Origin of the sequence: Paenibacillus sp. RC73 (genome assembly GCF_044908085.1) — a bacterium.
GTDB lineage: Bacteria > Bacillota > Bacilli > Paenibacillales > Paenibacillaceae > Paenibacillus > Paenibacillus terrae_A.
The window spans coordinates 1-230,686 of record NZ_JBIYCV010000002.1 but is presented as its reverse complement, the minus strand read 5'-3'; the positions used below and the strand labels follow the sequence as shown (position 1 = coordinate 230,686).

General features: G+C 47.6%; 204 protein-coding genes, 2 tRNA genes, 1 other RNA gene, 1 pseudogene and 2 other annotated features (1 of these 210 cut by a window edge). Of the genes and pseudogenes, 38 read left to right on the top strand and 170 right to left on the bottom strand.

The features are described 5' to 3' along the window. The 3 genes in view from ABH897_RS04585 to glpK are tightly spaced (at most 12 nt apart) and all read left to right on the top strand, a layout consistent with a single transcriptional unit that may run on beyond the window. A protein-coding gene (locus ABH897_RS04585; RefSeq protein ID WP_404591300.1) for a transketolase crosses the window boundary here: on the top strand, nucleotides 1-303 show its 3' portion. Its footprint begins 543 nt before the window's first position; only the last 303 of its 846 coding nucleotides appear in the window; its start codon lies off the left edge, out of view; its stop codon occupies nucleotides 301-303. A gap of 2 nt (nucleotides 304-305) precedes the next feature. Next, nucleotides 306-1,241, top strand: coding sequence for a transketolase family protein (locus tag ABH897_RS04580; RefSeq protein WP_283652442.1), 936 nt, complete (start codon nucleotides 306-308; stop codon nucleotides 1,239-1,241). A 12-nt stretch (nucleotides 1,242-1,253) separates the two neighbouring features. Beyond that, complete coding sequence (glpK, locus tag ABH897_RS04575) at nucleotides 1,254-2,771, top strand: glycerol kinase GlpK (RefSeq protein ID WP_283652443.1); 1,518 nt, start codon at nucleotides 1,254-1,256, stop codon at nucleotides 2,769-2,771. Between the two features lie 86 nt (nucleotides 2,772-2,857). On the opposite strand, the gene ABH897_RS04570 is transcribed toward glpK, so the two are convergent. Beyond that, a complete protein-coding gene (locus tag ABH897_RS04570; protein WP_283652444.1) occupies nucleotides 2,858-3,736 on the bottom strand; it encodes a LysR family transcriptional regulator in 879 nt (292 codons plus the stop codon). Between the two features lie 135 nt (nucleotides 3,737-3,871). Between ABH897_RS04570 and ABH897_RS04565 the strand changes: the two genes are divergently transcribed. Beyond that, on the top strand, nucleotides 3,872-5,083 hold the full coding sequence (locus ABH897_RS04565; protein WP_404518805.1) for an MFS transporter: 1,212 nt from the start codon (nucleotides 3,872-3,874) through the stop codon (nucleotides 5,081-5,083). A 179-nt stretch (nucleotides 5,084-5,262) separates the two neighbouring features. Here the strand turns inward: ABH897_RS04565 and ABH897_RS04560 are convergent, their stop codons facing one another. Then, nucleotides 5,263-7,323: a glycosyl hydrolase 115 family protein gene (locus ABH897_RS04560; protein WP_404518804.1), complete on the bottom strand. Its 2,061-nt coding sequence runs from the start codon at nucleotides 7,321-7,323 to the stop codon at nucleotides 5,263-5,265. 202 nt (nucleotides 7,324-7,525) lie between these two features. Here ABH897_RS04560 and ABH897_RS04555 point away from each other — a divergent pair, with 202 nt between their 5' ends. Then, a complete protein-coding gene (locus ABH897_RS04555; RefSeq protein ID WP_283652447.1) occupies nucleotides 7,526-8,233 on the top strand; it encodes a GntR family transcriptional regulator in 708 nt (235 codons plus the stop codon). A gap of 65 nt (nucleotides 8,234-8,298) precedes the next feature. On the opposite strand, the gene ABH897_RS04550 is transcribed toward ABH897_RS04555, so the two are convergent. Continuing rightward, on the bottom strand, nucleotides 8,299-9,498 hold the full coding sequence (locus ABH897_RS04550; RefSeq protein ID WP_404518803.1) for an enolase C-terminal domain-like protein: 1,200 nt from the start codon (nucleotides 9,496-9,498) through the stop codon (nucleotides 8,299-8,301). Nucleotides 9,499-9,756: 258 nt separating this feature from the next. Between ABH897_RS04550 and ABH897_RS04545 the strand changes: the two genes are divergently transcribed. Next, nucleotides 9,757-11,142 carry a PTS transporter subunit EIIC gene (locus ABH897_RS04545; RefSeq protein ID WP_283657150.1) on the top strand — a complete coding sequence of 462 codons (1,386 nt, stop codon included), beginning with the start codon at nucleotides 9,757-9,759 and terminating at the stop codon, nucleotides 11,140-11,142. A gap of 517 nt (nucleotides 11,143-11,659) precedes the next feature. Here the strand turns inward: ABH897_RS04545 and ABH897_RS04540 are convergent. Next, nucleotides 11,660-11,745 (bottom strand) — tRNA-Leu (locus ABH897_RS04540). 248 nt (nucleotides 11,746-11,993) lie between these two features. On the opposite strand from ABH897_RS04540, the gene ABH897_RS04535 reads away from it, so the two are divergent. Both ABH897_RS04535 and ABH897_RS04530 read left to right on the top strand, forming a co-directional pair. Next, a complete protein-coding gene (locus ABH897_RS04535) occupies nucleotides 11,994-12,152 on the top strand; it encodes a hypothetical protein (protein ID WP_013311032.1) in 159 nt (52 codons plus the stop codon). Between the two features lie 134 nt (nucleotides 12,153-12,286). Further along, nucleotides 12,287-12,478, top strand: coding sequence for a hypothetical protein (locus ABH897_RS04530; protein WP_283652451.1), 192 nt, complete (start codon nucleotides 12,287-12,289; stop codon nucleotides 12,476-12,478). A gap of 72 nt (nucleotides 12,479-12,550) precedes the next feature. Here ABH897_RS04530 and ABH897_RS04525 read toward each other — a convergent pair whose 3' ends face one another. The 3 genes from ABH897_RS04525 to ABH897_RS04515 all read right to left on the bottom strand — a co-directional run bounded on the left by ABH897_RS04525 (nucleotide 12,551) and on the right by ABH897_RS04515 (nucleotide 13,365). Next, nucleotides 12,551-12,703 carry a hypothetical protein gene (locus ABH897_RS04525; protein WP_200893493.1) on the bottom strand — a complete coding sequence of 51 codons (153 nt, stop codon included), beginning with the start codon at nucleotides 12,701-12,703 and terminating at the stop codon, nucleotides 12,551-12,553. 98 nt (nucleotides 12,704-12,801) lie between these two features. Next, nucleotides 12,802-13,128, bottom strand: coding sequence for a YnfA family protein (locus ABH897_RS04520; protein ID WP_283652452.1), 327 nt, complete (start codon nucleotides 13,126-13,128; stop codon nucleotides 12,802-12,804). 54 nt (nucleotides 13,129-13,182) lie between these two features. Further along, nucleotides 13,183-13,365, bottom strand: a complete 183-nt coding sequence (locus tag ABH897_RS04515) for a hypothetical protein (protein WP_044648234.1) — start codon at nucleotides 13,363-13,365, stop codon at nucleotides 13,183-13,185. Between the two features lie 350 nt (nucleotides 13,366-13,715). Between ABH897_RS04515 and ABH897_RS04510 the strand changes: the two genes are divergently transcribed. Next, complete coding sequence (locus tag ABH897_RS04510; RefSeq protein ID WP_283652453.1) at nucleotides 13,716-13,994, top strand: hypothetical protein; 279 nt, start codon at nucleotides 13,716-13,718, stop codon at nucleotides 13,992-13,994. Between the two features lie 32 nt (nucleotides 13,995-14,026). Next, the gene (locus tag ABH897_RS04505) at nucleotides 14,027-15,058 is read left to right on the top strand and encodes a glycosyl hydrolase (RefSeq protein WP_404580031.1); all 1,032 of its coding nucleotides are present in this window, start codon (nucleotides 14,027-14,029) and stop codon (nucleotides 15,056-15,058) included. Nucleotides 15,059-15,126: 68 nt separating this feature from the next. Here the strand turns inward: ABH897_RS04505 and ABH897_RS04500 are convergent, their stop codons facing one another. The 3 genes from ABH897_RS04500 to ABH897_RS04490 all read right to left on the bottom strand — a co-directional run bounded on the left by ABH897_RS04500 (nucleotide 15,127) and on the right by ABH897_RS04490 (nucleotide 17,285). Next, nucleotides 15,127-15,342 carry a hypothetical protein gene (locus ABH897_RS04500; protein ID WP_025685324.1) on the bottom strand — a complete coding sequence of 72 codons (216 nt, stop codon included), beginning with the start codon at nucleotides 15,340-15,342 and terminating at the stop codon, nucleotides 15,127-15,129. A 157-nt stretch (nucleotides 15,343-15,499) separates the two neighbouring features. Continuing rightward, the gene (locus ABH897_RS04495; RefSeq protein WP_283652455.1) at nucleotides 15,500-16,603 is read right to left on the bottom strand and encodes a glycerol dehydrogenase; all 1,104 of its coding nucleotides are present in this window, start codon (nucleotides 16,601-16,603) and stop codon (nucleotides 15,500-15,502) included. A gap of 133 nt (nucleotides 16,604-16,736) precedes the next feature. After that, nucleotides 16,737-17,285 (bottom strand): GNAT family N-acetyltransferase, encoded by a 549-nt coding sequence (locus ABH897_RS04490; protein ID WP_283652456.1) that lies wholly within the window; start codon nucleotides 17,283-17,285, stop codon nucleotides 16,737-16,739. A gap of 350 nt (nucleotides 17,286-17,635) precedes the next feature. On the opposite strand from ABH897_RS04490, the pseudogene ABH897_RS04485 reads away from it, so the two are divergent. Further along, a pseudogene (locus ABH897_RS04485) lies at nucleotides 17,636-17,803 on the top strand (excalibur calcium-binding domain-containing protein); the annotation flags it as partial. A 70-nt stretch (nucleotides 17,804-17,873) separates the two neighbouring features. On the opposite strand, the gene ABH897_RS04480 reads toward ABH897_RS04485, so the two are convergent. From ABH897_RS04480 to ABH897_RS04470, 3 genes are all read right to left on the bottom strand, one after another. Further along, nucleotides 17,874-18,860 (bottom strand): ketoacyl-ACP synthase III, encoded by a 987-nt coding sequence (locus tag ABH897_RS04480; protein WP_283652457.1) that lies wholly within the window; start codon nucleotides 18,858-18,860, stop codon nucleotides 17,874-17,876. A gap of 53 nt (nucleotides 18,861-18,913) precedes the next feature. Continuing rightward, nucleotides 18,914-19,264, bottom strand: a complete 351-nt coding sequence (locus tag ABH897_RS04475) for a hypothetical protein (RefSeq protein WP_283652458.1) — start codon at nucleotides 19,262-19,264, stop codon at nucleotides 18,914-18,916. A 192-nt stretch (nucleotides 19,265-19,456) separates the two neighbouring features. Further along, nucleotides 19,457-20,110 carry a cell wall hydrolase gene (locus ABH897_RS04470; RefSeq protein WP_283652459.1) on the bottom strand — a complete coding sequence of 218 codons (654 nt, stop codon included), beginning with the start codon at nucleotides 20,108-20,110 and terminating at the stop codon, nucleotides 19,457-19,459. Between the two features lie 348 nt (nucleotides 20,111-20,458). Here ABH897_RS04470 and ABH897_RS04465 point away from each other — a divergent pair, with 348 nt between their 5' ends. After that, nucleotides 20,459-21,130, top strand: a complete 672-nt coding sequence (locus ABH897_RS04465) for a cupin domain-containing protein (protein WP_404518777.1) — start codon at nucleotides 20,459-20,461, stop codon at nucleotides 21,128-21,130. Between the two features lie 107 nt (nucleotides 21,131-21,237). Next, nucleotides 21,238-21,468 carry an LSm family protein gene (locus ABH897_RS04460; protein ID WP_283652460.1) on the top strand — a complete coding sequence of 77 codons (231 nt, stop codon included), beginning with the start codon at nucleotides 21,238-21,240 and terminating at the stop codon, nucleotides 21,466-21,468. A 200-nt stretch (nucleotides 21,469-21,668) separates the two neighbouring features. Here ABH897_RS04460 and ABH897_RS04455 read toward each other — a convergent pair whose 3' ends face one another. Beyond that, the gene (locus tag ABH897_RS04455; protein WP_283652461.1) at nucleotides 21,669-21,794 is read right to left on the bottom strand and encodes a hypothetical protein; all 126 of its coding nucleotides are present in this window, start codon (nucleotides 21,792-21,794) and stop codon (nucleotides 21,669-21,671) included. A 169-nt stretch (nucleotides 21,795-21,963) separates the two neighbouring features. Here ABH897_RS04455 and ABH897_RS04450 point away from each other — a divergent pair, with 169 nt between their 5' ends. Beyond that, the gene (locus ABH897_RS04450) at nucleotides 21,964-22,233 is read left to right on the top strand and encodes a YuzF family protein (protein WP_044648245.1); all 270 of its coding nucleotides are present in this window, start codon (nucleotides 21,964-21,966) and stop codon (nucleotides 22,231-22,233) included. Between the two features lie 77 nt (nucleotides 22,234-22,310). On the opposite strand, the gene ABH897_RS04445 is transcribed toward ABH897_RS04450, so the two are convergent. After that, nucleotides 22,311-23,495, bottom strand: a complete 1,185-nt coding sequence (locus tag ABH897_RS04445) for a GH25 family lysozyme (RefSeq protein ID WP_404518776.1) — start codon at nucleotides 23,493-23,495, stop codon at nucleotides 22,311-22,313. A 198-nt stretch (nucleotides 23,496-23,693) separates the two neighbouring features. Further along, nucleotides 23,694-24,755, bottom strand: a complete 1,062-nt coding sequence (locus ABH897_RS04440; RefSeq protein WP_283652463.1) for a YeiH family protein — start codon at nucleotides 24,753-24,755, stop codon at nucleotides 23,694-23,696. A 118-nt stretch (nucleotides 24,756-24,873) separates the two neighbouring features. Between ABH897_RS04440 and ABH897_RS04435 the strand changes: the two genes are divergently transcribed. Continuing rightward, a complete protein-coding gene (locus tag ABH897_RS04435; RefSeq protein ID WP_283652464.1) occupies nucleotides 24,874-25,761 on the top strand; it encodes a LysR family transcriptional regulator in 888 nt (295 codons plus the stop codon). A 207-nt stretch (nucleotides 25,762-25,968) separates the two neighbouring features. Here the strand turns inward: ABH897_RS04435 and ABH897_RS04430 are convergent, their stop codons facing one another. The 7 genes from ABH897_RS04430 to ABH897_RS04400 form a co-directional block, all read right to left on the bottom strand. Further along, nucleotides 25,969-27,546 carry a glycoside hydrolase family 43 protein gene (locus ABH897_RS04430; protein WP_283652465.1) on the bottom strand — a complete coding sequence of 526 codons (1,578 nt, stop codon included), beginning with the start codon at nucleotides 27,544-27,546 and terminating at the stop codon, nucleotides 25,969-25,971. After that, a complete protein-coding gene (locus ABH897_RS04425) occupies nucleotides 27,512-28,516 on the bottom strand; it encodes a pectinesterase family protein (RefSeq protein WP_404518775.1) in 1,005 nt (334 codons plus the stop codon). The genes ABH897_RS04430 and ABH897_RS04425 overlap by 35 nt, the downstream gene beginning before the upstream one ends. Before the next feature lie 25 nt (nucleotides 28,517-28,541). Beyond that, nucleotides 28,542-29,426: a dienelactone hydrolase family protein gene (locus ABH897_RS04420; RefSeq protein WP_404518774.1), complete on the bottom strand. Its 885-nt coding sequence runs from the start codon at nucleotides 29,424-29,426 to the stop codon at nucleotides 28,542-28,544. Nucleotides 29,427-29,475: 49 nt separating this feature from the next. Beyond that, on the bottom strand, nucleotides 29,476-30,837 hold the full coding sequence (locus tag ABH897_RS04415; RefSeq protein WP_404518773.1) for a glycoside hydrolase family 28 protein: 1,362 nt from the start codon (nucleotides 30,835-30,837) through the stop codon (nucleotides 29,476-29,478). A gap of 179 nt (nucleotides 30,838-31,016) precedes the next feature. Then, nucleotides 31,017-32,537 carry an extracellular solute-binding protein gene (locus ABH897_RS04410; protein WP_283652469.1) on the bottom strand — a complete coding sequence of 507 codons (1,521 nt, stop codon included), beginning with the start codon at nucleotides 32,535-32,537 and terminating at the stop codon, nucleotides 31,017-31,019. 28 nt (nucleotides 32,538-32,565) lie between these two features. Continuing rightward, nucleotides 32,566-33,189, bottom strand: coding sequence for a YesL family protein (locus tag ABH897_RS04405; protein ID WP_025684614.1), 624 nt, complete (start codon nucleotides 33,187-33,189; stop codon nucleotides 32,566-32,568). Nucleotides 33,190-33,210: 21 nt separating this feature from the next. Further along, nucleotides 33,211-34,182: an ABC transporter permease gene (locus ABH897_RS04400; RefSeq protein WP_404591295.1), complete on the bottom strand. Its 972-nt coding sequence runs from the start codon at nucleotides 34,180-34,182 to the stop codon at nucleotides 33,211-33,213. A gap of 268 nt (nucleotides 34,183-34,450) precedes the next feature. On the opposite strand from ABH897_RS04400, the gene ABH897_RS04395 reads away from it, so the two are divergent. Further along, nucleotides 34,451-35,335, top strand: a complete 885-nt coding sequence (locus tag ABH897_RS04395) for a carbohydrate ABC transporter permease (RefSeq protein ID WP_283652471.1) — start codon at nucleotides 34,451-34,453, stop codon at nucleotides 35,333-35,335. Between the two features lie 30 nt (nucleotides 35,336-35,365). Here the strand turns inward: ABH897_RS04395 and ABH897_RS04390 are convergent, their stop codons facing one another. After that, nucleotides 35,366-37,627, bottom strand: coding sequence for a helix-turn-helix domain-containing protein (locus ABH897_RS04390; protein ID WP_283652472.1), 2,262 nt, complete (start codon nucleotides 37,625-37,627; stop codon nucleotides 35,366-35,368). A gap of 220 nt (nucleotides 37,628-37,847) precedes the next feature. On the opposite strand from ABH897_RS04390, the gene ABH897_RS04385 reads away from it, so the two are divergent. The 3 genes from ABH897_RS04385 to ABH897_RS04375 all read left to right on the top strand — a co-directional run bounded on the left by ABH897_RS04385 (nucleotide 37,848) and on the right by ABH897_RS04375 (nucleotide 41,153). After that, on the top strand, nucleotides 37,848-39,350 hold the full coding sequence (locus ABH897_RS04385; protein WP_404591294.1) for a GDSL-type esterase/lipase family protein: 1,503 nt from the start codon (nucleotides 37,848-37,850) through the stop codon (nucleotides 39,348-39,350). Nucleotides 39,351-39,642: 292 nt separating this feature from the next. After that, nucleotides 39,643-39,975 carry a hypothetical protein gene (locus tag ABH897_RS04380; protein WP_283652474.1) on the top strand — a complete coding sequence of 111 codons (333 nt, stop codon included), beginning with the start codon at nucleotides 39,643-39,645 and terminating at the stop codon, nucleotides 39,973-39,975. A gap of 566 nt (nucleotides 39,976-40,541) precedes the next feature. Further along, on the top strand, nucleotides 40,542-41,153 hold the full coding sequence (locus ABH897_RS04375; protein WP_283652475.1) for a uridine kinase family protein: 612 nt from the start codon (nucleotides 40,542-40,544) through the stop codon (nucleotides 41,151-41,153). A 203-nt stretch (nucleotides 41,154-41,356) separates the two neighbouring features. On the opposite strand, the gene ABH897_RS04370 is transcribed toward ABH897_RS04375, so the two are convergent. From ABH897_RS04370 to lspA, 11 genes are all read right to left on the bottom strand, one after another. After that, a tRNA-Ile gene (locus ABH897_RS04370) sits at nucleotides 41,357-41,430 on the bottom strand. 130 nt (nucleotides 41,431-41,560) lie between these two features. Beyond that, nucleotides 41,561-41,725, bottom strand: a complete 165-nt coding sequence (locus tag ABH897_RS04365) for a hypothetical protein (RefSeq protein WP_014282411.1) — start codon at nucleotides 41,723-41,725, stop codon at nucleotides 41,561-41,563. A 140-nt stretch (nucleotides 41,726-41,865) separates the two neighbouring features. After that, nucleotides 41,866-42,507: an orotate phosphoribosyltransferase gene (gene pyrE, locus ABH897_RS04360; RefSeq protein ID WP_044648414.1), complete on the bottom strand. Its 642-nt coding sequence runs from the start codon at nucleotides 42,505-42,507 to the stop codon at nucleotides 41,866-41,868. Then, the gene (gene pyrF / locus ABH897_RS04355) at nucleotides 42,504-43,241 is read right to left on the bottom strand and encodes an orotidine-5'-phosphate decarboxylase (RefSeq protein ID WP_283652476.1); all 738 of its coding nucleotides are present in this window, start codon (nucleotides 43,239-43,241) and stop codon (nucleotides 42,504-42,506) included. The genes pyrE and pyrF overlap by 4 nt, the downstream gene beginning before the upstream one ends. Before the next feature lie 124 nt (nucleotides 43,242-43,365). Then, nucleotides 43,366-46,584, bottom strand: a complete 3,219-nt coding sequence (carB, locus tag ABH897_RS04350) for a carbamoyl-phosphate synthase large subunit (protein ID WP_283652477.1) — start codon at nucleotides 46,582-46,584, stop codon at nucleotides 43,366-43,368. A gap of 1 nt (nucleotide 46,585) precedes the next feature. Continuing rightward, on the bottom strand, nucleotides 46,586-47,722 hold the full coding sequence (locus tag ABH897_RS04345) for a carbamoyl phosphate synthase small subunit (RefSeq protein ID WP_044648411.1): 1,137 nt from the start codon (nucleotides 47,720-47,722) through the stop codon (nucleotides 46,586-46,588). Between the two features lie 61 nt (nucleotides 47,723-47,783). After that, nucleotides 47,784-49,106, bottom strand: a complete 1,323-nt coding sequence (locus ABH897_RS04340; RefSeq protein WP_283652479.1) for a dihydroorotase — start codon at nucleotides 49,104-49,106, stop codon at nucleotides 47,784-47,786. Nucleotides 49,107-49,209: 103 nt separating this feature from the next. After that, nucleotides 49,210-50,124 (bottom strand): aspartate carbamoyltransferase catalytic subunit, encoded by a 915-nt coding sequence (locus ABH897_RS04335; protein ID WP_025684627.1) that lies wholly within the window; start codon nucleotides 50,122-50,124, stop codon nucleotides 49,210-49,212. Beyond that, complete coding sequence (pyrR, locus tag ABH897_RS04330; protein ID WP_283652480.1) at nucleotides 50,121-50,687, bottom strand: bifunctional pyr operon transcriptional regulator/uracil phosphoribosyltransferase PyrR; 567 nt, start codon at nucleotides 50,685-50,687, stop codon at nucleotides 50,121-50,123. Before pyrR ends, ABH897_RS04335 begins: the two co-directional genes overlap by 4 nt. Nucleotides 50,688-51,191: 504 nt before the next feature. Beyond that, on the bottom strand, nucleotides 51,192-52,163 hold the full coding sequence (locus ABH897_RS04325) for an RluA family pseudouridine synthase (RefSeq protein WP_404518762.1): 972 nt from the start codon (nucleotides 52,161-52,163) through the stop codon (nucleotides 51,192-51,194). A 1-nt stretch (nucleotide 52,164) separates the two neighbouring features. After that, on the bottom strand, nucleotides 52,165-52,656 hold the full coding sequence (lspA, locus tag ABH897_RS04320) for a signal peptidase II (protein ID WP_134913499.1): 492 nt from the start codon (nucleotides 52,654-52,656) through the stop codon (nucleotides 52,165-52,167). A gap of 237 nt (nucleotides 52,657-52,893) precedes the next feature. On the opposite strand from lspA, the gene ABH897_RS04315 reads away from it, so the two are divergent. Continuing rightward, a complete protein-coding gene (locus ABH897_RS04315) occupies nucleotides 52,894-53,622 on the top strand; it encodes a TraR/DksA C4-type zinc finger protein (RefSeq protein ID WP_283652482.1) in 729 nt (242 codons plus the stop codon). Nucleotides 53,623-53,653: 31 nt separating this feature from the next. Here the strand turns inward: ABH897_RS04315 and ABH897_RS04310 are convergent, their stop codons facing one another. The 37 genes from ABH897_RS04310 to ABH897_RS04130 all read right to left on the bottom strand — a co-directional run bounded on the left by ABH897_RS04310 (nucleotide 53,654) and on the right by ABH897_RS04130 (nucleotide 95,198). After that, nucleotides 53,654-54,049 (bottom strand): DUF5665 domain-containing protein, encoded by a 396-nt coding sequence (locus ABH897_RS04310; RefSeq protein WP_404518760.1) that lies wholly within the window; start codon nucleotides 54,047-54,049, stop codon nucleotides 53,654-53,656. A 142-nt stretch (nucleotides 54,050-54,191) separates the two neighbouring features. Beyond that, nucleotides 54,192-57,281: an isoleucine--tRNA ligase gene (gene ileS / locus ABH897_RS04305; RefSeq protein ID WP_404591291.1), complete on the bottom strand. Its 3,090-nt coding sequence runs from the start codon at nucleotides 57,279-57,281 to the stop codon at nucleotides 54,192-54,194. A gap of 76 nt (nucleotides 57,282-57,357) precedes the next feature. After that, nucleotides 57,358-57,645: a binding site (T-box leader), on the bottom strand. Nucleotides 57,646-57,810: 165 nt separating this feature from the next. Then, entirely contained in the window at nucleotides 57,811-58,320 is a 510-nt protein-coding gene (locus tag ABH897_RS04300) for a DivIVA domain-containing protein (protein WP_014282424.1), read from the bottom strand. Between the two features lie 171 nt (nucleotides 58,321-58,491). Then, nucleotides 58,492-59,274, bottom strand: coding sequence for a YlmH family RNA-binding protein (locus ABH897_RS04295; protein ID WP_404591289.1), 783 nt, complete (start codon nucleotides 59,272-59,274; stop codon nucleotides 58,492-58,494). An 8-nt stretch (nucleotides 59,275-59,282) separates the two neighbouring features. Next, nucleotides 59,283-59,540, bottom strand: a complete 258-nt coding sequence (locus ABH897_RS04290; RefSeq protein WP_014282426.1) for a YggT family protein — start codon at nucleotides 59,538-59,540, stop codon at nucleotides 59,283-59,285. Nucleotides 59,541-59,547: 7 nt separating this feature from the next. Then, a complete protein-coding gene (locus ABH897_RS04285; protein ID WP_025684635.1) occupies nucleotides 59,548-60,000 on the bottom strand; it encodes a cell division protein SepF in 453 nt (150 codons plus the stop codon). Beyond that, nucleotides 59,991-60,692, bottom strand: a complete 702-nt coding sequence (locus ABH897_RS04280; RefSeq protein WP_283652485.1) for a YggS family pyridoxal phosphate-dependent enzyme — start codon at nucleotides 60,690-60,692, stop codon at nucleotides 59,991-59,993. Before ABH897_RS04280 ends, ABH897_RS04285 begins: the two co-directional genes overlap by 10 nt. An 8-nt stretch (nucleotides 60,693-60,700) precedes the next feature. Then, nucleotides 60,701-61,585, bottom strand: coding sequence for a peptidoglycan editing factor PgeF (gene pgeF / locus ABH897_RS04275; protein ID WP_404518754.1), 885 nt, complete (start codon nucleotides 61,583-61,585; stop codon nucleotides 60,701-60,703). A gap of 96 nt (nucleotides 61,586-61,681) precedes the next feature. Beyond that, entirely contained in the window at nucleotides 61,682-62,020 is a 339-nt protein-coding gene (locus tag ABH897_RS04270) for a YlmC/YmxH family sporulation protein (RefSeq protein WP_044648401.1), read from the bottom strand. 124 nt (nucleotides 62,021-62,144) lie between these two features. After that, complete coding sequence (gene sigG, locus ABH897_RS04265) at nucleotides 62,145-62,927, bottom strand: RNA polymerase sporulation sigma factor SigG (protein ID WP_007431182.1); 783 nt, start codon at nucleotides 62,925-62,927, stop codon at nucleotides 62,145-62,147. 96 nt (nucleotides 62,928-63,023) lie between these two features. Further along, complete coding sequence (gene sigE / locus ABH897_RS04260) at nucleotides 63,024-63,764, bottom strand: RNA polymerase sporulation sigma factor SigE (RefSeq protein ID WP_404580030.1); 741 nt, start codon at nucleotides 63,762-63,764, stop codon at nucleotides 63,024-63,026. Between the two features lies 1 nt (nucleotide 63,765). Further along, complete coding sequence (spoIIGA, locus tag ABH897_RS04255) at nucleotides 63,766-64,845, bottom strand: sigma-E processing peptidase SpoIIGA (protein ID WP_283652487.1); 1,080 nt, start codon at nucleotides 64,843-64,845, stop codon at nucleotides 63,766-63,768. A 233-nt stretch (nucleotides 64,846-65,078) separates the two neighbouring features. Next, on the bottom strand, nucleotides 65,079-66,203 hold the full coding sequence (gene ftsZ, locus ABH897_RS04250) for a cell division protein FtsZ (RefSeq protein WP_283652488.1): 1,125 nt from the start codon (nucleotides 66,201-66,203) through the stop codon (nucleotides 65,079-65,081). 67 nt (nucleotides 66,204-66,270) lie between these two features. Further along, on the bottom strand, nucleotides 66,271-67,542 hold the full coding sequence (gene ftsA, locus ABH897_RS04245) for a cell division protein FtsA (RefSeq protein ID WP_044649278.1): 1,272 nt from the start codon (nucleotides 67,540-67,542) through the stop codon (nucleotides 66,271-66,273). Between the two features lie 199 nt (nucleotides 67,543-67,741). Further along, the gene (locus tag ABH897_RS04240; protein WP_283652489.1) at nucleotides 67,742-68,506 is read right to left on the bottom strand and encodes a cell division protein FtsQ/DivIB; all 765 of its coding nucleotides are present in this window, start codon (nucleotides 68,504-68,506) and stop codon (nucleotides 67,742-67,744) included. Nucleotides 68,507-68,562: 56 nt separating this feature from the next. After that, nucleotides 68,563-69,873: a UDP-N-acetylglucosamine 1-carboxyvinyltransferase gene (gene murA, locus ABH897_RS04235; protein WP_404591286.1), complete on the bottom strand. Its 1,311-nt coding sequence runs from the start codon at nucleotides 69,871-69,873 to the stop codon at nucleotides 68,563-68,565. Continuing rightward, a complete protein-coding gene (gene murB, locus ABH897_RS04230; protein ID WP_044649280.1) occupies nucleotides 69,863-70,768 on the bottom strand; it encodes a UDP-N-acetylmuramate dehydrogenase in 906 nt (301 codons plus the stop codon). Before murB ends, murA begins: the two co-directional genes overlap by 11 nt. A 145-nt stretch (nucleotides 70,769-70,913) precedes the next feature. Next, entirely contained in the window at nucleotides 70,914-72,023 is a 1,110-nt protein-coding gene (gene murG, locus ABH897_RS04225; RefSeq protein WP_404591283.1) for an undecaprenyldiphospho-muramoylpentapeptide beta-N-acetylglucosaminyltransferase, read from the bottom strand. A gap of 6 nt (nucleotides 72,024-72,029) precedes the next feature. After that, nucleotides 72,030-73,127, bottom strand: coding sequence for a stage V sporulation protein E (spoVE, locus tag ABH897_RS04220; protein ID WP_404591281.1), 1,098 nt, complete (start codon nucleotides 73,125-73,127; stop codon nucleotides 72,030-72,032). A 49-nt stretch (nucleotides 73,128-73,176) separates the two neighbouring features. Further along, complete coding sequence (gene murD, locus ABH897_RS04215) at nucleotides 73,177-74,598, bottom strand: UDP-N-acetylmuramoyl-L-alanine--D-glutamate ligase (protein ID WP_404591279.1); 1,422 nt, start codon at nucleotides 74,596-74,598, stop codon at nucleotides 73,177-73,179. 4 nt (nucleotides 74,599-74,602) lie between these two features. Further along, nucleotides 74,603-75,571, bottom strand: coding sequence for a phospho-N-acetylmuramoyl-pentapeptide-transferase (gene mraY, locus ABH897_RS04210; RefSeq protein ID WP_014282442.1), 969 nt, complete (start codon nucleotides 75,569-75,571; stop codon nucleotides 74,603-74,605). A gap of 22 nt (nucleotides 75,572-75,593) precedes the next feature. Continuing rightward, nucleotides 75,594-76,997: a UDP-N-acetylmuramoyl-tripeptide--D-alanyl-D-alanine ligase gene (locus ABH897_RS04205; protein ID WP_404591448.1), complete on the bottom strand. Its 1,404-nt coding sequence runs from the start codon at nucleotides 76,995-76,997 to the stop codon at nucleotides 75,594-75,596. Further along, on the bottom strand, nucleotides 76,997-78,484 hold the full coding sequence (locus ABH897_RS04200; protein ID WP_404591277.1) for a UDP-N-acetylmuramoyl-L-alanyl-D-glutamate--2,6-diaminopimelate ligase: 1,488 nt from the start codon (nucleotides 78,482-78,484) through the stop codon (nucleotides 76,997-76,999). The genes ABH897_RS04205 and ABH897_RS04200 overlap by 1 nt, the downstream gene beginning before the upstream one ends. Before the next feature lie 56 nt (nucleotides 78,485-78,540). Then, nucleotides 78,541-80,457: a stage V sporulation protein D gene (locus ABH897_RS04195; protein ID WP_404591274.1), complete on the bottom strand. Its 1,917-nt coding sequence runs from the start codon at nucleotides 80,455-80,457 to the stop codon at nucleotides 78,541-78,543. A gap of 83 nt (nucleotides 80,458-80,540) precedes the next feature. Beyond that, nucleotides 80,541-82,892, bottom strand: a complete 2,352-nt coding sequence (locus ABH897_RS04190) for a penicillin-binding transpeptidase domain-containing protein (RefSeq protein WP_404591272.1) — start codon at nucleotides 82,890-82,892, stop codon at nucleotides 80,541-80,543. A gap of 64 nt (nucleotides 82,893-82,956) precedes the next feature. Further along, a complete protein-coding gene (locus ABH897_RS04185; protein WP_014282447.1) occupies nucleotides 82,957-83,337 on the bottom strand; it encodes a hypothetical protein in 381 nt (126 codons plus the stop codon). Nucleotides 83,338-83,361: 24 nt separating this feature from the next. After that, the gene (gene rsmH / locus ABH897_RS04180; RefSeq protein WP_404580542.1) at nucleotides 83,362-84,312 is read right to left on the bottom strand and encodes a 16S rRNA (cytosine(1402)-N(4))-methyltransferase RsmH; all 951 of its coding nucleotides are present in this window, start codon (nucleotides 84,310-84,312) and stop codon (nucleotides 83,362-83,364) included. A 17-nt stretch (nucleotides 84,313-84,329) separates the two neighbouring features. Continuing rightward, the gene (gene mraZ / locus ABH897_RS04175; RefSeq protein ID WP_007431201.1) at nucleotides 84,330-84,767 is read right to left on the bottom strand and encodes a division/cell wall cluster transcriptional repressor MraZ; all 438 of its coding nucleotides are present in this window, start codon (nucleotides 84,765-84,767) and stop codon (nucleotides 84,330-84,332) included. A gap of 335 nt (nucleotides 84,768-85,102) precedes the next feature. After that, complete coding sequence (locus ABH897_RS04170; protein WP_283652497.1) at nucleotides 85,103-86,368, bottom strand: adenosylhomocysteinase; 1,266 nt, start codon at nucleotides 86,366-86,368, stop codon at nucleotides 85,103-85,105. A 44-nt stretch (nucleotides 86,369-86,412) separates the two neighbouring features. Beyond that, nucleotides 86,413-88,044: a bacillithiol biosynthesis cysteine-adding enzyme BshC gene (bshC, locus tag ABH897_RS04165; RefSeq protein WP_404518747.1), complete on the bottom strand. Its 1,632-nt coding sequence runs from the start codon at nucleotides 88,042-88,044 to the stop codon at nucleotides 86,413-86,415. A gap of 123 nt (nucleotides 88,045-88,167) precedes the next feature. Then, nucleotides 88,168-89,112 (bottom strand): ABC transporter ATP-binding protein, encoded by a 945-nt coding sequence (locus ABH897_RS04160; protein WP_044648186.1) that lies wholly within the window; start codon nucleotides 89,110-89,112, stop codon nucleotides 88,168-88,170. An 11-nt stretch (nucleotides 89,113-89,123) separates the two neighbouring features. Next, nucleotides 89,124-90,074 (bottom strand): ABC transporter permease, encoded by a 951-nt coding sequence (locus ABH897_RS04155; protein ID WP_283652499.1) that lies wholly within the window; start codon nucleotides 90,072-90,074, stop codon nucleotides 89,124-89,126. Between the two features lie 4 nt (nucleotides 90,075-90,078). Further along, nucleotides 90,079-91,011 (bottom strand): ABC transporter permease, encoded by a 933-nt coding sequence (locus ABH897_RS04150; RefSeq protein WP_283652500.1) that lies wholly within the window; start codon nucleotides 91,009-91,011, stop codon nucleotides 90,079-90,081. 196 nt (nucleotides 91,012-91,207) lie between these two features. Then, nucleotides 91,208-92,914, bottom strand: a complete 1,707-nt coding sequence (locus ABH897_RS04145) for a peptide ABC transporter substrate-binding protein (RefSeq protein WP_283652501.1) — start codon at nucleotides 92,912-92,914, stop codon at nucleotides 91,208-91,210. 153 nt (nucleotides 92,915-93,067) lie between these two features. After that, on the bottom strand, nucleotides 93,068-93,457 hold the full coding sequence (locus ABH897_RS04140) for a DUF3397 family protein (RefSeq protein WP_025685747.1): 390 nt from the start codon (nucleotides 93,455-93,457) through the stop codon (nucleotides 93,068-93,070). A gap of 4 nt (nucleotides 93,458-93,461) precedes the next feature. Next, nucleotides 93,462-94,421 (bottom strand): ketopantoate reductase family protein, encoded by a 960-nt coding sequence (locus tag ABH897_RS04135; protein ID WP_404580544.1) that lies wholly within the window; start codon nucleotides 94,419-94,421, stop codon nucleotides 93,462-93,464. A 126-nt stretch (nucleotides 94,422-94,547) separates the two neighbouring features. Then, entirely contained in the window at nucleotides 94,548-95,198 is a 651-nt protein-coding gene (locus tag ABH897_RS04130; protein ID WP_044648191.1) for an RsfA family transcriptional regulator, read from the bottom strand. A 298-nt stretch (nucleotides 95,199-95,496) separates the two neighbouring features. Here ABH897_RS04130 and ABH897_RS04125 point away from each other — a divergent pair, with 298 nt between their 5' ends. Further along, nucleotides 95,497-96,585, top strand: coding sequence for a coiled-coil domain-containing protein (locus tag ABH897_RS04125; RefSeq protein ID WP_404591270.1), 1,089 nt, complete (start codon nucleotides 95,497-95,499; stop codon nucleotides 96,583-96,585). Nucleotides 96,586-96,727: 142 nt separating this feature from the next. On the opposite strand, the gene ABH897_RS04120 is transcribed toward ABH897_RS04125, so the two are convergent. From ABH897_RS04120 to ABH897_RS04100, 5 genes are all read right to left on the bottom strand, one after another. Beyond that, complete coding sequence (locus tag ABH897_RS04120) at nucleotides 96,728-98,059, bottom strand: PhoH family protein (RefSeq protein ID WP_283652504.1); 1,332 nt, start codon at nucleotides 98,057-98,059, stop codon at nucleotides 96,728-96,730. Nucleotides 98,060-98,435: 376 nt separating this feature from the next. Further along, nucleotides 98,436-99,500, bottom strand: a complete 1,065-nt coding sequence (locus tag ABH897_RS04115) for an LCP family protein (RefSeq protein ID WP_283652505.1) — start codon at nucleotides 99,498-99,500, stop codon at nucleotides 98,436-98,438. Between the two features lie 124 nt (nucleotides 99,501-99,624). Further along, nucleotides 99,625-101,466: a translational GTPase TypA gene (gene typA, locus ABH897_RS04110; protein WP_283652506.1), complete on the bottom strand. Its 1,842-nt coding sequence runs from the start codon at nucleotides 101,464-101,466 to the stop codon at nucleotides 99,625-99,627. Nucleotides 101,467-101,760: 294 nt separating this feature from the next. Next, entirely contained in the window at nucleotides 101,761-102,252 is a 492-nt protein-coding gene (locus ABH897_RS04105) for a hypothetical protein (RefSeq protein ID WP_283652507.1), read from the bottom strand. A gap of 113 nt (nucleotides 102,253-102,365) precedes the next feature. Further along, complete coding sequence (locus tag ABH897_RS04100; RefSeq protein WP_283652508.1) at nucleotides 102,366-103,025, bottom strand: TerC family protein; 660 nt, start codon at nucleotides 103,023-103,025, stop codon at nucleotides 102,366-102,368. Between the two features lie 249 nt (nucleotides 103,026-103,274). Here ABH897_RS04100 and ABH897_RS04095 point away from each other — a divergent pair, with 249 nt between their 5' ends. Next, complete coding sequence (locus tag ABH897_RS04095) at nucleotides 103,275-103,961, top strand: TerC family protein (RefSeq protein ID WP_404518746.1); 687 nt, start codon at nucleotides 103,275-103,277, stop codon at nucleotides 103,959-103,961. Nucleotides 103,962-104,061: 100 nt separating this feature from the next. On the opposite strand, the gene thiI is transcribed toward ABH897_RS04095, so the two are convergent. The 6 genes from thiI to ABH897_RS04065 form a co-directional block, all read right to left on the bottom strand. Continuing rightward, on the bottom strand, nucleotides 104,062-105,288 hold the full coding sequence (thiI, locus tag ABH897_RS04090) for a tRNA uracil 4-sulfurtransferase ThiI (protein WP_404518745.1): 1,227 nt from the start codon (nucleotides 105,286-105,288) through the stop codon (nucleotides 104,062-104,064). 1 nt (nucleotide 105,289) lies between these two features. Then, nucleotides 105,290-106,438 carry a cysteine desulfurase family protein gene (locus ABH897_RS04085; protein ID WP_404591268.1) on the bottom strand — a complete coding sequence of 383 codons (1,149 nt, stop codon included), beginning with the start codon at nucleotides 106,436-106,438 and terminating at the stop codon, nucleotides 105,290-105,292. Between the two features lie 155 nt (nucleotides 106,439-106,593). Next, nucleotides 106,594-107,289 carry a lytic transglycosylase domain-containing protein gene (locus ABH897_RS04080; protein ID WP_283652512.1) on the bottom strand — a complete coding sequence of 232 codons (696 nt, stop codon included), beginning with the start codon at nucleotides 107,287-107,289 and terminating at the stop codon, nucleotides 106,594-106,596. A 224-nt stretch (nucleotides 107,290-107,513) separates the two neighbouring features. Then, nucleotides 107,514-107,909 (bottom strand): hypothetical protein, encoded by a 396-nt coding sequence (locus ABH897_RS04075; RefSeq protein WP_404591266.1) that lies wholly within the window; start codon nucleotides 107,907-107,909, stop codon nucleotides 107,514-107,516. A 45-nt stretch (nucleotides 107,910-107,954) separates the two neighbouring features. Next, a complete protein-coding gene (locus ABH897_RS04070; RefSeq protein WP_149093304.1) occupies nucleotides 107,955-108,182 on the bottom strand; it encodes a DUF1540 domain-containing protein in 228 nt (75 codons plus the stop codon). Between the two features lie 187 nt (nucleotides 108,183-108,369). Then, nucleotides 108,370-108,876, bottom strand: a complete 507-nt coding sequence (locus ABH897_RS04065; protein ID WP_044648202.1) for a YpuI family protein — start codon at nucleotides 108,874-108,876, stop codon at nucleotides 108,370-108,372. Between the two features lie 187 nt (nucleotides 108,877-109,063). On the opposite strand from ABH897_RS04065, the gene ABH897_RS04060 reads away from it, so the two are divergent. Further along, complete coding sequence (locus ABH897_RS04060; protein WP_404591264.1) at nucleotides 109,064-110,947, top strand: S8 family peptidase; 1,884 nt, start codon at nucleotides 109,064-109,066, stop codon at nucleotides 110,945-110,947. Nucleotides 110,948-111,009: 62 nt separating this feature from the next. Here the strand turns inward: ABH897_RS04060 and ABH897_RS04055 are convergent, their stop codons facing one another. Both ABH897_RS04055 and pdxR read right to left on the bottom strand, forming a co-directional pair. Then, on the bottom strand, nucleotides 111,010-111,252 hold the full coding sequence (locus tag ABH897_RS04055; RefSeq protein ID WP_082067272.1) for a hypothetical protein: 243 nt from the start codon (nucleotides 111,250-111,252) through the stop codon (nucleotides 111,010-111,012). 87 nt (nucleotides 111,253-111,339) lie between these two features. After that, nucleotides 111,340-112,815 carry a MocR-like pyridoxine biosynthesis transcription factor PdxR gene (gene pdxR / locus ABH897_RS04050; protein ID WP_404591446.1) on the bottom strand — a complete coding sequence of 492 codons (1,476 nt, stop codon included), beginning with the start codon at nucleotides 112,813-112,815 and terminating at the stop codon, nucleotides 111,340-111,342. Nucleotides 112,816-113,045: 230 nt separating this feature from the next. Between pdxR and ABH897_RS04045 the strand changes: the two genes are divergently transcribed. The 4 genes from ABH897_RS04045 to ABH897_RS04030 all read left to right on the top strand — a co-directional run bounded on the left by ABH897_RS04045 (nucleotide 113,046) and on the right by ABH897_RS04030 (nucleotide 118,672). Beyond that, on the top strand, nucleotides 113,046-113,456 hold the full coding sequence (locus ABH897_RS04045; RefSeq protein ID WP_283652516.1) for a MarR family winged helix-turn-helix transcriptional regulator: 411 nt from the start codon (nucleotides 113,046-113,048) through the stop codon (nucleotides 113,454-113,456). 58 nt (nucleotides 113,457-113,514) lie between these two features. Continuing rightward, nucleotides 113,515-115,278, top strand: coding sequence for an ABC transporter ATP-binding protein (locus ABH897_RS04040; RefSeq protein ID WP_404518742.1), 1,764 nt, complete (start codon nucleotides 113,515-113,517; stop codon nucleotides 115,276-115,278). Beyond that, nucleotides 115,271-117,121 (top strand): ABC transporter ATP-binding protein, encoded by a 1,851-nt coding sequence (locus tag ABH897_RS04035; protein ID WP_404591262.1) that lies wholly within the window; start codon nucleotides 115,271-115,273, stop codon nucleotides 117,119-117,121. The genes ABH897_RS04040 and ABH897_RS04035 overlap by 8 nt, the downstream gene beginning before the upstream one ends. Nucleotides 117,122-117,451: 330 nt before the next feature. After that, nucleotides 117,452-118,672 (top strand): aminotransferase-like domain-containing protein, encoded by a 1,221-nt coding sequence (locus tag ABH897_RS04030; RefSeq protein ID WP_404518739.1) that lies wholly within the window; start codon nucleotides 117,452-117,454, stop codon nucleotides 118,670-118,672. Between the two features lie 343 nt (nucleotides 118,673-119,015). Here ABH897_RS04030 and rnpB read toward each other — a convergent pair. The 27 genes from rnpB to ABH897_RS03895 form a co-directional block, all read right to left on the bottom strand. Next, nucleotides 119,016-119,414: RNase P RNA component class A (gene rnpB / locus ABH897_RS04025), an RNA gene on the bottom strand. A 77-nt stretch (nucleotides 119,415-119,491) separates the two neighbouring features. Next, the gene (locus tag ABH897_RS04020; protein ID WP_283652519.1) at nucleotides 119,492-120,058 is read right to left on the bottom strand and encodes a flavin reductase family protein; all 567 of its coding nucleotides are present in this window, start codon (nucleotides 120,056-120,058) and stop codon (nucleotides 119,492-119,494) included. Nucleotides 120,059-120,122: 64 nt separating this feature from the next. Further along, on the bottom strand, nucleotides 120,123-121,238 hold the full coding sequence (locus ABH897_RS04015; RefSeq protein ID WP_283652520.1) for a Nif3-like dinuclear metal center hexameric protein: 1,116 nt from the start codon (nucleotides 121,236-121,238) through the stop codon (nucleotides 120,123-120,125). Further along, nucleotides 121,214-121,975 (bottom strand): tRNA (adenine(22)-N(1))-methyltransferase, encoded by a 762-nt coding sequence (locus ABH897_RS04010; protein WP_283652521.1) that lies wholly within the window; start codon nucleotides 121,973-121,975, stop codon nucleotides 121,214-121,216. The genes ABH897_RS04015 and ABH897_RS04010 overlap by 25 nt, the downstream gene beginning before the upstream one ends. Further along, nucleotides 121,972-122,811, bottom strand: a complete 840-nt coding sequence (locus tag ABH897_RS04005) for a hypothetical protein (RefSeq protein WP_283652522.1) — start codon at nucleotides 122,809-122,811, stop codon at nucleotides 121,972-121,974. Before ABH897_RS04005 ends, ABH897_RS04010 begins: the two co-directional genes overlap by 4 nt. A gap of 86 nt (nucleotides 122,812-122,897) precedes the next feature. After that, nucleotides 122,898-124,031, bottom strand: a complete 1,134-nt coding sequence (gene rpoD / locus ABH897_RS04000; protein ID WP_014282481.1) for an RNA polymerase sigma factor RpoD — start codon at nucleotides 124,029-124,031, stop codon at nucleotides 122,898-122,900. 43 nt (nucleotides 124,032-124,074) lie between these two features. Then, nucleotides 124,075-125,949 (bottom strand): DNA primase, encoded by a 1,875-nt coding sequence (dnaG, locus tag ABH897_RS03995; protein WP_404518733.1) that lies wholly within the window; start codon nucleotides 125,947-125,949, stop codon nucleotides 124,075-124,077. Continuing rightward, on the bottom strand, nucleotides 125,942-126,424 hold the full coding sequence (locus ABH897_RS03990; RefSeq protein ID WP_283652524.1) for a YaiI/YqxD family protein: 483 nt from the start codon (nucleotides 126,422-126,424) through the stop codon (nucleotides 125,942-125,944). The genes dnaG and ABH897_RS03990 overlap by 8 nt, the downstream gene beginning before the upstream one ends. Nucleotides 126,425-126,538: 114 nt before the next feature. Continuing rightward, entirely contained in the window at nucleotides 126,539-128,614 is a 2,076-nt protein-coding gene (gene glyS / locus ABH897_RS03985; RefSeq protein ID WP_283652525.1) for a glycine--tRNA ligase subunit beta, read from the bottom strand. Continuing rightward, nucleotides 128,607-129,494, bottom strand: coding sequence for a glycine--tRNA ligase subunit alpha (gene glyQ, locus ABH897_RS03980; protein ID WP_283652526.1), 888 nt, complete (start codon nucleotides 129,492-129,494; stop codon nucleotides 128,607-128,609). The genes glyS and glyQ overlap by 8 nt, the downstream gene beginning before the upstream one ends. A 404-nt stretch (nucleotides 129,495-129,898) precedes the next feature. Further along, nucleotides 129,899-130,651, bottom strand: a complete 753-nt coding sequence (gene recO / locus ABH897_RS03975; protein ID WP_283652527.1) for a DNA repair protein RecO — start codon at nucleotides 130,649-130,651, stop codon at nucleotides 129,899-129,901. A 42-nt stretch (nucleotides 130,652-130,693) separates the two neighbouring features. Beyond that, complete coding sequence (locus tag ABH897_RS03970) at nucleotides 130,694-130,831, bottom strand: YqzL family protein (RefSeq protein WP_013372137.1); 138 nt, start codon at nucleotides 130,829-130,831, stop codon at nucleotides 130,694-130,696. A 405-nt stretch (nucleotides 130,832-131,236) separates the two neighbouring features. Further along, nucleotides 131,237-132,139 (bottom strand): GTPase Era, encoded by a 903-nt coding sequence (gene era / locus ABH897_RS03965; RefSeq protein WP_283652528.1) that lies wholly within the window; start codon nucleotides 132,137-132,139, stop codon nucleotides 131,237-131,239. A gap of 92 nt (nucleotides 132,140-132,231) precedes the next feature. After that, nucleotides 132,232-132,606 (bottom strand): diacylglycerol kinase family protein, encoded by a 375-nt coding sequence (locus tag ABH897_RS03960; RefSeq protein ID WP_283652529.1) that lies wholly within the window; start codon nucleotides 132,604-132,606, stop codon nucleotides 132,232-132,234. Next, nucleotides 132,606-133,103, bottom strand: a complete 498-nt coding sequence (gene ybeY / locus ABH897_RS03955; RefSeq protein WP_283652530.1) for an rRNA maturation RNase YbeY — start codon at nucleotides 133,101-133,103, stop codon at nucleotides 132,606-132,608. Before ybeY ends, ABH897_RS03960 begins: the two co-directional genes overlap by 1 nt. A gap of 58 nt (nucleotides 133,104-133,161) precedes the next feature. Further along, complete coding sequence (locus ABH897_RS03950) at nucleotides 133,162-135,408, bottom strand: HD family phosphohydrolase (protein ID WP_404591260.1); 2,247 nt, start codon at nucleotides 135,406-135,408, stop codon at nucleotides 133,162-133,164. A gap of 90 nt (nucleotides 135,409-135,498) precedes the next feature. Next, nucleotides 135,499-136,470: a PhoH family protein gene (locus tag ABH897_RS03945; RefSeq protein ID WP_014282491.1), complete on the bottom strand. Its 972-nt coding sequence runs from the start codon at nucleotides 136,468-136,470 to the stop codon at nucleotides 135,499-135,501. Between the two features lie 6 nt (nucleotides 136,471-136,476). Next, nucleotides 136,477-137,670, bottom strand: coding sequence for a sporulation protein YqfD (gene yqfD / locus ABH897_RS03940; protein ID WP_404591257.1), 1,194 nt, complete (start codon nucleotides 137,668-137,670; stop codon nucleotides 136,477-136,479). Next, nucleotides 137,667-137,960 carry a sporulation protein YqfC gene (gene yqfC / locus ABH897_RS03935; protein WP_025683268.1) on the bottom strand — a complete coding sequence of 98 codons (294 nt, stop codon included), beginning with the start codon at nucleotides 137,958-137,960 and terminating at the stop codon, nucleotides 137,667-137,669. Before yqfC ends, yqfD begins: the two co-directional genes overlap by 4 nt. A gap of 384 nt (nucleotides 137,961-138,344) precedes the next feature. Beyond that, complete coding sequence (bcaP, locus tag ABH897_RS03930) at nucleotides 138,345-139,754, bottom strand: branched-chain amino acid transporter BcaP (RefSeq protein ID WP_283652534.1); 1,410 nt, start codon at nucleotides 139,752-139,754, stop codon at nucleotides 138,345-138,347. 452 nt (nucleotides 139,755-140,206) lie between these two features. Beyond that, entirely contained in the window at nucleotides 140,207-140,797 is a 591-nt protein-coding gene (locus ABH897_RS03925; RefSeq protein WP_283652535.1) for a hypothetical protein, read from the bottom strand. 44 nt (nucleotides 140,798-140,841) lie between these two features. Next, nucleotides 140,842-141,843 carry a flotillin-like protein FloA gene (floA, locus tag ABH897_RS03920; protein WP_283652536.1) on the bottom strand — a complete coding sequence of 334 codons (1,002 nt, stop codon included), beginning with the start codon at nucleotides 141,841-141,843 and terminating at the stop codon, nucleotides 140,842-140,844. A 45-nt stretch (nucleotides 141,844-141,888) separates the two neighbouring features. Then, entirely contained in the window at nucleotides 141,889-143,256 is a 1,368-nt protein-coding gene (locus ABH897_RS03915) for an NfeD family protein (protein WP_283652537.1), read from the bottom strand. Nucleotides 143,257-143,539: 283 nt separating this feature from the next. Next, nucleotides 143,540-143,983 (bottom strand): GatB/YqeY domain-containing protein, encoded by a 444-nt coding sequence (locus ABH897_RS03910; RefSeq protein WP_013311146.1) that lies wholly within the window; start codon nucleotides 143,981-143,983, stop codon nucleotides 143,540-143,542. Between the two features lie 16 nt (nucleotides 143,984-143,999). Continuing rightward, nucleotides 144,000-144,173, bottom strand: coding sequence for a 30S ribosomal protein S21 (rpsU, locus tag ABH897_RS03905; protein WP_005547957.1), 174 nt, complete (start codon nucleotides 144,171-144,173; stop codon nucleotides 144,000-144,002). A 169-nt stretch (nucleotides 144,174-144,342) separates the two neighbouring features. Next, entirely contained in the window at nucleotides 144,343-144,702 is a 360-nt protein-coding gene (locus ABH897_RS03900) for a histidine triad nucleotide-binding protein (RefSeq protein WP_014282498.1), read from the bottom strand. A gap of 161 nt (nucleotides 144,703-144,863) precedes the next feature. Beyond that, nucleotides 144,864-146,213, bottom strand: a complete 1,350-nt coding sequence (locus tag ABH897_RS03895; RefSeq protein WP_283652538.1) for an aminotransferase-like domain-containing protein — start codon at nucleotides 146,211-146,213, stop codon at nucleotides 144,864-144,866. Nucleotides 146,214-146,290: 77 nt separating this feature from the next. Between ABH897_RS03895 and ABH897_RS03890 the strand changes: the two genes are divergently transcribed. Further along, nucleotides 146,291-147,238, top strand: a complete 948-nt coding sequence (locus ABH897_RS03890) for a DMT family transporter (RefSeq protein WP_404591255.1) — start codon at nucleotides 146,291-146,293, stop codon at nucleotides 147,236-147,238. A 214-nt stretch (nucleotides 147,239-147,452) separates the two neighbouring features. Here ABH897_RS03890 and ABH897_RS03885 read toward each other — a convergent pair whose 3' ends face one another. From ABH897_RS03885 to ABH897_RS03860, 6 genes are all read right to left on the bottom strand, one after another. Beyond that, nucleotides 147,453-147,845: a hypothetical protein gene (locus tag ABH897_RS03885; protein ID WP_044645091.1), complete on the bottom strand. Its 393-nt coding sequence runs from the start codon at nucleotides 147,843-147,845 to the stop codon at nucleotides 147,453-147,455. A 264-nt stretch (nucleotides 147,846-148,109) separates the two neighbouring features. After that, nucleotides 148,110-151,508: an AAA family ATPase gene (locus tag ABH897_RS03880; protein ID WP_404591253.1), complete on the bottom strand. Its 3,399-nt coding sequence runs from the start codon at nucleotides 151,506-151,508 to the stop codon at nucleotides 148,110-148,112. Beyond that, nucleotides 151,505-152,689, bottom strand: coding sequence for an exonuclease SbcCD subunit D (locus tag ABH897_RS03875; protein ID WP_283652541.1), 1,185 nt, complete (start codon nucleotides 152,687-152,689; stop codon nucleotides 151,505-151,507). Before ABH897_RS03875 ends, ABH897_RS03880 begins: the two co-directional genes overlap by 4 nt. 48 nt (nucleotides 152,690-152,737) lie before the next feature. Next, nucleotides 152,738-156,832, bottom strand: coding sequence for a helicase-exonuclease AddAB subunit AddA (addA, locus tag ABH897_RS03870; protein WP_404591251.1), 4,095 nt, complete (start codon nucleotides 156,830-156,832; stop codon nucleotides 152,738-152,740). Further along, nucleotides 156,829-160,395, bottom strand: a complete 3,567-nt coding sequence (gene addB / locus ABH897_RS03865; RefSeq protein ID WP_283652542.1) for a helicase-exonuclease AddAB subunit AddB — start codon at nucleotides 160,393-160,395, stop codon at nucleotides 156,829-156,831. Before addB ends, addA begins: the two co-directional genes overlap by 4 nt. Before the next feature lie 230 nt (nucleotides 160,396-160,625). After that, nucleotides 160,626-162,002 carry a class I SAM-dependent rRNA methyltransferase gene (locus tag ABH897_RS03860; protein WP_283652543.1) on the bottom strand — a complete coding sequence of 459 codons (1,377 nt, stop codon included), beginning with the start codon at nucleotides 162,000-162,002 and terminating at the stop codon, nucleotides 160,626-160,628. Nucleotides 162,003-162,538: 536 nt separating this feature from the next. On the opposite strand from ABH897_RS03860, the gene ABH897_RS03855 reads away from it, so the two are divergent. Beyond that, a complete protein-coding gene (locus tag ABH897_RS03855; RefSeq protein ID WP_283652544.1) occupies nucleotides 162,539-163,561 on the top strand; it encodes a Na/Pi cotransporter family protein in 1,023 nt (340 codons plus the stop codon). Here the strand turns inward: ABH897_RS03855 and ABH897_RS03850 are convergent. The 5 genes from ABH897_RS03850 to prmA all read right to left on the bottom strand — a co-directional run bounded on the left by ABH897_RS03850 (nucleotide 163,551) and on the right by prmA (nucleotide 168,024). Then, nucleotides 163,551-163,985, bottom strand: coding sequence for an NUDIX hydrolase (locus ABH897_RS03850; protein ID WP_283652545.1), 435 nt, complete (start codon nucleotides 163,983-163,985; stop codon nucleotides 163,551-163,553). The two genes, ABH897_RS03855 and ABH897_RS03850, sit on opposite strands and share 11 nt — an antisense overlap. Before the next feature lie 105 nt (nucleotides 163,986-164,090). Next, the gene (gene mtaB, locus ABH897_RS03845) at nucleotides 164,091-165,434 is read right to left on the bottom strand and encodes a tRNA (N(6)-L-threonylcarbamoyladenosine(37)-C(2))-methylthiotransferase MtaB (RefSeq protein ID WP_283652546.1); all 1,344 of its coding nucleotides are present in this window, start codon (nucleotides 165,432-165,434) and stop codon (nucleotides 164,091-164,093) included. A gap of 1 nt (nucleotide 165,435) precedes the next feature. Continuing rightward, entirely contained in the window at nucleotides 165,436-166,200 is a 765-nt protein-coding gene (locus ABH897_RS03840) for a 16S rRNA (uracil(1498)-N(3))-methyltransferase (protein WP_404580561.1), read from the bottom strand. 163 nt (nucleotides 166,201-166,363) lie between these two features. Beyond that, a complete protein-coding gene (locus ABH897_RS03835; RefSeq protein WP_283652548.1) occupies nucleotides 166,364-167,056 on the bottom strand; it encodes a site-2 protease family protein in 693 nt (230 codons plus the stop codon). Between the two features lie 2 nt (nucleotides 167,057-167,058). Then, entirely contained in the window at nucleotides 167,059-168,024 is a 966-nt protein-coding gene (gene prmA, locus ABH897_RS03830; protein ID WP_404580563.1) for a 50S ribosomal protein L11 methyltransferase, read from the bottom strand. 194 nt (nucleotides 168,025-168,218) lie between these two features. Here prmA and ABH897_RS03825 point away from each other — a divergent pair, with 194 nt between their 5' ends. Continuing rightward, the gene (locus ABH897_RS03825; RefSeq protein WP_283652550.1) at nucleotides 168,219-168,638 is read left to right on the top strand and encodes a hypothetical protein; all 420 of its coding nucleotides are present in this window, start codon (nucleotides 168,219-168,221) and stop codon (nucleotides 168,636-168,638) included. 87 nt (nucleotides 168,639-168,725) lie between these two features. Here the strand turns inward: ABH897_RS03825 and ABH897_RS03820 are convergent, their stop codons facing one another. The 17 genes from ABH897_RS03820 to gpr all read right to left on the bottom strand — a co-directional run bounded on the left by ABH897_RS03820 (nucleotide 168,726) and on the right by gpr (nucleotide 188,341). Continuing rightward, nucleotides 168,726-168,911 carry a YfhD family protein gene (locus ABH897_RS03820; RefSeq protein WP_044645104.1) on the bottom strand — a complete coding sequence of 62 codons (186 nt, stop codon included), beginning with the start codon at nucleotides 168,909-168,911 and terminating at the stop codon, nucleotides 168,726-168,728. Between the two features lie 24 nt (nucleotides 168,912-168,935). Beyond that, nucleotides 168,936-169,310 (bottom strand): hypothetical protein, encoded by a 375-nt coding sequence (locus ABH897_RS03815; RefSeq protein ID WP_044645105.1) that lies wholly within the window; start codon nucleotides 169,308-169,310, stop codon nucleotides 168,936-168,938. A gap of 171 nt (nucleotides 169,311-169,481) precedes the next feature. Continuing rightward, nucleotides 169,482-170,687 carry an NAD(P)-dependent malic enzyme gene (locus ABH897_RS03810; RefSeq protein WP_404580565.1) on the bottom strand — a complete coding sequence of 402 codons (1,206 nt, stop codon included), beginning with the start codon at nucleotides 170,685-170,687 and terminating at the stop codon, nucleotides 169,482-169,484. Between the two features lie 76 nt (nucleotides 170,688-170,763). Then, entirely contained in the window at nucleotides 170,764-172,110 is a 1,347-nt protein-coding gene (locus ABH897_RS03805) for a 2-hydroxycarboxylate transporter family protein (protein WP_283652552.1), read from the bottom strand. 121 nt (nucleotides 172,111-172,231) lie between these two features. Continuing rightward, nucleotides 172,232-172,939 (bottom strand): two-component system response regulator DcuR, encoded by a 708-nt coding sequence (gene dcuR, locus ABH897_RS03800; RefSeq protein WP_283652553.1) that lies wholly within the window; start codon nucleotides 172,937-172,939, stop codon nucleotides 172,232-172,234. Continuing rightward, the gene (gene dcuS, locus ABH897_RS03795) at nucleotides 172,932-174,587 is read right to left on the bottom strand and encodes a DcuS/MalK family sensor histidine kinase (protein ID WP_283652554.1); all 1,656 of its coding nucleotides are present in this window, start codon (nucleotides 174,585-174,587) and stop codon (nucleotides 172,932-172,934) included. Before dcuS ends, dcuR begins: the two co-directional genes overlap by 8 nt. Nucleotides 174,588-174,787: 200 nt before the next feature. Then, entirely contained in the window at nucleotides 174,788-175,918 is a 1,131-nt protein-coding gene (dnaJ, locus tag ABH897_RS03790; protein WP_283652555.1) for a molecular chaperone DnaJ, read from the bottom strand. A gap of 251 nt (nucleotides 175,919-176,169) precedes the next feature. Next, nucleotides 176,170-178,014, bottom strand: coding sequence for a molecular chaperone DnaK (gene dnaK / locus ABH897_RS03785; RefSeq protein ID WP_283652556.1), 1,845 nt, complete (start codon nucleotides 178,012-178,014; stop codon nucleotides 176,170-176,172). Nucleotides 178,015-178,099: 85 nt separating this feature from the next. Then, nucleotides 178,100-178,669: a nucleotide exchange factor GrpE gene (gene grpE, locus ABH897_RS03780; protein ID WP_283652557.1), complete on the bottom strand. Its 570-nt coding sequence runs from the start codon at nucleotides 178,667-178,669 to the stop codon at nucleotides 178,100-178,102. 180 nt (nucleotides 178,670-178,849) lie between these two features. After that, nucleotides 178,850-179,881, bottom strand: a complete 1,032-nt coding sequence (gene hrcA, locus ABH897_RS03775; RefSeq protein ID WP_044645111.1) for a heat-inducible transcriptional repressor HrcA — start codon at nucleotides 179,879-179,881, stop codon at nucleotides 178,850-178,852. Between the two features lie 357 nt (nucleotides 179,882-180,238). Continuing rightward, a complete protein-coding gene (locus tag ABH897_RS03770) occupies nucleotides 180,239-181,108 on the bottom strand; it encodes a hypothetical protein (RefSeq protein WP_404559537.1) in 870 nt (289 codons plus the stop codon). A gap of 148 nt (nucleotides 181,109-181,256) precedes the next feature. After that, nucleotides 181,257-181,733, bottom strand: a complete 477-nt coding sequence (locus ABH897_RS03765) for an N-acetyltransferase (RefSeq protein ID WP_283652559.1) — start codon at nucleotides 181,731-181,733, stop codon at nucleotides 181,257-181,259. A 154-nt stretch (nucleotides 181,734-181,887) separates the two neighbouring features. Continuing rightward, nucleotides 181,888-183,075 (bottom strand): radical SAM family heme chaperone HemW, encoded by a 1,188-nt coding sequence (gene hemW, locus ABH897_RS03760; protein ID WP_014282526.1) that lies wholly within the window; start codon nucleotides 183,073-183,075, stop codon nucleotides 181,888-181,890. Nucleotides 183,076-183,415: 340 nt separating this feature from the next. Beyond that, nucleotides 183,416-185,230 (bottom strand): translation elongation factor 4, encoded by a 1,815-nt coding sequence (gene lepA / locus ABH897_RS03755; protein WP_283652560.1) that lies wholly within the window; start codon nucleotides 185,228-185,230, stop codon nucleotides 183,416-183,418. A gap of 71 nt (nucleotides 185,231-185,301) precedes the next feature. Further along, nucleotides 185,302-185,814, bottom strand: a complete 513-nt coding sequence (locus ABH897_RS03750; RefSeq protein WP_404591248.1) for a hypothetical protein — start codon at nucleotides 185,812-185,814, stop codon at nucleotides 185,302-185,304. 27 nt (nucleotides 185,815-185,841) lie between these two features. After that, a complete protein-coding gene (locus ABH897_RS03745; RefSeq protein ID WP_283652562.1) occupies nucleotides 185,842-187,113 on the bottom strand; it encodes a stage II sporulation protein P in 1,272 nt (423 codons plus the stop codon). Nucleotides 187,114-187,339: 226 nt separating this feature from the next. Beyond that, nucleotides 187,340-188,341, bottom strand: a complete 1,002-nt coding sequence (gene gpr / locus ABH897_RS03740; RefSeq protein ID WP_404591246.1) for a GPR endopeptidase — start codon at nucleotides 188,339-188,341, stop codon at nucleotides 187,340-187,342. A gap of 198 nt (nucleotides 188,342-188,539) precedes the next feature. Between gpr and rpsT the strand changes: the two genes are divergently transcribed. Next, on the top strand, nucleotides 188,540-188,812 hold the full coding sequence (rpsT, locus tag ABH897_RS03735; protein WP_044645117.1) for a 30S ribosomal protein S20: 273 nt from the start codon (nucleotides 188,540-188,542) through the stop codon (nucleotides 188,810-188,812). 134 nt (nucleotides 188,813-188,946) lie between these two features. Here the strand turns inward: rpsT and holA are convergent, their stop codons facing one another. The 5 genes from holA to ABH897_RS03710 all read right to left on the bottom strand — a co-directional run bounded on the left by holA (nucleotide 188,947) and on the right by ABH897_RS03710 (nucleotide 194,531). Continuing rightward, nucleotides 188,947-189,978 (bottom strand): DNA polymerase III subunit delta, encoded by a 1,032-nt coding sequence (gene holA / locus ABH897_RS03730; protein WP_134913416.1) that lies wholly within the window; start codon nucleotides 189,976-189,978, stop codon nucleotides 188,947-188,949. 215 nt (nucleotides 189,979-190,193) lie between these two features. After that, nucleotides 190,194-191,639 carry a zf-HC2 domain-containing protein gene (locus tag ABH897_RS03725; protein WP_404591243.1) on the bottom strand — a complete coding sequence of 482 codons (1,446 nt, stop codon included), beginning with the start codon at nucleotides 191,637-191,639 and terminating at the stop codon, nucleotides 190,194-190,196. Further along, nucleotides 191,636-192,184 carry an RNA polymerase sigma factor gene (locus ABH897_RS03720; protein WP_404591241.1) on the bottom strand — a complete coding sequence of 183 codons (549 nt, stop codon included), beginning with the start codon at nucleotides 192,182-192,184 and terminating at the stop codon, nucleotides 191,636-191,638. Before ABH897_RS03720 ends, ABH897_RS03725 begins: the two co-directional genes overlap by 4 nt. Nucleotides 192,185-192,415: 231 nt before the next feature. Beyond that, the gene (locus ABH897_RS03715; RefSeq protein ID WP_283652564.1) at nucleotides 192,416-193,405 is read right to left on the bottom strand and encodes an iron-hydroxamate ABC transporter substrate-binding protein; all 990 of its coding nucleotides are present in this window, start codon (nucleotides 193,403-193,405) and stop codon (nucleotides 192,416-192,418) included. A gap of 154 nt (nucleotides 193,406-193,559) precedes the next feature. Continuing rightward, nucleotides 193,560-194,531 (bottom strand): aldo/keto reductase, encoded by a 972-nt coding sequence (locus tag ABH897_RS03710; RefSeq protein WP_283652565.1) that lies wholly within the window; start codon nucleotides 194,529-194,531, stop codon nucleotides 193,560-193,562. A gap of 132 nt (nucleotides 194,532-194,663) precedes the next feature. Between ABH897_RS03710 and ABH897_RS03705 the strand changes: the two genes are divergently transcribed. After that, on the top strand, nucleotides 194,664-195,377 hold the full coding sequence (locus ABH897_RS03705; protein ID WP_404559536.1) for a TetR/AcrR family transcriptional regulator: 714 nt from the start codon (nucleotides 194,664-194,666) through the stop codon (nucleotides 195,375-195,377). Nucleotides 195,378-195,466: 89 nt separating this feature from the next. Here ABH897_RS03705 and ABH897_RS03700 read toward each other — a convergent pair whose 3' ends face one another. The 3 genes from ABH897_RS03700 to ABH897_RS03690 all read right to left on the bottom strand — a co-directional run bounded on the left by ABH897_RS03700 (nucleotide 195,467) and on the right by ABH897_RS03690 (nucleotide 199,608). Beyond that, entirely contained in the window at nucleotides 195,467-198,148 is a 2,682-nt protein-coding gene (locus tag ABH897_RS03700) for a ComEC/Rec2 family competence protein (RefSeq protein ID WP_404591239.1), read from the bottom strand. Between the two features lie 226 nt (nucleotides 198,149-198,374). Then, on the bottom strand, nucleotides 198,375-198,893 hold the full coding sequence (locus tag ABH897_RS03695) for a deoxycytidylate deaminase (protein ID WP_354452323.1): 519 nt from the start codon (nucleotides 198,891-198,893) through the stop codon (nucleotides 198,375-198,377). Between the two features lie 85 nt (nucleotides 198,894-198,978). Continuing rightward, on the bottom strand, nucleotides 198,979-199,608 hold the full coding sequence (locus ABH897_RS03690; RefSeq protein WP_283657165.1) for a ComEA family DNA-binding protein: 630 nt from the start codon (nucleotides 199,606-199,608) through the stop codon (nucleotides 198,979-198,981). A gap of 281 nt (nucleotides 199,609-199,889) precedes the next feature. On the opposite strand from ABH897_RS03690, the gene comER reads away from it, so the two are divergent. Then, entirely contained in the window at nucleotides 199,890-200,735 is an 846-nt protein-coding gene (comER, locus tag ABH897_RS03685) for a late competence protein ComER (RefSeq protein WP_404591236.1), read from the top strand. Here the strand turns inward: comER and leuS are convergent. Beyond that, entirely contained in the window at nucleotides 200,716-203,154 is a 2,439-nt protein-coding gene (gene leuS, locus ABH897_RS03680; protein WP_404591234.1) for a leucine--tRNA ligase, read from the bottom strand. The genes comER and leuS overlap by 20 nt on opposite strands. 61 nt (nucleotides 203,155-203,215) lie before the next feature. Beyond that, nucleotides 203,216-203,473 (bottom strand) — a binding site (T-box leader). A gap of 175 nt (nucleotides 203,474-203,648) precedes the next feature. On the opposite strand from leuS, the gene ABH897_RS03675 reads away from it, so the two are divergent. Then, on the top strand, nucleotides 203,649-204,035 hold the full coding sequence (locus tag ABH897_RS03675; RefSeq protein ID WP_404518709.1) for a tautomerase family protein: 387 nt from the start codon (nucleotides 203,649-203,651) through the stop codon (nucleotides 204,033-204,035). A gap of 85 nt (nucleotides 204,036-204,120) precedes the next feature. On the opposite strand, the gene ABH897_RS03670 is transcribed toward ABH897_RS03675, so the two are convergent. From ABH897_RS03670 to spoVAC, 15 genes are all read right to left on the bottom strand, one after another. Further along, complete coding sequence (locus ABH897_RS03670) at nucleotides 204,121-204,894, bottom strand: class I SAM-dependent DNA methyltransferase (RefSeq protein WP_283652573.1); 774 nt, start codon at nucleotides 204,892-204,894, stop codon at nucleotides 204,121-204,123. 3 nt (nucleotides 204,895-204,897) lie between these two features. Further along, nucleotides 204,898-205,806 (bottom strand): CvfB family protein, encoded by a 909-nt coding sequence (locus tag ABH897_RS03665; protein ID WP_014282544.1) that lies wholly within the window; start codon nucleotides 205,804-205,806, stop codon nucleotides 204,898-204,900. Next, a complete protein-coding gene (gene rsfS, locus ABH897_RS03660; protein ID WP_025682016.1) occupies nucleotides 205,803-206,150 on the bottom strand; it encodes a ribosome silencing factor in 348 nt (115 codons plus the stop codon). The genes ABH897_RS03665 and rsfS overlap by 4 nt, the downstream gene beginning before the upstream one ends. Continuing rightward, on the bottom strand, nucleotides 206,147-206,743 hold the full coding sequence (gene yqeK, locus ABH897_RS03655; RefSeq protein ID WP_283652574.1) for a bis(5'-nucleosyl)-tetraphosphatase (symmetrical) YqeK: 597 nt from the start codon (nucleotides 206,741-206,743) through the stop codon (nucleotides 206,147-206,149). Before yqeK ends, rsfS begins: the two co-directional genes overlap by 4 nt. Further along, nucleotides 206,727-207,317, bottom strand: a complete 591-nt coding sequence (gene nadD, locus ABH897_RS03650; protein ID WP_283652575.1) for a nicotinate-nucleotide adenylyltransferase — start codon at nucleotides 207,315-207,317, stop codon at nucleotides 206,727-206,729. The genes yqeK and nadD overlap by 17 nt, the downstream gene beginning before the upstream one ends. Nucleotides 207,318-207,335: 18 nt before the next feature. Continuing rightward, complete coding sequence (yhbY, locus tag ABH897_RS03645) at nucleotides 207,336-207,632, bottom strand: ribosome assembly RNA-binding protein YhbY (RefSeq protein WP_014282548.1); 297 nt, start codon at nucleotides 207,630-207,632, stop codon at nucleotides 207,336-207,338. 68 nt (nucleotides 207,633-207,700) lie between these two features. Next, the gene (aroE, locus tag ABH897_RS03640; protein ID WP_404518707.1) at nucleotides 207,701-208,570 is read right to left on the bottom strand and encodes a shikimate dehydrogenase; all 870 of its coding nucleotides are present in this window, start codon (nucleotides 208,568-208,570) and stop codon (nucleotides 207,701-207,703) included. A 105-nt stretch (nucleotides 208,571-208,675) separates the two neighbouring features. Continuing rightward, nucleotides 208,676-209,803: a ribosome biogenesis GTPase YqeH gene (gene yqeH / locus ABH897_RS03635; protein ID WP_283652577.1), complete on the bottom strand. Its 1,128-nt coding sequence runs from the start codon at nucleotides 209,801-209,803 to the stop codon at nucleotides 208,676-208,678. Continuing rightward, on the bottom strand, nucleotides 209,796-210,326 hold the full coding sequence (locus ABH897_RS03630) for a YqeG family HAD IIIA-type phosphatase (RefSeq protein ID WP_044645131.1): 531 nt from the start codon (nucleotides 210,324-210,326) through the stop codon (nucleotides 209,796-209,798). Before ABH897_RS03630 ends, yqeH begins: the two co-directional genes overlap by 8 nt. Nucleotides 210,327-210,533: 207 nt before the next feature. Beyond that, complete coding sequence (locus tag ABH897_RS03625) at nucleotides 210,534-212,726, bottom strand: transglutaminase TgpA family protein (RefSeq protein ID WP_404518706.1); 2,193 nt, start codon at nucleotides 212,724-212,726, stop codon at nucleotides 210,534-210,536. Then, complete coding sequence (locus ABH897_RS03620; protein ID WP_283652579.1) at nucleotides 212,723-213,970, bottom strand: DUF58 domain-containing protein; 1,248 nt, start codon at nucleotides 213,968-213,970, stop codon at nucleotides 212,723-212,725. The genes ABH897_RS03625 and ABH897_RS03620 overlap by 4 nt, the downstream gene beginning before the upstream one ends. 3 nt (nucleotides 213,971-213,973) lie before the next feature. Continuing rightward, the gene (locus ABH897_RS03615) at nucleotides 213,974-214,933 is read right to left on the bottom strand and encodes an AAA family ATPase (RefSeq protein WP_283652580.1); all 960 of its coding nucleotides are present in this window, start codon (nucleotides 214,931-214,933) and stop codon (nucleotides 213,974-213,976) included. Nucleotides 214,934-215,171: 238 nt separating this feature from the next. Continuing rightward, a complete protein-coding gene (gene spoVAE, locus ABH897_RS03610; RefSeq protein WP_014282555.1) occupies nucleotides 215,172-215,522 on the bottom strand; it encodes a stage V sporulation protein AE in 351 nt (116 codons plus the stop codon). Further along, nucleotides 215,519-216,541, bottom strand: coding sequence for a stage V sporulation protein AD (gene spoVAD / locus ABH897_RS03605; RefSeq protein WP_283652581.1), 1,023 nt, complete (start codon nucleotides 216,539-216,541; stop codon nucleotides 215,519-215,521). The genes spoVAE and spoVAD overlap by 4 nt, the downstream gene beginning before the upstream one ends. Further along, entirely contained in the window at nucleotides 216,538-217,044 is a 507-nt protein-coding gene (spoVAC, locus tag ABH897_RS03600) for a stage V sporulation protein AC (RefSeq protein WP_283656300.1), read from the bottom strand. The genes spoVAD and spoVAC overlap by 4 nt, the downstream gene beginning before the upstream one ends. A 185-nt stretch (nucleotides 217,045-217,229) precedes the next feature. Between spoVAC and ABH897_RS03595 the strand changes: the two genes are divergently transcribed. After that, on the top strand, nucleotides 217,230-218,309 hold the full coding sequence (locus tag ABH897_RS03595; protein WP_283652582.1) for a M42 family metallopeptidase: 1,080 nt from the start codon (nucleotides 217,230-217,232) through the stop codon (nucleotides 218,307-218,309). A gap of 99 nt (nucleotides 218,310-218,408) precedes the next feature. Here the strand turns inward: ABH897_RS03595 and ABH897_RS03590 are convergent, their stop codons facing one another. Both ABH897_RS03590 and ABH897_RS03585 read right to left on the bottom strand, forming a co-directional pair. Then, entirely contained in the window at nucleotides 218,409-219,125 is a 717-nt protein-coding gene (locus ABH897_RS03590; RefSeq protein WP_283652583.1) for a metal-dependent hydrolase, read from the bottom strand. A gap of 157 nt (nucleotides 219,126-219,282) precedes the next feature. Further along, nucleotides 219,283-220,434 (bottom strand): iron-containing alcohol dehydrogenase, encoded by a 1,152-nt coding sequence (locus ABH897_RS03585; protein ID WP_404591232.1) that lies wholly within the window; start codon nucleotides 220,432-220,434, stop codon nucleotides 219,283-219,285. Nucleotides 220,435-220,714: 280 nt separating this feature from the next. Between ABH897_RS03585 and exlX the strand changes: the two genes are divergently transcribed. Both exlX and ABH897_RS03575 read left to right on the top strand, forming a co-directional pair. Continuing rightward, nucleotides 220,715-221,428 carry an expansin ExlX gene (exlX, locus tag ABH897_RS03580; RefSeq protein ID WP_404591230.1) on the top strand — a complete coding sequence of 238 codons (714 nt, stop codon included), beginning with the start codon at nucleotides 220,715-220,717 and terminating at the stop codon, nucleotides 221,426-221,428. Between the two features lie 275 nt (nucleotides 221,429-221,703). Next, on the top strand, nucleotides 221,704-223,965 hold the full coding sequence (locus ABH897_RS03575; protein WP_283652586.1) for an AraC family transcriptional regulator: 2,262 nt from the start codon (nucleotides 221,704-221,706) through the stop codon (nucleotides 223,963-223,965). 209 nt (nucleotides 223,966-224,174) lie between these two features. Here the strand turns inward: ABH897_RS03575 and ABH897_RS03570 are convergent, their stop codons facing one another. The 4 genes from ABH897_RS03570 to ABH897_RS03555 all read right to left on the bottom strand — a co-directional run bounded on the left by ABH897_RS03570 (nucleotide 224,175) and on the right by ABH897_RS03555 (nucleotide 229,068). Next, nucleotides 224,175-225,716, bottom strand: a complete 1,542-nt coding sequence (locus tag ABH897_RS03570; protein ID WP_404591228.1) for an extracellular solute-binding protein — start codon at nucleotides 225,714-225,716, stop codon at nucleotides 224,175-224,177. A gap of 215 nt (nucleotides 225,717-225,931) precedes the next feature. Continuing rightward, nucleotides 225,932-226,825: a carbohydrate ABC transporter permease gene (locus ABH897_RS03565; protein WP_134913395.1), complete on the bottom strand. Its 894-nt coding sequence runs from the start codon at nucleotides 226,823-226,825 to the stop codon at nucleotides 225,932-225,934. 18 nt (nucleotides 226,826-226,843) lie between these two features. Next, the gene (locus ABH897_RS03560; RefSeq protein ID WP_404591226.1) at nucleotides 226,844-227,839 is read right to left on the bottom strand and encodes an ABC transporter permease; all 996 of its coding nucleotides are present in this window, start codon (nucleotides 227,837-227,839) and stop codon (nucleotides 226,844-226,846) included. Between the two features lie 341 nt (nucleotides 227,840-228,180). After that, nucleotides 228,181-229,068, bottom strand: a complete 888-nt coding sequence (locus tag ABH897_RS03555) for a DMT family transporter (RefSeq protein WP_283652588.1) — start codon at nucleotides 229,066-229,068, stop codon at nucleotides 228,181-228,183. Nucleotides 229,069-229,257: 189 nt separating this feature from the next. On the opposite strand from ABH897_RS03555, the gene ABH897_RS03550 reads away from it, so the two are divergent. Continuing rightward, nucleotides 229,258-230,007, top strand: coding sequence for a YdcF family protein (locus tag ABH897_RS03550; RefSeq protein ID WP_404591224.1), 750 nt, complete (start codon nucleotides 229,258-229,260; stop codon nucleotides 230,005-230,007). The last annotated feature ends 679 nt before the right edge of the window (nucleotides 230,008-230,686 follow it).

Below are 230,686 nucleotides of genomic sequence, written 5' to 3'. Positions count from 1 at the left end.
GCTACCGAAGAAGTCATGGGACTGGAGCCGCTGGAAGAGAAGTGGGCTGCCTTCGGCTGGAACGTCGTCTCTATCAACGGCAACAATATGGAAGAATTGCTTAAGGCATTCAGAGCCGCCCCTGAAGTAGCGGGAAAGCCAACGCTAATTATGGCCAATACCACCAAGGGCAAAGGCGTATCGTTCGCCGAAAATGTCCCGGCATGGCATCACCATGTGCCTAATGATAAAGAGTTGGAGCTGGCTCTCATAGAGCTAAAGGCAACGATCGAAGAATTGACGCAGAAAGGGCAGGTGCATTAAGCATGAATAAAATTCCTAATCGCCAAGTAATCTGTGACACATTGCTGGAGTTGGCCAAAGACGACCGTGATATCATGGTACTGGCCAGCGATTCGCGTGGTTCTGCTGCAATGGCTCCCTTTGCCAATACGTTCCCGGAGCAGTTCGTCGAGGTCGGCATTGCCGAACAGAATATCGTAGGCATGTCCGCAGGCCTGGCCCACAGCGGCAAAAAGCCGTTTGTGACTTCACCAGCCTGCTTTCTCAGTATGCGCAGTATTGAACAAGTCAAAGTTGACGTTGCTTATTCGCGGACAAATGTGAAGCTCATCGGCATTAGCGGAGGCGTCAGCTACGGGGCGCTTGGCATGTCACACCACTCCGTGCAGGATATCGCAGTAGCCCGGGCAATTCCGGGACTGGCGATTGTAATGCCTGCTGATCGGCACGAAACGAAGAAACTGACCGAAGCGCTTGTAAAATATGACGGCGGCGTATACGTGCGAATCGGGCGTAATCCCGTTGAAGACGTTTACGAAACCGATGATTACCCATTTGAAATAGGCAAGGCCATCACTGTGAGAGAAGGCAACGACGTTACAATTATTGGTGTCGGTGAAACCGTGCGAATCGCACTCGATGCCGCCAAGGCACTCAACGACGAAGGCATATCCGCCCGGGTAATCAACATGCATACAATCAAGCCGCTGGATGAAGAGGCGATCATCACCGCTGCACGTGAAACTGGACGCATCATTACCGTTGAGGAACATAGCATTTACGGCGGTCTCGGCGCAGCCGTGGCAGAAGTTGTTGTGCAGAATCACCCGGTTCCTATGAGAGTGCTCGGCATCCCTGATGAGCCAGCGATTGCCGGTAAATCGGCGGAAGTTTTCCACCACTACGGCATTACGGGTGACAATATCAAACAAATTGCATTCGAATTGATTAATAAGTAGAGGGCGAAGCATATGGAGCACAATCAACAATATATATTGGCCATCGACCAGAGCACTTCAGGCACCAAAGCACTCCTTGTAGACCATCAGGGTGCAGTAATCGCCCGCAGCGGGATGGAGCATAAGCAATATTACCCCCATCCCGGCTGGGTAGAGCATGATCCGCTCGAAATTTATGAAAATGTCAAAATAACTGCCCGCAGCGTATTGGAGCAGGCTTGCGTACATCCATCCGCACTGGCTGCGCTGACAATCACCAATCAACGCGAAACGGCACTGGTGTGGGATAAGACGACTGGTCAGCCAATATATAATGCTGTTGTCTGGCAGTGCCAGCGTACGGCGGACCTGTGCGCCGAGCTGAAGCAAGCCGGCCACGAAAGCACCATCCACGCCAAAACAGGGCTTATGCTTGACCCTTATTTCTCCGCTGCCAAGTTCAAATGGATCATTGAACATACGGAAGGAGCTGCCAACCTGCTGGCTGAAGGGAGGCTGCTTGCAGGGAACATGGACAGTTGGCTGGTCTGGAAGCTTACCGGCGGTAAAAATCATGCAACCGACTATACAAATGCCAGTCGTACATCGCTGTTCAATATCCACACGCTGGAGTGGGATGAAGAGCTTGCCCGGCTGTTCTCCGTTCCTTCTTCCCTGCTGCCCGAGGTTAAACCATCTGACGCTGTATTCGGATATACGGCAGATTGCGACCTTTTCAATGAGAAAATACCGATTTCAGGCGTCATCGGGGATTCACAAGGCGCATTGTATGGGCATCTGTGTTTCAAGCCCGGAACAGCCAAAGCAACCTTTGGCACGGGCACCTCTGTATTAATGAACGTAGGGAATCATCCGGTGGATGGCGGTGACGGACTTGTAACCGCTATCGCCTGGGGGGCCGGCGGAACTGTTACGTATGCGCTTGAAGCCATCATCCGGACAACAGGTGACAGCATCAAATGGACGCAGGACAATTTAGGGCTGTTCTCTACCTTTGAGGAGATGCAGCACTTAGTCGAAAGCGTTCCTGCAAACGATGGCGTCTATCTTGTACCTGCCTTTGTCGGAATGGGCGCTCCCTATTGGAATCCCTATGCCCGAGCGGCAATTATCGGTATGAACCGTGGAACTGGCAAAGGACACATTGTCCGGGCTGCGTTGGAGAGCATCGCTTACCAAGTACGGGATGCTATAGAGTTTATTCAGGAACAGTCCGGGATTGAGTTGGTCGGCCTGCGCACGGACGGTGGGGCTTCCTCCAACACTTGGCTGATGCAATTTCAGGCCGATATTCTGGGCAACCTTGTGACCCGATCCACATGTGCCGAGCTGTCCGCCATGGGTTCGGTCTATCTCGGTGGGCTCGGCACAGGCTTTTGGTCCGATTCAGATCAAATCGCTTCCAATCTTAAAATGTATGAAGCATATGAACCAAAGATGGATGATGCTACCAGAGAGAAATATTATACTGGCTGGCAGCGGGCTGTTCAGTCTGTAGTGCAACAACAGCATGAATCTCCCGTTTTATAAATAATCTCTATACTTCATTCCTCATATCTCCCCAAAACAATCCATACAAAAAGGGCCCTTGCTTTTGCAAAGGCCCTGTTATTAAATTACTCACTCGAACGATATAACTGACTCAACACTTTTACAAACTCACGGGCTGCCGGGGTCGCTTCATCAAAGGAATGCGCGATAATTCCGATATCCCGCGAAATTTGGGGAATGATCTCTTTAACGATTAGTGAGTGGGACACCGAGGAAAGCGTAAACTTCGATATAATGCCAATGCCCAGCTTTTTTTGGACCATATGGACTAAGGTTTCAGCCGTTTGGACTGTGAGACTCTCCTGGAAAGGAATTTGCTGCTCATGCAAGGTGTTTAATACAGCAGATTCATGTCCTCCTTTACAGAAGATAAGGTCGTTCCTGTTCTGTTCCAGAGAAACCTCATGTTCTGCTTGCAATGGATGATTCTCCGGTATGATCGCAACCATGGAATCGTGTTCAAGAATATGGACGTCATAATGATCGAATGGAGAAGCTACTATTCCAATTTCAACAGTGCGATCCTCCACCCATTGTTTAATTTGATTCGAGTTTCCTTCCATCAGTTCAATAGTGACATCGGGGTATTGGGAGCGGAATAAGCAGATCGCTTCTGGAAGCAAGTTCGTAGAGGCTGCCGGGAAGGAGCCTATTTTTACTTTACCGCGTAAAAGCTTATTCTCCTGACACGCAAGCTGAACCATTTTATCTTCGATTTCCTTCATTTGTCTGGCCAGACTCAGCATTTCTTTTCCCACTTCGGTCAGTACGAGTCCATTCTGCTTGTCGCGAATAAACAATTTTACCTGCAAAGTATTTTCAAATTGGATCAAAGCCTTGCTAACCGCAGGCTGGGAAATAAACAGCGCTTTGGCAGCCTCCGTCATATTCATTTTCTCCGCAACCTTCATAAACACTTCAAGATGATTCATATTCACAGACATACACCCATTATAACCGTACGGTTATTCCCTCTATGAAATAATAGTATTTCAGTTATATCAAAACATACCTTATGATAAAAAACAACTCCTGCTCCTTATGAGCAGATGTAATGCTTGATAGAAGGGGATTGGAATATGAATTCAAATCTGAATTTTACCGAACGCACTACCAGAGATACAGCTTCATCTAAAGGACTTCCATGGGGCGGGTTACTGGCGCTTGCTATGACCGGATTTATTTGTATTCTCACCGAAACGCTTCCCGCTGGTCTATTGCCACAAATCAGCAAAGGACTGGGAATATCGGAAGCTTTGGCTGGCCAATTGGTCACGTTGTATGCTCTAGGTTCGCTCGCTGCCGCAATCCCGTTGACTGCCGCAACACGGGGCTGGCGACGACGGCCTTTATTATTGCTCTGTATCATTGGCTTTCTCATATTTAACACCATTACGGCACTGTCTTCTTACTATATCTTGACGCTGGCTGCCCGTTTCCTTGCAGGCGTAGCCGCTGGTGTGTTATGGGGGATGCTTGCTGGCTATGCCCGGCGAATGGTGCCGGATGCATTAAAAGGACGCGCCATGGCTATCGCCATGTCAGGAACCCCGCTGGCTCTTGCCCTTGGCGTTCCGTTAGGAACGTTCCTCGGTGCGCTTGTTGGCTGGAGAACGGTTTTTGGTACCATGTCCTTTCTCGCGGTAGTCTTAGTCTTCTGGGTACTCTGGAAACTTCCGGATTTTCCCGGACAGGCTACCCAACAGCGACTCCCACTGAGTAAGGTTTTCACGATTGCCGGTGTACGTCCCATTTTACTTGTCGTTTTGGTTTGGGTGCTGGCGCATAATATTCTGTACACCTATATCGCTCCTTATTTGAATCAGGCTGGACTGTCCTCCCGAACGGATGTGGTGCTGCTTATTTTCGGGATAACTTCGGTTGCCGGAATTGGATTGATCGGTGCATTGATCGACCGCTGGCTGCGTCTATTGGTACTCATGAGTACCCTTGGCTTTGCTGTAACTGCTGTAGCACTAGGAATCGGAAGTCACCAACCTGCTATCGTGTATTTAAGTGTTGCCCTGTGGGGACTGACCTTTGGCGGTGCTGCTACCTTATTACAGACCGCCTTGGCCGAAACGGCAGGCGAGAGCGCAGATGTAGCTCAGTCTATGCTTGTAACTGCTTGGAATTTGGCCATTGGCGGGGGCGGCTTGCTTGGCGGAATTCTTTTAGAGACGCTTGGGGTTCGCTCTTTCCCGTGGACGTTGCTTATCCTTATGCTTCTTGCCTTCGTCGTTTCGTGGGGGGCCAAGGAACACGGGTTCTCTACAAGAAGATATGTGTAGACCTGAAACTCAAGAAACGATATAGAAGGAGAAATTTTGTTTAGAGGTCAGCAGGTGATGGTAGCTTGAAAGTTGCATCATGAGATATGCAGAAGCTAAATGAAACATGGGTTAAGTTAGAAAGAACCTTCCATTCCATCTTGATGGATTGGAAGGTTCTTTTACCAGGACCGACTCCTCTAATATAGCACCTTCTCCAAGCAGCGTGCCAATTCATCATCGGGTAGCGGCTTGCGATGCGTATTCTCCAGGTAGATATGTTTCTCTGTTTCCGCCATTACATATTGTTTGTACCACAGGAACATATCGGGACTATCTCCCTGAATCCGCAGAAATCTCCGCACTGTGTCCGCATGAGAAATGGTGTTATCGAGATTAGTCAACCAATCCGCCCGGTAGAAATGCTCCCATCTTCCAGTCCCTGCGAGCGAGAGCATTTCTCTACCCGTCTGGTAGCTCCAAACGGCATGCGAAGCTTGTATAAATGCTCGTGGATAATCTCCTTCAAGAAATAACCCGTAAGCGATGCAGATGTTAGCCAGCCCGCGACAACCGCTTAGATGCAATTCAATCTGTACAAGAAGCTGATTATATAGTCTGCGATATTCATCTTCAGGTAATTGTTTCATAATTTGTAGACACCGCTCTCGCAGTTCAACCCAGCCCGGGATAGCCGACTCGGCTTTTTCCTTGAACCAGCGTACCTGCTCAGCAAAAGGTCTTTCTCCAGCAGCCCAGCACAGCCGTTGATCACTTCCTTCTTTGCCTTGCAACCAAAAGCCCATCATTTGCCGCGCTGGATGGTGATAGAATTCCTCCCCCGCCCGATCATCCTTATGCGGGCCATAAACAATAGTACAACGGGAATAATCCCGGTATAATTGGAAAATCTCTTGATGCTGACGACTGTACAACCGCCCGATAAAGTCAGTAAGCTGCTGTTCAGCATCCACGTTACCATACGTCCATAAATTCGCTGCCAAATCCAGAGTATATAAATGTGGCAAAATATTACCTGAATTGACCAACAGATACTCGTCTGCTCCTGCGACAAATGCTGCCGTTAATTCGTCCACAATCAGCTCGGCTGAGGAGGGAAATTGAGTAAGATGGTTCGACGCCTGCAAGTCGTGGAAGGTCACATGATAATATACACCGTTCTTGCCTTCATCCTCCACCTCGGGCAATGCGGGTACACGATGATTGAGATTCCCATGGCGCCGGGATACCATTTTACCGTAACCATTGTCCGCCCATATTTTAATCACCCCTTCGGGGACTTCAATATGACCCTGGTTGTATAACTCGGCAATCTCGCCATACATCGCCATACTGCACACAGGCTGCTCTACAAATTTACTGATCATACTGTACTGCTTGCGAACCACATACGATATTAATTGTCCACGCTTCTCCGGCGTATTAAAGGAAGGATCATTTTCCCAAAAAGGCTTGTCTCCCTGCCCACGAAAAGACAATACCCATACAATTTTCTCTCCCTTTTGCCGTTCAATCGCTTCCTGCCATAGCTGCTCAAACAGCTCGGGATGCTCCTTGTAGCTGGCCTGTTTCCCCGGAAAAGCACGCAAAAACATCTCTGCACCCAGCGGCTCGGCATGATGATGTGTAATCCATAATCCCATTTCTACTGCAAGCTTATGATGAATACCCGTGCGTGGTAAATCCGTTCCCGGTATCACCATGTTGCCACCACAGCGTAGTAACGCTTCAAAAACGGGCTCCCACACCTGCTCCGTTGGCGGATAATCATCCTTCCAGCCAATCAGGCATACCTCATCATTGACGAACCAGCCCCGATAGCGAACCTTGGACGGTATACTGTCATAATCCTGGCTCGACAGGACTATTGTATCCCGCTTGGTCGGAGGGAGTTCCGCCCAGAACCAGAACGGCTCCACACCAAGCACGAAGCGACTGTAATGAAGCAACCCATAAATGATCCCCAGCTCATCACGGCCAATGATATGAAGTACCGTTCCCTTGCCACCTGCAACAAAACGAAGACAATAGCCCTCTGGCCACTGTGGACATCCTTCCTCTTCCTGCGCATAACGGATAATTATCGAGGCCTCTTCTTCTGCTTGCAAGGGCTCTCTGCCAAACACTTGCTTATGATCTCGCGCAATCATTCTCCAAGCGTGGGCAACTGGCACACTTCCGACAGCTTGAAGATTGTATCCGCTTACAGATGAAATGATCAGAGGTTCAAAGGCTTTCATTTATTGTCATCTCCTATTCAACGATGAAGACTCTTCTTACCTTTATTTTATAGGTTGGTGGCATAGTAAGCCCAACGGGACATGAAGATTTGCTAGAGATAAAATGTCCAAGAAAGAGAAATAATTACTATAATCACTTGATAATAGTTGCTATAACAGTATGATAAAAATATCAATGAACCAACGACTAGGGGGCTTATTAGTGAACAAAAGGGAATTTGTAATTCACGATTTATTGAGCAAAATCTACCAAAATCATTATCCTGACTGGAAACTGCCGACGGAAAGAGAACTCGCGAAGCAGTATAATGTTTCAAGGTATACCATTCATGAATCAATCAAAAAATTAAAATACATGGGCCTGGTTAAAGTCGTTCAGGGATCAGGCATCTTCATTGGAAAGAATATTCAGACCAGTCCGCTCATCTATAACTCTTTAACTGAGAACCCATACTCCAACATAAAATCCAAAGTAATCGAGTTGCAAAAGCAACCCGCTACTCCCGAGGACCAACAGATTTTTGGAATAACAAGTAGCGATGAGGTATGGGTATATCAACGTCTAAGAATCGTTAACTATCAAACGATGCAATTAGAGTTGTCCCGATTACCTGTTATTTTGTTTCCAATCCTTACGCACACGGATGCCGAACACTCCATTCAATCCTACGTGAAAAAACATAAATATACGATTTCGCATTACCTAAATACCTATGAGGCAATCGCCCTTAATAAAGAACAGGCTATGCTCTTGCAACAAAAGAGAAAGAGCCCAGCGATGAAAATATCAAGCCGCGGCATTCTTAATAATGGGATTATCTTTGAGATAAGCGAAATCGTAGCCATTGACTATAAATGTACGTATTTGACAGCCTTCAATAACGAGCATCACAAAAGAAGAAGCTTATAGAAGCATTCAACTAAACAGGCAGCTTCTCCAGCATAAGGGTCCCTATATGCTGGAGTATTTTTGTTTTAAGGGGTCATCAGTGTTCCATCTGGCAATCTCGCCTGCGTCCATTCGTGCATCCTGTATTCCACTGGATAATTTTTCGCCCGTTCTTCATTGAATTCCACGCCGATGCCCGGAAGTTCAAGAGGGTAAATGTATCCGTCTTTAGCGTCTATGATGGGCGTAAAGATGCTGCGTGTGTTCTCCTTAATCGGAATATTCTCTTGGATCGCGGCACTGTGCAGGTGAATATTAAGATGAGTGTTAACGGCGATTCCAATAGGAGTAATGTCTGACGGTGTATGCCAAGCAATTCTAACTCCGAATGCCTCGCATAAGGCTCCGAGCTTAAGAGCAGGCGTGATCCCTCCAATTTGAGATACATGGCAGCGAATAAAATCAATCTGCCTGTTGACAATAAGGCTTCTCCATTCTAAAGGATTATTGAACAGTTCCCCGGTGGCTATTGCAGTTGAAGTTTGGGAACGTATCTGACTTAACCATTCATTTTGATCCGGCGGTAAAATGTCCTCAACAAAGTACGGTTTATAGCATTCGAGGTCTTTTGCAAACTGTACGGCTTGATTCGGGAAAAGTCGTTCATGCACGTCATGCAGGATATGAAACTGGTCATTATATTTTGACCTTAATAGAGCAAACATCTTGGTGGTTGTTCGCATATACTCGTCCTGGTCATAATAGGAACCCTGGGTAGGGTAATCCGGAGCGTGCAAGTGCGAAGGATTCCCCCCATAGAAGCCAAGTTGGCACCGGATATGTTTATATCCTTGCTCAAGAATACCATCAATCTCTCGGTACAAATCCTCGATGTTGTCTGCAACTGCATGAGTATATGCAGGTATCGCATCCCTCGATTTGCCTCCAAACAGCTGGTACAAGGGCATATCGGCAATTTTACCCTTAATGTCCCACAAAGCCATATCCACCCCAGAAATAGCGTTATTCAGTACAGGTCCATTACGCCAATAAGAGTTGACCATCATCATATGCCATAAGTCCTCAATATTGTTGGCGTCTCTTCCAATCAATATAGGTTTAAGGTACTCCTCGACGAGGAGTTGAACGGCTTTCGGGCGCTGCTGAAAAGTGGCGCAACCATATCCCGTAATTTTATTATCTGTAGTTACTCTGACGACCACCAGATTATGTCGATCAGGTTTAAGCACAAAACATTCCACATTAGTGATGATGGAAGGGTTCATATGTCTCCTCTTTTCTAAGAATTTCTAGGTTTATTGAAACATGTTTGAAATGCAGAATCAATTTGGCTGGGTAAATTGTCGAATTGTTTAAAAAAACCAGTCCAATTTATCATAAAAAGTTCAAAAAAACCTTATGTATCAAGGTTTTTTTATAAAACAAGGCTTATTTTGGACTGCTTTTATTCACCAGATCTTTGTGATACCATTCAGAATGTAAACGGAACCAATACTTTATATTCCTAGGACAGGAGAATTTTAATGAACAAAGTGAAAGCGGTACAAGACATGATTTATGGGGTCGGAGGAGAAAGCAATATTCAAAACGCTTGGCATTGCATGACCAGACTCAGGTTTGATTTAAAAGATAAAAACAAAGTGGACATAGAGAAAATTAAGGAATTGGACCCGGTTTTGGGCGCGCAGTTTAATAATGACCAATTCCAAATCATTCTTGGTCCTAAAGTCGCGGAATATTTTAATATTTTGGCCAGTGAATTAAAGCTAACGGATGTTCAAAAGGAAGATGAGGCAAGCTCTGAAAAAAAGAAGGGGTTTGTTACACTCTTCATGAATATTGTATCCGGCGTGTTTGGGCCTATCGTTCCAGCTATTGCCGGGGCAGGATTGATCAAGGGACTTATCGCAGGGTTGACCGCCCTCCATATCATCTCGGATCAAAGCGAAACCATTCAGATCATTAACATGATGGCGAGCGGAGTATTTACGTTTTTACCGTTTTTCCTGGCAGCATCGGCGGCTAAAATTTTCAAAACCAACGAATATTTAGCGATAGCAATCGCTGCTACCATTATGTTTCCAACGATGGTGGATGCGGCCAAGGCCGGGGAACTTTCCTCGTTTCAGTTTTTAGGCTTTATACCTATCCCAGTGTTTAACTACACCGGTACAGTAATCCCGATTATCTTTGCCGTATGGGCGATGAGCCATATTCATAAAATCGTCAACAGGTTTATTCCAGAAGTGTTAAAAACCGTAGTTACGCCAACGTTAACCTTGTTTATTTCGGGCTTCCTTGCATTATCCGTTATCGGTCCCATTGGCATTCACCTAGGCAATGGCTTGGCTTGGCTTGTTCAAGGCTTATTCGGTATCTCTCCCATCCTTGCTGGCGTTGTTGTTGGTGCGATTCGACCTTTGGCCGTCTTTACTGGCATGCATCATGCAATGACTCCGATTGCTTTGCAGAATTTTGCAACACAAGGTTACGATATGTTAATGCCTATGATGTGTATGGCTAACTTTTCAATCGTAGGCGCAACATTTGCAGTGTATTACAAGGTAAACACACCTAAAGAAAAATCTATTATTGTTTCAGCCGCCGTCTCCGGTCTTTTGGGAATTACTGAACCCGCTTTATTCGGTGTTCTAGCTAAGTACAAAAAAGCTTTTCTAGCCGCCATCATCGCAAGTTCAGTTGCTTCGGCTTTTATCAGCTTTTTCGGTGTCCGATTGTATGGATATGTGTTATCGAGTATATTTAGCATTCCCGCTTACTTCGGGCCTTACTTTATCTATGCCATTTCCGGAATGATCATTGCTGTCGCACTCTCCTTTACAATCTGTTATCTGTTTCTAAGCAAAGTAGATGTTGCGAGAGCAAATGAACCTACGCAGCTCAAATAATCGTTTGTCATGGCTTCCAAGCTTTTTTAAGATCAATAAATCGTTTTAAAGTATCTAAGATTATGAGTGGAGCCTGACCTACTGTATAAGTGTTGTCAGGCCCTTCAGTTACTTTCTTTGTTGCCCGTATTCGGCTTTTTGCACCCTCCAGTGGACGTGTGCCAGTATCCAGCGTCACGAACATGGCCGTGTAGTTCGAAGCTCAACAAACGTTTTTCGTTAGGTACAGCTAATATCACAGTCAGCACATCAACATCGACCGAACTGCTGGCCCTCTGTCTTTTGTTTCTTTACAGTAACCAGATGGTTATTAAATAATTGTCGCCTATCGGTCCCGTTGCCCGCGTTCGGATTAATACACCGTAATCTTGACAAAACAAAAAACGCCCCTCCGGATAGTAACGGTGAGGCGTTTCGTTGGCCCTGTATACCTATAACGGAACATTCCGCAGATATACAGGACCTCTTGTTATTTTCGTACATTTAACTCTGATGTGACCGTGGTAAAGCATACTAATGCCGAGGACCGGGATCGAACCGGTACGGTAGTCACCTACCGCAGGATTTTAAGTCCTGTGCGTCTGCCAATTCCGCCACCCCGGCATAAATTTAGGAACGCTATTTTTCATACTTACTTGACTTATAAGTATCGGAGAAACATCCAGCTTATGTACAAAATGGTTCTCGCTATGTAAATACCGTTTTATTGGGCACCAACATATAATACGACAATTTCATCGAGTTGTAAAGTGTTTTTTTCTAAAACAATAAAATTTCTTTTTTGTATAACTTGGGCCCATTTGAATTACAATAATAAACGTCTTTCCAAACTACCAGAAGGGGTGTTACGAATGCGTGAAGGTATGATTCCAGCTGTTCTTGGAACGGTAGTATCGGCTTCAGGCGCTGTGTTGCTGAGCAGTAAGTACAAGCTTGCGGCTACAGGCATTCTCGGTTTCGGACTGGCTCATGTTGTTCTGGGAGCGATTGATCTGATTGAGCATCGCTAGTCGTTTGGGAAGTGCCGGGCGGGAGCTATTTCCTCCCCGGCTTTATTATTATAACCGCTTTAGCTGCCTTGAGCGTTAACGTTTATATAAAGCGTACAATATGCTTGCACTCGTAAAGGAGCGTGTGATGTATTATGAAAGAAAACATTAGGGAAGAAAAGAATCGCACCGTCGATCAGGTCGAACATGAACAGTCGTTAGATCAGCGCGAGCCAGGCTTTAATCGTATTCCTGACATCAATGCCGATACTCCTGCTGCTACAGATATGATTGATGAAGCTATAAACCGTGGCCTGGACAAGCTTCGTAACGATTTTACAGATTAAAACCTGGGTCATAGGGCACGGGTTACTTAAGTAGCATTTAACTAAACAGCCTTATATAGTGATTCCTAGAGATCACTTGAAAATAAGCATAAACCAGCCAATAATCGAGACCCAAAGCACAACACTAATCAGGATTCCCCATACGATACCTACTGAGAAATTCCCTTCACTCTTCGGTACAGCATGGCCAAATTTCATTCTAAGCTTCATTTGATTCCAGTTCATAGAACCCCCTCCTTAAGTTCTATTTCGGAATATGAAGCTCATTTATGTAGATCAATAGTCATGTTTTTCAAAAAAATAAAAAAGGGTTTTTTGTCCTATCATCCAGATCGGGGAAAAAGTATTACGGCTATTCCGACCAAGCAAATCAAGCCACCCACGATATCGTACAAATCAGGTGTCTTTTTATCAATCCACCATCCCCATGCAATGGAAAGGACTATAAAGACACCCCCGTATGCTGCATACACACGCCCAAAGGAGGAGAAAACCTGAAAGGTCGCAATGACTCCGTAGACAGCCAAAATCACCCCGCCGCAAAGTCCGACATACCATGTCTTCCCTTCACGCAGCCATTGCCAGATCAAGTACCCTCCCCCAATTTCGGCTATGCCAGCCAGCATAAAAAGTAACGCTGCCTTTAACACCACTTCACACCCCTGTTCTTCTAATCTTCTTGGTTTTATTTTTAGATGTTATCCTTAGAGCACTCGACCTAAAATAATAATCAACGCAATCACGCCAACCAGAATAAGCAGATTGCTGACCTGACGCCATAAGCCAGAGGCTCCCTCAGAGTGAAGCTTCCGCTGGTTCGCATCAAAATTCGCTTTGGCTCCTTCAGCATCTACAGGGCTAGAAAACGGTCGGTTATCTTCATTCATGTGAATGGCCCCCTTATCAATATCACCTTAATGATACCAAACTTTCCCGCTGATTTCGCGTTGATTTTATACTCATGCTTACTGTATATTTCCCACTTCTCCTGCATATTTATGAAGTGTACAACTATGTGTCAATATTTCACTGAATATAGAGTACGATGGCGAATCAAGGCAGAGTAGGTATTTTGACACCTTTTATTGCAGGACGGTAGTTATGGTATAATTTAGTCAACTTAATTAGATTGTAACGAGAGTACAACTACTTGCCTACCTATATTGAATTCACATTCATGAATCCGCACCCGGTTACAACCTGCATATTCTGATTGTAATTTAGGAGGAGGATACCGATGTCCCCAATCATTTTAGCTACTTTAATGTTAACGGGCATGTTTTTATTTCAGGTAGCCATCGTTCTGGGCATCATACACTGGATTTCCAAGTGTAGCCGCCGTCCAGCGCAAACCAAAATGGTTCTTACCATGGGTTTGCTTGCGTTGATTTTCGGCTTCCTTCTGCTGGAAAGCTGGATATATTCACAGGAACCGAACTGGTTGGTTTTCTCCTGTTTGCTAATAATCCTCATTAGCGCATGTATCCAGCTGAGAAAGCGCAAAGAAAACTTGTAATTTCATCATGATGTCATCAAAGGAGGAGCGCCATGAAATCTCACTCAATACGCTTTTGGTTGCAAAGGGTGCTACTGCTACTACTTGTTTTACTATTCAGTGTCTTACAGCAATCGTTCATTATAGCTGATGCCGCTCCGCCTGTTAATTCCCAGGCCTCTGCCAAAGCCAGGCAACTACTCACCTACCTTTCCAATGTGCCGGGGGGTACGCTAATTTCCGGGCAGCATGATTATTTGGAGGCACCGGATGAACAAAATAACAAGCTACAACAAATCAGCGGACAATATGCAGGACTCCATGGCTATGAGTTTGGAGGATTAGCCAATCAGTCCCACGCAGCCTTACAAGAGCAACGTCTGCGTGTTGTGGACAGTGCGATCCAGTGGAGCCAGTCTGGCGGGATTGTAGCGATCACCTTTCATCAGGCGTTACCAGGTAAACCGAAAACGTGGAAAAACGTGCAAACCAAGCTCAGTCAGGCGGAATTTAATCGTTACATCACACCGGGTACCCCGCAATATCAACAGCTGATTGCAGATATTGATGAGGTTGCACTCTCCCTCAAAACCTTGCGGGATGCAGATGTGCCTGTTTTGTGGAGACCCTATCATGAAATGAACGGTAACTGGTTCTGGTGGGGGAACAAACAAAATTACGCCAAACTGTGGAATGTGATGTATGACCGATTCGTTAATGTTCATCATCTAGATAATCTGTTATGGGTATGGAGTCCGAATGCACCGAACGTATACAGCACACCGTACAGTCGAACTTTTCCAGGCATAAACAGAGTGGATATTCTCGCAGCTGACATATACAATAATGATTACAAAGCCTCTTATTACACCGGACTGCTCAAGCTTGCACAAGGCAAGCCGATTGGAATTGGAGAAAGTAATATTCTGCCGAGCGCCAATGTACTAAAAAATCAACCCGCCTGGGCTTATGCCATGACTTGGGGAAAGGAACTATCCACAACCAATTCGCAATCAGCGATCAGAACATTTATGAATCAAAATAATATTATCACACGGGACCTTCTCAACGAGGCTCTGCGCTGAAATAACAAAAAAAGCTTCAACTTCGCTCTATGAGTGAAATTGAAGCTTTTTTGAGTCTAACCAAGCGCTTAACTATTTCTAATCACTTCTTCCAGATCAATATCGGCATACGCCTCTTCACCGAGATGCACAGATACAATGGTATAGATCCGCTTGGTCAATCTCGACATCAGTCGATCTCCCGGCGCTACTGAATATTCTTCCCGATAATCTCCAATTTTATGAAAACCGCTGGACATATGGATGTACAAACTGCCTCTTCGTGTTTTACCATGTACCAACATCAAATCTCCTCCTGCTGTAACCATTCCTAATTTCATCTGTTACATGTATATCGGTCAGAATAAGATATGATATAAGTCCGCGTTTAAACCAAACGGGCCTGCCAGTAATATGACAGACCCGTTTTTGCAAAAGATATTTTCGTTCTTTAGGGAAAAACTATCCCTGATAGGATTCTGCAATCGCATTTGCCGCAATGATGGCGTTGTACACGTCAGCAGGACTGACCGGAAACGGCATATTGACCATCGTGTCATTCGATGCACAGGCAGCTTCGGCTACTTGACGCCATTCAGCCTCGACAAACTCCTCTACACCCAAATCACGAAGCGTCAATGGAAGACCTACATCCTTAACCAGTTTGATGACCGTTTCCAGTTCCTCTTTCGGTGCATTTTCCAGCACCAGCTGAGTTAGCAAGCCGAATGTGACCTTCTCGCCATGCTGTGCTTTATGCAGTAAAGGAACAGCCGTCATGCCATTATGAATCGCATGAGCTGCTGCCAAACCACCTGATTCCGCACCAACACCACTCAGATAAATTGTCGCTTCAATGGTATCTTCCACCGCACGAGTATATACTTTACGATCCACCGCAAGCTTGGCTTTCACGGCATTTTCCAGCAATGTATCATAACAGAGACGGGCAAGCCCCAGCCCTGTGGTGGAAGGCTTGTTCAGCACGAGGTTGTCCCCATTGGACTGATAACAAGCCCGCGCTTCAAAATAAGTAGCCAGCGCATCGCCGATGCCAGCTGCGAAGAAACGTGCAGGCGCCGCTGCCAGAATGCCCGTATCTGCGAGTACAACGTCGGGATTGGTTGGCAGGAACAAATACTCATCAAAGGAGCCATCTTTCTTGTAGATAACCGCAAGGGCTGTACAAGGGGCATCCGTAGAAGCAATCGTCGGGAAAATAACGACAGGCAGCTTTTCATAGTAAGCCGTTGCCTTAGCGGTATCCAGCGTTTTCCCGCCGCCGATTCCTATAATGATGTTAGCGCTATGTTTGCGCACCAATTCCCGGTTACGCTCAATTTCTTCTTTAGTACATTCATATTGAAATTTCTCGAAAATGGCCTGATTGCCAGCCGCTTCAATAGAAGCGCCAGCCTCCCTTTGAGCCCTTTCAAGTATAAACTCATCGCAAATAATAAAGGCTTTATCGCCATAATCCTTAATGTAGTCATTTAACGACGAGAGCAGATTTTGGCCAGAAATAAATTTCTTGGGTGAAGTGACGGACCTTACAACGTTTGTCATGTAAATTCCTCCTTAGCTTTGACTCACACCGAAAACACTATGTATCTCAGTATGTGACAACTTAACTATAGACCTCTTTTGACCCTGTTAAAAGACTGTTTATGGAATATTTTATGAACAAATTGTGTATCTCTCAAACTTTAACGCTTTCATTCCATTCGGAATACAGCATCCCCATCATAATACGGTCGTAACTGTTGCCATCACGAAGAACAGCCGAACGAACCCTGCCCTCAAGCTGGAAACCCGCCTTTTCGTAGGTTCGAATGGCCTGTTCATTGTACTCAATAACATCCAGACCGACCCGATTCAAATTTAATTCGTAAAAAGCATAACGAAGAATGAGACGCACCGCTTCCGCACCGTATCCCTTCCCACGGTAGTCCGTATTGCCTATGCCAATCGCCAACTGGCCGATCCGATTATTCCACTCAATCCCGTGAATGGCCACAAATCCGATCAGGACATCATCTGCTAACGTTCTCAACCGGAAATAGACCTCATTCGAACTGGGTGAACCTTCCGATTCCATTTGCTTCAGCGTATAAGGAAGTGCCAGGTCCGTATCCACATTACGCAAATACTCCGCATCCTCTCCCCATTTGAACATCGTTTCGGCATCTTCTTCCCTGACAGCGGATAGTTTAATCCGGTCCCCATAAAATAAATTTTCGATTGTCATGACACTCCATCTCCTGTTTTATGTTGTCCCATTTTCGCTCTAGCTATTATGCTATTAAACGTCCGCAATATAAGCCCCCTCAGGAATTCAATGTATAAACTTTACAAAACAATCGGACAAAACACAAACAAATAGCCATAAACTATCCATTCATCCTTTTTTATAGAAAAATATCCCTGATTCTGATAGACTATAATCAGTCTAATCCCCTACATATTTGTATAAAGGACCGGGACTATAGTCATGAACAGAAAGGAAGAGTAAGGATGAACAAACAATCCAAAATCATCTCCATCGCACTGGCATCGGCTCTAGTATTCAGCGTTTCTCTTCAATTCGCCCCCACCGTGGAGGCCAAAAAATCAAAAAAATCCCATAAATCAGCTACGCAAAGTTCCGTCTATTACAAAAACTGTACAGCTGTTAAAAAGGCAGGTAAGGCACCTCTCTACAAAGGTGATCCCGGCTACCGCTTAGCACTCGACCGTGATCATGACGGAATTGCCTGCGAAAAATAATCTCTCATTACATTTGAATGGGTATAATGCACAAAAAGACCCTGCGGCCGCAAGGTCTTTTTCATATTCCTTAATATTTAAACAGCATAGCAACCAGCTGATATCCGGCTCCAATTGTCCAGAACAGCACATAATCACCGCGGCGGATGCGACCGGATTCAATCCCTTCATACAAGGCAATGAACGGGCTGCTGGTACCCGTGTAGCCATAGCGATCACCCACATAGATCATTTGGGCATCCTCCAGCTTCAAGTGCTCCTGAATCTTCAACACATTTGCCAGCGAAAACTGGGACAGGCAATAAGCCCGTATATCCTGAGGCGCCAGTCCGTTCTTCTTCAAAATGCGTTCAAGCAGCTCAAATGTAGGGGGCAAGGCCATATTAGCGTCAAACGGAAGCCACTGAATATATTTTCCCGGAGCATCTGCTTGGAGTGTTGCCGCTAATCCCTGAGCCGGGTACAAAATTTTATCTATGTTGACCGGGTCCGTAAAATACATAGAATCCATAAAACCTGTATCCTCTTCTGTACGCTCCAAAATAACCGCACAAGCGGCATCCCCATAATTGGCATAAGTAATTTCATCCTCAGGGCCAGAAACAAGTGAATTATAATCCGAACCAATGATAAGTGCTGTCCTCACGTCAGGACTAGACAGCATGGATCGGCTGGCTTGATCGACAGCCACCGTCATGCCTGCACAATTCGCGTTAGAATCCATGACAACCACGTCATGTCTGGCCTCAATCGCTTGATGAATAAATAGGGCATTCATAGGGAACAGTGACTCTGGGACTTGGGTGGAAAACACGATCATGTCCACATCACGGCCTGTCATTTGAGCCTGATCCAGCGCTTTCTTGGCAGCCGCGATCCCCATCGCCAAACCGTTCTCGTCCGGGTGATCAATAATGTAACGCTTTTTCCTGCCCATATGCTCCATGAAGCGCCGAATATCTTTGCCCTGTTTGCCAAAATGACGGATATAATATTCGTTATCTACTGAATGAGGCGGATGATACACACCCAATGCCTTTATTCTAATATGGCTCATCAGCAGGTTCCCCCTTACACATTCATCTCGCTGTTTGTCACCGCTTCAGAACATTATTGTACGACGATATCTACGTTGTTTAATCCCGCTTCACGTGCTACACGACCGAGTTGCATTTTAATAATCGTTTGTTGAAGGCTGATAACAAAAATCACTTTGGCAAATCCGGTCTCTTTATACCGTACAAAAGAACCTTTCAGTTTTTCTACTTCTCCTGGGCCCAGCAGTGCCAATTGGGTACAGTCTACTTTGAGCGTAAAGCTGGAAGCCTGAATAGAGGAAGTCTTGGATACATACTCATTGACAAAACTATCATACTCAGTCGGGCTAAACACACCGTTCACCGCCATATGTACCGTTTTAATGGTTTGATCCACTTCGATGCTGTAAGGATTTTGACTCATTTCAGTAAGACTCCTTTGAAATCATATTTTTTACTATTAATAGTATCGGAAAAATATGTAGAAATTTTAATATTAAAATAGAGAAATCGACACTAATATATTACAAATTTGTGAATATGCAAAAAAAGCCGCCACTGCTCCTGGCTACAGGGAGCAACTGACGACTAACGAGTTACGTGTTCTTACGTTGAATTAATTTGTAAACGTATGGCGGCCGAGTGAAATGACAGCCGGACGGCTCTTGCTCCACTTGGCTGTGGCAATGGCCGGATTGTAATAAAACAGGGACCCGTTCGTCGGATCAGCACCATTAAGAGCCTGTCTTGCCGCACGATACGCGGTCTTGTTCGGTTTCAGGCGGTATTGACCATCCTGTACAGCGGTGAACTGGCCTGGCTGCAAAATAACGTCCGGAATCGAGCTTGGAAATTCATTGGACTGCACACGATTTAATACGACCGCCCCCACGGCTACCTGCCCTTGAAAAGATTCCCCGCGTGCCTCGGCATAAATAATCCGGGCCAACTGCTCCAGGGCGGTTAAACGCACCTTCCCGAAGGAATCCAGCTTGGCTTGCGTTGTCGCTCCGGCTACACCGTCGGGCGTAAGGCCGTAGTCCCGTTGGAAACGGGCAACTGCTTTACTGGTCAAGGATCCGTAATACCCGGTAAAACCGGCTTTAAAATAACCGAGCGAATGAAGCTGCTGTTGAAGCTCCAGCACCTGCTCACTCTGAGCCCCTTTCGTCAGCGTTGACGATTGCGCTTGTACTTGTCCTGGAGCAACCGACAACACAGCACCCAGCATACATGCACAGGACAGGATCAACATAGAACATTTTTTCATATTCCAGACAACCTCCTCTTTCTTGTTCTGTCCGGTACAACCATTCCGGCCTGTACAACTCAGGGGCGTTTATCCGATGATGTTTCTTGGGCTATAGCTTATGCCTAGCTGCGGAAATGACGCGTTGCTACATACGGAATCGGACAAAGATGCTCTCACACGTCCGTTGCAGTATACCACAAGCCGCATTTACGTATCATCCGGCTCTGGTCCTATGACTGCGCATACAAATAACGTAGCCTTAGCGGACTGACGAGTGCCCCTATCCCTTGCACACAACATTGGGCGAATGCATAGGGTAGCTGTACGACCATCAAATTTTAAATAGCAGAAAGGCAGGAACGACGCGTGGATTCATATATGGATTACACCTCTCCCTCCGCACAATTTACTTATGATTTAAAAGACAATGTTTTATTTCAAAAGGATGCTCAAAACTACATCAACGAGCTTTCGATCCAGCAACTAAATACGTTGGCGAATATATCGCTGCTGGATATTTACCTCAGCACAGCCAACGTCGTAGAGCCTCATTACCACCAAAATGCAGCAGAACTGGTATACTGCGTCTCTGGAGCAGTGACCGTGTCACTAATTAACCCTTTCACCCGCGAGTTGCACCATTTCCCGCTCATACCTGGTCAGGTCGCTAATGTTCCCCAGGGATGGTGGCACTACGAGGTCGCCACAATGGATCATACTCATTTGATAGCGATTTTTAATGCTCCCACCCCTGAATTCATCCTCGGCTCCGACATCTTGCGATTAACGCCAAGCAATATTCTGGCTCATACCTACTGCCTGAATGAGAATAAAATTCAGGAAGCGCTCGCTCCTATCAAAAAGCCTGTGATCATCGGTCCGCCTAATGACTGCAAGCACCAGCAGGCCAAAAAAACGGGAATACATGTGAGACTTGCCGATACTCCCCCATACCAACAGGTCGCCCCGGAAAGAAACTATGCCCCTACAAACGGATATCCCGGCTTCGCCTTTAACCCTTATCATGAATGGACCTGACCCTGATAAGATCATAAATCCGTGGGAATGCCCTCTCCCTGTATATTAGCCGTTACCGTTACATCATTCCTCTCATAAAATGCGAATGTACAAGAGGGGGTGATTGAATGGACGCTTATTACAACTGCTTGGGCTGTATGAACAGACGGGTACGTGTTTTGACTATGGACGGACAACAGCACGAAGGAACCATCGTGAAGGTGGATCGCAATAATGTGTACTTAAAAGCGGAATCAAACGGGCGTGTTCAAACCTCTGCATTTTATCCTGGCTATGGATATGGTAATCAAATCTTAACCTTGAGCCTGTTCACCCTATTAGCGATTGCTTTAATTTAGTCCACTGCACCCGTCAAGCCCTGTCTACCAAACCGATTGACACCTCATATGACAGCTACCACCCCCGACACTCATCCGTCAGGGAGTGGTAACTGCTATTTGGGGTGTTTTACAATCCAAACAAGTCACTTGAATCCCTTAAAATGCTAAATCCCCCACCAGCTATACACCGGTGAGGGATTTAATACACTCAATTCAAATTAGATCCATAACGACTTGGTGATGATGACCAGCAGAATGAACAGTACCAGGATAGCCCCTGTTGATGTCCAAACTCCGCCTGGGTATCCTTGACCGCCGCCACAACCTCTTTCGCATTCACTCATGGTAAGTTCCTCCTTCAATTCAAGGTACATCATAGCTTATGTATAGAGGCTTCCTATGGACCGGGCTTATCGGCAATGATGTGAATCTTTCCGTCGATTGGGCATCCGCCTACACCCTTTCTGGGCAGGAGCATAAGATATCACAATTAATCCTGAAGGAGTGAAGCAATTGAATCCAAATCAAGCGCTTAATTACAGTACGAACCAACCTTTTCCCCATCACCACCATACCCCTCATCACATCATGGTAACCCCTGTAGACCCGTATGTGGTAGAAACATTAAAATCGGTCATTGGCAAATATGTTGTACTGGAGACCACTCGTGGCAGAATTGACGGTTGTGTAGTGGATTGTAAACCTGATCATGTTATTTTGGATGTGTACGGAAAGAAATTCTTTGTCCGGATCTGTGAAATCGTATGGATTATGCCCAATTAGACGATTAGACGCCAAAAATCCTCGCCGATCCTATGCCAGATTCGCGAGGATTTACTATTGTCATAAGCTTCTGCTATTCAATTATCTCCCGCCAGCGAAGAACGGAGTTCATCTATCGTTCCATTGAATTCATTCAAATCCACATTACCACGGATACCCGGAACACTACCTGTGCTACTGTACTGCCAGGCCCACCAGTTATCCCAGGCTGGAACTGCAGTCGGTTTTTGAGTGGTGCTGTATCTGGCTACCCACAATTTATACATAGAAAGTGTAGGATCAAACTTGGAAGCGAAGACATTTCCCGTGTACACGATTGGCAGACGTCCGGTAAGCTTCTCCGTTTCATCCAAAAATGCATGAGCCACTTCACTAATTTGCGAAGGAGTAAGACCTTTTGGGTTATTTTCATAATCCATCACTGGTGGAAGATCCAGACTGCCCCCTGCTGATTCTATAGCCCTGGCAAAATTAGCAGCTTCCTGACGAGCACCATCCGTAGTTGTAGCGTTCAAAAAGTGATAAGCACCGACCAGTATGTTGGCATCCCTCGCACCCTGAACATTTGCTAAAAATTGATTATCTTGATATGCTGTCCCCTCAGTAGCCTTGATGAAAGCAAATGTCTTGCCTGCGGCCGCAACCTGCTGCCAATCTATATTGCCATTATAGTGAGAGACATCGATCCCTTGAGCATGTCCGTCGGAAGAGATGACAGGCTCAGGGACGATTGTATCAGGAGCTATAGTAGATGTAACAGGCTCAGTAGATGTTGACTCCAGTGTTTCTTCTGAATCCTGATTCAAAGAAACACTACTTCCGCTTGAGACAGGTGGGGAAGTCAGAAACACCGTTTTTAACTTGCTGCTCCATGTCACATCAAGCCCTGTCTGTTCAGATACAAAGCGAAGCGGAACATAAGTCGTTCCGTCTTTAAGCAATGGAGCTACCATCAACCCCATTTGATGACCATCGACTGACGCTATGGGGCTATTTACCTGGAGGCTGAGGTTATGATCTCGATCCTGTATCGTTACCGTACTTGTCTTGGGCTCCCAATTGACCTTATAACCCAATTCCTCCACAATGAGACGAAGTGGGACCAACACATTACCTTTTATTTCCTGGATCTGAATTCCCTTCGCAGTACTTAAATCTTTACCATCCAGCTCAATATGTGAACTTGAAGACGTAGCGTGAGTTTCCCCTGGAAATACCCATAAAAACAGAAATAAAAAAGCCAAAAAACAAATTTTCTTCATTATGTACCCTACCATTCTATAAATTTTCACTTATGAAAATCGTGCAATCTAGTATCCTCAGTACCCGCCATTTTGATAGACGCCAATAATATGTAAAAAGTTACGGATAAGTCATCACATATCTCAAGTTTATCATTTACAGCACTAAAAAGTCTCTACCAGCTACATAGCGAGCAGAGACTTCTTTTGTATCCTTATTCACACGGTTAAAAATGTTAAGCCTGCAAGAATGACCGAGGTGATGGACAGCACCAGTAAAGGAAGCACCGCTTTCTCCCGCAAGGTCTTAAAGCTCACATTCAGCCCCATGCCTACCATTGCCATCGTTAGCATAAATGTGGTGATGTGAGAAAGTCCGTTCATCAGACTAGAAGGAACTACGATATATTTTCCCAAAACATAGCTACCGATCAAACTTGTTATGACAAATCCAATGAGAAACCAGGGGAACTCCATTTTCGCATCCGAGTGGATCTTTCCGGTTCGCTTCATCCAGTACATGATCATAAAGCTAAGCGGTATTAGCAAAAAGACACGGCCCAGCTTGGCTAGTAAGCCAATCGCGAGAGCATCCTGTCCGGCAGGTTCAGCAGCTAAGGCCACATGTGCAATTTCATGCAAACTGATGCCTGACCATATTCCATATTGCATATCCGTCAAAGGAAGCCAGGATCGAAGGACAGTAAACAAAATGGCAAATACAGTTCCGACCAAAGCAATGAGCCCTACTCCTATAGCCGTATCCTCATCCTTGGATTTCAACAGGGGAGAGACAGCCGCAATCGCAGCCGCACCGCAGACACCTGTCCCAATACCGAGAAGAAGCGAGAGCGAAGCATCTGCCTTAAAGCGCTTGGCCAGCCACATCGTAAACAGGATGGAAAATACGACGGTACCCATATCACGCAGGAGCAAGCCCATACCGTGATGAATAACAACATCCATATTGAGCTTTAGTCCGTATAATACGATAGCCCCTCTCAGCAATTTTTTAGCCGAAAACTCAACCCCTGAGTGTAAAGCTTCGGGATATCCCCATAGCTGTCGGTATAAGACTGCGAGAAACATGGCGCAAGCCAAAGGGCCTACATAATGAAAGCCAGGTATTTCGTTCAGACCATACCCCACGGATGCAAATATCATGGTCAGTCCAATGCCTAAGATACGCTGGATAAAGCGATTTCGGTTAGAGTGTGGGGAACGCTTTTGTGATAAACCGGAACTTAGTGAACATTTCATGCGCTTTATGTGACTGCTCATGGTGAATACCTCCAATTCTGTCTTCATAAAGCTTAATGCGTATTTTGTCATAAGGAAAATAAATCATTATAATAGTATTCATAAGTAAATACATATGATGAAAATGGAGGAGTTGGCTTTGGATCAATCTTTAATCGTATTTGTTATGGCAGCGGAGAAACAAAACTTCACAAGAACAGCCGAAGAGTTACACATGACCCAGCCTGCCGTAAGTCAATACATTCAAACGCTGGAGCGTACGATGGGAGCCCGGCTTTTGGAGCGAAGTAATAAATATGTGCGTTTAACCAAAGCCGGTGAAATTGTATATCATCATGCCCAGGAAATTATCCGCCTCCACACCCGAATGCAGTATTTAGTGGACGAGTTGATGAATACAGCAAAAGGCAATCTGTCCATTGGCGCAAGCTACACGTACGGAGAGTACGTACTTCCTCATGTGATTGCGCAAATGAGAAGTCAATATCCGCTCATTCAGCCCTCCATTAGCATCGGCAACACTCAGGAAATTGAAAGATTGGTGATCGGCAATCAACTGGATGTGGGGATTATTGAAGGAGAATTTCAGCATGACCATTTGTACATTGAACCGTTTGCAGAAGATGAAATGTATATTGTCGTTCCACATCATCATCGTTTGGCTGGTAAAGCTCAAGTGGGATTAAGTGAGCTACAAGAGGACATTTGGATTCTGCGCGAAGAAGGCTCTGGAACCCGGGAAGCGGCGGAAAAGATGTTTGCACGATTTCAGTTTGCCCCTGCTCATATTATGGATTTTGGCAGCACTCAGATTATTAAAGAGTCTGTAGAAGCAGGCTTGGGCATTTCTTTGCTGTCACAGTGGACAATTCAAAAGGAACTCACCTTGGGCACTTTAAAAGTGTTGGATATAAGCGGCTTCCCGGTCGTTCGAAAATTCTCTTTTCTGACCCCTTCTGCGGTATTTGAAACGAAAGCGGCTACCGTTTTTTTAGAGGTTTTACGAGGTTATAACGTGAAAAGGTGAACCGCCTACTCCGTTTTTATGAAAAAGATCCAAAAGCCCCTTGCTTGAAAGCAAGGGGCAGCAAATCCTGCTCCTTCAATTCCATCGGATGACTGCGGTTGCTTAAACAACATGTGTTGCACTTATATGTTATAGCGGCGGCCCGCCTGCTGCAATCATCAAAAAGACAAAATGTTGGATAGACAACACACTCGTTATATTTTTGTTTTAAGAGGATAGATGGTCTTGCCCATGATACAAAAAGTGGCTAAAATCGGCGTAGCTGCCTTGAAATTGTTGCATGTCGTGGGCGGCAATCCCTACAAAATTCCCTGTAAATCCACCTGATAAAAAGCTGATATTTTGCTTTTCAAAAAGTGGAGTCCAGGTGGGTTCATTCCCGAGATGGTAATAAAATCGTCCTTGGGTTGCATGGACTTCTACGGCCAAATGTATAGGAAGATCCTCCTGAAGTATAATCGCATGGGGAACTAATGTGAATGTATCTGCTTCACATCGCATCATGCGCAGTACTTTCCCTTGTCCCTCTTCATAGCTGACATAGGCATATAGATAATTTTCATCATTTAGATACAGCAGGAGCCCCGCCATTTGCAAATAGCTGACAGGTTGATATTCCAGTGCCGTTTCCACCCGAAAATGATGATCGGTTTGCCGGATGGCAAGCACATGATGATGAAACAGACTTTGAATGGATTCTCCAGCCAGAATTCGAAGATAGCCCGGACGCTGGCTCAGTGAGCACCAACGGTCATCCGCCAGTATGCGCAATGTGTTCCACGTTTTATTTAAAACGGGCCCCTCGAAAAAGTCTTCGAATATAAAGCTGTGCTTCTGCCCTGCCGAGAAATTGGTTCCGATAGGTGCAGGCACTTCGAATTGCGGCGTATGGCCCCCGCCGGTTAATCGCAGCCAGCCTTCATCATTCCAGTACACGTGCTGCAAGGCTGTTTCTCGCCCTAAAATGGCATACTTCCCTTCCAATGGACGAGTACATAAATGAGCCATATACCAATCGCCATCTGGCGTCTGTACAAGACTGCCATGTCCTGCACATTGTAAAGGGAATTCAGGACGATCGCGTGACGTAAGCATCGGGTTATGCGGGTCTACTTCATAAGGCCCGGATAGCTGCTTCGAACGGGCTACGGTTACCGCATGTCCCGTACCCGTTCCACCTTCCGCTGTAATAAGATAATAATATCCGTTTTGCTTGTAAATATGAGGGGCTTCTGTCTTTTTCAAAGGCGTGCAATCAAAAATTTTCACAGGCTCGCCAATAAGTCGTTGCTGCCTGCTATCGTATTCCTGCATAACAATACCTGAAGATTTATTGCTGTCCAACATGCGGTAATCCCACAATGCATTCAATAGCCATTTACGTCCATCCTCGTCGTGAAATAAAGACGGATCGAATCCACTACTGTTGAGATAAACCGGGTCTGACCATGGGCCATGAATCGCAGGCGCCGTCATCACAAAATTATGAACGTCCTTAAACGGACGTCTGGTGCTCTTCACATCCGTATAGAGCAGATAAAAAAGGTTATCCGCGTAGCTCAGCTGCGGCGCCCAAATGCTGCAATTTTTCGGGTTTCCTTTTAAATCAACCTGATCGGTCAAAATATCTGTACAGTGCTCCCAATGGGCCAAATCTGTGGACTGATACACCCGTACTCCCGGCAGCCACTCAAACGATGACACGACAATATAGTAAGTATCCTCGACTCGTACAATACACGGATCGGGATTAAAGCCTTTTAATATGGGATTTTGGATCATCATGAGAAATTGCTCCTCCTTGCTTCCAAAAAGTGTATCCAACAAAAACCTGCTCCTTGCTCCACACTTCTGCTCCTGCTTCAAAACAACCCGCCCACCGAACACGCTGCCTACGCAACGAGGCAACATCGGATACACCATACTCCTGATAGCAAACTGTTTTCTCATTTGCAGCATCATCCCAATTGTCCCAACCCCGTGGATCAATATGTTCGCCCATTTTACAATCCACAAATACGGTCTTGGCATACTCACGCCACGGACGCCCCAAAAATACCGGAGTAATATCAGGCTCTGCGGTTAAGTAGCAATGATTGAATACATAGCCATACGCTTGTCCCTGGGGAGTGGAGGCGGCTGTAACGTAGCTCGTTTGGTTCTCATGATGGCGCAAACTGCGAATTTCGCAATGTTCAAAATAAGCGGTAGCCCCACCAAAAATGAAGTCTACCGTTCCCTCGATATAACATTGCTGATAAAGCTGGCGATAGTGGGCATGATGTTCTTTCAAATGAATGCCGCCAAACTTTAGCCGTTCTTTCGGTGCCGGAGGCAAGGGGCCTGTAAATAATGTATCCTGATGCCCGCGAAAGGTGCAGTTTCTAAAAACCGTTTTATCACAGTGAGCATATACGGCAACAGCCTGTCCAATGGCTTCCCCCTGTCCCGCCGTGTTGGAAATCGTGAGATTTTCCAAAATCAGATGGCTACCGCCTAAAAATAAAGTGGGAGTCGCAAAGGTCCCTATTTCCTCCCCTGCCTCATCCCGCTCCTTGGCATATCGATGCATTCGAATGTCTACCTGTCCGATGCCTATGATATGGAGATACGAACGGTAAATTCGCACCTCTTCCTCGTAGGTACCCGATAAAATATACAGCGTTTCCATTTCGTTAGAAGGCGACTGCTCCAATACAGCAATCGCCTCCTGAATCGTATGAAAATCACAAAAGGATTCTTTCCCTACCAGCATGGTTGCCCCAATCCTTTCATTGGAATTACAGATGTTCTGCTAAAAATGACTGCCACGCCGTTCGCATTTCCAAGGTCTCCATATGCCCGCCACCTGCAATCACAGGCTGCCAATGCTCAGGGTGACCTGCTTCCTGGTAAGCTTCCAGCAGTCCCTCCGCCAAATGCTCGACCCCCTCGATAGGACACATTCGGTCATTTTGGCCTGTTATGCTCATTCGTGGACGGGGAACAATCCGCTTTTGAATATCCAACGTGGTAAAATGCTTAAGCAAGCCGGGGACATAGGAATAGAAGCCATGTTGATCCAGTCCCCTTTTGGCGATCAGCGTGTGGGCATCTACCTGTCCGCAAATATCAATGGTGACCTGTATCCGCTCATCTAACGCTGCCAGCCACCACGCCATCAGACCTCCCATCGACATGCCAATCGTTGCGATGCGGGAAGCATCAACACTCTCTCGCTGGCACATATAGTCCACCAAACGACGGTTATCGTACAGCATCATGCCCCACAGCACCTGGCCCTGCCAGAGCATCTCCTTTACCAGCTCACTTTCGGTTTTGCCCCCACGTTCATTAAAGCCCCACATGTCAATACAACAAGCGCAATAGCCCATGTCTGTCAGGGTTTTGGCAAACGAGGGCTGCTGCAAGTAGGAGCTGCTATGGATAAATTCCTTGCGTCCATTCGTATAATTGCCCCCATGCGAATGGTTGAAAATGACCAATGGAAACGGACTGTTTCCTTGTAGTGGTGTGGCTATATAAGCTGGCACAGGCTCGATTCCGTTTATGTCCAGCAGGAGAGATTCCAGTTGGTATCCCTCTTGCTCCTCTTGCTTTAGCACGGTAGCTGTAACGGGTCGATCTGCCGGAAGATCTCCCAATAATGCTTGCAGCTTATCCACGTGTTCCCTCCTTCCATGCCCCTCCTAAATCAGGATTTTTGCAAAATCCTCAATTAAAAACATTTTGTTCAGAAGGTTGTATCGTCACTTGTTCGATCAGCTTTTCAGGCTGGTTTGTATTTTTCGAATGACAACGGTTGACTTCAACGCCTTCCCCGTTTTCAATATAAAAAGCAGGGCCTTCATGATTCTCAATGGTCACCTGTTGAAAACGGATATCTCTCACATTGCCTAGATAAAAACCACGGTTGTTCATATCTTCGATTCCTGTCATCATGGCAGGACGGCCGGGAATCGCATTTTTCGCCATGGAAATATCAATATTGGAAAATGTAATTTCAGCAATATATTGTTCTGCAAGTCCGTATAAGAATCCAGCAGCCGCATGAACCTGTCGTGCCGTGATATCGGAAAAATGAATCCGTCTAAAGCAAGGCGTTTCATCGGTAATTGGATAGGGATTTTTGTCCCAGACATATTTGTCTTTGCCCCGAGGTCCGCAGAAATAATAGAGATTCAGAATAAATGGACAAATCACATCTTCCATCACAATATTGCTAACGCGAATATCCTCGATGATTCCGCCACGTCCCCGTCTTGATTTCAGGCGGATGCCCCGATCCGTTTGCTTGAACACACAATTGCTGATCGTGACATTACGGATATCTCCACTCATCTCGCTTCCCAGTACGACAGCGCCATGTCCATGCACCATCGTACAGTTGGTAATCGTTATATTTTCACAAGGAATCCTCTCCTGTGTATCTTCGGTTCCTGCTTTGATCGCAATACAATCATCGCCCACATCAATATTGCAGTTACTAATACGAACATTGGAACAGGATTCGGGATTAATGCCATCCGTATTGGGGGAATCCGCCGGGTTAAGAATGGACACATTGTCAATCGTAACGTTATAACAAGCGATAGGGTTTACAGTCCAACTGGGGGAATTTTTCAACATGATATCTTTAATGGTGACCCGCTGACAACGGTCAAAGCTGATTAATTTGGGTCTCGGGTACTGTAACTCCTCGGGATGATTCCGATGCTTTTCCCACCACGGTTGACCATTTCCGTCCAGCGTTCCGCTGCCTGTAACTGAAATATTCTCTAGGTTCTGCCCATAAATACACGACGCATGTACTTCTCGCTGAACGCCTTCCCATCTGGATTCTACTACAGGATAATCAACCAAATCCGTACTGAAGGAAAGAATTGCACCGGGGCTTAAATGCAGCTCAATGTTACTTTTCAGAAAGATTGCGCCTGTCAGATACGTACCCGAGGGAACAAATACCGTTCCTCCCCCGGCATTACTGGCCGCTTCGATCGCAGCCGCAATCGCCCCTGTTGCCAACGTCGTACCATCCTGAGGTGCTCCATAATCTACAATGTTATACATTTGCATCTCGTTCTCTCCTGTCTTCATTTTTTGTGAATACGAAAATGATGTATAGGCTGAACTTAAAAATACACTGGAAAACGGAGTAGGCGGAATGGTGCTGAACAAGCGTCAGCGATGGTAAGCACCATCCGCCTGCGTAGTGGCACTTCATGTACACTGATGTTCAACCTATATCTATATCCTTATTTTTTCGATTTCTTATACGCTTCTTCGTATTCAGTAATAATCTGTGATCCACCGGAATTTTTCCAGTTTTCTACCGCTGCTTTAAATCCGGCTTCATCGGTCTCACCCATAATAAATTTAAACGTAGCATCGGTAATAATTTTTTCGAGCTCAGTTCCTTTTTCATTGGCAGTTACAGAATCCAGAGGAACGGTTGGGTCCAAAACGGCAAATTCGTTATTTTCCTTGATTAATTGATTGGCCAGTTCCTTTTCAGGGTTGGCATCTTTTAACGTGTAAGTTACTTCACTCGGTCTGGAGCTTGCAAACGGCTGTACATCTGCTTGCCACAAATCGGTGTTAATAATTCTGAAAGCTCCTTCATTATCAATGTCATAATGAGTTCCCTTGATACCACCTGTCATGTCCATAAATACTTCTTCATCAATCAAATCATTGACAAATTGAAGTAATCTCTTCAATTGAGCTTCCGTCTTCACCTCGGATTTAGGAAATGCCAGCAAACCGCCAACTCCGCTGCCCTCGGACCAAATGTGATATTTACCGTCTCCATTGGAGATTTTATTTACAGGCACCAATTCAAGCCCCTTTTGCAAGCCTTGTGACAGATTTCTCAAGTTGGTGATATCCACCATTCCCGTATAAATTCCGGTTTTCCCTTGAGCAAATTGCTGCTGCTGATCGGTTTTAGCGGTTACGGCGAAATCCTTCGATATATACCCGTTCTTATATAATTTATTGGAATACTTTATCGTTTCCAAATATTGAGGTGTATCAAATTCCGGCGTAAACTTGCCATTCTCATCTACTTTCCAGCCATTAGGTGTGCCAAAATAAGAGCTTAAGGTTTTAAAGCTGCTGTAGCGCAGATCAGATCTGTCGCCAAAGCCTGTCGTATCCTTTTTGCCATTACCGTCCGGATCATCTTCTGTAAACGCTCTCGCAACTTCGTAAAGCTCATCCAGGGTCGTAGGTACTTTAAGTCCTAAACGATCCAGCCAATCTTTGCGAATAACCAAGCCTGCTCGTGCCAAATTTTTCTGGAATGGAACTCCATACAGAACTCCCTCGATGGAGGCTGCATTTCTAACTTCGGGAGGTATCTTTTTTAAATTGTCATAATCGTCCAAATAGCTCCCTACATCCCAGAATAGACCTGATTTCAATGAACTTCGAACTGAAGAATTTGTCATCATCGTAAGAGTCACAATATCCGCCAATTCACCAGACGCCAGCGCTGTAGTGATTCTCTCTTCTTTCGATGCATCAGGAACCCAGTTGAACGTAATCTTGGAATTCGTGTATTTTTCAATTTTGTCCTTAATCGTGTCTGTAGGTGGAGAGGCTGTGTGCAATACATTTAACCAGGTTAATTCCAGCTTTGAATTCGGATCATAGGTTTGGCTGCCTTGATCCTCTGCCCCCTTGTCACCGCAAGCAGCTAAAAAAACACTCATGACCATAAGTACGGCAAGAAGGCCCGATACTCCCTTTTTCATCGATATCCCTTTTTTCATTGTGTTTGCTCCTTTTCTGATCGTATATTCATGCCATATCTTCCTCTTTCACCAGAACCTCTCGCTCTATTTTGCTAAACACCTGATGCGTCATCCACATCACGAGATAACCGATGATACTGGCTCCGGCAAAAGTCAGAATTCCTGGGTACAAGCCTAGAATCAATGTAAAAAGCGCGACAATCGCAACAAAAAGAACAAGTGTATATTGTAAATACGAAAACCCAATCACCACGGACATTCTGATTTTCAGCTTGATCCCTTTCCAATCATAATGAGCCAGTAACGGGAAAATGTACGCCAACGAGATGAGATACAAAAAGGCTCCAATAAGCGTCACTACGCGAACATACCAGGATGAGACATTGACGATATCCACATAGAGCACGTAGCCCACGAGGCTGTAAATCGCTCCAATGATCGCCGCTTCTTTAAAACTTTCTCTAAAGTAACGTACAAACGTGGAGAAAATGGCGACCTCCTCATTCCCCCGAATCCATTGCCTTAAAATACTGAGCATAGCGACAGTAGCAGGTCCCACGCCTATAAATCCCAAGCCCAGGATCGTCGCAACCGTCCATAGCAAATTAAGGTAAACCAGCCGGAGCAGGCGCATGCACCATTTGTTCATGTTTTCTACAAACCGTACCATTCCGCATCCTTCCCGTCGTCATTAGTAAACGCCGTCTTCACCAAATTTCTTGGCCAGTCGATTGGAACCCATGATCAGGATTAGTCCCACCACGCCTTTAAAAAGTCCTACCGTCGTACTGAAGCTTAATTGTCCATTCTTTAAGCCTGCTGTATAAATGTAGGTGTCAAATATTTCGGCAACCTCGCGGTTTAATGAGTTCAATAGCAGATACATATGCTCAAAGCCCAAATCCAGCGTGCTGCCGATTTTCAGAATTAACAACGTAATAATGACTGGGCGAATCGCAGGCAAGGTAACATGCCATGTTTTTCGGAGACGTCCGGCACCGTCCATTTCTGCTGCCTCATACAGTTGCGTATCCACGACTGTAATCGCCGATAAATAAATGATGGTAGACCAGCCGAGTTCCTTCCAGATCACTTGCCCCATATAAACGGTACGCAACCATTCCGGGGAAGTTAAGAAGCTGATCTTCTCACCGCCTAGTGCAGCAATCATTTCATTCAGTACCCCGCCGTCTACGGTTAAAAATACATAAGAAATCGAAACAATGATGACCCATGACATAAAGTGCGGGATGTAGATAATCGTTTGGATGATATTTTTAAAAACAAGCTTCCTTACCTCATTCAGCATCAATGCCAAAATGATCGGTAATGGAAAGAAGATCACAATGTTGAGCGCAAACAAAACCAGGGTGTTACGTAATAGCATGAAAAACGTGGGCTCGGTAAATAAACGAATGAAATGCTTCATTCCTACCCACGGGCTGCCCGTGATTCCCAAAAAGGCTTGATAATCCTGAAACGCAATGACCAAGCCGCCCATAGGGAAATACTTAAAAATAATGAAGTACACCAGCCCGGGTAAAACCATCAGATACAGCAACTTATGTTTTTGCATACGTAAAAGATTTTCCGTCGTTCTGTTGTTCTTTTTCTTTTTCATATTCGGTTTCATGTTCGGTGCGGGGACACTTGAAACTTTCATTAGCTCGACCTCCTTCAAACGTTCCTGTATACGTTTTCAAGAGTACGTGATTTTTGGCATTACGCATATAATCATCAAATGATAGCGTTTACAAAACCTTATATACCGCCTATTTTCCGGATTTTCACCTTACCTAATGATTACTACACAACCTAATGATTACCCTCTTTTTTCCATGCTTAGGAGAACACCTCAAGATTTGATTATATACGGAATTCCGCCCTCTTGGTACAGTTTACATGTAAACGATTACGAGGAGGTCAATCACTTGGTGCAAAAATCACTAAAAAAAGAATCGCTGGGCAGTCGTATTTTTACCATCGTAAATAGTACATTATTAATTCTCATTGCCCTCACTTGTCTCTTGCCTTTTCTGAATATCATCGCCAGCTCTTTTGCCTCAACCCAAGAAGTGGTAGCTAAAAAATTCATTTTGTTCCCTGTCACTTTTTCCCTGGATGCATATCGGTATATCCTGTCGACCCCAACGATTTTCAGAGGACTAGGGGTTTCGATCGGAGTGACTGTAGTCGGTACCGTGGTGAGTATGATCTTTACTGCTTTTATGGCGTACGGATTATCCCGAAGATATCTGCTTGGCCGAAATACGATTAACTTCATTGTCGTGTTTTCCATGTTGTTTAGCGGGGGGATGATTCCAACTTTCCTGGTTGTAAAAAGCATGGGGCTCATCAATTCGTATTGGTCCCTTATTCTTCCCGTTGCCATTAATGCGTTTAACCTGATTATTATGCGTAACTTTTTTCAGGCGTTGCCGGATGATCTGGAGGAATCGGCCAAGATGGACGGGTGTAACGATTTTGGCATCTTCTTTAAAATTATGCTGCCGTTAGCTATGCCCTCTATTGCAACTATTTCACTTTTCTACGCGGTAGCCTACTGGAATACGTATATGCATGCCATTCTCTATATTAATGATTCCGCCAAATGGCCTATTCAGGTCTTGCTTCGCCAAATTGTAATCGTTTCCAGTGGTATGCAGGCAGAAGGAACCTCTGTGGATGTCATCCCACCTGCGCAGACGATTAAGATGGCGGTCATTGTGGTGGCAACTGTTCCTATGCTAATCGTGTATCCATTTGTGCAAAAACACTTTGTCAAAGGAGCATTATTAGGGGCGGTAAAAGGATAAACTGCCCCTTGATTGCTAGTGAAGTTCATTTTAATTCGCTTGCTTCATCTTACGGTATGCTCCGGGCGTGACTTGCTCCTTCTTCCGAAACGAGCGGATAAAGTTCTGCGGATTATGATATTGCAATCGCTCGGCGATTTCTTTAATCGTCATATCCGTCTCAATGAGCCACTTTTTGCCCATTTGCAGCCGGTAGCCCATTAGATATTCGCTGAACGTCGTACCGTATTCTTTTTTGAAAATACTGCTTAAATAATTGGGATTGTAATGAAGACGGTCCCCAATGAGCTCCAGTGACAATTCCTGGTCATATTCAGCCCGGATAATGGCGGCAATTTTCTCGGAGAGACAGCGGAATTGCTGGTTCGTCTTCTCCTTCATACTTTTTACCATAGGGGAAATGACTTGCTCCACCAGCATACGCTCGATCTCTTCCGGATTACGAATGTCCAGCAGACGATGGTACAACGCATGATTGTTCTGCGTCAGCAACACTTCGATCCCTAGCAGCTGCTCCAATTGAATGAGGTTATTCACAAACCGCACCAACAGCACCTCAAAGTTCATGGAATGATTGTTCTTTGTCATTATTTCAGTCAATAAGGAATGTACGGTAAGTCGTACTCGCTCTTCATCTCCTATTCGAATGGCGTCAAACAGCTGCGATTCCATTTCCGTCGGATAATGAAGCAGCACCGGGCCTGAAATGACTGTGGAAATGTCTTCGTAAAATATAATGGATTCTTTGCCTAAATTTAAACGGTGGTGCAAGGCTTGCTTACTCATCTCACAGGCTTCCTTGCTTTCTAACAAATTGTCATACGATTTACTAATGCCGATACTGATGGATACATTCAAATACTCTTTTACGGTTCGAATCAAAAGGGTGGCATCATCCAGCACTTGCTTGTTTATTTCCTGTTCATTCTTTCCTGTAAACATTAAAATGGTCGCCTGGATGTCATCGTTCAAAATGATGGGAAGCATTCGCTGCTGCTCTGGAATGGTTTCTTCTACGATTTTGTTAATAGCCAGCAGTAAAATGTCCTTATCCGAGGGCTCCCGATCTCCCAGATTATCCAGTTGAATCAACAGGGTAATATACATTTGGTTCTCCAGTTGAGGATAGCCCAAACGTGGCATTTTTCGTGCCAATTCCTCGGCTGAAATACGCCTGCGAAACAGGTTAAGGATCAATTGGGTTTCAAGCTGTGGCATTTCGGACTGAATGAGGCTTTCCAGGCTTTCCTTTTCCGTTACAATGCTGTCAATGGAATCAATAATCCAGTCAATTTCATTTTTGGAAGGCTCATTTTTGAACGAAAAATTAGGATTTTTAGGCAGGCTGCGTTTAATTTGCTGGAATGGCTTTGTAAAATAGACGGCTATGATATACGCCACCACCACAATCAAGAGTGTGAGTACAAGTACCATCGTGATGATCCCGAATTTGGTCGTTTGGAATGCATTCGAAATCTCCTTTTTATCTAATATCGTTAAATACGTCCAGTTGTTATAAGCAGACTTGGCATAAATGACTTGCTGAGCAGGCTGATGCTTCGTTTTTTCCAGTGTCAACATGCCTGAATTGTCGGGTGTAGCCGTAGCCTCTGAAATGTGCTGGAGCTGCTGGGTGGTCAATAATTGTTCAACGGGCTCGGTTTCGTACATTAAATCGCCTTGTTTATTCAGAATAAAAACGGCCATGTGATCCTCTGCTTGAATTGTACGATTTAACGTTTGCAACGAAATATCCGACAGCGCAATGGCTTGCTTCTTTTTGGAGAATACAGGCAAAGTATTTACAAAGCGGATTCCCTTGTCTGTTTTAATCCAGAATAGCCCCTTATCCTGATGGTCGATATAGGTTTTAAATAGCTTCTCCCGTTCTGTTTTCGTCAAATAGGACAGGCTTCCATTGGATATTTTCCAATTCTGATCCAGGCTAATCAGTGAGTATTCCGTTCCTTCTAATCCCATCGTAGCAATATAATTGAGTTGCGAATTCACATTCCGATACGCTACAAAATCTTTTTCTGTAATGGGATGTTTTACGACTTCATCAAATGAACTGGTCGTACTATACGTATTAAAAGCATATTCAATCGTTTGGATTTTCTGCTCCAGACTGTTTTTGATCTGCGTCATGTAGCTTTGTTTACTGTTGGAAACTCTTTCCACAACTGAGCTAATTGTTGTAAAATAGATGTAGCTGCCGAAGCTGGCCACCAACCCTATTCCCAAAACCAGAATCGTAATAAAAATGGTATAGAACATCCTGCCTTTTTTCATTGCGCTCCCCCTTTGGTTCTTTGCATCATACCAAAATTATAGCGCTTTCATAACAAGGTTTAAATCATTTTTTTCACGTGTGCATTTATTTAAAAAACAAACCTGGGCTTAAGCCCACTCTTCAAACAGAAATGTTAAATACCATTACATCCGTCCCATCCCGTTTTATGTTCATCTGGATTAGCTTGCAGAATTTAAAAAAGGAATTTGGAGGTACCTTATGTTACACGTTGTTAGTCATAAAGAACAGATTGTAAAAAAAGAATTTCCGGCAGACACTTCCTTTCTCTACCTCTATCCAGCAGTGGCCCATGAAGCTCGGCCTTTTATATTGGTACTGCCCGGCGGTGGCTACGAGCACTTGGCTTCACATGAGGGAGAACCCATAGCTCGGTGGTTGAATGATTTAGGTATTCATGCAGGTGTGCTGCATTATCAAGTCGGAGACTTTGAGGTCGATTCCTTGTTGGAGGATGTGGAACATGCCCTGAGGTGGATTCGACAAACGCCCAAAGACTGGCAAGTGATCCCGGAGCAAGTCGGTCTGGTTGGATTTTCAGCAGGCGGGCACTTGGCCTCCATCGTCGCCACCAGTGGGGCGGAAAAACCCGATCTTCTGCTGTTGGGCTACCCCGTGATTTCGTTTCATGATGCTTATACGCATATCGGAAGCCGCACTCATTTTTTAGGTGAACAGCCGACACAGGAGCAACTTGACGCCTTTTCATCCGATCAACAAGTGACTTCACAGACCCCTCCAACTTTTATTTGGACAACAGCTAATGACGCCACTGTTCCGGTCGAAAACAGCTTGTTGCTAGCTTCCGCATTATCCAGAGAAGGCATTTCATTTGAGCTGCATGTGTTTGAGGAAGGGCGCCACGGCTTGGGACTGGCTGAAGATAACCGCGAATGCCAGCAATGGCTCGCTCTTGCGGAAAAGTGGCTCCAAAAACATAGCTATGTTACGGAAGGACAGCGGATCACATCCAGGCTGTTTATCGCTGGTGACTCCACCGCAGCCCAAAAAGGAGCTACCGAAAAACCGATGACAGGCTGGGGCGAACACTTGCAGAGTTATTTTGACCCGTCTGTTCAAGTGAACAATCGTGCGGTTAATGGACGAAGCACTAAATCTTTTATAGCGGAAGGTCGATTGTCTCATATTGAAAAGGATTTTCGAGCCGGCGATTATCTGTTTATTCAATTTGGACACAACGATGAGAAGAAAGAAGATCCCACCCGCTATACCGATCCTGACGGGGACTACCGTCAAAACCTAATTCAATGTATCGAGTCTGCTCGGGAGCGTGGTGGAATCCCAGTACTGTTAACCTCTGTAAGCCGCCGCCGCTTTACCGCAAACGGAGAACCCGATCCGCTTGCTGTGGGTGCTTATCCCGCAGCGATGAGACGAGTAGCCGAGGAAACACGGACACCCCTGCTCGATATTTTTAAAGCCTCTCAGCAGCTTTATCGTACCCTGGGAGAAGAAGAATCCAAGCAGCTATTTATGCATTTACCTGAAAAAGTGCATCCGAATTACCCCGCTGGCGTAACGGATAATACTCATTTTTCTGATGAAGGAGCGCGTCAGATCGCTAAATTGGTCGCTGAAGCAATTAGCCAATGTGCGGAATTGCACGCCTTAAAGCAGCTCATGCGCATGGAAGGAACGAATCAAGACAGCGGTGAGAGACTTGCACACCAACTTGTCAACTGATATCAAGTACTAAAAAGATACAAACACGAAAAACGGACTTAGGGCTAATCACTCTGACGTCCGTTTTTTATTCCGTGTGGGTCAAAGACTATACAGCTATGGAGAATAGTTCAAAAGTACGGTAAGTTAAAAAGCAAATACTTGAATTGTTATATTTTAATTCTTTTGTATTTTATAGGGCTTTAGAATCGTTTTATTGTATTATTTTGACAACATTTGTCGAATGAAGTGAAATCAACAATTTTACATGGTATATTTTAGGAGCTCATATCATACATCAGGAGGAATTTTTATGAATACTAAGAAAATATTATTATCAACGGTCATGTCTTTGGGGCTCATTGGTAGTATCATCGTCCCTAGTGCGTCCGCAGCAGTAGGTCCTTCACCGATAATTACGCCTATTGTAGAAGCTAACGGAGTATACTACAGAACTGCTACGTTACCGCGAAATTATTCCTATGCGCTGTCAAATTATCCGGGGGATACTTATAAAGTGGCAAGTGGAAATGTGACAGTCTCCGCTTCTGGCGTGGTAACAACCACTACTGCAACAACCGCAAGAGTCGAAATTTATGGCGGTAACGGTAAATTGAGAATGGTGTACACTGTTAAGGTGCTCTAAGATTGGAGTAAGTGTTCCTGGGAATGTAGAATCAACGATCATTATCAAAAATGGTGAATCAGTGGGGAGTATTTAAGGCCCTTTTTAAGCGATTTTGAAAATATCAAAAGAAGCACTGTCCGTTTATTAGGGCAGTGCTTCTTTAATGGGGCAATAAGAACTCATATTCTATTTTATCAGTGGAACCCTTTATTAGTTTTCATTGAACTCACAGACTCATGAGAAGTTTTATTTAAATACTCCTCGAATTGAGTGCCACATGCTCAAACGTCCTCTTTTCTAAACTTTCGTGAGATCAATAAAAATACTCCGAATGTCCACTGGCTCCAACAATATTTATTATGTACGGACAGATATAATTTCTTCTAGCTTTACCCAACTGAAATCATCCTCATTCCTCCAATTTCCAACATTTGCTGCGGTGGTTGATGAGATACATACCGTTAAGCTGTCCGTTCTCAACGGAAGCGACCTATGATAAGCTTAGCTTATCATAATTTACTAAATAATAGATATTGAATATTTCATTAAAGGGCAGGATTGTTGAATGGAAAGGATGATCATTTATGAGCGATTTTAAAATAATAGAGGGGCATTTCAACTCTTTTCAAAACTTCGTAAATGCTATAAACGAAAAATCTAAAAAGCAATCTACTTTGCTGATTGGGATAGATGGTTGTGGTGGTTCTGGTAAAAGTACATTCGCATACAAGTTAAAAGAAGAACTAACTAACTCAACTATTGTTCACAAGGATAATTTTTATCTCTCCTCCTCTAACATTTTAAATACACATCCCTCAAAAAAACCTATCGGTGCTGATTATGATTGGAGACGTCTTTTAAATCAGGTACTGGAGCCAATAAGAAATGAAAAGGATGGGCATTATCAACGGTATGATTGGGAGACGGATAAGCTAGCGGAATGGCATACTGTTCCTGCTGGTGGCATTGTCATAATCGAAGGAGTATATTCCATTCGAAAGGAACTGGAGGATAAATATGACTTCAAAATTTGGGTTGATTGTCCACGAGAAATTAGGCTTTCAAGAGGTCTTGAAAGAGACGGAGAGTGTGCTCGTGGGATGTGGGAAGATAATTGGATGATTTCAGAAGACATTTATGTAGAAGCTCATAAACCCTTTAAAAGAGCAGACCTCGTTATTAGTGGAGCTTTATAAATTTCTTATTCAAAGAATGAAACAGGGCACCTCCATACATAAAGGTTCTCTTGTTTCTTAGTTTAACGATCATCACAGGCTAAGTTTTAAGGCGAAGAATTTACGTCATTATAAATGAGCTTATAGATAGTGTCCTATCTGCTCAGCGAAAGAAGATATAAAACAACAAAAAAACCCTTGCTACGCAAGGGTTTTTGAGGAAATGGGCCCTGAGGGACTCGAACCCCCGACCAATCGGTTATGAGCCGACCGCTCTAACCAACTGAGCTAAGGGCCCTCAAAAAAATATGTATATTCACGCTACATTTACATAAAACAGCGGCGTTAATTAATATACAACATTTTCTTGTGTTTCGTCAATAGTTTCTCAAAAAAATATTTTTTTCGGATTCATTTTTCATAAAAAACTAAGGAATAAATCGAACTCCGTAACGTCCTTTACGCGAGCGGTACACCTCCACTGCGCGAGGATCGTTGTAGCCGTACATCCAGCCGTCGTGCTCCAGCCTTTTTGCCAGACAACCTGCCTGAAATTTGGTCGTGTACAGTCTGCCGTAGTAAATCCAATACATCCGAACTCCCTCTTTTCACATGATGGTAGAAGTTAGTGTAACCGGATCGAATTCGAATTACACGGCCTGCATCATAACAATCTGCAACGAGTATGAGTCGCTTTAAATAAATGGCCCCGTTACACTTTATATGCTAAGCCTTATTTGCCAAAGGAGGCCGGGTCCTGACGCCACGAACGCAGCAGCTCCAGTTCTTCCTCCTGAATCGTTCCCTCACGCAAGGCAACGTCCATCAGGGCCGTGTAATTGGACAAGCTTTGCAGCTTCACACCTGCTTCTGCAAAGGCTTGAGTCGCTTTATCAAGCTGGTAGCTGAAAATAGCGAGTACAGCTAACGGCTGGGCGCCTGCTTGCTCTACGGCCTGCGCTGCTTTGATGGAGCTGCCACCAGTAGAGATGAGATCCTCGATAACAATAACCTTTTGTCCCTCACTAATCCGACCTTCGATCTGGTTCTCTTTGCCGTGTCCTTTGGCTTTGTCCCTTACATACGCCATCGGCAGATTAAGCTTTTGCGCCACCCAGGCAGCATGAGGAATCCCCGCTGTAGCCGTGCCTGCTATGACTTCGGTTTCAGGGTATTGCTCACGGATCACAGCAGCGAACGAATCAGCGATCAGCTCGCGCACCTCCGGATAGGACATAGTCAGGCGATTGTCACAGTAGATAGGTGATTTAATGCCGGATGTCCATGTAAAAGGCTGCTGCGGACGCAGCGCTACCGCCTGAATTCGTAACAGATGGGATGCAATTTGCTCGGGGATATTATTTAATGTAGTCATACTTGGTTCATCTCCTCAATAATGTGTTCCGCTGCGGCACGCGGGTCTAATGCAGCCGTAATGGGGCGTCCAACGACGATGTAGCTGCTACCTTGGGCGATGGCTTGCCCAGGTGTCACTACACGTGACTGGTCGCCTGTAGCGCTGCCTGCCGGACGTATGCCAGGGGTAATCGTCTTGAAGTCCGCCCCGCATACAGCGCGGATCGCAGGCACTTCCAACGGGGATGCCACTACTCCGTCCAATCCTGCCTCACGGGTCAGTTGTGCGTATCGAACGACCACATCCTGTACTGTACCGGGAATGCCTATCTCCTTATTCATGGTTGTCTGGTCCATACTGGTCAACTGTGTAACTGCTATAATGAGCGGCATAGCAAGTGAACTGTCTGCCAAAACAGCGGCTTCGGCCCCAGCCTTGGCGGCTGCCATCATATTTCGCCCTCCGGCAGCATGTACGTTGAACATATCCACACCCAGGCGGGTGATGCTCTCCGCACCTCCCCGTACGGTGTTGGGGATATCATGCATTTTCAAATCCAGAAATACGGAGTATCCTCTCGACTTTAGCTGCTCTACAAAAGCTGGCCCTGCGCTATAAAACAGCTGCATGCCTACTTTTATATAACAGGGAATACCCTCCAGCTGTTGAATGAGCCGCTCCGCCTGCTGCGCATCCGGATAATCTAACGCGACCATCAGCCGTCCTGCCATCTGCTGAAATGCTTCGTTCATCGTCCTGCATCCCCTTTTCACGTCAATTCGGGTATATTTGCCCGTGATAAAGGACATCCGTCAGCCGAAGCTGATGAATGTCCTTTCCTGTACTACTTATTTCTCATCTTCTATTCGTATCGCGTTAGTGGCTCAAAACCGGCATGGATTCGGATGTAAAGTTAATCGTCTCCAGCATTCTCAGCAAAGCGCGTACGGTATCCAGCGAGGTCATGCAGACGATGCCGTTCTCAACCGCTTCACGGCGGATACGGAATCCATCACGCTCTGGCGTTTTCCCCTTGGTCAGCGTATTAAAGACGAAGTTGGCTTCACCCGTGCGGATCATATCCAGGATGTTCGGGGTACCCTCGCTCAGCTTGTTGATCGTCTTCACTGGAATGTTAGCCTGCTCCAGCGCAGCTGCCGTTCCACCTGTTGCAATAATTTTGTAGCCCAGTCTGTAAAAGCCCTGCATCAGCTCGACTGCTTCTTCTTTGTCCTTATCCGCCACCGTGATGATGATCGCTCCGGTAGATGGGATTTTCATACCAGCACCCACGAGTCCTTTGTACAGCGCTTTGGCGTACTGAATGTCGCGTCCCATCACTTCACCCGTCGATTTCATTTCCGGCCCCAGTGTCGGCTCTACACGGCGCAGCTTGGCAAAAGAGAATACCGGAACCTTGACCGAGACATAATTACTTTCAGGCCATAGCCCTTCTGTATAGCCCGCATCCTTGAGCTTGCCGCCCAAAATGGCCTGTGTTGCCAGATTCGCCATCGGGATATTCGTGACTTTGCTCAGGAAAGGAACCGTCCGCGAGGAACGCGGGTTGACCTCGATCACATACACCTCATCTTGATGAATGACGAACTGGATGTTTACCAGACCAATCGTTTTCAATTCCTTGGCGATGCTGATCGTGATTTCCACGATTTTTTGCTTCAACTCGTCGGACAAGTGCTGCGGCGGATACACCGCGATAGAGTCACCTGAGTGAACCCCAGCCCGTTCCACATGCTCCATAATGCCCGGCACCAGTACCGTATCGCCGTCACAGATGGCGTCAACCTCAACTTCTTTGCCCAGCATGTAACGGTCGATCAGCACCGGGTGTTCAGGGTTGATTTTAACGGCTTCTTCCATGTAGCGCAGCAATTCCGCATCGGAGTATACAATCTCCATCGCCCGTCCGCCGAGGACGTAGGATGGACGCACCAGCACCGGGTAGCCCAGCGCCTGCGCAGTTCCTACCGCTTCATCTACCGAGATGACCGTGTTGCCTTTAGGCTGTGCAATAGCCAGACGTGATAGCAACCGCTCAAACTTTTTCCGATCTTCCGCTTCGTCGATACTTTCCAGACTCGTACCCAAAATGTTCACGCCTGCCGCACTAAGCGGAGCAGCGAGATTAATGGCCGTTTGACCGCCGAACTGGACGATAACGCCAATCGGTTTTTCCTGCTCGATGACATTCATAACATCCTCGAAGAAAAGCGGCTCAAAGTAGAGACGGTCGGATGTGTTAAAATCCGTAGATACCGTTTCTGGGTTGTTATTGATAATTACTGCTTCGTAGCCCGCTTTTTGAATGGCCCATACCGCATGTACAGTGGAGTAATCAAATTCAATCCCTTGCCCGATCCGAATCGGCCCGGAGCCGAGCACGATGACTTTCTCTTTATTGGATGGAATCACTTCGTTTTCCACCTCATAAGAGGAGTAGTAGTACGGCGTTGTAGCTTCAAACTCGGCTGCGCATGTATCTACCATTTTATAGACCGGGCGCAGGTTGTGACTCAGACGGAACTCACGTACCTCGCGCTCGGTTGTCATGCTGCCACCCGGTTGGCCCAGACTGCGAACCTCGGCGATGGAGCGGTCCGTAAAGCCATTACGTTTGGCCTGATAGAGTGTTTCGTAGGTCAGTTCAGACTCTTCAGCCATTTTAGCTTCGAACTTGACGATGCCCTCTACCTTGTCAAGGAACCACCAGTCAATTTTCGTTAAATCCTGAATTTCCTGCTGCTCCCAGCCACGACGGAATGCCTCAGCTACCAGGAACAAGCGCTCATCATCTGCTTTAATCAGGCGCTCCGTGAGCACCTCATCCGACAGTTGATCGGCTCCCTTAAGATGCAGACGGTGTACACCGATTTCCAGCGAGCGTACCGCTTTGTGGATGGACTCTTCGAACGTGCGACCGATAGCCATCACTTCGCCAGTTGCTTTCATTTGCGTGCCCAGCTTGCGATTGGCAGAAATGAATTTATCGAACGGCCAGCGCGGTATTTTGCTCACGATGTAATCCAGTGTCGGCTCAAAGCAAGCATACGTTTGTCCCGTTACCGGGTTCACGATTTCATCCAGCGTGTAGCCCAGCGCGATTTTGGCAGCCATTTTGGCAATTGGATATCCAGTCGCCTTGGATGCCAGCGCTGAGGAACGACTCACCCGCGGATTTACTTCAATGACATAGTATTGATAGCTGTGTGGATCAAGCGCAAACTGCACATTACATCCGCCTTCAATATTGAGAGCGCGGATAATTTTCAGGGAAGCGGAGCGCAGCATCTGGTACTCTCGATCTGACAGCGTCTGACTCGGCGCTACAACGATACTGTCGCCAGTATGTACGCCGACCGGATCAAAGTTTTCCATGTTGCAGACAACGATACAGTTATCATTGCCGTCACGCATGACTTCATACTCGACTTCCTTCATGCCTGCGATGCTCTTTTCCACCAAACATTGTCCAATTGGACTGTAACGCAAGCCAGAGCTTACCGTCTCACGCAGTTCTTCTTCGTTCACACAGATCCCGCCGCCTGTTCCACCCAGCGTATAAGCCGGGCGAACAATAATCGGATAACCGATTTCGTTAGCAAAATCCAGCGATTCCTCTAACGTTGTAACAATGACGCTCTGAGGTACAGGCTGTTCCAGCTCACGCATCAAATCGCGGAACAAGTCACGGTCTTCGGCTTTTTCAATCGAAGTCAGCTGTGTTCCCAGCAGCTTGACGTTTTCACGCTCCAGCACTCCGGCACGAGCCAGCTCCACCGCCATATTCAGTCCTGTTTGTCCTCCCAGTGTAGGAAGCAGGCCATCCGGACGCTCTTGACGGATAATTTGTGTTACAAAATCAAGTGTAATCGGCTCGATGTATACTTTGTCCGCCATGTTCGTGTCTGTCATGATGGTTGCCGGGTTACTGTTGATCAGCACTACCTCGACGCCTTCTTCTTTGAGCGCTTGACAGGCTTGTGTACCAGCGTAGTCGAATTCCGCAGCCTGACCAATCACGATAGGACCGGAACCAATTACGAGTATTTTCTTAAGTTCTGTATTTTTCGGCATATTAGCGCTCTCCTCTCACTGCGGCGGCGATAGCAGCCTGACGCGGTTGCTTTGGATGATTTCTTTTGTGCTCACGGATCATGTCCAGAAAGCGGTCAAACAAGTAGCCGTTATCGTAAGGTCCAGGCGCAGCCTCCGGATGATATTGCACCGAAAACGCGGGATACTTGGTATGCTTAAGACCTTCAATCGTTTTATCGTTGTTATTAATATGCGTCACTTCAAGCTCGGTTCCTTCGATCGAACCCTCATTCACGGTGTAGCCGTGATTTTGTGAAGTGATGAAGCAGCGTCCGCTCTCCAGTTCCTTCACAGGATGGTTACCGCCACGATGACCGAATTTCAGTTTCTCCGTATCCGCTCCCGAAGCTAAGGCAAACAGCTGGTGTCCCAAGCAAATTCCGAAGATCGGATATTCCCCTAGCAGTTCAGCCACCGTGCGTACGGCATGCGGTACGTCTTTGGGATCTCCAGGGCCATTGGACAACTGAATTCCGTCCGGGTCCAAGCGGCGAATTTCCTCTGCCGTTGTATCATGCGGAACCACTACTACGTCGCAATCCCTTTTATTCAGTTCACGCAAGATACCGCTCTTAGCGCCATAGTCAATCAGTACGATTCGCTCCCCGTTGCCAGGGCTGCTATACGGATGAGGCGTTGAGGTCAATGGAACCTGATTACGCAGTTCTTCAATCGTCAGGTCAGCCATCATTTCTTTCAGTTCTTCCACAGGCTGAGTGCCCGTCGTCAAAATGCCCTTCATCGTGCCGTGATGGCGAATAATCCGGGTAAGCATGCGGGTATCGATGTCGCTAATGCCAATGATGCCATATTCCTTCAGCAAATCGTCCACGCTGTATTGGGCACGCCAGTTACTTGGCACCGGCTCGTAACGTCGAACAGCAAAGCCATGCACATAAGGCCGTACCGATTCAAAGTCATCCCGAGTAATTCCGTAATTGCCAATCAGCGGGTAAGTCATCGTTACGATTTGTCCGCAATAAGAGGGATCGGTCAGCACCTCTTGGTAGCCTGTAATCCCTGTGTTGAAAACGACCTCGCCTGTTTTTTCACCGTCCGCACCAAATGCTGTGCCTGTAAACAGCGTGCCGTCCTGAAGCAACAATCTTGCCTGCATCCCGTCTCACTCCTCTGTATGATTTCCTGCTATAAGGTTCTATTTTTTTAGTGGTTTATATTTATTTCACTTCGTCAGCAGACCATACCAGTCTGCCGTCTACCCAAGTTTTCACAGGCCAGCCTTTAAGTTTCCAGCCTGTAAAAGGAGTGTTGCGTCCTTTGCTGGCAAATGTTTGCGGATCAACCGCCTGCTCCTGCTCCAGATCAATCATGGTCAGGTCAGCGGGTGCTCCTTCTTCTAGACGCCCTGTGTCGAGGCGGAAGACACGTGCCGGGTCAGCAGTCATGCGCCGTACCAGAAAGTCGAGCGTCCATTGTCCAGTAGCTACAAATTTAGTGTACAGCAGCGGAAAAGCCGTTTCGAAGCCAACGATACCAAAAGGCGCCAGTTCCAATCCTTTTGCCTTCTCTTCTTCGCTGTGTGCCGCATGGTCGGTTACGATGATGTCGATCGTCCCGTCCTCCAGTCCCTCGATGCAGGCCTGCACATCACGCGGGGAGCGCAGCGGAGGATTCATTTTCCAATTCGCGTCCAGCCCCGGAATGTCTTCATCCGACAATACCAAATGGTGGGGACATACCTCAGCCGTTACCTTGATGCCAAAAGATTTCGCATGGCGGATCAACCGCACTGACTGCTCCGTGCTAACATGGCATACATGATAGTGTGCCCCGGTTGCCTCGGATAGTAAAATGTCCCGTCCGACGTGAATCGCTTCGGATTCGTTCGGAATGCCTTTAAGTCCGTGACGCTTGGCAAATTCGCCGTCTGTCACCGCTGCTCCTTCAACAAGCGTGTTATCTTCGCAGTGAGCAATAACCGGCATATCCAGCGCTTTGGCCCGCGCCATGGCGTCCTTCATCATTTGCGCGCTTTGCACTCCGACACCGTCGTCAGTAAAACCAATTGCGCCTGCTGCTTTGAGCGCTTCAAAGTCCGTCAGCTCCCGTCCCAGCTCGTTTTTCGTAATGGCTGCGTAAGGAAGTACCTTGGCAAGCCCGGTGTCCTGCCCCTTTTTCAGTACCAGCTGAACCGTATCCGCATTGTCTGTCACCGGGCGTGTGTTCGGCATGCAGGCAATCGTCGTAAATCCACCTTTCACCGCCGCACGGCTGCCCGTTTCAATCGTTTCTTTATATTCAAAGCCAGGTTCTCTCAGATGCACATGCATGTCGATCAAACCGGGAATTACCAGCTTGCCTTGGGCATCGATTTTTTCGACTTGGCTCTCCTGCTCGGATGTCCCTTCTTCCACGAGTAGACTAACTCCAGCGTCCGCATTTACGATTGCTAGGATTTTTCCGTCCGCGATCAGAATAGATTTCAGTTCAGCTTCGCCCTGCTCGTTCAATACGCTTGCGTTCATAATTAATTGGTTCATGTAAAAAGTTCCTCCGCTCAGGTTTTCTGCAACTTTAGCCACTGCTTGTTATGCTTTGCTTTAACCGTTACCAATGCTAATTCCGTGATCCTGCTGACAGTTTCTATAGCTTCATTGCCCGTTCCATAACCGCCATGCGGATTGGAACCCCGTTTGCCATCTGCGGGAAAATCCGTGATTGCTCGCTTTCCACGACTGCACTGTCGATTTCCACATTCCGGTTCACTGGAGCCGGATGCATAATGATCGTTCCGGGTTTAAGATTAGCTGCTCTTTGCTCTGTCAAGCCGTACTGCTCGCGATACTCATCCGCTGAGCGCAGCATTCCTTCGGCGTGCCGTTCCAGCTGTACCCGAAGCATCATAACCACGTCTGCCTGCAATGCCTCTTGCATAGGTACATATGGAGCGTGCGCCGCAAGATCAGATGCCTGCATATTGTCCGGCGCGCAGAAGCTAACCTGAGCTCCAAATTTTTGCAAGGCCCACAGATTCGAGCGAGCCACACGGCTGTGCAGAATGTCTCCAATGATGGATACCCGCAAGCCTTTTAGCTCGCCGAAAGTTTTGCGCATCGTGTACAGATCCAGCAACGCCTGCGTAGGATGCTCGTTGTTGCCATCACCGGCGTTCACCAGTGGAACACTGACCTTCTCAGCAAGCTCTTGCAGCACTCCGGCCGGCTTAAGCCGAATGACTCCTGCGTCGATTCCCATGGATTCAAGCGTGCGTACCGTGTCGTAGATGGATTCCCCTTTTTCTACACTGGAGGCCGCAGCGGAAAAGTTCAAAACCTGAGCGCCTAAGCGTTTTTCCGCCATTTCAAAAGAAAAGCGGGTGCGGGTGCTGTTTTCAAAAAACATGTTAGCCGCAAAGCGTGATTGTAGCACTGGAACCAGCTTTTCCGGCTGTGATTCCCAATAATGAGCACGATCCAGAATGGACTCGATTTCATTTCGGCTAAGTTCTTTTAATCCGAGCAGGCTACGTTCTCTAAGTTGACTGGTTGTTGTAATCATGCCTGTTCCCCCCGGTTCTGATTGATCGTCACTTCGTCCTTACCGTCCGTCTCCTGAAGCGCAACTACGATTTCCTCGGATTTGGAGGTCGGGATGTTCTTGCCGATGTAATCTGGACGAATCGGAAGCTCACGGTGTCCGCGATCTGCCAGCACCGCCAGCTGGATCATTTGCGGTCGTCCGCAGTGCATCAATGCGTCCATCGCCGCGCGAATGGTACGGCCTGTGTACAGCACATCGTCGAAGAGAATGACTTTCTTATCATGAACCGATACGTCAGCGGGATTCATCAAAAGCTCTTTTCCATTTCCCTTGGCTTCGGCATTGTTCCCCCGGTCATCACGGTAAGCTGTGACATCCAGCTCCCCCCATGGAATCGGAGCGCCCTCAATTTCAGCGATTTTTGCAGCGAGACGCTGCGCCAGATGAACCCCTCGCGTTCGAATCCCTACCAGCACACAATTGTCAATGCCTTTGTTTTTTTCCAAAATTTCATGTGCAATCCGTGTCAAAGCCCGGCGAATCGCAATTTCATCCATCAGTACATGTGTTTCATGACTCATGCTTCCAGCCTCCTCAGGTTATGTTCCCTTCAGACCTGGTCCCGTGTTCGGATACAAAAAAGACTCCTTGCCCAAGTTTGGCAAGGAGTCTCGTATGAACAGTCTTCCACCGTTCTCCGATCTCTCGGATACACTGAAGACATGCCGCCGCAGCGGATGCACTGATCAGTGATCCATTCACGTTACCTTGCCAGCCTCACGGGACTGATTTAAAGGTGCTATTCAGGATTTCCTTTATCCGGCTTCTCATAGTACAAGATGGCAATCCATCTTTTGGACAAAGTTCATCGCAACTACAAGAAGTATGACAGATTGAAAATCACGTGTCAACACCTGTTCAACCGGAGCCACCGGAAGCACTTAAATAATTATACAACTTTAATGTATAATTATCCATAGTTGTTTTTACATATACCATGCTCAATAACAAAAATAACCGCCAATCAGGCGGTTATGCTTAATCATTATTCAGGTTTGTGAATATCAAATGCAATTTATCATTGTTTACCGACTGCGTAAGGATGCCAGTACATCTTCCATATCGGGAGGAATCGGTCTGCTGAACTCCATGTACACTCCAGTGGTGGGATGCTTAAAGCCCAATACCGCGGCATGCAGTGCCTGACCGTCCATACGGACTCCTTTGCTACGTCCATACATCGGATCACCGACCAACGGGTGCCCAATAAATTTCATATGCACACGGATTTGATGCGTGCGCCCTGTTTCCAGTTGAAGTTCCAGCAAGGTATAATCCCCCAAACGCTCAATCACGAGAAAATGGGTAACTGCATGCTTGCTGTTACGCTCTGTCACCGTGAACAATTTGCGATCCCCCGAATCACGCCCGATGGGAGCATCTACCGTTCCCTGATCATGACTTAGATGGCCGTGAACCAGCGCTATATATTTACGAGTGACGCTGTGGTCCTTGAGCTGCGCTGCGAGCGAGGCGTGAGCCTGATCATTTTTGGCCGCCATCAGCAGTCCTGATGTATCCTTATCAATACGATGGACGATACCTGGACGCAATTCTCCGTTAATGCCGGAAAGATCATGACAGTGGTACATGAGTGCGTTGACCAGTGTTCCCGAAGAGTGTCCCGGTGCAGGATGTACAACCAGACCACGTTGCTTGTTAATGACAATGACGTCCGAATCCTCGTAAACAACATCCAGCGGAATATTTTCCGGTACAATATCTACACTCTCCGGCTCAGGTACGGATAATGAAATTCGATCACCTTCAGCCAGCTTGTAATTCGCCTTGATCGCTGTCCCGTTCACCAGCACCCGACTGTTCCCGATCCACAATTGAATCTGGGAACGGGACACATCCCTCATTTCTTCGGCGATATATTTGTCTATACGTGTTTTGGCATCCCCGGATTCCGCTGTCCATTCCAGAGATTCACCCTCCAGTTCGTCCTCATAAGACAAACCTGTGGCTTCGCCGTTTTCGTTTACTTCTTTCATGCTATGACTTCCCTTCAATGCTATCACTGCCATTACCTTTGTTCCGACGCGATTCCAATAATGTATCCAAAATAATCAGTGCTACACCAATGACAATCGCCGAATCTGCCACATTAAAAATCGGAAACGTATAGCTTCCAAAATTGAATTGAGCAAAATCAACCACTTCCCCTGAAATAGCCCGATCCAAAAAGTTACCGACCGCGCCTCCAAGTACCAAACTTAATGCAACTGGAAGCAATTTCTGCCCGGCCTTTACCGTTTTCCGCAAGTACCATATGATACCGATCACCACCACAATCGTAATCACGATAAACAGCCAACGCTGGCCTTCCAAAATCCCAAAAGCGGCTCCCCGGTTACGATGGGACGTGATTAGAAAGAAATTGCCGATGACTGGTATCTGCTCGTACAATTCCATGCGCGTAGCCACCAAATATTTGACTCCCTGATCAATCAAAAAAATAATTAGCGCAATACCAAAATAAATCACAGTCCTTCGTCACTCCGATCTGCTTATATCCGTTGTCGAACCCATTTATTGTAGCATAAGCCTTCTCAGATCGTCCACGAATCCCCCAAGCTATTGGGCCTGGATTACGAATGAAATCAACTCCAGCGCATTTGATCAGAATTTCCTATGTAAAAGAGGTCTTTCCGGTGCAAACTACAAGGAGCATAACCGACAAAACGTACGCGCAGGTTAAACCTAGAATAAGGAGTGGATTCCATGTCCCCATTGACGGAGCAACAATTGCAGGGATTGCGTAACGAACTGCTGGAACGTAAAAAGGAGATTGAACATCGTTTGCAGGACAACGATCATTATGGACTCGGCGATTCCCAACGCGATCAGACCGGCGAGCTTTCCCCTATTGATAATCATCCAGGTGATTTGGCTACCGAAACGTATGAGCGAGCCAAGGACATTTCCCTATTGGAGCACGACGAATTTCAATTAGAACGTATCGAATCAGCCTTAATGGCAATGGATAAGGGAACCTATGGCATTTGTGTAGCCAGCGGCAAACCAATTCCTTATGAGCGTCTGCTAGCTGTTCCCTATACCATTTACTGCAAAGAATACAGCCCTGAAACGGAAGTTTCCAACCGACGCCCGGTGGAGGAGGAATTCCTCGCTCCCGCATTCGGCAGAACAAGTCTGGATGAGCGTGAAGATCAAAACGGCTTTGACGGCGAGGACGCCTGGCAAATCGTTGAAAGCTGGGGTACATCGAATACACCTGCTATGGCCGAAAGTGGAGAAATTCATAGCTACGATGATATGGAAATTGAAGCCAACGATGATAATATGGGCTTCGTAGAGCCTTACGAAAGCTTTGTAGCCACAGACATATATGGAAAAAATATATCTGTTGTCCGCAGTTCCATTTATCAGCGTTATCTGGATGATGGCGAGGGCGAAGGTCTGCTGGATCCGGATACGCACGAAGAATAGTTAAACCAAATCCTAACAGGTAAACAAGTACCTAGTAGGTGTTTAGCTGCAGTTGTCGTTGCACAATCCGTACAATATCAGCAATATAATCACCGATGATCGGCAAATTCAGCGCTCCCAACACTTGCAACACATAGATAATGGTCGCCGCGAAAAAAGTAAATCCAAGCGCGATACCGAGCCCCCGAGACAGACCTGATATTAAGTTTAGCCATAGCAATCGCCAAGGCTTGTTGAGCAACAGGGCATAATCAGCAATGCGGCTGCGTTCCAGCTGCTGCGACACGGAACGCACCAGCTTTTCTACACGGCTTAGCTGGTCAGCCTGATCACCTGCTGTACCTAGATTTGTGACTACAGCCCCTGTACTTCCTCCGTTCATGCCTTGGCGGCTTCTGCCCTGTCTGCGCCTTGATCGTGCGGTCATGCACAATCCCCCTTTTCCCATACTGCCCTGAACGCAGCAAACGAGCCGAAGCATGTAACGGAGATCATCCATCCGTTTCCAATGCTTAGGCTCGTTTTTTATATGCTGCCTGTTATTGTATTATGGGACAGGGGTCTTGTAATTATTCCCCAATATGCACGCCGATAGTTTTACCGTTCACTTCTACGCGTTCCACAGGCTCGGCTTGACCAAATGTCACTGTCGTTACCAATACGTTCTCACGCAACACCGAATCGAAGTTTTGAATCGCCTGACGTAGCTCACTATCTACATCCAGCGTAAGTGCCACATACTTTTCAATCGGCAGATCCAGCTTCTTACGGTAATCCTGCACCGCACGAACAACCTCACGTACCCAGCCCTCTTGCTCCAGCTCAGGCGTAATGTCCGTGTTCAATGCTACGGTTAAACCATAGCCGGAAGCGGAAGCAAAGCCTTTCTTAGCTTTTTTCTCCACCAGCAATTCCTCGGCTGTAACCTGCAACTCTTCCCCTTCTGGAGAAGCCACGTTCAGCACTCCTTTTTCCACAACCGACCGGGTATCTTCAGCAGACATTCCTTTGAAAAAGTTTTGCAGGAAGCCGACATTTTTGCCGTATTTCTTGCCCGCTACCTTCAAATTCAGCTTCAGCGTGAAGTCTACAAAGCCGCTATCGTCCGTTTCAACATGAATATTTTTCACATTGATCTCATCCTTGATGATTTCCTCATAACCACTCAGATCAAAATCCTGATCCATGGACAAAATCAATTCGGATAACGGCTGACGCGTTTTCAGCCCCGTTTCGTTACGGACATTGCGCGCCAGTTCTACTACGCGGCGAGCCGTCTCCATGTCACGTTCCAGTTCCAGATCAATCAGGGCTTCATTTGCAGTTGGATAATCATCCAGATGAACGCTTTCTCCGTTGCTCAGGTTCAGGTAAATATCCTCAGCCAGCATCGGCGTGAACGGCGCAAGCAGCTTCGCTGTGGTCAACAACACCTCAGTCAGTGTACGGTACGCATCCAATTTATCTTCTGTAAGGCCATTGCCCCAGAACCGATCACGCGAACGGCGGATATACCAATTGCTCAGTTCATCCACGAACGACTCAATCGCTTTGGACGAGTTCAGGAAATCGTTCACAGCCAGTGCTTTGTCCACCACCAGAATCAAGCTGTTGAGACGGGACAAAATCCAGCGATCCAGCTTGTGTGCCGATGGCTTGAACGGATGCTGCGCCGGTTCAAAACCGTCGATATCCGCATACAAGGTCAGGAAAGCGTGTGTATTTACGAGCGTATCTACCAGCTTCGATTTGGCTTCGCCTACAATGCCCTTGGAAAAACGTTTGCTATTCCACGGTGCACTATCGGACAACAAAGCCCAACGGAAAGCATCTGTACCATACTCGTCAATCACTTCCCATGGATCAATCACATTTCCCTTGGATTTGGACATTTTCTGCCCCTGCTCATCCAGTACGTGGCCTGTCGCCATAACTGCTTTGTAAGGAGCTTTCCCTGTAAGCATGGTCGAAACAGCAAGCAAGCTGTAGAACCAGCCACGAGTCTGGTCAATACCTTCACAGATCATGTCTGCCGGGAATTGCTGCTCGAATGTTTCATTATTTTCAAACGGATAATGATGTTGGGCAAAAGGCATGGAGCCGCTGTCGAACCATACGTCGATCACTTCCGGTGTACGGGTCATTTCGTATTTACCGCATGTACTGCGAACCTTGACTTCATCTACATATGGCTTGTGCAGCTCAATGTCGGCTGGTACGTCACCAATCGCACGTTCCCGTAGTTCAGCAATACTATGCGGAGCGAACTGCTCTCCGGTTTCCTCACAAACCCAGATATTCAGCGGTGTGCCCCAATAGCGATCACGGCTGATGTTCCAGTCCACCAATTCCTCCAAAAACTTGCCGAAGCGTCCTTCGCGTATATGACCCGGATACCATTCAACTTCGTTATTGTTGGCAATCAGTTGATCCTTGATGGCGGTTGTTTTGATAAACCAGCTATCCATGGCATAGTACAATAGCGGAGTATCACAGCGCCAGCAGAACGGATAACTATGCTCGTATTTTTCCTTGCTGTACAGCAAGCCTTTTTCCGACAGCATTTTAACAATATCCACATCACAGTCCTTTACAAAACGGCCTGCAAAATCAGTGATTTCCTCTACATAGTTACCCTGGAGATCCACCACATTGATGAATCCAACGCCATTTTCACGGCATACCCGGTAATCATCCTCGCCATACGCCGGAGCCATATGAACGATACCTGTACCGCTGGAGTCCGTTACGAACTTCGCACCCAGAATCTGATTGCCCTTCTCGACTTGGAAATACGTAAATGGCGGAGTATACGTTTGGCCTACCAGTTCCGAGCCAGACAACGTGCCAATCACTTCATGATCGCCTTTAATCACGTCTTCGACGAGGTTTTTGGCAACGATGTATACACCGTCTTCCTGTTTTACACGGGCGTATTCCAGATCAGGATTGACGGCAAGTGCCACGTGACTCGGCAAGGTCCAAGGTGTTGTCGTCCAGGCCAGCACATATTCACCACTGCTATGCAGCTTAAATTTGGCCGTGGCACTCAGGTCTTTTACGTCTTTGTAGCCCTGTGCCACTTCATGGGAACTCAACGTTGTTTGACAATCTGGACAATACGGACTTACGCGATGACCGCGATACAGCAGACCCTTTTCGTGAATCGTCGCCAGAATGTTCCACACACTCTCGATATAGTTATTATCCAGCGTAATGTATGGATGATCTAGGTCTGTCCAGTAACCGATAGCTTCGGTCAGATCACGCCATTGCTGCTCATACTCAAACACGCTGGCTTTACATTTTTTGATAAACTTTTCAACGCCGTATTCCTCAATTTCAGGCTTATGGGAAATGCCCAGTTGCTTCTGTACACCCAATTCTACTGGCAGCCCATGGGTATCCCAACCCGCCTTACGTACGACACGGTACCCCTTCATCGTTTGGTAACGGCCAACAAAATCCTTAATCACACGGCCCAGCATGTGACCGATATGCGGTTTACCGTTGGCTGTTGGCGGACCTTCATAAAATACAAAGTTTGGCTTACCCTCACGATGCGTGATCGTTTTGCGGAACGTGTCCTCCTGCTTCCATTTGCTCAGGATGCGCAGGTCGCGGGACCGTGCCTTTTCTTTGACATCTACTCTGTTCATAATGTCATTCTTCCTCTCTGTTCATCAGTTTCTGTAGCATTCTCTGAAAAAAAGCAACAAAAAAGCCCCGTCCCTGTAAAGGGACGAGACTGTGCTCGCGTTACCACCCTGATTCCGTAAACAGACCATTTTCAAAAAGACTGGTCCCGTCACGGCTCTCCGAGCCCTACTCAACTACAGCAGGGCGCCATTGTAACGTATGGCACACGGTGATAGCTTACACACGCCGGATAAAACTCAAGCGCTTCAGCTCACTTCTCAGGGAGGATCTTCAGTCATGTTCTGAACGTTGGCTTGCACCGGAAAAAGGCCAACTCTCTGAGGGACAAAAACATGACGTACTCGTTCCCATCAACGAAATACAAATGTTAAATTCATCGGGATATTAAATCAGCAGCTTCGCTGCCCTGAATAACAACCCATTACCCAACGGATAACGTGATATTCAGTATAGTATTTACAGTTATAGCCTGTTTGAAGATAAAAGTCAACCCTGACGAGACCCAATCATCGCTGTCAGAAATGACGATTAATAAATCTCTTTCATTTCACGCTCACGCTCCAGCACTTCGCGTTCACGATTTTCAAGAGCTTCCCATCCGTCCTGACTTAACAAGTCAAGCTGCGCCTCCACCAATGTACGAAAACGTGCCCGGTAAATCGAAGCCTGCTTCTTCAGTTCCTCGACCTCCAACGCAATTTTGCGGGATTTGGACAACGCTTCATTCACAATGCGGTCCGCATTTTTTTCAGCTTCCTTCACGATGAGCTGCGATTCTTTCTTGGCATTGTTACGGACTTCATCAGCCGCTTCTTGCGCCACGATAATCGTCTTGCTCAACGTATCCTCAATGGTCGAAAAATGATCGAGCTTTTCCTGAACATTCAACAGCTGTGTACTCAGTTCTTTATTTTCACGGATAACGCCCTCGTAATCCTTGATCACCTGATCCAAAAATTCATTGACCTGATCTTCGTCATAACCGCGAAGCCGGCGGGCAAATTCCTTGTTATGTATATCCAATGGCGTTAATGGCATGCCGTCCACCTCCTATAAGATTGACAAAAAAACATTTTCCGCGTCACGACGCTCACTATCATCTATCGGTCATCATACCCCGTTTTGTGAATGCTGTACAGAGCAAAATCGTTCCAGTTCTCCGCTATAGCTTAATTCTTTCGACAGAAAGCTCGTGATTCCTGCCTCCAGCTATATAAACTTGCCAATTTTGACACGGAATCTTCCTTTTTTTGTCATTCCATCTGTTTCCAGCACTTTGAAACGCCCAAACCCCTGCATGGAAATAACGTCCCCCGCTTTAAGTGAAGTGGATGGATTCTCCTCCACCTTCCAATTCACCCGGCAACGTCCGGCCCGGATCGGAGTTAAAATCTTGCTCCGGCTGAGCTTGTACACATCACTGGCAATGCCATCCAGACGCAAAGAAGCCACCGTCAGGTCCAGCGGCTCCAATGCAACATCCTTCGTCCGCAGATTTTCTGGAGGCAACAGTTCGGTCCACACATGAACACGATGAACCTGCTGTAAATGCATTGTAATAAAATCGCTGATCTCTGAAGCCACCAATACATGGCACCCATCGTCCAGCACATGAATATCCCCGATTTTTCCACGCTTGATTCCAAGTCCCAATATCGCACCCAAGTAATCACTGTGCTCCAACGTATTAATTTTATGATCATCGGACATAACGGAAAGAACCTGAATCCCCATATTCTCCTCGTCCAAATACGAATAATCGGGCGCAATCAGCGCCCGCTTTCGTTCCGATGCCTCATAGCCGCCATCTATCCTAATCGTGACCTTGCCTTCCTTCGAAGCAAGCGTCTCCAATATGTACAGTTGACGCGGGTCCAAAAAATCAGTCAGCTTCTGCTCATGATAAGCCCCCGCATGACTGATCCATTCGGAAGCGCGATCTACATAATCCCGTTCATCCGGGTGAAAATGCTCATAAATCTCGGTTCGCATAAGTCCTCCTAGACGAAATTGCTAATTAAAGACATCAAACCGTACGACGCAAAACGCAGAGCAATCAGCGCAACGATGGGTGAAATATCAATCATCCCGAAGATTGGCGGTATAAATCTGCGAAAAGGAGACAAATACGGCTCCACAAACTTGGCAAGTAAATCACCGATTACACTTTCTCTTGCATTAGGAAGCCATGACATCAGGACATATGCAATGATCATGTAAGAATAAATCTGAAATAGCCAACCGATTACCTCGATCAAGAAAAGCTCACCTCATTCTGTTAAGTTCTTGTTCAGTGTCAGCTAGTATTTCCGTAATGGAGCCTTGAATTTCAACCGTATCCGGTGTACACAGGAAAATATTATTGCCCACCTTGGAAATCCCCCCGCCCAACGCATATACAGTACCACTTAAAAAATCAATGATGCGCAACGCCTGATCCTTACGGATGCGTTGCAAATTGACCACGACTGTACGATGGGAACGAATGTGGTCGGCAATTTCCTGTGCTTCATCATAAGAACGCGGCTCATACAGGACAACTTTCACATTTTTCTGTGAATGGATGCTGACAACATTATTGCCCTTCTGGTTCTTACGTTTATCAAAGCTTGGGGTTTCAATTTCTTGATCTTCCGGCGTATTCATAACCTCTCGCTCTACAACTTCCTCTTCTTCCTGAAGTCCCAGGAAGTTCATGAACTTATTCATTACGCCCAATGGAAATCCTCCTCTCGTCCGACCAGTACAGAACCAAGCCGTAACCAGGTCGCTCCTTCTTCAACCGCCACCTCAAAATCATTAGACATGCCCATCGACAGGTGAACAATAGGTTCTCTCGTTAAAGCTTGTCCATTTAACGCATCACGCAGTTCACGTAGCCCCCGAAATACAGGCCGGGTATTCTCCGGGTCTTCCTCATGGGGAGCCATTGTCATCAAGCCGATCACGTCCACATGCTCCAGATCGCGAATTTGTTTCAGAAAAGGTACCACCGCCTCAGAAGAAAGGCCATATTTCGAAGTTTCCCCTGAAATATTAACTTGCACAAAGGCTTTGATCCTTAGTCCAAGAGCAGCCGCCTTCTTGTCCAATTCCTGAGCCAGCGACAACCGATCAAGCGAGTGTATAAATTCAAATTTTCCAATAACATCTTTAACCTTATTGGTTTGCAGATGACCGATAAAATGCCATGTTCCCCGGTCACCCAGCTTGCTCCATTTATCCGCAGCATCCTGCCAGCGATTTTCGCCAACATGCTCCAAGCCATTGTCTAATACGGATGCCATCGCCACTGCTGAAACATATTTCGTGACAGCAATCACATTTACTTCTTCACGCAAACGTCCGCTGCGGGCACATGCCGCTTCCACACGGGCGTTCACTTCTTTAATTCGTTCCTCCAAAGACACGGGAGGACTCACCTCTCTTCCAGACCAATCCAGCTCGCCATTCTCCCTGTGACGCCGCCTTCCTTGCGATACGAAAAAAACAAATCGCTGCGGCTACTCGTGCATAAGGTAGTACATTCGATACGGCTCGGCAATATTCCTGCTTTCATCATAATGTGTCGATTGCATTGTTTCAAGTCAAGGAGCGTTTTTCCGCCGCCTAACGGGAAATAGACAGTACCTTCCCATTTATCATTACCCGGGCAATCATGCTCCAAAACCCGAATTTGGCTCATAACATGCTCATCCACCTCGTATGACTCAGAACCAATGGAAGGGCCAATGGCTGCAAGCAAATCGGACGGCTGAGATCCATATTCGGTCTGCATCGTTTGCACCATTTTCAGCGCAATCTCCGCAACTGTTCCTTTCCAGCCCGCATGCGCCAGCCCAACCACACGCCGCACCGGATCACAAAAATATAACGGCACGCAATCCGCATAAAAGGATGTCAGTAAAATGCCTGGTGCATCGGTCAACAGTCCGTCTGTATCCTGAAAAGCGGATGCACGATCCACAAAGCCACGCCCGCGGTCAGCAGCCTTTACAACAGCAACGTGATTACCGTGTACCTGCTCTCCACAGGTCCAGGCTTCAGGCATAAATCCGAGCTGCTCCGCAATAAGCTGCCGATTGCGAATAACTTTCTCCGGGTCATCCCCTACATGAAACGCACAATTCAGACTTTCATAAGGCACTTCACTGACACCGCCATGGCGTCCAGTAAAGCCTGCTGTCAATCCGCGAACCTGTTTCTCCCAGGATTGAATATATAACAACTCCGGCAAAGGATGCGTGCCATCTGCCGTTGACGCGACACCCGTTGCCTCGGTATTTACTACAAACGGTTCCATTCGTTCTCACCTCTACTGCCCAGTGTACCAAAAAGCCTCCGCCGTGTCTTCACATAGCTGTCAAATGCACATATTCCTAAAGCTCAAAATCACTGTTCAAAATCCCCGTCGATCATTTCGTTCCTGGCGCTCAATATATACTTTTTCCTCACCATCACCCTGCGGCTCATGCAGTCCCTCCAATCGTACAAGTACCACATCCGAGCCAATTTTCACAATGTTGCGCCAAGGAATGACCAGTTCACTTCCCCCTCCAAACCAGCCCATAAAACGGCTGCTGCCAGGGACAACAATGGCCTCGATTTTGCCCTGCCGTACATCAATCTCCAAATCACTGATTTGTCCCAATCGTCGCCCATCTACAATGTTAATGACATCCTTTGTTTGAAACTCGGAAATTTTCATGGCCCTTACCGACGTTTCCGGCGTACTCACACGCATCACATCCTTTATTTCACTATATGAGCGAGAGAACCCAAAAAATGTCCTTTAAACGCAAAAACGATCCACACAGGATCGTTTTTATCGGTGTGCCTTCCAAGCTTCTCTTCCCTTAAAACTAAGACTTCACATGCTTTTGCATTTGCTGTATAGCCGACTTCTCTAATCTCGAAACCTGGGCTTGAGAGATACCGATTTCGTCGGCAACCTCCATCTGCGTCTTTCCTTCATAAAAACGCATGGACAATATCATCTTTTCACGCTGGCCCAGGCGATGCATCGCTTCCCGCAGAGCGATTTCCTCAATCCATGAGACGTCCTTATTTCTGTCATCACTGATCTGATCCATCACATAGATTGGGTCGCCCCCGTCGTGATATATCGGCTCGAACAGCGAAACCGGGTCCTGAATCGCATCTAATGCGAACACAACATCTTCCTTAGGCACGTTCAGCGCCTCAGAAATTTCAAAAATCGTCGGTTCCCGCGAATTCAGATTTGTCAGACTATCCCGCACTTGAAGCGCCTTATATGCAATATCTCGCAGCGAACGGGATACACGGATCGGATTGTTGTCCCGCAAATACCGGCGTATCTCACCGATAATCATCGGCACCGCATAAGTGGAAAACTTCACGTTTTGCGAAAGGTCAAAATTATCAATCGCCTTCATCAGGCCGATGCATCCTACCTGAAACAAATCGTCAACAAACTCTCCCCGATTGTTAAAGCGCTGAATCACACTCAGGACGAGCCGTAAATTGCCGTTAACCAATTTTTCTCTGGCTGATCGTTCATTATTTTGCTGAAGTGATGTGAACAGCTCGCGCATTTCCGCATTGGTTAGCACCGGCAGTTTGGCGGTATCCACACCGCAAATTTCCACTTTGTTTCGGGTCATCGTGTCTTACCTCCCAAGGAGCAACATTAATGTACATTATCTCCTGAGGGTGTTTTTTTATTCGCCGTTTCCATCGCTTCCGAATATACCCAAACGTCACACCATTTTGTTGAACTCTTTCCGTAAGCGCTTTATAATACGTTTTTCCAGACGCGAAATATAGGATTGCGAGATGCCTAACAGGTCAGCAACATCCTTCTGTGTCTTCTCTTCCCCATCCTGCAAGCCAAAACGCAGCTCCATAATCAGACGTTCCCGATCCGTCAGCTTATCCAGCGCCTTATGCAATAATTTGCGGTCCACCTGCTCCTCAATATTGCGGTAAATGGTATCATTTTCCGTCCCCATCACATCGGAAAGTAGCAACTCATTCCCATCCCAATCAATATTCAAAGGCTCGTCAAAAGAAACTTCCGTTCTCGTTTTACTATTTCGGCGCAAATACATTAAAATTTCATTTTCGATGCATCGGGAAGCATAGGTAGCGAGCTTGATTTTTTTCTCGGGATCAAAGGTGTTAACTGCCTTGATAAGTCCAATCGCCCCTATGGATACGAGATCCTCAATGTTGATTCCTGTGTTCTCAAACTTACGTGCAATGTACACCACCAGCCGCAAATTCCGTTCAATCAACATGGAGCGTACTGCTGCATCACCGGAAGAGAGTTTTCCAAGCAAATACTCTTCCTCATCCCTCGTCAGCGGCGGGGGGAGCGCCTCGCTGCCGCCGATATAATAAATCTCTTCACTTTTTAACCCGAATAAAAATAAAATACGATAATATTGCAACTGTAAAGTCAACCTGATTTTCATCTTGAATTTCATCTGTTCCCACATGTCATTCTCCCCCTTCTGAAAATGGTGCTAAATCTCGCTGCATCCCTTCGTCCGTTACAGCAATAGCCTGATTGCCTTCAGACCTGATCGTGTGTCCACGACCATCGTCCTGCGCTTCAAAGCTTGCTTCCTGCTTATGATCCTCCGGCTCAGCAGCCCCCTCCGCGTGTGCCGTCACATCTGGATGAATGATCGCGCGGTATTTTCCCTCTGCTGACAGCTTCCCCCCATCCAAGCCGATCAGCACCCGATGATGCACATAACGAGCCCCATTCATCACCACCTCTACGCGATCCGGTTTGAGTGCGAGCATAAAGGAGTGGTTACGGTTAATGCCACGATAGGGAACAAGACGAACTCGATCCTGCCAGTTGAACGATTCGTCTCCCAACTCCATCACCAGTTGATCCGCATTTCCCTCAGATAGCTTTTGGAGCCAGGAAGAGGGTAAATATGCCTCCCACAAGGCAGCCTCCATGACCATCACTGGTGACCTGGTCAAAGGATCATGAAGTTGGTTCCCCGTATCCAACAAGCCTGTACACTCAATATGATCCTGTCCGATCCATACCTGCACCTCACCCAGAAATCCACTCATCCTTTCCGCGCGATGCTTTGAAGATTGCACAATACGAAAGAAAAGCATCACTCCGCCAAATGTGCATAAGATAAACCAGAATGCAATTTTCAGCTCAAAGGACATTCCACCTGAAGCCGTGTACCAGATGCCATTAAACAATTCCCCCGTACTCTGGAGTAAATAATGCATCCCCAGAATTCCTCCCGCTGCTACAAAATTGATCATATAAAAAGCACCCATCGTACGAAGATACTTTTGCATGCTGCCAAATCCAAAAGCCACCAACAGCATAATGACCGATAATGCCAGCTTAATCAGGAATGTAAATAAAAAGGACAGCTCCGGCACAAACATCATGACCACATACATCGCACCGATAACAGCCGAAGCAAGCAGCCGCCACCACACCAGACGAATTTTTCTCATCCAGGCGGTAGCCATCAGCAGTACAGCATCAATGAACAAATTGGCCAAAAAAATTAAGTCGATGTAAACAACCAAAGGTTCACCCGCCCAGCGTTTGCAGGATAGGCTTAAGTATAGTAGTCATGCTGTTCAAAGTCTGTCTAACGATGGGGACGGTGACCGACTAATTTTGTCGGAAAGGGGAGAAGCACGGGAAATGGTAAAAATGGAGTTCTTACAATGGAATCAGCCAACGAATCGAATACGAGATACAGAAAATAGAAAGAAGCCCGCATCTCCAAGGAGAATACGGGCTATCCGATTTCAATCTAGTTATCGTTATTATTATTGCGTGAACGGTTACGTAAAAATGTCGGAATATCGAGTTGATCACTGCTCTGAGTGTTGCCGAACGGACGCAAGTTAGGAGAACCCTTCTCCGCCGATTCAGGTGCCGCCGGGTTAGCAGTCGGTTTACGCCCAGGTGCCGGTTGGCTTGGTTTACCTTCAAAGCCAGTTGCAATGACGGTAACCTTAATCTCTTCTTTCAACTCTTCGTCAATGATGGCACCGAAGATCATATTGACCTCCGGATCGGAAGCCGAGGTTACAATTTCAGCTGCTTCATTCACTTCGTATAAAGACAGATTGTTGCCGCCAGTGATGTTCATAATCACACCCCGTGCGCCTTCAATGGATGTTTCCAACAACGGGCTCATAATAGCCTTGCGTGCTGCTTCAGCCGCCCGATTCTCACCAGTTGCTTCGCCAATCCCCATCAAAGCGGAGCCACGCTCCGTCATAATCGTTTTCACGTCAGCAAAGTCGAGGTTGATCAAACCCGGTACAGCGATCAAATCAGAAATACCTTGTACCGCCTGACGAAGAACATTGTCCGCTTCGCGGAATGCTTCCAGCATAGGGGTCTTTTTATCCACAATTTCAAGCAGGCGATCATTTGGGATAACAATTAAAGTGTCTACCTTTTCTTTTAATCCCTCAATGCCCAGCTCGGCTTGATTGGAGCGCTTACGCCCTTCAAATGTGAATGGTCGTGTTACAACGCCTACAGTCAGCGCGCCGCATTCCTTGGCAATTTCAGCAATGACAGGAGCTGCTCCAGTACCTGTACCGCCACCCATTCCCGCCGTCACGAATACCATATCCGCACCTTTGAGTGTGTTCATAATGAGTTCACGCGACTCCTCAGCCGCTTTTTTACCCACATCCGGATTAGCTCCGGCACCCAAACCACGAGTCAGCTTATCACCAATTTGAAGCTTATGCTCAGACTTCGCTAAATGAAGCGCCTGAGCATCTGTGTTGACGGTGATAAACTCCACACCCTGAACACCATTTTCGATCATTCGGTTAACCGCATTGCTGCCGCCGCCTCCGACGCCGATCACTTTAATTTGAGCCAAGCTCTCCATTTCAAAATCAAATTCCAACATACTATTCCATCTCCCCCTCAATGTGCATGGATGGCCCGTCCATGATTGGCATAATTAGCAATGAACGTTATATAAACTCACTGAACATGTTTTTTAAGCGTTCAATCAACCCCTGCTTTTGCTCGCCTTCCGCAACGGGACTGCTCTTGGTTCGGTTGGTCGGCTTCTTGGAACTTCCACCGCTGTTGCTGCTAACGCTGGTCGATCTTCCGCGATAGTAGCGAATGGCATTATGCAAGATGCCGACTCCGCTTGTGTAACCCGGATCCCTTACACCGATAAAGTCTGGTACGGCGATCCTTACAGAAGCGGCCAGTTCGCTTTGTGCCACCTGAAGTACACCAGGCATGGAGACGGTGCCTCCGGTAAGTATATAACCCCCCGGAAGCTCTGTGTAACCCAAGCGCTTAACTTCCGCCTGAATGAGTTGAAAAATTTCCTGCACCCTCGGCTCAATAATGGCAGCCAAGTCCTGCTGATTGAATTCCTTATCGACATTACTGCCGATGCGGGTCACTTTAAAGACGACATCGGCTGCCGCATCATCATACCATGCGCAGCCGTATTTAAGCTTTACTTTTTCGGCTTGATCGGTAAGGGTTCTCAGTCCGTAGGCAATATCATTGGTTACAAATTCTCCGCCGATGGGAAGTGTAGATGTGGCAACAATCGTTCCTTCCTGGAAAATAGCAACATTTGTAGAGCCTGCACCAATATCCACCAGCACCGAACCCATCACCTTTTCATCCTTCGAAAGTGACAATTGTCCGGCGCCCAGAGGTAGCAGCACCAAATCTTTGATTCTCAAGCCGCCCTTCTCAACGCAGCGCAACAGATTATGTATCGGCGTCTTGCCTCCCGTAACAATCGTAGCCTCTACTTCCAGACGAACTCCGATCATACCGCGAGGGTCTTGAATACCTTCAAGGCCATCCACGACATACTGCTTGGCTACCACGTCAATAATTTCTCTCTCTGGTGGTACTGCAATAACTTCAGCTGCCTTGAGCACACGCTCAATGTCCTCCTCACCGATTTCACGGTCCTCGTTGGACACGGCTACTACGCCATGACTATTTTGCAGGCCAATATGGTTGCCTGAAATCCCCACATACACTTCTGTTATTTGAATACCAACCATGCGCTCTGCGTGATCCACGGCGTTACGGATTGATTGCACGGTTTGATCGATGTCTACAATTGCACCTTTGCGAATCCCTTCCGAGTCGGCAGATCCAACTCCAATAATATTAAAGGTTCCATTGTTCATTTCCCCAATAATAGCCCGAACTTTGGATGTACCGATGTCCAAACTAACAATGATGTCATTGTTGCTCAAGTCTGTGGCACCTCCTGACTCCAAAATGAATTTCGTTCTTTGAACACACTCTGTACATATTCAACATACTCCATGCTTTCCCTCTTTTTTCTACAAATTTTTTAGAAGCCAATTTATGGTTGCAGTCACATAAAAATTTGAAGAAAAAAGAAGGAGGCAAGTCTATTACCCATAAAATCAATTCTAGCATTTTTTCACATCACTGAGTAGTATCTTTTTCTTGGGGCTCTTCGCTCGTATCCTGTTTGAACGGAACGTAGGAATCTGCCTCCAGCATTGTGATCAAACCAGGCTCTTCTGTTTCCAGCACCTGATTCAAATAACTGATTTTAGAGCTCAGCAGAGAAACCGTCGTAATAACCTCAAATTGAGAGCGTGTATACATTTTGATGCGGTCTGGAAAAGAGGGTATCGGCGCGGGAATGATTTCCGATATGTCGGCTGTCCATTCCCCCGGAATCCGAGATAACGCATCACATAGCTTTGCTTTGTAGGGATCATCCGATTTCCATTTGGTTAAAATAGGCTTCTCAACCGCAATTCCGCTACTGCCCACGCCTACGCTGGTCCCATTCGCAAGAATGGCGCGCAGGCTCCCATCACTCTGCAACTCGTAAGCAACCGTAGCAAACTCTTTAATATGAACAGCAATGACTCCCGGAAACTGCTTGTCCACTGTTACTTGTTGAATCGACTGAATCTCTCGCAGCTTCTCGGAAATGCCCGAAGAACTGACTCCGAAATACTGATCACCGATAGCCAGACCACTTCGATTAAGCAACTGTTCCTGGGTCGAAAATACATTGCCGTCAAAACGGATTTCAGAAACCCGGCTTAATGAGGAACGGAAAAAGAGAACAGCAAGCAGTACGATAAACAACAAAATGAGCAGTATGGCAATCTTCCGACTTGTTCTTTTCTTCATTCTGTTCTGTTTAAGAACAGGTATTTGAGCGTTTGGCATAGCTTCTCTCCACAAAAGCCTTTGGTCCCTCCGCTAACGGAGGGACATTACAGGCATTAATTTACGAAATCCAACTGCTCCGGCACCGGAGACTGACGGCTCATTCGGGCACCCAGTCCCTGGAAAAGACGCTCGATCCGGTCATACCCTCTGTCAATATGGTGTACCTGCTCGACAATGGTAAGTCCTTGAGCGGCCAGACCCGCTATAACCAGCGCAGCCCCTGCGCGTAGATCGGTAGCCTCTACCGTGGCCCCGTACAGACGGGGAACTCCCCGTATAAAAGCTGCATTCGCATCAACTGTAATATCGGCACCCATCACATTCAATTCATCCACATGTTTGAATCGGCTTTCGAAGACCGTCTCTTTCATCACACTAAAGCCATCTGCCAGAGAAAGCAGAACCATGACTTGAGACTGCAAGTCCGTCGGAAAAGACGGGTAAGGGGAGGTAACAATCCTCTCCACTGCTTTGGGGCGGCTCATGCAGCTTACGGTCATTATATCATTCAAGATACCGATTTGAACACCAGCCCGCCTGAGGACATGAATCAGAGCGGACAAATGGGAGGGATTACAGTGTGTCAACGACACACTGCCGCGTGTGGCCGCAGCCGCGATCATAACGGTCCCAGCTACGATGCGATCGGGAATAACCTCATACGTACACGGATTCAAACAGTTGACTCCCGTAATTGTAATCGTATCCGTCCCCGCTCCGATAATACAAGCTCCCATCGCATTCAGGAAGTTTTGAAGATCCTGAATCTCAGGTTCCCTCGCTGCGTTGGTAATCGTCGTTCGTCCTTCAGCCAACGCAGCGGCCATCATAATATTTTCGGTGGCCCCTACGCTCGGGAAATCCAAATGGATATCCGTTCCAGTCAGCTTGCGAGCCCGAAACGTAATTTGTTCTTCTTTTTCCACGATCTCCGCTCCAAGAGCCTTCAGGCCCTCCAAGTGAAGATCAATTTTGCGCTCGCCTATGGCACAGCCTCCCGGCTGGTAAATGGAAACTTCTCCATATCTGGCGAGCAGCGGTCCCATCAGAAAGATAGACGAGCGCATCTGCTTCATCAAATCTTCCGGAATCTGGAACGTTCGGACGGACGACGTATCCACGTATACCGTTTCCTCTTCATGTCGGCATGTACAGCCAAGTCTCTCAAGGATGTGCAGCATGACCTTAATGTCTAATAGATGGGGCACATTCCGAATTTCTACTTTTCCTTGTGCAAGCAAGCTTGCCGCAAGAATGGGTAGTGCCGCGTTTTTTGCCCCATGGATACGTATGGTGCCTGACAAGGGACGGCCTCCCTCAATCACCAATTTGTCCAATGTATCACCTCCGAGTTTACCGCTCACCCACTACGAAAACCTCCGGAACTAGCTTGATGCCGGTTTGAGATGATATTGTACTTTGAATATGCTTCATTAGGGTAAGCACGTCCTCTGCTGTCGCTTGACCGGTATTAACAATGAAATTGGCATGCTGTACGGAAACCTCAGCGCCTCCCGCTTTTAAGCCCTTGAGACCTGCATTTTCAATGAGACGGGCCGCATAGTCTCCTGGCGGATTGCGAAACACACTTCCCGCACAAGCCAGTTGTAACGGCTGAGTCAGCCTACGACGATCTTTGAAAGCCGCAAGAGCCGCCGAAATTTCCTCACGGTTACCCTGCTTCATCCGAAACACCGCCTCTGTCACCATTCCACGCTGCTCATGCAGCACGGAGTGACGATAGCTGAAATGCATTTGTTCGGCATCATACACAGCCAATTCCCCTGTATCCAGCACAATCTCAGCGGACTGGAATATTTGTGACACATCAGACCCATGGGCACCAGCGTTCATGTAGACAGCCCCGCCAACCGATCCTGGGATACCTCCCGCAAATTCGAGGCCGGATAGCCCCTGCTTGCTGGCCATAACACACAGTTTGACTAGTGACACGCCTCCACCGGCGACGATCCGTTCATCTTCAAAACGGACATAATCAAATCCCGGTCCCAGCTTGATCACGAGGCCCCGGATTCCTTTATCAGAAACGAGCATGTTCGAGCCCCGTCCCAACTGCATCCACGGGATTCCGTGCTCGCCAGCCAGCCGCAGTAAAGTTGCTAGCTGCTCCTTGGTATCCGGGATGACAAGAGCATCCGCCGGACCTCCAATCTTCCACGTCGTATATTTGGAAAGCGGCTCATGCTCCAGTACTTTTCCGATATCATGCTCCGCTAATAATGGCATCCATTGCTGCATTGTACTGAAACCTCCTTGTTGCTTGCCCCGCAGGGTTATAAGGCTCTCACCTGACAACCGGCAGCCTGAGTGATGGTCACAATGTATAGGGTATCTTATGTCAATACCATCCGGTGTGTGACAACCGCCCAGTCTGCGCTACGGTCTAACTTTTACGGGCAAGACGCTCCATTTCTTTTACTAAAATATCGGCTGAATCAGGTTTGCCAAGCGCTGACGCTGATTCAGCCATCCGGCTGCGCAATGCCTCATCCTCCATAATCTCCGCAATAGATTGAAACAAGGACACACCAGTCAAGTCCTTCTCCACAATCATGACAGAAGCCCCTGCCTTTTCGAGTGTACGGGCATTGGCCTCCTGATGGTTGTTCGTCACATTGGGGGATGGAATTAGAATGGATGGAATACCCAACGATGTGATTTCAGCCAAGAAGGACGCGCCAGCGCGATTAACGATTAAAGAGGTACAAGCCAGCACCTCTGGCATATTGTGAATATAGGGAAACACATGCAGATGATTGGGCAATGATCCGATCTGATTCCGTATGCTGTCCAACGTCTGCTCATAGTAAGATTCACCAGTCACATATACAAATTGGACGTCTTTCAGTTGCGAAAGTTGCGGAGCCATTGCAATCATGGCATCATTGATGGCCTTTGCTCCCCTGCTGCCACCGACCACAAGCACGACCGAGCTGTTCATTGGAACCCCGATGGTAGCAAAGCCCCGGTCCCTGTTAGCCTGACGAACCGTTGTAGCGCGCGGATTCCCGGTGTACAGTACATTTTTGGCTTTGGGGAAAGCTCCTTCCGAGCCCTCAAAGCTGACAGCCACCGTATCCACGTAACGGCTCAGAAACGCATTGGTCAGGCCCGGAATTGCGTTTTGCTCATGAATAATGCTGGGTATCCCCAACTTGGAAGCTGCATAGACGACAGGGCCGCATACATAACCCCCCGTGCCGATAACGATATCCGGCTTGAATTTTTTCAATAATGCTTTGGATCTGCGGACCCCTTTGAAGAAGCGCATAATCGTTTTTATATTTTCCACAGACAGGCTGCGACGGAATCCTGTAATATCAATAGCCTCGAATGGAATTTTTTCCTGGGGAACCAGCTTGCTTTCCAGTCCCCGCTGACCGCCAATGTATAAAAATTCAGCGTCCGGATCAATCTCTTCGCACTGTCTGGCTACGGCGAGCGCCGGATAAATGTGCCCCCCGGTACCGCCGCCGCTCAACACGACGCGCATAAACGTTCACCTCGCATAACGTGATAAATTTAGTAAAATGCCCAGCGCTGTTAGCATCAACGTCAGAGAAGAGCCTCCGTAGCTGATTAAGGGCAGTGTTATTCCTGTCACCGGCATTAAGCCGATTACGACACCTATGTTAATGACCACCTGTACGGCAACCATTCCCACAATGCCTACAGCAAGCAAACTGCCGTAAGTATCCGGGATGGTAATAGCGATGCGCATTCCTCTCCACACGAGAACCAGAAAGAGCGCCAGCACTGTCATTCCACCGATAAAGCCAAGCTCCTCCGCCAAAATCGAAAAAATAAAGTCCGTCTGCGGCTCGGGAACATAGCTGTATTTCTGGCGGCTCATGCCAAGCCCCAAGCCTGCCAGCCCACCAGGTCCAATGGCATACAGCGATTGAATAATTTGATAACCTGCGCCAAGCGGATCGGACCATGGGTCCAAAAACGCAGTGATCCGCTGGAGCCGATAAGGGGCTGCCGCAATCAGGGTCGCAAATCCCGCCGCTCCCGTTAATGCCAGCAAGCCCAGATGCTTCATGCGTGCGCCTGCCGTAAATACGATTAGCATGGACGCCCCCATCATCACCGTGCCTGTACCCAAATCGGGCTGGAGCATAATCAGGCCAAAGGCCAGTCCCATGAGTCCAAGCGGGGGCAACAGGCCGCGAGTAAAGGAATTAATATCATAATCCGGGCGGCTGAGCCAGCGGGCGAGAAAAAGAATCATACCCAGCTTCATAAACTCGGATGGCTGAATGCCAAAAGAGCTGATACCGAGCCAGCTTCGTGCCCCGCCTCTTACTACACCAATGCCTGGAATGAGTACGCCAACCAGCAACGCGAGACAAATCAGCAGCACGACCTTGGCATACTTCTGCCAGATCCGATAGTCTGTTCGGGCAGTGAAGTACATCGCCACAAGACCTAACCCGGCGAACAGCAACTGCCGCTTTACAAAATAGTAGGAGTCCCCGTACTCGTGAAAAGCGAGGACGGCGCCCGCACTGTATACCATAACCATGCCGATGGCTAACAAGCTCAAAATACAGACGAAAAGCCATATATCCGGCGCCGGACGAGATTGCTTCATCAGGAGGCCACCCCTTGCATAAAAGTAGGGGCTTATCCAACCCCCCTACTTACAATTTATGCGCCGCCTCTTTAAAAATACGTCCACGCTCTTCATAGGACCGGAACATATCCCAGCTTGCACACGCGGGTGAGAGCAATACAACATCTCCCAGCTCAGCAAGTTTAGCTGCCTTGTTCACAGCCTCCACGAGCGTAGCGGCGGCGTCCTCCCCATTATCGACGACCTCGACACGCTCTATTCCGGCCTGACGTGCCCGATCTGCAAGCTTATGCCGAGTCTCGCCCAGCAGCACAACAGCCTTTACACCCTCTTGCAAGGAGGGTACAAGCTCGGCATAATCCGAACCACGATCCAGTCCTCCAGCTATTAGTACAATGGGTTGCTTGAAGGAAGACAACGCCATCATCGTCGCTTTGGAATTGGTGGCTTTGGAATTGTTGTAATAAGCTGCTCCGGCATGTTCTCCAACATATTCGAGCCGATGTTCCACTCCACGAAAAGCGCTTAGCGGTTCAGCCAATCCAGACGGTTCCGCTCCTGCGGCAATTGCAATTGCGCAAGCGGCGAGGGCATTTTCCACATTAAAGCGGCCCGGAAGGCCAATTTCGGCCACGCCTATAATTGGATGCACCACACCACTGACATCGCGATATACGATGCTGCGTTCAATGTCATCCGTCACATCCGGTATGTATGGCGGGTCAGCGAACAACCCTTCCTGCAAACGTTCTGTCATCGAGAACGGAAGCAGTTTCGCTTTGGTATAGGGCACAAGCTCCCGGCAAACAGGATCATCCCAGTTCAATACCGCAGTATCAGCCGCCGTTTGATTGGCGAACAGACGCGCCTTGGACGCAACATAGTCCTTCATGTCCCCATGATAGTCCAGATGGGTTTCAGCCACGTTCAGCAAGCAGGCTACAGCAGGTTTGAAATCCTTTGTTCCTTTTAACTGAAAACTGCTCAGTTCCACCACCATCCACTCGTCCGACCTGGCATCCACAGCGGCCTCACATAATGGCGTGCCGATATTACCAGCCACGATCGGCTTCATACCGGATGCCTCTAACAGCTTACCTACCCAAGTGGTTGTGGTCGTTTTCCCATTCGAGCCAGTAATCCCGATCATCGGCGCTTTGCATAGATGATAGGCGACCTCGACCTCGGTCACGACCTCAATGCCCAGTTCGACAGCTTTTTGCACTGGCGGGGCCGTATAAGGAATACCCGGATTTTTGACAACCAGCTTCACTCCCGGATGGATTAGCCCTTCCGGGTGACTGCCACATAAAACGGAAATTCCCAAAGCCTCTAATTCAGAAGCTTCGGGACATTGTTCCCTGTCTTTTTTATCATTGACTGTCAGCTTGGCCCCGGCCTGATGCAGTACCTTGGCGACTTGCACGCCACTTTTGGCCAGGCCTATAATGATGACCTCTTGATCTCGGTATGTGTCTGGATGGTTCATTTGTCTACAACCCCTTGTTGAGATAAAGTCCGAGTCCTGCCAGCAGCAGTCCTACAGCCCAGAATGTAATAACAACTCGCCATTCGGACCAGCCGGACAGCTCGAAGTGATGATGAATCGGGCTCATTTTGAAAATGCGTTTGCCACGTGTTTTAAAGGAAGCTACTTGCAAAACTACGGACAGCATTTCAATTACAAATACACCACCAATAATAATGAACAAAATTTCGCTTTTGGTGACGATAGCGATGGCACCTATAGCGCCTCCGATCCCCAGCGAGCCTGTATCGCCCATAAATACCTTGGCCGGATGCGCGTTATATACAAGAAAGCCAAGTACAGCACCAATCATGGCCGCTGAGCAAACCGCAGCCGGAAGCGAGGTTGCTTGAATCGCTACGATGGCATAAGCACCGAAGGCAATCGCACTGGTACCGGACAGCAGCCCGTCCAGTCCATCTGTGAAATTGACGGCGTTGCTAATCGCCAGCATCATAATGACGATGAACGGATAATAGAACCAGCCGCTCCAATCAAACGACCAGGAAGTTCCCGGAATGCCAATGGCAGTGCTATGATCGTTACTAATCAGAAGCCAGCACATGATTCCACTGAACAGCAATTGCCCGAATAGCTTTTGACGGGCAGTCAGTCCGAGCGAACGCTTGAAAACAATTTTGATATAGTCGTCCAGGAAGCCGATCAGCCCAAAACCAAGCGTAGCGACCAGCAGGACGTAAAAGTCCGTATTTTTTATCGCCGAAAATTTAAGAAAGGTCAGCGTAAAAGCCACCAGAATAACGATTCCGCCCATAGTAGGCGTACCCGTCTTTTTAAGATGGCTTTGCGGCCCGTCATCCCGGACCTGCTGGCCGAATTTCATTCGCCGCAGCAGCGGAATGAGTATTGGAGCGGCAATGACCGCCAGTATAAACGATACGACGATCGTCAGCAGTAATAATTGAATATCCATGGGAGTCTCCCTCTCGTCAACATCATTTCTGTAGCGGACCGTTTTTCAGCGCATCCACAATTTCTTCCAGTCGCATCCCTCGGGATGCCTTAACCAGCACGATATCATCGGCACGGAGGTAAGCTTGCAGATCTTGAATCAGTTTTTGCTTATCCTCATAAGCATGTACGTCATCAGACGGCATGGACGCTTGCGCCCCATTCGCAATGGACGCCCCCAACACACCGTAGGTGAACAGCATATCTACGTCATGTTTCGCTGCAAAAAGCCCAATTTCCTCGTGGAATTGCTTTTCCTCGGGACCCAGCTCCAGCATATCGCCAAGCACGGCGATTTTACGTCCCTTTGTTTCGTAACCGGATAACGTCTGAATTGCAGCTTTCATTGAAGCCGGACTGGCGTTATAAGCATCGTTCAGCAGGGTAAGCCCATTGGTGCAGCTCACGACCTCAATGCGCATGCCTGTCAATTTCAAAGCCGACAGCCCTTGGCGCACATGGTCTGCATCCACCCCAAAATGGTGCGCTACCGCCAGTGCTGCCAAACCGTTCACAACATTGTGCTGCCCAAGCAGCGGAAGCCGGAAAGCATCCTTGCCGGATTGGGCCGTCGTGAACAAACTGCCTTCTCCATCCGTAGTTATTCCAGTTGGATAATCATCGTTATCCGCAGACATACCGAACGTGAACAGCTTCAAGCCGTCAGGCTTAACCGTTTCGGGCTCCGCAAGCACTTGCGGCAATAGCGGTTCATCTCCATTGTAAATCAGCAAGCCGCCGGGTTTGAGACCGCTGACGATTTCCAGCTTTGCACGTGCAATTTCCGCACGGGAACCGAGCTGGAGCAAATGCGCTTCGCCAATGTTCGTAATGACCGCTACATCAGGCTGGGCAATATCAGTCAGCAGGCGGATTTCCCCGCGTCCACTCATTCCCATCTCCAAAATCAGGATGTCCGTATCCTGCGGCATGGACAGCACGGTTAAAGGCAAACCGATATGGTTGTTATAATTCCCTTCGGTTTTGTGTACTTTAAAGGTCGTGCCCAACAGAGCGTTGACGATGTCTTTTGTCGTCGTTTTGCCGTTGCTTCCAGTAATCCCTACGACAGATGCACCCGTCTCCCGCAAATATGCGGTCGCAAGACGCTGGAGGGCCGCCAAAGTATCCTCTACTTCAATCGCATTCCCTGCCGGAGGTGCACCGTGATCCTTTTGCCATAAAAAAGCAGCTGCGCCTTCTCCGCTCACAATCTGCTGCACATAATCATGCCCGTCAAACCGTTCACCCGTGAGTGGAACGAACAGCCCCTGGGACTGCGGCTTGCGTGAATCTGTAAAAACGCCCTCAACCATTCGTCCGGCGTCCGCCTCTATGTGAAGCGTTCCCCCGCTCATGGAGGCGATTTGACCGATTGTTCTTTTCATCACTTGGATAAACCCCTTATCGCTTCTTTGGCTACGATGCGGTCATCGAATTCATGCACCGTTTTTCCGATCAACTGGTAGGTCTCATGACCTTTTCCCGCAATCAATACTACATCGTCAGGGCTTGCCATTTCAACAGCTTTATGAATAGCAGCTCTACGATCTACGATCAACTCGTAGCGTTCTGCGGGTATACCTTCGTCAATCAGCCCTTGCTTGATGTCTTTCAAAATGGCTTCCGGGTCCTCTGTCCGCGGATTATCCGAGGTAATAAAAGCATGATCGCTGTATTGAGCAGCAATTTTCCCCATCAAAGGACGTTTCGTACGATCCCGGTCCCCGCCGCACCCGAATACACACCATACTTTGCCAACTGCAAACTCCTTAACGGTGCGAAGCACATTTTCCAGTCCATCCGGTGTATGGGCATAGTCTACGATAACCGCAAATGGCTGACCTGCGTCTACAGGCTCTACCCGCCCATCTACGCCTGCTATGGACTCCAGACTGTGCTTGATATCAGCCAGAGCCACTCCTTCCAGCAAAGCGGCCGTGATGGCTGCCAATGCGTTATACACATTGAACTTGCCCACCATTCGCAGCTCAATATCGGTATCTCCTTTAAAAGTAGAGACATGGAAGGATGTTCCCTTGGCACCTACAGCGATATGGGATGCCTGCACATCCGACTTCTTTTCCACGCCGTATGTAATCACTTGGGCGGCAGTTATGGCCTGAAAATAGGATGAGGCCGGGTCATCCTCATTCAGAACAGCATATTTACTATCCGACGCATCCCGCGAGAAGGTATTCCCCAATCGGGAAAATAACAGCCCTTTAGCCGCACGGTACTCCTCCATCGTGTTATGGTAGTCCAGATGATCCTGCGTCAGGTTCGTAAAAATAGCGGTGCGAAAATCAGTTCCTTTCACGCGCCCTTGCTCCAGTGCATGTGAAGATACCTCCATTGCACAGCATTGGACCCCTTGCTCCGCCATATTGCCAAGATAGCGTTGCAGTTCCACCGCCTCGGGTGTGGTACCGGACATAGGGTAGGACTGACCACCGTAACGCATTTGAATAGTGCCGATCAGTCCAGTGTTCACTCCGGCATCGTTCAAGATTTTTTCAATTAGATAAGTTATGGTTGTTTTGCCATTCGTTCCGGTTACGCCGATCATGCGCATGCGGCGGCTCGGTGAATCAAACATATAATCCGCCAAAACCGCCATTGCGTACCGGGCATCCTTGACTATAAGTTGTGGCACAGGTACATTCAATTCCCGTTCCACAACCAAAGCCGCCGCCCCGGACGCAACTGCCTGCTGCGCATAATCGTGTCCGTCAACCGTAAAACCGGGCAGACACAGAAATAAATCTCCCTGCTGTACCCGGCGTGAGTCCGCCCCGATTCCTCGGCAGTCCACTGTACCGTCCCCCACAATGCGGGAGGCAGCCAGCAGTGAAGCCAATTGTTGAAGCTGCATCTTTCATTCCTCCATTGCTCTCTCGTTAATCATAGTATGGGTATAAAAAGAACCTATCAATCCCCCATATATATACGGATTGTTGATCCCCGCTCCAGCCGGGAGCCTGGCTTTGGTGCCTGACTGACAACCGTCTTGCCTGACCCGGATTTTACGAGCATAAAGTTCATATTCATATCTTCGTATAAATCAGCCACAGTGGCACCTACCAAATTCGGCACCGTATCAATTCGATTTTCCCCGTACTTGTATTCCTTGGCAATCTGATTGGTACGAGGTGGTATTTTCAGAGCAAGCAGCGAATCCCGCAAAATATTTTGCACGATTGGCGCAGCGACTACCCCGCCGAATTGAATGCCCTTTGGGTTATCCACAGCGGTATAGACAACAATTTGCGGATCATCCGCCGGGGCAAAACCGATAAAGGATACAATATGCTCCGAGGATGAATAACGTCCGTTGATCACCTTTTGCGCTGTGCCTGTTTTGCCTCCCACCCGGTAACCCTCAATAAAAGCGGGACGGCCTGTGCCTTTAGCAACGACGCTCTCCAGCGCTTCCCTCACCTGTCGGGAGGTATCCTCTGAAATGACTCTGTGCACCAGTTCAGGCTCTACTTTTTCCAGCACCTTGCCTGTCTCTGGTTGAATCCAGCCTTTTGTAATATGAGGTTTATACAGATTGCCACCATTGATCGCAGCCGACACAGCCGTCACCTGCTGAATCGGAGTGACAGATACCCCCTGACCAAAGGCAGTTGTCGCCAGCTCTACCGGTCCTACCTGGGGTAACTTAAATAAAATACCATTCCCCTCGCCAATCATGTCAATGCCCGTTTTACTGCCGAACCCAAAATTGCGAATATACTTGAACAGCGATTCCTTACCTAGACGCTGACCCAGTGTCACAAAGCCTGGATTACAGGAGTTTTCCACGACTTGAAGGAAGGTCTGGCTGCCGTGGCCGCCTTTTTTCCAGCAGCGCAGGCGAGCCCCGCCAACTTCAATGTATCCCGGATCGAAAAAGTGATCGTTTTTGAGATTGACCTTCTTTTCTTCCAATGCAGCGGCCAAAGTAATAATTTTAAAAGTAGAGCCTGGTTCATATGTCATCCAAATCGGCAGATTTCGATTGTAAATTTCAGGTGCATATTGTTTGTATAGCGCAGGCTCATAGCCTGGTCGCCCAGCCATACCCAATATTTCCCCATTCTTGGGGTTCATTGCGATGGCCAACGCGGAATTAGCCTGGAATTTGACCATAGCCTGGTCAAGCTCCCGTTCCATAATAGACTGTACAGACTTATCAATGGTCAGTTGCAAGTTCAGACCATCCTTTGGTTCAACGTACTTCTCAGAAGAACCGGGCATCAGGCGACCGCCTGCATCGGATAGATACGCAATGCTTCCGTCAATACCGCGAAGCTTGCTGTTGTTCTTTTTCTCTACCCCCGTCAACCCCTGATTATCAATTCCCGTAAACCCGAGAATATGAGCTGCCAAATCGCCATAAGGATAATAACGTTTGTTGTCTTCAGCAACAACGATACCCGGCAGCTTCAAATCACGAATTTGCTGCGCTTTCTCCATCGTAATTTTTCGTCCGCCGGGCTGAAGTTTTTGGTTTGCTGTTCGTTTGGTAATCAGCTTGAGCACTTTATCCTCGCTCATGTCAAGCAAGGGCGCCAGCCTGCGCGCCGTTTCTTCCGGCTCCTTGATCTGCACCGGTATCGCCATGACTGTCGGCGAAGTGACATTATAGGTCAGCGCCGTACCTTGCCGATCCAAAATTTCGCCGCGTTTGGCGGCAAAAGGTATATTCCGGCGCCACGATTCCTCGGCCTTGGCCGAGAGTTCGCCCCCTTTACCCAATTGAACATAGGCGAGCCGGACCGACAAGGCTGCAAACAGTACAAACAATCCCAGCAGCCCCCATACCAGCCTGCGCCGCATGGTCACGTTAGATTTCTTCAAACGCGCTCCCCTCCGTTCCTCCATATACTCATGACATGTCTTACCTCATGAATATTCAAAAAAACGGACGTTAGAACAAGCTATCAATTATCCTCACCTTTAATTGCAGCCGCACTTTTTTCATCGGCTACAGCGGAGCTCCCACCCTTGGAAGTCTCCCTGCTTGAGCTTGCACTCGCAGTGGTATCGGTTTTTGAATCGGTACTCGTTTTCGCTGTACTGCCTTTTTGGTTAGATGCTACGCCGGTAGTTGAGTCCGGTGTTTCCTCCGGCTTTACTCCGGTCACGGTTTCTTTAGCCGGCTGGAGCGTCACATTGACGATCCGCTTGCCACTCACCATTTGTGCCTTTTGCGAGACAACATAACCTTCGCCGCTTACCTGAACGCCCACCTTCATGAGCGTCAACACTTGTAGCGTGTCACGCAACGAGACGCCTGTAAAATCGGGAATGGTCATGTTGGCGCTATCTTCAGTCAGCAAATAAATGCGTTGTCCCGGCTTCATTTTGACGCCTGCCTCCGGATACTGGCGGACAATTTTGGAGCCTTTGCCGACCGTTTCATAGGCAATCCCCTGTTTGAGCAATGCGTTTTGCGCATCCTTCTTCACCTGATCGGTTAATTGTGGCACTGTCGGCAGATTCACCGTTTTCACAGCAGCACTGTCTGATTTACTCGCTTTGGCTCCTGTTTTGGGAACTCCCATATATTGCAGCGACTGGGATACGATTTTTTTAAACACAGGGGCTGCTGCCGTACCTCCACCTACCGATTTGTTAGGTTCATCCATAACAACCAGGACAGCTATTTTCGGATCATTCACGGGTGCAAAGCCGATAAAGGACACGACATCCTTCGAATGGTCATACACTTTGCCCACAACTTTCGTCGCTGTACCTGTTTTACCAGCAACACGGTACCCATCAATATAAGCAAGACGCCCGGTTCCAATTTCTTGGTCAGACACGACCTGCTCCAGATAGCTGCTGGTCTGTAATGCCGATTCCTGCGAAATCACCTGGCGGACTTCCTTCGGTTGAATCGTCTGTACTTCCCCTGTATCCGGGTTCGTAATTCCCTTCACCAGATGAGGTTGCATCAACTTACCACCGTTAGCAATTGCCGAGATAGCCGCTACCTGCTGGATTGGCGTTACCTGAACACGTCCGTGTCCGTATGCAGCCGTTGCGACTTCGGATTTGTATTGGGTGTGGAACGTAATGGCTCCGCTAGACTCACTCGGAAGATCAATACCTGTTTTCACACCAAATCCGAAGTTGTTAATATATTTCCTCAACCTTTCGCCGCCCAGCTTATCCAGCCCCAGATGGACGAAACCGACGTTACTTGAACGCTTGACCCCTTGAAGATAGGTTAACGTTCCCCAATTTCGACTCACGTCACGAATATCCCATCCCCCGACTCGGATCATACCAGACTGATAGGTTTCATTTGGATTGAACACCTTTTCCTGAACTGCGGCAGCCAAGGTTACAATCTTAAACGTGGAGCCTGGCTCATAGATGGACTGAGTCGCATTATTACGGAAATGTTCCATTGAAGATGTGCTCCCGTATGTATTGGGATTGAAATTGGGGTAACTTGCCATACCGAGAACGTCCATCGTTTTGGGATCTGCGGCTACAACCGTCATCGTTTTAGGATTGTATGTTGCAATAGCTTCCTGCATAGCGCCCTCTATATAATACTGAATTGTGTCATCAATCGTCAGCTTTAAATTCTTACCATTTTGTGCCGGTTCATAGATGCTCTCCGATCCCTGAAGAGGAACTCCCTTTCGATCCCGCTGATAAAGAAGCTTTCCGGCCGTGCCCGAGAGCTCTTTATTATAATAGGCTTCCAACCCCATGCCTGCTGTACCATCTTTACGGTAATAGCCAAGAACATGAGAAGCCAGCTTATTTTCCGGATAATAGCGTTTGGATTCCTGAACCGTGTCCACAGCTCCAATTACTTCGTACTTATCCTTTAAATATTCTTTGAACGTATCCACCTGTGCTTTGAGCTCAGGATCTACCTTCCAACCTCCGTTACGGATCTCGCGGTTTTTTAAATATTTACCGTCTTTGTCCTTGGCCGAGAGATGCTTTCTCAGTTCGTCCTCAGGTGTTTTGAGCAGCTGATGCAGTTTGGCTACGACCTCGTTTTCCAGATCATATTCCTGAATGATGCTCGGGTTGACCACTACCGTATAAGCAGGGGCATCTGCAGCCAGTACATTTCCCTTGCGATCCGTAATCGTTCCGCGCTTGGGCTGGATCACCTGGTCTCTTTCCACCTGCGTAACTACCTGATTATGCCAGTATTCCCCGCTCACGACCTGAATCCAAAATACCTTAAGTAGCAGAACAAGAAAAAAGAGGGTAATACATCCCCCTATCAGCAGTGTGCGAAGCTTTATTCTTTTGACCATAGCTCAAACCTCTCTGCGAAAAAATGTACGTCAGAGCATAGCTTGATGCTATGCTCCTAACTAACTATTTGGCAGCCTGCTTTTCCACACGAATTGGCTCTCTTGTCGGCTCGATATATCCCTGTTCCTTTGCCGTAGGTACAATCTGATTTTCCAGCCGTTCCTTCTGAATTTTCAGTTGGGCGATATTGGTCTGTAATTTGGAAATGTCCTTGCTCGCTGTATTAATCGAATAATTGATTTGATAAATGTGCGCGTACCTGCCAATCAGCATACCAGCAATGACAATGCACGTTACAAGTGTCAAAAGATACAGCAGCTTTTCCCGAATCGGCAGCTCTCTGCGGCGTGTAACGACTTTGGTGGTTTCACGATACCGTTGTTGCTGAACCTGTTCCTGACGGGCTCTTTCTTTTACAGCCAAATTACCGCGTGTATAAGCCATGTCGCCTCTCCTTCTCCATTAAATTTACAATTTCTCGGCAACTCTCAGCTTGGCTGACCGGGACCGTGGATTAAGCTCCAATTCCTGCTCTGACGCCACAATCGGCTTACGATTCACCAGCTTCAGATCGCCTATCATTTTGTCCTCCAAAATAGGCAAATCAGATGGATAGATGCTTCTCGCCAAATACTCCTTGAAAATATGCTTGCATATCCGATCCTCCAGAGAATGGAACGTAATGACCGAAATTCTGCCCCCTGGAGCCAGACATTTTACTGCCTGATGCAAAGTATCTTCCAGTGCACCCAACTCATCGTTTACAGCGATCCGCAAAGCCTGAAAGCTGCGTTTGGCCGGATGTCCCCCGGTTCTGCGTGCCGCAGCCGGAATTCCTTCTTTGATAATATCGACAAGTTCCCCTGTTGTGTGAATAGGCTTGTTCTTTCGACGTTCAACCATAATCTTCGCGATCCGGCGTGAAAACTTCTCTTCTCCGTAGTGAAACAAAATACGTGCAATCTCTGCTTCCGACCATTCATTGACAATCTCGTAAGCCGTCAGCGAGCTACTCTGATCCATCCGCATATCAAGCGGCGCATCATGATTGTAGCTGAATCCCCGTTCCCCCTCATCGAACTGGGGCGAGGACACACCCAGATCGAACAAAATACCCTGGACCTGCGGGACGCCGTCTTTTTCGGGCAATCCCAGTTCGGCCAGCCTGTCCTGCAAGTGGCGAAAGTTGGATTTCACCAATGAAATCTTTCCTTCGTAGGCCGACAGCTTCTCGCGCGCATTGTTCAATGCCCAGTCATCCTGATCAAAGGCAATCAGCCTTCCCTCAGGGCCAAGCTGTGACGCAATGACGGAACTGTGTCCTGCCCCTCCCAACGTGCAGTCCACATAGATCCCGTCCTGCCTGATGTTTAGTGCCTGTGTTGCTTCTTCCTTGAGTACGGTAATGTGGTGAAACAAACGGCTGACCTCCTAAATTACAATTCAAAGTTGAAATCAACCAATTTCTCAGCAATGTCGTTAAATGCTTCTTCTGATTGGCTGAAATATTGCTCCCAAGTGTGCTTGCTCCAAATCTCTACCCGGGTGGACACTCCCAATACGACGCACTCTTTGGTAAGCTTGGCGTATTCGCACAAATTCCCCGGTAAATTTACCCTGCCCTGTTTGTCCAATTCGCATTCAGTCGCGCCCGAGAAAAAAAACCGGGTAAACGCCCGCGCATCGGCCTTCATCAAAGGCAGTGCTTTAAGTTTTTTCTCCATGACAGCCCACTCATCCATGGGATACACGAAGAGGCATTGGTCCAGCCCGCGGGTAACCACGAACGAGGCACCGAGAAGTTCACGAAACTTGGCCGGAACAGTAAGCCGACCCTTCTCATCAATGCTATGTTGGAACTCCCCCATAAACATTGGTTTCGTCACCCCTTACCTCATTCTCCCACTTTGGCCCACTTTCCACCACCTAAGCATAATAGATTCGCTTTAAAAAATCAAAGACCTTCTTTACATTTCCAAAAAGAGATAAACGACAAATCCATACGATGATGTCTATTATTGTCGCCACGTATCATAACACGCTAAAAAGCCCCTTATTCCATGAAGACGAACTCCCGACAATATGCATCAGGTTTCGAAACAACATGAAAATAAAGGGCTTAGTCCCATTCATCATACCAACCTATACAGACACCTGTGTTACACGTTAAAACCTTTGAACCCGGACATCGTGATCGGCAATGCTCAAGTTATGCATTCCAGCTATCCAGATAGACCTTTTGGTCCTCTGTTAAAGAATCAATTTGGATTCCCAGGCTATCCAGCTTGAAGCGGGCTACCTGCTCATCAATTTCATAAGGTACATTAATTACGGCTTTGCCCAGCTCATTATAACGATCGTTCACATATTTCAAGCCAAGCGCCTGAAGTGCAAACGTGGTATCCATAATTTCCGCAGGATGACCATCCGCCGCAGCCAAATTCACGAGGCGTCCTTCTGCCAGCAAATACATTTTACGTCCATCCTTGAAGCGGTACTCCTCAATGTTGCGACGCACCGTCCTAATGGATTCGGAACGTTTGGCAAGCTCAGGCTTACTAACCTCCACATCAAAATGCCCCGCATTGCACAGCACAGCCCCGTCCTTCATGACATCAAAGTGCTCTCCGGTAATTACAGCTTTGTTGCCAGTCACCGTAATGAAGAAGTCACCCAGCTTGGCTGCTTCCACCATCGGCATCACATGGAAACCATCCATATGTGCTTCTACTGCCTTGATTGGATCAACTTCGGTGACGACCACGTTGGCTCCCAGCCCTTTCGCACGCATCGCAACCCCTTTACCACACCAGCCATAACCCACCACGACGACCGTGCTACCTGCCACAACCAGATTGGTTGTGCGAATAATGCCGTCGAATGCTGACTGTCCAGTACCATAACGATTGTCGAACAAATATTTGCAGTAAGCATCATTAACGGCCACCATCGGGAAGTGGAGTTGACCCTCTTTTTCGAGCGCCTTCAAGCGGATAATCCCGGTAGTCGTTTCCTCCGCCCCACCACGGATGGTAGAAATCAGATCAGGGCGTTCGGATTGCAAGAGGGTAACCAGGTCACCCCCGTCATCAATAATAAGGTCCGGCTTTGTTTCCAGCGCCTTAATTTGCAAGCTTTTAAACTCAGCAGGGTCCGGATTGTATTTAGCCAAAACCGTAACTCCATCTTCAACCAATGCTGCGCAAACATCATCTTGAGTGGACAACGGATTACTACCCGTAATTGTAACCTCAGCCCCGCCCGCCTGTACTACTTTAGCCAGATAGGCCGTTTTGGCCTCCAGATGCAGACAAATGGTTACCTTCAGACCCTTAAAAGGCTGCTCCTGCTCGAACTGTTGACGTATACGGTTCAATACCGGCATATGGGCTTCCACCCAATCAATTTTCAGATGACCCTCAGGCGCCAGTTTAAGATCGTGAACAATGCTGTTTTGCAAAGAATGGGAAGTCATATTTGTTCCTCCTTCATATTTGTTGTAGTTGTTAACATGCTAAATCATACATAAATGACACGATGCGTACCCGTCAGATCGGTCGGCACATCCATAATCATATCGATCAGGCTGAGGCCGTAACGGTTTAGAAAATGATAGATAGTATACACCCGTTCCTGCGGCTGTCCGAACGGAAAAAGTGACCACTCGATGCGATCCCATTGACGAAGCGCTGTTTCATTTTGCCGGAACAGTGCTTCCTGAACTTTTGCTTCCAGATAGGCAATCTGCTCCAGAATCTTCTCACGATTGGTTTCCCCAATCCGAAGCAAACCTTTTTCAATCAAGCCTGACTGCTGTATCAGTGGTTCGTACATACGGACAAAAGCTTCCTTGGCCCCGACAAACTGCTCCTGCATTCCAAGCTGGTCGTGGGTGACAATCCATTGCTTTTTCCGTTCCTCAAGCCCGTCTCTAACTTCTCCAAAGCTCAATTCGTACTTAAGCATATGCTTTTCCACACCTGGCTCCACCAACGTAAAGGACATCCGTGGCAGCAGTAATGGCATCTGCATCCCCAGTACGCCGAAAGCGTCGCGTGTAATCGCCCAGTAGGCAATTTCTCCTAAACCCAGCACAGAGGCCAGCACTGGAAACAGTGAGTCCTGCATAAGAGGGCGGGTTAGGACATTGTTACTAAAACGTTCCGGGTGCCTGTCTGTCTCTTCGAGCAGTTCTTCGACTGTAAATGCTACCTGACCGCGGCGGTCCGTGAATAGACCATCTTGTTTGAACAGCAGCAAGCGTTCTTCTTCATGGATATAAAACAGATTGGCGCCGCCTTCATGCACATCTGCTTGCAAATGATAACCATAATCTACAATCCGTGCAGCAGTCGCGTGGTAAGCTTGCTCCAGCTCATCATTGTGTTGAACCAACCGACGAAAAACGGATGTCTCCAGCTTGCGCAGCGAAGGATCAGCTGAATCCAGCAGCACTAATCCGTAGGCACCGAAAAGAAGTCCCAGCAACTTGGCGAAGCCTTCACTTAATCCGTAAGAATCATTGAAACCATGCTTAATCATGCGTAAAATATCAGCCTTATGCTCTGAGTCAGGCAAGCTTTGCTCTATTTCAGCCATAGCTTTCTTCCACTCTGCGGCATCGACCTTAATCGCACTAACCGAAGAACGACGTTCCGGCTGCTTATTCAGCTTGATTTTGACTGCTTGCGGGTCATTCGCCATTACATATGTATGATTGACCTCATCCCAGTCATGATCCTCACCCGCAATCCAGAAAACGGGAATAACTGGACGCCCCAGCCGTTTCTCCGCTTCCCTGGCCGCCTTAATAATCGTAGCAGCTTTGTAAACGACCAGCATCGGACCTGTGAACAGTCCACTTTGCTGCCCGCCAACTACCACCAGAGCGTCTGGCTGCTCCAGCCGATCCAATGAAGCATGAACCGCCTCGTGTGCGTTGTATTGCTCATTGTATATACGGAGACATGCTACGACATCCTTACGGTTTAATCGCAGATGCTCCGTCTCATCCAGTCGCTTTGCTCGTTGGGCATAAGCATCGGCATGCAGAACATTATATTCATACAAATCGCGTGCGCGTCCTGTACCCTGTATGTAATCTTCTGCCAAAGCCGACCCTCCGCGAAGCTCTTCCGGAATTATTCTCATGGGTCTGCCTCCTGTCTCCACCAAAACCTTACTGCTTGATTGTACCGAAAGCCCTTGTCCGCGTCAAAGCTTCTCACAAAAAAAACCGCCAAGCAAACTCGGCGGTTGGTGCATAAAACAACATCAGGCGTAAGGCTCAGCTACAAAATGTCCTTTGGACACTTCGATCAGCTTGGCATTTTCCAGGTTATAGGCTCCTGACTTATTGCCGGATGCATCATTTGTATGAATTGGGCCAGCTTGATCACCAGGCATAATAATCCGTTTTTTGTTGGCTTCCACTTCCGGATCGGGAATTGGAATCGCCGACAGAAGCATTTTCGTATAAGGATGGATCGGGTTTGCATACAACTCCGCGCTTTCTGCAAGCTCAACCATTTTACCCATATACATTACGGCTACCCGGTCACTGATATGCTTGACCATTGACAGATCATGCGCAATGAACAGGTATGTCAGACCAAGACGCTCTTGAAGCTCTTTTAACAGGTTGACAACCTGAGCCTGAATAGACACATCAAGAGCCGAAATCGGCTCATCACAAATGATGAATTTAGGGTTAACTGCCAGCGCACGGGCAATACCGATACGTTGGCGCTGACCACCGGAAAATTCATGCGGATAACGGGTTGCATGATCCGGGTTCAAACCTACCAGATCCAACAACTCTTCAATCCGCTTTTTGCGCTCTGCACGGCTACCTGCCATGTTGTGAATATCCAGTGCCTCACCGATAATATCAGAAACCGTAAAACGCGGGTTCAAGGATGCATACGGATCTTGGAAGATCATCTGCATATCACGGCGCATAGCTTTCATTTTACCTGATGATAATTTGTAGATATCCGTACCGTTAAAGCGCACGCTACCTGCTGTAGGCTCATATAAGCGAAGAATGGTACGGCCCGCTGTAGATTTACCACAACCTGATTCACCAACCATACCTAGTGTTTCGCCTTCGCGAATATAAAAATTCAGGTTGTCCACCGCTTTGAGCACACGGTTTTTGCCAACATTAAAATACTTTTTAAGACCTTCAACCTCAATTAAATTGTTGCTACTCACCATGATCTCACCTCCTATTTCTTCAGCTTCGGATCAAGCGCATCACGCAATCCATCACCAAAAAGGTTGAACGCAAGCATAATCAAACTGATCAAACCTGCCGGGAAAAGCATACGCCAAGGATAGTACATCCATCCTGTCAGAGCTGATTCAATCATCGAACCCAACGACGCTTGAGGAGCCTGTACCCCTAATCCCAAGAAGCTCAGAAAAGCCTCGGAAAAAATAGCACTTGGAACCGTCAAAGTCAGTGTGACGATAATCGGACCCACAGCGTTAGGCAACAGGTGACGGAACAGCAGGCGGCCTGCACCAGCTCCCATCGAGCGGGAAGCAAGCACAAATTCCCGATTTTTCAGCTGTAGCATTTCACCACGCACAATCCACGACATGTTAATCCACCCGGTCACACAGAGCGCAATAATAATCGTCGTGATACTTGGCTCCAGTACAACGAGCAGCAGGATCGTAACAAGCAGATATGGAATGGAATACAGAATTTCAGAAAATTTATTCATGATTTCATCTACACGGCCACCAAAGTAACCCATAATTCCACCATAAATAACACCAATCAACAAGTCAATCATTGCTGCGGCCAAACCGATAATCAAGGAAATTCGGGCACCCATCCATGTACGGACAAACATATCACGCCCCAGATCATCTGTTCCGAACCAATGCTCCGCCGAAGGAGGAAGATTGGTGCTCAACAAATCATTCGTGCGGTCGTCGTATGGCGAAAGCATCGGACCAACTATCGAAGCAAGTACAATAAAAATCAGAACGCTCAGGCTTGTCATTGCCAGTTTATTTTTACGAAGCCGTTCCCAAGCATCACGCCAAGCGGATAAGCTTTCACGCTGAATAACTTCAGACTGCTTCTCATCCGCTCCGATTTTCTGAAAGTCTTCCGGTTTTACCTGAAGCTTCTCCAAATTCACAGCATTGTCTTTCACAGACATAAAGTTATCCCTCCTTCCCGCCGGTCAGCTTAATCCGTGGATCAATAAAACCGTATGCAATATCAGTAATAAAACGTGCCACCATTAGCAAAATGCCGTAAAAAATAGTAACTCCCATAATCATGGTATAGTCACGGGTCGTAATACTGTCTACGAACACTTTACCGATACCACCAATCCCGAAAATACGTTCAATAACGACGGAACCGGTAATAATATTTGCTGTCATAGGCCCCACATAGGTAACAACCGGCAAAATGGCGTTACGTACAACGTGTTTGAACATTACCGTAACAGGCTTCAAACCTTTAGCCTTGGCAGTCTTGATATAATCCGCATGAAGTACTTCCAGCATGCTGGAACGCGTTAGTCGAGCGATAAACGCAATTGGCGAAGCGGATAAAGCGACAACAGGTAGGACGTAATCCATTGGACCATCAAAGCCCATGACATTAAACCAACCTAACTCCTGTGCAAAGAAGAACTGAATCAACGATGCCAGGACAAAGCTGGGAACCGCAATCCCCATAATCGCTAAAATCATCGCTACGTTGTCAATAAGCCTGCGATGGTATAAAGCTGCGAGCATACCTAGCAAGAGTCCGACAATAATCGACACAATTATGGCGACAAAGCCCAATTTAAGTGATACCGAAAAAGTTTGTCCAATAATGTCTGTAACACTTTGGTTCAACTTTTTCATAGAAATACCAAAATCACCTGAAGCAATATCACCTAAGTATTTAAAATATTGGACATATACAGGCTTATCCAGCCCATATTGCTCCATTAACCGGGCTTGAATCTCAGGAGAAGTCGCTTTTTCACTCATGAAGGGGTTACCCGGAATTGCTTTCATGAGAAAAAACGTCGCAGAGATCAGAATGAACAAAGAAAGCAGCATATAGAAAAATTTACTGATCAAATAACGCGTCATTGCCCGTTTACACCCCCCATAAATTTTTTTCGACACCATTCGATTTTATCGAAATAGAATTGGAATGTCCAACCTACTTATTTGCATGGTTACATGATAATGGAAAAGACCATGACACACAAAAAAACGGGATATATATGGTTGTATCCACATATATATCCCGAAGTAACTATCAAACTTCAGAATTAAGCTTTAGTTACTGTGTAATATACGCTCTTGTGAAATCAATCGCTCCACTAAAGTCAAGAGCTATGTCTTTTACATTCGGTTTCGTTAAAGAAACATTTGAATAGTAATAGACCGGCAGCATAACCATATCGTCTTGAACCAGAATTTTCTCTGCTTTTGCGAAATCTTCCATGCGTTTTGCTGGATCGGTTTCTGTCTTAGCTGCTTCAATCAAAGCATCATATGCAGGATTAGCGTAGCCAGAATTATTATTAGTGTTGCCTGTTGTCCACATATCTAGGAATGTCATTGGATCATTGTAGTCGGCAGACCAACCACCACGAGCAATTTGGAAATTCAGCTTGTTACGTGTTTGAATAAATACGCCCCACTCTTGGTTTTGGGTTTTGATGTCCACACCAAGGTTTTTCTTCCACATATCAGCGACTGCCAAAGCAATCTTTTGGTGACTTTCACTGGAGTTATACAGCAAAGTTACCGGAGGAAGTGTAGTTACGCCTTCTTCTTTCATACCTTCTTGAAGTAATTTTTTCGCTTCAGTAAAATCTTCTTTGAAGAAATCATCTTTGTTCTCGGTACGGAACTCCTGAGAAACTCCTTTGATACCTGGAGGTACAAAGCCGTAAGCAGGAATTTGACCACCCAATGTTACTCTCTCAACAATCGGTTGGCGTTGAATAGCCATCGCAAATGCTTTGCGGATTTTAACATTATTAAATGGTTTTTCAGTTACGTTAAATAGATAGTAATACGTACTTGCAATCCCTTTAGCCTTAAACTCATTCGGCAGTTCTTTTTTCACAGCCGGAATTTGGTCTGTAGGAATTTCACCGCTTGGCATACCTGCATAATCAAGTTGTCCACTTCTATAAGAAGCCAGCTCTGTTGCACCGCTGTTTACAAGAGACATCGTGATTTTGTTCAGCTTGATTTGGTCTTTACCCCAATAGTTTTCACTCTTGGAAACTTCGATCTTTTGACCGCTGTCCCACGTTGTTAAAGTGTAAGGTCCATTGGTGATCATGCTGTCTTTCTGAACCGCCCACTTGTCATTTCCTTTAATAGAAGAATGTACAGGGTAGAAGGTGTAGAAAGAAGTCAAGCCCAGGAAGTAAGGAGTTGGGTGATCCAGCTCTACTTGCAATGTATGGTCATCAACTGCTTTGACACCTACATCTTTAAAGTCTGTAATTTTAGTGCCTTTAAAAGATTTGGAAGTGCTCAGGTTGTAGCCCTCAGCATTTTTTATATAGTACAATTGGTAAGCATATGGAGGTGCTGGAGCCGTAGAAGGATCCAATACCCGTTGCCAAGCAAATACGAAGTCACTTGCTTTGACTGGGTCGCCATTACTCCATTTTGCAGTATCACGAAGCTTGAACGTATAGGTTTTGCCGTCATCGGAAATTTTCCAGGATTCAGCTACGCCAGGAATTTCTTTGCCATCAGGACCCATACGTACAAGACCTTCATACAAAGTTTTGAGAACCGTGTTCGTTTGACTATCCTGAGCCTGTGCCGGGTCAAATGTTGGCGGCTCGGATGCCAGATTAATGCGCAAAATCTGTTTGTCGGCCGGAGCCGGTGTAGTTGAGGTATTTTCTTGCGCGCCCTTGCCATTGTTTTCGTTCTTGCTGCTGGAGCCACAACCTGCGAGCAGTGCGCCAACTGCAAGAACGAGTGTCAAAAGGACTAAAAAGCTTTTCCTTTTCATCTAGCGTTTTCCCCCTAGTTCTAAAGTGGTATATGTTTATAGATTATACAACCAGCGGTCAAAAAAATCTACATCACATTTCTTTAAATTGAGCTTTTTTTTCAAAAAAACATGATTAATTCATATTTTTTTAGGTTTTCATGTCATGTTATATCACATGTTATTGAATATATTTTTAAAAATGCCAACAATAGTTAATAGAATATAGGCTAATGTCATGGCTATAAAAGTTAATCTCCACACTGCTCTACATAATCTTTTCCCATCGACCTTACCCTTTATTCGATTTTGGGCTCCTCCAATTAAACCCAGCGCCAAAAGTAGCAGCAGTAATATCAAATAAAAACCGAATCTTGATGCAAAAATGACATTAAAGAGCGCCGCGACGGATAGTATCAGAAAAGCCGTGGTAATGTCCATAGATATAAGCAACGACTTCTTTTTTTCCAGTTTAAGTAGGTAGCGGCAAACCGCAAACACGATCAGAAACGGAAAAAAGGGAAGAATACTAAATGTGATGATGGTACCTTGTATGAGACTCAACTGATCACCCCTCTTTTAGCCGCATGCCCTCAATTAATTGCCATAATACCGCATGGGTTGGTGCAGTAACCCCCGCTTGCTCTGCCATCTGCACCAGTTGTCCATTAATGGAAGCAACCTCTGTCATGGAATGTGCAAGCACATCGGCCAGCATAGACGACTGATTCTCTGCCGTTGCCCGGCAAATCTTCATAATCTGATCCCACCATGCGCTGTCACACCGAATACCATTGGCTTCGTACACTTGAATGCCTTCTTCGTATAGCTTGCGCATCATATGTATACGGCCCGGATCGGAAAGCAGCTCTCCATTGGGGATTCGCCATATTGCTGTCAGCGGATTAATCACAGCGTTGATTAGCAACTTGCGGTATATACCGTTCTCGATTTCTTTCGACAAGCAAACGTCAAATCCTGCTGTAAGCAGCCGATTTAGCACATATTGTTCGAAACTCCCGACCTGTTTCTCCTCCAGCTCATCCGGACAGCCAATCTCCGTAGCCCCCAGCCCGGCATGCACGACGGATGCTACTCCCATTCTCTTGGCTCCTTCGGTCGTTACCGCAGGGTATACCACCGCTTCAGGATAGGCTTGTCTAATTCGTTCTATATGTCCGATTCCGTTCTGTAAGCAAACAATTCCGATATCGCTTTCTGTATTAGCCGCAGATTTAATCTGCTCCAGCACTTCCCCAATCGCCCCCTGTTTAGTCATTATCAAAATCCACCGTGCCGGAACCTGTGAATTCAAGCGTTGCCAATCTGCCAACGGCGCTACCTTCAATGTATCTCCAATCACATGAACAGCAACCTGTCCCTCTTTTTCAAGCACAGTAATCCCCTCACATGCAATGATACGTGCCTGCTCAAGCGTTCGTGTCCATAGCCTTACTTTTGTACCTGAGGCTGCCAGCCTTCCAGCGAACAACAATCCGAGCGAACCTGCTCCAATAATATCAATCACCTATGTATCGTCTCTCTTCCATCTTTTTTTCTACTATATCATATGCACTCTAGAGAAATACAAAAAACGCCAACTACGGCAAAGCGTGAGTTGACGTTCTATTTAATATTTGCTGCTGTAATTTTGCTACTCAATGCGCTCCAGGTTCCCATTGGCGTCCATTTTGAATCTGGATTTAAGCTCTTCCTCATCCTCAGTGATTAAAGCCAAACGGCGGGCCCGGTCCATAATCTGAATCAAGGCTTTGTAATCATCATTCACGACGCGATAGTCGGTTTGCACCTCATTAACCTCTTTGGACAACCGATCATTAATGGAGCGAAGTTGATTTAATTCCTCTTCCTTTTCACGTAAATCTTTTTCCAGCATCTTGATCTGTCGATTGGTTTCCTGTACAGATCCCTTCCATTGACGCAAAAAACGGATCACTGCGTCGATGGACAACGTATCCTCACTCGTTCCATCCGCTCTGTATAGCCCTTCAGCCGTATCAAGCGTGGCAAAAGCTGCCACCTGAGATACACCAACCGGACTCTGCTTGCGAATATAACTGCGTTTTTGACGTTGCGCTTTAGCAATGCTGATGGCTTCATCATAACGCTTGCGCACGCAACTGTTCCAGCGGAAGCCGCATGCTGCGGAGGTTCTTCCTATTTTTTGCCCAACCTCTTCAAATGCAGCGAGCTGTGTTCCACCTTCCCGGATATGACGCAATGTCACCTCCGCCAGTATCAGATCATCTTCAACACTCCATGCATCTTGTCTTATTGCAGTCATGCCTCTAGCCCTCCTAACAACATCCTGAAATAACCGTCTTCATGAACCGGCCTTACCGGTATTTGAATAGGGTATAAAAGCTGTTTATTCATTTCTATGCCTCTCGTAGAGTTCATAGAATCTATTTGATACTAAATTGTATTTCCATTTCTATAAGAACTCATACGTGGACAAATATAGTTTCGGGTTTCAAGCATCCTCTGGCTGCTGTACAATAAATGAAATGGTTAAAGAATAAGAAAGGCACATATATATTACTGTTAGACTTTTTTCGGTAATACACAAAAGGGGAAAACCAATGATCAGACCCACTCTAAAAATGATAAGTTGTGTTCTGCTGACCATCATTATGATTTGGACCTCCATGTCAGCACATCCTGTTCTGGGAGCTCCTTCAGAAGAGGCAAACCGGATTTTGCAGGATAGTCTGTCAATCGTCGAGATTGATCATGAAATTGAGCGGATCAGCCATGAACAGCAGATGCTTTTACAACGTCAGCAGGAACTCAGGAGCAATCTTGCCACTCAGCAGGAACAGATGACTATGCAAAGGAAACGCGCGAGTTCTGTGCTGCGCTCCTATTATATGGGTGAAAGGGACAAGCTGCTCAGTGTAGTACTGGGTGCCAAAAGTCTAAAACAGCTTCTCTCCCTGTACGATTACTACTTGTTGCTGATTAGCCACGATCAGGATGTACTTCAAGAATACGAGTCCGATTATCGGAATATGCGAAAAACAGAAGAACAGGTCACCCGGGCTTCAACAGATTTGGAAACCGTCAAAACAAACCTGCTGGAACAACGTAAGCGTATTGTCCTGCTTCAAGCGCGTGTAAATGACGGTGTTAACGCCAGCAAGGACCCGGATACTCTACGCAAGCTGATCGGCGAAATGACAGCTTATTGGGAGAATGTAGGCGTCTACGAGGTGAACAAGCATTTTAAAGCGCTGGCTCAAGCGATGCAGGATTTGCCTCAATTTATTCAACAACAGCAAGGAGCCATGATTACAAACGGCAAAGTCATTACGATAAGCATACGTGAGGATGATTTTAACCGTTTTCTGAAATCGGAAAATGAATTATTTAATCACTTCAACTTTTCCTTCGGGCAGGATCGTATTGTTGTAGAAGGCCAACAGGGCACCATGAAATTAAGGGTAGAGGGGCACTACACGGTAGAGAATGAACCACAAAATGCAATTTTATTCCATGTGGATCGCCTGGTCTTTAACGGGCTGGAGCTACCAGATACGACCCGTAACAAGCTGGAAAAGGATTTTGATCTAGGCTTCTATCCGCAGCAACTCATTTCTTATGTCAAAGCTACAGAGGTACGCACCATAGCCGGAATACTTGAGGTTAAGCTCGAATTGAGCCTGAAGTAAGGCTTTGACACCCTTGTATTGCTATCATAAATAATACATGGACAAAAATAAGAGACCCCGGGATGTTCCCGAGGTCTTCTTATTTACAACAAATACTACGCAGTATATAAACATCCTTATCATGGGGTAGTGATATGAGCTTCTACAGCAGATCGGCTGCCAACTGCGCCAGCTTGGAGCGCTCTCCTTTTTCCAGCATGATATGCCCGCTAATCCCTTCCTGCTTGAAGCGTTCTACTACATACGTCAAGCCGTTACTGGCAGCATCCAGATAGGGGTGATCAATTTGCTCCGGGTCTCCCATCAAGATGATTTTACTCCCCTCACCTACACGGGACACGATTGTTTTGATTTCATGCCGCGACAAATTCTGTGCCTCATCAATAATAATAAATTGTCCAGGTATTGAACGCCCGCGAATATAAGTGAGCGCCTCCACCTGAATGCTGCCCAAGCCCATCAAAATTTTATCAATATCGCCTGATTTTTTGGTATCAAACAAATATTCCAGATTGTCGTAAATCGGTTGCATCCACGGACGAAGCTTTTCTTCCTTTTCTCCCGGTAAATAACCGATATCCTTGCCCATAGGAACGACAGGACGGGCGATTAGCAGCTTCTTGAAGCGATGTTCATCCTCTACCTTGAGCAGACCAGCAGCGAGCGCCAGCAACGTTTTGCCTGTACCTGCTTTTCCGGTAATCGTCACCAGCGGTATATCGTCATTAAGCAATAGCTCCAGCGCCATCCGCTGTTGGGCATTACGCGCACTGATCCCCCACACAGGTTCATTGCTTAAATACAGAGGCTCTAATCGGTCTGCTTCCTGGTTTACTTTCAGCAATGCTGATTTTCCAGTCCCCATCTCGTCCTTTAGAATAACGAATTCATGAGGATATAGCGTATAAGACAGCTCCAATGGCTTAATCGGTAAAAAACGATTGGAATAAAACTCATCTATGATGGACGGATGCACCTGAATTGCCGAGTACCCGGGATATAGCTCACTCAGATCACCGGTTCTGTCGGATAAATAGTCTTCGGTCAGCAGTCCCAACACATCTGCCTTGATTCTCACCAGCACATCTTTACTAACCAGCACCACCGAACGCGGTTCAGGCAGTTCCTGCTCCTCCAACTGATAATTCAAGGCGACCGCCAAAATTCGATTATCGTTCGAAACTTCCCCGAACATCTCCTGAACTTTCAAAAAGCTCCGATGATTTAATTCAACCTTGAGCCTCCCACCTTGCGGAAGCGGAACACCGCTGTGCAGATGTCCTACTTTCCTCAACCCGTCCAGCAATCGTGATACGTTGCGGGCATTCCGTCCAATCTCATCCGCGTTGCGTTTTTTGGAGTCGATTTCTTCCAGAACAACAGCTGGAATAACCACTTCATGTTCTTTGAAGGTAAAGATGGCTTTCGGATCATGCAGTAGCACATTCGTATCCAGCACAAAAATTTTCTTCATTTAGATCCCCTCCAAAGCGGCGTGGACAATCTCGTGTTTCATACCTATACCTATTCACCGGGTAGCCAATACTTGCTGATTCCCTGAAAAAAGACCCCAGCAGCAGCGTTAAACAACGAAAAGTTGGTAGGTAATTAGAGCCTTAGAGCCTGTACACCTTTGGATCAGACACAAAAGGCCCAGTGATCACTCACTGGACCTTACTTATTTCATTCATTTCATTACAGAAAAAGCTAACAACCTTAGACAGCAAACGGGTATGAATGTCAAAACCATATACTTGGCGTGCTACCCATTCAGACATACCTCAACCCCCTTATGCAATAGAGCTTTTACTCGCTGCGAGTATAACATAAGAGGGAAGAAAGATACACACTCAAGAATTGGAAGAAGAGACAGTATTATTGTCGCTCGCTTTTTTTGATAGCTCCTCTTGCAAGGATTGTCTGGCCAGTTCAAGCTGTTTCTCATCAATATAGACATAAGGACTGCGCCATGTTCCTGCTACCGGATTGTATTTCACATTTTGCTTGGAAATATTCCAATAGGTCTGTACGAGATTTTTCATTTGCTGAGATTCAATATCTGTCATCAAATTCTTATCAACAGATTTAATAATTGCACTGAATTTACTTAGAGCACTGAAGGACTGCATTTGGTCAATTAAGGAATGAAGCACCTGATTTTGTCGACGGTTGCGATCAAAATCATCAGATTCAGCTGTTCTCGGGCGACAGTTTGATTTACGGTAACGAACAAAATCAAGGGCCTGATCACCGTTCAAATGTTGTGCTCCAGCCTTCAAGTTAATGTTAGTACCATCTGCACTGTCACGGTAACACATATTTTTGTCGACCGTAACATCTACGCCACCTAAATTATCCACAACATCTCTGAAGCCCTGGAAGTTAATAACCGTCACATAATCGATGTCAATATTCAAATATTTGCCGACCATCTTCTTCATTTGCTCTTCAGCGACTTCACCAGACTCTTTCTCTCTGGCCTTGAACACCGGATAGTACTCATTCAGCTTACGAGGTTTATATCCATCCAGTTCCAGTCGCGTATCCCTCGGCAACGACACGATTGTAGATGACTTGGTATTCGGATTCAGTGTAGCTACCATAATAACGTCCGACAAATAAGTTGGATGATCAGGGCGGTAATCCGTTCCAAGCAACAAAATGGTCAAAGGCTTGGCCTCGGCCAATTGTGTTTTGGGCACTTCCTTATTGATCCCCGTATCCAAAACTTCCTCTACCTGATTGTATAGGTAATAGGCATAACCGCCAGCCGCCAAGATACCTATAATGAGCAGAAACAGAACAAACTTCATAAACGATCTGAAAAAGCTTTTTTTCTTTTTCGTTTTTTTCGGTTTGGCGGATTTTTTCCCGCTTTGTGTCCGGGGAGGCAATCCGTTAGAAAGATTACTCATGCTTCAACACCTTTTCCTGCGTTTTTAGAAATAAAACTTTCTCCAAGTTTACAATCCTAAAACAGATACAGCGGCGCATCCCGTTGCCGGGCGTCGCCGCTGTGGCCAAAACCAATCCAATCAATTACGAATTTGCTTGTGCTGTTTTACGCTGTTTTTCTGCACGCTCGCGCTCACTTTTGTTCAAAATCTTTTTGCGCAAACGAATAGCATTAGGTGTAACTTCACAATACTCATCATCATTCAAATACTCGAGCGCCTGTTCCAAAGAGAAGATACGAGGCGTTTTAAGTTTTACGGTATCGTCTTTTGTTGCGGAGCGGACGTTCGTCAATTGCTTCTCTTTACAAATGTTAACAACGATATCGTTATCACGTGTATGCTCTCCGACGACCATACCTTCATAAATCTCAGTACCCGGCTCCAGGAACAGAATACCGCGATCCTCTACACCCATCATTCCATAGAATGTAGTGCTTCCATTTTCCGTCGAAATAAGTACGCCTTGATGACGTCCACCGACTTGACCACCAACAAATGGACCATAGCTGTCAAACGCATGGTTCATTACGCCATAGCCACGAGTCAAAGTCAGGAAGTTCGTAGTGTAACCAATCAGACCACGTGCAGGAATCAGGAATTCCAGACGAACCTGTCCGGTGCCGTTGTTGATCATGTTGACCATTTCAGCTTTGCGGGAACCCAGACTTTCCATAACTGCGCCCATGCTTTCTTCAGGAATATCAATGAGGAGACGTTCGATAGGCTCCATTTTCTTGCCATCGATTTCCTTCACGATTACTTCCGGTTTGGACACTTGCAGTTCATAACCTTCACGACGCATGTTTTCAATCAGGATACCCAGATGCAACTCACCACGTCCGGATACGATAAATGCGTCAGGACTGTCGGTTTCATCGACACGCAAGCTGACATCAGTTTCGAGTTCTTTCAGAAGACGTTCGCGGAGTTTACGGGATGTGATCCATTTACCTTCGCGACCTGCGAATGGGCTGTTATTAACCAGGAAGGTCATTTGCAGCGTTGGCTCATCAATCTTGAGTACAGGTAAAGCTTCAGGATGGTTTGGATCGGCAATCGTTTCTCCGATGTTAATATCCTTGATCCCTGCAATAGCCACAATGTCACCAGCGCCCGCTTGATCGGTTTCAATCCGTTTCAGACCTTGGAAACCGAACAGCTTCTCAATACGCGCTGATTTGCTGCTGCCGTCACGCTGCATAACCGTAACCGCTTGTCCCTGCTTGATAATACCGCGGTTTACACGACCAACTGCAATGCGGCCAAGATATTCGTTATAGTCCATCAGTGTTACGAGGAATTGAAGAGGCTCATCTATTTTCTCCGTTGGAGCTGGGATGTGATCCACAACGGTTTCGTACAATGCCTGCATGTTATCATCTTGCTTTTCGGCGTCCAAACTGGATGTTCCGTTCAGTGCTGAAGCATAAACAACAGGGAATTCCAACTGCTCATCACTCGCACCCAACTCGATGAACAGATCGAGTACTTCGTCAATAACTTCGGCTGGACGAGCTGCCGGACGGTCAATTTTGTTAACAACAACGATTGGCGTCAGGTTTTGCTCCAACGCTTTACGCAGTACGAATTTAGTCTGCGGCATACAACCTTCGTAAGCATCAACGACGAGCAAAACACCGTCAACCATTTTCATAATCCGTTCCACTTCGCCGCCAAAGTCGGCGTGTCCCGGTGTATCCACAATGTTAATCAGATAATCTTTGTACGTAATAGCTGTATTTTTTGCCAAAATCGTAATACCGCGTTCACGCTCCAGATCGTTGGAGTCCATGGCGCGCTCCTGAACAGCCTCGTGGTCTCTAAATGTTCCGGACTGTTGAAGAAGCTTGTCGACAAGCGTCGTTTTGCCGTGGTCGACGTGGGCAATAATTGCAATATTGCGAATGTTCTCTCTTGCATGCATGGTTTGTATCCATATCCTTTCCGTATATCAAAATAGTGTCTCTATCCTGAAAGTAATGCTTATCCAAGGCTAACAATCGTTCTTCAGGCCCGCTCCCTGCTAACCCTCTGTATATTTCAGGCTTTGTGCAGGCAGCTTCTCTTTCCGATTCGCGTGAAAACCTTAAAATAAGCGTCAGAAAACATTCCGACGCTCTTATCATATCCATTATATTATAGTTGAAATATGTCATAAAGCAAGACATTATTGGCTGTTCCGTAATTTACCGCCATAAATTTTGCACTGCTTGTCGTTTCACCATTTACGTTTGGTACGATTGTTAACCATCAGCCATATCCCTGCACCGATCAATACAACTGCAACAACATAAATCATTCCGGTCCTCAACATGCTAATAATCAGTAGAAGTACCGAAACGAGTCCCAAAATCATGCTCCCTGTATATACAGTGCGAGGCAGCGTTATATCATTAATAGCGTATTCCCATAATCCAACTGCCACACCCAGCAGTAACAAAGGCCATAGATAGGCCATCAGATGCCAGCCCCATGTATTACAGAGAAAAAATAAAAAACCGTACACCGACAAAATCCCGGCCGGCAGCAGCATAATGGGAGAAACCTTACGCATCATGTACATCGCATGCAATATAATACCAGGTATTAAAATCAGCAAGGGCCAGAAGTTTTGTCCCAAAAAGGAGAAGACCCCCAGTTTTCCCAACAAAATAATCAGTCCTACGGCAATGATGCCCAATCCGATCATACGCTCTTTTCCGGAATTCATCGTGGTCTCCTTTATTTGCTGGATTTTATAGTGTTACAAAAACCGAGTAGATTCCCCGGCGTTTGCAAAAGCTCTATGTCTAGTTTAGCCGATGTTTTCCAAAAAAACTACGTTCAAATACGGCGGGCTTGCAACTGCTGGAATATTCCTGCAATTACAACTGCGGCGGCCAGCAATCCCGGCAACCATGAATGTAAAACTTCCCCAGGCCCGGCTAACCACGCTCCCAGTCTGGGATCACGCAGTAGCATTTCACCTGCCGTGAAAGCCAATATTGCAGATCCGAGTAAAACAAGTACAGGGAAACGGTGAAGCCAGACTGCAATAACGTTGCTCCCCCACACCACAATTGGAATGCTAATTGCAATACCGATGACAATGATGGCAATATCCCCATTTGCAAGTGCTGCAATAGCCAATACATTATCCAGACTCATCACAAAATCCGCTACCAGAATCACCTGTATAGCCTTCCATATGCTTGTTTCTGCTCTTACTCCCACATTATCGTTATTCTCATAAAGCAGCTTAAACGCAATCCATAACAGAAGCAGACCGCCCGCCGCCTGAATAAAGGGTATGCCTAGCAAAAGGACAGCTGCAAAAGTCAACACACAGCGCAGGACAACTGCGGCGAGCGCTCCCCACCATATTGCTTGGCTCCGCTGCCTTGCAGGCAAGTTTTTGCTCGCCATGGCTATAACAACCGCATTATCACCGCTTAACACCAAATTGATCATTAATATTTTCAACAGCAAAATGATATGCTCCATGTGTACAAACACCCCCATGCTACTTGTATGCGAAATAGGACGAGGCTATGCTGTGTACTTGGAATCTAATCATTTCATTCATCAATAGCCATAATTTATTAAAAATCAATACCAGATTTGTTGAGCATAATCCTTGAAATCAGTAGCAAACAGCAATATAATGAATCGTATTTCCGAAAAACGGGTATTAATCATAAACAGAGCATACTGAACTTAGGTTGTTTAATCAGGGAGATGAGAACGATTGACATGTCCGGATTTCAGTTTTTTGGGCTACTGCTTAATGTGATATTTATTGACCTTCTGCTTGCAGGAGATAACGCTATTGTAATTGGACTTGCCGCCCGAAAGCTTCCGCCCGAAACGCAAAAAAAAGCGATACTGTATGGTACCGGAGGTGCTCTACTCATTCGTATAGCCGCCACGATTGTGGTGCTTTGGCTGCTTCAAGTGCCGTGGCTGTTACTCGTCGGGGGTGTAATGCTGATCTGGATCGCATATAAGCTGCTGGTAGATCAGGAGGATCACGCCGAAGTCAAAGCCGGCACGACTTTATGGGGGGCTATCCGCACCATCGTTGTAGCCGATGCAGCCATGGGGCTGGACAACGTAATTGCCGTCGCAGGCGCTGCCCAACAGCATTTGATACTGGTGGTACTCGGTCTGCTGATCAGCGTGCCGATTGTCGTATGGGGAAGTACTCTTTTCATCAAGCTTATTAACAAATTTCCCTGGATCATCTATTTGGGCTCGGCTGTGCTTGGCTATACTGCCTCCAATATGATTACCGAGGAACGCAAGCTGGAGCCATACTTTACCGAGCACCCCGCACTGCGTATCCTGTTTGTTGCCACAGTGATGGCTGGTATTCTGCTCACAGGCTATCTTCAAAACCGCAGAGCCATATCCAGCCGAAAAAAAGCGGTTTTGAAATAATTTTAAGAAAAAACTCATACATCTATAGACAAGGCAGACCCGACTTTAGTCGATGGATCTGCCTTTTTATATACCGCTAAGCGTAGCATCTTAAAAGATTTTAAAACCAATCCTCTTGCACAACTTCCTCTTTACGTCCCTCTATAGCCCCATCTGCCTCAAGAACAACAGTCTCCGTTATAGCCACGGCCTGCTCAATCAAAGTATTTAAATCCCGAATAGAGGCTTCGATCTTTTGAACAACCCATAAATTAGGATTGGTCGTTGGGGATTTGGGAACAAACAATGTGCAGCAATCCTCATACGGCAGGATAGATAGATCGTATGTGCCGATTTGCTTGGCTATTTCCGTAATTTCCTGTTTATCCATCATCACCAGAGGACGCAGCAACGGTAATTCCGTCGAACGCCCAATCACATTCATGCTCGATAAAGTTTGGCTGGCTACTTGGCCGAGACTGTCACCCGTCACAAGCGCCAGCGCGCCTTCACGCTCCGCCAGCATCGTAGCAATACGCAGCATGGACCGTCTCATCAGCGTGATGATTAGATTATCCTGTCCAGTGCGTGTAAAAGCCGTCTGCACCTCCGTAAAAGGTACGAGATGAATCTTGATGCGTCCCGCGTAACCCGCCAATACCCTCGCCAAGTCAATAACCTTTTCTTTCGCACGCTCGCTCGTAAACGGATAGCTGTAAAAATGGACGCATTCGATTTCCAATCCTCTGCGCATGGAGGACCATCCCGCTACCGGACTGTCGATTCCGCCCGAGAGCAGCAGCATAGCTTTGCCGTTTGTACCTAACGGATAGCCTCCTACAGCCGTAATAATATCGCTAAATATATAAGCCGCCTGCTCTCTGACTTCCACCCGTAGCTCGATATCCGGTTGACGGACATCGACCTTTAACACTGGAAACCCGCGCAGTATCGGCGAACCAATCAAATGATTCATCTCATGAGAGGAATGGGCAAATCCTTTCCACACCCTGCGAGCATTTACCTTGAAAGTCGTTCCTTCCGTCGGATTCAACTCACGCATCAAGGCTACAGCGGTCTCAATAATCGTGTCAAGCTCAACAGGAGCCATTTTAACAGGACTGATGGTTGTGATACCAAACACCTTTTGCAATACTTGGATGATCTGCTCATAAGACTCTCCCCCAAGAACTACATAAATCCGTCCAAATTCCTTACGCAGAGAAGCGCCGGGAAACGGCTTGAGCAACAGTTTCACGTGATTCAGTACCGCTTTTTCAAAACGGGCGCGGTTTTTCCCTTTCAATGTAAATTCGCCAAAGCGAAGCAACAGCATATCATAGTGCATTTTAACGTTTCCACCTTTCAAGGGATTCCAATTGCGCCACAGCCTGACGGAGCGCGAGAATAAGCTCGTCAATATCCTGTTCTGTATGTTCATCGCCGAAGCTGATCCGAATACCGCCGGACGCCTCCGCCTCATTGCGACCCATCGCCAGTAATACCCGGCTAGGCTCGGCCAATTTGGAGGAACAAGCCGATTGGGTCGATACTGCCACGCCCAATTGCTCCAGCGTATGCAGCAGCACCTCTGCCTTCATACCCGGATACGAAAAATGGACAATGTGCGGCGCTTCCTGCCCGCTATTCAGTCGCAATTGCGGAATCGTCTTCACTTCTGCGGCTACCCGATCTCTCCACGCAGTCATACGCTGCGCCGCCTCTGCTTGCCGTTCTCCTGCCAGCCGGACCGCCTTGGACATACCGACAAGCAGCGGAACATTTTCCGTACCTGCACGAAATCCCTGCTCCTGGGAACCTCCGCTAAGCAGCGAGAAAAGCTCCAGACCTTCCCGAACAAAAAGCAGTCCGGCTCCTTTGGGACCGCGCAGCTTATGTGCGGACAGGCTGTACAGATCAGCCTTCCAGCCCCGGATATTCACCGGAAGCTTTCCATAGCCCTGCACACCATCAACATGGAACAGTACACGTGGGAACTGTTCCTTCAACGCAACTCCGATATCATGCAACGGCTGTACCCTTCCCGTCTCATTATTGACATGCATAATGCTGACTAAAATCGTGTCTTTACGGATAGCTGCACATACCTGCTTGGCACTGACATGCCCTTCCGCATCAACGGGCAGAGATGTGACCTCAAAGCCCATTTCTGCCAACTGTCTGCAAGCTTCATACACCGACGGATGCTCCGTTGACACCGTAACGATATGCTTGCCTCTGGCCTGATACTGCAAGGCCACTCCCTTAATAGCGAGATTGTTGCTTTCCGTTGCCCCGGATGTGAACACAATCTCCGCCGGATGCACCCCCAAAGCTGTAGCACAAACCTCCCGGGAACGCTTAAGCAGCTTATCCGCATCTTCCCCGTACCGATGCATTGAGGACGGATTGCCGTAGTGGAGTCTCATCACCTCAGCAATCGTCGTAATCACCTCTTCAAAAGGCGGAGTTGTCGCTGCATAATCAAAATATTTCATGAAACTCCCCTTTCTGCCCTGCAACCTCTACAACAAAAAAAGACCAAAACAGGGAAAGGCCACTGTATTACACAGTGACACCCTTTCCCCATATTGATCCCACCTGCGGACCTGTCTGATTAAAATTTTGTTTTTTTCTTTATAAGCTACAGGGCTTAAAACGTATATTTTTCACGTGCATTCTGAATTTTGGCAATATACTTTTGCGTTTCTACCGGAAGCATGTTCAGCACAGCCATCAACTGCTCGTCACTATTCACGCCCAATCGCTGTACCCGTCCGGGGCCTGCATTATAAGCTGCCAAGGCCATATTTTCCTGTCCATTAAAACGCTTAATCTGGTAAGACAAATAACGAACTCCGGCATCAATATTTTGTGCAGGGTCATACGCATCGCTAACTCCCAATCCTTGGGCCGTAGCATCCATAAGCTGCATAAGCCCTTTGGCTCCAGCTGAAGAAGTGACAAGCGGGTTAAACGAAGATTCTGTATCAATGACTGCTTTAATCAGCGACACCGGAACTCCGTATTTATTGCTGGCCTCGTTAATGAAATCATCATAAGCTGTAGGTTTGGTCGGCCCATCGGTTGCTGTGCCGGAAGCAGGATATACCGCCAATGGCGAAGTCGTTCCCCTCGATGGTCCCAATTGAAGCCAGAGCAACCCATTTTCATCCCTTGTAACGTCCCCTGAATTTACACGAGCTGCAGCATCATCTGTCTCCAACTGCCCTGCCTGCTCAAGTAATCCGGAAAAAGCGTCCGTTGTACCCGTTTGTGCTGTGGAACCTATATTACTCAACAACTGCGTATCTATTATGGCCTTGGACACGCGCGGATCTATTTGCATGTGGCATTCCCAACTTTCTTTAGTTGTTATATCCCAAACAGCCTATCATTACTGCTTATGATACAACGTTTTGATATGTACTGCCATACTTTTTAAGGAAAAAAGCTCCGCATCTGTCGAATTGACAGCGGAGCTTCATGGTACTGGGTCAATACAGAATAGATCGCTTATAATTTTACTCGAACAGAGCAAGCGATCACCTGGCTTTTCGTGCCTTCACGAGATCAACGAACAAACGGAATAAAAGCAAAGTAACTTAATGTCGCCAGCGCACCCAGTCCAATCGACCAAATACCTGTTGTTTTGTTACCATTTACATAAGCAAAAAAGCCCAACACTGCAGCAATAGGCCCCAGCACAATAGACCACATAAACAGTGCAGCAATTCCTGCGGCTAGACCGATATAGCCAGAGATACGTCCACTTCGGCTTATGACATGCTGCTCATCCTTGTCCTCATGCCGAGTCACGGCTGGTGAGCCTGGAGCTACCTCAGCCGCATATTCCTCCCGGTGATTGCGACGCTTGGCAGACCGCTCTTGAGTGCGACGGGGGTAGTCCACACGCTCACGGCTAAAATGCTCTTGGTCTTGATGCTTATCAGTTTCATGATCCTCCATAATACACTGCACCTCCAAATACGTAATGATTCGCGGTATGAATTTTTACAGGGACTTTGGTTTAAAAGTGTGGCAACAGGTTGCAGCAGATGTTGCAGCCTGGTCACGTTCAACTGAGCTGAAGCTTTCACCCGCATATTCTTCATCAAATTTTTTTCCTGCATGACTGTCAATTTCTATCATGATCAAATCTGCCTTGCACAAGTTGTTTTCTCCCCAATAATGACAATTGGCTACGCTGCATTTGACTATTGGCTTGGCCTCTTGGCTCATGATTATCACCTCGGATTCATTGTCTCCCCCGTAGCGTTCACCTATGCGCACATAGCATATGGCAGTTGGTGACATACGAAAAAAGCCGTTTCCGGCACCTCCTCCAAACTGGCAGGAAGCAAACAGGAAACGGCTTGCTTGTCTCATATGTTTTTGTTTTCAATTAAAAAAATCTCTGGCTAGATGCTTACGCATGTGTACGGCGAGTCTGCATCCGGCGCTGAGTCAAATAATCACTTTCATAATAAGCAAGATCATCGCGCAATTCTTCAAAATTTTTCGTAATGTCCATGATCACTTCGCGGGCGGGCGTTACTGGCGTTTTACGGAAGCGTATAGCATCTTGTCCCGTATAAGCGTAGCGTCCATCCTCTGCGTAAGATTCATTTTTGGGATAAAAAAAGCTGTTCACGCAGTCATGGTAAACGTTATACAATGCCTTTTCCGCAAAATCGACGTCAAAGTTGGCACGGCGCAAAGCCACACCCAGCTTTTCATAAGATATTTCGGAAAAAACAAGGACATGGCGGAGATCCGACAAAAAGCCTTTGTAAAAGAGTACGGACTCCTCACTGCGATCCACAGCCAGCTCCGGCAGTGCATGCTCATTAAGGAATGCTTCCACCCGTTCCACGGCAGATTTCAGTTTCTCCTGCGCCGACTCACATAATTTTTGTACGTTGACTGCTGACATTAATGCAGCTCCCCCTTATTTGTTGCTTCTTCATCAATTTGGTTACCCGAAAATAGATCCTTCTTAACCGAAAGAGCTATAATTTTCAGTATTTATCCTAACACAAATAAGGATTGAAAGGTATAAAAACATGCCAACCTTCTCACGCTAAACCATAAATTCATAAACTCCCAAGGAGGACGGTCCCATGTCTCGGCAAAAATGGTTAAAACCCCTGATCGGAGCAGCCGCCGGGGTGCTTATCATCACCCTGATGCTGCCTTCCCGAGATCACCGCCACACACCACAGCCCGAATATACGGCAAAAATGGTGCCACAGCAGGAAAAGCAGCTCAAAAAAGGAATGTTGGCTTTGGACTTGTCCGCTACGGATACCATCACTCGCATGGATGCGAGGCAGGATATTGAATACGTAATGCGAGAACTGAATGATAAAACTAATGATCAGAAAAAGCATTTTGCCCGCAAGCTTCAGCAGTCGCACAGTCATCTTCACACACTGCAATGGATCAATACACGTGACGGGAAGAGCACTACCTACACAGGCAGCAAGGCACAACCTCGTCTGCTTAATCACATTCAAGTCAAAAACAGCCTGGCTGCGGCTCGCCGTTCCGTCCTGCAAAACAAATCTTACGAGTCCGCTGCTTTTCAGGCAGAGGATGGAAAATATTTTGTCATGGCAGAGCCATCGACTGACGGGACATACGGCGTTGCCGCGCTGGTCAGCCAGCAAGTGCTTCGTGACGTGGAAAAGCATCAGCGTAAAAACCTGCGCCTGATCCCATACCCGAAGGAAGGCAGCTACAAAATCGAATCTGTACATCCCGACACACTGCATGATATTACTGTCAAGACGGGACATGACAATGAAAATGCGAGCCATTATTTTGAAAATGAAATCGTCGTTCGCTTCCGCCAAAATCCTGATCAACGGCAATTACGCGATATTGCAGCAGATTTGAACTGTGAGCTAGGCCGAAAGCTCGGTTATACGTATGTGTTCCATTCGAATAACATGAACTTCAAAGAGCTAAAGCAATATTTCTCGCAGAAGTGGAACCCGATATATGCAGAACCTCACTACATGTATCTGACTAATGAAAAAACACCCGTAAAAGCGTCGGATGTCTCTATTCCGAATGACCTGCTCTTTTCCCGCTATCAGTGGAATCTGCCGGCCACTGAAACCAACCGGGGCTGGGCGCTATCCAAAGGCAGCAAAAACGTAGTCGTAGCCGTCGTGGATACGGGAGTAGATATGGACCATCCTGATCTAAAGGGCCAAATCCTAGCGGGACACAACGTAGTCAGCCCGAAGGAAAAGCCTTACGATGACGTCGGTCACGGAACGCATGTTGCCGGCATTATTTCCGCGCTTGTGAACAACGGCGAGGGTGTTGCTGGCATGACATGGTACAACAAGGTTATGCCAGTCAAGGTACTCGATCAGTCCGGCTCCGGTACCACATATTCCGTGGCAGAGGGCATTATATGGGCCGCAGACCATGGAGCCAAGGTCATTAATTTGAGCCTCGGCAATTATGCGCAAGCTGAATTTTTGCACGATGCGATTAAATATGCCTATGACAAGGATATTGTATTAGTCGCGGCCACGGGAAATGATAATACGGAACGGCCTGGCTATCCCGCTGCCTATCCTGAAGTATTTGCCGTATCTGCCACAGACGCGTCCATGCACCGTGCTTCCTTTTCCAACTACGGAGATTATGTTGACGTTATGGCCCCCGGCGCAAGCATAGCAAGCACGTATCCGGGGAACCAATACGCTGCCCTCTCAGGCACTTCAATGGCCAGTCCGCATGTATCAGCGCTTGCGGCCCTCGTTCGTTCCATCAACCCCGACCTGACGAACAAAGAGGTCATGGAATTGATGAGAAACAGCGTGATTGATTTGGGTACACCGGGGCATGACAAATATTTCGGATATGGCCAAATCGATGTATATAAGGCGTTGAAAGCAGCTCAACGTCCGTATGTTCCTTTGCAGTTTTATCCACAGCATTTGGGTGACAAGATAAAATCTCTCTTGAAGATGCTGGAAACGTAAAAAAGTTTCCGTTTGGGCAAAAAGCAGCCATGTACGCTCCATGGCTGCTTTTTTGTAATCCCTTAGCGCTTAGAGCTGCTACGTACCTGACGCTTGCCATTACTGCGAGTATGACTGCGGGTATGACAGCAAGGATCAGAAGGGTCTTTTACAGTCACTGGGAATACATGGTGTGGTACAGGTATAATGTGCGCTTGGTTGATAATTTCAATCGGATGAATAACAGGCACCACTTGTGGGAAAAATTGATGATTTACAAATTGGATCGGCGGGCACACGATCGGTTCGTTAGGGCAATGACTCATAATGTGCAACTCCTTTCGGTGAATTAGTACAGCATATTGCGAAGGGGCTCCCTGTGATTGGATGATTACCCCCTATTACAAATATCCTTACAAAATAGGCCTTCGTTCCATGATGACCGAGCGGTCAAGCAGTTCTCCCAGCAAGCGGCATAACTTGCGCAATCCTGCTTCGAGTGTGTCCTTGGCCGTGTATGAAAAGGAAATACGAATATGATTACTTTCCATACCACCTGCATAACATACCCCGCCGGGTAAAAAAGATATGCCTTCCCGATCAGCTAATCGTCCCAGCTCTGCGATATCAACAACAGGCGGGAGTCTTATCCATATATTAAGACCACCCTCAGGTGCTTGCCAGGTGACTTCTGCAGGGGCAAAGCGCTGGAGTGTGTGCAAAGCAGTTGTCAGACGGTCCTGCATTTGATCTCTTAACGAGACAAGATGGTTATCCAGCCGATGCCTGATGAAAGGTAACAATGCTTTTTGCGTCAACAGAGGGCTTCCCAGATCCGTAGTTGACTTGGCTGCCACAAGGCGGTCCAGCACACTTCCTGTAGCCACTACACAAGCGATGCGACAGCCGGGAGCGACGGTTTTACTGAAGCTTTTAATATAAATCACATGTCCGGACAAATCATGCGCCTTGATGGAAAGCGGCGGCTTTGTTTTGTAGTACAGATCAGAAAACGGATCATCTTCGACGATCAGACAATGATAACTTTGCGCCAGATCCAGAAGTTGCATGCGTCTGACCGTCGTTAAGGTTATTCCAGTGGGATTATGAAAGGTAGGTATCGTATAGATCAGCTTTGGAGGATGAGTGTCACAGAGGCGTGTCAGGATATCCATGCGCATGCCCTGCTCATCCATCGGAATCATGACCACCTTGGCACCTCGGCTGGTGAATACATCAATCGCACCCGTATACGTAGGAGCCTCCATATAGACGACGTCACCAGGGCCAACGAACGTACGCGCCACAAGATCAATCCCCTGTTGGGCACCGCTTGTCACAAGCAGATGTTCTGCTTCAGTACGGACTCCACGTTCGCTCAGGTGAACTGCAAATACTTCCCTCAGTTCTACATCCCCTTCGAAGGTGCCGTAAACAGCCATCTCATCGGGATCTTCGGAGGATAAACGTCGGGTATCGTCAATGATTTCACGAGTGGGAAGAAGCTCTGGCTGAACTGCCGCAATATGAAATGAATAGGGAACCTGACGGCTATGATTAAAGTTTCTCCACAACTGTGCACGCGGCAAGTAATCAATCAGCGACATTTGCCATGATAAATCCAGCGCTTCCTCACGATGCAATGACACAGAAGGTTCGGCTACATAGCATCCCTTTCCCTGTGTACACACCACAAGATGTATGGATTCCAGCTCCGCATACGCCTTGCTTACAGTTACAGGGCTAACGGAAAGCAGACTGGACAAATGGCGGACAGAGGGAAGCTTTGTACCCTGAGGCAGCAGTCCTGACTGGATACGGTCCGCCAATGTTTTGGCAATCTGTAAATATAATTTAACACTGCTATTGCGGCTGAGTTCAATATGCATCGGAATCGTCCCTCCAGGATCTTGACCATTGGCTTCCATTGTAACATTCAATCACTTGATAGACGACGCGAATCGGCCGAACGAGCTTCTTTTTCCCAGATCATCGATCCCATTCAATGTATTCTCGTCATGGATGCTTCTTTTATTCCATATTTTCTCGAATTGACTTTTTACCCGGGCATCATTATTATCTTATAGTATAAGATAAAAGTTAGAAGGTGTTGTGACCATTGGATTATAAGATATTAGCGAAAGAACTGTTCGAGTATGTTGTCAAATCGCGCAAACCGGCATTAGAGGAACGAGGACACTTCTCACGTGGTGAAATGGGGATTCTCATCTGTCTGAATTTCAATCAGGACGGGGTTACCTCGGGCCACTTGAGCGAATACTTGTCCGTCAGTACGGGACGGGTAGCAACGGCGCTGAAGAGCCTAGAGAAGAAAGGTCTGGTTGTACGCCATACCGATGTCACCGACAAACGTAAGGTGATTGTATTCATTACGGATTCAGGCAAGCAATTTATGATTGACAAGTATAATGAAGGAATCGCATGGACCGAGAGCATTCTTCGCAAGCTGGACGAACAGGATGCCAAAGAATTTATCCGACTCATTAAGCTTATTGTCTCTAAAAGTTGAATTCATATGTAAATTGCACCAAACACCTAAGATTTTCAGATAAAAGGAGAGCAACAGAATGCTGAAGATATTCAAATATCTCAAGAAAAATGAATGGATGCTCGTGCTTTGCAGCCTGGCTTTCATTGTTGTGCAGGTATGGCTTGATCTGAAGCTGCCTGATTATATGGCGGAAATTACGACCAAGCTGCAAACGGAAGGAACGCCTATGTCGGAACTGCTGATTCCCGGCAGTTACATGCTGTTGTGTGCCGTCGGCAGTATGATTGCATCTATTATTGTCGGCTATTTCGCGGCGAAGGTGGCGGCAGGGCTGGCCATGCGTCTGCGTGCGATGGTCTTTGATAAGACCCTATCCTTTTCGATGGAAGAGATGAACAGCTTTTCGACGGCAAGCCTCATCACCCGCTCCACGAACGATGTTACCCAGATTCAAACGGTGGTTGCGCTGGGGCTGCAGGTGATCATCAAGGCACCGATACTGGCCGTGTGGGCCATTGTGAAGATTGCGGATAAAAACTGGCAGTGGACCGCCTCTACTGGAGCGGCCGTGGCTGCCCTGATCCTGATGCTGAGTGTCATTGTTATTTTCGCTCTCCCAAGTTTCCAGAGAATCCAGCGTCTCACCGATAATCTGAACAAGGTAACACGTGAGCATCTGACCGGACTTCGGGTGGTGCGCGCTTATAATGCAGATCAGTATCAGGAGCAGAAGTTCGAGCAGGCCAACGTCGAATTGACGAATACAAACCTGTTTGCGAACCGGTTAATGACGATGATTGGCCCGGGTATGACCTTTATTATGTCGGGTCTGAGTGTCTCTATCTATTGGATCGGCGCTTACCTCATTAACGGCGCGGCCGTGCCGGACCGCATTACGCTGTTCTCCAATATGGTCGTATTCTCCTCATATGCGATGCAGGTGGTCATGGCCTTTATGATGGTAAGTATGATATTCATCCTGATGCCTCGCGCTTCGATCTCTGCCAAACGGATCATGGAGATATTGAATACCGAATCCAGCATCGTTAACGGGCATGAGACGGCTGGAGAAGAGGGCGTTATGGGTCAGGTTGAATTCCGTAATGTCAGCTTCAAATATCCGGACGCGGATGAGCCTGTGCTTCGCAACATTAGCTTTACGGCGAAACGGGGCGAGACGGTTGCCTTTATTGGCGCAACAGGCAGCGGCAAAACCAGCGTAATCAATTTGATTCCCCGTTTCTACGATGTGACCGAGGGAGAGGTGCTCGTGGATGGTGTGAATGTCAGAAACTATAAGCAGCAGGCACTCCATAACAAAATCGGGTATGTCCCTCAAAGAGCCGTGCTTTTCAGCGGTACGGTGGCATCCAACGTTTCGTATGGCAATAACGGAAAAGAAGGAGCTTCGGAAAAACTCGTTAAAGCAGCCATAGAGATTGCCCAAAGCACGGAGTTTGTCGAAAAAATGGACGGTCAGTATCAGGGACGGATTTCACAAGGTGGAGCTAACGTGTCCGGTGGTCAAAAGCAGCGTCTGTCCATTGCGCGTGCCATCTACCGTCAGCCGGAGATTTATATCTTCGATGATTCCTTTTCAGCACTGGACTACAAAACAGACCGGATTCTGCGCTCGGCTCTCAAAAAAGAAACTGACCATGCTACCACACTCATTGTTGCTCAGCGCATAGGCACCATTAAAGACGCTGACCGAATTATCGTACTGGAACAGGGTGAGGTTGTAGGAAGCGGCACACATGATGAGCTGATGGCGAACTGCAGCACCTATCAGGAGATCGCTTATTCGCAGCTTTCGAAGGAGGAACTCGTACATGGATAAGAATGAACACACCGTCGACAGCCAGCATATGAAAACGAAACAGCGAGGTCCCATGGGTGGAGGTCCTTCGGGGGGCATGGGTGCTGGTGGAAAAGCGAATGATTTTAAAAAGACCATCAGCCAGCTTTTATCCTACATCAAGGCCTATGTGCCCATCATTATACTCTCTATGGTGCTGGCCCTAGTCGGTTCCGCCTTCAACGTCATTGGTCCGAGTAAGCTCAGCGATATTGCCAACCTGATCCAGGAAGGAATCGTAACAGGCGTTGATGTGAGTGCTATCCAGAAAATTGTTCTTGTTTTGGTACTTTTGTATGGTCTTGGTCTTATCTTTAACTATTTCCAAGGCTTCATTACGGCGACTGTGTCACAGCGTCTTACAAAGAAGATGCGGACAGAGCTGTCCCGAAAAATCAATCATATGCCTTTAAAATATTTTGATGCTACGAGCTATGGTAATGTGCTCAGCCGTGTGACCAACGATGTCGATACCATCGGACAAACGTTAAACAACAGTCTCGGCACGCTTGTCAGCGCGCTGGCAACCTTCGTAGGCGCCTTGATTATGATGCTGTATACAAACTGGATCATGACCGTTACCGGGATTGTAGCTACGCTGATCGGTTTTTCCCTGATGACCGTGATTATGAAGCATTCACAGAAATATTTTGTAGCACAGCAAGCGGAACTTGGCCAGATCAACGGTCATATCGAAGAAACCTATGCCGGTCATAACGTAGTCAAGGTATATAACGGAGAAAAAGCAGCCAAGGAAGAGTTCCATGGCATTAACAGCCGCTTATATACAAATGCATGGAAGTCCCAGTTCATGTCTGGCCTGATGATGCCGGTTATGATGTTCATCGGGAATTTCGGTTATGTCGCGGTCTGTGTCGTGGGCGCTTTGCTGGTAAACCAACATGCTATAACGATCGGAACCATTGTGGCCTTCATGGTGTATATTCGTCTGTTTACACAGCCCTTGTCACAGTTGGCACAGGCCGCAACCAATCTGCAATCGGCGGCTGCCGCCAGTGAACGTGTATTCGAATTTCTGGGTGAAGAAGAATTGGCGGATGAGAGCGACAAGACCAAGAAGCTGGACAACGCCAAAGGGGATGTCGAATTCAAACATGTCCGTTTCGGTTATAACGAAGACCGTATGATTATCAAAGACTTCTCCATGAAAGCTGAAGCCGGTCAGAAAATTGCCATTGTTGGTCCGACAGGCGCCGGTAAGACGACGCTCGTGAATTTACTCATGCGGTTCTATGAGCTGAACGGCGGAGAAATCTATATTGACGGAACCCCGATCAGCCAATTAACACGTGAGAATATTCATGAATTATTCTGTATGGTGCTGCAGGATACCTGGCTGTTTGAAGGAACGATCCGTGAGAATATCGCCTTTTCCAAAGAGCATGTTACCGATGAACAGGTGGAAGCCGCATGTAGAGCGGTGGGGCTGCACAGCTTCCTTAAAACACTGCCGCAGGGCTATAATACGGTGCTGGACGACAAAGCCAATCTCTCTGCTGGTCAAAAGCAATTGATTACCATTGCAAGAGCCATGATTGAAGATGCACCCATGCTCATTCTAGATGAGGCCACAAGCTCGGTCGATACGCGTACGGAATTGCTGATTCAACAAGCGATGGACCGGCTTACCGTAGGGAAAACCTCCTTTGTGATTGCCCACCGCCTCTCGACGATCAAGAACGCCGATATGATTCTGGTCATGAAGGACGGTGACATTATCGAAACAGGTAACCATAAGGAATTGCTGGCTAAAGGCGGCTTCTATGCCGATCTATACAACAGTCAGTTTGAACATGCATCCTAATAATAACCAGTCCTTATTGAAAAACAGGGTAGTAGCCACTAATAGCATATCAAGGTAAAAGAGAGACGTGTCTGGATGATCGCTGCGAAGGGCGATCCAGACACGTTTTTGGTGTGCTCAAAAGCTGTCAAGCATTTCAAGCTTGCGCTGAATAATTGCAAGATTTAGTGATAGTGATTTGTATGGTCGAATTTTTTCTTGGGATCAGGATTTTTTCAGCTTTCCATTAGACCAATTAACTGTTATATTCAGACGTTTACTGTTATACTTCATTATTGTTATAATACAATAAATTTCATAGTACAGTATAGAACACAGGAGATGATTGGATTGGAATACAAATTTTCGGGTATGGCTCGTACTCAGGGCTCGTCCATCGTTAGGGACATTTTGAAGCTGACACAGGGAACAGAAGTGTTATCCCTGGCAGGTGGTCTTCCGGCCGATGCCTTTTTTCCCATCGAAGCCGTTGCTCAAGCCTATGAGCGGGTATTCCGTCTCGGCGGTACTACCGCGCTTCAATACGGTCTAACCGATGGATATATTCCTCTACGGGAACGCCTTACAACCATAATGGCATCCCAAGGCATCTCCGTCACCAGAGATAACATCATCATGACGACGGGCTCACAGCAGACTATCGATCTGGTTTCGCGTGTGCTGCTTGATCCACAGAATACTGTATTGGTGGAGTCCCCTACTTATTTGGCAGCTCTTCAGGTGTTTAAGTCCTATGGCGCCAACATTGTAAGTGTAAATACAGACTCCAACGGTATGCAATTAGATGATCTTGAAGCCAAGCTCAAGGACTATCAGCCTAAATTCGTGTATGTTATCCCAACTTTCTCCAACCCGGCGGGGAGTGTATGGAGCATGGACCGCAGAGTAGGCGTTGTTGAGCTATGCCGTAAATACGGAACTTTGATTTTTGAGGATGATCCTTACGGACGTCTCAAATTTGACGAAAACCTTAACTTCCCTACCCTTTTATCCATTGACCAGCAGCAAGGTGGAGATAGTCATGTCATGTACACCTCTACGTTCTCCAAAACCGTTGCTCCTGGTGTTCGTTCTGGATGGCTGGTTGCTGATCAAGCGATTGTCAATAAAGTCTCGAAGGCCAAACAATCTGCTGATCTGCACTCCAGCAGTATCGATCAACGTGCTTTAAATGAGCTCTTGGACTTTTTTGATTTGGATGGACATATTCGTACCGTATCCAGCGAATATCACTCTCGTATGCTACGCCTCACAACACTGATGAAAGAACGTCAATGGGAAGGCATTACGTGGAATGATGCACTTGGCGGCATGTTTATGTGGGTCACTTTACCCGAAGGCTTCCGTTCCGGTCGCTTGCTGGAACTGGCCATTCAGGAAGGCGTCGCATTTGTGCCAGGACAAGTATTTTATGCTGATCTGAGCGGCAGTAACCATATGCGGATCAACTTTACGCATACCGATCCTTCACTGCTTCCTGAAGCGGTTAACCGTTTGGATCGGGCATTGAAGATGTATACAGAAGAAAGATTGGAAAAAAGCGTGCGCTGATGAAGGTTGGTAGGCAGGCACGCGAGAACGCTTCGCGAATCATTTGATCTTACGATCGCTGCGCTTCTCCGGATTCAAATGCTCCGCTACGCTGACTACGTGCCTCATCCCCGGACGTTTTTACGATAGAGGGAATGAGTAGATAAAAAAACAGAATGAAATAGACCTAAACATACACGTACGCTGCGTAAAATACTGTATACAAAAAAAGGTTCAAGCCTGATTCCCAAAGGAATATGGCTTGAACCTTTTTTTTGTAATTCATTAAATACATTTGGATTCCAAGTTTTCATGCAAACAGTCATTTAAAAGGTTAACATCATACATTTTAAGGTGTTGCAGTGTGGAAAGTTTTCCGTAAGCCGGGTTCTGTGCTATTCGTGGTTCAGACGGGAACTACCCTCCCACTACAAGCGACAATCATCTATCTAGGCCGAATATTGCTATCCGGCTCCAGCGACCAACCTAGACACGCCTCGGGCTAAGGCCGCTTCGCGAAGAAGCTGTGTCCCATTAGGTCTTGCTCCAGATGGGGTTTACCAGGAACGAAGTCACCAGCGTTCCTCGGGGTCTCTTACACCTCGGTTCCATCCTTGCCTGTGCCGCAAGCGGCCATCGGCGGTCCATTTCTGTGGCACTATCCTTCAACTCGCGCTGACTGGACGTTATCCAGCATCCTGCCCTATGGAGCCCGGACTTTCCTCTCGCGGTTCACACCGCCAGCGATTGTCTGTTAAACTTTCCGAACAACATTACATAGTATACAGGGAACGCACGCTCGACACAACCCTAAAAATATTGTAAATTAGCAAGCTTCCTTTATTTGTTCAAATAAAACGGGTGTACCCTCTTTTGTAATGTATCATCTGCCACAAAATAAGTAGAGCGACCCACGTATAACGGAATATGAAGCTTGCTAAATTCAGGTATGCCTTCATCCAGAAAGAGTTCATCGTCCCGGTAAGTTTGCTGTATCTCACCGACAATCCAATCATGATCTCCATAGGTATGACTATCCACCACTTTACACTCATAAGCAAGATAAGCATCCAGCAATACAGGGACATCCACAGAAATTCCGTCCTCATATGCAATCTCGAAATGCTGAAACTTATCTATATCTCTACCGCTAAAGGTACCTACAGCCTGAATCCATTCCGATCTGTGGGCGGGCAAAAATTGAACACCGAAGCCTCCGCTTTTTTCAATCAGACCATGCGAATACGTTTCCTTCCGCAACGAAATGCCATACATGCCCGGTGATGATCCGATATATGTATGCCAGCCAGAAGCCATTACATTCTGCACGCCGTTATGACGGGAAGTAACAATAGCAACCATCCCCGGATAGGCATGGATCGCAGGATCAGCAATTAAAGTTCGCATACAACCTCTCCCCTATGAACTAAAAGTAATGAAACACTTTCATCTTCTCATAGAAGTTAAGCTTTTACAAAAATTGAAAAGGCTCTGTATTCACCTCAGATACATGTACTTCCGTAGAGTATCGGCCTTCTTCCAACCGTTTGCGCATCCATTCTGCGGTTTTAGGCTTCATAATCTTCTCTGCGTTATGACCAGGGTCAATGATGGCAATGCCAGCCATAAGGGCATCCTGAGCCGTGTGATAGTCGATATCACCCGTAACTAAGACGTCAGCTCCTTTGAAAATCGACTTGTTTACATAGCGGCTGCCAGAGCCTCCGAGCACGGCTGCTTTTTTAATTGTACGGCCCAAGTCGCCCACTACACGTACATGCTCGACGTTGAAGCCTTCTTTCACATCATTGACAAACTCGCGTAACGTGCGGGCTTCCTTGAGCTTACCCACCCGTCCCAGGCCAAATGTGCGGCCCTGCAAATCTATATGGTACAGGTCATAGGCCACCTCTTCATAAGGATGAGCTTTGAGCATCGCCTGGACAACTTTGTTGCGCACACCCTGTGGTACAACCGTCTCTATGCGTACCTCTTCGCTGCGTTCCATTTTACCTGGCTCACCCAAAAACGGCTGTGTGCCTTCACCCGGCACGAAAGTTCCATAGCCATCAATGTTAAAGCTGCAATGGCTGTAATTGCCGATATGTCCGGCTCCCGCACCCAGCACAGCGTCCAACACCTGTTGATGATGTGTTTTCGGTACGAAAACGACGAGCTTGAACAATTGCTCCGTGTGGACATCCTCCAGCGTACCTTCACTTTCAATGCCCAATGCTTCCGCCATCCAGTCGTTCATACCATCCTCTGCCGTATCCAGATTCGTGTGACTGATGTAAACCGCTATATCGTTCTTAATCAGCTTTTCATACAATCTGCCTGCAGGCTGATCCGTATTCAATGCTTTGAGTGGACGGAATATGATAGCATGATGGGCGATAATGAGGTCGGCCTTTACTCGGATCGCCTCTTCAACAACCTCATCATTGACATCCAGAGCTACCAGTATGTTTTTGATTTCCTTTTGCAGGCTGCCAAGCTGAAGCCCGATTCTGTCGTCCGGAACTGCCAAATATTTTGGAGCCAGCTGTTCCATATAGCTAATTACCGTTTGTCCTTTGGCAAACATGCAAGTACCTCCTCTAGCTGTTCAATTTGCTTGCGTAATTGTTCCTGCTTTTGCTGCGCCGATTCCTGCTCTGATCGCGCCAACTGCGCAAGCACATTTTGGAGCTTATGAATTTCCAGCTTCCATTTACGGAAAAAGACTTCGTTGGGCTCTCTGACCAGCAACGGTCCAAGCTGTTCCAGCCAATTCTGCGTCAATACTAGCGAGCTACCGGTAAGGGCTAACGGTCGGTATAGCTTTTCCTGCTTCACAGGACTATCCGACACGGGTACAGCCGTCAAAACTTCATATATCTTTCCGTCTTCTTCCATAATATGCTCGCCTGTCAATACCCATTGATGCTCGATCAGCCATCGGCGCAAAATATCCTCGCCTACGTTTGGCTGTAAAATAAGACTCTTCACTGAATCCAACTTGTCTTTCCCCTGCTCCAAAATGGAAGCGATTAAGGCACCGCCCATGCCTGCTATCGTAATAACATCAACCTCATCGGCTGTAATTACGGCCAAGCCGTCGCCTTTTCTAACGGTTATGCGGTCAGTAAGACCTGCTTCGGCGACCTGCTTTTGAGCCGCTCGCAACGGCCCATCATTGACTTCGCCCGCCACAGCTTGCGTTACCCGACCACTGCGCATCGCAGCCACAGGCAAAAGCCCATGGTCAGAGCCAATATCCGCTAATCTGCTCCCGGCAGGAATTTGTTCCATAATATATTGTAATCGTTGAGAAAGCTTCATGACGTCACCCACGTAATCCATTTTTTTCGAGTCCAAAATAAAATTCCTACAACAATAGCCAACTTCAATAAGGCGTACAATACAACATCTCCCGGCGCTTGATGGCGCAGCACGATCATGTCTGCTTCAGGCATGAAAACCAGTGTCATTCCGATAGCAAAATAGACCGAAGCCAGACGTGAAAAGCGACGGTGTACCCACCAGCTTAACCATACCAGCAATGCTACATGTAAAATCCAAAATCCCTCCAGCATTACGTGAGAAGCCGTAGGCCAGTAGCGGCCTATAAGTACTGCGTACACCAGAAGCAGCGCAATAAAGCCACAGTAGTGAAGCAAGCTGATACGCAGAGTTAAGCCCACAAGGCACCATACCAGTCCGCACAGACCGACCAGAACAAGAAACCAAAATTTAGGCTCACCTTGGTGAAGCTGAATAATCCACACACCTGAACCCAGCATAATCACACTGCCCAAGGTACTCAGCATGGCGCTCATGCTCTGCTCTGAAGAACGCCAAACAGCGGCTACTCCATAGCAGATCGCGATTACTGCACATGCCGAGAATATTTGCATTGCCAACGGAAAAGCGGTAAAATAAAAACCGATCAAACAAATGCAGGAAATAATGACAAAACCAAGAAGCCAGGCGATTCCATGCCCGTTTCGAAGATATGTAAGCAGCCCGGTCCCAGTGTGACTTCGGCTTTGTGATGGATTATCGTCCTCTCGATAGAGGTTAGACAAAAAATCACAATATTGCTCAGGGAGAAGCCGACTTCGCCGCCAATGCTCAATTTCATGTAACAGTATTGCCCGTTTTTTCTCTTGGTCCAAGCTTTTCCCCTCCACCAAGGCTGCCATGGGATAAAAAAAGACCCTCTGCGCGCTCCAAGCCGCAGAAGGTCCGCAATGTTACGCTTCTATTCGAGGAAATCCTTCAGTCGCTTACTGCGGCTTGGATGGCGCAGCTTACGCAGCGCTTTAGCCTCAATCTGACGAATACGTTCGCGTGTTACACCGAATACTTTACCCACTTCCTCAAGGGTCCTGGTTCTACCGTCGTCCAAACCAAAACGGAGACGCAATACGTTCTCTTCCCGTTCGGTCAACGTATCCAGCACATCCTCAAGCTGTTCCTTCAGAAGTTCATAGGCAGCCGCATCCGCAGGCGCCAGCGCTTCCTGGTCCTCAATGAAATCCCCCAAATGTGAATCATCTTCTTCACCAATTGGCGTTTCCAATGAAACCGGTTCTTGGGCAATTTTCATAATTTCCCGTACTTTCTCCACGCTTAGCTCCATCTCCGCAGCCACTTCTTCCGGCGTAGGTTCACGCCCCAGCTCTTGCAACAATTGACGAGATACCCGAATCAACTTGTTGATCGTTTCCACCATGTGCACAGGAATACGGATTGTTCTTGCCTGATCAGCTATAGCGCGCGTAATGGCCTGACGAATCCACCAGGTTGCATACGTACTGAATTTAAATCCTTTTTCGTAATCAAATTTTTCTACTGCCTTAATCAGACCCATGTTACCTTCCTGAATCAGATCCAGGAAAAGCATTCCACGGCCAACATAACGCTTGGCAATACTTACAACCAGACGCAAATTCGCTTCTGCGAGTCGACGTTTGGCTTCTTCATCACCATTGTTGATCCGTTTCGCCAGCTCCACCTCATCATCAGCAGAAAGAAGCGGTACACGGCCGATTTCCTTCAAGTACATCCGGACCGGATCATTGATTTTAATACCGGGAGGCAGGCTCAGATCGTCATCGTAGTTAAAGTCATCCCCGTCGTTGTTTTCCGGGTCGTCGTTTTGACGCAATCTGGTAACTTCTTCGTCGTTATCGTTTACAACCTCAATCCCCAAGTCACCCAGCTGCTCATAAAACTCATCCATTTGCTCGGGGTCCTGATCAAACGACGATAGTTTTTCCATGATATCTTTGTAGTTCAGAGAGGAACTTTTTTTACCCAACTCAATCAATTGATCCTTAACCTGATCCAGTGTCAGTTCCGTCTCCAGTTCAGTATGCTGATCATTCGCCATCTTTCGACTCCCTCCTCCCTAGAAACATCCGACCTCTGTGTGTTCATTGTCTCTCTAGGGCTATAATCTCACTTGCAATTTGTGCTGCACGCAAAAAGTCACCTAAGCGCTCAGCGGCTCTCATCTCTTCCCTCTTCAAATCCAGTTGCTCCTGCAATGGAAATTTGCGCACCTGATGAATATAATCGTCCAAAATGTGCGGTGCCCATACGCCTGGAGCATCCATCATCATGATCGAGCTTACGTTTTTCTCCAGCCGATCATCTTGCAAAGATGAAATAAAGCGGCTTGTATCTGGTAACTTTCCTTGTGCGTAATAGGCGTATAGATAAGCAGCAATTGCTGCATGATCCTCAATATTAAAGGCGTCCCCCAGATGCTGTTCTACATACTGTGCAGCTTCTAAATCCTGCATCATCCAGTGAAGCAATCTGCGTTCCGCCACATGGTAAGCCGGCAGCAAATTTGGTGTAACGACCTGCCCTTTTTTATGCCTACCATTATTCCACCGATTTTCGTTATTATCCCCAAAGTCCTGTTTTTTTTGCAGGGACTGGCGGAGTAAATTACATTCTTGCTTTAAGGTTTCAAAATCCACCTTGACTTCGGCTGACACTTCGCGCAAATACACTTCCCGCTCGGTCGGGGATGACAGAGGTGCAATGACATTTAATGCTTCGCGGGAATACGCGATTCTTCCTTCTTCCTCTTGCAGTATATGGTTTTTTTTCAGATATATAAGCTTAAATTTCACCGTTGAAACGGCACTTTCGATAATTTGGCGCTGAAACCTTTCCCCGCCGTATTGCCGGATAAAATCATCCGGGTCCATACCGTCGCTGACCAGCGCTACTTTAACGTGAAGCCCCGCATTTTCCAGCAACGGAAAATTCTTAAGCGCAGCAGCTTGTCCTGCCCGGTCACCATCATAGCAAATAATGACCTCGTCGCACAGTCCCTTTAACATCGTAGCATGATGCTCCGTCAAAGCTGTGCCCATAGCGGCCACCCCGTTCTGCACACCTGCTTCCCAAGCTGAGATAACATCGCCGTATCCTTCAAAAAGGACACTCTGACGAAGCTTGCGAATCGAGGTCTTTGCATGGTGGAGGTTGTACAGTGTCCGGCTCTTGTTGAACAGTTTGGTTTCCGGTGAATTCAAATACTTGGGCTGTCCTTCACCAAGAATGCGGCCCGCAAAGGCAATTATTTTTCCATTTCGGTTCCAAATAGGAAACATAATGCGATCCCTGAACCGATCCACATACCCATCATCCTCATGTCGGGGAGAGATAAGCCCGCCCTTTTCCATCTCAACAGGATCGAAAGAACGCTTCTCCAGAAACTGGACAATCGTATCCCATCGGTTAGGTGCATAGCCAATTTGAAATTGATCAATGATCTTGTCAGTAAATCCCCGTGACCGCAAATACTCCATAGCCGGTTTGCCATGCTCCGTATTCTTAAGGAGAAAATGGTACATCTTAGATGTTAGCTCGTACGCTTGCAACAACCTGTCCAACTCAGGATGCTGATGCGTTGACTCACGTCCCTGCCATTCGCCGAGAGGGATATGACTTTCTTCCGCCATTGTTCTGACAGCTTCGGGAAAGGATAGTCCTTCGATTTCCATCATAAATTTGATGGCATTGCCTCCCGCGCCGCAGCCGTAGCAGTAAAAAATCTGACGATCCGGTGTCACGGTGAATGAAGGGGTTTTTTCGGAATGAAAAGGACAGAGGCCTTTCATATACTTCCCCTGCTTGGTCAAATGCACGTACTTGCTTACCGTATCTACGATATCATGATGTTGTAAAACCGACTCAATGATATCGTCCGGTATGTTGCCTTGTCCAGCACTCATGTTAACCACCTTCATCTCTTTAGCACGTAAATATAATTCGATACCGTTATTCATTCTCCTGCAAGAAGAGTAAAAGTTTTGTCAGTTTATGTTGAAAAACTTCACGATCCTCTGATGTAAACGGTTTGGGACCCTTTCCATAACGTCCTTTTTTCCTTTCCTTGGCAGAAGTATGACGGCGATCGAGCATAAAATCAATCGAATCGTTTCGATACATCGTTCCGCGAAATGACATAACCTCACAGCCTTTAGCCAAAGCGAGTGCCGCAAGACCGTAATCGTTGGTGGTTACAATATCCCCTCGACGGATATGATTAGCAATATAGAGATCAGCGCTTTGGTCGCTCCGGTCCACTTTTACGACGGTCACGCCTCCGCTGCCCTGGATAAGATGATCATATGAAGATACCATAATAACCTGAACATGAAAACGGGTAGCTGTATCCGCAATTTCGCTTTTGACAGGACAAGCGTCTCCGTCAACAACGATCCGCACATCCGATAAACCTCCGGATATTCCCACAAGCATCCCCCTTCTCCATACGGATTCGAGTAAAATACGGAACGGCTGCAAGATCGCTCTTACACCGTTCCGTATATTTATACCCATTTTTTCAAGTTATTCATACTATTACAGCTACGATTAGCCCACGAGTTTGGAAAAATCGGCAAAACGCTTCAGCTCTCTATCAATGGCGGCCAGCAATGCCAAACGGTTATTACGGATCGCATCATCCTCAGCCATAACCATTACGGAATCAAAGAACGCTGTCACCGCAGGAGTAATGGACGAGGCAAGTGCTAAAGCTCGCGTAGCATCGCCTTCCTGCAAGGCTGTATGATAAGATTCATAAACGCCGTACCATGTTTCATAGAGCGTTTTTTCGCCCTGTTCCGTAAATTCACCCGTATTAACTGATGCATGAACAGCTTTTGCAGCCAAATTGCCTACACGGTTAAACGACTCTACCGTTGCTTTAAAGGTATCTCCCGTTTGTACCGCATTCATCAGGGCTGCTCCGCGATCAACGACAGAAGCAACATCATCAAATCCGGCAGCAAGCACAGCGTCTACGACGTCATAACGAAGCGTCTCGGACAACAGTTTTTTCACACGCAAACCAAAGAATTCATGTAACTCTTTACGAATTTCATCGGCAGAACGTTTCATATTTCCAAGGTTGTCGTGTACGTCAAGTGCAATATTGAACACATCAGACAAAGTTGCCGAAAGATTACGATCCAGTAAAATTTGCACAATACCTGCGGCCTGACGGCGAAGCGCATAAGGGTCTTGCGAGCCTGTCGGAATAATACCGATGGAGAAACAGCCGGTGATCGTATCAATTTTGTCAGCAATACTCACAATAGCTCCAGCGTTCGTAGAAGGAACCGTTTCTCCGGCAAAACGCGGCTGATAATGCTCAAATACCGCTCTCGCCACTTCTTCCTTCTCTCCAGCCTTACGGGCATAATCCTCACCCATAACCCCTTGCAGTTCCGGGAATTCATATACCATTTGCGTTACCAGATCAAACTTACAAATATCTGCTGCCCGACTAACCGACTCCAGTGTATCCGGGGAAACCCGCAGCTTCTCAGCTAAAGCATCGGCAATGCGACGAATCCGACGTACCTTGTCTCCAACCGATCCCAATTCCTCGTGGAAAACGATACTTTCCAGCTTGGAGAGCGCATCCTTGATTTCCAGTCTCTGATCTTCTTCATAAAAGAATTTGGCATCAGATAGCCGTGCGCGCAATACTTTTTCGTTCCCTTTGGAAATGACATCCAGCGATTGACTTCCACCGTTACGTACAGTAACAAAGTATGGCAGCAGCTCTCCCGCACGATCCAGCACCGGGAAATAGCGTTGATGCTCACGCATGGAAGTAATCAGCACATCCTTCGGAATGTTGAGGAACGATGGATCAAAACCTCCAAACAGTACCGTCGGCGTTTCGACCAGATACAGTACTTCTTCCAGCAGATCATCCTTAACCGCGATCGTCCAGTCTTTTTCGGCTGCCAATGCTTCAATCTGCTTCACAATAATGGACTGGCGTTCGGCAATATCCACAATGACATGCTGTTTACGAAGCGCCTCAACATAGTCTGCCGGACTTTCCACAACAGTATCCTGCCCGAGAAAACGATGTCCTCTTGTCACATTCCCGGATTGAACCCCGGCAATTTCCAGGTTAACAATATCGTTACCAAACAAGGCGATCAACCAGCGAATTGGACGAACAAACTTAAAGTCATAGCTGGCCCAACGCATAAATTTAGGGAAAGTCATGGCATGCAAAATGTGCAATAAGCCTTCGGACAGCACTTCCGCTGTCGGTACACCTATACTGCTCTTGGTCGCGTAAATATACTCCACGCCTCCAAGCTCCTTGAATGTAAACTGTTCAGGATCAACACTTTGGCTACGGGCAAAGCCGAGAGCTGCCTTGCTCCAATTGCCGGCTTCATCAAGTGCGATTTTGCGGGAAGGACCCTTCACTTCTTCGTTAATATCCTCCTGCTTTTCGGCTACTTCCTTAACCAGCACCGCCAGACGACGAGGGGTAGCATAAGCTTCTACATCACCATGAGCAATACGTGAGCTGTCCAGCCAAGCAGTCATACGCTCCTTCAACTGCTGAATCGCAGCAGGGATAAAACGGGCGGGCACTTCTTCCAAACCGATTTCAAACAGCAAATCCTTAGACATGTGCCGCACCTCCTTTCTTCAACAGCGGGAAGCCGAGCTTCTCGCGTTCCTCCAGATAAGTTGCAGCCACCTGACGGGCCAAATTCCGTACACGCATAATAAATCCGGTTCGTTCCGTTACACTGATTGCACCGCGGGCATCCAACAAGTTGAACGCATGAGAGCATTTCAATACATAATCGTAGGCTGGAAATACAAGATGCTGCGCCATGGCTTTATTCGCTTCTTCTTCATACATATTAAAAAGGGTGAAAAGCATTTTGACATCAGATACTTCAAACGTATATTTAGAATGCTCAAATTCAGGCTGGTGGAAAACATCACCATACGTGATGCCATTAACCCACTCGAGATCGAATACGTTCTCCTTGTCCTGAATGTAGGACGCAAGACGCTCCATACCATACGTAATTTCAACCGCAACCGGACTGGCATCGATGCCGCCCACTTGCTGAAAATACGTGAATTGGGTAATTTCCATACCGTCCAGCCATACTTCCCAGCCTAATCCCCATGCTCCCAGCGTTGGCGCTTCCCAGTTATCTTCAACGAAGCGAATATCATGCTCCAGAGGATTAATACCAAGGCGGTTCAAGCTCTCCAGATACAACTCCTGAATGTTATCAGGCGATGGCTTCAAAACAACCTGAAACTGGTGATGCTGATACAGACGATTTGGATTCTCTCCATAACGTCCATCTGCGGGCCGGCGGGACGGCTCGACATAAGCTACGTTCCACGGCTCAGGTCCAATCGAACGCAAATACGTCATCGGGTTCATTGTGCCTGCCCCTTTTTCCGTGTCATACGGTTGTACAATAATACAGTTGTGCTCAGCCCAAAATTGTTGCAGTGTCAAAATCATCTGCTGAAAATTCATGGTACACACTTCCCTTCCAAATTACCTCAAATGGTGGTGATCATTCTTCGTAAAGCTTCTATGTACAGGGCCGCCGACTTCCAACAAGCCTCGCCAGAGACAGCAAAAAACCCCCGCCTCTACGCCTGTACAGACGTAGGGACGAGAGCTGACTCCCGCGGTTCCACCCTACTTGATTGCAGTCCTCCATCACCAGCCAGACCGTAATCCTCTTTTCCGTGTCCAATCAGATGCTCCCGAGTGCCTTGTTCACGAAGATTTCCCGCCGGGCTTACACCATCCCCGACTCGCTTACTCTAGAGAATAAACTCCGCTACTTTCTCGTTCAATGCCTCTGCTCCCGAAGGAGATATATAGTAAAATACTACACGTTTTCAGCAGCACAGTCAAGGGAGCAGGAGGTTTCACATATCATACTTGTCGAGCTGGTCCAGAAAATTGCGGGATTTCAGCTTGACCTCCAGCTGCGTATCCATGAACTGACGCATGACATGTTTGATTTCCAGCTTGGTCGAGTCCTTCACATCGATGTTGCCAAGCCGGTTTAAATCCATTCTCGCGAACAAACGTAACAACTTCAACGTACGCGGTGTGACACTCAATGCAGCCGGATCAAAATGCTTATAGCCTCGACACAAAACTCCGCCCAGCTTCGGACTGATAAACATATCTTCATCAGCACACTGTTGTCCGCTGGAAATACAGGCATCAAGCTGGGGAGCATATCCGGCCGCCTGCAATATTTTAAATTCATAAATGCTCATGACGATCAGCGGATCTTTGCCGCTCTCCAACGCTTCCAGACATGCTTTAAGCTGCTTAAACCAGAAGGTGCCCGTTTCTTCATCATGTAGTACCCGGTCGAGCAATTCACAGGCATATGAGGCGTAAGCGGCCTTGGTAATATCCTCGCGCAGTGTATGGTGGGATTGGATAATTTCACCGGCATTCAACGTGCCTAAGCCGGTATTTCGAAAAAAAACAAATTCACCATACGTAAACGGCTGCGTTAAAGCGGCATGACGACTTTTGGGCTTCTTGGCTCCTCTGACCAGCACGCCTGTCTTACCGCCGCTTTCGGTGCAAAGCGTAATAATTTTGTTCCCCTCACCGTAATCCATGCTGCGGATGACGATTCCTTCCACCCTGTAAAGCATGCCTCTTCCCCCAAACATTCGCGAAGAAGCCAGTGACTCGCGCTATTCACGGGCTTCTTCATGCTCGTCCGACTCTCCTTCATCCGTGTCTTGCTCCCTTGTCACGGCGCTCTCCCTGTATAACAGATACGCACCGACATCCCCAGTCATCGCAAAATACTTCCACGAAAAATCTCGCAATCGTATTCATCCTTTCTTCGGAAATGACGTTTGCATCTCAAAATTAGAATGATGCGAAGAGAGGTGAAGTATGCGATGAAATAAATGGATTGCGTTAAAAAAGGCTGCTGTATGCGGGGTGGGCCGCCGCTCCGCTACAGCGTGCATACAGTTACACTACCTTTTTTAAAGCATTCATTTTTTCAGTGCTGGAAATGAGGGTAAGGGAAGTGCAAGAGTTAAGCGCCGCAAAGGCCCGGCGCTTGAATTACCAAAGACACTTTACCTTCTGCCTGTGGTAGTGAATAGACAGTCGGGACGGCTTTTTTTATGGTGCCTAAAAGACTAAACATACTTGGTTTAACTAATTTAAAACTCAATTTTAAGGTCCCTTAAGGAACTAAAGCGTGAAATATAACATGCTTTTTAAGCGTCGCGGTGGAAGCCGAGGTCACGCAGTACACGATCCTGGTTACGCCAGTCTTTTTTGACCTTTACCCACAGTTCCAGAAAAATTTTAGATCCCAGCAGGTTTTGGATATCTACACGTGCCTGTTTGCCCACTTCCTTGAGCATAGCTCCCTGCTTACCGATAATAATTCCCTTCTGGGAATCCCGCTCTACAAAGATGACTGCCATAATATGCACTACGCCGTTGTCCTGTACCTTCATGTCTTCAATCATGACTGCAATCGAATGCGGTACTTCCTCACGAGTCATATGCAAAATCTTTTCCCGTACCAGCTCGGCAATGACGAACTGCTCCGGATGGTCGGTAATTTGGTCATCCGGGTAATATTGTGGACCTTCAGGCAAGTATTTCTGAACCTGCTCCAGCAAACGGTTCACATTGTTGCCCATTTTAGCCGAGATCGGCACAATTTCTGCAAAGTCGTACAGCTTGCGATACTGCTCAATCAGGGGCAGCAGTGCTTCCGGCTCAATACGGTCAATTTTATTTAAAACCAGAATAACTGGCGTTTTTACCTGTTTCAGCTGCTCGGCAATAAAACGGTCGCCTCCGCCTAATCCTTCAGCGGCATCAATAAGAAAAAGTACAGCCTCAACTTCGCCCAACGTATTAAAGGCTGTCTGATTCATGTAGTCGCCCAGTTTAGACTGGCGCTTATGAATGCCCGGTGTGTCCAAAAATACAATTTGCGTGTCCTCTGTAGTGAATACCCCATGTATTTTGTTACGTGTGGTTTGGGGCTTGTCCGACATGATGGCGATTTTCTGGCCGATGACATGGTTCATCAGAGTTGATTTCCCTACATTGGGTCTGCCGACAATCGCAACAAAGCCTGATTTAAAGTGTTTCTTAGCCATTTCGTTTCCTCCAGCACTATTAAGCGCCTATTTTTTTGGTTTTTGGGTTAGGTCTTTTCTATAGTATATGATTACAAAAATGTGTTTTTCCATTAAAAAAGCTGACTAATCAAGGTCAACAACGGCCTGTAAAACACAAATATACCAATAATTACAGCAAAAACCGCTGCCAGGAGCACAGCTCCGGCGGCGGTGTCTTTAGCCGCTTTGGCCAGCGGATGGATATCAGGCGAGATTAAATCTATCGCCGCTTCAACAGCGGTATTGATCAGTTCGGCTACGATTACCATGGCAATCGCCACAGAGACGAATAACCAGTCGAGCCGGGAGATGCGCAGGCTTAAGCCTGCTGCGATGACGAGAAACGCCAAGACCACATGTATCCGCATATTTATTTGCGTGCGCAGAGCATACATCACGCCTTCTGCGGCATAACGAAAAGTCATTCTCCAAGGCTGACGTCTCATTACCGTGTCAACCCCACTTGAGCCAGTACCGCCTCTTGCTTGCCCATCATTTCAGCCTCACTAGCTTCATCCTGATGATCATAGCCCAGCAAATGCAGAAAGCCGTGAACAAACAAAAATCCGATTTCACGCTCAATGGAATGACCGTACTCCTCACTTTGAGCCTGAGCTGTCTGAACGGAAATAATAATATCCCCCAGCACATCCGGCACATCATTCAGCGGTCCTTCGTCATCCGGCTCATAGATGATTTCAAGCTCTTCATCCAGTGTTTCCTTCATGGCAAATGACAGCACATCGGTTGGACGGTCGATTCCCCGATAATCCCTGTTTAATTCATGAATTTGCTCATCATTCACGAAGGTGAGGGCAACCTCACCGTCCGTCACCCCTTCCACCTTGCCTGCTTCCTCCAATAGAGTGTTCAGCAAACCAATCAAGGATTCATTAATTACCATATCGTTTTGTTCATTATTCCAAGCTAATTGAAGGCTCATGCCAACCGCTCCTTTTAATTCTAATGCTCCGCCGCACTTCATGCACAAGCCTATTATGCTATGTTTTCCCGCTCTCAGGCTTTGGTCTTTCTTCGGGATACTCAATCCGGGAATGGAAAGTTCCCATCACGGTTTCTTTAAGAGTTTGAGCCACAATATCAAGCTCCCGCATCGTTAGCTCACAATCGTTGAACTGGTGATCATCAAGACGACTTTTAATAATTTTTTCAATCATCGACTCCACCTGTTCCACTGTTGGTTTCCGCAGGGAACGGACGGCTGCTTCCACACTATCAGCAATCCCGACTACAGCGGCTTCCTTGGACTGGGCTTTTGGCCCAGGATAACGAAAATCATCCTCGGTAAAGTCTGGCTCTACGCCCTGTTCTTCCGCCTCACGCAGCGCCTTATGATAAAAATAGTGCAGAAATGTCGTTCCGTGATGCTGCTCGGCAATATCGCGAATCGGCTTGGGCAGCTTGTAATCCAATTGCATTTCCACACCATCACGGGCATGGGCAATAATGATGGACTTACTCAGCTTTGGCTCTATCGTATCATGCGGATTATCCATACCGTTCTGATTTTCAATGAAGTACGAAGGCCGTTTTGTTTTACCAATGTCATGATAATACGAACCGACCCGGCACAACAAGCCGTTAGCACCTATAGCCTCCGCTGCTGCCTCTGACAGATTACCTACCATTACGCTGTGGTGATACGTACCCGGTGTCTCTGTAAGCAGCTTGCGCAGTAGCGGATGATTCGGGTTAGACAGCTCAACCAGCTTCAGCGCTGACAAAATGCCAAAGGTAGACTCAAAAAATGGCATTAGCCCAATAACAAGTATCGCTGTAATCAAACCGCCCGCAAAAGCAAAAGCTACCGCATAGAGCGTCGTCGTTTGAGTCCAGTTGCTTTGGTCGATCAGCGCCAGAGTGAAGACCGACACGGCGCCGAACAAGCATACCATAATCGCTCCTTTGAACAGCGTTGAACGCTGACTGGCTCGATGCGTCGAGAAAATCGACGCAAGACAAACCACAAGGGCAAAAAATCCGAAGTTAAAATCAAAAATTTGTCCTTGTCGGACATTCAAAATGACACTTGCCAATATACTGAATATAACGGCACAAACGAAGGCCAGTGACATATCGAGTAACAACGTTACGAGCATGGCTCCAAGCGCGATAGGCGCCAGATAGCCAAGATAAGACCGTTCACCGTCCTGCAATATGGCGGTTAACATCATTGCGCCTACCGTGATCACAAAAATCAACACCAGCATGAGCAACTGCGCATTGTTATACTTGAAACGGCGTGTTCGTGATTGGAACTGGCGAATATACATAAACAGGCCCAAGGCCAGCATCGCAGACAGCATCAACAGACCAAATTGCGGCCAATAGTTGATCTTGTCCTTTAGCAGCTCGTTTTCATCCAGTAAAGTGTAGATTTCCTGGGTAATAATCTCGCCTTTCTTGACGAGCACTTCACCCTGTTTGATATAGACTGTCGGTGTATCTTCACGGGCCTGTACCCTGGCGTCCTTCGTAGCTGTATCATCATAAAACTTGTTGGCCGTAATCACAAGCCTTGCAAGCTCCTGAACGACTTCACGAGAGGTGCGCTTGGTAAGCGTACTCGTACTGACCCGCTCGGCCACCTTGGCTCGGGCTGTTTGTGCATCTGTAATCTGATCGTTCATCAATCCGGTCACGATTTCACGGGCTACCGGTCGCATCTCGGCAATATCCTCTGACGTGAGACGCGGAATTTTGATAAAGGTTTCCTCTGGAATCCGGTATGTCTGCTCTTTTGTTTTTTGCAGCACTTCGTCCAATAGCTTTTCCGGGTAGGCATCGGCATTACGGCTATTGTTTACAAAATTTTGCACAAATTCCCGCGCACGCTGAGGAATCTCGTCTTTGTAAATAGAAATTTTATCGGATCTGGAAACCTGGTCATCCTGATTAAGCCGTTCAATTCGGTCCAAAATACCAGTAATCAGGTTATCGTTGCGAATCGGTACAATCGTATACATCGGCTGTACCCGTTCTGCAGACTCTTCCTGAGCCTTTAACGTCGCTTTGCTGTTGGGAAGTTGCATCGGAGCAACAATTTCCTTTTCACTTGGCTGGTTTACCCGAATGTCATAGCGCTCGGGAAGCAGCTTTGAGGCTAAACCGATGTAAAAAAGAACCACTAAAAATAAAAACAGAAGATAGCGTGTTGCCACGCTATACTTCCATCCACTCATTCTATGCTGGAACGTTTTGCCCTTAGACAATTCCTTCGAGGTCATCTGAAACAATCCCTCTCCATCATCTTTTTCAAGACAGCTACGCTGCTTATTTTCATACTTCTGATAGCTTCACATCCGTGATATGAAGGCTTATCCCTGATTTTCGGCAACCTGGTCGTAAGCCACTATGATTTTCTGAACCAGGGAGTGACGGACAACATCCTCTTGTGCAAAATGTACGAAGCCTATTTCCTCAATTCCCTGTAAAATCGCATTCGCTTCAATCAGACCGGATTTTTTGCCACGAGGCAAATCAATTTGCGTAACATCACCGGTGATGACCATTTTGGAGCCAAAGCCCAGTCGGGTCAAAAACATTTTCATTTGCTCCGGCGTGGTGTTTTGCGCTTCATCCAAAATAATGAACGAATCATCCAGCGTACGTCCCCGCATATAGGCCAGCGGCGCGATTTCAATCAGCCCGCGCTCCAGTGCCTTTGCTGTCTGCTCCGGTCCCATAACATCGTACAACGCATCATACAACGGGCGCAGATAAGGATCAACCTTTTCCTGCAAATCCCCTGGTAAAAAGCCCAAATTCTCGCCTGCTTCCACCGCAGGACGGGTTAATACAATACGCTTGACCGAACCTTCCTTCAGAGCAGCTACGGCCAGCACCACGGCCAAATACGTTTTACCCGTACCTGCCGGGCCAATTCCAAATACGATATCGCGTTTTTTTATCGTGGTTACATAGTGCTTTTGTCCAATTGTTTTGACACGGATCGGCTTGCCCCGGAAGGTGGTCGTGATTTCTCCCTTGAACAGATCAAGCAATTGATCGGCGCGTAAATCTTTTGCCAACTCAATCGCATAATGGACGTCTCTTTCGGTCAGGATATATCCATTACGAATTAACTGGAGTAGTACATCGAACAATTGTTCGAGCACTTCCACCTCATGTGCGTTGCCAAAAATATTGATTTCCGCCTCACGTGAATCCATTTTTGCGGGAACAGCCGCTTCAATCAATTTTAAAAAGGAATCCTGCGGGCCGAACAGCGCCTGTCCTTCTCCCGCATTGTTCAATGCAATTTGTATGCTGCGTTGTTGTTCTGCCAAATAGCCTCATTCTCCTTGGTTATGAACTAGCGGAAGTTCTTCCGCAATATTCTGTTCCACTTCAAAAAGCACTTTCATATAAACTTTACCATTCTCTCTCTTCTCATGCAAAATTTTTTGGCTCATTATTTTGGTTCCTTTGCCGTATTTGGCTAAAATATTGGCTCGCGCCCCTTCTATTCCCCTATTTTGGGCTTCTGCTTCCGTAAGCTTATCCTCATGTATCTTTGTCTCCCTCACGTTTTCGGTCATCCAACCGACTGGAAGACGGAAGGAGCGCCACATCAAAGGGTCATGCTCAACTGTGGTTTTATGCGTGGAAAAAAGGATTTTTCCATATCCCCATAGCTGCACCGCGTGGTTGCCCAGCACCAGATACAGGCGTTCGTGATTGTTTCCAGTATATGTGCTGCTGCGTCGCACCGTCGGACTGCTGATTTCGTACTCATGCCACACGAGGCCCTTAATCTCCCCCTTGGCTACAACCTGCTGTTGATTCTCCTCATCCCCGAGCGTTCCCGAGATAAGAATGGCTCCTTTTTTGACACGTGTATTTTTATGCACGACAGGACGACCCTGCTCGGCAAAAATTTCAGTGACTACCGCATCTGCCTTGCTGATGAGATGACGTGGACTGTAGAGCGGCTCAGGAGTAGGCTGTGAGGCCTCAACGACCTGAATCGTCACCGAGGTGCCCTGCTTCTCAACACCGATCCAGGACGCCTCAGGGAGCTTCTGCATGAGCGCACGCGAAAGCTTGTCCTGACTGGAAACACGGAAGCTCCATTGAAAAGGATACAGCCCCTCCTGACGGGCAGCCTTGAGTACAGCTTCCGTTGAGAGCTTGTCATTTCCCTTTACTTCAACATCCCAGATGAGCGAAGACATCAGGAACAGGCCTACCCAGAATACAGCCAGTCCAACCAGAAAAAATTTGCGTTTGGCAAGCCGCGCAACGGTAAAGGGAATTCCCTGTCGCTTCAAAATATGCATTTTGCAGCCTGTCCTTCTCAAAAACGGACGCAGAAGGAAGACGTGCGGCAGCAGAAGGTTCATTTCTGCATGTCTTGTACCCATCGGCCGCACGTTCCAAACAGGTATTTGATGCTCAGTGAGCAGATTAATGAAAGCTTCCACGCTCTCGCCCTTGACAGCAAGGGTAACCGTGCCACGCAACTTTGTTAAAGCGGGATGTTTCATGAGCCTTCCTCCGTTCCTTCCAATTGGATATCCGTAATGTGTCCTTCCACACTTACCTGCTCGGGCACAATAGACGTAATGACAAGCCCATGCCCCGTCACCCGCAACCTGCCCTGCGCAAGCGCAAGTACAAGCCGATCCGGCGTGAAGTCCACGACGCCCCGGTGATTCTCCACATAAAGCTGGCGGCTGCCAATGAGAGTTAACCTCGGCAGGTCAAATAAAATGTCCTGCGGAAGTTCCAGCGTCTCACTGGCCCACTTTCGCAGTTTGCGGCTCATCCGGCTCATACGAGGGAATCTCCTTTCCTGTCATGAAAAAAAATTTGTTTTCAAACGGCTAATAATTGTTTTTATGGCAGCTACGCTGCTGATTTTCGTCTCCTGTTATTGCCATCCGGTGGATCATAGTCATTTTCATGGCAGCTACGATGCTTTTTTAACCAATGCCGATGCCGCTTAGATATGGGCGTCATTACACCAGCGCCACAGATATCTGTACTGTACACTTTATGATCCAGCCGCCATATTTATGAAACGAAACTAACAATTCATCGTAGCTCTGATTTTGCATAGCAAGAGTCTGGATACTTGCAAAATGAAAAATGAAAAAGACAACCCCAATTCAAGCATCGATACGAGATTGTCTTTTCCTGATTTTATAGAGCCATTCTGTTATTTTTCGGAATCATGATTCAAAAGAGAGTTTTTTCTGGAATATAGAAAATAAACGGCCAGACCTATAACGAGCCAAATCAGAAAACGGATAAACGTTTGGCTATGTAAATTCAGGATGAGCGCCCCACACGAAATAATAGCCAAAATCGGAATATACGGAACACCCGGACATCGGAAGGCCCTGGGCAGATCCGGCTGCGTTCTTCGCATCACAATCACAGCGACAGAAATCAGTATAAAGGCTGAAAGAGTGCCGATGTTCACCAAACTCGCCAATTCATCCAGCGGAATCAACCCGCCCATTAATGCAGATAATGTACCAAAAAACAATGTGTTAATATACGGAGTTTTGTATTTAGGATGAACCTTGGACAATACTTTTGGTACCAGACCATCACGCGACATGGCAAACATAATACGGGTTTGGCCATAGAGCATGACCAGCATAACTGTGGTCATCCCTAAAATGGCCCCCACATCCACAATCCCTGCAACCCAGTTCTGACCTGCAACCTGCAAGACGAGTGACACCGGATGGGAAATACCTTCAAACTGCATAAACGGGACAATCCCTGTCATAATCCCGCTGACAATGACGTATAGAAGCGTACATATAATAAGTGAAAAAATAATGCCGCGCGGTAAATCACGAGCCGGATTTTTGGTTTCTTCTGCGGCAGACGAAACAGCATCAAAGCCGATAAAAGCAAAGAATACCAGCGCTGCGGCTCCAAGCACTCCACTGAACCCAAATGGCATAAAAGGCGTCCAGTTATCCGGTTTTACATATTTAAAAGCAACGAAAATAAATAATAAAATCACAGCAATTTTTACAATAACCATAATGTTGTTCATACGTTTCGATTCTTTGATTCCAAAGTAGAGCAAGGAGGTAATCCCCATCAAAATCAAAAAAGCAGGAAGATTAAAATAGGTGGTTTGATCTTTTAAAGCCCCTGGTGCCGCAGTGAATTCAAGGGGGATATGGATACCAAGTCCATTCAAAAATGATACAAAATAACCCGACCAGCCTGCGGAAACTGCACTGGCAGCAAGCATATATTCCAAAATCAAATCCCATCCGATAATAAAAGCCAGAAGTTCCCCCATCGTTGCATATGTAAAAGTATAAACAGAACCGGATACCGGAACGGTGGATGCAAACTCTGCATAAGCCAGTGCTGCAAATAGACAGGCAAGCCCCGCAACCACAAAAGAAATAATCAAACCCGGACCAGCCGTAACCGCTCCCGTGCCAGTCAACACAAAAATCCCCGTTCCGATTATAGCTCCAATGCCAAGCATCGTTAAATCAAAGGCACCAAGCTCTTTTTGAAGTGCTTTTTCACCCCGCGTTGCAGCAAGTAGCTGATCAATGCTCTTTTTTCTGAATAAGCTATTATTCATCCATCCCATCTCCCTAGACATGTAATATATACTTTTATACCTGGGTCACCTCACCTCGAAATTACGTTTATTTTCTCTAAATTTGGAGTAAATTTTCAGAAACACTATCTTTGAGAACATTATATATAAAAACAAATAAATGAAAACCGTTTTCGGAAAGCTCCATTCATTTTCTTACATTCGATCATTTTGCCTCTGTATTTTTTTCGAAAGTTCAGTATTAAACTAGACACAATGACAGATTTTTTGCTTACAAATGACGTAAGAAAACCTTGCTACTACTGGGTTTATGACATCTTATGTAAGTTCATAAGAGTATTTCTGCTAAACTGATTTCTATTCTGGACTGGCCTATGTATTAGCAAAAAAATAGTCCGCCACCAGCTAAAGCCGGGGCGGACTAAACCATTCATGCAAACTGCTCAAATAGAACGATAACAGCTCTTGTCTTTTTAACGTCTTCCTCCACCCATATAACGCTTGGAACGCGGAGGACCCAGTATTTCTGCCCAGATCACGCCTCTCCGCAGGTCAGCCGCAGTTACTGTACTACGCTCCTGCGGAGCTCCCTCTGAGGCATCTGTAATCTCTCCCGACTCCCTTGCATTGGATATGCGGTCGAGACGTGCCAAAACCGATCTACGCTCTTCTTCCATGGCCCGGATTCGATCCTCCAGAGTAGAACCGTTATCCAGGGAATCCCGATTCGTCTGTTGCTCTGTTTCCGTCCAATCATTCATTTGTTCTTCCATACGCCGAGCTTCCATAACTACACGTCGTTCATCAGGAAACTGACGCTGCAATTCTCCGGCAGTATCCTGCCTTTGCGGCTGACGTTGCTCCTGTCTGTGTTCCGTAGAGAAAGGTCCGGAGGGTGATGAAGGACCGCGAGAGCCGTGGTCGCCACCAAACGTAGGCATGCCCTTTCGCGGCGGCGCTTTTCTCTCTGTGCTTTTCATGCTTTTGCCCAAAAAAGACACCAACGCAAAGCCGATCACAATCAGGATATACAAATGCTCAAAAATCCAGCTCATAAAGTTCATAACTCACCGCCTTACTGCCGTAATTCATCGGCTATATCCCGTTGTTAATCCCGGTTTTTGTTGTCATTTCCCGAGTTTTCATTCGGTTTGCCCAAGGAGCCGCGCATTTGCGTATCTGCCTCAATATTTTTCAAATTCATATAATCCATAACGCCAAGTTTTCCGCCACGCAGCGCCTCAGCCATCGCCAGTGGCACTTCGGATTCGGATTCAACCACACGCGCTCTCATCTCTACGACACGCGCCTTCATTTCCTGCTCCTGCGCCACGGCCATTGCACGCCGTTCTTCCGCTTTCGCCTGCGCAATCCGTTTATCAGCTTCCGCCTGCTCGGTCTGCAGGAAGGCACCAATGTTTTTACCTACATCGACGTCCGCAATATCAATGGACAAGATTTCAAACGCCGTCCCGGCATCCAAACCTTTGGATAGTACCGTTCTCGAAATGGAATCCGGGTTCTCCAGCACGTCCTTATGCGAATTACTGGAGCCGACAGTCGTAACAATACCTTCACCGACCCGCGCAATAATCGTTTCTTCTCCGGCACCCCCGACGAGTCGATCAATGTTAGCACGCACTGTAACACGAGCCTTAACCTTCACTTCGATACCATCCTTGGCTACCGCAGCGACAGTAGGTGTCTCAATGACACGCGGATTAACGCTCATTTGGACCGCTTGCAGAACATCCCGACCCGCAAGGTCAATCGCAGCTGCGCGTTCAAATTCGAGCGGAATGTTGGCCCGCTGCGCAGCAATCAGCGCATTGATCACTCGGTCTACATTACCACCCGCCAGAAAATGACTTTCCAGCTGGTTGATGTTTAAGCCCAGACCAGCCTTGGTAGCCTTAATCAGCGGATTCACAATCCGGCTTGGCGTTACACGCCGTAATCGCATAGCCACCAGTGTAATGATGCCAATCCGCACCCCCGAAGCCAATGCCGAAATCCACAGCATCACCGGGAAAAAACTAAAAAATACACTTAACACAATAATGGCTACAACGGCAATCAGCAAAACGCTGACAATACCCGATTCGAACACTCGCATCATCCTCCATTAATCTAATTCTTCGTTTGTTAGCATGTTTCAGACGCTGGTGTCCGACTTGACCACAATGCGTCCTCCTTCTACTTTGGATACGATAATGGGCATATCCGTAGCGATAAACTCGCCGTTCGTCACGACGTCCACACGTTCGTCAGCGATAAGCACGGTTCCTGCTGGACGAAGCGGTGTCAGACTCACACCTCGCTGTCCCAATAGCACTTCCCGGTTCACAACCGAAGAAAAGCCCTGGTCAGCCGTCAAGCTTTCTTTAAGTATAAAACGGTTCCATATTCCCCGATCCTTGAAAGCAATCCCTATGATTGCCACCACAGCAACGGCAGCAGCAAAGGCTATACCCAATGATATAAAAGCATGCTGCATGTTGTAGGCCGCGCGAACAACTCCGGCGACAAGACTGATGGAACCTAAAATACCCAGAATACCAAAGCTTGGAATGAACATTTCAAGTATAAGCAAAGCCAGACCGATGATAAACAACAGCCACGTCTCGGAACCTGCAAAGCCAGCAATATAATTGCCGAAAAAGTACAAACCAAATCCGAGCACACCTAAAATTCCTGGCACTCCAAAGCCAGGTACGAGTAGTTCAATGACAACCCCTGCGATACCGATAAATAAAAGCAATGTCTGTACAATCGGGTTGGTCAATATCTCGGCTGCTTTTTCAGCCCATGTCCGCTCCACGTGAAATACATCATCCGTGCTATAGCCCATCCACTGGATAACTTCTTGTTCTGAAGAGGCGATGTGATCCGCATAGCCCAGTTTAAGCGCTTCCTCGCTGGTTAAAGAAATGATCTGACCTTTTTCTTTATTAAAGTTCAGCTCCGGTATAGCTACAGCAATTTTGGAGTCTACCATACCTCTCGCAATATCCGGGTTACGTCCGCCGGATTCTGCAGCAGATGCCATGCTGCTCTTCCACCAAGCCACCGTTTTCGGGTCAGTGATAGCTTGCCCTTTGCCGTCCACCAGTGCTGCTGCTCCAATGATGCTGCCCGGCTTCATAACAATTTTGTTTGCGCTTAACGCAATATAGCTCCCCGCAGAGGCCGCTTCGCCTCTTACATAAGCTACGGTCGGAATCGTGCTGTCCTTAATCAGCTTGCCCAGCTTTTCCGCCGTGTCTACACGTCCGCCTGGCGTATTAATATCCAACACAATGAGGCCCGCTTTGGACTCCGCCGCTTCTGTAAAGCCGCGTTCCATAAAACTGCCCAGTCCCTGCTCAATTTCCTGATCCACCGGTATAACAAACACAGCACCGCCTTTCACAGCGGCCGCCGCTGATCCCGAATGGAATAATGGCAACAGCAAAACGGATATCATGATCCACATGGTCCAAAAGATCATTTTGCGGCTGGAGTGGTGATGTTCTCTATGCATTACTCTCCCCCCTTTCGATCTTTCTATGTTATAGCATATCAAATTTTGTCAGGTAAACCATACAGTTTTCAGGATTTATTGTGAAATTCTTGAGTATGTTGCTAATCCTGATGGCTGTCATGTACTTTACGTACCCGATGGACATCACGTTTCAAATGATTATAGATAACGCTTACAAAAAAGGCCCTCTTTATAATAACAGCAGCCTAAAACAAGCGCGGCAGATACAGAAATAACACCCTCTGTAAACAGAGGGTGTTGCGCTTTCCTGTTTGTCGCAGGTTTATTGCAGAAATTGCTGAACCGCTTGGTTCACGAGCTTACCGTCAGCGCGGCCTTTTACCTTAGGCATCAAGGCCGTCATTACTTTCCCCATCTCGGCTTTTGAAGAAGCACCGGTTTCCTGGATGGTCTGCTGTACAATAACTTTAATTTCTTCTTCAGAAAGTTGTTCGGGAAGGTACTGAGCGATGATCTCTATTTCTGCTTTAGTGCTTGTCGCAAGTTCATCACGACCGGCTTTTTCAAATTCATGGAGGGCATCTTTTCGCTGTTTGATCTCACGACTCAGAATATCAAGCACTTCGTTGTCGTCCAAATCCCGTTTCAAATCTATTTCAAGATTTTTAATCGTAGAACGAACCATTCGAATGGTGGAGAGTTTGAACTTGTCCTTACTCTTCATTGCTTGCTTCATATCTTCGTTCAATCGTTCGCTCAAATTCATGATTGCTTAGATCCTCCTAGAACTTTCTCTTACGAGCAGCCTCGGACTTTTTCTTGCGCTTTACGCTTGGCTTTTCATAATGCTTGCGTTTCTTCACCTCAGCCAATACGCCATCCTTAGCAATGGAACGTTTAAAGCGACGAAGTGCAGCATCAATTGTCTCGTTTTTGCGAACTTTAGTTTCAGACACCAGTTTTCCCTCCCTCCGACCAGACCGTCCAAGAGCAATAACACGGTTCATCAAATTTTATTATAGGTGAAACGGAAACCGGGTGTCAACCTATAAGAAAAAATGAATAAATAAAGGATACATATTTCTCCATTCACGCCGTATTACCGAAAGACAAGCACTGTCATTTTTAAGAATGTGAGTCCGAAATACCCGTCAAGGCACCTAATGGGGCACCGCCCAGTAGATGATAATGCAGATGTCCCACCGCTTGCCCGCTATCCGGACCGCAGTTGTTAATCAACCGATAACCGGATTCAGCGATACCCAGTTTTTTCGCCACCTCAACCGCAACACGATGAATCTCCGCAATCAGAGGAAGATCCTCTTCCGTCACAGCATTCATTGAAGGAATATATTTCTTCGGAATAATGAGCACGTGTACTGGCGCCGCAGGCTGGATGTCATGAAATGCAAGCACATTGTCGGTTTCCAGCACTTTTTTGCTGGGGATCGTTCCATCCACAATTTTCAAAAACAAATCGTCCATTCAAAACCCTCCTTTGGCAGTGAGCCGATCGTCAGGTTCGAAAGTGCAGAACCCATGCTCTCGGCATTCAAAGTTATGTATTTCCCACAACCGAATTAAACATATACAGTTATGGTTTGTTATACCTATGTTTCTATATGTATCATAACGGAAAAAGGGGCTTAATACCAGTTCCCTCTTCCCGCTTCTTCTATAATAGCTTTTACCCCTTCATCAATTTGATCCGGCTGAGCACGCGAAATACTGATGCGTAAAAACTTTTCGTGTTCCTTATAATCGGATAAGTAAAATCCTTTACCGGATACCACCAGCACCTTCCTCGCGGCAAGACGCTGTACCAAACGCTCCATGTTCACCGTCCGGGGTAGCTTCAACTGCATATACACTCCCGAGCTTACAGCCGACACTTCAATCACCCCGTCCTGATTATATCGCTCCACTGCCTGGTTTAAAATGCGAATGCGTTCCGCATACAGGCTGCATATCGTGTGCTTGTGGCGTTCATACATTCCATTTTTAATATAAATATCAAGTGCGGCTTGAGATAAGATGGAGGTGTCGACGTATCTTTTGTATGCGCTGAACGTCTTTAAAAGGGTTTCCGGCAAAACCGCCACGCCTAAGCGCAAGCCGGGGAAAATGATTTTCGAGAAGCTTTTCAAATAAATAACACGGTCTGTCTGATCGTACGCATATATAGGATCAAACAGGTGGTCGATTCCCAAATCAGCCATGTAATCATCCTCCACGATGAACACATCGTATTTGGCAGCTAATGCGGCTATAGCCTTGCGTTCCTCTGTGTTGTAGGAGGTCCCCAGTGGATTATGATATCTTGACATGGTATAAAAAAACTTGATGCTCCCGTTCTTAAATTGGTTCTCCAATTCCTGCAAATCCATACCTGCCGCTGTTCTGGCGATGGTGCTGACGGGTATACTCTCTCCCTCCAGAAAACGCAAATAAATATCGTAGCTCGGTTGCTCCACCAAAACCGTCTTTTTGCCGTTTGGAAACGGCATTTTTGCAAGGATTTCCAACGCCTGCTGAACACCAGAAGTGACGATAATCCGCTCCATTTTTGCAAATACCTGATTATCGGCCAAGTGAGAAACAAGCGTATGACGCAATGTCTCCAGTCCTTGCGAATCTCCGTAGGTGAACAGATGATATTTGTACGTATCAATGGCCTGATTCAGACAGTGCTGAAAGTCCAGATACGGAAATACGTTTAAATCCGGGGAGGCCGAAGCGAAATCAATCGAGGCCTGAATATGGCTACGGCTATGACGCAAATCTCCGGAGTTCTCCACCACATAATATCCGCTTTGCGGAATGGAATAGATGGCGTGTTTTTTTTCAAGTTCGGCGTATGCCCGCAAAATCGTGCTTTTGCTGCACCCGTACAACTCTGAAGCATCTCGGATAGAAGGCAGCTTCTGACCCGAGATGTATTGCCCCTCGCGGATTTTAAGCTCTATATCCGATAAAATCGAAAAATATTTTTTCACAATGATCCTCCTGCCTGTTTATTTCACTTCCTACTTCTTTATACGGTTGATATTAACATGCTTTATGGATAACAAGGATGCCCCATTTTATAAAATTGTACCGATACAGTTATGATAATTTGATATCCCACAGGCTCGTCCATTGTTGTACCTTTAGTTCATCGGAGAGGACGTTAGTGTATGCCCATCCCATGGATACGCTGACTTATCGGTTTGCGGCTTCTTTTATAGTTCTGTCGATTCCGGTGGCCTTGGGGTGGGTCAAGTTATCTTATCGGGGCAAACCCATATTTAAAGCGCTGCTGCTGGCTTTGATGTACCCGTTGGGATTTTTCACGCTACAAGCATTTGGATTACAACACGCAACTTCCGCTGAGGGAGGTATTATGTATGCCTTCACACCCGTTGTAACGATGATCATTGCTTCACTATTTTTAAAAGAAACAACGACCCTTTTACAGAAGCTGTCGATCTTTTTATCTGTGTTCGGCGTTGTGTTCATCTTTATCATGAAAGGGAGCAGCTTTAGCTTGTCCAATTTGGGCGGGCTCTCCATGCTGTTCCTGACGTGTGTAGCTTTTGCCGGATACAGCGTTTTGGCACGCTCTCTGTCGAAGCATTTTAGTCCGGCGGAAATCAGTTATTTTATGATGGGCATCGGGTTTATTACGTTTTTGGTCGTATCGCTCACGAAACATATTCAAGGTGGAACGCTGAGCCAGTTTGTCACATTGTCCGGCAACGGCATTTTCGTACTGTCCATTATATATCTTGGCGTGGTGGCCTCGCTTATCACTTCACTGACTGCAAATTATGCTTTGTCCAAAATAGAAGCATCGAAAATGAGCGTATTTACCAATCTGTCGACCATCGTGTCTATCGCAGCCGGGGCTTTGTTTATTGGCGAAGAAATAACAGTGTACCATCTGATTGGCTCGTTACTGATCATAGCCGGGGTGATCGGAACCAATTATTTGGGCCGGAAAAAGACAGTACCGCTTCGTGCAGACACGCTTAAGACGTAATCGCTCATAGAGAAGTGAGCTGGAAAAGAATGATTGTCGAGATAGCTGAGGGCATGTTATGAGGTAGGTGGCAGGCTGAGATTAGATTTGGAATGACATAGATCAGGATTTTGCAAAATCCTCAGGTAAAAAAAGAGGCTGTTTCTTCTTGGCGGAAGAAGCAGCCTTAAGTATGTCATGATGACCACACTATGGCGATTAAAAAGGCAGGGGTTTAATAATAAGGGAGCAGGCTGATTGCGGTCAGCGCAGCAAGCGGCAGGATCAGACGGTTAAAGCGCCGACGTCCATATGGGAAACCATATCCGTAGCCTATGCCGGGTACCGGGGCTGGGTACGGATATGGCGGGTAGGATGCAAAGCCGCCGTAAGCACGGGAACCGCAGCCGCAGTTGTTAGGCGGATAAGGAAGATTTACGTTCTCTGCTTCACCCACGGGAACTGCCAAATATAATTTTTCATCATCCACATGCTCCACAATTCCATCATACATCGTTCCATCCTTCACCCATACGCATACGTAGCGGTGCATATGCTGTTGACATAGCGTTTTAGCATCCATTTTTTCTGGTGCAGTCCCTTTTTCGTTGGTCATGCTTTTTTCCATGGTTGTTTCCTCCTAGGCTCTTGCATGTATACCGTATGTTATTCAAAAATGGGCTATGTGCTACATCAAATTGGGCGAATTCCGGCTTGCAAACAAAAAAAGAAGCACCCCGGAGGCTCTTGGTAGAGCCCCTCTGAACGGACGTATGACGGGAAGTTTCCTTCCGCAGCATACGTCCGCCGGGGTGCTGTATGATTAACTTGTCGGCTTAGCTGTATTATAACAACACTTTGAAACTGTATCTGTGATCTGTATCACGTCGCTTCAAAATGTTTCCATAACCACGCGGGAGCCGCCTCCAGCCTGCTCTGCGGGAAGAACGACCAGCTTGCGCGGCAGACGGGCCCGCAGCTCGGGCACATGGCTGATCACGCCGACTGACAGTTGATCGTGATGCAGCTTTTCCAGCGAGGTGATCACCGTGTCCAGCAGTTCAGGGTCCAGCGTTCCAAAGCCTTCATCCAGAAAGAAAAATTGCAGCGGGTATTGGCCGCGCAATTGAATCTGGGCCGACAGCGCGAGTGCGAGCGACAAGGAGGTCAGGAACGTTTCACCGCCGGACAAGGTCGATACCGGACGCTTGACTCCGCCGTTGGCATCGTCACTAATGACAAAGCCACCGCTGGAGTCTACCTCTAGCGCATAACGCTGCTTGGTCAGAAAACGTAAACGGCGTGAAGCCGACTGACTGACTTGCATTAACTGCTCCTCGGCAATGTATTCCACGAAAGCGTTGCCCCGGAAAACGGACTGGAGCTTGGACATCTTTTCTGCCTCGCTGCGCAAATGAGCGCGATTGGACTCCAGCTCCATCCAGCGGACATGCCGATGCTGCAAATCCTCCAAATCACGCTCAGCCTTGGCACGATTTTGAAGCGCCTCTTCGTCACGTGTACGGCAATCACGCAGCTGGGCTGCGGCCGTTTCCCACTGTTCCTCGGTCACTGTTGCTCCATCCAGCTGTTCTTCCACATGCTTTAAACGGGAGGACAGCTCTTTTTCACGTTCCCGGTGCAGACTCGCTGCACGTTCATAACGTGCAGCTTCCTCCGGCCCGAGACAGCATTCCACGACCTCTGCTTCGGTAGCAAAAGGGGAGGCTTCCAGACGACTGCTCCAGCGGGACTCCGATACCTGCCGTCTTTCTTCTGCCGAATCAGATGCCTGCCGGGCAATCAGCGAAGCATGAACGGCTTGCTGCTTGCGTTCCTCCGCTTCAGCGCGGCGGCGTGCGGCGGCTTCGGCTCCGTTTCTCAGTCCTCGAAGGCGCGAGTTCGCTTCTTCCAGCAAGGAAGCCGCAGGGTCTTCTCCAACCCACTTACGAAGCTGGACCATTTTTTCGCGCAGCGAGTCATCTTTATTCTGGAGTCCGGTACGACGGGCAATAATGATTTTGTCTTCCTCGATGATGCTCTGCTGGATCTGCTGAACACGCGCCGCCTTCTCTTCGAGGAAGGTCACGCTCGTCTCCAACCGGGACCGCAGCTCTTCCGCACGCGTATCGCGCTCCTGCATGGCGCGATAACGCTTCGCGGCTTCGCCCAGCGCCACGTCCGGCAGCTGCGCTGCCCATTCGGCGCGTAATGCCCCGCTGCGCGTGGTGCATGCCTCGCGCTTGCTCCGCGCCTGCGTCAGCGCTGCGACAGCCGCCTCTTGCTCGGCAGCTGCGCGGATACGCCGCTGCTGTCCGGCGGCGTCCGCCTCGCGTAACGCGTGCGCCTCCGCAGGCAGCGCACGCGCACGGGCGGCCAGCTCGGCGGCCGCCTGCTCCAGCGCCGCGCAGCGCTCCGCCCAAGCGGCGGCACCACGCGGCGGCGCTGGAGCGGCGGTGGGCGCGGCCGGCTCGCCCGTGGCGGCCGCGCCGCTGGCGTCTGCGGCGGCGGGCTGCGCCAGTAGGCTACGCTGCTCGTGCAGCTGCTGGCGCAGCGTAAGGCGCAGCTCCTGCAAGCCCAGCCGCAGGCGGTGCAGCTCGTCCGGCGCAGCGGCATCCGCGCCATGGGCCGCGGTGGCCGCAGGCGCGGGGTGGTGCAGCGAGCCGCACACCGCGCACGGCTCGCCCTCGCGCAGCTCGGCGGCGAGGTGCTGCGCGAGGCGGCCTAGCTCTTCGGCGCGCAGCTTATGGCGCAGCTGCTCTTCCTCGGCAGCCAGCGCCGACACATCGGCGGTGACCTCTGCCTCCAGCGTGAGCAGCGCCTCGATGCCCTCAGCCGTCTGTGCGGCAAGGGCGGAACGACGTCCCTCCGTCTCAAGTGTCTCCTGCTCCGTCAGCTTCAGGCGTTCGTCAGCCTGGGCAAGCCTTTGTTCCTGCGTGACACAATCCTGCTCTGCTTCGCGTAGCTGCTCATCCGCCGTCTCCAGTTGTTGCAGCCGTTGCACGGCCTCTTGAAGCATTCGTCGTTCATCTGCACGCACTTCATTTTGCTTCAATTCCTGTTGAAGCTCCTGCTGCCGCTTCGATCCTCGCGCCTGTAGCTCTTGTTCCTTGGCGAGTCCTTCGGCATATGTAGCAAGGGTTTGCTCACTCTGCGCAAGCTCCGCTGCCAGACGGTCCCGTTCTGTCCGCAACGCTTCCGTATCACGCTCCAATTGCAGCGCCTGCTCCAACTGGTCGATTCGAAGCAACAGCTTCGATTCCTCTGCACCCAGAGCTTGCCGGGCCTGCTCGTCTGCTTGCACAGACACAACCGCAGCCTCCTGCGCCGATGTTGCCTGCACCGCCGCTTCTTCCGCCGCCTTCCGGCGCTTATCCGCTTCGGCAGCGGCTTCCTTCCAATCTGTCAGCGCAGGCAGCAATGCCTCGGCTGCGGAGGCCTGACGGAGCTTGCTCTCCAGCAAAGCAATGTCCGGCTCCAATGCCGCCAGTTGTTCCAACTCGTTCCCCCGGCGGCTACGCTCTAGGACCAGCTCACGGATTTTGTTCAACGCTTCCGTCTCGCGCGACACCCGTTCCAGCTCACGGCGAGAGGCCTCTGCATGGGCAAAAGCCTCTTTGAGACGCTGCTCTGCCTGTTCAAGCGCTTCGGCACCCGCATCGCCCAGACCCTGCTGCTCCGCTTCCAGCGCTTTCAGTGCAGCGTCATTGTCCTTCACACGGCGGCTCAGCTTCTGTGCGAGCTGGTCTCCGTACTTTTCCAAATGAAACAAACGCTGCAGCATCTGTCTCCGTTCACTGCCCTTTAAAGATAAAAATTCGGCAAACTTCCCCTGTGGCAATACAACAGCACGTGTAAAGTCGTCCATTTTCAGGCCGATATACTCCTCGACACAACGCGTCACGTCCTGCACCTTGTCAGCAAGAACTTCCTCGCCGTCCGCTGTGAACGCGATAAATCGACTAAGCGTATTATTCACCGATACGCCTCCAGCCCGTTTGAATCGGCGCTCCACACGATAACGACGAGGTCCTTGGGCTGACATCAATTCGAACGTAAACGCAACGGACAGCGTATCCTCGGCATGATTCATAATGCCCTGTGTTCCATTCATCGCCCGCTCCACCTTACCGTACATAGCCAACGTAATCGCGTCCAGCAACGTCGATTTACCACTGCCTGTCGGGCCAAAGATCCCGAATAGTCCGGTTTCGGTAAGCTCATCAAAATGGATTTCCTGCGACTCCCGGTAGCTTTGCAACCCCGCCAATTTCAGAAGAATCGGTTTCATACATCCTCCTCCTCGGCCTGGTCCCTTGCATCATCCTGTTCCACCAACTCCAAAAATAGCTGCACCAATCCGTCATCCGGCTGTGCGCCGCCAGTTTGCCGTTGATAAAAAGCCCGAAACAGCTCGTGAACCGGCAGCTCTGAGCGCTGATGTTCCAGCTGTGCTGCCGCCATTTCAGGATACATCGGGCGGATGTGAATGATGCCTTCACGGCTTTTACGCAGCCGCTGAATATCTCCCAGAGACATCGCTTCCTCCAGCGTAATTTCCAGGTCAATAAAGGCGTCCGCATCCAGCCCTTCGTCCAGCCAGCGATACACCTCTTCCAGACCTCCCCGTGCACGCCATTTCACTAAAGGCCGTCCACTCGTAATGTACAGCTCCTCGACCTGTGCGGGCTTGCCTGCGACCACGTCAATGAGCGTGACTGATTTGGCCTGCCCTGCTTCGGAAAAGCTATAAGCCAGCGGAGATCCGCTATAGCGCATCAGCCCGTCACCCTTCACATATTGGGGACGGTGTAAATGCCCCAAAGCCGTATATTGCGCCCCGATGCTCAACGCAGACGGGTCTACTGTATAGGCTCCCCCGACCTGAATCGGACGCTCCGAATCCGACTCCAGCCCGCCAAGCACATAAATGTGGCTCATGGACAGATTAACGGTATCAGGCCGAAACGCCGTACCGAGCTGTGCCATCAGCATCCCCACACGACGGCTGTAAGCCTCTCGCAACACCGTTTCGTCTCCGTCCTCGGACAACAGCTCATTCAGGCGGGACTCCGAAGGATAAGGCAAGGCTGCGATACATGCCATTTCTCCTGTACGCGGTGTATGAATCCGCACCGCTTCCCCGCTGGGCAGCCCCAGCAACGTAATTCCGCGCTGACTCACTAGCGGCGTAACCGAGGATACCCGTTCCGGCTGATCATGATTCCCCGCAATAACGACCAGCGGTCTTCCTCCAGCCGTTAAACGGGCAGACGTTTCATAAAATAGCTGCTCGGCAGCGGCTGGAGGATTGACCGAGTCGTACACGTCTCCAGCCATCATAATCAGATCTGCCTGCTGATCGTCAGCCATTTTCGCCAATTCTTCCAGGAACGCCTCCTGCTCCTTCAAACGGCTGCGCCCTTCCAGCGTTCTCCCCAAATGCCAATCTCCCGTATGCAAAATCCGCATGCTGTTCCTCCTCTCTCCTTTTCATTTCGTCCATTAAATATTAAATAACTACAACCGCACACTTTCTCCAGCCTCCAGAAAATACAACCACTTCTCAGCAACCCTTGTACCTGTAATATCTTCGATCACATGTGCGTACAGCTCCAGTTGAAAACGATATTGCTCCGTTAAATGAGGCACCGTCCTATATTCGGAAACCCGGTCTGTTTTGTAATCAAGCAAAACCAGCCCTTCTGGCCCTTCAAAAAGACAGTCAATAATCCCGTTCATCAGCACTCTATCATCGTGGCCAGGCTCTGACGTCATGTTTTCCTCCTGTTGCTCGGCTCCTGACTCTATTTCCTGTGCAGACAGCATCGACGGCAAGCTGCGGCTCCAAAAATCAGCGACTCCTATCGTATAGGTGAACGGAAGCTCACGCTGAACATGGGATGCCTCCAGCAATCTGCGACCCAGCTCGCTGGTGAAGAAGCGCAATATTTTATCCGTATCTAATGCCTCCGCCTGAACATCCAGCAATAAGCGCTGGTTCAGCAGACGGGCCTTCGTTTCCTCAATCACCTCGGCGTTCATCACACCACCCAGCGGCAAATGCAGGAACAGCGTATGGTATACCGTTCCACGCTCCGTTGGCGTCAGTTGCCGATTGCCCATAAATTTGGGTCTGCGCAAGTGCAATCGATTTCCCCCAGTCTGAGAATCTTCCATCTCCTCTGGTAACTCTGCTACTTGAAAAGAAGACAGATTCAGCCAATCTTCCGATCCAGCTTCCTGCATCGTTAGCCATCTTTTCATTTCGGTAACCGATGTATTCGCCGCCGTCTTGCTTGCCCGTTCATACGGATAGGACCAGGAAAGCGCAGCGGCAATATCTGCATCAGCCCTTGTTGTCATATCTGCTGGGCTATTGGATACGGAATCGGATGAGAGCCACCTTTTGTCGATCGGCTCGGCATTTTTCAACGCTACCGTCTTCTGCTGACGCTCTTCATTAACAGTCTCTTCCCCAGGGTCCGAATTCAAACGAGAGCCGGAAAGAGTCTCCGAAGCTATGATTCTAAATAGCCAATCCCCGCCCGGCATAGTTTCCAGCCTGTGATAGTCCCCCTCCTGATCCCCTGCCGCTTCCCTCAGTACAGCAGCAGAAGGATGTCGGATCAACGCAGGACCTACCCAGTCCAGATAACTGCGGCCTGCCGCCAGCATATAATCGGGTAAAACTGTCTCCGTATGCTCTTTGGCACGTGCCCAACCCGCAGCGCGTGCAGCAAGATCCTTTACCGTTCCGGTCATAATAAGCTTTTCACGTGGACGCGTAAGCGCCACGTACAGCACCCGCATTTCTTCAGCCAACAGCTCCAGCTGGGAGCGTCGACGGATCGCCAAATTAGGCAGCGTCGGGTAGCTGACCCGATTTTGTTCCTCCACATATTTGGGACCAAACCCCAGCTCCTTATGCATCAGAAACGGCGCATTCAGATCCTGCTGATTGAACATTTTAGCCGTTCCCGCGATGAACACAACAGGAAATTCTAGTCCTTTACTTTTGTGAATCGTCATAATGCGCACAGCCTGATCGGGTTCAGTACCGCCACTGGATGATCCTAAATCACCGCCTCGCTCTCGCAAACGGGAAATAAAGGTCAAAAACCGGAACAAGCCCCGGTTAGAGGTTGAAGTCTCATATTGTCTCGCCCGGTCATATAACGCCCGCAAATTGCTTTGACGTTGGGAGCCGCCAGGCAATCCACCTACCCAATCCAGATATCCCGTTTCCTCCAGCAAACGCCAAATCAATGCACTCAAGCTGCCTTGTCTTGCTTCCTGCCGCCACGCTTCCAAATCGCGCAAAAACGAATGCAGTCGGGCAGGCAACGTATTTCCGCTATTTCTGTCATCCATATCAGAGGCATCTCTCGAATCTCCTGCGAGAAGCTCCAATTCCAGCATGTCGCTGGACGTTCTATTTTCGCTATCCTGTGTATGGTCAGCCTCAGCCGCCGCAAGCAGAGCGCCATAAAATAGTCCGTCCGGCTTCTCCAGCCGGATTTGTGCCAGCTCGTCCTCGGTCAAGCCTACAATCGGTGAACGAAGCACAGATGCCAGCGGGATGTCCTGCTGCGGATTATCAATAATGTGTAGCAGAGACAGCATCACCTCAACTTCCGTTGCTTTGAAAAAGCCTGTCGTCTGCTCCCCGGATGCCGGAATGCCCTCAAGACGCAGTTCCTCTACAATCAGCGGTGCCCATATGCTTGCCGAACGGAGCAAAATGACAATATCACCGAAGACTGCCGGACGCATCGCTTTTAACCCTCTGTCATAAATCAACAGCGGTTGGCCTGTATCTCCCGTCAGCTCCTTAATCCGTTGCGCGATTGCGCGAGCTTCCAATTGTGCCGTTTCCAGCTCCGCAAGCTCAGCCATTTCGCCTTCCTGTAAAGCGGGTTCATCACCCGTTTCGGACAGTTCCGGAGCCTCCGAAAGACCGCGCCCGCCTTTATCAACTAACAGCAGTTCAGGTGCATACGGGGATGTGGCATCCTTTTCCGTCTGTTCAGGATAGGAAGCACCATGCGCCAACCATGCCCGTTCATCGTATTCAATTTCCGCCACATCCACGCTCATGATTTGTCGGAACACCAGATTGACTGCATCGACGACTTCCACCCGACTGCGGAAATTACGCGCCAGATCAACTAAAAAGCCATCTTCCTGTTCCTGCATACCGTATCGCTGGTATTTGTTCAAAAACAGACCCGGCTCCGCCAGCCGAAACCGATAAATACTCTGCTTTACGTCCCCTACCATAAAACGGTTACCCGGCTCTTCACGGGATACCAGCCTGACGATATCCTCCTGTACCGTATTCGTATCCTGATACTCATCCAGCAGTACCTCGTCGAATTGCTCCTTGTATTCAAGCGCAGCGTCTGAAGGCAGCAGTCTGTGCGGAGTGGAGTCGGGATGACGTAATATTTTTAGACAATAGTGCTCCAAATCTCCAAAATCCACCAGCCCTTTAGACTGCTTGTGCTGTTGAAATCGTTCGCCGAATAAAATAACGGTTTCCACCAGTTCGTCCATCAGAGGAGCCGCCGCATGCAGTTCCTCCAAATAGGCTTCTGCTCTCCTGCCGAACAGGGATGCCTTCATATCTATAATCATTTTTTTGGTTGCCTCACGGAGCGCCTTGACCCGTTCCTGTAGTGCAGGCTCAGTCTGATCCTTTTTGACCGGCTTGAGCTTGCCGAAGGCCGCTATCTGAAAGTGATCATACAGCGATGCCCACGGCTGTGTCTCCAGCTCCTGCAATAGTCCCTTCACCATCGCGGTATCCTCTTGCAGCGTCACTGCATAGGGCGCAGGGCCGCCGGGCTGCATAGCCGTTTCATACGCCTGCTCCAGCAGGCTTGCTGCTCCGCGCAGCGAAAGTGCCGCATCCGCCAAAATGCTGCGGACCCAAGGAGTTTCTCCCAAAGCCGCCACATCCTGTACACGGAACGCTGCTGCCGTCTCGCTCAGCCAGTGCTCTGGCCAGGGATGACTTTGCGAAAAATCGTACAAGCGCTGAACAAGCACATACATCGCATCATCTGTACGCTCACCGCTAAACCAGTCCACCAGTCTGCGGAATGTACTGCCTTCATCGTTAGCCTCATACTTTTCCTCAAACAATTCTTCCAGTAGCTCCTGCCGCAGCAATTCCGTCTCATGCTCATTCATAATCCGAAAACCGGGATCAAGAGGAATGGCCTGATAATGCCTGCGAATGACCTCCATACAAAAAGAGTGAAGTGTCGTAATCGAGGCCCGATTCAGCAGCGATAGCTGACGACGTAGATGCTCACTATCCGGCTCCTGTTCCAGCACACGTTCCAAAGCTTCACGTATACGTTGGCGCATTTCGGCGGCAGCAGCCTTTGTAAAGGTCGCTACCAGCAACCGATCCACGCTGAAACCGAGCCGCGGATCGGCGATTTTACGAATAATGCGCTCTACGAGCACCGCTGTTTTACCAGACCCCGCCGCTGCCGCTACCAGCATGTTGTTGCCAGATTCAGAAATCGCACGCCACTGGTCATCACTCCACATACTGCCTTCCGGCTTGGGTATGCCGTTGGTGTCTGATGTACTTATCATTGGTCCATTCCTCCTTTCCCTTCCTGCGTATGACCAAGCAAATCCCAGATCTGATCCTTGCCGGGTTTCCCCCATTGGTTGTAGCCGCTACCTTCCAGACTGTCATCAAATTGACAAACAGGTTTGAAAGAACAGAAGGTACATGCCGTCTCTTGCTGGATACGATAAGGTTCAATCGCCACGTCGCCCTCTGTCATACGTGTCCCAATCGTTCGGATATTATCGCGTACCGAAGCCAGCAGGCTATCCCACTGTTCCGGCGAAGCGACAGACGCACTGCTGTAAAAGCTGCCGTCCGCCTTTACCGCAACTGGCAAAATGGAGGAATACCCCTTGTCCAATGCCGTATCCATTTGCCCAACCACATCCCGATTCGCGAGCAATAGCCCTTTCATCTTGAAGCGTTTTAGAAGCTCCTGACGGGCCTGTTCCGCGCTCAGACCATTCGGCGACTGCAACATCGGATTATGGACGTGAAAATACAGCGTACCCGCCGGATAAGCCGTCTCGCCAAGCCATTCCTCCGCCGCATTCAGCAGCACGTCCAGGTATGTGAGCATTTGCAAGGACAAGCCATAGTACACTTCATGCAGCTTGAGATCCTTTTGGCTGGATTTGTAGTCAATGACGCGTAAAAGCAAGCCTTGTTCTCCCTCTGCCACATCCACGCGGTCAATTCGTCCGACGATTTCCATCACCACACCGTTGTCCAGTCGAAAGGTCAGAGGAGGAAGCTTTTCTCCCGGCCCAAAGCCCAGCTCCAGCTCCAGTGGCTCAAAGCTGCCTCTACGCGCATGTTCACCCAAAATCAGCGAAGCCCGACTCACAATGTCTTTCAGCTTGCGCAAAATGTACCCGTACCGCTTGGAGCTCATTAAAATCTCGCCTTGCAGACGAGGGGCCAAACGCTCCACCGTCGATTCCGCCTCTTGTCGGCATTCCTCTGTACTGAGACTCCCCCAACTTACGTTTCGTTTACGTAAATTCATCGCCATCTCTCCGAGCGCCGCATGGAACAACTGCCCGATATCCGGTGCCTTTAGCCGATACATTTGGCGCTCCTTCAAGCGAAGACCATGGGAAGCAAAATGCGAAAACGGACAAGCGACAAAACGTTCCATACGAGATACGCTGGTACGCAGCTTGCTGCCATACAGACGGCGACTCGTTTCTTTCCGCATTTCGGCATGATTTTCGTAAAAAAGTGAGGTCAGCAACTGACGCAGCTTGTCCCTTTCACGCCCCTGCTGGCCCGCATACCAGTTGTATACCTCCCACCAGGGAGATAAAATCTCTCCACCATGCCGCCATTGCCGGAATTGCGCGATCAGCTGTGGCAATGCCTCGGACGGATGGGAAGCATACTCCCATTGAGTCGCCCATGGGTCCCGAGGCAAAGGATAGGCAGCTAACGGGTGCTCTTCCAGAGCAGGGAACAGTTGACGGACATGCCGTACCAACTCTGACGGCAGCAACGACTTGCCCTCTTCGTCGGTCACGGCATAGCTCATCCACAGACTGCTTCCGGCTGACGTGAGCGCCGTATACGCAAGAAAACGTTCATCCAGCAGACGTCTTGTCATATCCGGCGCCAGCTCTACGCCCCGTTCATTCAAGGCGGTGCGTTCCTGCTCGTTCAGCACGCCATCCTCATGAAATACAGCTGGCATCACACCTTCGTTCATACCCAGCACAAAGACATGTTGAATACCAGCAACGCGTGTACGGTCCGTGTTTCCGACCAGCACCTGATCCAGAGCTGGCGGAACAAGACCCATACGGTACTCTATCAGACCCGTTTCCAGAACATCGGCAAATAAAGAAGTGTCCAGCTTCTCGTCACCCATCATTTCGACGATCTGATCCAACAGCTCAAGCACCGCATCCCATACCTGACGGTGCTCCTTCGCCTGCTCGGGATTTCCCGCTTCCTCGGCCTGATGGATCAAGTTATCCAGCTTATGCCCAATTTCTGCATCCTCCAGCAACAAATACACCGCTTCACACTTCTCAAGTGCAGTCCGGGCCTTACCCAGACGTTTCTCAAACGCACGTAAAGGCGTCACGATCACATCGCGGCACAGCTCCATTAGATCCAGCGTTTCGTCCCGCTGACGGTTCCGCTCCTGTTCCTCCAGCTCCAGCGAAAGGCTGGGTACAGCCTGCCAAGGCCGTCCGTCTGTCCAGCGGCTGCCCTGTATCCCGCAGGCCAATGCGTAATTTTCCAGACGGTCCATATCCTCGCGGCTGACCCGTCCATCCTGTGGCAACAGCAGATCCGTTTTGACCGCACGAAATACATCCTCGTACCGCCAACGCCGCTGGACGATATCCAGCGAAGCCCGAATCATTTCCACCAAGGGATGATGCAATACGCTTCTGCGCTGATCCAGAAACACCGGAACCTCATATTGCTTAAATATCGGCTCCACCCACGGCTCATAATCCTCAATCTGGCGTACAAACAGAGCCATTTCCCGATAACGTGCCCCCTCATCTCGGGCCAGGCGGCGCATTTCGCGCACTGCGCCCTCCAGCTCGACACGTCGGTTCGCTGCGGCATACAGTTTGATTTCTTCTGGCTGCTTATCTTTCCATTGCTCCCGCATCTGTTGCTGCGGCATGGGTCGTTCCTGGTTCCGATATCCCGCACGTCGTTCAAACTCTGCCTCCAGATACGCCAACGCCGGGCGGTCCTTAAATCTCGGAAGCGGATCAGGGCGCAGCAATTGTGTCTGCGTCTCCATCATCAGCTCGTCCGCCATCCCTTTAAGCTTTACATAGGTAGCCGCCGAAGGATGAAACAAATCCAGCTCATGCGGAAGCTGTCCACTCTCGTAGCTACGATTGCAGGTCAGTGCGACCGTCAACGAAGAAGCGTGCAGCATGAGCTGCTCCACCACCTTGTATTCATGCGGCGTAAACCTGCGGTAGCCATCCATCCAAATATCCGCTCCACGTACAATGGACGACTCAGCAATCTGCTCCGCCAGCATACGCAGCGTATCCTCGCCGTCAATATATTTAAGCGTCAGCTCTCTTTCAAAATCCTCATAAATCAAACTGATGTCCTTGAGCTTGCCGCGTAAAATCGGAGTGGATTCCCCCGCAGCATTCATTCGCTCCAGTTGCTCCGGTACAGACCGAGTATCATTCCCGTACTGCTTCAGCTCTGTAAACAGCGTATTTAACCGATCCACAAAGCCCAGTTGGTCTCCCGAATCCTTAAATAAACTCAGTTCATCTTTGCGACGACGAATAATTTTATATAAAAGCATCTTCTTGCCTTCCTCCGTCACAGGTACCAGCGCCGAACCCTCGGTTTCCTGCATGACCAAATAGGCAAGACGATGAAATCCCATGACCTGTGCGCGCACCGTCCCCTGAATACCGTTTCCGGCTTCTGTAAGCAGCGCATGCTCGGAAGCAAATGACGATTGCTCCGGCACAAGCAACAGCATAGGCTTACCTAGCGGTTTCTTGCGTAGCATAGCCGTCATTTCACGACGTATTAACGTGCTTTTCCCACTGCCTGAGCGGCCAATTAACAAACGGACCGACATGATGCGGCCTCCTTTCCAACGAACAACAATCTATTAAACAGTATAGCATATGAGGCAAGGGAGAAAAGAACGTACGTTTGCCATCTTGTAGCATTTTATCCTCCCTCAAAAAACAAACAGTCCCGCAGGTTGGCTTGGTGCATGCCTTCTCTACAGGACTGATTTATTGATAAAACGAGCCTAATCTACTTATTCCGCTATCCCAAAAGGCGGTTAACTGTGTATGAATTCTACAGTTGTGTCCGGCTACGCACCTCAAAAATAGCGAATTTCAAATAATGGCCTTCCTCCACACCCAGAATTTGGGGATGATCCTTGCCAGCCGCTCTCCAATCCACCAGACGGAGGATTTTTCCGGCATCTGCCGCCGCTTCCTTAATCGTGTCCAGAAACAGCTCCGGCCGCATATGGAATGAGCAACTCGCAGTCACTAAATAGCCGCCCTCATTGACCAGCTTCATCCCGTGCAGATTAATATCCTTATATCCCCGCGTAGCTCCTTTGACCGCATTCTTTGTTTTGGCAAAGGCCGGCGGATCAAGAATAACTACATCAAAGGTACGTCCGCCCCCTGCTGTGAGCGGCTTGGAAGTATCCCCCTTTCCCCCGGCCCGCGCGGTGCGTTCCTCTAAGCCTTTAACCTGATTGCGCAAATATTGGAAAGCATCGTCCACGACAAACTCGACGCGTTCCTCAAAACCGTTCAGCTTGACATTATCCCGTGCGCTTTCAATTGCGTGCTCGGAAATATCAAGACAGGTTACTTTTTTAGCACCGTATTTGCAGGCATTGAGCGTAAAGCTTCCCGTATGTGAAAAGCACTCCAGCACGGTTGCACCATCCCAGAATGGGAACTCCACAACCTTGCCGCTTCTGTTCACAGGCTTCATGACCGCTGTGCCAGCGTCACCCTGTTCTGCTACTTCCTGTAGCGTAATTCCGCTGCGTCCTCCCCAGCCCGTCATCAGTGGAGCAATCGCCGCACGATTCTCACGCTGGTCAAAGAAATAGCCTGTCTTCTGGCCCTCTACAATATCGACCTTGATACGCAAACCATTTTCCGTTACCACGACATGACGTGGGCAGTCGCCATATAAAGGCCCTTTGGTCTGTTCCAGTCCTTCCAGCTCGCGGATGGATACATCGCTGCGCTCATATATACCAACAGGGCCAATCACTTCAACAAGTGCATCCCTGATTTCTTCCCTGCGGCGATCCATACCGAGCGTTAATAATTGTACGACTAACACGTCGCCAAAACGGTCTACAATCAGCCCGGGTAAAAAATCAGCCTCGCCGTATACCAGCCGATACGCGTCTCCCCCGGTCACAAAACGTTCACGGTGCTCCAGACAATCGCGGAACCGTTTGGCAAAAAAGCTTTGATCCATCGCTTCCAGCGGCTCGTAGGACATCACACGCACCGTAATTTGCGAGGCCGGATTATAGTAACCCGTTGCCAAATAACGGCCCTGATGGTTTACGATACTGACCAGATCACCCGCCTCCGGCTCACCCTCCACCTTGGCTATTTCATTTTTAAACACCCAGGGGTGCGCGTGTTCCAGCCTTTTTTTGCGGCTGCGTTCCAATATTACTGAAGGCAAAGTCCTTCACTCCCATTCTTGGATTAATCAAAGTGTTAAAAGTGTGGGGTTCGATGGGGCGCGGCTCCGCGATTCATTTGATCTTACGATCGCTGTTGCAATGGGATTCTTGGATTTTACAAATAATTTTAATGGTAAGAATCCCCCTGCAAAGGCGAACGCTACCGCTTCTCCAGATTCAAATGAACCGCTCCGCTACTGCCCGCCTTAATATCGACGTCACACTTTTAAAGCTTGTGAAGTTCTATAAAAATTTTCGTTTTCCTAAAAAACAGCTTGGTCATGCTTGTCATGGCTGTCCTTGACAGATCATAGGCTGTTACATAAGCGTCTCAGCAGTTTTGAAAAGAATTTTTTGCTTAGGTTCAAGTTCTTTATTCCGAGTGAATCACAGGGGAACATCATTCCACTTTAAAGGCAGGTAACAGCGTAGCGGTCCATTTGAATCTGGAGAAGCGTAGCGATCGTAAGATCAAATAGACTACGAAGCGTCCTTAATTGGCCAACGTAAAACGGTTTAGAAAGGGGGAACGCCCGTGTTTATTCATGTTATTTTGCCGCTGTCCGGTGGGCTGCTTATTTTTTTGGGCGGGATGAAGCTGATGGAAGCGGCCCTCCGGCATTTGGCTGGTCCCTTCCTCACCCGCTGGCTAAACCGGGCCACCGTTTCCCCTTGGCGGGGCATGCTGTTCAGCTCAGGCATTACCGCCCTGCTGCAAAGCAGCACCGCTGTCACGGTGCTGACCATCGGACTGGTCAACGCCGGGCTGTTGACCTACGGCCGCACGCTCGGCATCATCCTCGGTACCAATATTGGTACCTGCCTGACCACCGAGCTGATGGGGCTCCAGCTAGGCAAACTGGCTGTTCCACTGCTCTGCGGCTCGCTGCTTTGCTGGAGCACCGCCGTCTTGTGGGGCGAGGCTGTCTCCAGCCGCCAGTATGCGTCTGCCGAGCCACCATCCAGCCCCAATCAACTCAGCCGACCGCAGGCTGTACAATATATCAGCCTCGCCTTTGCCGGATTTTCGCTGATCCTTGCGGGTATCCGAGTGATGCAAACAGTCGGCCCTTGGATTGAGCAGGCCGGGCTGTTCCGCTGGTTTCTTGACCACGCCGCGGCCAACATGTGGTGGGCCTTCGCAGCCGGGGCCTGCCTGACCGCACTGGTTCACAGCAGCGCCGCCGTTATTGGTATGGCGATCAGCCTTGCTGCTGCGGGAGCTTTGCCAGTCGATGTGGGTATCGCCATCGTCATCGGCTCCAACGTTGGCACCTGCGTGACGGCCCTGATTGCGGCTGTCGGCGGCAGCATGTCCGGCAAATTTGTGGCCTGGTCCCACGTGCTGCTGAACGTAGGCGGGGCGTTGCTGTTTATGCCGCTGATCCCTGGGCTGGAAATGGCAGCCGCCTGGATATCTGCTGAGCCTGGAGCCAGGGTCGCCCATGCTCAAACCCTGTTTAACGTGATCAGCTCTCTGCTTGTCTTGCCAATCTGCTATTTACCTGTATGGACACGTTTGGAGAATCGCATGTCTCCCAACATCATCAAACGTTAATTCCAAGCATGGACAGCGCCTTGCTCAAAATGACATCATTGTTGTCATATCCGCCTTGGCGCTGGAGACGCCATGCTTCCTCAGGCGTATGCCATGCAACACCTTTAATTTCTTCAATCTGTGCCTGTAAATCCCCATCCAGTGCTTCTACGAGATAATAATGGACTTCCTTGTCCACTTCCCCGAATTCAGGATGCTGATACGTATAAGCAATCATATCCACATGCTGGATAATCCGTCCGTTCAGCCCTGTTTCCTCACGAATTTCACGTAAAGCCGTCTGTTCGATCGTTTCTCCTTGCTCCATTTTACCTTTAGCCAAGGAGACCTTGCCGTATCGATCGGTTATCAGCTGAATTTCAAGCTGCTCCCCCTGTTTGCGGTACACCACACCGCCGGCGGAAATTTCCTTTTTTTCTGCCATCCTGCAATCCCCTTTCCTTGCGCAACAAGGATTCCGTCCTCCCTGTAAGGAAAGGCGAAATCCTTGTTTGCCATCTCTATGGCCTATTCAGGCTTTTTTTAGTTATTATAGGGCTGCTTGCAGTCCATTCTCCAGCACACGGACCAATTGGCCTTCACTTTCATTAACGCCCGCCTTCGTCAACTTCACGCGGCACACCTTGCCAACCAGATCCTTAGTACCTTCAAACACCAGTTGAATGTAATTGTCACTGTAACCGTGAAGCATGCCGCTATCTTCGGTCCCTTTCGGCGCAACTTCCGGAATGACCTCCAGCACCTGACCGACAAACTTTTCTGCATAAGCCAACTGCATTTGCTCTGACAGTTCAATCAGCTCATGCACACGTGCATTTTTCACGTCCTCATCCACCTGATCCTCCATACGCGCCGCAGGCGTACCGCTGCGTTTGGAATAAGGGAACACATGCATTTCCGAGAAGCCAATTTTTTTCATCAGCTCATAACCGTTGCGGAACATTTCGTCCGTTTCCCCAGGAAAGCCAACAATAACGTCTGTCGTAATCGCCACATCCGGCATCGCCTTGCGAATCATAAGCATTTTATTGTAAAACTCTTCTGTTGTGTATTTGCGGCGCATCCGTTTCAGCACGGTGTCATCTCCCGCCTGAAGCGGAATGTGAAAATGACGTACCAGCTTGGTGGAACGGTTCAGCACATCAAGCATTTTTTCATCAATCTGGCTGGCTTCAATGGAGCTGATACGGATACGCTCCAGCCCTTCTACCTTCTCCAGATCCCACAGCAGATCGGACAGATCATAATTGTCCATGTCGTCACCATAACCACCTGTATGAATGCCTGTGAGCACAATTTCTTTATAACCCGCATGTACCAGTTGACGCGCCTGAGTCATAATGCTCGCGGCATCGCGGCTGCGGGACAAACCACGCGACCACGGAATGATGCAGAAGGTACAAAAGTTGTTGCAGCCATCCTGAATTTTCAAAAACGCACGTGTGTGGTTAGCAAAATCAGGCACATCCATTTCCTCGAACACGCGCGTTTTCATAATGTTGCGCACAGCGTTCACAGGTTGACGCGACTCTTGAATCTCCTGAACAAACGGAATAATTTTGTCCCGATCCTGTGTACCAATAACGAGATCGACACCGGGAATATCCATAATTTCTGCAGGAGAAGTCTGGGCGTAACAGCCCGTCACTGCCACAATAGCATCCGGGTTCCGACGAATCGCACGGCGAATGATCTGACGACTCTTTTTATCGCCGGTATTCGTAACGGTGCACGTATTAATAAGGTAGACGTCAGCTGTCTGCTCATCAAAATCTACCTGCTCATAGCCTTCATTTTTGAACAGCTGCCAAATCGCTTCTGTATCATAAAAGTTTACCTTACAACCCAATGTGTAAAATGCCACTGACGGCATATTAAACCCCTCCCATTTCTCCTGACTCATATAAAATGCAAGCCAATGCAGTCATACCTGCGGTTTCCGCACGCAAAATGCGTCTTCCCAGCCCCGTAGACTGCGCCCCGGCCTGCTCGGCCTCCAGGCTCTCCGCTTCGCTGAATCCACCTTCCGGACCCACTATCAGCAGAACACGCAGCTTGTCCATCGACGTCCATTGTCCTGCCAAAGGCTGAATCACGTCCCGTAGCTGCCGCCCCTGCTCTTTTTCATAACAATAGCATATCAAATCATACTGCGAAAAAGAAGCCAGCAGCTCTTTCCACGTCATCGGCGCACTTATTTCCGGAATCCGGTTACGGTGGCTTTGCTCAGCCGCTTCCTTTACAATCTTGCGCCATCGCTCCAGCCGTTTGCCTTCCTTTTTGGCATCATACTGCACGACCGTACGCTCGGACAAAAACGGGACAAACCCCGCTGCCCCGATTTCTGTACATTTTTGCATAACGGTCTCCATCTTGTCTCCCTTGGGAAGACTTTGGGCAATGGTGACCTGCACATGCGGTTCGGAGGTCATCTCCAGCGGCTCGACTATCGTCGCCGTTACACGATCTTGTTCTATCGTATCCAGCGCAGCCAGCGCTTCCTTTGATACCCCGTCACTGACTATAATTTTGTCACCACTACGACCGCGCATGACCTTGGCAATATGTCGCGCATCCTCACCCGCCACGATCACATGGTCTTCCAGAAACTGCTCTGCCGGAATAAAATAACGCTGCATTGTCTCTCACACCTATTCTGAAAATAACTGTTATCCATTGGCTTTCTGTACAATATCCGAATAAATCACCAAGCACCATCATATCATCTTTTGCGCCCGCATGACCAGTATGTTGCTGCTTCAATTGTTATACTACCTTCCATACCCGCAAAAAAAGGAGCCGTTAGGCTCCGAATAATCCGATGATGTAAAAAGCAAACTGCAAAAACTGCACATAAATCGTCTGGGAAAGCACGTACAGCGGCTCAATCGTCACCGCCCTCACCTGCGGGATAACAAGGATCAACAGAAAAATAAAGATAGACCACTGCTCAAAATACTGAAGTTTGCGGCGCAGAGGTGTAGGGGCCACATCCTCCACAATCCGGTAACCATCCAGCGGTGGCAGCGGAATTAGATTAAAAATAAACAAAAACAGATTCAAACTAATCAGTGAATTGATAAACAAGTTGATGGCCTGAGCCACCCGCTGATTCTCGATATTCGGCAGCACCTGAAAATGAAGCAGCACCGCATAAATCAGGGTAGCCACAAAGGCAAGCAGCAAATTGCTCAGTGGTCCAGCAGCAGACACGACAATCCCCATAGAACGTGGGCGACTGAAATTGTCACGGTTGACCGGAACCGGTTTGGCCCAGCCAAAACCCCCGATCAGCAGTAGCAACGTACCCATCAGATCAATATGCACTGCCGGATTTAAAGTCACGCGTCCCAGCAGCTTGGCTGTAGGGTCACCGAATTTATTGGCATAATACGCATGTGCAAACTCATGTACCGTAAAAGATATGATCAGAGCCAGCAAGTAAAATGGAAGAACCTCTAACTTCACACGAAAAATATTTTGTAAAAAATCCATGGTTACCTCTTTCTCGCCACAAACGCCAGCCAATCCTCATCCCGGCACGTTTCGGCAATGTCGAAGCCCGCCGCCTTCAATGCGTTTTCGACAACCCCTTCTTTGTTCTTCCAAATCCCTGAAGCGATATAAATACCACCTGGCTCCAGAGCCTTGTACACATCATCAATAAACAGCAAAATAATTTCGGCCAAAATATTAGCGACCACCAGCTTGACTGGCAGTTGGATACCCAGCGTCGGATCGCTCGCATTCAGCACGGACAGCAGATCGCTCTCTTTAATGGTAATGCGATCCTCCAACCCATTCAGATGGGTATTTTCCCGCGCACTAGATACCGCTACGGGATCAAGGTCCAGAGCCAGTACATGCTTCGCTCCCAGTTGCACGGCTCCAATCGCCAAAATGCCGGAGCCTGTGCCCACATCAATGACTTCTTCTCCACCCTTGATCACAGATTCCAACGCTCTCAGACAAAGTGATGTTGTGGGATGCGTTCCGGTGCCAAAGGCCATGCCAGGGTCCAGCTCAATGATTTTTTCATCTTCACTGGCAGGCTCATAGGCTTCCCAAGTCGGTTTGATCGTTAGACGATCCGACACACGCAAAGGCTTGAAAAATTGCTTCCAGGCATTCGCCCAGTCATCCTCATTGACCGTTTTCAGCTCATACCGAACCTCGCCAGGGTCAATATCGAATGTTCTCAATTCTTCGACGCGTGGCTCAATTTGCGAACGGATGCCGTCCATCTCAACTTCTTCGGCAAAATAACCCTTGATGGTCGCTTGTCCTTCAGGAATGTCATTCAAGGGCCGATCATACCACTGTCCATAGGACGTATCGCGTGGTTTGTTCAGCGAACCGGATTCTTCAATGGAAACCCCTCCCGCACCTGCTTCGTGCAGAAAATTCGAAATCATTTCGACGGCTTCTTCGGTTGTATGTATTGTAATTTCATGCCACAACATGGTTTTCATTTCCTCCTCATTTCACATGCATACTCTATATTGTACTATATACATGCATAGGAGTTCAAAAAAGCTAGTATCATCGAAGTGCAAAATGTTTTGTAGAACTTGTGCATGTTGCCCACTCTTTTAGTCCAAGCCTCCTTAACTCTAGTACATACAATATAGTATATTCAAAGAAGGAGTGACTTATAATGGCCAAAACCGTTTTGGATTATAATGCTGCTGTCATCACACCTATTACCAATGGGATTAGTCTTCCGGTTCCTATTTCTCCAGCCGGACTAGGGATTGCTACTGCTTCCGTATTTATTGATCCGACTATTCCTGGAGCTGTTAACAATCGGGTAGAATTAAAGGCATCCATAGGCTTGCGTTTTGTTGGTGCGGGCAACATTAGAACACTTGTACGTATATGGAGAGCCGGCAAGGAAATTTATTACGGACTGCAGACTAATCTGTTTGACGACAACATTATCATTAATGTCGAAACGGTAGATGTTGCACCTCTGGGCGTGCAAAACTATCAACTGATTATTGAAAATCAAACGCCTGCGACTACTGCTTTCGTCTCCGGTCCCCTTGTTTTTAGCGCAACAGCCTATAGCGGATAATTAAATAGACAAGAGGATGAAACACAAATAAGACGGGCAATCCCACAAATCATATTTAATGATAGGGATGACCCGTCTTATTGAATTCTACTCGCTGTCGTTTATGATGCGCTCCTGACGACGATCAGCTACTTCACCGCGCCGGATCGCTTCCAAATCCTGAGCATCTGCCTGCTCTGCCGAGAACTCAACATCCTCATTTTTAGCAGATTGTGCACGCTTGATTTTCTCGGTTTTGGTCAGCACTTTATCGAACCGTTTGTTTGTGGGCATCTGTCACAGCTCCTTCCAACGTTTTCACAGCATACCACCCGCTTGTTCCACAATAGACATCGCCTGATGATGAATGGATTCATCCACCACAGCGGTTAACAATATATCGCGGCCTGTCGGCCCACCTTGCCCGCCGTCACTCATTCCGCTGGCAGATGGATCAGCCGCAGCCAGTATCGCTGGAGTTGCATCCGTAAACTCCACTCCCTGCGTCAGTGAGGACAAGCTGCTAATTTGTCCCGCAAATACAGGTAATCCGACGTTGCCCGTAGACTGTCGGGGATAGCGGCTAAATCGGTCTATAGATACATCTGCTGCCCGGAGAGCTTCCAGCTTTCTAGCTGCTCCTTGTGCTTCCTCGGGGCTTTTGAAATACGCCAATATATTTTTTTCACTCATCCCCAAAACTCCCTGTGTGGTATTGAGCGCAACTCCTGTTCAAAAACATAGACAGTTGCGCTTTGCTATATCCTGCTCATTGGCACGGATTTATATTCCCCACGAAGGCTGAACGGAACAAACAACACCGAGTTTAGTATGCTGAAACGGTTGGAAAGTAGCTTGTGAAGATTATAACTTTTGCGGGTGCAAAGCAGCGGCAGGAGCTTTACCTGCCTTGGCTACTCCTGTCTCCCACGCAGCGCGAACTACAGCATCCCGAACCTTAGAGACTACCTGCGGATTAAACACATTGGGTATGATATAAGTTTCACTTAGCTCTTCAGGGCTGATCGCATCAGCAATGGCAAGTCCGGCAGCCAGCTTCATTTCTTCATTAATCGTCGTGGCATGGCAATCCAGTGCGCCCCGGAAAATTCCCGGAAAGCACAGTACATTGTTAATCTGATTAGGATAATCAGAGCGGCCCGTAGCCAGAACGCGTACATAAGGCGCTGCTAAAGCCGGATCAATCTCCGGCTTCGGATTCGCCATAGCGAAGACAACGGGATCAACAGCCATGCTCTGAATATCCTTCACACTCAGCAAATCCGGGCCTGACAGACCGATGAACACATCGGCCCCCACAATCACCTCAGATAAACTGCCACTCAAATTGTACGGATTGGTCATGCTCGCATACTCCGTCCAATGTGGATTGCTATATTCCACGCCACGATGAATGGCTCCCTGCCGATCAACGCCAATCAGATTGCGTACACCCGCCTTGAGCAACATCCGAGAGCAAGCCGTACCCGCCGCACCGATACCTGCAAATACGACTTTGACATCCTCTATTTTTTTACCACATACCTTCAATGCATTCACCAGACCTGCTAACACGACGACGGCCGTACCATGCTGATCATCATGAAATACCGGAATGTCCAGCTCCTCTTTTAATCGTCTCTCAATCTCAAAGCAGCGCGGTGAAGAGATATCCTCCAAATTAATACCACCAAAGGCAGGAGCAATCATTTTGACAATTTGAACAATTTCGTCAGGATCCTTCGTATTAAGGCAGATTGGAAATGCATCTACGCCTGCAAATTGTTTGAACAGAACCGCCTTACCTTCCATCACAGGCATAGCCGCCTCTGGTCCGATATCTCCCAATCCTAGCACCGCTGTTCCATCCGATACGACCGCCACTGTATTTTTTTTGATCGTTAATTGATAGGCTTTGGCTGGGTCATTCGCAATTTCCATACAGATTTCAGCTACGCCGGGGGTATAAATCTTGGATAGCTCCTCCATGCTTGCAATCGGCTGCTTCGGTTGGGTCTCCATTTTACCGCCCTCATGTAATTGTCTGATCTCTTCTGTCAAGCTACTCATGCTTCTCTCCATCCTTTCATGTCTGTATATTTTTTCTGTACATTTGTTATAGATATCAGGCTTTTGTATAGACTCATCAGCTCCATAAATTGAGTAACAAGGTTGCTAAAATGACTGTGGCTGCCCCGCCAATGCGTGTTGCTATTTGCGCAAAAGGCATTAGCTCCATACGATTCGATGCAGACAGGATCGCTACATCCCCCGTACCGCCCAATCCGCCACGACAACTGGTCACCAACGCAGCTTCCACCGGGTACATGTTAATCCATTTTCCTGTGAAGTATCCAGCAACAATCAATGCAACCACAACGGATGCGCAGGTTATGGCATAAGGAATCGTAAGAATTCCAATCACACTATCCAAAGGCACATACAAAATACCCAATCCCACCATCAACGGCCATGTCAAGCTTGCCGCAATACATTTGTACAAATGAAAAGCTCCCTGCTCTATCTGGGCCGGCATCGCTTGAATACACTTCATTAAGGCCGCAGCCAGAATCATCAGAATCGGGCCAGGAATATGAAGATACGGCTCCAGCAGTTTACCTACAATAAAGAAAGTACAGGCTAGCAGCAGCCCCCCACCCATCAATGGAAACGAGACAGGTTGTTCCAGACTCACCGAAGATAACTTTTCCCCTTTTTTATCAAGTTTCAACAACTTCCCGTTACCAGAAGTATGAGGATTTTTCTCCGCCATTTTTTTCAAAATACCCGCACCTATGATGGCAACAATATTGCCAATGATTGCGGCCGGGATAAACTGGGATACGAATACCGCTGAATCCTTGCCCAGCACCAATCCATATGAAATGGACAATGGTAGAATCCCTTCTCCAATCCCGCCGGAGATAATCGGAATAATGATGTAAAAAAACGTATGATAGGCGCTGTAGCCAAAAGCCATACCCACCACCATACCTACTGCTACGGCTGCAATGGAGCCTATTATAATGGGGGCAAAAATTTTGACAATTCCGTTCATCAGCATCTTCCGATCCATGCCCAGAATACTTCCGGTGACCAGACAAGCGATATAAAAATAAAGAAAATTCGAGGTTTTCATCAGCGTGTGTACAGCACCCATCGCAGATGGAGGAAACATGTTCCAAAATACCATCAACGATGGAACCATGAGTGACAGAATGGCCGGACCGCCAATATGCTTGAGCAGCGGAAGTTTCGCCCCCAGATCACTGAGCAATATGCCTAAAATCATAATGACAGCAAATCCGCCCAGCAGATCGTTCGGAAGTCTCTGTGTAATCGCAGCTGCGTATACAATCAACGCAATCACGACGTAAAGCGGAAGCGGAATAACCCCCACTTTTATCCTGCCCAGCATCCTGATGCCGTCTGCAGGATTTTTACGCCATTTTTGCCACTTTTGAATGACCGGCTGGTTTGTAGCATTTTCCATAAAGCTCCCTCCTTGTAGTGAAGAATGATGACCATGCTTCCATTCTACACTTCGGAAAACGCTTTATTTGGTTTTTAAACTAATCATTCACTTTTGTAATTAAAGTAATCAAAAAGAGGGCTTAAATATAACCGCTCATAATTTCCTCCGCCTGCGGTAAAATTCGATACTGATAAACAGGCCGTCCAATGGTGCCGTATATGGTTTCCATGGCAAGTGCCTCAATTTCCGTCAAAAAAGCAAGATACTTGCGCATAGATACTCTGGATATCCCTGCACTCTCCGCAATATCCTCGGTGGAAAATAACATCGCTTCATGCTGCCGGATACAGTTCCATATCATGGCCAGCGTGGATTTGGTTACTCCTTTGGGTAGCCGGGCCAGCTCTTTGGTCGAGCTTTTATGATAAAGCAGCCGATCCAACTCCTCCTGCGAAAGCAAGCTGCGCTCACGCACGATACTGACGTGCTCCCGATAACCCGTGAGCGCCTCCAGAAAACGGTTAAAGTGAAACGGCTTAATCAAATAATCCACCGCGCCGAAATTCATCGCTTTTTTGATATTGTTCATATCGCTTGCAGCCGAAATCACGATGACATCCACATTCACTCCTGTCTCACGAATAAAAGCCAGCAAATCAAGTCCATTGCTTTCCTGCATATACACATCCAGCAAAATCAGATCAATCGCTTGTTCTTCCAGAAATTCCTTGGCATCTTCCACGGAAGCAGCCCAGCCTCCACATCGAAAGCCCTCTACCTGCTCCGTATATTTGCGGTTAAACTCGGCAACCATCGGATCATCTTCTACAATTAAGACATTAATCATGTTCATCATTCCCCATTATGGTGTATGGAATCTTAATCTGAAAACAGCACCCTTGCTCAGCCGGAATCAGCTTTATGGTTCCTTTTAATCTTTTCACACTTTGCGTTACCAGATAAAGCCCCATTCCCCGTGACTCTCCCTTGGTCGAAAATCCCTTTTCAAATATCGCCTCTACGAGAGGTTCCGGTACACCAGGTCCGTTATCACTTACTACACATGTCAGACAGCCGTTCTTCTGATTTTCCTCATAATAAAGCGTCAAGGTAATCTGCTTGTGCTCCAGAGATTCCATCGCTTCCACGGCATTATCAAACAGATTCCCCAGTATGGTTATCAGTTCATGAATCGTTTGAGTTCGACCGGTTTCAGGCAAATAGCTGCCCGGAGTCAATTCGAAGCTCACACCAACCTCTCTGGCCCGGCTTAATTTCCCCAAAACAAAGCCCGCCATCACCGGGTCCCTAATCTGCCGGGTAATCGAGCCAATCTCCACTTGATGATGCTCAACGGCATCCAAGATGTAATGCTCCAGTTTATCGTACATTCGTAAGTGTACCATCCCCATAATGACATGCAGCTTGTTCATAAATTCGTGAGCCTGTGCACGCAGCGCCTCCGTATACAGGGACACTCCTGTCAAACGTTCGGCAAGCTGGTTTACCTCCGTTTTATCCCGAAAAGTTACAATTGCTCCCACAATTCCCCCTTTGACCCGTATCGGAACACTGGTGGTAAGCAAGGTTATTCCCCCCAGCTCCATGTCCTCATCCATTCGTGGAGTGCCTGCCGCCAAAACCTCTTGTAATCGAAAAGCGGACAAATAAGCGTTAATCTCCTGCCCTGAGGACGAGATATCCTCAATTCCCGCTTGTCTGAGCAGACGAATCGCTTCCGCATTCATTAACATAACACGTCCGGATTCATCCACCGCAATGACGCCTTCCTTAATGGACTGCAGCATAGCGTTGCGTTCCTCCAGCAAGCGTGCGATTTCCGGTGGCTCCAGACCAAACAGCATATTTTTGATTTTACGGGCCAGCACAACAGCCCCTCCGGCACCAATTAACATTCCGACGCCAATGGCGATAGCAATAAGGCGGTAATTGCCTCCCTGAGCCCTCAGTACATCTTGCATGGATATACCGACGACGATCGCTCCCAACTGCTTCCCCGTCGAGCTGAATACGGGAGAAAAAGCGCGCATGGACAGGCCCAATGTTCCCTTCGCAACAGATACACTCTCATGACCATGAAGTGCAGTGTATTCATCTCCACCAGCAAAGGCTTTGCCGATCATCCTGGGATCCGGGTGTGTTTTGCGAATACCCTTCATGTCCATAACTACGATAAACTGAACATGATTAGCAGATGAAACCTTCTGCACATACTTCTGCATGGAGGAAGACGAATCAGACTGCTGCAAATGCTCAATAATAAGCGGCGTATGGGAAAGTGTACGTGCGATGGACATCGCTTTTTCCTCCAGTCCCATTTCGGTTTCATGCTCAACTCTCTCGGCAAATAACAAAGTTACAGGCAGGAGCACCAGTGCCATAACCAGACAAACCAGCAGCGTAATCAGCCCTCTGAGCTTGAATAGCGGTTTACCCCGACGCAGCTTAGGCTGTGACTTTTTGATAGAACTCACCCTTTCACCCTTCATGTTAAATCTAAATAGTCCAATATGCTTATACAAAAATGGTTATGTATGTGTTTACGTGAATTTGCATAGTTATAATCTTATACAGCTTCCTTCCACTCTTTCGTATAATAAAAAAGGGAACTACTCCGCAATTGCGGAACAGTTCCCTCCGATTCATGGTTGATGCTCCGCGAGTCTATCCTGGCTTAGTCGCCTCGGAAGGCGCGCTTCACACGGTCAAAAAAGGATTGCTCATTCTCATGTGTCTGCTCACCGCTAAGCGAAGAGAACTGACGCAGCAATTCCTTCTGTTCCTCACTCAGCTTGCTAGGCGTTACCACAACCACCTTAATGTGCTGGTCACCCTGACCTACGCCACGAAGTTTTGGTACACCCTTGCCTTTAAGACGGAAGTATGTTCCTGTTTGTGTACCAGCTGGAACTTTCAGCTTCACTTTCTCGGTCAGCGTCGGAATTTCGACTTCATCTCCCAACGCTGCCTGCGAAAACGTCAGCGGAATTTCACAGTAAATGTCGTCTCCCTCACGCTCAAAGAAGTCATGCGACTTCACACGGAAAACGACATACAGATCACCTGCCGGTCCTCCGTTGACACCGCCTTCGCCTTCACCATTGATACGCATTTGCGCGCCGTCATCCACACCCGCCGGAATGCGGATATGAATTTTACGCTGCTTGCGCACACGACCAGAACCGCTACAAGTGGTGCATTTCTCTTTGATGATTTTTCCAGTACCACCACAGTTAGAGCAGGCCCGACGATTAACCATCCGGCCAAACGGTGTATTCTGCACCACCTCTTCTTGTCCGCTACCGTGGCAGACGGAACAGGTTTGTGGTTGAGTACCCTTTTTGGCTCCGGTACCATGACACGTATCACACGTTTCCGTGCGCTCAATGTTAATGTCGGTTTCCTTGCCGAATACGGCTTCCTTGAATTCGATCGTCATTGTATATTGAAGATCATTACCACGCTGCGGTGCATTCGGGTCACGTCGACCATTGCCGCCACCGCCAAAAAACATATCAAAAATATCGCCAAATCCGCCACCAAAGTCGGCTCCACCACCGAAGCCGCCTCCCATGCCCTGATTCGGGTCTACATGACCGTATTGATCATATCTTGCCCGCTTCTGACCATCACTGAGAACGTCATAAGCCTCTTTCACTTCTTTAAATTTGGTTTCCGCGTCCGCAGCCTTGTTCACGTCCGGATGATACTGACGCGCCAGCTTACGGTAAGCCTTTTTAACATCTTCATCCGAAGCGCCCTTCGCGACGCCCAGCACCTCATAATAATCGCGCTTATCAGCCAATGTTCCACCCCCATGCCTACAACGTGTCTGCACTACATATAAAAGGAAAGTCAAAGGCACGGGATGACCCGGCTTTGACCTTCCCATCATTTCAAGGCAGTACAATCCGTAATATGCTTATTTATTCTGAAAATAACTGATACCCTTCGGCTAATCGTTATTTATCAAGGCAGCTACGCTGCTTCTTTTCATTCAGTATATTATAACGCACCGGTGTACCGTAATGCTACTACCACTACCCGATCCGTAGCTTAGTCTTTCTTCTTGTCTTCGTCAACAACTTCATAGTCCGCGTCAACCACATTATCGCGGCCTTTGCTGTCTGCTGCGCCGTCTTGAGCTTGTTGAGCCTGTGCTTCTTGAGCAGCTTGCTCATACAGCTTCACGGACAACTGCTGAACGATCTCAGTCAGCTCTTCAGTAGCCTTTTTGATGTCTTCCAGGTTGTCAGTTTCCAGCGTTTTTTGCAGATTTTCTTTAGCTGCATTCGCTTTTTCGACTTCGCCTGCATCCGCTTTTTCGCCCAGATCTTTAATCGTTTTGTCTACGGAGTAAATCAGTTGGTCCGCAGAATTTTTCGCTTCTACCAGATCTTTGCGTTTTTTATCTTCTTCCGCATGCAACTCAGCGTCTTTCATCATACGTTCTACTTCCTCGTCGCTCAAGCCGCTGGAGGATGTGATCGTAATTTTTTGGCTCTTGCCTGTACCTTTATCTGTAGCGGATACGTTCACGATACCGTTGGCATCCAGATCAAAAGTAACTTCGATTTGCGGTACACCGCGTGGTGCTGGAGGAATATCTCCCAGTTGGAAACGGCCCAGCGTTTTGTTGCCTGCTGCCATTTCACGTTCACCTTGCAATACGTGGATTTCCACGCTAGGCTGGTTGTCGGCATACGTCGAGAACACCTGCGATTTGCTCGTAGGGATCGTCGTGTTACGCTCGATCATTTTAGTGAATACGCCACCTGCGGTTTCAATACCGAGGGACAATGGAGTTACGTCGAGGAGAACGACGTCTTTCACATCACCTGTCAATACGCCTGCTTGAACTGCGGCACCCAAAGCTACCACTTCATCAGGGTTTACACCTTTATGAGGCTCTTTGCCTGTCAGTTTCTTAATGGCTTCCTGTACAGCCGGAATACGTGTGGAACCGCCGACCAGAACGATTTTATCGATGTCGCTGGCACTCATGCCTGAATCTTTCATCGCTTGACGAGTAGGTCCCAAAGTACGTTCTACCAGACCTTCAGACAATTCCTCAAATTTCGCACGAGTCAGGTTCAACTCCAAATGCTGTGGAACGCCGTCAGCTACCGTAATGAACGGCAGGGAAATCGTCGTTGTCAGTACGCCGGACAGCTCTTTTTTCGCTTTTTCCGCTGCATCTTTCAAACGTTGTACAGCTGCTTTATCTTTGCTCAGGTCGATGCCTTGATCTTTTTTGAACTCAGTTACGAGGTAATCAATAATCACTTGGTCGAAGTCATCGCCGCCCAGCTTGTTGTCGCCGCTTGTCGCTTTAACTTCGAAGAAACCGTCGCCCAGTTCCAGAATGGATACGTCAAATGTACCGCCACCCAGGTCATAAACAAGAATTGTTTGGTCTTCGGATTTTTCCATACCGTATGCCAGTGCAGCTGCTGTTGGCTCGTTGACAATACGCAGCACTTCCAGACCCGCGATTTTACCTGCATCCTTGGTTGCTTGACGTTGGCTGTCATTGAAGTAAGCTGGAACCGTGATAACGGCTTGAGTTACCGTTTGTCCTAGGTAAGCTTCAGCATCGGATTTCAGCTTTTGCAAAATCATAGCAGAAATTTCTTGTGCGGAGTATTCCTTGCCGTCAATGCTTTCTTTATAGTTTGTACCCATGTGACGCTTGATGGACATAATTGTACGATCCGGGTTCGTGATCGCTTGGCGTTTTGCTGTTTCACCTACAGTACGTTCTCCATCCTTTTTGAAACCAACAACCGAAGGGGTTGTGCGTGCGCCTTCCGGATTTGGAATTACAACGGCTTCGCCGCCCTCCATAACAGCCACACAAGAGTTGGTTGTACCTAAGTCAATACCGATTACTTTACTCATCAGACAATTCCTCCTTCTGTATACGAGGCCCTCAGGCCGAAATTAGTTAAAGCCAATGATGTGTTGCTAATGTATATTAAAAAAGCTACATGCTCACTTTTACCATAGCCGGACGAAGCACCTTGTCCTTCAGCATGTATCCTTTTTGCACCTCTTCAACGACGATGCCTTCCTCATGCTCTTCGCTTTCCACCTGCATAATGGCCTGATGGAAATCAGGGTTAAACGGTTGACCCACCGCATTCATGGCCGTTACTCCCTCAGCCTGAAGCACGCTCTCAAACTGACGGAAGATCATCTCCACACCTTTTGTGAATGACTCAGCCTCTCCTTGCGGTGCTGTTGCCAGCGCACGCTCGAAGTTATCCAGAACAGGTACCAATTCGGTAACCAGCTTCATAGATGCATATTTGGCAAGGTCCTCTTTCTCTTTCAGCGTACGACGACGAAAATTATCGAAATCCGCCTGTGCGCGTAAAAACCGCTGTTGGTGCTCTTCCGCCTCCACGCGAAGCTTAGCCAGCTCTGTATCACTCTCTTGGGCTTCCAGTGCTGCCGCTTCGTTCACCGGCTCTTCCTGCTGGCTCGTCTCAGTGGCTTCCTCTGTGCTTACATTTTGTTGTTTTTCTTCTTGGAACGCTTGTTCTTCCTTCAAAATGTTTCACCTCCTTCAAGTCATAACTACCGTTACATTCATATTTGTATTCAAACTTGTTTGCTGCACTTCATTTCAAGTTGCTGTTACTTTGCAAAAACACGCAGCAATGCACCCGCGCAGGATACATACCATATCCCGGCGCGGAACATGTAGAACCGCAACATGTGCAGTCTTATTCTATTTAAACCGCTGCGTAAGCATTGCGGTCAAATCCTTAGACAGGATACCCAAAATATTAATAACTCTCGCATACTCCATCCGTGTGGGACCCAGTATGCCTATTGTGCCCAACGCTTCGCCATCTACCGCATACGTCGCGGTAATCAGACTGCAATTGGCAAATGCTTCATGATCATTTTCTGTGCCGATACGGACTTGAATTTCAGGCGCTCCGGCGACAGGCGTCATCAGCTTAAGCAGCGTCGGTGTTTCCTCCAGCAGATCGAGAATATGTTTGACCTTTTCAACGTCCTTAAATTCAGGCTGATTTAGCATGTTCGTCGCACCGCTCAAATACAAGCGCTGATCCGATTCATTATCCAGTGCTTTATCCAGCACCTTCATAGCGTCCTCAAAATGAGACACATGCTTCTCCATTTCCTGACCAAGTGCGGTGTAAAGACGTGATTTCAACTGATAAATCGGCACGCCGACCAGCTTGCTGTTCAACAAATTCACGACCTTCTCCATCTCGGAAATCGAAATTCCCGGCGGAATATCCACTGTCTTGTTCTCCACCTGACCGGTATTGGTCACGATAATCGCTACAGCCGTCGTTTCGTTGAGTGGCAATAGCTGAAAATGACGCAATGAAGTATGAAAAACCTCCGGCCCAAGCAGGATGGAAGTATAATTGGTCATATGGGACAAAATACCAGATGCATGCTGGATTACTTGTTCCATTGCATTCAGCTTTTCGGCGTAAAAGGCTTTTAGTTCCCGCGTTTCCATAGGCTTCAGCGTATCCAGTGGTACCAAATGGTCCACATAATAGCGGTAGCCTTTATGAGACGGGATGCGTCCCGCAGAAGTATGGGGTTGCTCCAGATAGCCCTGTTCCTCCAAATCCGACATTTCATTACGGATCGTGGCGGGGCTAAATCCGACATCCTGCCTTTTGGATATGCTGCGGGATCCCACTGGCTCAGCCGAACGAATGTAGTCATCAATAATCGCATTCAAAATGAGTCTCTGACGTTCGGTTAACAAGCGAATCCCCCCTTTTGTTTATCCATAATAGCATGATCGTTCAATGGAATCATTAGCACTCGTTCGCGATGAGTGCTAACTGATAATACAAAAATACCAAACCGACCTGATCATTGTCAAGTCAGATCCGTATTTTCAACTATATAAGCTTCTAGACGGTCAAAAGTTTCTTATCGTGCCACTACGCAGTCGGATAGTGCTTCCCATCGCCACCGCCCCCGGATTTCTTGAATAACCTTATAAGGATAGAAATCCGGGGACAAAAGCGACCGCTTCGCTTGTACAGCACCATTCCGCCTACTCCATTTTGATGTTCATTTTTCAAACTAAGCCTATAAAGCTCTAAAATATATCAATTTAAAAGTAATTATCAATATTACTTGCGTTGAAATAACCTAGTTTCAATTTACTAACTATTTGGTCTTCTGTTAAATTATTTATAACAATTTCTCTTTCGAGATTCTCCAACCAACCAATCTTCATTCGTTTCATAAAAATAGTGAACAAAAATTGAAGCAGTATTACAATAATGACCGAAGCTAAACCATCAAAAATTTGTTTCCACAATATATTATTAAAATTGTAATTTATACAAATATAAATGGTGAGTAGAAAAGTTAGTATGACTTTATACGAATTACTAAATAGAAGCCACATTAGAAATATCAACAACTGCTTAAGAAATTTATAGGCCTCCATTTTAGAACTATTTTGTTCGATTTCCATTTTGATAGCTTTTCTATCAAACTTTCTCTTCTTATTTTCTAAGAATATATAAATAGAAGCTTGCACTGCTTCAAGAAGATATCTTACACAGTATATTGTAAAGTATAAGCTGAAGAAAAAATTTACTGAATGAAAAAAAAGAAAATACCCATTAGATAATAAAAATGACGTAACCAAAATAAGCTGGTATCTCCAAAGAATTTTCAATCCTTTTACATCAGTTGATGTAATCGGGGAACTGTATCTCTTTATTTTTACTTGCCTATAAAAATTATTAAAAAAATCAAAAAATGTGGTTGCTATATTTCCGAATACCACATAACCAATTAAAACAGTATGCCAATTTTTTTGCATTGCTATGATGTCTGGATATATCCAATAAGCAAGACCTAAAACGGCCAAAAGTAAAGTCCAATTGGTAATACCACTTGAAATAATTTTTTGCCGCTCTCTTTCTTGTAGTCTGTTAACATAATCAAGCCAGTCTTTTTGTAATTTCATTCTTTCCATTGATGTTAGGCCCTTCACTTAAAATTAGCTACAAAAATAAAGCTTACCTTTTTGACTTCAACGATTGCACCTGTATCACTGAGACGAATCGCTGCAATCTCGATCCGACAAAAAAACGAACTGACCTGATATTCTCAGATCAGTTCAGCATTTTCAACACTGCAATTTCATCACAATTGTTTTGTTTACTACAGTTAATGCAATCAGTCCATACCTTTTCAGGGAAAATCTCTTTGTCTACCACATCAAACCCGTTTTTTATAAAAAAGGAGACCTCGTAGGTCAAAGCCATAATTTTAGGGATACGCTGCCGCCGTGCTTCTATAATAAGGCCCTCTACGAGCTTGGAGCCGATGCCCATACCTTTATGTCCTTCAGAAATACCAAGTGAGCGAATCTCTACCAAATCATCACCCAGTTTGCATAAAGAACCACAACCGACGACTTCGCCGTCCACTTCTGCCACAATAAACAGCTCCAGTTGGCGCATAAGAACTTCCCTTGAACGTGGGAGCATAATTCCCCGCTCCGCATAGCCGCTAATCATTTGGTATAAAGGCTCCACATCCTCAGGAACCGCACTTCTGCACAATACATCTTTACACACTGAAGCCATCTTACTCTCCTCCTGCCGCTTGCCGCATATAATGAATAAATATACAACATTACGCATAGAATCGCAATACTTCATTTACCCTGCCGTGACAGAATGTGTTATAAAATGAATGTCCCCGCTTATGGTGTGCAAATGTACCGTTTGAAGCTACGACTTATGAATTTACGGTAATGGAACCGATGAACTCCGCAAATACATCATTTCCGAACAAAATACCACGTTCGCTCAGACGATAACCATCTTCGACTGGTTCGATCAATCCCGCATTCAGCATTTTTCCGAGTGGGGCCGTAAACGTATCCTCCAGTGACTGGCCGAATTGAGCCTCAAAGCGGGACTTCGAGACACCTTCCAGCATTCTCAAACCGACCATGAGAAAATCCTCCATCGCTTCGGCCGCTGGCACCTCAAAGCTATCCAGACGCGGCAGTCCGTTACGGGTAGCCTCCACATAAGGATTAATGCCCTTAATGTTCATATGGCGCTCTCTGCCAACATATCCGTGCGCCCCAGCGCCGAGGCCATAATAGTCCTCATTCCGCCAGTAGGTCATATTGTGCTTGCTCCCCAGACCTGGTTTCGCAAAATTGCTGATCTCGTACTGCTCATAGCCCGCCTCTTTCATGCGACGCATCAGGAGCAAATACATTTCCAGTTCGTCGTCCTCATGTGGAAGCGGAAGCTGATTTTTCTGGTACAGCGTGTGGAATAAGGTGTTCTCTTCAACCTTCAAGCTATAGATGGAGTAATGAGGAAGCCCCAGCTCCAGTGCCCGGCTGACGCTTTCATGCAGCATTTCTACGGTCTGATTCGGTAAACCGAACATCAGGTCAATCGACAGATTGTCCAATCCGACCTTACGTGCATTTTCCAGACTACGATAAACGTCATCTGTATTATGAATACGACCAATGCCCGTAAGCAATTCGTTTTGAAAAGCCTGCACGCCGAAGCTGAGCCGGTTCACGCCGCCTTCTTTCATCACGGTGAGTTTTTCAAAATCAGTTGTGCCTGGATTGGCTTCCATGGAAAACTCAATATCTTCCGACCAGTTCGGGAAGTAGGTACGGACGCTTTTCAGGAAATATTCCATTTCCTTCGGATTCAGCGTTGTTGGTGTTCCACCCCCGACAAAAATAGTTTTAATTTCACCTGGCGGGTGAAGGCGAACTGTATGCTCCATCTCACGTTCCAGTGCATACAGGTATTCCATAACAGGCTGATCCTTGAGCACGTAAGAGTTGAAGTCACAGTAAAAGCATTTATTCGTGCAAAAAGGTATATGCAGATAAACCGCTTGAGGCGCGGATGAATGTTCATGTTTGTGTATGGATGCGGTCATACCGATCCTCCTTGTTAGGTGTGATGTGGTGAAAAAAAGTGCGCCGAGGTCGAGATCAACCGCTTCGCTGCTGCCCACCGTCAATCGGCCATTTTTTTACTCCGTCTCTGGATAGCTTGCTCAAATAAAGAACGTCCATTCTCCATGCACGGCAAAGGCCACATGAAAGAATGGACGAATACCGCTTGGGAACAAGCGGACCGTAGTATCTTGCGGTGCATCACAGAGTGTGTACCTAAGTTACTACGGGATCATGCTGTTGGTACTTATTCGTATTCAATTCATACTCACGTTCTGTGATGTACCAAATTGAATATGGTGCTGCTTGTATCAAGCAGCTTTACTCATCTATTTTCAGTACCGCCATAAACGCTTCCTGTGGTACTTCTACGTTACCCACTTGCTTCATGCGCTTCTTGCCCTCTTTTTGCTTTTCAAGCAGCTTCCGTTTACGGGAAATATCGCCACCGTAGCATTTGGCCAAGACGTTTTTACGCATAGCCTTAACGGTTTCACGCGCTACAACCTTCGTTCCGACAGATGCCTGGATTGGCACCTCGAACATTTGGCGTGGGATCAGCTCACGCAGCTTCTCGCAAATGATACGTCCGCGATGGTAAGCGCGATCTCTGTGAACGATGAACGACAACGCATCGACCTGTTCGCCATTCAACAGAATATCCATTTTTACCAGATTGGACTGGCGATAGCCTGAAATCTCGTAGTCGAAGGAAGCGTAGCCCTTGGTGCTAGATTTAAGCTGGTCAAAGAAATCGTACACGATTTCGGACAGCGGAATCTGGTACGTAATAGTTACCCGTGTCGTATCCAGATACTCCATGTTCACATACTCACCGCGCTTGGTCTGGCAAAGCTCCATAACCGTACCTACGTAATCATTAGGCACGATAATGCCTGCTCTTACGTAAGGCTCCTCCACATGCTCAATTCGTCCGATTTCCGGGTAATTCGACGGGTTATCGATCTGGATCGTTTCGCCATTCGTCAGCTTAATGCGGTAAATAACGCTCGGCGCTGTCGTAATCAGAGGGATGTTAAATTCGCGTTCAATCCGCTCCTGAATAACGTCCATATGAAGCAGACCGAGGAAACCACAACGGAATCCGAAGCCCAACGCGCTTGATGTTTCCGGCTCAAAGCTGAGCGAAGCATCGTTCAGTTGCAGCTTTTCAAGTGCCTCGCGCAGATCGTTATACTCGGATGTTTCGATCGGATACAGACCGCAATATACCATCGGATTAATTTTCCGATAACCTGGCATCGGTTCTGGCGTTGGATTTTTGGCATCCGTCACCGTATCCCCGACACGCGTATCGCCCACATGCTTGATACCGGCAACGATAAAACCAACATCACCGATATTCAGCTCGTCCACAATGCTCATACGTGGCATGAAGGCTCCTACCTCGATAACCTCAAACGTTTTATCGGTCGCCATCATTTTAATTTTGGAACCAGCCTTGATGCTGCCATCCACGACGCGAACATACACGATAACGCCTTTATATGGATCATAATGCGAATCGAAAATAAGCGCCTTCAGCGGATTATTCGGATTCCCTTGCGGAGCAGGCACGCTTCTGACCACCTGTTCCAAAATTTCCTTGATACCGATTCCAGCTTTGGCCGATGCGTGTACAGTCTCGCTCGTATCCAAGCCGATAACATCCTCGATTTCCTGCTTCACCCGTTCAGGATCGGCACTTGGCAAATCAATTTTGTTAAGCACCGGCAGAATCTCCAAATTGTTGTCCAACGCCAAATATACGTTAGCCAATGTCTGTGCTTCAATGCCCTGTGCCGCGTCTACAACCAGCAAGGCACCTTCGCAGGCCGCCAAGCTTCGGGAAACCTCATACGTAAAATCGACGTGTCCCGGTGTATCAATCAGATTCAAAATGTACTCTTCGCCGTCATCGGCCTTATAAGTGAGTCGCACTGCCTGGAGCTTGATTGTAATCCCGCGCTCCCGTTCCAGGTCCATCTGATCAAGCACTTGCTCCTGCATTTCACGGGATGTGAGTGCACCGGTGTATTCCAAAATCCGGTCAGCCAGCGTGGATTTACCGTGGTCTATATGTGCAATGATACTAAAGTTCCGAATTTTACGTTGTCTTGCCAAAATGTCAGTCATGCCTTACCCCCACACAATGCCTAGTGTCAATCAGCTTATTATAGCAGTTGTATAGGGGGTCAGCAATATTTCTATTCCGTTACTCCGTCAAAAACAGACACAACCCAGCGAATCCCCTGTCTTGACAGGTTTTGCAGCAGCCCGGCCGTTTTGTCCGCCATGGTATCCACCGAGGTTTGTTCTGCCTTGACAGCCAATAGTTCACGCGGTGTCTCCTGGCCCTGCAAATTGGCATCCTGTGCTGTCGAATACCATTGGCGAGTTTCTCCTGTGGCTTGGGTCTCACCTCGATCTTGTGGATTAGCTTTGTAAGTAGCCGCTCCCGTTCCGGAGTCCATTACGACATTCCCATTTCTGTTATATGTGCGGGTATACGCACGAGCATCGGCTGCGGGTGTGTCTTCAATAACCGTCTGCTCATATCCAACAACGTTCTGCTGTACTTTGCTCTGAACCGAGTCCCCGACCCATTCAGGACCATATACAGAACGCAGTCCGGAGCCTGCCAGTTGCATGCCGAGCAGGACCCCCGCCCCCATCAGAAGTACAAATCCAAGCGCTTTTTTACGAAAATGTCCAGACATTGCATTTCCTCCTTTCCACCGCCTCAATTAATTGCCATCGTTGCTCTTTTTCGCATCGAACACGTTAGTACCCGCTTTCTGTGCTTTCTGATCCTCCCAGTACACCTCACCGATCATATCCGCCAGAACGTCAGAGGTACGTTTCAATTCTTCCTCGGTATTATCAATCCCGCCAATTTCGATCAAAATGCTATGGGAGGACAAGCTCTGATTGTACTCACCGTTGTTGCCTTTACCGCCATCCTTTCCCCATATCCCACGGGAAACGCCGTGATACGACTTTTCCAGCTTCTCATGAATACGAGCGGCGAAAGCTTCATTCTTGCGCCAGTTTTTGTTGTCATGGCCGATAATAAAATACACCTTGGCATAAGAAAGTCCGTTTATCGTTGCTGTCGTTTTGCCGTGACGTTGAGAATCTCTGTGGATATCAAGCAGATAGGTTAAGCTTTTATTTCCAGCCAAAGCTTCCTTGACCGTTTCACGCGAATATTTATAGGAATAATTCCAATTGTAATTTTGAACGTTTTTGGCATAGTCCTTGTTCACATGCAAAGTAGATATCCCTTGCTTCTCCAATCTCTTTTTTACAAAATCTCCTACTCTCGACACATTGGCTGATTTAGAGCCAGAATTAGGATTGGAGCTGGTTTTACTGAGCAAAGGGTTATATGCCTCTCTCGGATGAGAATGGTAGATTAATATACGTTTGGCACCTTTGACTGCTGTATCACTCGGATCATCCTCTTGCGCAGGGTCCGTTTCTGGAGTTGTCGGAAGATCTGGCGTTGTAGAGCCATTGTTCGGTGGATTGGTAGAAGCATCCGGTCCGCCGGGAGCATCCGTCGTTCCCTGATCAGGCTGATAATCAGTAGGCGCCTCCACCTTGTTGTTCCCTGAGCCCTTACGCAACAAAACAGGCGTACCCGCAGACATACCAGGAATTTCGCGAGCTATGAGACTTTTGGGGTCCTGTGGATTAATACCTGTGAGCATTTGGAAAACAAAAGGCGACCATTGTTCACCCGACAACGAAGATTGTTGCTTCTTCTGTACCAAATGAGGTACTTCCATGCCGAGCATATCCGCAAAAAAACCGCTGGAAACCGAGCCTGCAAATCCTTTCATCGAAGACACCGGAGACGTTTGCAAACGATTTTCCGCCAGTCCTCCCAGTCCCAATACAACAAATAAAAGCGCCGAGCCCATAATAAGCAGCACAAGCGTATGTCCCATAGCCAAAATTTCAAGGCCCTTTCTTCTCCATCTTCCGACGTTCCAGGTTTGAATTTTTTTCATGTGGGTCTTGTCCTCCTTCGTCCCGTCGAAGCCCGCCTCATATTCAGAACCTATAGGTTCCAGTCAGCAGCGGAAATCTCTTATACTTCAACTCTATGAACGGAGAACAATTGCTAGAACACAAAAAAATCTCCACCCCCAGGTAAATCCCACCCCTTATTACAAGAGATAGGATGCCTGCTAGATAGAGAATTTTGTGTATGAAATATGCTTTTACTAACCCTCATTAATGTGTATAAGCGGCGACATTGCCGGGATCGACAGCTTCATGCAGGGCGGCGTTCAATCCGGTTGCAATAATATTCGCAATATCTTCTATAAATTCATCAATCTCCTTGGGGGTCACAATCAGATCATGTCCCAGCGGCTGAAGTACCTCTCTCACCAATCCCAGTCTCTCAGGCTCTGAAATATCATCCAGCATCCCCAGTATTGCTTTCGTAGAAGCCTTTTCCTTGGCAAAATGTGTTCTCATCAGCTCAATTACGTTATTCACGATGGTCGAAGCGTAGCATACGGTTGGAACGCCGATGGCAATACACGGGACACCCATAATATCCTTGGTGATGCCACGCCGCTTGTTACCAATACCTGAGCCCGGATGAATCCCGATATCTGCCACCTGGATAGTCGTATTGACGCGCTCCAATGAACGTGACGCCAGAGCGTCAATAGCAATAATCAGTTCTGGCTTCGTTCGATCAACGATACCCTGAACAATTTCGCTCGACTCGATCCCCGTTATGCCAAGAACTCCTGGTGCAATCGCACTCACATCCCGATAACCAGGATTGACTTGATCAGGCGTCAGTTCAAAAAATTGACGAGTCACCATCAAATTTTCAACGACAAGCGGACCTAGTGAATCGGGAGTGACATTCCAGTTGCCCAGACCTACCACAAGTACGCGTGCCTTACTGGAGATCCCTATTTTTTGTATAAATTGCTCCATCTCCTTCGCGAATGCAATGGCTACCCGTTGCTGGAGCCCCGTGTCACCTTCACGTAAGCCGGGCACTTCCAGCGTGACGTAATGCCCCTGTACCCGTCCAATACGGTTAGCACCCTCTTCATTAAGCACATCCAGACGCGTGATTTTAATACCGTTATCTTCCTCCACGTCCTCATTGATGCCCGCCAGCGGCATTGGCTGATCTCGTTCCGCCAACTCTCTTGCCTCCAGCGCCAAATCCGTACGTACCGCATACTTCTGCAAATCCAAATCCATCATTTACGCCTCCTTTTATACCATCTCAGGTTATAGTGTGCGAGACACCCGGCAGGTTTATGCACATCCATTTTCATCCTGTAATCTACCCAAGCCCGGAATGTTTTCTTATTGCAATTTGAGGTGTGGCGTGCTAAAATATTTTAAGTTGTGAAACGTTTGTGTTCATAAGTAATGCCTTTACAGGAGGTGAATGTAATGCCAAACATCAAATCCGCTATCAAACGCGTTAAAACAAACGACAAACGCCGTGCGTTGAACGCTTCTCAAAAATCCGCGCTTCGTACAGCAGTAAAAGCTGCCGATACAGCGTTGGTGAATAACGAAGCTGAAAATGCTACTGCTGCTTTCAAAGTAGCTTCCCAAAAGCTGGACAAGGCTGTAACTAAAGGTCTGATCCACAAAAATGCAGCTGCTCGCAAGAAATCCCGCTTGGCGAAAAAACTTAACGCTCTTACAGCTCAAGCGTAAGCAAGAGCTACTTTTATACGTTAATGAAAAAATCCTGACCAGCCTTGGCTGATCAGGATTTTTTAGTTCACCACGATTGGATTCTGCGTTACACTAGTTAACCTTTCATTAAACCGCTCGGCAAACGGGCCGGATTAGACCGAAGCCCCCGCGCCCATTTTCAGCAAAAACATCTCCAGCCCCAGCACCTTGTCAACAACCCCGGTTTTCATACGGTAATCCAGCTCGCCCAAGTCGTAGAGAAGCTGTCGCAACTGCTCAGGACGGAATCTCCGGGCCTGCTCGCCGGCAACTTTCACCCCATATGGATGCAAACTAAGCTGACTCGCAATTTGCTGCTGGGAATAGCTTTGACCCATCAGCTCCTTGACCTGCAACATAATACGAAACTGTCGTGTGATCAAAGCTGCAATCTTGATCGGCTCCTCTTTTTGCTTAAGCAGCTCATAAAAAATACTGAGCGCCTTATCCAGCCGCAAATTAGCCAAATCCTCGACCATCGCAAACACATTTTGTTCCGTGCTGCGAGGCACAAGTGATTCAATATCGGCTGTGGAGATGGTACCCTGCGCTCCCGCATACAGGCACAGCTTGTCTATCTCGGCAGCCAGTGATTGCAGCCCGGTCCCCGTATATTGAATGAGACTTTCAGCAGCTCCCGCCGCCAATTGGACTTCTCTTTCCGCTGCACGCTTATGAATCCATGCCACCAGATCATCTCCACCCAACGGAGTGAAGGCAATAACCGAGGCGTCACTTTTCAGCCTTTTAACAATCTTTTTCCGTTCATCAAGCTTTTCAGCCTGAACCGTAAAAATGATAATGCTATAGTCAGCCGGGTTATCCATATAAGTCAGCAGCGCTTCAATGTGGTGCTCAATCTTACCGCCGTCCTTGCCTGCCGCAAATACACTGGTGTCCCGTACAATAATCAGCTTTTTTGGCACCAAAAAAGGCGCAGTCTCGGCTTCCTCCACGACTACCTCAATCGGCGTCTCGGTCAGATCGTAGGGAATAATGGCAAAGTCACGATGCTCCTCTTCCACCACTTTTTCCTTAAGCATATCGACAAACTGCTTCATTTGATATTTTTCGCTGCCGTAAAGCAAATACACTGGCGAAATATCGCCTTTGCGAATAGCCTTAGCGGCTGTTTTTGCATCCATTCTCCGTACCCCCCCATCCATTGATCGTACCCGACATCTGGTCGGAAGGCAAGTCATTATACAAACGAAAGGACCCTGCCTATAGGCAAGATCCCTTCACCACCATCTATATCAACACGGCAGCAGAAAGCTCTAGAAACTTTCGACCGTCGGGATACGACGTCGGTTCATACAATCTATTCTCTGCTTTTAAAAATGTGCCATCTTCATAGCAACTATTTTCCAAAGGTACGCGGAATGGTATACGTATATTTACTTGCTGTACCATCCTGCTCCGTCTCATACATGAAGGTTTGGCTGTCTTCTGACCAGCTTCCTTTGACCCAGGCACCCTTCAAGGTACGCACTTCCAGCGTTGTCCGGTCTACACCATTGTCGGAAAGCTTATACACTTTCAGTTTTTTGCCCTCAATGACCACCGCATAGCTGCCATCAGGCGAATTAAGCTGATCTGTAGACGTCGCTTGGGCGCTAAAGGTGGAAGGATTACTGCTGTCCGGAGAGATCATCAAATTCGATGAAAATCCTTCATTGCGTACCGGGTTTTGCGACGCGGAGGGCTGCTGATCATTAGAAGCTGTATTGCTGCCCATATCTCCCGTCGTAGTCCCCAAATCCTTGGTAACCCCTTTGGAGGTCGTGTCTTTCGACGTATCATTTGAAGCAATCCGATTCTGTAACATCATATCCTGACTGACAGACGATGACGAATCATTAGCAGCCGTGCTGTTGTCATTACTGTCTTCAGTAGTACCCGTACCCGCTATGGGTGCTTTTTCTACTTTTGGTTCTCCTTGCTGTTCAGGGGCAATCGTTTGTTGCTCGGATTTACCCTGCTTTAACTGTTTGTCATCAGACTTAGGAGCATCCGCAGCAAAATCTTGCCCGGCAGAGTTTTCTTTTGTCGCCTGACGATCCTGACGGGAAGGATGCCCTGCTGGCGTATGCTTCATTGAGCCTTTTTCACCAGCTCGCTGATCGTCACGTTGTGCAGTATCCTGTTTGGAAGGGTTCTTTTCATCATCCGCACTGTTCACATCCAGTTTGCTCGGATCAGATTGCTCCCCTGTGGATGGCTGGGTTGCGTTCGTTCCCTGATCCTCCTCTAACGGCTGCTTGGTCGAATCCGATCCAATAGCTGCATCGCGGCCTCCGCTTCCATTCACCGTACTTGGAACTTCTGTCTGTTCCTGCTGACTCATCACTCCAGGCGACTGGGGATCAAGCAAGCCTTCTGCATCCTGCACCGTTTTCGGTTCAAAATTGAATACTACAATTCCCAGTACAACAGCAGCGGCAGCCACGCCCATCGCAGCTCGCCCACTCATCCGGTTCCACCAAGGTATAGGTTGGGTACGCCGTCTCGGCCCCGGTCCAGGATCGGTAGCTACAGGCTGCATCTCCTGAAGCGCGCTTCCCTGCTCCTCACGTGCGCGGTCAATGGCATCAAGCTGAGGCATGATGGAATCCACCAGGCTGAACGCCGGGGAAACCGCAGGCAATTCCTCCAGCTCGCGGGAGAGCGTCTGAAGAATATGAAATTTTTCCGCACAGTCCGGGCAAGTCGCAACATGGTTCATTAATTGGGACGTCTCTTCTTCGCCCAGCTCATGATCCACATAACGCTGCATCCAATCCATCACCTCTTCCCCACACTTCATCCTGATACACCACCTTTCTGATATTCCTGAAGTAGCCCTTGCAATTGCTGTCTTGCACGATACAAGTATGACTTGACCGTATTTAGCGGCAAATCCAGAGAGTCGGCAATCTCGTTATAAGAAAAATCCTGCAGATATCTCAATACGATCACCGTCCGGTGTTGCTCTGGAAGCTGCTGTATAGCCTCACGAACATCCTGTGCCAAGTAAGAGGTCAGGACCTCGGCCTCCACATTTTGGGGATCGTTGAATATCATGTCGTGCTCGTCAATGGATACCGAGGGCTTCGTCCTCCTGAATTTGTCGATACATATGTTCGTTACAATGCGTTGAACCCAGGTTTTGAACTGCGCCTTTTCCTCATAAGAGTTAATTTTGGAATAAATCCGTATGAGGGCTTCTTGTGAAGCATCCATGGCGTCCTGTTCATTGTTTAAAATGTAATATGCCGTACGGTACACATGCTGTTCTATCTCTCTTAATAGGGTAATGAGAGCGTCGCGATCGCCCGATTGAGCGGCTCGAATGAGTCCCTGCTCTACCACAAAGGATCCCCCTCTCCCTGCAATATTACAGACGTTTCCCCTTTGCAAATTGTTGCAGGATAGACGTCTGACGATAATTTTATTTTTTATAGTGTAAAAAATGTTACCAAAAAGCCCATATTCCCCATTATAGCCTCCCTTAGAATAACAGAAAAAGGGAAGGTCGTCACCTTCCCTTAGCCCTTACTCACATAAATCTGCTGGAATCTGTCGAATTGAACTTGCATATTGTTACTTCTTGGAAATCAGGAAATCCGATATGAGCTCTAACTGGTAATTCAGGGCAATCGGGTCCTGAAAATAAAAGTCGTCAATCGAATACTGATATATTTTCCCTGCTTTAACAGAAGGAAGATTTTTCCATACGCTTTTAGATTCAATATCTTTCCCCTGATCTACTCCATCTCCCCTAATCCCCAGCATCAGGTAATCGGCATCGCCCAGCATCTCCGGTAAAGCCTCCATCGAAATACTGGCCCAGCCCTGTTCGAACGCCGCCTTTTCTACCTTCGCCGGGGCATGAAGCCCCAACTCATCGTAAAGTACGGCTCCTCCCCGTCCGTAGGACTTGCCATAGAGATATAATTCTTTGCCCGTTATCTCAAAAATAGCAATTTTTTTACCTGAATCAATAACATCAGACAAAGCCTGTTTCTTCTCAGCAATCCTGGACGCAAAATCAGCCAGGCATTTCTTCGCTTCCTGCTCCTTGTTCAACACCTTGCCCAGCTCTATCAGACGGTCCTTATAATTATATGTACCATATGGAATGAATACAGTAGGCGCTATTTTTTTCAGATTTTCATAAGCTTTCTCATCATAGGTAATGATCAGATCCGGATTCAGGGTGGTCACCTTTTCAAGGGACAGTGCGGAGCTATCACCGATATTTTCAACACCATTCAAGTATTTTTTATAGTATGGAGCATCGAATACAGTGTCTGGAGCCCCTACAGGTGTAATCCCAAGTGCAAGAACATCGCCTACATAGTCGCCGACCGCTACAACGACACGCTGTGGATGTTCAGGAATAGTAACTGTACCTTTATCGCTTTCATATGTACGTGTGGCAGCTGCATCACCAGTAGACGCAGTTTTGGAATCAGCCGTTGTCCCATTATCCGTTGCCATTCCTCCTCCATTCGTAGCGCATGCGCTCAGTACCAGCATTAATGAAATAATCAACAGGCAAGCCAAAGTTCGGAATTTTAAATAGTTCACAATAGTCCTCCCATTAATAATGATTCTCATTTTCAATACTATTAGATTCTATCAAAGCTCTTAGGTTATGTCCATGCAGGTTGTGTTAATAGCAAAAAGCCCACTCCTTAGAGTGAGCATATGTTTTAGTGTTTTACCTGAGTCGCTCTTGTGCTTATTGATCCAAAGTGTCCAATTGGGCATCAGCATATCGGCTGCCATGCACCTTATTTTTGGGACTCACGGCTTCGATGAGAGCTAAATCTTCTGTGGTCAGTTCAACATCCACGGATGTTGCATTTTCCTCCAAATATTTTACACGTTTGGTTCCCGGAATTGGCAATGCGCCATTCGCTATGGTCCATGCTAATGCTAATTGGGAAGGAGTGCAATTCTTCTCTTGGGCAACTTCTTTAATCTTATCGACAAGATCAACATTTTTCTGGAAATTATCACCTTGGAAGCGCGGCATATATCTGCGAACATCACTAGCTTCAAGATCCTCAAATTTACGCAACTCGCCGGAAATAAAGCCTCTGCTCAAAGGGCTGTAACCCACAAGCGTGATTCCCAATTCTTTTATCACAGGCAGGATTTCATCCTCAATCTCCCGACTCCACAGAGAATATTCGGTTTGTAAAGCAGAGATGGGATGTACCGCATGTGCGCGACGAACTGTAGCAGCAGATGCCTCTGACAAGCCGAGATAACGAACTTTCCCGGTCTTTACAAGCTCAGCCATAGCCCCTACGGTTTCCTCAATAGGAACATTCGGATCTACCCGGTGCTGGTAATAAAGATCAATATAGTCCACACCTAACCGACGAAGACTTTCGTCCGCTGCCTTTTTTACATAATCCGGATGACCATTAATGCCTTCAAAATTAGGGCCAAAAGCAAACTTTGTAGCAATAACGGCTTGTTCCCTGCGGCCTTTTAAAGCTCGTCCCAGTAGCTCCTCATTATGTCCATTACCATATACATCCGCAGTATCCAGCAAGGTGACACCTAACTCTAAAGCGCGATGAATCGTCCGAATCGATTCGTCATCATTAGTTTCACCGTATATTCCAGGAGACATGCCCATTAAACCCAAACCAAGAGATGAAACGACCAAATCACTATTACCCAGGTTACGTGTTTTCATGTAGTTGACCTCTCTTCCAAATCTTCATTTTTTAACTTCGAGATTCATCATAGCACATCAAAAAACACAATTCAAACAAAATATACGTTTTTTGTCTATATTGTTTTTGGAGTGTATAATATATATTCCATTATGGATATCAGTTATAATAAAGCAGGATTGGAGGCTAATGATGTGACCGACGATAGCAAGGTAATAGATAAAAAAAACGAGACATGCATTAAACTCAGCATGAAGCTGGCTCCCTATGTAAAAAAACACGGATTTCAGACATTACGTATGGATGAAATCGCAAAAATTATGGATATAAGTAGAGCAACCTTATATAAATACTTTTCAACGAAAGAAGAAGTTATAGAATACGTTGTGAACAATTTTATTGAGTTTATCAACGAATTGGTTATGGATTCATTGGATACAGATCAATTGTACGGGACTCGGTTTCAGCAGCTTTTTGAAAAATCAATTTTACTTGCTGTATATATTACAGACATTTTTTTAAATGAACTGGAGCACATATATCCTGAGAAGTATGATCGCTTAAGGATAGCGTTGCAGTTCCAAGAACAGCAATTGTTAGAATTTTATGAAGAGGGCATACAAAAAGGGGTGTTCAACCAAGTCAATGGCAAACTATTAATATTGCAGGATGAGCTATTGCGGTCCATGACTGATATTAAATACTTAATGTTAAACCACTTGACGATTTATCAGGTCTTGTATGACTTCTACCAATTAAAAAAGGTTCAATTATTTAAGCCTGAGAAAATTCAAAGCGTAGATGACGCATCGATGATACCTAGAATTGAGCATCTGGCCCAAAAAATCTCCAAGGAACTATACTAAATTCATTGAGAATTAGGTCCATTCCGGTCAAGTTAAAAGCAGGCTGCCACAGCGCCTGCTTGTTTGTATTTGAGAATTTTTCAAACTCCTCATTTTTTGTGCCGCACACTCAATTTGCCTTGGTGCGCACGGATTTGCACCTCTCCCATCGTATCTGTCCGATATATAGCAGAATCAACCGCCGATAAACGACCCAATACCGCTTCATTTGGATGCCCATACGTGTTGCTCGCTCCGACTGAAATGACGGATACCTTCGGTCGCCAGTAGGATAACCATTCTTCCGAGGTGGAATGCTTGCTACCGTGATGTGCTATTTTCATGACGTCTACCACTTGCCTTACAGCCACCGTTTCCCCTTTTGCTTCGGTATGGAAAGGAGAATGAGTTAACTCGGAGAGCAACAACGATTCTGCTGCATCATCCATATCTCCTGTGAACAAAAAGGAAGCCCCCTCCATCTCCAATATCATTGCAACGGAATAATGATTTTGTTCCTTCACAACGGGCAAACTTCCGGTTTCGTCCTCCTGCAACGGAAGCGGATGAATAAAGCGGATTTTCGTATCCTGATCCGGTCTCCACTCCATACCATAATGCGCACCGTACAGCTTGACCTGCTTGTTTACAGCCGTGTTCAATAGCTTGCGGAAAGGTGCCTTGTCTGTCAGGGTGCCGTTAAAAACCAAGGCCGATACTGGAATCTGGTCAAGCACGGCCTGCAATCCCCCGGCGTGGTCATGATCTCCATGCGTTAAAATGACAGCATCCAGCCGATGTACACCGCGCTGCTTCAATAAGGGCACAATCGTATCCTCACCTACCTCGTAGGGGTCTTTTCGCTTACGCCAAGCATTTTTTCCTGTCGTAAAATCCATCGTGCCCCCACCATCCACCAAAATGTGTTTACCACTCGGCGTTGTAATCAAAATGCTGTCGCCTTGGCCCACATCCAGATATTGAACCATTCCTATATTCCCTCCACCTGGAGTTATATAACCTATATACAGAATGCCAAGCCAGGCAATACCGCTTAAAGCAAGCGCCAAATGACTATTACCATTCCACTGTCGACGTGCATATTTGCCTGCTCCTTCAGGCTCATGCTCCGTCTGCAATATAGCTGCCCACTCCGCAGATGCCGCTAATCCTGTATGTATGGGTGATGGCATGGGAACGGATGTGCTTTGTCCCACCAAATTGCGTCCGGCTGAAAGCCTCCCCTTGTCCTTATCCAGTGCTACCTCAAAGCCCAGAGATTCATCTGTTCGCCTTCGAGATATCATCCATGTTTTGAGCCAGTACAGAATACTGTACAAAGCAGCATAATACGCTATGACCCACAGAATGGAGGAAGACGGCCAAATACTCACATAAGTGTCATCCACGTTCATCCATTTTACAAGCCAAAAGGTCAGTTCGTTCAGCTGCTCTGCTGGCCACGCAATGATACGTCCCCCGTCCTCCCATAGAAAGGTGATTCCCATCGCCACCGTTCCCAGTGGAAGCACGATATACGTAATAAGTGGAACAAGCACAAAATTAGCCGCAAACGATAGCAGCGAAAACTGATTAAAGTAGAAGACTGTCATCGGAAACGAAACAAGCTGCGCTGTGATCGTAATCGCAATTTCGCCGCCGATCAGAAGAGGCCATTTGGCGAAAAACGGCTTCATCAGCGGCATATAAATGAGCAGTCCGGCTGTTACCAGAAAAGAAAGCTGAAAACTGACACTAAGCAGGTAATACGGATTCCAAAGCAACATCAATAACGCAGACACACTCAAAATACTAAGCCCGTCCTTGAGCATTCCCCGTCTGGCTGCAAACAGGCCGATCATGGCCATAATTCCAGCCCTCACAACAGAGGGAGAAGCACCTGTCAGCAGTACATAAGCCGGAATAAGCACCATCACGACCGTAAGAGACGTCTCACGACTCACTCGCAATAGCTTGAACAAATACAGTAGTGTAGCTGCATATACCGCCACATGCATACCGGATATCGCTAAAATATGCGTTAATCCAAGCTGCGTAAATTCGTTATACGTTGCCGGGTCCAGCTCATCCGTAACTCCTAGTACAAGTCCTTTCATATATCCTGCGTGATGAAGAGAACCAAATGCCGATTCCATCCGTTGCCCTAATTGCTCCCTAAGCTGATCATTCCACCTGAACAAGGTGTAACGGTTCCACTGCGAAGCTTGCTGCTTCTGTAGCGAAGCGGCCCCATTCCCTTTGAAAAGCCAGTGAATCTCCTGTGTATGCAGGTATTCATTGTAATCAAAGCCGCCAAAGTTCCCCGCTTTTGCAGGAGCCTTTAAGCTACCACGCAGTTGAATTGCATCTCCACGCTGCCATCCTGCCGCCAGTTGCTGTTCCTGTTTGGCAGCCAGCTTGATGTGTACGATAACCTGTTCAGAAATAGCTTCGCTCTTTCCAACTCCGCCCTGAAAAGTGTCATTTTGAGAATCACTTCCCATATTGCTTATTGCATTAATCCTCATCTCAAACTGTGCCCGATCACCGTCTACCTGTACCTCGGAAGCGATGAACCCGGATGCACGAACAGGCACGTCTTCCAGCTTGGAGGCCGATACATGAAGGGCCTCGGGAATATGGCTCACATTATGCGTATCATGCCAAGCCCAATGGAATCCACCTCCGCTCAAGGCAAGCCATAATAACACCACATGCCGGACGGGAATCTTCATCAGTAGAGCCATAAGAGGAAAAATCAACGTGACGCCCGCCCAGAGCAATAGAAGCATACGTCCGGAATACAAACAAGCTCCTGCACTCCCCGTAATCCAACATACCGTAAGGGTTAAGATAGGTCTGCTTAAAACAAGTTTGGCTTGAATACAACCACCTCCCGATAGCAGAATATTGCTCTGTGTCCAAACCGCAAAACAAAAAAGAACCCCTGACAAAATAGCATTCGTCAGAGGTTCTTCCTCGGTTACTCTTTAATTCATCAGTCTTAATTCATACATTTTAATTCATAACATCCATCAGCGTTTCTTTCGGTGGATGATAGTTATCCAGCATACGGAAGGCAATCCCTTTTTGCTCCATCATGCCACGAACCTTGTCGGCATCCTTTGGGTAAGGTCGGTGGTATACGATCTCCACAATTCCGCTGTTCGCCAGCATGTTGGCACACGTCCAGCATGGCTGGTCGGTCACATATACTGAGGACCCTTCACGATCAATGCGGTCGGTGAACAGCAGCAAGTTCTGCTCCGCATGAATAGTGCGGATACAGCGCTGCTTCTTAACCATTTCATCCCGCCCCTCGCGATGAACGACTTCGTACTCCTCCGAAATCATACAGCCTGCCTCAGAGCAGTCGGGTACCCCGGATGGTGCACCATTATAGGCCGTGCCCAAAAGCTTTTTGCCTTGTACAAGTACGGCTCCAACATGACGCCGCGAGCAGCGTGAACGGGTGGATACCATATAAGCGATATCCATAAAATAGGTGTCCCAGTCCTTGCGTACATCTGCACTCATATCCATCTCTCCCGTAAAAACAAGTTACAACGTAAATATATCCGCTAAGCCATTCTGATAGCCTGCACATCGTCCACTTATGTAATTATAAGCTGACGTAAGGCTTCATTTTCGCCAACATTTTGGCTCCAATTCCCTTCACATGATCCAAATCGCTCACACGCTTGAACGGCCCATGCTGATTACGATAGCTCAGAATTGCTTCGGCCTTTTTAGCTCCAACCCCTGGCAGTTCCATTAACTCAGCAGCAGTCGCCGTATTAATGTTCACCTTTTTTTCACCGGAAGCGGATGAAGCAACCGGATCGCCTGCTGTATTCGACCTGTTCGTCGTGGCATTCGAGCTTTCAACGCCAGTAACGGAACTCGAATCCATCACCTCAGACTGCTTTATGGTACTGGAGCTTTCGCTTCCATCGACCGATGCACCAGCAGAATCCTGTACAGCCTCACGCTTCACATGGCCAGCTCCTTCGCCACCCGAACTGAGTTCAGCTTTGCCTGAGGCTTCGGCTACAGCACTCTTTCCCTGAGTCTGGCCGCTATTGCTCCGTGACTCATTTTGCTCCGGCTCTACCGCTAAAGCCTGCTCCACCTTATGATTAAGCACCTGCCACTCTTCTTCCGGCTCTGGACGCTGCCCACCAGCAAACAGAATAAGCCCACTGCCGATTAGGGAAAGCACTATTGCCGTTCCAGTCCATAAGCGGTTCATTTCCATTTTGTCCCCTTCTCCACATAGATTTTAGGGAAAGTGAGCCACTCAATACAGCGTCTCAATCGAACAGAGCAAGCCTGTCCTATTCCCGTTAACCGGAGGATGTAAACAACCTCCATACGGTCTCGCTGTGAGCCATTTTCCAAAGAGTGGTACGACCTTGGGCACGATCTAACATGCTCAGGCATAAAATTCGTCATGTCGGCCAAGACCGGGTGCATACACTAAGAAGAATGACAGCGTCTATACCGCAAAGTATGAAAGGAGGACGTTGAACGATGAAAGTTGGATTTATCGGGACTGGCAGCATGGGAAGTCTGCTGATTGAATCTTTTATTCATTCCAACGCACTTAAACCACAGCAAATATCAGCAAGCAATCGAACGTATTCCAAGGTAGCCGAGCTGGCCCGTCGTTATCCAGGATTACATGCAGCCCAAAGCAACCGTGAGACGGCAGCGGATAGCGATATCCTGTTTATCTGCGTGAAGCCGCTGGAATCAAAAGCCGTAACGGATGAAATACGCAACATCATTACAGAAGAGCAAATCGTCGTTTCTATTACAAGTCCGGTACAGCTACGCATCCTGGAGCATTCACTGAAAGCCAAAGTGTCCAAAATTATTCCCAGCATTACCCACCAGGTAGGCAGCGGAGCCTCACTATGCATCCATGGCAGCCGGATTACAGAGGAGGATCGCTCCCTTCTGGAAGAGCTTATGTCCCACATTAGCAGGCCGATTCGGGTTAAGGAATCCCATACACGTATTACGTCGGATTTTTCCAGCTGCGGCCCTGCTTTCCTAGCCTTTTTTATGGACCAGTGGATTCATGCTGCGGTTCAGGCCACGGGTATAGACCGTACGGAGCTATGCGCCCTGGCTGGTGAAATGATTATCGGCACAGGAAAGCTGCTTACTGAGGGCGGAATGACACCAGCCGAGTTGCAGGCGAGGGTAGCAGTTCCCGGAGGTATTACCGCTGAAGCCCTCGCACTGCTGGACATCAGCCTGCACAGCGTCTTTCCAGAGCTGATACGGGCCACACACAACAAGTATGAGGAGGACATGCAAAAGATAGATACCTCCTTCGGCTTAAAGCCGATTAACCCGCAACAATATTGACCAGTTTGCCTGGTACTGCAATCACCTTGCGAACCGTTTTACCGGCCAGCGCCTGCTGAACGTTGTCCAGCGACAGAGCGAATGCCTCCATCGCTTTGGCGTCAAGGTCTTTGGCAATCGTCGCACGCTGCACGATTTTACCGTTCACCTGCACCACAATTTCCACTTCGGCATCCACCGTCCATGCTTCATCATAAGCAGGCCAAGCCGCGTAGGTAATGCTTTCGTTGTGTCCCAGCAGCTGCCACAGTTCCTCGGCCAGATGCGGTGCAAGCGGCGACAGCATTTGCACGAAGTTTTCCATTGCTACACGCGGCAAACGGTCTGCTTTGTATGCATCATTGGTAAAAATCATCAGTTGGCTGATCGCCGTATTGAAACGCAGCGCGTCCAGATCCTCGGTTACTTTCTTCAGCGTTTTATGCCAGGTCCGATTGAACTCATCACTGCCGCCTTCATTTGAAATTTTATCGTTCAGGCTGCCATCCTCGGAAACGAACAGGCGCCATACACGGGACAGAAAACGATGCGCTCCCTCAACCCCGTTTTCGCTCCAAGGCTTGGTCGCTTCCAGCGGCCCCATAAACATCTCATAAATGCGCAGCGTATCCGCGCCAAACGTATTCACAATATCGTCAGGGTTGATGACATTACCGCGTGATTTACTCATTTTTTCATTATTGTTGCCTAGAATCATACCCTGGTTGACCAGCTTGTAGAAAGGCTCTTTTGTTTCTACAACGCCAATATCATACAGCACCTTGTGCCAGAAACGAGCATACAGCAAGTGAAGAACCGCATGTTCCGCACCGCCGATGTACAGATCCACAGGCAGCCATTCGCGCTGCTTCTCCTTGGATACAGGCTCTTTATCGTTATGCGGATCAATATAGCGCAGGTAATACCAGCAGCTTCCCGCCCATTGTGGCATGGTGTTCGTCTCACGGCGTGCTTTCAAGCCCGTCTCGGGATCAATAGTTTCTACCCAGTCCGTCGCATTGGCCAACGGGGACTCTCCTGTGCCTGAAGGCTTGATGTTATCCATTTCCGGCAGTACGAGCGGCAGTTGATCCTCAGAAACTGTTTTGATCGTTCCATCTTCCAGATGAATCACCGGAATCGGCTCGCCCCAATAGCGTTGACGGCTGAACAGCCAGTCGCGCAAGCGGTACGTCACTTTTCCTTGTCCTTTACCCTCGGCTTCAAGCCATTCAATCATCTTCGGAATGGCTTCCTCATTCGTAAGTCCATTCAGCGGACCTGAGTTGACGTGCGGACCATCCTCGGTGTATGGCTCTTTAGCCACGTCTCCACCTTGGACAACCTCAATGATATTCAGCCCGAATTGCTTCGCAAATTCCCAGTCACGTGTGTCGTGACCTGGTACAGCCATGATCGCGCCTGTTCCGTAGCCTGCCAGCACATAGTCGGCGATCCAGATCGGCAGCTTTTCACCGTTCACTGGATTCACCGCGTAAGCGCCTGTGAAGACACCCGTTTTATCCTTCGCCAGATCCGTACGCTCCAGATCGCTTTTACGGGCAGCTTGCTCACGGTATTGATTTACGGCATCCTTTTGCTCAGGTGTAGTGATAACATCCACCAATTCCTGCTCAGGAGCCAGCACACAGTAGCTTGCGCCGAACAGCGTATCCGGGCGGGTTGTAAATACCGTTAATTGCTTGTCATGGCCTTCAATTGGAAAATGAACCTCTGCCCCAGTAGACTTGCCGATCCAGTTCCGCTGCATATCTTTAATGCTTTCGGACCAATCCAGCTCCTCCAAATCATCCAGCAGACGATCAGCATATTCCGTTATTTTCAGCATCCATTGACGCATAGGTTTGCGGATAACCGGATGACCGCCACGCTCACTCTTGCCGTCAATTACTTCTTCATTCGCCAACACCGTTCCCAATGCAGGACACCAGTTCACAGGCACTTCAGCTACATAAGCAAGACCGCGCTTATACAGCTGGATGAAAATCCACTGTGTCCATTTATAATAATCGGGGTCTGTTGTGCTGATTTCACGATCCCAGTCGTATGAAAAGCCAAGCGATTTGATTTGACGGCGGAAGTTATTAACATTTTTTACCGTAATTTCACGTGGATGCTCTCCCGTATCCAGCGCATGCTGCTCGGCAGGCAGACCGAAGGCGTCCCAACCCATCGGATGCAGTACGTTGTAGCCGCGCATTCTTTTATACCGTGAAACAATATCCGTTGCCGTGTAACCTTCCGGGTGGCCTACATGCAGACCAGCTCCAGACGGGTACGGGAACATATCCAAAGCATAAAACTTCGGTTTGCCCGGCTCTTCCCCGGTACGGAACGTTTTGTTCTCATCCCAATATTTCTGCCATTTTGGTTCAATACTTTGCGGTTGATAGCCGTGCTTCGGCTGTGTGTCTGTCATTGTCATTTCCTCCTCAAACGGTATGCAACAAAAAAACCTCTGCATCCCGTAGCGTGTCAGCGCTAGGGACGAGAGGTTATATTCCCGTGGTACCACCCTAGTTAGCAGAAAGCGTTCTTCGCCTTCTACTCCCTTTGCACCTGATAACGGAGGTGATCCGATGCGGGTTAATAACAGGGTTCAAGCACCTGTATAGGGCATTCCTGCGTTGGGCGCATATCTCCGAGGCGAGTTCACTTTGCACTGTCAACCGGCTTGCACCATCCGCCGGCTCTCTACATGTCCAGACAAAACTACTATTCCTCATCAGCGATTGTTTAACCGTTAATAATGGCACTATTATATTGAAAACCGCGAAAAAAGTCAAATAAGGACTACATCTGGTGCTAAACACCAACTTCATTCGTTTGCTCCATGACACACGGAGGCAAATGTTTTATAATTAGCTCCGAGCCAGATTGAGATGAGTTGAGATGAGAAAGGTGAGCTGAGACATGGCACAAATTAAAATTTACGGAATAAAAGAAGCACTGAATCCAATCAAGGAGCAACTTTCAGATGTGATTCACTCCGCTGTGGTGGATGCGTTCCAATATCCCCCCGACAAAAGGTTTCATCGTTTTTTCCCGATGAATCAGGAAGACTTCATATTTGCCCACGATCGCTCGCAGGCATACACCATTATTGAAATTAGTGTGTTTGAAGGCAGAACGACAGAGGCTAAAAAGCACCTCATCCAGCTGCTATTCCAAAGAATTAACAATTTAGGCATTGCCCCGCAGGATCTTGAAATTACTATATTCGAGACACCGAAACAGAATTGGGGCATTCGCGGTGTACCCGGTGATGAACTTCAACTGAACTATAAAGTAAACATATAATTTGAAGCTCTTATGCAAAAAGACGCCCTTCATGTCATCATGAAAAGCGTCTTTCTTTGTCCTATATTAGCCTGATAAAGCTTCATTATTTTACAGCAACATAAAATAATCTGGCCGCGTCATCTACTGCTTCTACCCATTCAAAGTCCGCATATACCTTCACATCGCGAAAACCGGCTTTGGACAATTCCGTTTTCATCCAGTCCGGGTCATAGGCACGTTGCACATGAATCTCCTCGAACCGCTGGTATACATCGCGCCCTTCATTTTCTGCTCTCGCAAAAATGCTGAGATGATGCTCAATTTCACAGCGCGGAGTGTCCAACGCACAAGTCCAGATATATGAGATGGAGCGCTCGTCCAGTACAAAGGGCTGCTCATCATCATAACGCACAAACGTCTGGGGATGATGTACATCGAACAGAAAGGTTCCGCCAGGCTTAAGACCGGCATACGTTCTGCGAAAAGTAGCAGTAATGTCCTCTTCCTCCAGCAAATAATTCAGACAATCGCAAAAAGAAATGACAGAATCCACAGGCTCTGGTAAACTCCATTCCCGCATATCCTGCTCTATCCAGCGAATGCTACCCTCACGGAACAAACGCTGTCCTTGCGTAGTCGTTTCCATTTTGCGACGGGCTACTGCCAGCATATCTGAAGACAAGTCGATGCCAGCCACCTCGAAGCCCGAGTTGACCAGTGGAATCGTAATGGAGCCCGTCCCACAGCCCAGCTCTGCCACCGTATGCGGCATACCATGCTGATCCCAGGCCTGCCGAGCAAAACGCAGCCAGTCCGGGTACGGCATGTCCTGCATCAGCTCATCATACACATAGGCAAACTTCCGGTAAGAAGCCATTTTTTATTCCCCATTCCCGTCCTTCGGTTCAGGCATTTTCTCCACCAGATAGGTCCAGTTTTCCTTTTGCGTAACCAGCCCTTCCTTCATCAGCTTGCCCATGGCACGCTTGAAGGCGGATTTACTGATACCAAACCGTTGCTTAATAATATCCGGCGGCGTGGCGTCGGAATAAGGCATACCGCCACCCGGCCGCTCTTTCAAAAAGGCAATGAGACGATCCGCATCCTCATCACGGCCCACTTCCTTGCGCGGCGACATCGCCAAATTCACCCGACCGTCTTCACGAACCAGTGTGACCCGTACCTTCACCTCTTCACCCAAACGAAGCATCCGGTTACGTTCCGAGGAATGGATCATGCCAATCGCGCCAAAACCAAGCACGCCTCCGTCCACCAGGACAAATGTCCCCATCTGAAGCGGCTTGTACACCGTCGCCTGCACCCACGTATTGAGCCATGAATCAGGTGCATGGAAGGACAATGGAGCCAGCTCTTGCTCACCCGCCAGCTTCGCTCGCAGCCTGCCCTGCTTATCATGTTCCATGATAGCATAGACGTAGTCGCCCACCTGAGGATGCAAATCCCGGTTCTCAGGCAACTCACGAATCGGCAGCAGCAATTGACGACCCAATCCCATTTCCAGAAAACAACCCAGACGCGGATGCACATCCGCCACCTGTAGCTTTGCCAGTTCGCCCAACGACAGGAACGGTTTTTTCATGGTAGCGGCCAAACGGTCCTCTGTATCGTGAAAAATAAATACTTCCAGCCGTTCTCCAACCTCAATCTCACGTGTCAGCTCCGTATAATGCAGCAGTACATCCTGATCGCCAACTGTGAGAAAGTAGCCGAAAGGGGATACCTCACGATCTACCATAATCGTGACATAAGTACCAGCAATCAGATTCATACCTTCTCCACAACCTTAGCGTCCGACCAAAGTCTTTCAATGTTATAATATTCACGCTCGTCGCGATGGAAGACATGCACTACGACATCTCCCAAGTCCATCAGAACCCAGCGGCCGGAATCCATTCCTTCGATCCCTTTGATTGTTGTACCTTCATCATGAGCGCGTTTGCGAATTTCCGTCACAATCGCCTGTACCTGAGTATCCGAATTACCGTGGCAGATTACAAAATAATCCGCGACAAGGGATACGCCCCGCAAGTCAAGGGCTACAATATTCATGGCCTTCTTATCTTCAGCGGCCTCAACCGTAATTTGCATTAATTTCTCATTAGTTATGGTCATTCATGAACCTCCGATTTTCTCTGTTTAAGTTGTTGGATCAGATCATTTCGCGACAGTACCGTCAGCGGAAAAATAACCTTTTGCTTCTCCAGCAGCAGTGAAATCGTGGAATCAAATCCAGCGACAAGACCCTGCTCCAAACTTTTTTTCGCCTGTTTGCGGATATGATCTACCCCAGGGAAATCTCGTCCCGGTTCGATATAATCAGCGAGACACACGACCTTGTCCAGCAAACTCATGCCCACACGGCCTGAGGTATGCCAGCGAATGGCATTCCGTATTTCAGAGTCTTCCACCCCATAGTCTCTCGCTGCAACGCAATATCCTACCTCAGAATGCCACAGTTGCTTGTCATGCTGCAAAAGCTCCTGGTCACATTCGGGATGACTGCGAATCACTTCCTCCATCTGCTGAACGGACCAATATTTCGCTACATCATGCAAAATAGCCGCTAATTCGGCCTTATCCGGGTCCGCGCCATACCGCTTGGCAAGCTCCACGGAGGTATGCATGACACCCAGTGTGTGCTTCCAGCGTTTTTCAGGCATTTGACCGGATACAGCCTCCATCAATTGCTCACGGCTGTACTTCATACAAACCGCCCCTTGTAATGTAGTCATGCACACGATCAGGCACAAGATAGCGAATGGTGCGCCCTTCCGCAACACGTTCCCGAATATCCGTCGAAGAAATATCCACCACCGGCATATCCGCCAGCAGCACCTTGTTCTGCAAATAATGCGGTAGTTCATTCAGCGCAAGCTGGAAACCGGGACGCCGGACACCGATAAAACAAATTCGCTGTGCCAGCTCCTCAATCCCCTGCCAATGAGGTAAGTAATTCACCATATCCGCGCCGATAATAAAATAAAAATCTACAGCAGGATGCAGCTCCTGAAGCTCTTTGATCGTGTCAATAGTATAAGATACCCCACCTCGAAGCACTTCAATATCTAACACTCCAAAAGCAGGATGGCCCGCCACCGCTTCACTCGTCATCTCCAGCCGCTCTGTGCCGCTAGCCCCCGCCTGGTGCTTGTGGGGAGGGATATGGGAAGGCATGAACCATACATGGTCCAGCGCATAGGCATCCCTTGCCGCTTCTCCAGCCAGCAGATGTCCAATATGAATCGGGTCAAATGTACCGCCCATAATACCGATTTTCATAGTCTCCTCCCCGCGTGTTTATCCTCTAGGCAGCTCGATTTGCTTGTTATCACGGGATTCCTTGTACAAAATAATCGTGCTCCCGATGAGCTGTACAAGCTCGGAACCTGTTTCCGTAGCCAGTTCTTCCGCAATTTCATGCTTGTCATCCAGACAGTTGTTCAAAATCTGCACCTTCATCAGCTCGCGCTTTTCAATCGCATCGTTAATGTGACGCATAAGATGCTCGTTCGTACCGTTTTTCCCTACTTGAAAAACCGGGTCCAGATGATGCGCCATCGAGCGCAAATACCTTTTTTGTTTACCTGTTAACATGTATACTTAACTCCTTCATAACCACATATGCCATGCGGCAATTCCATAATTTTAGTGTAAAATCCGACTTACGACAGGCTTCTCAGCACAGCCGCTCTCATTTCGTCTACAGCAGGGGCTACGCCCATAAAATACTCAAAGGCCACTGCTCCCTGATACACGAACATGCCCAAGCCTCCGTGTACGGTGCAGCCGCGCTGTTTACGGCTTTCGCGCAAAAATCTCGTTTCCAGCGGGTTGTAGATCAAATCACTTACAATGATTCCTTCTGGAATCAGACTCGTTTCCAGCGGAAGCTCATCGGATAGAGGAGACATTCCTACCGAGGTCGTATTGATCAGCACATCCACCGATGCAAGCACGCTCTCCGCTTCATCGTTAGAATAACCCGTCACAGGGATTGCTTCCGTCGTCCACTCCAATGCCAGCTGCTCGGCCTTATCGCGTGTCCGATTCAGAATAATGACCGATTCCGGCTGTTCCTCCAGTAACGCATGAATCACACCTCTGGCAGCACCTCCGGCTCCGAGGACCGCAATTCTTGTGCCTTTCAGCTTGACCGAAGTCTCTTCTTTGAGGGAACGCACGTAGCCGATCCCGTCCGTATTGTAACCCTTAAGTCGTCCGTTGTCGTTCACAATCGTGTTGACAGCGCCGATGAGTCTGGCTCCTTCATCAATCTCATCCAAATATTTCATAACTTCAACTTTATGGGGAATCGTCACATTGACTCCGCGGAAATGCAAAGCCCGAATCCCCTTCATGGCGTCCTCCAGCTGATCGGGCTTGACGTGAAGAGGAACAAAATCCCCCTCTATCCCCGCTGCCTTTAAAGCTACTTTATGCATGAGAGGCGATTTGGAGTGCTTGATCGGATCACCCAATACGCCCAATAATACAAGACCTTGTTCGGTCACTCCAGACTCCCCGCTGCTCATCGTCGTTCTCCCCCATGTTGCAAAATATTAGGCTGCACAAATACATGAACGGCGGCAGGAACCTGAATCTGTTCCTTGCCGCCCGATCACATGGTTCAACATTCGTTAAATCAACGAAGGCCGTAGAAGGACACGGATTCCCCGAGGAGCATGAACCGCTACCAAAGCCCCGTTCTCACTATTGACCCTGATCCATCCCAGACCGGAGATATAAATATCCGATTGAGATTTACGAGGAACGCGGAACTCATGTCTTGTCCATTCCGGCATATCTGCCAACTGATCACGTGTCGGCGGTGACAACAGTTCTCCGGCATGATCTTCGAACAGTTGATCCGCCCGCTCCAGCTTGGTGCGATGAATTTTAAGACTACCGTTGATGTAGCAGGTGAACGATTGATGTTGACCTTCTACAAAATCAAACCTCGCCATCCCACCGAAAAACAAGGTTTGTCCGGGGTCCAGCTGATAAGCAGCAGGTTTCAGCGGCTTGTCCGGCATAATGGCGCTCAAATCCTGCCGGGACACGATTTCACTGAACCGCCAAGGGTACACAATACCCGGTGTATCAATAATATGCTTACCGTCGTCGAGCGGAATATTCACCATATCCAGCGTCGTTCCCGGGTAACGGGATGTTGTTAACTCCTGCTCCATATCGCTATGATCACGGATCAAGCGGTTAATGAGCGTGGATTTACCAACATTTGTTGCACCGACCACATACACATCCCGATTGCCACGCAACTCGGACACCACATCCAGCAGACGATCAAAGCCCTGATTTTTTTTGGCCGAGCACAGAACGATATCGGCCGTGCGAAGTCCTTGCTCCTTAGCCTGCTTTTGCACCCAGTTGAGGACCTTGTTCCAGTTCGTTACCTTAGGCAACAAATCCGTCTTGTTCACAGCCAGTACAACCGGATTAGATCCTACGAAACGTTGCAAGCCGGAAATCAGACTGCCTTCAAAGTCGAAAATGTCCACAATGTGGATGACGAGAGCGTCCTTGTCCCCAATTTGGCTGAGCAGTTTCAGGAACTCATCCTGATCCACAGCTACCGAAGACGTTTCATTATAGTTTTTAATCCGGAAACAGCGCTGACAGATGACAGGCTCGCGTGTAAGCAATTTTTCAGGAATATATCCCGGAAGCTCCGGGCTAGTGGTCTGCATCGTGATACCGCACCCACTACATTTGACAGCAGTTCCGCCGTCAGGTCTTTCAGTCATTCTTCTTTTCCTCCTCAAGCCATAAGCCTTTCTTACGTAACCTTGTGAGCGCGATTCGCTCCAACCGCCGATTAAAGCGGGTCATGATTCCTTCATCATGGATGGATATTGGCAGCACCAGCACCGTGTGCAATCCCAGTCGGTTGCCACCCAATACATCCGTCAACATTTGGTCCCCGACCATTATAGTCTCTTCCGGGGTAAGTCCCATCATACGGATGGCTCTGCGGAAGGACGAGTTGGAGGGCTTCCGTGCGGCATGTATAAATTCAATGTCCAAAGGCGTAGCGAACACAGATACACGTCCCATATTATTGTTGGACACGATGACAAGCTTAAAACCCGCCTGTTTGACCTTCTCAAACCAGGCCACCAGCTCGGGAGTCGCATTCGGCGCTTTTGCACCAACCAGCGTATTATCCAAATCCGTAATAATGCCGCGATATCCTTGAGCATACAAGCCTTCAAGATCAATATCAAAGACGGTATTTACCCGTAATTTGGGCATCAGCATTTCAAACAACGTCGGTCACCTCAGTTTCATACGACAAACTATACCATATTAATAGGGGTTAGTAAAAAGCTATCCGCAACAAACGGACAGCTTTTTACAGAGCATGTGATGAAGATTATAAATCGGCAGCTTTCGAGCCGAGTAAAAAACGGTTTAGCCTTCGTCCTTCTGATCCGACACGGTTTTTCTTTCGTTTCATTCAGTTTGCCTTCCGGACTAACCCTTCTTATGCAACAGGGCCGCTTGCTGGCGGACCTTGTGCCAATCCTCGGCAGTTACCGAGGAAGGACTGTAGCGCGCTTGTTCAAACAGCTCCAGCAGCAGATGCAGAATTGAAGCGCGTTCCGGTGATTCAACTGACCATCTGCCGACCGATTCCCTCAGCGTCTCGTGGCTAGTACGTGCAAACCCCTTACTCCGCATGTAACGGAGCCAGCGCTCGGTTTCGACGATCACCTTTTCGTCCGGGGTCAACGGCTTTCCTTTACGCAGACGCAGCAGATAAAAATGAATATCTGCCCGATTACGCCATACGATATAAGCGCCCCACAGTACGATAACAGCCACTGCCGCCGCTATGATTACAGGATGAATCTTCGTGCCTTCCTCCGAATTGGCCTGCGATGTCTGCGCAGACTGTTCAGGCTCAGGCTGATCTTTCACTTCTGGAGTATCAGGCGTTTTCGAATCCTCCTGCTCCGTAAGCAACGGCATATCAAAGCCCGGCGTGGCTTCTACAGGAACCCAGCCGTATTCACCCAGATACACTTCGGCCCAGGAATGAGCATCCGCGTTGGTAACGGAATAGGAAGACATATTTTCGTTACCATCGCTGGTCGTTGCATCATCCGAAAATGTTTGCTGACCAGGTGCATATCCTTTGACCCACCGTGCCGGAACACCAACGGAGCGGGCCATCATAACCATCGAAGTGGAATAATAATCGCAATAGCCTTCCCGAATCTCAAACAGAAAGGCATCCACAAAATCCTTGCTTCTTTTGCGAGAAAGATCCGGATTGTTTGTATATGCATAATTTCGCTGTAAATATTGCTGTAGCAGTCCGACCTTTTCATAAGGTGTCTTCGCCGATGACGTTACATTTTGAGCCAAATCACGCACTCGCTTCGGCAGCTCATTCGGGATTTGCAAATAGGCTTCCTGCTTGTTCTTTCCATACAGCTCATTAAACGTTTTCTTGCGCAGCTCTTTCTCCGGGATTACAGGTACATGTGACACCAGAGTATACGTTTTCGGATAAGCAGTTCTTCTGGAGGATGAATTCCAAAGCAGTTCTGCCTGTTCCGGTTTCCAACGCAATCCGTCTGCCCGCGAGTCTCTGTCCACCGATTGAACACGATGTACCGAATACGCGCCGAACAAAACCGGATAGCTCTGATCATTTTGCATCGTAATGGTCTGAACGACCTGCTCGGTCGAATGCAGTGTTTCTTGTGTATTTTCCAGCTCTGCCGTCATTGGCACATCATTCAGCGTTTGGTCGTCGTTGTCTGCATCACTCCAGCCCGTACCGGAATACGTTCGCTTCGTCTCGCCCCGCCAGTAGCTTCGCTGGTTCGTCGTGATGGTCATTACGGGAGAGTAGTCAAAATTAAACCCCCCACCCAGTCGATTATCCTGCCGACTATAGCCCGATGCTGTACTCATCCGCTGATTCATAGCCCCGGCTCCATTGTTAATACCAACGGTAGATGAGCTATTTCGCTGGGTCCAAGCCGTATATGGATCCGTTAAGGTCGGCTCTATCTCTGGCATATTCACGCCAGCCATAATAATCAAAGCAAAAATGACCGCAATATTGGCTGCAATTTTGTACGGGTAACGGCGAATGTGTTTCCAGCCTTGAGGATAGTGCTGCCGAAAATACTGCAAATGCTGAGTCACCAGCCAACCCATACCCGCAAAGACCATCCATGCGACTTCTTCCCACAGCACGGTTGGCGTGAACGAATCAAGCACTGCCAGCGCGGCAATATTAATACCCACAAAAACCAGAATGCGCTGCTTCGTCGTAACGATGAGTGGTAACATCTCAATAACAAGCCAAGCGATCAGTGAAAACCAGATATACGGAGACATATTCGATATAAATTGATCCAGACGGTTTGCAAAACCCCCGAAAGGAATAATAATCGAGTAGGACACGAGCGTCCGGTACAAAATAAAAAATAACGTCGCCGCTTTGACGATAAATTCAATCCAAGGCCGAAGCGGCAGCAAAATTTTCACCAGAGCCAGCATCGTAACCGTCGCCAATACAAGCGTTCTTGTCTCTTCAAGCCACAGCACTGAAGCAAAGGACACCCATTGCATGGCAATAATAATAATCCATAAAAATGTAAAAGCCGCAGCCCAGGAGCCCTTCAGCGATTGTAGCCAGTTCTTCATAGCGTCCCTCCCCCCATTACAGCTGGAAGCTCTTCAAGACTCGGAACATGATAACCCTGAATGCCTCTTGTACGAAGCATGCTCATCCATTCTTCTGCCTGTCCCTCACTTGAGCCTTCTCCGATATAAACGTGGCACGGGGTCATCCCCCGGGTATCGACCCAGCGAAGAAGCTCCAACGCCTGATGATCCTTCAACGGACTAATCAGCACAAAATAGCAGCCTTGTGGAAATTGCCGAACACCGCTTTCTACAGCGGCCATAAGACTGCCTTGAGAAGTGGTGTGTATGTCTACCAAATGATGCATCATCCGTTGCCGTTCCATCATCTGCTCACTGGGCTGAAAGACAGTGCCTGTTTCCCCTGCCGTACAAAGACCTACTCCCATCCGCTCCCGTCCGCCATATTCCAGCAATGAAGCGATTGAGGATACGGCCAGTTCAAACTGATCGGCATTTACATAATGTTTCGTGTGTATGTCCAGTACAAGCATCGTTTTCGGAACCGTCTCATGCTCAAATTCCTTGGATTTCCAGCTTCCTGTACGTGCGGTCGCATTCCAATGGATACGTGAAAAACGGTCCCCATATACATAGTCCCGCACTCCGTTAATTTGTGTCGTTTCGCGGCGTGTTCGAGTCTGGACGGTCTGTGGCCCGGACATCCGCGAGCGACGGTCATTTAACTGCCAATAGGGAATGAATACCGTGCGGGGCAGTACCCGAAATTCACCGGGTGCGTTTAACATGCCTTTATGCTCCAACAGGCCGAAGATATCCTCGCTCACACACTCCGTTTGCGCAAAATAATAGCTTCCCCGCTCCAACGCAGGGGTCTGGAAGGCAAGCTGTCCGCTTCCTTTCATGCTGGGGATAACACTGTCCTCAAACGACCAGGATTCACCTGTATGACGCTTGAGCACCTCACGAACAATGATATACGGCAGTGGAAGAAAGCCAGGAAGTCTCAAGCTCAGCTTTACATGCACCTGATCTCCCGCATGCAGTAGCTCCCCGAACTCTGAGCCTTGCGAAAGCTGCCTTGAACCCTGAACACGGCGTACCCCGCTCAACCCGACGATCCATAAATAAATGACTAACAGCGTAACCATGGACAATAGCATGACTGACGTCTTGCCACCCTGAAACAACAGATATAGCAGACATACCACCCATATGGCCATCAGAAGCCAGATGCGGCCTGACAGCCGGAGGAGCCTGCGCTTCCTTTTGACTTTCTTCATTCCCTACGGACGCTCCATTCGCACGGGTACGTTCACCTGCCGAAGGACAGCCTGAAGTACAGACTGGGCGTTGGAGCTGTCGAGACGCGCCTCGGGACGAAGCAGTAAACGATGCGCCAGCACATAAGGTGCCAATATTTTCACATCGTCAGGAAGCACGTAATCACGATTTTCCAGAAAAGCGTACGCCTTGGTGGCCATCACAAAAGCAAGCGCCGCCCGCGGGCTGGCTCCCAGCAGTACCGATGAATGCTCTCTGGTCGCACGTACGATATCAAGTAAATAGGACGTAACTGCCTCGTCCATGTACATTTCTCTGATTTCCTGCTGGATTGCGGCTATCTGTTCCATATGCGCTACCGCCTCCAGTCGATCTGCCGGCTGCCCCTCCTGATGACGAAGCAGCATGTTCCGCTCAGTCTCCATATCAGGATAGCCGAGACTGATTTTGAGCATAAAACGATCAAGCTGCGCTTCCGGCAGCATATAAGTCCCTTCAAAATCAATCGGATTTTGCGTAGCACACAGCATAAAAGGATGAGGCAGCATATGCGTTTCTCCATCCACGGTTACACTTCGCTCCTCCATCACTTCCAGCAAAGCCGATTGCGTTTTCGTCGTTGCCCGGTTAATTTCGTCTGCCAATAAAATATTTGTCATTACAGGACCCGGACGAAAATAAAAGCGCTCATCCCGTGGATGAAATATGGAAACCCCTGTTATATCACTGGGGAGAATATCAGGATTACATTGAACACGGCGGTAATCACCGCGCATGGATTTGGCAAGAGCCTTGATCATTTGCGTTTTTCCCGTACCCGGAACGTCCTCGATCAGAATGTGCCCACCCGCCAGCATAGTCGTTAGCAGTAATTTTATTTCAAAGGATTTACCTAATATGCATGATTCCAGATTAGCTCGGATTGCAGATACAATCTGCACAGATTCTTGACGCACGGGCATAGCCTGTAAACCTCCTAGATAGCAACATGTTTCCTATTATTGTACATGAAGGAGGGCATAGAGTACACTTGAGTCCTTTTCCAGATGTTCGAGCCAGTGCTACAGTTTGGCAGCATTTTGTATGCAGACATATAAAAAAGCCCTCCGGTCATTCAGATCCGAAGGGCTAATTTTTAAGCTTATTTAATTCAGCATTTTGCATCATTCGATTACCAACGCTTAAAAGTACAATATAAGTTTATCCTTTTGGACGTACAACCAGGGCTGCCAAAAAAGAGAATATAATCGCCGAGGAAATCCCTGCACTTGTCACACTAAAAATCCCTGTAATGACACCAAGCCATCCGTCCTTTTCCAATTCGGTTAATGCGCCGTGTACGAGTGAGTTACCAAAACTGGTAATTGGAATCGTCGCACCCGCTCCGGCAAATTTGATAAGCGGATCGTATATCCCAACGGCATCAGCAATTGCACCTGCTACCACCAACGTACTCATCGTATGTGCCGGGGTCATTTTAATGACATCCATCATCAACTGACCCACGACACAAATGGCACCACCGACTAAAAAAGCCCATAGATATATCATACTTTTCCTCCCGCTTCGAAAGCTACAGCATGTGCAATGCATGGAATGCTTTCTCCTTGCTGTGTCGACAAAGGAGACAGCAATGCCCCGGTCGCCACGACCAGTACCTTCTGAAGTTCTCCCTTTTCGAGCCGTTTTAACAAATGCCCGTAGGTTACAACAGCCGAGCATCCGGCACCACTGCCGCCTGCAATGACTTGCTTTTGTTTGTTCAGGTCATAAATAAGTAAACCGCAATCGTTAAATTCCGTCTGACTCACATCAATATTTTGCTTTTTAAGCAGCTCCTTGGTAATCGGCAAGCCTACTGAGGCCAAATCCCCCGTTACAATAAGATCATAATAACCAGGGTCCCGGCCTGTATCTCGAAAATGGGACAACAAGGTATCTGCCGCCGCCGGAGCCATCGCCCCTCCCATGTTAAATGGGTCTTTAATCCCCATATCCGTAACACGTCCAATGGTAGCGCAATCTACCACCGTACCTGACTTGGCATGTCCCACAACTGCGGTGCCTGAGCCGGTGACGGTATACTGGGCCGTTGGAGGCTTCTGTGCTCCGTATTCCGTAGGATATCGGAACTGCTTTTCCACAGTACAGTTATGGCTCGTCGTACCCGCCATTACATAGTCGCCCGCCTCTGAATCCACAATAAGCGCGGCTAAGGCCAGACTTTCCATCGACGTAGAGCAGGCTCCGAAAACACCCAAATAAGGAATCGCGAGCTTGCGCGCTGAAAAGGAGCTACTGATAATTTGATTCATCAGATCACCACTGATAAAAAACTGTACTTCCTCTTTGTTCAAATTGGCATTAATTAACGCTAGCTCAGTAGAGTGCTCGAACAATCTGCGTTCCGCTTTTTCCCATGTTTTTTCGTTAATTTCGAGATTGTCATAAATGTAGTCAAAATCCGTGGACAGCGGCCCCTCTCCTTCATCCGGGCCAACAACGGTTGCACTTCCAACGATGCGCGGTCTGGATTCAAACTTCCAGGTTTGTCCTCCCTGTCTTCTCATAGATGGTTACCCCCTACTCCAAGAAAGGCGTAGATGACACCTACAACGAACGCTGCCACCACCCCGAATACGATAACCGACCCTGCCAGCTTGAACATATTCGCGCCTACACCGAGCACCAGCCCCTCAGAACGATGCTCCAGTGCAGCCGAACACATCGAGTTGGCAAAGCCTGTAATCGGTACAGCGGTTCCTGCTCCCGCCCATTGGGCAAACTTGTCGTACACCCCGAAGCAGGTCAATATGACTGCCAGCAGGATCATCATGGATGAGGTCGGCGGTGCCGCCTCCTTGGCCGAAATGTGCATCCCTGCCATGAAGGCTTCCTGAATTGCCTGACCAATCACACAGATGCCGCCTCCAACCAGAAAAGCCCGCACACAGTTGGCAAAAACGTTTGTAGACGGCTCGTGCTTTTTGGAAATACTCTGGTAGTCCTTTTCATTTATGGACAACGGCGGCGTATTGGTACGAAAACCGCGTTGGCCAGATTTAGCTGGCATCATCCACCACCCCTTATTTGTAAATTCCGCACTTTGCGGTTCGGATTCATTGTGTCCTTATCATTATTAGCTTTATGGGGAATTGTTATGTCAGGAAAATGATATCGTGGACATTCCGTACAAATCCATTCATACTGGATGGATGACGACCACTGGTTAATTAATAAGGAGCGAGGTATAACATCATGGAATCAAAAACATTAGAACTGTTTAAAACCTTAACGGAGTTTCCTTCCATTCCGGGGCATGAGCGAGAGCTGCGGGCATGGGTTAAAGAACGGATATCCGGTTATACGGACGAAATCGTGCAAGATCGTTTGGGTAGCCTTTTCGGCGTGCTGCGCGGTGAAGAGAACGGACCGCGTGTGATGGTTGCGGGCCATCTGGATGAAGTCGGATTTATCGTCAATGGCATTACGGAAAATGGTATGATCCGCTTTCAGCCCGTTGGAGGCTGGTGGAGTCAGGCCATCATGTCACAACGTCTTCAGGTGCTGACTCCGAATGGGCCGATTATTGGTGTCGTTGGCTCAGTATCGCCCCATTTGCTGGATGAATCACAACGTAGCAAGCCCATGGACATCAAGCATATGTATCTGGATATCGGCGTGGACAGCCGTCAGGAAGCGCAAGAGCTGGGTATCGTGCCGGGAACAGCCATTGCGCCGATTTGTGATTTTACTCCACTGGCGAATCCGAAAAAAATCATGGCTAAAGCGTGGGATAACCGCTATGGTGTAGGCTTGGCTATTGAACTGCTTGAAGCGTTACATAAGGAAAAGGACAAACTGCCTAATACGCTGTATGCGGGAGCTACCGTTCAGGAGGAAGTGGGATTGCGCGGCGCACGCACGGCAGCCAACCTGATTCAACCGGACGTTTTCTTTGCACTGGATTGCAGTGCGGCCAACGATATGGGTGGTGATCCGAACGCTTACGGGCATTTGGGTAAAGGCGCGCTGCTACGGGTATTTGATCCGGGTATGATTACACATCGCGGGATTGTGGAATACGTGCAGGATATGGCGGAAACGCACAAGATCAAGTATCAATATTTCATCTCCACAGGTGGGACCGATGCAGGTCAGGTTCATTTAAGCGGAATTGGAGTGCCCTCCACCGTCATTGGCATTTGCGGACGATACATCCACACTTCCTCGTCCATTATTCACACCGACGATTACGATGCAGCCAAAGAACTGATCGTCAAGCTGGTACAAAACCTGGATCGTACGACACTGAATACGATTATTGAACGAGCTTAAGGTATTCTCAGAAAAGTACAATCTATTAAAAACAGTCAAAACACGTTATACATGTTTTGACTGTTTTTTTGATTTAATAGAGCTACAAAATAGAGCGCTTCATATCAAATGCTTATAACGAAGTAAAGCGATAATAACAAGTACAGCCGTCAAGGCAATGCAGATGTTCTCCACCTGCGCCCCTTTGCGCGTTCCGGTACTCATCAGCTTAAATCGCAGCTTCCATTTGAGCGGTGGCAAAGGTTTAATTCCGTTATTCGTCAAGGAATCTGCCAACAAATGCAGCAGATACGCCAAACCACCAGCCAGCCATATGCTGTCACCGTGCAGACGGGTTGTACCGTACAGCAACGCAGTCCATGCGACTGTTCCGTACACCGTATGCGTCAATCCCCGGTGAGGGACAAGCGTACAGATAATCAGCAGGCACCCGGCAATGTAATTCCATGGCGCATATGCTTCCCCATACCAGGCTAAGCCAACCCCAATCAAAAAGATAATAACCTTTCGCATCGATCGTGAAGGCATAAAGGAAGCGCTGATCATCAGTAAAGCCAGAACAAGATTCCACGGCGGTGGAGCCATACGGGTGAAAAATACCCAGCCCGCAGCCCCAATCATCAAAAGCTGTACGAGTCTGAGCATTTTGGTAGGCAACGCACGACTCACGAGCATGGAGTTAGGCTCGTCAATATCCGGCAACAGTGAACCGACTACAGCGGCAGCCACGGCAGCCGGAGTCACTTCGTATCCGTTCAAGGCTAATACCGACAGGGAGACCCCGGTTCCAATAATCAAATGGGCTCTTCCCATCATGGTGCATAACATCCTTTCGTTGCAGCATACAACAGAGTTCGACATCACTCTATTTGAATCAGCATGATTCGATTGTATACGACAAACAAAAGGAGAACAATAGTTCGCTTATTCTATTTAAAGGATATCGTCCAAAAGTCCCGGTCAAAAATTCGCCTTAGAGTATTTTTTGGAACAGTGCGATAACTTCCTCTTTGGTTGGCTGAAACGGATTACTGGGCGCACACGCATCCTTCATCGCATTGTCGGCTAACAGATTCAGGTCCGGGTCCGTTACTCCCAACTCAGACAAGCGTTTCGGAATTCCGACCTCCTGTGCCAACCCACGGATGGCATCCACGACAAATTCAGCACACTCCTCATCCGTTCGCCCTCTGACCGAGAATCCAATCGCTTGAGCGATAGGTCTGAATTTACGAGGAACATGCTGCGCATTGGCCTCCTGTACATAGGGCAGTAGCATCGCATTACACACCCCATGTGGAAGATCATACACACCTCCAAGCTGATGAGCCATCGCATGCACATATCCCAACCCAGCATTGTTGAAGGCCAGCCCTCCCAGAAAAACAGCATACACAAGCTTTTCCCGAGCCTCAATATTTTGACCGTTCTCCACAGCATCAGGCAAATAACGGAATATCAGTTCGACAGCAGCCAGGGCAGTGGCATCGGTGACCGGATAAGCTCCCGGGGTAACCAGCGCCTCAATCGCATGAGTAAGCGCATCCATACCTGTCGCAGCAGTTAATTCGGCTGGCTTACCCACCATTAATTCGGGGTCATTTACAGAGATGGAAGCCAGACTGTTTTTATCAACCATGACCATTTTGACCTTACGCTTCTCATCAGTAATGACATAGTTAATGGTGACCTCGCTGGAGGTACCCGCCGTTGTATTCACTGCCACAATAGGAACGGACGGGCGTTTGGATTTGTGAACGCCTTCATATTCTGAAATATGTCCTCCATTGGTGACAATGATGCCAATGGCTTTGGCCGCATCCTGAGGTGACCCACCACCTACCGAGACGAGAACATCACATCCGTTATCCTGAAACACCTTGACTCCTTCGTGAACATTGTCACAGGTAGGGTTAGGTTGCACACCATCATACACGATATATGGAACTCCATGCAGCTCCAAAACAGCAATAACCCGGTCGGTAATCCCATTTCGACGCAGCCATTTATCCGTCACGATAAGCGCTTTCATAAATCCTTTCTCTTGCAACATCGGTCCCAGATCTCTAAGACATCCAATCCCCATCAAATTCACTGGCGGTACATAAAAGATGTTCCTCCCCATACGTAAACCCCTCCTCTGTGTTAATCGTTCTCCAGTCATCTCTGCTCTCTGTTATCATGCATCTTCCTGATACTACCATCAGATCGAGCAGACATCTGCGAAAAAAAGCACAGTTCAGCAATTCTTTTAAAAACATGCAATAAGGCCTAGAAGCATGTTGACAAACTTTTGCAATATTTTCTTTTTGCCTCAAAAGCCTATTGTACTATTTGAAATATTATGTAATATAGTGTTTATATTTACTATATGAATCTATTAAATGAACAAGGAGGAAATAATTATGCAAAAGAGTTCTGCGATTCGCAAGTTCAAAACGATTGGTCTGGCATCATTGCTAAGTCTTGTTTTGTTCGCTCTCCCCGCTTCTGCTGCTTGGAATGATACATACACGGGGTACGCTACCTATACCGGATCTGGCTACTCTGGAGGAGCACTGCTGCTTGATCCAATCCCTTCCGATGCAAAAATTACGGCTCTTAACCACACACAACTGAATTATAATGGAATCAAAGCCGCATTGGCAGGAGCATATCTGGAAGTCCAAGGCCCCAAAGGGAAAACAACGGTCTATGTAACCGATATTTATCCTGAAGGCCCAAGTGGTGCGCTTGACCTGTCCCCGAATGCTTTTAACCAAATTGGCAATCAAATTGATGGAAAAATCAATATCTCATGGAAAGTCGTCAAAGCCCCAGTTACTGGAAACGTCTCCTACCGCATTAAAGAAGGCAGCAGCCGGTGGTGGGCAGCTATTCAGGTACGCAATCATAAATATCCTGTCTTGAAACTAGAAGTCCAACAGAACGGACAGTGGCTCAACCTTGAAAAACAGGACTATAACCACTTTCTGGGTACAAACTTAGGGAACCAGCCTCTTAAAATCCGGATTACAGACATTCGCGGTGTGGTGCTGAACGATACCCTCCCGGCCCTAGCAGAAAATGGCACGGGCGATGCCTATATTGTCAAAGGTAATGTGCAATTCCCTGACTGATTGCAGGTATCTTCTCACAGCTTGAGTCCTGTCGGGCACAAATGGGTGCTTCCTACCCATGTGCTGTCCAACTCGTGACAGGCTTTATGTAATCCCCAGGCTGGGAACCGACGCAAGCGATTTTGCGTGTTGGGTTCCTGGCCTTTTTACGAAAAAGTCATTATTTTTCATAAAAAATTAGTTTGTTCACTGTCCTGTTCACAGGAAGGCACGTATAATGAATACATATTAGGGTGTATTTTGGCTATATGCACATAGACAGGAGACCTGCCCACATGAGCAATTTCAAAAAGCATCACAAGCTTCATAGCAAATTGCTGATCAGTATCACGTTATGTATTACGCTGACGTTGCTGGTATCTACCACGGTGTATTATTTTTATTATATTCGGGTGGAGAAGGAGCAAGCATTCGAAGCCAATCATAGCAGCCTGGCACTGAGAAGCAGAGAGGTCATTAACATGACATCTATCGCCCAATCGTTGGCCTTCCAAATGTACCGCAGCAGCACCCTGTCCAAGTTGTTGTATTACCCCAAACCCAATGTATATGATGTAACCGCTGCCATGTCTGAGCTGAACAATTATCTCAATTCTATGCCGTACATTGAATCCATCTATGTGTATAATCCGAAAAGCGACACCTTCTACATTGCATCCTCACGGGGGCAAAACGGGTTATACAGCAAAAGTGAACTGGTTGATACGGATATTATACGCGTGCTGGATCATTATCAGGATTATAAGCCATTTACCCCTATTCCACGCACCTATCCTTTGCTATCTGCGTCAGACTCCGTTGCCGGAGCAGATCAAGCCAGCACAGACATCGCCGCCTATACGTATTTATGCTACGACGCAATCAACTCGAACGAAGCGATGAATTCGGCTGTGATCGTCAATGTATCTGCGACTTGGATGAACAAGGAAATGGCGACGAATCCGGCATCAGGCGGAACGGCTTATATTTTGGACGATCAAGGCAGACTTTTATCCGGCGCGACACTGGCAGACGAAGCATTGAACGAAAAAGAACAGCTATGGCTGCACACCCGAGTCAAAAAACAGGAAACAGGATATTTTGTAGAAGATTTTCACAGTAAAAGATCACTCATTTCTTATACCTCCCAAGACGGATTGGGTTGGCAGTATATTAGTGTCACCCCATATGAAAGCGTTGTCAAAATGGCGAGTGTTATCCGTAATGCGATGCTGTTCATTGCCGCCGTCATTGCATTGGCAGGGTTCGTGGCCTCCTGGCTGCTGTCCAGAATGCTGTATACCCCCATTGGACAGATCGTTGTCCATATGAATTCACTCGAATCAGAGAAACGAAACAGCATGTATACGATCCGGCAAAACATTTTACAGAATATTATTCGGGGGGTTCAATTGCTTCCTGCTGGAGAGGAACCGGAGCGGTTGCTTGAGCTTGGAATCACATTCCAGTTCGACAAAGACTATCGGCTGGTGCTGCTGCGTATAGATGAATATGTCCGGTGGCAAAGCGAACGCGGTCCTGACCTGCTGCCCTATAAGTTTGCCATGATGAATATTGCTTCTGAAATATGCGGGCAGACGTACCAGGTGGAAGCCGTGGATATCGACGAAGACAGCGTCCTACTGCTGCTCAACATTCTTGATCCTGCGGAGCATACGGATACCGTGCTGCTGGAAACCTTATTGCGCCAAATACGCGAAGCTTGCCATGAGTATTTAAAGCTGAGCGTATCGCTAACCTATAGCGCCATCGCAAGCCAGTCGGAACGGCTGCATCTGTTGTACCGTCAGGTACAGGAAGCGTCCATGCACCGATTTTTTCAAGGGCACGGGTGTATCATTGATGCGCAGAACACAATTGAGGCACATGCTCAAAATGCCTACGTATATGCGTCGGATAAGGAGAAAAAATTGCTCGACACGCTGTTATCTGGTCATACGGAGGATGCTCATGGCATGTTCAAGGACTTGCTGATGCATATGGAAAAATATTCGTTTTCCGTCGTGCAGGTGGCCATATCCCGGCTGATGATGAGTGTGAATCATGCCATTCAGCATATGAGTGAGCGTAATGGATTTGCTGCCGAATCTATACCTGAATTGCCGTCCGCAGATCAGTTGGAGACGGCCCTGGAGCTTATCGAGCAATATCAATTGGTCTTTGATCATGTCCGCTCCAACCTATTGGAAAAACGAAACACGAAACAAGAGCGGCTAGTACGGCAAATTAATGAGCGAATAGAGCAAGCCTATGCTGATCCGGATTTTTGCCTCAACCAGATCGCTGAAGAACTGGATATGTCACCGATCTATGTCAGCAGACTATACAAGCAACAAACCATGTCTACCATCGTAGATGTCATTCAACAGCTACGCATTCGCAAAGCCTGCGAGCTGCTGGAGCAAACCGACTGGTCGGTAGCTGACGTGGCAGAACAAACCGGATTTGCGAGCAGCTCTTATTTTCACCGCATGTTCAAGCGTAGCTTGGGCGTGACGCCCACAGATTTTCGTCGTTCTAAAGCAAATGCGCAATAAGGTAGACTGAAAAATGCTTCCGTAAAAAGTTCTGGCTACTGTATGCGGCCGCTCCGCGAACGGAACGTTGCTCCCATCGCTGTTGTCTCCGCTGATTTTAGCGTGACCTATCACTCCTTGTAATAGACATAAAAAAAGCAAGCCTCCAACTTCCTGGAGACTTGCTTTTTCTTTTTATCCAACTGTTAAAATCTCTTTGCCTTGCCCAATTACTTAATGTTCTTCTCCTTCACGTAGGCTTCCCATTGCTTGGTATATTCCGTCTGGATTTTCTCCAGGCCAGCCTGGTTTGCCTTTTGCAAGAAGGTCTGCAATCCTTGATCCACATTATCAATCAATCCAGCTTGGAGCGGATACAGATATTGCTTCTCAACCTGCTCCAAAGCCGCTTTTTCGGCTTGATAGGTCGTATAATCCTCTGCAAAACCGGTAAACACGTCAGGCTTCTGGATTTTATCCAGCTCAGCAAAAATCTTCTTCACCCGGTCAAAGCCTGAATCAAACAGCATGTATTCCGGGTTACGCCAAGCCCAGCTATTCATACCTTCCCGTGAAAAGCCGTTCGTGCTGCCGGTACCTATCATTTGATAGTAACCGTCTTTGACTTCATAGTTTTTGCCTTCAATTCCGTATTGCGTGAGCAGGTTATAACGTTTGTCTGTGACAAGCTTTTCATAAAAGGCTAATGCGCGTGCAGGGTTAGGACTGCTTTTGGGAATTGCAAAGCCGTTATGAATCGGATGCACTGGAGTTGCAAACCCCGTCGTCAGCGGGAACGGATAGTAATCCAGCTTCCAGTCCGGGTGAGAAGCTTTGAGCTTAATCACCATGTCATTAAATCGGGTCGGATTGTCACCGAAAATACTCGCTGCTTTACCAGAAGTCACCTGATCCTGAAGCGTATCTTTTACGTTCAGTACGTTTTTAGGAATAAATCCTTTGTCGGCCCAGCGTTTGTAAATGCTCAGCTCTTCTTTTTGCTCATCTGAACCCCAATATTTATAAACCTCTGTTGGTTTTTCATACTTAATACCGATGCCATAAGGCAAAGCCCCTACACTCTTTGTTACCAATTCGGAATAGCGATCATGCAGGTTCCCTTTAATATCGCTGTTCAGAGAGACCGGTTTCATATTAGGCTCATGCTGACGGATACCATCCATATAAGCCTCGTAGCTTTTTATATCCGTAGGCTTAGGCAGATTGTACTTCTCGCGCAAATCCTCACGCCATACAAATCCATTGGTTACATACTCCTTGTATGTGCCAGGCACAGTGTAGATTTTGCCTCCGATTTTAACGCCATCCCACATCTCCTGAGGCACGAATTTTTGCAAGGCAGGTGCGGCCTTCGGCAGCAGATCATCAAGCGGCAGGAATGCACCTTTCTTGGCATACGCCTGATACTGCGTCCAATCTGCAGTGAAGATCAGATCAATCGGCTGGCCTGAAGAGAGCAGCAGCTTATACTTCTGATCCCAGTCCGTCCACGTCGTATAGTTGAATTTGACGGTGGCATTCAAATCTTTTTCCGCCAATTTATTAATCTCTGCTTCAACGGCAGGCAGATCCTTCGGAGCATCACCCAGCATATAAAATTGCAGCTGTACCTTCTGAGATTTGTCATCCGTTCCATCTGATTTTTGTGCGCTGTTTCCACCACCGCCTCCACACCCGGCTAATAGCGCCATGATGACCATAACTGCAATCAGGATGGACATGCGTTGCTTTCTTTTCTTTGTAAATGTCATGTGAATCCTCCTTTTGAAGTGGTTGCTGGTTTAAAGCCATCTATCTTTTAAAAGCCTGGAGAGTGGACGAAAATCATTCGCTTGTACTCAGCCTCGCCTTTAAAATTTGTAGGAAACAAACGTTACTAGCCCCTCAAATAAAACGCTTACAAAATATGCTTTCAAAATGGCATAACGTCAGCACATCATGCCATCTTAGCTGATGACTGTCTACTTTAGCCTTTAACAGCACCAATGGTCAAGCCCTTGACGAAATAACGCTGAATGAACGGGTACAGCAGTAAAATCGGTCCGGTGACCACGATCGCCATTGCCATTTTGGTCGATTCGGTCGGCATATCGTTGGAGAGTGAAACGCCGGTACCTGCCCCCATTTGCGCGATAAATTGCATCGAGTTGATTACATTATACAGATAATATTGCAGCTGGTATTTATGTGGATCATTAATAAAGAGTGAAGACGAGAACCAGTCATTCCAGTATGCCAAGGCCAGAAACAACCCCACGGTGGCAATGCCCGGCGTAGACAAAGGCAGCACAATCCGATAGTAGATTTTAAAATCACCCGCACCGTCAATTTTGGCAGACTCAAACAGCTCTTCCGGCATGGACGAACGAATGAAGTTTTTCATCAAAATGATCAGAAACGGAGTCATCAGCCCCGGGAAAATAAGCACCGTATACGTATCGAGCAGTCCTAAATACTTCGTCAGCATAATGTACCAGGGTACCAAGCCGCCCCCGAACAACGTTGTAAAGTAAATATAGAACGAGAATGCGTTCCGGTATTTAAAATCTTTACGCGCCAGCACATATCCCGCCATCGTCATCAGGAACAGGCCCAACGTCGTACCTACTACAGTTGTAAAAATGGTCACACCGTACGCCCTCAGCACCTCTTCAGGAAAGGTGAACACCGTCCGGTATCCTTCCAGCGAAAATTCCTGTGGAATAAAATGATATCCATCTCTGATAATCGACTCATTACTGGTCAATGATGCCGAAATAATAAGTAGAAATGGCAGTAAACAAGCAATAGAAGCAATAATGATTACCGCATAAGAAATAATCTGAAAAATTCGGGTGTATACATCCTCTTTGATCGCCATCCGTTTGGGTCCTCCTTTCTAGAACAAGGCATATTCGTCGTTCAGCTTGCGGATAATATAGTTCACAGTCATGATCAGTATAAAGCCGAACAAGGACTGGTACACGCCTGCCGCCGAAGCCATACCGACATCAAAGGTTACTTTCAGTGAACGGTACACATACGTGTCCAAAATATCCGTCGTATTGTACAGCACCCCATTGTTGCCGATTAATTGATAGAAGAGATCGAACTGTCCCTTCATAATACTGCCGAGCGCGAACAGCAGCAGCACGACGAACGTCGATTTGAGCATAGGCACGGTAATGTACCAGATCCGTTGAAAAATGTTGGCCCCGTCCATTTTCGCCGCCTCATAGTACTCGTCGCTAATGCCTGTAATGGCCGCCAAATAAATCACCATACTGTAGCCGAGATTTTTCCACAGGTAGAACAAGATAATCAGGAAAATCCATACCCACGGTTTGTTGTATACATCCACACGTTCACCGCCGATTTGCAGCAGCAGCGTATTCAGAAAGCCGTTATCATAATTAAATATGTTATACACGATAACGCTTAGAATAACGAAAGAAACAAAATAAGGCAGGAACATCACAGATTGAGCGATCTTTTTAAAGTAACGCCCCCGCAGCTCATTCAGCAAAATCGCGAGAACAATCGCTAACACGTTGCCAAATAAAATAAATGCTGCGTTGTATCCGACCGTATTCAATGTCAATTTCGTCAGCGTGCCGGATTGCCATAGAAATTGAAAATTCTGAAGTCCGACAAACTTGGCATCGAACAAGCTGGTATTGAAGTCAAACTGGGTAAATGCATAATAGATACCCACCATAGGAATGTAAGAGTTAATGAAGAAAAAGATCAAGGTCGGCAGCAGCATTAAAAATAATATCCGATTACGGATCAGTTCATGGAAAAATCCATTTTTCCTGCCGCTCCCCAGCCTCCTCCCGTTCAGGCGGGAATCTGTCGTGAGCATAGCAGAACTCTTAGGCACAGGCTGATTCAATGTGAGTCACTCCCCCTCTGTATACGTTACCAACAGCATGTTTTGCAGTACCGCCGTCGTATGACCCTATTTTATGTAAGCGCATTCAAAATGAAAAGTGAAGCCTTGCGTACTTCATGAACAAAGGAGTGTCCTAAAGAGTGAACAATTCGGATATTTGTGAAGTATTGTGTGATATAAGGCGCCTGATAGACGCCCAAAACCCACTTATAAAGCATAATTAAACGTTTGAGGTTGCCCTTCACTATCATGTAACTCGAAACGCAGTTCACCGTCATTTTTGTTCTGACCGATAAACTTGATGCCATCTTCCCTGAACCGTTTGACATTTTGAAGCGGGATCAAACTTGCTGACTTACTCTCGCTCTGCGATTCACCAAATAAATGCTAAGCCCGATTAATACCAGACCGATCAGCAGAAAAGCTGTAATCGTTTCGTGCAGCAGCAAGGAGCTGACAAACACCGAGATAACAGGCACCAAAAACGTATAAGACGCGACTTTGCTCGCATCCCCCGAGTTAACCAGTGTGAAATACAGCAACCAAGACAGCGAAATGCCCAACACGATACCGAACAACAGCCCCGACACATAAGGAACATTCCATACGATGTCTGACCAGCTTTCCGTCACTGTTCCGGCTCCCGTCAACACGATGCCTCCCAATGTGCATTGAAATGCGACCAGCCACAGCGAATCCACGCGCTGGTTTACCTTTTTCACATAGACGGTACCCAATGCCCAGCTCACGGCTGTAATAATAGCGATAACTACACCTGCCACAGCCACATGTCCCGAAAATCCTCCGACACTTACAGCCGCGACACCCAAAAATCCGATGACCAATCCAGTCACCTTAAGCCCGGACATCGCTTCACCCAGCCACATCCATGCAAAAATGCCGACCAATACAGGCTGGAGATACACCAGCACAGAAAACAGGCCAGACGGTACGTACATCAGCCCTACCGTTTGCAGACCATAAAACAGTACCACGTTAAAAACACTCGAAATAGCATAGACCCGCCAGTTCTCTTTCCAACGGATACGTTTCCATCTCGGCAGTAAAATCGCTCCTAACAGCAGACCTCCCAGCAACGTGCGCAACCCTGCAAACAAAAGTGGAGGCGTAAACTGCAACGCTACTTTATAAATGGGCCAAGATATGCCCCACAATACAACCAACAGCGCGATCATCATGATCCGCTTGGCTGTCGTTAACTCTCCCATGCTGCTTTCGCTCCTCTATGAAAAAAATGACTGGACCTTATATTTTACGCCTATAGGACAACTTTATCAAACAAAAAATATGCATTGGAAAGCACAACTCCAAACAGAGGAATCCAGTCATTTGCCTATGTTACAATATACCAAACCAAAAAGAAAAATAGAGATTAAAGGATAGGAGGATGTCTGCACTTGATTTATATCATCAAATTTTTATACAGCTTCGTGCTGCCTCCCGGTTTGTTTATCCTCGTGATGGCAGGGCTTGTGATCTGGCTGTGGAAGCGTGCGCGTAAACCTGGTGTCATTCTACTCGTTGTCACACTGCTGCTGTATGGTTCCTCTACCAATTTGGCCGGAGATTTGCTAATCAGCAGTCTGGAAAAGCAGTATCCACAGCCTCGTACCGTTCAAGGCGATGTCATCGTTGTGCTTGGCGGCGGAGCCACAGAGGGAACACCCGACATCAACGGACAAGGTAATCTGCTGGGTTCAGCCGCCAATCGGCTGCTCACTGCGGCACGGTTGCACGAAGCAACGGGCTTACCTATTCTGTTTTCCGGTGGACAGGTATTTGGCGACAGTGGCAACGAAGCGAATATTGCCCAAAGACAGCTTCTGGGGCTCGGTATTCCCACAAAGGATATTCTGATCGAAAACCGTTCCCTGAACACGCAGCAAAATGCCCTCTATACCTCCCAAATTTTAAAGCAGCATCAGCTCACCAAACCCATTTTGGTGACCTCTGCCTTCCATTTGCCACGTGCGGCGCTGGAATTTCAGCGTGCAGGCATGCAGGCTGTGCCTTATCCGACGGACTATCTGGCAAGTGAACATCTGTCACTATATGCCGCCAAGCTCTCCCCGTCTGCTGGAGCCATGGCTACTACTGGAACAGCCCTTAAGGAGTATCTGGGGATTCTTGCTTTGAAGCTTAAATAATGTGACGTATATCTAGCGTATAGGCACACATCACAAACAAGCGCCTTGGCAGCTCGCAGGTATAAACCTGTATGCTACCAAGCGCTTGATTTTACCATGAATCCAAAGAAAATAAAATTGTAGACTGAGAAAATAAAGTATTAGACTGTCGTGGCCTCATTAAGCTCCCTCAATATGATTTAGTTTTCTCACTCAGGCTCATGAATTCGCAGGATTTCACCCTTAGCTAAGTGTGAGGTAAGTTTAATTAGGAGAAAAGAATGGGCTGAAGCCGTTCTCAACAAGCACTATGTAGGAAATGCTTATAGTATTGAACCATTGTTAACTCAAATTGAAGTAAGCCAATACCGAGATATAAAACTACAGTGGCTACGCAATAAGGACAATGAACCCCAGATTACCCCAATTTATTTAAAAGAAGATGTGGTTAAGAGTTTTGTTACAAAGACATCACATGAGCTTAACGACTTATATAAAGAATGGGGAATCGAGTCTCTCTAAGCAAGATATATTTGAGCTAACGGGACACGGTAGTTGAATATCACGCATTGTTGAGCAGGCGTTACAATCTGCTCTTTTTATTAAACTCCCTCGAAATGATTCAGTTTCCTCACTCAGGCTCATGAATTCGCAGGATTTCACCCTTAATTAAGTGTGAGAGGAGAAGGTTCACAGAGGG

Bases quoted from the DNA above. Each gene is read 5' to 3' on its own strand.
- ybeY (WP_283652530.1), bottom strand. From the start codon at position 133,103: ATGAGCCTTCAATTAGCTTGGAATAATGAACAAAACGATATGGTAATT.
- ABH897_RS03710 (WP_283652565.1), bottom strand. From the start codon at position 194,531: ATGAAAACACGTAACCTGGGTAATAGTGATTTGGTCGTTTCATCTCTT.
- ABH897_RS04315 (WP_283652482.1), top strand. From the start codon at position 52,894: ATGTCCCCATTGACGGAGCAACAATTGCAGGGATTGCGTAACGAACTG.
- ABH897_RS03555 (WP_283652588.1), bottom strand. From the start codon at position 229,068: ATGGGAGAGTTAACGACAGCCAAGCGGATCATGATGATCGCGCTGTTG.
- ABH897_RS04145 (WP_283652501.1), bottom strand. From the start codon at position 92,914: ATGAAAAGGAAAAGCTTTTTAGTCCTTTTGACACTCGTTCTTGCAGTT.
- ABH897_RS04515 (WP_044648234.1), bottom strand. From the start codon at position 13,365: ATGAATGAAGATAACCGACCGTTTTCTAGCCCTGTAGATGCTGAAGGA.
- holA (WP_134913416.1), bottom strand. From the start codon at position 189,978: ATGGATGCAAAAACAGCCGCTAAGGCTATTCGCAAAGGCGATATTTCG.
- ftsZ (WP_283652488.1), bottom strand. From the start codon at position 66,203: ATGTTGGAATTTGATTTTGAAATGGAGAGCTTGGCTCAAATTAAAGTG.
- ABH897_RS04060 (WP_404591264.1), top strand. From the start codon at position 109,064: ATGTCTCGGCAAAAATGGTTAAAACCCCTGATCGGAGCAGCCGCCGGG.
- ABH897_RS04335 (WP_025684627.1), bottom strand. From the start codon at position 50,124: ATGATTACAACAACCAGTCAACTTAGAGAACGTAGCCTGCTCGGATTA.
- recO (WP_283652527.1), bottom strand. From the start codon at position 130,651: ATGCTTTACAGGGTGGAAGGAATCGTCATCCGCAGCATGGATTACGGT.
- ABH897_RS04065 (WP_044648202.1), bottom strand. From the start codon at position 108,876: ATGTCAGCAGTCAACGTACAAAAATTATGTGAGTCGGCGCAGGAGAAA.
- rpoD (WP_014282481.1), bottom strand. From the start codon at position 124,031: ATGGCGAATGATCAGCATACTGAACTGGAGACGGAACTGACACTGGAT.
- ABH897_RS04375 (WP_283652475.1), top strand. From the start codon at position 40,542: ATGAGCGATTTTAAAATAATAGAGGGGCATTTCAACTCTTTTCAAAAC.
- ABH897_RS03620 (WP_283652579.1), bottom strand. From the start codon at position 213,970: ATGAAGAAAGTCAAAAGGAAGCGCAGGCTCCTCCGGCTGTCAGGCCGC.
- ABH897_RS04185 (WP_014282447.1), bottom strand. From the start codon at position 83,337: ATGGCTTATACACGCGGTAATTTGGCTGTAAAAGAAAGAGCCCGTCAG.
- ABH897_RS04560 (WP_404518804.1), bottom strand. From the start codon at position 7,323: ATGAAAGCCTTTGAACCTCTGATCATTTCATCTGTAAGCGGATACAAT.
- aroE (WP_404518707.1), bottom strand. From the start codon at position 208,570: ATGAGCAGCGGGGAGTCTGGAGTGACCGAACAAGGTCTTGTATTATTG.
- pyrR (WP_283652480.1), bottom strand. From the start codon at position 50,687: ATGAGTCATGAAACACATGTACTGATGGATGAAATTGCGATTCGCCGG.
- ABH897_RS04550 (WP_404518803.1), bottom strand. From the start codon at position 9,498: ATGAACCCTTCCATCATCACTAATGTGGAATGTTTTGTGCTTAAACCT.
- bshC (WP_404518747.1), bottom strand. From the start codon at position 88,044: ATGAGAATAATTCCGGAAGAGCTTCGCGGAGGGTCGGCTTTGGCAGAA.
- ABH897_RS04015 (WP_283652520.1), bottom strand. From the start codon at position 121,238: ATGTTTGCCAAAGGACAAACGGTAATTAGCTATATGGAACAGCTGGCT.
- addA (WP_404591251.1), bottom strand. From the start codon at position 156,832: ATGATAAGTACATCAGACACCAACGGCATACCCAAGCCGGAAGGCAGT.
- ABH897_RS04490 (WP_283652456.1), bottom strand. From the start codon at position 17,285: ATGACAATCGAAAATTTATTTTATGGGGACCGGATTAAACTATCCGCT.
- ABH897_RS04405 (WP_025684614.1), bottom strand. From the start codon at position 33,189: ATGGTACGGTTTGTAGAAAACATGAACAAATGGTGCATGCGCCTGCTC.
- ABH897_RS04085 (WP_404591268.1), bottom strand. From the start codon at position 106,438: ATGAAATATTTTGATTATGCAGCGACAACTCCGCCTTTTGAAGAGGTG.
- ABH897_RS03615 (WP_283652580.1), bottom strand. From the start codon at position 214,933: ATGCCCGTGCGTCAAGAATCTGTGCAGATTGTATCTGCAATCCGAGCT.
- ABH897_RS04530 (WP_283652451.1), top strand. From the start codon at position 12,287: ATGAAAGAAAACATTAGGGAAGAAAAGAATCGCACCGTCGATCAGGTC.
- rsfS (WP_025682016.1), bottom strand. From the start codon at position 206,150: ATGACCATAACTAATGAGAAATTAATGCAAATTACGGTTGAGGCCGCT.
- ABH897_RS03990 (WP_283652524.1), bottom strand. From the start codon at position 126,424: ATGCTTGTGGGAATATCCGGAGGTTTATCGGATGTGCGGATCGTTGTT.
- spoVAC (WP_283656300.1), bottom strand. From the start codon at position 217,044: ATGCCAGCTAAATCTGGCCAACGCGGTTTTCGTACCAATACGCCGCCG.
- ABH897_RS04365 (WP_014282411.1), bottom strand. From the start codon at position 41,725: ATGTATTGGATTTACTACGGCAGACTGTACACGACCAAATTTCAGGCA.
- ABH897_RS03670 (WP_283652573.1), bottom strand. From the start codon at position 204,894: ATGGCTTCTTACCGGAAGTTTGCCTATGTGTATGATGAGCTGATGCAG.
- yqeK (WP_283652574.1), bottom strand. From the start codon at position 206,743: ATGAAGTACAGCCGTGAGCAATTGATGGAGGCTGTATCCGGTCAAATG.
- ABH897_RS04415 (WP_404518773.1), bottom strand. From the start codon at position 30,837: ATGCAAATGTATAACATTGTAGATTATGGAGCACCTCAGGATGGTACG.
- ABH897_RS03890 (WP_404591255.1), top strand. From the start codon at position 146,291: ATGCCCCATTTTATAAAATTGTACCGATACAGTTATGATAATTTGATA.
- ABH897_RS03815 (WP_044645105.1), bottom strand. From the start codon at position 169,310: ATGAGTGAAAAAAATATATTGGCGTATTTCAAAAGCCCCGAGGAAGCA.
- ABH897_RS04535 (WP_013311032.1), top strand. From the start codon at position 11,994: ATGCGTGAAGGTATGATTCCAGCTGTTCTTGGAACGGTAGTATCGGCT.
- ABH897_RS03750 (WP_404591248.1), bottom strand. From the start codon at position 185,814: ATGTCTGGACATTTTCGTAAAAAAGCGCTTGGATTTGTACTTCTGATG.
- ABH897_RS04400 (WP_404591295.1), bottom strand. From the start codon at position 34,182: ATGAAAGTTTCAAGTGTCCCCGCACCGAACATGAAACCGAATATGAAA.
- murD (WP_404591279.1), bottom strand. From the start codon at position 74,598: ATGAACCATCCAGACACATACCGAGATCAAGAGGTCATCATTATAGGC.
- ABH897_RS04390 (WP_283652472.1), bottom strand. From the start codon at position 37,627: ATGAAAAAAGGCAGGATGTTCTATACCATTTTTATTACGATTCTGGTT.
- bcaP (WP_283652534.1), bottom strand. From the start codon at position 139,754: ATGAATAATAGCTTATTCAGAAAAAAGAGCATTGATCAGCTACTTGCT.
- ABH897_RS04040 (WP_404518742.1), top strand. From the start codon at position 113,515: ATGCTGAAGATATTCAAATATCTCAAGAAAAATGAATGGATGCTCGTG.
- spoVAD (WP_283652581.1), bottom strand. From the start codon at position 216,541: ATGAGAAGACAGGGAGGACAAACCTGGAAGTTTGAATCCAGACCGCGC.
- hemW (WP_014282526.1), bottom strand. From the start codon at position 183,075: ATGACCGCATCCATACACAAACATGAACATTCATCCGCGCCTCAAGCG.
- ABH897_RS04475 (WP_283652458.1), bottom strand. From the start codon at position 19,264: ATGAGTCAAAATCCTTACAGCATCGAAGTGGATCAAACCATTAAAACG.
- ABH897_RS04160 (WP_044648186.1), bottom strand. From the start codon at position 89,112: ATGGTGAGTAGCAACAATTTAATTGAGGTTGAAGGTCTTAAAAAGTAT.
- ABH897_RS03595 (WP_283652582.1), top strand. From the start codon at position 217,230: ATGGAATCAAAAACATTAGAACTGTTTAAAACCTTAACGGAGTTTCCT.
- ABH897_RS03665 (WP_014282544.1), bottom strand. From the start codon at position 205,806: ATGAATCTGATTGCTGGTACTTATGTCACGATTATGGTAGATCGTGAG.
- ABH897_RS03705 (WP_404559536.1), top strand. From the start codon at position 194,664: ATGGATATCAGTTATAATAAAGCAGGATTGGAGGCTAATGATGTGACC.
- ABH897_RS04460 (WP_283652460.1), top strand. From the start codon at position 21,238: ATGGACGCTTATTACAACTGCTTGGGCTGTATGAACAGACGGGTACGT.
- ABH897_RS03840 (WP_404580561.1), bottom strand. From the start codon at position 166,200: ATGCAGCGTTATTTTATTCCGGCAGAGCAGTTTCTGGAAGACCATGTG.
- ABH897_RS04345 (WP_044648411.1), bottom strand. From the start codon at position 47,722: ATGCAGGCAAGATTGTTGCTTCAGGACGGCACGCTGTTTACAGGCACA.
- ABH897_RS04010 (WP_283652521.1), bottom strand. From the start codon at position 121,975: ATGAAGCTTTCTCAACGATTACAATATATTATGGAACAAATTCCTGCC.
- ABH897_RS04340 (WP_283652479.1), bottom strand. From the start codon at position 49,106: ATGAACCAATTAATTATGAACGCAAGCGTATTGAACGAGCAGGGCGAA.
- ABH897_RS04295 (WP_404591289.1), bottom strand. From the start codon at position 59,274: ATGCGAACCGAGATTTATGAGCATTTTCACCCGGATGAACGGGATTAT.
- dnaG (WP_404518733.1), bottom strand. From the start codon at position 125,949: ATGAATAACGGTATCGAATTATATTTACGTGCTAAAGAGATGAAGGTG.
- pgeF (WP_404518754.1), bottom strand. From the start codon at position 61,585: ATGGAACCGTTTGTAGTAAATACCGAGGCAACGGGTGTCGCGTCAACG.
- ABH897_RS04480 (WP_283652457.1), bottom strand. From the start codon at position 18,860: ATGAGCCATATTAGAATAAAGGCATTGGGTGTGTATCATCCGCCTCAT.
- ABH897_RS04155 (WP_283652499.1), bottom strand. From the start codon at position 90,074: ATGTCTGTGAAAGACAATGCTGTGAATTTGGAGAAGCTTCAGGTAAAA.
- ABH897_RS03700 (WP_404591239.1), bottom strand. From the start codon at position 198,148: ATGCTTCTATTGCTCTGGGCGGGCGTCACGTTGATTTTTCCTCTTATG.
- ABH897_RS03825 (WP_283652550.1), top strand. From the start codon at position 168,219: ATGGCCAAAACCGTTTTGGATTATAATGCTGCTGTCATCACACCTATT.
- ABH897_RS04580 (WP_283652442.1), top strand. From the start codon at position 306: ATGAATAAAATTCCTAATCGCCAAGTAATCTGTGACACATTGCTGGAG.
- ABH897_RS04440 (WP_283652463.1), bottom strand. From the start codon at position 24,755: ATGAGCAGTCACATAAAGCGCATGAAATGTTCACTAAGTTCCGGTTTA.
- pyrF (WP_283652476.1), bottom strand. From the start codon at position 43,241: ATGAACGAAGCATTTCAGCAGATGGCAGGACGGCTGATGGTCGCGTTA.
- ABH897_RS04130 (WP_044648191.1), bottom strand. From the start codon at position 95,198: ATGACTGCAATAAGACAAGATGCATGGAGTGTTGAAGATGATCTGATA.
- ABH897_RS03575 (WP_283652586.1), top strand. From the start codon at position 221,704: ATGAGCAATTTCAAAAAGCATCACAAGCTTCATAGCAAATTGCTGATC.
- glpK (WP_283652443.1), top strand. From the start codon at position 1,254: ATGGAGCACAATCAACAATATATATTGGCCATCGACCAGAGCACTTCA.
- nadD (WP_283652575.1), bottom strand. From the start codon at position 207,317: ATGAAAATCGGTATTATGGGCGGTACATTTGACCCGATTCATATTGGA.
- comER (WP_404591236.1), top strand. From the start codon at position 199,890: ATGAAAGTTGGATTTATCGGGACTGGCAGCATGGGAAGTCTGCTGATT.
- ABH897_RS03725 (WP_404591243.1), bottom strand. From the start codon at position 191,639: ATGAAGTGTGGGGAAGAGGTGATGGATTGGATGCAGCGTTATGTGGAT.
- ABH897_RS04240 (WP_283652489.1), bottom strand. From the start codon at position 68,506: ATGCCAAACGCTCAAATACCTGTTCTTAAACAGAACAGAATGAAGAAA.
- ABH897_RS04020 (WP_283652519.1), bottom strand. From the start codon at position 120,058: ATGCGAACTTTAATTGCTGATCCTGCGATCCATGCCTATCCGGGGATG.
- ABH897_RS03835 (WP_283652548.1), bottom strand. From the start codon at position 167,056: ATGGATTTTTTACAAAATATTTTTCGTGTGAAGTTAGAGGTTCTTCCA.
- spoVE (WP_404591281.1), bottom strand. From the start codon at position 73,127: ATGAAGCAATCTCGTCCGGCGCCGGATATATGGCTTTTCGTCTGTATT.
- lepA (WP_283652560.1), bottom strand. From the start codon at position 185,230: ATGACTGACATTTTGGCAAGACAACGTAAAATTCGGAACTTTAGTATC.
- ABH897_RS04300 (WP_014282424.1), bottom strand. From the start codon at position 58,320: ATGCCATTAACGCCATTGGATATACATAACAAGGAATTTGCCCGCCGG.
- ABH897_RS04470 (WP_283652459.1), bottom strand. From the start codon at position 20,110: ATGAAAAAATGTTCTATGTTGATCCTGTCCTGTGCATGTATGCTGGGT.
- ABH897_RS04445 (WP_404518776.1), bottom strand. From the start codon at position 23,495: ATGAAGAAAATTTGTTTTTTGGCTTTTTTATTTCTGTTTTTATGGGTA.
- ABH897_RS03585 (WP_404591232.1), bottom strand. From the start codon at position 220,434: ATGGGGAGGAACATCTTTTATGTACCGCCAGTGAATTTGATGGGGATT.
- ABH897_RS03745 (WP_283652562.1), bottom strand. From the start codon at position 187,113: ATGAAAAAAATTCAAACCTGGAACGTCGGAAGATGGAGAAGAAAGGGC.
- ABH897_RS04125 (WP_404591270.1), top strand. From the start codon at position 95,497: ATGATCAGACCCACTCTAAAAATGATAAGTTGTGTTCTGCTGACCATC.
- ABH897_RS03820 (WP_044645104.1), bottom strand. From the start codon at position 168,911: ATGCCCACAAACAAACGGTTCGATAAAGTGCTGACCAAAACCGAGAAA.
- ABH897_RS04430 (WP_283652465.1), bottom strand. From the start codon at position 27,546: ATGATGATCCAAAATCCCATATTAAAAGGCTTTAATCCCGATCCGTGT.
- ABH897_RS04455 (WP_283652461.1), bottom strand. From the start codon at position 21,794: ATGAGTGAATGCGAAAGAGGTTGTGGCGGCGGTCAAGGATACCCAGGC.
- ABH897_RS03915 (WP_283652537.1), bottom strand. From the start codon at position 143,256: ATGCATAGAGAACATCACCACTCCAGCCGCAAAATGATCTTTTGGACC.
- murG (WP_404591283.1), bottom strand. From the start codon at position 72,023: ATGCGCGTCGTGTTGAGCGGCGGCGGTACCGGGGGGCACATTTATCCG.
- thiI (WP_404518745.1), bottom strand. From the start codon at position 105,288: ATGCACTATGATATGCTGTTGCTTCGCTTTGGCGAATTTACATTGAAA.
- ABH897_RS04510 (WP_283652453.1), top strand. From the start codon at position 13,716: ATGTCCCCAATCATTTTAGCTACTTTAATGTTAACGGGCATGTTTTTA.
- ABH897_RS04500 (WP_025685324.1), bottom strand. From the start codon at position 15,342: ATGTTGGTACATGGTAAAACACGAAGAGGCAGTTTGTACATCCATATG.
- ABH897_RS04310 (WP_404518760.1), bottom strand. From the start codon at position 54,049: ATGACCGCACGATCAAGGCGCAGACAGGGCAGAAGCCGCCAAGGCATG.
- ABH897_RS04150 (WP_283652500.1), bottom strand. From the start codon at position 91,011: ATGACGCGTTATTTGATCAGTAAATTTTTCTATATGCTGCTTTCTTTG.
- prmA (WP_404580563.1), bottom strand. From the start codon at position 168,024: ATGTTGTGGCATGAAATTACAATACATACAACCGAAGAAGCCGTCGAA.
- leuS (WP_404591234.1), bottom strand. From the start codon at position 203,154: ATGACAGACACACAGCCGAAGCACGGCTATCAACCGCAAAGTATTGAA.
- ABH897_RS03690 (WP_283657165.1), bottom strand. From the start codon at position 199,608: ATGAACCGCTTATGGACTGGAACGGCAATAGTGCTTTCCCTAATCGGC.
- ABH897_RS03625 (WP_404518706.1), bottom strand. From the start codon at position 212,726: ATGAAGAACTGGCTACAATCGCTGAAGGGCTCCTGGGCTGCGGCTTTT.
- ABH897_RS04190 (WP_404591272.1), bottom strand. From the start codon at position 82,892: ATGGTCAAAAGAATAAAGCTTCGCACACTGCTGATAGGGGGATGTATT.
- ABH897_RS04105 (WP_283652507.1), bottom strand. From the start codon at position 102,252: ATGAATTCCGGAAAAGAGCGTATGATCGGATTGGGCATCATTGCCGTA.
- ABH897_RS03765 (WP_283652559.1), bottom strand. From the start codon at position 181,733: ATGGCTTCAGTGTGTAAAGATGTATTGTGCAGAAGTGCGGTTCCTGAG.
- ABH897_RS03875 (WP_283652541.1), bottom strand. From the start codon at position 152,689: ATGCGGATTTTGCATACGGGAGATTGGCATTTGGGGAGAACGCTGGAA.
- exlX (WP_404591230.1), top strand. From the start codon at position 220,715: ATGCAAAAGAGTTCTGCGATTCGCAAGTTCAAAACGATTGGTCTGGCA.
- dcuR (WP_283652553.1), bottom strand. From the start codon at position 172,939: ATGATTAATGTCTTAATTGTAGAAGATGATCCGATGGTTGCCGAGTTT.
- ABH897_RS04495 (WP_283652455.1), bottom strand. From the start codon at position 16,603: ATGACAAACGTTGTAAGGTCCGTCACTTCACCCAAGAAATTTATTTCT.
- mraZ (WP_007431201.1), bottom strand. From the start codon at position 84,767: ATGTTTATGGGGGAGTTCCAACATAGCATTGATGAGAAGGGTCGGCTT.
- ABH897_RS03695 (WP_354452323.1), bottom strand. From the start codon at position 198,893: ATGAGTGCAGATGTACGCAAGGACTGGGACACCTATTTTATGGATATC.
- murB (WP_044649280.1), bottom strand. From the start codon at position 70,768: ATGCAGCAATGGATGCCATTATTAGCGGAGCATGATATCGGAAAAGTA.
- typA (WP_283652506.1), bottom strand. From the start codon at position 101,466: ATGCATGCAAGAGAGAACATTCGCAATATTGCAATTATTGCCCACGTC.
- gpr (WP_404591246.1), bottom strand. From the start codon at position 188,341: ATGGATTTGGATTTGCAGAAGTATGCGGTACGTACGGATTTGGCGCTG.
- spoVAE (WP_014282555.1), bottom strand. From the start codon at position 215,522: ATGATATATCTATGGGCTTTTTTAGTCGGTGGTGCCATTTGTGTCGTG.
- carB (WP_283652477.1), bottom strand. From the start codon at position 46,584: ATGCCGAAAAATACAGAACTTAAGAAAATACTCGTAATTGGTTCCGGT.
- ABH897_RS04170 (WP_283652497.1), bottom strand. From the start codon at position 86,368: ATGACTTCCCATTCTTTGCAAAACAGCATTGTTCACGATCTTAAACTG.
- ABH897_RS03925 (WP_283652535.1), bottom strand. From the start codon at position 140,797: ATGAACTTTATGAGCTGGATTTTTGAGCATTTGTATATCCTGATTGTG.
- ABH897_RS03950 (WP_404591260.1), bottom strand. From the start codon at position 135,408: ATGACCTCGAAGGAATTGTCTAAGGGCAAAACGTTCCAGCATAGAATG.
- ABH897_RS03900 (WP_014282498.1), bottom strand. From the start codon at position 144,702: ATGGACGATTTGTTTTTGAAAATTGTGGATGGAACGATCCCCAGCAAA.
- yqfC (WP_025683268.1), bottom strand. From the start codon at position 137,960: ATGAGCCGGATGAGCCGCAAACTGCGAAAGTGGGCCAGTGAGACGCTG.
- ABH897_RS04425 (WP_404518775.1), bottom strand. From the start codon at position 28,516: ATGCTGGTAGGGAAAGAATCCTTTTGTGATTTTCATACGATTCAGGAG.
- ABH897_RS04505 (WP_404580031.1), top strand. From the start codon at position 14,027: ATGAAATCTCACTCAATACGCTTTTGGTTGCAAAGGGTGCTACTGCTA.
- yqfD (WP_404591257.1), bottom strand. From the start codon at position 137,670: ATGAAACATCCCGCTTTAACAAAGTTGCGTGGCACGGTTACCCTTGCT.
- sigG (WP_007431182.1), bottom strand. From the start codon at position 62,927: ATGACCCGAAACAAAGTGGAAATTTGCGGTGTGGATACCGCCAAACTG.
- ABH897_RS03590 (WP_283652583.1), bottom strand. From the start codon at position 219,125: ATGATGGGAAGAGCCCATTTGATTATTGGAACCGGGGTCTCCCTGTCG.
- ABH897_RS04075 (WP_404591266.1), bottom strand. From the start codon at position 107,909: ATGGAGGATCATGAAACTGATAAGCATCAAGACCAAGAGCATTTTAGC.
- ABH897_RS04385 (WP_404591294.1), top strand. From the start codon at position 37,848: ATGTTACACGTTGTTAGTCATAAAGAACAGATTGTAAAAAAAGAATTT.
- ileS (WP_404591291.1), bottom strand. From the start codon at position 57,281: ATGAACAGAGTAGATGTCAAAGAAAAGGCACGGTCCCGCGACCTGCGC.
- mraY (WP_014282442.1), bottom strand. From the start codon at position 75,571: ATGGATATTCAATTATTACTGCTGACGATCGTCGTATCGTTTATACTG.
- ABH897_RS04565 (WP_404518805.1), top strand. From the start codon at position 3,872: ATGAATTCAAATCTGAATTTTACCGAACGCACTACCAGAGATACAGCT.
- ABH897_RS04120 (WP_283652504.1), bottom strand. From the start codon at position 98,059: ATGAAGAAAATTTTTGTGCTGGATACGAATGTGCTACTGCATGATCCG.
- ABH897_RS04525 (WP_200893493.1), bottom strand. From the start codon at position 12,703: ATGAACTGGAATCAAATGAAGCTTAGAATGAAATTTGGCCATGCTGTA.
- ABH897_RS04070 (WP_149093304.1), bottom strand. From the start codon at position 108,182: ATGAGCCAAGAGGCCAAGCCAATAGTCAAATGCAGCGTAGCCAATTGT.
- era (WP_283652528.1), bottom strand. From the start codon at position 132,139: ATGGCTAAGAAACACTTTAAATCAGGCTTTGTTGCGATTGTCGGCAGA.
- ABH897_RS03570 (WP_404591228.1), bottom strand. From the start codon at position 225,716: ATGACATTTACAAAGAAAAGAAAGCAACGCATGTCCATCCTGATTGCA.
- ABH897_RS04095 (WP_404518746.1), top strand. From the start codon at position 103,275: ATGTCCGGATTTCAGTTTTTTGGGCTACTGCTTAATGTGATATTTATT.
- pdxR (WP_404591446.1), bottom strand. From the start codon at position 112,815: ATGCATATTGAACTCAGCCGCAATAGCAGTGTTAAATTATATTTACAG.
- ABH897_RS03880 (WP_404591253.1), bottom strand. From the start codon at position 151,508: ATGAAACCGATTCTTCTGAAATTGGCGGGGTTGCAAAGCTACCGGGAG.
- ABH897_RS04325 (WP_404518762.1), bottom strand. From the start codon at position 52,163: ATGAAAGAAGTAAACGAAAACGGCGAAGCCACAGGTTTGTCTTATGAG.
- ABH897_RS04115 (WP_283652505.1), bottom strand. From the start codon at position 99,500: ATGAGTAATCTTTCTAACGGATTGCCTCCCCGGACACAAAGCGGGAAA.
- dnaK (WP_283652556.1), bottom strand. From the start codon at position 178,014: ATGAGTAAAGTAATCGGTATTGACTTAGGTACAACCAACTCTTGTGTG.
- ABH897_RS03565 (WP_134913395.1), bottom strand. From the start codon at position 226,825: ATGGCGATCAAAGAGGATGTATACACCCGAATTTTTCAGATTATTTCT.
- yhbY (WP_014282548.1), bottom strand. From the start codon at position 207,632: ATGTTAACAGGTAAACAAAAAAGGTATTTGCGCTCGATGGCGCATCAT.
- rpsT (WP_044645117.1), top strand. From the start codon at position 188,540: ATGCCAAACATCAAATCCGCTATCAAACGCGTTAAAACAAACGACAAA.
- ABH897_RS04100 (WP_283652508.1), bottom strand. From the start codon at position 103,025: ATGGAGCATATCATTTTGCTGTTGAAAATATTAATGATCAATTTGGTG.
- glyQ (WP_283652526.1), bottom strand. From the start codon at position 129,494: ATGAATTTTCAGCAGATGATTTTGACACTGCAACAATTTTGGGCTGAG.
- addB (WP_283652542.1), bottom strand. From the start codon at position 160,395: ATGTCGGTCCGTTTGTTAATTGGCCGCTCAGGCAGTGGGAAAAGCACG.
- ABH897_RS03675 (WP_404518709.1), top strand. From the start codon at position 203,649: ATGGCACAAATTAAAATTTACGGAATAAAAGAAGCACTGAATCCAATC.
- ABH897_RS04545 (WP_283657150.1), top strand. From the start codon at position 9,757: ATGAACAAAGTGAAAGCGGTACAAGACATGATTTATGGGGTCGGAGGA.
- ABH897_RS03770 (WP_404559537.1), bottom strand. From the start codon at position 181,108: ATGAAATTACAAAAAGACTGGCTTGATTATGTTAACAGACTACAAGAA.
- ABH897_RS03885 (WP_044645091.1), bottom strand. From the start codon at position 147,845: ATGGAAAAAAGCATGACCAACGAAAAAGGGACTGCACCAGAAAAAATG.
- ABH897_RS04570 (WP_283652444.1), bottom strand. From the start codon at position 3,736: ATGTCTGTGAATATGAATCATCTTGAAGTGTTTATGAAGGTTGCGGAG.
- ABH897_RS04380 (WP_283652474.1), top strand. From the start codon at position 39,643: ATGAATACTAAGAAAATATTATTATCAACGGTCATGTCTTTGGGGCTC.
- ABH897_RS03960 (WP_283652529.1), bottom strand. From the start codon at position 132,606: ATGAGACGTCAGCCTTGGAGAATGACTTTTCGTTATGCCGCAGAAGGC.
- ABH897_RS04080 (WP_283652512.1), bottom strand. From the start codon at position 107,289: ATGCAAATAGATCCGCGCGTGTCCAAGGCCATAATAGATACGCAGTTG.
- ABH897_RS03850 (WP_283652545.1), bottom strand. From the start codon at position 163,985: ATGGCAGAAAAAAAGGAAATTTCCGCCGGCGGTGTGGTGTACCGCAAA.
- ABH897_RS04205 (WP_404591448.1), bottom strand. From the start codon at position 76,997: ATGAAAAGAACAATCGGTCAAATCGCCTCCATGAGCGGGGGAACGCTT.
- ABH897_RS04035 (WP_404591262.1), top strand. From the start codon at position 115,271: ATGGATAAGAATGAACACACCGTCGACAGCCAGCATATGAAAACGAAA.
- ABH897_RS04410 (WP_283652469.1), bottom strand. From the start codon at position 32,537: ATGAAAAAAGGGATATCGATGAAAAAGGGAGTATCGGGCCTTCTTGCC.
- pyrE (WP_044648414.1), bottom strand. From the start codon at position 42,507: ATGACTACATTAAATAATATCCCCGAGCAAATTGCATCCCATCTGTTA.
- ABH897_RS03810 (WP_404580565.1), bottom strand. From the start codon at position 170,687: ATGAGTAGCTTGACAGAAGAGATCAGACAATTACATGAGGGCGGTAAA.
- ABH897_RS03805 (WP_283652552.1), bottom strand. From the start codon at position 172,110: ATGGAAAATGCTACAAACCAGCCGGTCATTCAAAAGTGGCAAAAATGG.
- glyS (WP_283652525.1), bottom strand. From the start codon at position 128,614: ATGTCTAAGGATTTGCTGTTTGAAATCGGTTTGGAAGAAGTGCCCGCC.
- ABH897_RS04055 (WP_082067272.1), bottom strand. From the start codon at position 111,252: ATGAGTCATTGCCCTAACGAACCGATCGTGTGCCCGCCGATCCAATTT.
- sigE (WP_404580030.1), bottom strand. From the start codon at position 63,764: ATGTGGGAACAGATGAAATTCAAGATGAAAATCAGGTTGACTTTACAG.
- mtaB (WP_283652546.1), bottom strand. From the start codon at position 165,434: ATGCCGTCAGTGGCATTTTACACATTGGGTTGTAAGGTAAACTTTTAT.
- ABH897_RS03910 (WP_013311146.1), bottom strand. From the start codon at position 143,983: ATGAATTTGAGCGAACGATTGAACGAAGATATGAAGCAAGCAATGAAG.
- ABH897_RS04200 (WP_404591277.1), bottom strand. From the start codon at position 78,484: ATGCAGCTTCAACAATTGGCTTCACTGCTGGCTGCCTCCCGCATTGTG.
- yqeH (WP_283652577.1), bottom strand. From the start codon at position 209,803: ATGACTGAAAGACCTGACGGCGGAACTGCTGTCAAATGTAGTGGGTGC.